The following is a 230,166-nucleotide window of genomic DNA, read 5'->3' on the forward strand; positions in this document are numbered from 1 at the left end:
CCAGTGGCCCGCGCATGGCCGAAGAACTGCTGCCGATCCCGCTGATCGCCGCCAACGCGGCCACGCTGGGGCACAGCGACATCGAGGTGGATGCCGACGGTGTCGCGCGCGGGCTCTATCTCACCGCGGGCATCGGCTCACCGCACTGGCCCGCGCTCGGCCTGGCCCTGGCCGACCTGCGCGGCCCGCTGCCCGGCCTGCGCGACCAGCGCCCCGAGCAGTCTTCGCCGTACCAGTGGCGGCGCAATCACTATGTGCGGGTGCGCTACGCCGGACCGCCGGAACGCTTCCCGCAGGTGTCCTACGTGGACGTACTCAACGGCGAGGTCGACCCGGCGCTGCTGCGCGACCGGCTGGTGCTGGTGGGCATGACCGCCAGCGGCATCGCCCCGCGCCTGCTGACCCCGACCACGCGCGAGCGCTGGATGAGTGGCAGCGAGTACCAGGCCAACGTCGCCTCGATGCTGCTCGATGGCAAGGTGATCAGCCTGTTGCCCACGCAGTGGCAGGACGCCTTGAGCGGGCTGCTGGTGGCGCTGTGCTGCCTGGGCCTGACCCTGCCGCGCGCCTCGGCCAGTGCGCTGCTGGCGCTGCCGGTCACCCTGCTGCTCAGTTTCGTACTGCTACGCGCGGGCAACCTCTGGTTCGCCCCGGCCGCCGGGCTGGTCGGCATGCTGGTGGTGATCTGCGCCTGGGTGCTGTGGCGGATCAGCGCCTGGCGCCGCCAGGCCAACAGTGATGCGCTGACCGGGCTGGGCAACCGCCTGCGCTTCGAGCAGACCCTGCAGCAGGAACACGATGCCGGCCGCCGCAATGGTCGGCCACTGAGCCTGGTGTTGATCGACGTGGATCACTTCAAGGATCACAACGACGTCTACGGTCATCATGCCGGGGACAACGTGCTGCGCCAGATCGCCAGCGAAATCGGCGCGCATGCACGTCGCCCGCGCGACATGGCCGCGCGCTTCGGCGGCGACGAGTTCGCGCTGATCCTGCCCGACACCGCGGCTGACGGCGCGGTGCTGGTGGTGGAAGACCTGCTCGCCCGCATCCGCACGATGGAAGTGCCGGCTGGCCACGGTGCCACCACCCGGATCACGCTGACCATCGGCGTATATACCCGCGTGCCGGCCAGCGGCACCGAGCCGCGGCACTTTTTCGAAGGCGCCGATGCCGCCCTTTACCGCGCCAAGGCCGCCGGCCGCGATGGCTACGTGGCCGAGGACGTGTAATCCCGGTCCAGCCCAGCCAACGCCCACCATACGCAAGCGAATGTTAGACTCCAGCCACCTCCCCTGCCCCGCGTGATCCCGATGAAGGCCAGCGTTTTCCGCCACGGCATAAACCTGTGGCCGCCGTTCCTGTTCACCGGCATCCATGTCACCACGGTCAGCCCGGACTATCGGCATGTGCAGGTGGAGCTGCGCATGCGCCCGTGGAACCGCAACTACGTGGGCACCCACTTCGGCGGCAGTCTGTTCGCCATGACCGACCCGTTCTGGATGCTCACGGTGATGCACAACCTGGGCCGCGACTACTACGTCTGGGACCGCGCCGGCGCGATCGAATTCATCAAGCCCGGTCGTGGCACCGTGGCCGCCGAGTTCCGCCTGGACGATGCACTGCTGGAGCAGCTGCGTGCGGCCACCGCCAGCGGTGAAAAGTATCTGCACTGGTTCAGCAACGACATCCTCGACGCACAGGGCGACGTGGTCGCACGGGTGCGCAAGCAGGTCTACATCCGCTTGAAGCCCGAGGCACGCCAGCGCAGCGCCGGCTGAGCGACAACACCGGCAGCGGCGGCATTGCTAAGCTGTGCCGCCTTGTCGATCACGGAGCGCTGCATGCGCATTGCCGCGTTGGTTTCCCTGTTGCTGTGCGCCGCACCGGCGCTGGCACAACAGATTCCCGAGGTGCGCTATCCGCTGCTGCCGGCCAGCGCCGCGCATGCCGAAGCGTTCGTCCCGACCGGCTGGGCGATCGAATCGCGCCTGGACGGCGACCTCAACGCCGACCAGCGCGATGACCTGGTGCTGGTGCTGCGCCAGCACGATCCAGGCAACATCATCGACCACGACGGCTTCGGCCCCAGCCCGCTGGACAGCAATCCACGCATCCTCGCCGTGGCCTTCGCCCGCCCGTCCGGCGGTTACGCGCTGGCCGTGCAGAACCACACGCTGATCCCGCGCCACGAATACGCCAACCTGGCCGATGTGCTCGAGGAAGGCGGCGTGTCGGTGCAACGCGGCACGCTGCAGGTGCGCCTGTACTTCTTCTCCAACGCCGGCAGCTGGTCGACCGGCTCGACCACTTACACGTTCCGCTGGCAGCAGGGCGCGTTCGCGCTGATCGGCTATGACAACGCCTCGATGATGCGCAACTCCGGGCAGACCGAGGCGCTGAGCATCAACTACTCGACCGGCCGGATGCGACGCAGCAGCGGCAGCATCGAATCCGACCAGGATACGGTGCGCTGGGAACGGTTGCCGTCCGCGCAGCGCTGGACGCTGGATACGGTGGGCGACGGCGCGGCGTTCGAACCGTTGCCCTGAGTCGCCCCTACGCTCAGTGCGGCTGCCAGGCCGCCGGCAAGGGCGCAGCGATCAATGCCGGCACATCCTCGCCAGGCGGGGCATGGCGCCGTACCTGGAGCTGGCGACCATCGGCACTGCGTTGCCATGGCCGACCGTCGCTGCCCAACCCGGCCGGCAAACGCTGCAGCGTCTGCATCAGATCGGCGCCGGCCGAGGGCTGTCCATGCAACCACAGCATCGTTGCCGCCAACCGCAGCTGTGCACCGGCATCCTGCAGCCGCAACGGATAGGCCGCATAGGTGGGCTCCGCGACATCCAGCAGGATGCAGCCCACCGCGTTTGCCACACAGCGCAGCGACACGTTCGACGGCCCGGCGGCCAGCACGACCGGCCGATCATCGCGGATCTGTGCCCGCACCTGCGCAGTGCAGTTGCGCGCATACAGGGACGCACCCCGTGCAAGGGTCTTCTCCTTGTCGTACAGCCACTCCTGCCAAGGCGCAACCGGCGTCGTTTCGACGGCCGCGCGCAGGTAGCCGAATTCGCCCCGCATCGCGTGGCACAGGTCCATTTCGTCCACACGCGGCGGCACGAAGGCCGCACTGCAGTCAGCTGGCAGCGTTGTGCCGGCGGGCAGCTCGGCCAGGATCTCGCTGAACAACGCAGCGCTGCGTTCGGCCAGCGCGCCACCGACCATCGCAAGCAACAGCGAATCGCTGCGCCCCATCAACAGGCGCGCGCTGCGCACGTCTTCGCAGATGCCCTGCAACGCGGTGGTGCTGTCACCGCGCACATGTGCCAGCGCATGCAGTGAGACACGGTCGAACAACGGCGCCAGTGCGGGAATCGGGATCGCTAGATCCACCGGGAAGGGATCGCGGTAGGCGTCGAAGTGGGACAGCTCGGCCAGGCGCTGATGCAGGCCCGCATGCCCCGCATGCGCGGCCGCCACCTGCTCGGGGTGGGCGCGCACCTGCTTCAGGCAGCTGCCGGCGTTGCGCCCGCACCAGTCCTTGGCCGGCATCACCTCAGGGAACCGGCCTTTTGCGATGCTGCCGGCATAGACCTGCCCACGCCCTGCGGCCACGGTCTGCGTGTAGCGCTCGACGTCCTGCGCGGTGAGCACACGCTGCTGCTGCGCATCGATGCCGTCATAGGCCAGCAACCACACGGCAGGAAATGCGTTCTGCTCGGCAGCGAGCGCCGGCGGTGTCGCCCTCATCGCCGCCAGGGCAGCATGCTCGTCGGCCGTCGGCGGTATCGCCCATGACACCAGCAACACCGCAAGCGCCAGCAGCACCAGTCCCAGCAGGCTGAACGCCGTCCATTTCAATCCCTTCAACACAGCATTCCTCCAGTGCCCCGCTTCCCGCGGCCGGCGGCAGCGTAAACCGGCCAGCCGCCCCGCTACAATGCGCCGATGTCGCCCGAAGCCCCCCAACTCGTTCCGCGCCCCTCCCTGCAGCGCCTGTTCCTGACCGGCCTGCTGACCCTGCTGCCGATCTGGCTGACCTGGGTGGTGGTCAAATTCGTCTTCGTGCTGTTGTCCGGCATCTCCAGCCCACTGGTGGTGCCACTGTCGGAACAGATCGCCGCCTCGTTCCCGCACTACCTGGGCTGGGTCAAGGTGGAGTGGATGCAGAACGTGATCGGCCTGGGCGCCACCTTGCTGGTGATCCTCAGCGTGGGCATCCTCAGCCGCCGCGTGATCGGGCAGCGCCTGCTGCGCTGGTTCGGCGCGGTGATCAAACGCATTCCGCTGGCCAGCACCATCTATGAAAGCGCCAAGAAGCTGCTGGACATGCTGCAGACCGAGCCGGGCAGCACCCAGCGCGTGGTGCTGATCGACTTCCCGCACCGCGAGATGAAATCGGTGGGTCTGGTGACACGGGTGATCCGCGAGGAAGGCACCGGCCGCGAACTGGCGGCGGTGTACGTACCCACCACGCCGAACCCGACCTCCGGTTACCTGGAGATCGTGCCGGTGGAGCTGCTCACGCCCACCGACTGGACCGTGGACCAGGCGATGAGCTTCATCATCTCCGGGGGCGCGGTCGCGCCGGAAACCATGCCGTTCACCCGCGCCGGCGAACGCTGAGGTGAGCCAGCGCCCGCTGCAGGACCGCGCGGTGCTGCTGTTCATCGCATTGGCCGCGTTCTTCTGCGCCAACGCGGTGCTGGCCGAACTGATCGGGGTCAAGATCTTCGCGTTGGAAGACACCCTGGGCGTGGCGCCGTTCAACTGGAACCTGTTCGGCCAGACCGGCTCGCTCAGCTTCACCGCCGGTACGCTGCTGTGGCCGGTGGTGTTCATCATGACCGACACCATCAACGAGTTCTTCGGCCGCCGCGGGGTCAAGTTCATCTCGTGGCTGGCGGTGGTGCTGATCAGCTACGGCTTCCTGTTCGCGTTCGCGGCGATCTCGCTGGTGCCGGCCGACTGGTGGGTCACCTCGATGAGCGCCCATGGCGTGCCCGACTACCAGGCCGCGTTCGCGGCGGTGTTCGGCCAGGGCATGTGGACCATCGCCGGCTCGCTGGTGGCCTTCCTGGTCGGGCAGCTGATCGACGTATCGATCTTCCACCGCATCCGCCGTGCCACCGGCGAGCGCCATGTCTGGCTGCGCGCGACCGGCTCCACCGCCGTGTCGCAGCTGGTGGACAGCTTCGTGGTGATCTGGATCGCCTTCGTGCTCGGCCCGCAGCAATGGCCGACCTCGCTGTTCCTGGCGGTCAGCAGCGTCAATTACGTCTACAAGATGGGCTTCGCCATCGCCCTGATTCCCTTGCTGTACCTGATGCGGCGCGCCATCACCGGCTACCTGGGCGCTGAACGCGCGGCACAGCTGCGCGCCGACGCCGCAGCTGACTGACGGCGATACCGCACCGCGCTGACGGCGGCCCGGTGCTGGCCGTGGGCGTCCGGATCGGGCAAGCTCCCGGGACTGTGTGTTTTACGGAAACAGCCGATGCCCCACCCCGCCCGCGCCCTGGCGCTCGCCATCGCCGCCCTGCTGGTATTCAGCACTGCCGCCCCGGCCGAAGCCGCCAAGAAGAAGGCCAACCGGCCCGCCGCCGCGCAGACCCGCCCGGCCGCCAAGCCCAAGGCCAAGCCGCGCGCACGTCCGGCCGCCGCGCCCGCCCGGCAGCCGTTGGTCCGCCAGCAGACCAAGGCCGCCCAGCTCAACCGCATCTACGATGAATACTGGGATGCCTCGATGCGGCTCAACCCGCTGCAGGCCACCTTCCAGGGTGACAGCCGCCACAACGACCAGCTGCCCAACATCCTCTCGGCGGCCTACCGCCAGCAATCACACGATTTCACCGTGGAATGGCTGGGCAAGGTCGAGAAGATCGGCGCTGACGGGCTGACCGGGCAGGACCTGCTCAGCTACGAGATCTTCGTGCGCGATGCGCGCATGTCGCTGGCCGCCGAGCAGCACCCCGGCTGGATGCTGCCGGTGAGCCAGTACTACAACCTGGGCAGCATCATGGCGATCCTCGGCTCCGGCTCCGGCGCGCAGCCGTTCAATACCGTGCAGGATTACGACGGCTGGTCGCGTCGCTCGCTGGGCATCGCCCCGCTGTTCGACCAGGCCATCGCCAACATGCGCCAGGGCATGGCGGCCGGTGTGGTGCAGCCGCGCGACCTGATGGAAAAGGTGCTGCCGCAGCTGGATGCGGTGATCAAGCCGAGCGCCGAGGAGAGCATTTTCTGGGCACCGGTGCGCAACCTGCCCGAGGACTTCCCGGCCGCCGACAAGGCGCGCATCAGCGCCGAGTACAAGCGCATGATCGAGTACCGCATCATGCCGGCCTACCGCGCCCTGCGCGGCTTCATCGCCACCGAATACCTGCCCGCCACGCGCAGCACCGACGGCCTGGGCGCACTGCCCAACGGCCAGGCCTGGTACACCCAGAACATCGTGCAGAGCACCGCCTCGACGCTGACGCCCGCGCAGATCCATGCGCTCGGCGAGCAGCGGGTGAGTACGTTGCAGGCGCAGATCGCCACGATCCTCAAGGACAACCGGATCCGCGGCTCGCAGCAGAAGGTGCTGCGCAACATGCGCACCGACCGCAGCTTCCAGTACGCCAATGCCGATGCACTGCTGGGCCGCTACAAGCAGCTGCAGAGCCAGATCGGCAGCCGCCTGCCGACGCTGCTCGGCACCTTGCCCAAGGCACCGATGGAAGTGCGCGCAGTGGAACCCGAACGCGCCGCCACGGCCGCTGCGGTGAGCTACCAGCCGCCGCTGCCGGAGGGCATGCGCCCGGGCATCCTGTACGTGAACACCAGCAGCCTGCCCAGCCGCCGTCGCTGGGCGGCGCCGATGCAGTTCCTGCACGAAGGCATTCCCGGCCACCACGTGCAGCTGGGCCTGCAGCAGGAACTGGACAAATTGCCGCGCTTCCGCCGGCTTGGCGGCGACATCGCCTTCATCGAAGGCTGGGGCCTGTACGCCGAATCGCTGGGTGAAGAACTGGGCGTCTACCAGGATCCTTACGAACGCATCGGCTACCTGCAGGCCGCACTGACCCGCGCCGCGCGCATGGTGGCCGACACCGGCGTGCACGCGCAGGGCTGGAGCAAGCGCCAGGCGGTGGATTACCTGGTCAAGACCGCCGACCTGCCAACCGAGGACGCCACCGCCGAAGTCGAGCGCTTCATGGCGCTGCCGGGCCAGACCCTGCCCAACGGCCTGGGCGAGCTGAAGATGATCGCGCTGCGCGAAAAGGCCAAAGCCGCGCTGGGGGGACGCTTCGATGTGCGTCGCTTCCACGAGGAAGTGCTGCGCGACGGCTCGATGCCGCTGGACATCCTCGACGCCAAAATCACCCGCTGGATCGCCAGCGAGAACGGCGCCAGCGCGACGGCCACGCCGGCCACCGCGCCCGCCAGCACCCCCTGATCGGCACAGGAGCCGGCCATGTCCCTCCATCGTCGGCCCTACCTGCGCCACCTGCTGTCGGCTTGCCTGCTCGCCGTTGGCAGCGCGCAGGCCGCGCCGGCGCTGTCACCGCCTGATCCGGGCATCGACGCGCTGATGGCCCGCTACGACGGGCAGGTGCCCGGTGCGGCGGTACTGGTGCTGCACGACGGCCAGCCGGTGTTCCGTCGCGGCTACGGGCTGGCGGTACTGGAAGACCGCACGCCGGTCACCGCGCAGAGCAATTTCCGGCTGGCCTCGGTCAGCAAGCAGTTCACCGCCGCAGCGATCCTGCTGCTGGCCGAGGATGGCGCGCTGTCGCTGGATGACCGGCTCAAGCACTGGCTGCCCTCGTTGCCGGCGGCAGCCGATGCGATCACCCTGCGCCAGCTGCTCAGCCACACCAGTGGCCTGCTCGACTACGAAGACCTGATGCCAGCCACCGCCACCGCGCAGGTGCACGACCGCGATGTGCTGGCGTTGCTGGAGGGCCAGGACCGCACCTATTTCAAGCCGGGCAGCGCGTACCGTTACAGCAACAGCGGCTATGCGCTGCTGGCGCTGGTGGTGGGCAAGGCTTCGGGCCGCGATTTCGCCACGTTCCTGCACGCCCGCATCTTCACGCCGCTGGGCATGCACGACACGGTGGCGCACCAGGACGGTGTCGATGACGTCGCCCATCGCGCCTACGGCTACAGCGAGATCGACGGGCGCTGGCAGCGCACCGACCAGAGCCCCACCAGCGCGGTGCTGGGCGATGGCGGCATCTATTCTTCGCTGGACGATCTGGCCAAATGGGATGCGGCGCTGTACGACCCGCGTCTGTTGAAGTCGACCTCGCTGCAGCAGGCCTTCGCACCGGCCACCCGCACCGACGAGGCGGACGTGCCGTTCTACGGTTTCGGCTGGCGTCTCAACGGTGAGGCGCAATGGCACAGTGGCGAGAGCATCGGCTTCCGCAATGTAATCCTGCGCTATCCGCGGCACCGTCTGACGGTGATCGTGCTGAGCAACCGCAACGCCCCCGAACCCTATCCGCTGGCGCTGCAGATCGCGCAGCGCTGGCTGGACACACTGCAATGACGAACAACCTGCTGCTGGGCGTGCACCACGTCGCCCTGATCGCCTCCGACTACGCGCGCTCGAAGGTGTTCTACACCGAGCTGCTCGGTCTGCGCGTGCTGGCCGAAAATTACCGGGTCGCGCGCGACTCCTGGAAACTCGATCTGGCACTGCCCGATGGCAGCCAGCTGGAGCTGTTTTCATTCCCGGGCGCGCCGCCCCGGCCGAGCCGCCCGGAAGCGCAGGGTCTGCGCCACCTGGCGTTCCGGGTGGCGTCGCTGGAGCCGATGATCGGGCGGCTGGAGGCGGCGGGGGTGGCCTGCGAGCCGATCCGGACCGATGAATACACGGGCCGGCGTTTCACGTTCTTCGCCGACCCGGACGGGCTGCCGCTGGAGCTGTACGAGATTCCGTAGCGCGGGCGTCGCCCCCATTGCCCATACCCTGCCGAATGGGTATACAGTCGGGCTGTACCGGCCCCGCGCCGGCAATCTCGGACATCCCTGGGAGGGGAACATGCGCAAGACCTTCAAGACGCTGTTGCTGGCACTGCCGCTGATGATGGCCGCGATGTCGGCCACCGCCGCCGACGGCGCTGTGGGCCGTTGGAAGACGATCGATGACAAGACCGGCAAGGTGAAATCGATCGTGGAGATCACCCAGGCGGCCAATGGCACGCTGACCGGCAAGGTGGTGGACATTCTGCATTCGGACAAGGGCCCCAATCCGGTCTGCGACGGCTGCGAGGGCGCCAACAAGAACAAGCCGGTCAAGGGCATGACGATCCTGTGGAACCTGAAGGCCGACGGTGCCAACGCCTGGTCGGGCGGCACGATCCTGGATCCGGCCAACGGCAAGACCTACAAGTCCAAGGCCAAGCTGCAGACCGGCGGCGCCAAGCTCGACGTCTCCGGCTGCATCGCCTTCATCTGCCGCGCCCAGACCTGGGTACGCGAGTAACCCGCTTCTGCTTCAGGCTGGGCTGGGCTATTGCCCGCCTTGTGTAGATTGGAAAAGGCCGAAGCGGCGTGAGTTGCTTCGGCCTTTTTGCTTTTCTTGTGCCAGTCGCCATTAAAGCAACCTTCGAATGGTTGGTCGGTGGCTGATGGACGGCTTGTCATTGCTATCGGTTTGGGCGAGCGGGGTGATGCCCCTGCCGAGACACGCCGTGAACCCCGCTCCGCGGTCCGGCCCAGCCGCTGGCGGCTGTGCGTTCAGTCGCACGCGAGGCAGTGCCTCGCAAGCCGTGCGCCTTCACCCATGGGGGCTTGTTCACAACATCCATGTTGTGAACAGTCCCGGCAGGGGCATCACCCCACTCGCCCCCACAGAGTTGCCTCGACGGTTGGCAGTCCAAAGCCGTTGCCTCGACCATGCACCAGCAGTCCAGCATCGCTTTGGCTTTGGCTTTGGCTCTGGCTTTTCAACTTCACCCGCGAGGCCATAGGCCCCTTGAACTTGGCTCTGGCTCTGGCTCTGGCTCTGGCTTTGCCCGTGCTTCGGCTTTGCCGTTGGGCCTTTGCCCTCCCAAACGCACCGGCCAATTTCAAGAGGGCTGGGGTGAGTGGGTGTACGGGGCCCTGAGGCGCATGGATGCGCCGCCGGAGCTTACATGGACGTACTTGCAGCGTGCCCCGTACACCCACTCACCCCAGCCCTCCCACCGATAGCCCGGAAGCGTGGGCAGTTGAAGTTGACGTGGCTGCGGCTGCGGCTGTGGCTGTGGTTGTAGCTGCCGCTCAGGCTTTCACGGCCGCAAGCAAGCCCCCCACCGCCGCCATGCGATAATCCCCCGTTCCCCTGGCAACAACGCTCCCCATGACCCGCACCGCTCTCGTCACCACCGCCCTGCCCTACGCCAACGGCCCGCTCCACCTGGGCCACCTGGTCGGCTACATCCAGGCTGACATCTGGGTGCGCGCGCGGCGAATGAGCGGCGGCAAGACCTGGTTCGTCTGCGCCGATGACACCCATGGCACCCCGATCATGCTCGCCGCCGAAAAGGCCGGCGTCAGCCCGGAGGCCTTCATCGCCAACATCCAGGCCAGCCACGAGCGCGACTTCGCCGCCTTCGGCGTCGACTTCGACCACTACGATTCCACCAACTCGGCCGCCAACAAGGCCCTGACCGAAGCCTTCTACCTCAAGCTTGAGGCCGAAGGCCACATCGCGCGCCGCTCCGTTGCCCAGTTCTATGATCCGGCCAAGGGCATGTTCCTGCCCGACCGCTACATCAAGGGCATCTGCCCCAACTGTGGCAGCGCCGACCAGTACGGCGACAACTGCGAAGTGTGTGGCGCCACCTACAACCCCACCGACCTCAAGGAACCCAAGTCGGTGATCTCCGGTGCCACCCCGGAAATCCGCGACTCCGACCACTTCTTCTTTGAAGTCGGCCGCTTCGAAGGCTTCCTGCGCGAATGGCTGGCCGGTGACGTCGCCCTGCCGGGCGTCAAGGCCAAGCTGGGTGAATGGCTCAACGCCGAAGGCGGCCTGCGCGCCTGGGACATCTCCCGCGACGCGCCCTACTTCGGCTTCCAGATTCCCGGCCACCCCGGCAAGTACTTCTACGTCTGGCTCGATGCCCCGATCGGCTACCTGTCCAGCTTCCAGACCCTGTGCGCCAGCAACGGCGAAGACTTCGACGCCCACCTGCGCGCTGGCACCAGCACCGAACTGCATCATTTCATCGGCAAGGACATCGTCAACTTCCACGGCCTGTTCTGGCCGGCCGTGCTGCATGGCACCGGCCACCGCGCCCCGACCCGCCTGCACGTCAACGGCTACCTCACCGTGGATGGCGCCAAGATGTCCAAGTCGCGCGGCACCTTCGTCATGGCCCGCACCTACCTTGATGTTGGCCTGGAACCGGAAGCGCTGCGCTACTACTTCGCCGCCAAGTCCGGCGGTGGCGTGGACGATCTCGACCTCAACCTGGGCGACTTCATCGCGCGCGTCAACGCCGACCTGGTGGGCAAGTTCGTCAACCTCGCCAGCCGTTGCGCCGGTTTCATCAGCAAGCGCTTCGACGGCCGCCTGGCCGACGCGCTGCCCGACGCCGCGCAGTACGACCGCTTCGTCGCCGCGCTCGCTCCGATCCGCGAAGCCTACGAACGCAATGATCCGGCCGCCGCGCTGCGCCAGACCATGGCCCTGGCCGATGAAGCCAACCGCTACATCGACGAACACAAGCCGTGGGTGATCGCCAAGCAGGAAGGCGCCGACGCCCAGCTGCAGTCCGTCTGCAGCCAGGGCCTGAACCTGTTCCGCGTGCTGGTCACCGCGCTCAAGCCGGTGCTGCCGACCACCGCCGCCCAGGCCGAAGCCTTCCTGGCCTCGCCGGTGCAGGACTGGACCGACATCGCCCGCCCGCTGACCGCGCACACCATCGCCGTGTACGTCCCGCTGTTCACCCGTATCGACCCGAAAATGATTGACGCCATGACCGACGCATCCAAGGACACCCTGCAGGCCGCTACCCCGGCCCCCCTCGCCCCGGCCAAGCCGGTCAAGCCCGCCGCGGCACCGGCTGCGGTTGCGGCCACCGCCGAAGGCGACGCCGCCCCGGCCTACATCGGCATCGACGACTTCGCCAAGCTCGACCTGCGCATCGGCAAGGTGCTGGCCTGCGAATTCGTCGAAGGTTCGGACAAGCTGCTGCGCTTCGAGCTGGACGCCGGCGACCTGGGCACGCGCCAGATCTTCTCCGGCATCCGCGCCAGCTACGGCGAGCCGGAGAAGCTGGTCGGCCGCAGCGTGGTGTTCATCGCCAACCTGGCCCCGCGCAAGATGCGCTTCGGCCTGAGCGAAGGCATGATCCTGTCGGCCGGTTTCGACGGCGGCGCGCTGGCCCTGCTCGATGCCGACAGCAGCGCCCTGCCGGGCATGCCGGTCCGCTGATCGCAGCGGGCGGGGCGGCCACGCGGTCGCCCTGCCCCTCAGTACGCACGGAGGTCCCGGTTGGAACTGGCACTGTTCGATTTCGACCACACGGTCACCACCTGCGATACCTACGGCCGCTTCCTGCGCCGCGTCGCCACGCCCGAACAACTGGCGCAGGCGTGGTGGAAGATCGGGCCGTGGGTGCTGGCTTACCGCTTGAAACTGATCTCGGCCGCGCGCATTCGCGCCCGGGTGACCCGCCTGACCTTCAGCAACCGCCACAGCGAGGACATCGCCACCCAGGCCGCCGGTTATGCCCGCGACGTGCTGCCCGAGGTGGTGCGCCCGCAGATGCTTGAACAGATCCGCTGGCACCTGCAGCAACAGCACACCGTGGTGATCGTGTCCGGCTCGCTGGACCTGTATCTGCGCCCGTGGTGCGACGCCTTGGGGCTGGGGTTGATCTGCAACCGGCTGGAAAGCCGCGACGGCCGCCTGACCGGGCGTTACGCCGACGGCGACTGCGGCCCGCGCAAGGTGGAACGGATCCGCCACCAGTACGACCTGTCGCGCTACCTGCGTATCCACGCGTACGGTGACAGCCGTGAAGACCGCCCGATGCTCGCCCTTGCCCACGAGCGGTGGTATCGCGGCAAACCGATGAAATGATGTCCCCCGCGCAGCCGACGCCACGCATGCCTACCCTCGACACCAGCCTCACTGAACGCCTCGACCGCCTGTTGCCGCAGACCCAATGTGGCCAATGCGGCTACGACGGCTGCCGCCCGTATGCCGAAGCGATGGCACGCGGCGATGCCGGCGTGGACCATTGCCCGCCCGGCGGCGATGCCGGTGCACGCGCGTTGGCGCACGTGCTCGGCGTGCCGGCGCTGCCGTTCGACCGCAGCCGCGGTGAACACAAAGCCCTACAGGTGGCGTTGATCGTCGAAGCCGACTGCATCGGCTGCACCAAGTGCATCCAGGCCTGCCCGGTCGATGCCATCGTGGGCGGTGCCAAGTACATGCACACCGTCATCGCCGACCTGTGCACCGGCTGCGAGCTGTGCATTCCGCCGTGCCCGGTGGATTGCATCGTGATGGTCGCGCCCCCCTGAAACCGTGCCGCCGAGCATGGCTCGGCGCTACCTGGAACCGCGGCGTGCGGGTGGTACAGCCGAGCCATGCTCGGCTGCACTCGATATCGCTTACGGCAACGCGGCCGTCACCACGATCTCGACCTTCCAGCTCGGGTCGGCCAGCTTGGCTTCCACCGTCGCGCGCGCCGGCGTCATTCCCGCGACTACCCACTCGTCCCACGCAGCGTTCATGCCGGCGAAGTCCTGGATATCCGCCAGGAACACTTCCGCACGCAGGATGTGCTGCTTGTCGCTGGCCACCAGTGCCAGCAGCTTGTCGATCTCCGCCAGCACCTGCCGGGTCTGCCCGGTGATGTCCTGGCTGGTGTCTTCGGGAATCTGCCCGGACAGGTAGGCGACCTTGTTGTGCACGGTCATCTCGGACATGCGCGGGCCGACATCGAAACGTTCCAACATGGCGATTGCTCCTCTGGGTGATGGCCCATTGTCACCGATGCCGCGTGAGCCTGTCCTTGCGCCTGCGCAATCCAGCCATACCGCGCACAGCGACCACCCTTGGCAAGCGCAGGCCGGAAGCGCACGATGCGCGCGCAGGGCACCGCCGTGCGCCTTGACTCCTTCATCGCCTGCCCCGGAGCACGCTGTACCGATGACTGAAACATCCGCCGCTCCCTCCCCGCCGCGCGCCGGCTGGCGCCGTGCCGCCACCGTCACCTTCAGCCTGGCGATCCTGGCCCTGGCCCTGCGCGGACTGGCCAGCGAATTCGACGAACACGGCTATCGCGCCATCCGCGAGGCCTTCCGCCATCTCAGCGCCGCGCAGATCGGCCTGACCGTGCTGCTCGGCCTGGCCAGCTATGCCTGCCTGATCGGTTTCGACGCCATTGGCCTGCGCCGCAGTGGCAAGCAGCTGCATCCGGCCCGGGTCGGCATCACCGCGTTCCTGGCCCACACCATCGGCCAGACCCTGGGCTTTGCCGCGTTGACCGGCGGCGCGGTGCGCCTGCGCGGTTATGGCAGCGCCGGGCTCAGCCTCGGCGAGATCGGCCAGGTGGTGTTGATGAGCACGCTGGGCTTCGTGTTCGGCGCCTGGCTGCTGCTCGCCCTGGCCTTCGTCCTCGAACCCGGCGCCGCCGCCTTGGCCCTTCCGGTATCGGCGCAGGCAGTGCGCGGGTTCGGCATCGCCGGCCTGCTCAGCTACCTCGGCACCCTGTTGCTGGTCGGCCGTGACGGCCGCAGTTTCCAGATTCGTGGCCACGCGTTGTGGCTGCCCGACCGCCGCACCATGCTCGGTGTCACCGCGCTGAGCGTGGTCGAACTGGTGCTGGCCAGCGCCGCGTTCTACGTGCTGCTGCCGATGGATACGCCGACCGGCCTGCCCGGCTTCGTCGGCCTGTACCTGGTGGCGGTACTGGCCGGGCTGATCTCCAGCGTGCCGGCCGGGCTGGGCGTGTTCGAGTGGAGCCTGCTCAAGCTGCTGCCGCAGGTGGCCCCGGCCGCCGTGCTGGCCGCGGCATTGATCTACCGGGTGACCTACTACGTGTTGCCGCTGCTGCTGGCCACGCTGCTGGCGCTGGGCCCGGCGCTGCGCCGGCCGCTGAAAGTCGGCGCCGGTGCCACCCGCGCCGGCTGGACCGCCGTGCGCCCGTGGCTGCCGCAGATCATCGCGCTGGCGGTGTTCAGCGTGGGCGCTGCTCTGGTCATCGACGGCACCCTGCCCACCCCGCGCCGGCACCTGGTGAACGCCTCGCTGCCGATCCTGGAAACCTCGCACCTGCTCGGCAGTCTGGCCGGTGTGGCGCTGCTGTTGATCGGCCAGGGCCTGCAGCGGCGCAGCCATGCCGCCTGGATGCTGGCGCTGGGCATCTGCGTGATCGCCCCGCTGCCGATCTGGCTGCGCGGCGGCCAGGTGCTGATCGCGCTGTCGGCACTGGTGGTGGCGATGGCGCTGTGGGCGTCACGCCGTGAGTTCTACCGGCAAGGCGCGCTGCTTGATGAGGCCTGGTCGTGGCCGTGGATCCGCAACCTGGGCCTGGTGCTGGTCGCGGTGATCTGGCTGTTGTTCTTCGTCTACAGCCACGTCGAGTACCAGAACGAACTGTGGTGGCAGTTCGCACTGCAAGGCAATGCGCCGCGTGCCTTGCGCGCGCTGCTGGTGGTGGCCATCGCGCTGACCATCTTCGGCCTGGCGCGATTGCTGCACAGCACCCGCAGCCCGTTGCCGCCGGCCGATGCGCCGACCCTGGATGCACTGGCGCCGATCCTGGCCGCCGCCGAAGACACCCAGGCCTGCCTGGTGCTGACCGCCGACAAGGCGGTGCTGCGCGACAGCCAGCAGCGCGGCTTCGTGATGATGCAGCGCTACGGCGGTTCGTTGATCGCCATGGGCGATCCGGTCGGCCCGGCCGACACCGCACGCGAGCTGATCTGGCGCTTCCGCGAAGAGGCCGACCGGCTCGGGCTGCGCCCGGTGTTCTACCAGGTCGGCGAAGCCAACTGGCAGACCTACCTCGACCTCGGCCTGACCCTGGTCAAACTCGGCGAAGAGGCGATGGTGCCGCTGCAGGATTTCGGTCTGGAAGGCCGCGAGCGTGCCGACCTGCGCCAGGCCTGGAACCGCGGCAAACGTGGCGGATTGAGCTTCCGCGTGGCCACTCCGGAAGAAGTGCCGGCATTGCTGCCGGTGCTGGCCGAGATCTCACAGCAGTGGCTGGACGACAAGGCCGGCGATGAAAAGGGTTTCTCGCTCGGCAGCTTCGATGCGGACTACCTGGTGCGCTTCCCGGTGGCGCTGGTCGAAGCCGAAGGCCGCATCGTCGCCTTCGCCAACCTGTGGCAGGCCCCGGCCGGCCACGAGCTGTCGGTGGACCTGATGCGGCACATCGATGATGCGCCCAAGGGCACCATGGATTTCCTGTTCATCGAGCTGTTCCTGTGGGGCCGTGCGAACGGGTTCCACCGTTTCTCACTGGGCATGGCACCGTTGTCCGGGATGGCCCAGCATCGCCTGGCCGGCCGCTGGAACCGCTTCGCCAATGTCGTGGCCCGGCACGGTGAACGCTTCTATGGTTTCAGCGGCCTGCGTCGCTTCAAGTCCAAGTTCGCCCCGGTCTGGCGCGCGCGCTACCTGGCCGCGCCCGGCGGCATGCACCTGCCGGCCGCCCTGCTCGATGCCACCCGATTGATCTCACTGGATCCGCGCCGGCACGATTGAGCCGGCGTTACCGCAAAAGGCAGCCACACATGGTGTGGCACTACCGCCACGCTGCGCCCCACCCAGGTAGAGCCACGCCATGCGTGGCTGCTCCCGACGCGAAGGCATGGCCGCGCTACTTCGCCGGCAGATGCTGCAGCAACGTCTGCGCCAAGCGGTCGTAGTCGCCCTTGAAATGATGGTCGCCGGGCAGCTTGACGATCTGCGCATTGCCGGCCGGCAACGACGGGCACAGCGCATCGTCATCGTCTTCGCCGTAGATGCACAGCGTTTTGCCGGGCGGCAACCGCGCGATCTCCGGCGCGATCGGCTTGCCGCCGCCACCGCCGCCCAGCCAGTTGCTGACGTGGAACTCGTAGTCCGCATTGCGGCCCACCGACAGCAGGCCGATCATCGCCACCGTATCGCGCGTGGCTGGCGCCAGCTGGTTGATCGCCGCCGGCAACACATCGGCCCCTTGCGAGAACCCCACCAGCACTACGCGCTTGCGCTGCCACTGCTGCGTGTAGTGCCGCGCGATCCGCTCCAGGTCGCGGGCGAAACCTTCCGGTGTGCGCGCCGTCCAGAAGTAGCGCAGCGAATCCACGCCCACCACCGATACCCCGGCCGCGCTCAGCGCATCGGCCACTTCCTTGTCCAGACCCGCCCAGCCGCCATCGCCGGATACGAAGATGGCAATGCTGTCGCCGGGCTTGGTCGCCGGCACTTCCACCACCGGCAATCCTTTCAGGTCGTCCGGCGGCGGCGCCAGGCTGATGCCCTTCTGCGCCCCGATCACCTGGGCGGCGGCCAGCAGCCCGGGCAACGTATCGCCATCGCCGCTGCGTTGGAACTGGCGGCCCATTGCCACCTTGCGTACGAACGCCGCGGCATTGCCCACCGTGCAGTGGTTGTCGCCCTCGGCATTCAACCAGGGGAAATTCAGCTCGGCCGGCAGCAGGCGGCCATGACTGCTGCCCGCGCCGCAGACCTTGTGCTCGCGCGCATGGTCGGGGCAGAAGGTGGTGGTCAGCAGCCCGGCAAACACCTGGGTATCGGCCTGCGCGGCCACGGCGTAGGCCAGTTCGGCCCCCTCACCATCGCCACCGATCAGCGGCAGGTGGTAGCCGGGCACATGCAGGAAGGCCTGGAAATAGCGCGAGAAATTCTCGACGTCGCCAGCCCCGAACGCGCAATCGCCGCTGTGCTCACGCGCCAGCACCTGGCGCAGATGGGCCACATCGACCTGGGCCACCAAGGCGCCCTGCGTACGCAGCGCGTCGATGCGTTGGCGGGTCAGGGCCTGCTCCCGGCCGCCGTCGAACCACACCACCACCCGCTGCGGGTGGCCGGCCGGCAGGTACACCGGAATGTTCTGGAAGCGACCATGGCTGACCTGCTGCGCCGGCGCGGCGCTGGCCGATGCCGCCAGCCCCCCGATCACCAGCCCCAGTACCTTGCCCAGCACCCTGCCCACACTGGCTCGCCGCATCGTCACGCATCCTGTAAGAGTTCGGCCACGATACGCCGGTCGCCCGCCAAGGGCATGTACACAGACTGGCCGGACCACTCAGCCGGCGCTGCCCCGCTCGCCCTGTGCGCGCCGTGACTGCTGCCACAGCTGCACCGCGACCACCGCCAGCCACGCCACCACCGCGGCGATCACCAGCTTCTGCCCGGCCCCACGCGGCGGCCCCCGCCACAGCACGTGCAACCACAGCAGCACGAAGCACAGCCACGCCCACCACCACGCGGCCTCCGCCCAGCCGGACCATTGGCGGTCGGCGCGCAGGTACCAGCTCTGCAGCAGCATCGCCACGCTCACGCACAGGAACGCGGTGTTGGCCGATACCCCATGGACCAGCGGCGCCAGCAGCGGGGCCTGCTGCGGCAGCCAGCTGTCGCCGATGGCCACCCCGAGCAGGCCCAATCCGGCCACACTGAACAACAGGGGCGCGGCCGCGCTGCGCCGGGGCGAGCGGCTGCTGGCATACAGCGCCATGCCCAGCACCATGATCGCCAGCCCGAGCACGCAGTAGGCGATGCGCAGCGCCAGCCCCCACGGCCCGTGCAGGTACAGGCTCAGTGTGGCCCGCACCCAGTCCAGGTCATCGCGCGCCCATTGCGTCCACAACGCGGTGGCCACGAACACCGCCAACGCGCACAAGGTGACCAGGGCGGCCTGCGCGTAGCGACGTTGCGAGCGGGACGAAGGCAGCAACGGGTCGGTCGGCATCGCGGTTCCCGGATTCAGTCGGCAGCATCGGGATGGCGCAGCTTCCACGCCGCCAGTGCGGCCCGGTAGCGCTGCAGCTCATCGCTGTACAGGTCAAGCACGCACAGCGGACAGCCGCTGCCGCAGCACTCGTTCGGGCCGGGTTCTTCCGGCGGTTGCGGGCGCGGATCGGCATCAGGGTGGAAATCCGGCAGTGTCATGTCACGCCCCGATCCGGCGGCGCAGGTTGGCGCGCGCCGAGGCATCGAGCGACTGGTGGAAATAGTCGCTGAGAAAGATGCGCGGCTTGAGCAGCAGTTGCTTGAGGAAACGCCGCCGGTTGAGCCGGAACAGGAAGCCAGGCACATGCCCGGCGTACTCCTCGGCGATGCCGCGATCGTAGGCGTCGAATACGGCCGCCGGCGCGCCAAGGATGGCCATGTCGCAGTCCAGGAACAGCGCCGCTTCCGGGTCGATATCGGCGGCGCCCAGCGCGCCGTGGCGGGCGGTCAGTTCGATCAGCTGCACTACCCGGGCCGTGTCGATGCCCTGCCCCGGCAGCCCGCGTTCGATGGCGGCCGCAGCCATCAGCGCCGAACGCGCTTCGTTGTCGCTGCGCCCGGCGTCGTAAATCGCATCGTGGTACAGCGCCGCCAGCTGCACCTCGCGGGGATGCTGCCAGCCTGGGCCCTCGGCGACCGCCCGGCAATGCTGCAGCACGGCCTGCACGTGCGCGAAGTTGTGGTACGCCCGCGTCGGCATCGCGTAGGCGGCCTCGAGTTCGGCCTGCATCGCGGCCGGCAGGGGGATCGGTTCAAAGTGCATGCCTGCATTTTTGGCGCTGGCGGCGGCAGTGGCAAGCCGCGTGGCGATGGCGGCCCCCGGTGAAATTTTCACCACCGAATCCAAACGCTTGCAGGGCGGGGCCTGTGCACGGTTGTCCACAGCTTTACCCGGTGCTGGTCCACACCGGCTGTGGATGGTCGGACAGGCCGATGAGCGGCATGCCGGGCGCCCGGGACCGGCCTAGACTGTGCTCACGTACGCCCCAGCAATCCTGCGAGGTGACCGCCATGTCTGTCTGGAACGCCGTAGCCCTGCTGCTTGCCCTGACCGCGGCCCCGGCCCTCGCCGCGACCGACCCGCCCCTGCCCCCGGCCGCCGACGTCGCCACCGCAACACCGCCGTCCCCCGAACAGATCCTCGCGGTACCGCCGGCGCTGCAGGCGCTGCTGCGCGAACGAGTGATCGCCCCCGGCTACTCGCGCGAACAGCGACTGCAGCGGCTGGTACACCTGATCTTCGACGAACAGGGCATGCACCTGGAGTACGACCCGTACGCCACCAACACGATCAGCGAAACCTGGCAGACAGGGCGCGCCAACTGCCTGTCCTTCACGCTGCTGTTCGTGACCCTGGCGCGCGCGGCCGGCATCGATGCGCGCGTGCAGGAAGTTGCCCAGGTGGTCAGCTGGTACCAGGACCAGGGCGTGATCTACAGCGTCGGCCACGTCAATGCCGGCGTCGTGGTGAACGGCCGCACCGCCGTGGTCGATCTGGACCGCAACGTGCTCTATGACCGCTATGGGCCACAGCCGATCGCAGAGCAGCGCGCCATGGCGCACTTCTACAACAACCGCGGTGCGGCCAGCATGACCGCCGGCGACAACCCGCAGGCGCGCATGTACTTCCATGCCGCGCTGACGCTGGCACCCGACTTCGTGCCCGGCTGGAACAACCTGGGCGTGCTCGATACCCGTGAAGGCCAGCTGGCGCTGGCGAAGCAGGACTACCAGACCGCACTGCAGCTGCAACCGCGCCACGCCGCCACCTTGACCAATGCCAGTGCCCTGTACCAGCGGATCGGCGACAGCCGCCAGGCCGCGCTGCTGACAGAACGGCTGCACAAGGTGCAGCGCAGCGACCCGTTCGTGCAGTTCCGCTTCGGCAACGAAGCCGAGCAACGGGGCGACTATGCCGCCGCAATCCACGCCTACCAGCGCGCGGTGCGCCTGTATCCCACCGCGCACCAGTTCCATTTCGGGCTGGCCCGGGCGTACTTCCTGGCCGGTGACAACCGGCGCGCCGTCAACGAAATGGCCCGTGCCCGCGACCTCGCCGGGGACAACGCCGATGTGCTCAAGTCGCGTTACCAGGCCAAGCTGGACAGCCTGCAACGCTGGCGCCAGCGCAGTGGCGCCACCAACTGAGCCGCGCCGGGCTCAGGCCTTCTTGAGGAAGCAGGTCTTCAGGACCAGGCCCTTGATCTTGTCCGAGTTGCCTTCGATGTGCTCGGCGTCGTCTTCGACCAGGCGGATGTTGCGGATCACCGTGCCCTGCTTGAGCGGGATCGAAGAGCCCTTGACCTTCAGGTCCTTGATCACGGTCACCGTGTCGCCGCTGGCCAGCACGTTGCCGTTGCTGTCGCGCACCACCAGCGCCTCGCCACCGCCATCCCCGGCCGCCCACTCATGGCCGCAGTCGGCGCAGATCCACAGCGCGCCATCGGCATAGGTGTTTTCCAGGGTGCATTGCGGGCAGGCGGGGGCGTTGGACATGGTGAAACCTTGGGTTGCTGAACAAGCACCATTGTAACCGCCCACCCGCGCGGCCCTTGCACCGCCCGCCCGCTTGCCGCAAAGTGCGCGCCCCCCGACCACCGACCCACGCATGAAAATCGGCATCGACTTTGGCACCAGCAACTCCGCCGCGGCCGCCGTGGTGGACGGCGCAGTGGTGCCGATCCAGTTCGGCCAGGCCGAGCAGTTCCGCACCACGGTGTACTTCCCCGAGGTGATGCGCGACCCGAACGACTTCGAACTGACCCCGGCGCTGGAGCACGAGCTGGCCCGGCTGGTGGACGCCGCCGCGCGCGATGCGCGTGCAGCCGGCCAGGAGCGCGCCCCCGATGCGCTGCGCCGCGAGGCCTTGCGCGTGGTGCGCCGGCAGTGGATGGAAGAGCAGATGCGTGCGCCGCTGAGCTCCACCACCCTGCTGCAGAACGCGGTGTACGGCGACGACGCGCTGGAAGCCTACTTCGAGGAGAACGAGGGCAACCTGGTGCAGAGCCCGAAGTCGATGCTGGGCTACAACCTGCATCCGCGCGCGCGCCAGACCATCACCGGCATCGCCACCCATATCCTGGAACACATCCGCCTGACCGCCTCGCGCCAGCTGGACCGGCCGGTGCGTACCGCGACCCTGGGTCGCCCGGTGCAGTTCCGCAGTTCGATCGGCGCCGCCGGCAACGACCAGGCGCTGGATATCCTGCATACCGCCGCGATCGCGGCGGGCTTTGACACCATCGATTTCCTCGAGGAACCCGCCGCGGCGGCGATGCACTACCACGCCGAAAGCGCGCAGGAGCACGACGCGGTCGTGGTGGATATCGGCGGCGGTACCACCGATATTGCGCATGCCCGCGTCGGCGGGACCCAGGCACCGAAGATCCACCGGGCATGGGGTATCGCGCGCGGCGGTACCGATATCGATCTGGCCTTGAGCCTGGGCGGCTACATGCCGTTGTTCGGCCGCGGCGTCAGCCGCGTGCCCGCGCACCATTTTGTGGAAGCGGCGATGGTGCAGGACATGACCCGCCAGCGCGATTTCCGCCAGCACAGCTACCGCGACGTGGATGCGCCATGGGGCAAGCGCCTGCAGGCCCTGCAGGACACCGGCAACACCGCGCGCCTGTACCGCGAGGTGGAGCGCTGCAAGATCGCGCTGAGCAGCGCGGCCGAACACACCAGCGCCCTGGATTTCATCGAGCGCGGCCTGGCCGTGCAGGTGGATCGGTCACGGCTGGAGCTGGCCGCCGGCAATTACATGGGCGAACTCACCGGCCTGCTCGAGCAGGTCCGTGCCGATATCGGCCACGACCCGGCGGCGGTGTTCCTGACCGGCGGCATGTCGCGGGCAGGCTATCTGCAGGACGCGGTCGCCGCGGCATTTCCGGGCTCCACGCTGGTGCGCGGCAATCCCTCGTTCGGCGTCGTGCACGGGTTGGCGTTGGCGGCGGCGGGCTGAAACCCTTGAGCGGCAAGGGTTTTCGCCGGATGAACAGCTCGCATTAACAAAACGTTACGCGAAAAGCGCTATCATCTTTCGGCTTCAATGCGCAATGCGCATGTCATCCGGGCCTCGTACAGGCCAACATCCTTGTCGATGCTGCCGCCTTTGGGACCCGTCCCGGGCGCCGGGGTCGTTTTTACGCTGTGATCCGGCTCGTTCCCAGCATGCACCGCCCCAGAGCCGCAAAGAGAGATTCGATTGGGCGAACGCCTGGTTGCACCAGCCCCTGTTGCCGTTGCCACGCCCGACCCCATCGACTGCCGCCGGTGTGACGCCGTCTGTTGCCGGATGTCCGTCACCGTGATGCCCGACGACGCGGTGCCCAGCTATCTGCTGGATACCGACGAGCTCGGCCGCACCGTGATGGCGCGCAACGATGAAGGCTGGTGCGCCGCGATCGACCCCTATCACCTGCGTTGCACGATCTACGCGCAGCGCCCCGCTATCTGCCGCCAGTTTGCCATGGGCGGCGATGACTGCCGCCTTGTGCGGCAGGACTACCGTCGACAACAGCAGGATCTGTCGGCGACTTTTCCCACGTTCCACCCATGACAGGAGCATCCATGGCTCGTTCGCCAAAGACCTCCCCCAAGGCAACCAACACCGTTCGCGTCGACCGCAAGCAGGGTTCCAGCACGGCCGTCAACAGCGCCAGCATCGCAGCTGACCTGGCCACGTTCCGCAAGAGCGGCGGCAAGATCGAAGTGCTGGGCAACACCTTGGCCCTGAAGAGAGCCGGCTGAGTCCGCAGCCGACCGCACCGGCTTCGTGCCGGTGCGGTGGCCGCACTCAGCGGCCGCCGAGGCTGACCCGTACATCGCCCGAATGGGCATTGATTGAAATATCGCCGTCGCCACCGCCCAGCCGCGTATCCAGGCTGCGCCCCGGCCCGTAACGCGGCTTTTCCACCTGTCCCGCATCGGACTGGATGTCACCGCTGAAGGTCTTCACCGCCAGCTGTGCCGACACCGCCGTCGGCAGCCGCAGCCCGATCGACCCGCTTACCGTCTGCAAGGTCACCTTGCCGCCCGGCCCCAGGCCGGTGGCCGCCACGTTGACGCTGCCCGATACCGCTTCAGCCGCCAGCCGCTGGATCCGCGCCGTGTCCAGGCGGATGCTGCCGGACACCGTCTCGGCGGCCACTTCCCCGGAAATCCCGCCACTGGCATTGATCGCGCCGCTGACCGCACGCAGGTCCAGGCGCGGGGTCTGCACCTGCGAACGGATGCCGCCACTGACCGTGGTCAAGGCCGTCTCGGCACTCTTGCCGATCGCCAGAATGCTGCCACTCACCGAGTTGGCCTGCAGCCGCCGGACATCCACTTCATTGACGTCGATGTCCGCGCTGACCGTGCCCAGCTGTACCTCCACCGAGCGCGGCACCCGCAGCTGCAAGGTCGCGCCGCCGCTGCTGCTGTTGCGCGGATAGACCACCTCCCAGCGCACGCGGTTGGCACTCTTGTCCTGCCGCAGCTGCAGGCCGTCGGCCATCGAACCACTCAGCGCCACCTCGTTGCGATCCCAGCCGCGGACAGTGACCTTGCCGGCGATGTTGCTCAACTCCACCCGGCCGCCGGCGCCCAGCGGCGCGCGCTCATCAACATGGGTGGCGGCCTGCGCCGCCAGCGGCAGCAGCAGGGACAACGCGGCAATCAAGCGCAGGGGGGTATGCATGAATGTCTCCTTCAGGTGGGCATGCCGGCGGTGGACATCACCGCCTGCTGGGTCAGTTGCAGGCGCAGCGCGTAGGTGCGCTGCAGTTGCCCGAGCAGATAGCGCGAGCGGGGATTTTCGGCGATGGCAGCGCGGATGTGGTCGGCACTGGTATCGAGTTCGTTCAATGCCGGCTGCCATTCCGGCGCCACCCCGGTGCTGGGCAGCGTGGCCATCGCCTGCTGGTACTCGGCGGCGATCACATCGGCCTGGCGCTGCAGGGCAGTCGGCGCCGGCGGCGGCGTGTGCGGCGTTGGCAGCGGTACCACCGCCAACAGTGCCAGTGCCGCAGCCAGGCCCACCCCGATCCGCAATGGCCAGCGTCGACGCGCTGAAGCTGCACGTGTGCGGCTCACCGGTAGTGCCAGCACCGGTGCCGGGGGCGCATGCGCCTGCAGCTGCGCGGCGATGCCCTGCCAGACCCGGGCCGGCGGCACGCGCTCGGCAGGCAGCGCGCGCAATCGCGCCTGCAGGCCGTCGTGGTCGTGGTCGTGGTCGTGGTCGTGGTTGTCGTTGTCGCGGATGTCATTCATGCGGTTTCTCCCAGACGTGCGCGCAGCAAGCCGCGCGCACGGTGCAACTGAGCCTTGGAACTGCCGACCGCCATCTGCAGCTGGTCGGCGATTTCCTGGTGTTTCCAGCCTTCGATATCGTGTAGCACGAGCACTGCGCGGGCCCGCGGCGGCAGGGTATCCAGCGCGCGCTCCAGGTCCATCGCGGTCCCGGCGCAGCGGTCTACCGCAGCCACGTTGGCCAACGATTCCCAGCCCTCCTCGCCCGCGTCACGCGCCTCGCCATTGGCGTTGGCACGCAGTTCCATCAGCGCGGCATTGACGCCCAGCCGGTGCAGCCAGGTGCCCAGGCTGCTTTCGAAGCGGAACCCGGGCAGCGCACGCCAGGCTTGCAGGAAGGCTTCCTGCAGGGCGTCTTCGGCGCGGGCCGCATGGCCGCCGCACAGGCGCCACAACACCGCATAGACCCGTGGCGAGTGGCGCCGGTAGATCCGTTCAAAGGCGAGGGTATCGCCGGCCATCGCCGCACGCACCAGCGCGTGGTCATCGGCGCTGTCGGCATCGGCGGGGGCACGGGGAGTGGGCATGGTCGTTTCGAGCATATCCGTTGGATGCCCCCTGCATCGAAAAGGTTTAAGCCGATCGTTCGAAAGTTTTCCGGGCGGGTATTTAAACCCTCTGGCCCCCACCGGCATCCAATCCTGTGTCATCCCCCCGCCATTGCCAAGGAAGCCGCCATGTCCTCCAGTTGCCTTGCCCTGCTGCTGTCGCTGGTCGCCGGCTGTACCCTGCCCGGGAGCCCGATCAGCATCCAGATCTCACTGCCACCGCAGGCCGACCTGTGCGTGCAGTACGCCGACCATGCACCGCTGTGCACCTCGCAGCTGGTCACCCTGCTGGAAGCACACGCACTGCTCTGACCGATGCGCCGGACACGATGCCGCGGCCCGCATTAAGATGGGCCACGCCGGCGCTACCGCTGTAAGGATCGTGTTCCCCCATGAAAGACCATCTGCCCACCTGGGCCCACCCCTGGCTGCAATACGGGGTCCCTGCCCTGCAGATCCTGTCGACTCTGTTGATTGCCTGGCTGCTGCGCCTGATCGCGCGCCGGTTGATCCGTCGCCTCGGCGAGCACTACACCCTGCCGCCGGAAATGATCATGGGCGCGCGCCGCGTCACCAGTTTCGTGGTGTATTTCACCGCGCTGCTGATCGTGCTCAACATCATCGGGGTCTCGGCCACCGTGTTGTGGACGGCCTTCACCGGCTTTGCCGCCGTGGGTGCGGTGGCGTTCTTCGCCGCGTGGAGCGTGCTGTCCAACATCTTCTGCACGCTGCTGATCTTCACCACCCGCCCGTTCCGCCTGCACGACTACATCGAGCTGCTGGAAAATGGCGAAAAACCCGGCCTGAAGGGCCGCGTGATCGACGTCAACCTGATCTACACCACGCTGCAGGAAAACAACGGCGGCCACGAAGGCACCGTGCTGCAGATTCCCAACAACATGTTCTTCCAGCGCACCGTGCGGCGCTGGCGCGATCCCTCGCAGGCGCCGGCCGGCATCCAGGGCGACGGCTAGGCTCAGCGCAGCTGGCTGTCCTTGCTGCCGCGGCGGTTGTAGCCGCCGCTGTCATGCTGGGCGGCATCCTCGGCTTCCTGGCAGCGCACGCACAGTTGCACGCCGGGCACCGCATCCCGGCGGGCCTGCGGAATCGGGGCATCACAATGTTCGCAGCGCTCGCGCCCCGGGCCGTGTTTCAACTGCGCGCGGGCGCGCTGGATGGCCTCATCGACGGTGGCGTCGATCTGATCCTGGACCGCGCCGTCGCCAGCCCAACCTGTCGCCATGTCTGGTCTCCCATGCCGGTGTCAGACCACCAGCATAGGCCTGCCACGGCGGCCGTTACCCGGCGCGCGGCTGAACGCGGCGGTGGCCGCGTGAATGATTCAGGCCGGGCTTACCAGACCAGGTCGTCAGGCACCTGGAACTGCGCGTAGTACGCATCGTCGTCGGTATTGCCGGTGCTGGGTTCGCTGGACGCCTGGCCGTTGTCGAGCACGATGACGCTGGCATCACGTTCGCGGATCTTGTCGGCGGCCGCGCGTGGCACCAGCTCGAAACCCTCGCCGAAGCGCACGATCACCAGGCTGCCCACGGCCAGCTGCCTGCGCAGGACCGCATTCACCAGCATCGTGCGGATCAGGCTGCCATCGTTGAAGCGGTACTCGCTTTCGCCTTCACGCTTGACCTTCTGGGCCTCGATGATCTGCCGCACCTGCGCCAGCAGCTCCTGGCCGCGCAGTTTCTCCTTGCGCTCGGCCTCCAGTGCACGGTCGCGTTCAGCCTTCTCGGCGCGTGCACGGTCGGCCTCGCGCTGGCTTTCGCTGGGCGCGACCGGGGCCTTGCCGTGGCGGGCCTTGACCTGCTCACGGGCGGCCTGGGAGACCTGGGACTTCTTGACCAGCCCAGCCTTGAGCAGCTGCTCCTGCAGGGGATTTGCCTTCGCCATACGCCTTGCATCTGTTGTTGCGGGATTCCGGGGGCCATCATACTGGTCTGCCCGCCCTGCCCCAAACCGTCGTCCATGGCTGCCCTGAAATACCTCGCCGGTTACCCCGAAGCCCTGCAGCAGCAGGTCCGCGAGCTGATCGCGGGCGACCGGCTGGGGCCTTGGCTGCAGCAGCGCTACGCCGAGCTGCACACCGTGCGCAACGACCGCCAGCTGTACGACTACACCCAGGGCCTGAAAGAACGCTACCTGCGCCAGTCCTCGCCCCTGTCCAAGGTGATCTACGACAGCCGGCTGCAGGTGCTCAAGCACGCGCTGGGCACGCACACCACGGTGTCCCGGGTGCAGGGCAGCCGGCTCAAGGCCAGCCGCGAGATCCGTATCGCCACGGTATTCCGCGAGGCGCCGGCACCGTTCCTGAAGATGATCGTGGTGCACGAACTGGCCCACCTGAAGGAATCGGACCACAACAAGGCCTTCTACCAGCTGTGCACGCACATGGAAGCGGACTACCACCAACTGGAGTTCGACCTGCGCCTGTACCTGACCCACCTGGAAGCGCCGGCCCGCTGACCCCGGCCGGATCCCGCTTTCGCGCAGCGATCGGCCCCAGCCAGTACACTCCCCGCCCGCTTCCCGCTATTCGTTGCCTGCCCGATGACCGACCCGATCCGACTCGACAAACGCCTGACCAGCCTGATCGGCTGCTCCCGGGGCGATGCCCAGCGCTACATCGAAGGCGGCTGGGTAACCGTCAACGGCCAGGTGGTCGAGCAGCCGCAGACCCTGGTCACCGATGAAGAAGTGGTGCTGCGCGAGAACGCCGAGGCCACCCGCACCGAAACCGTGAGCATGCTGCTGCACAAGCCGGCCGGCGTGTCCGCCGAGGCGCTGTGCGGCATGGTCACCCCGGAAAGCCGCAGCGAGCTGGACGCCACCGGGGTGACGCTGCTGCAGCGCCATTTCCATGCGCTGCAGCTGCTGATGCCGTTGTCCACCGAAGACAGCGGCCTGGTCGTAGTCAGCCAGGACGGCCGCGTGGTGTCGCACCTGAAGGACCACGCCGCCACGCTGGAGCAGGAATACCTGGTCGAAGTCAGCGGCGAACTGGTGCCCTACGGCATGAAGCGCCTCGCCCATGGCCTGAGCTTCCGCAACTGGCCGCTGCCGCCGTGCAAGGTCAGCTGGCAGAACGAAACCCGGCTGCGCTTCGCGATCAAGCCGGTACAGCCGGGCCAGCTGCGCGACATGTGCGCCCAGGTCGGGTTGCAGGTGGTCAGCATCCGCCGCCTGCGCATCGGTCGCGTGGCGATGGGCAAACTGGTCCCGGGCACCTGGCGCTACCTGGCCCCGGACGAGCGCTTCTGATCCGGCCTGCCGGTGCCCGCACCGGCCGCCCTGCATTGTCACTGCATGGGCCCGCCGCTTAGGATCGGCGCATGACTCACACCAAGCCGCTCTGGCGCCGGTTGCTGCGTTGGCTGTGCATCGTGCTGGCGGTGCTGGTCCTGCTGGTGCTCAGCGGACTGCTGCTGGCCGACCACCTCACCCCGAAGGCACTGGGTGCGCACAGCCGTGTGCTGCCGCCGCAAGCGGCACAGACCGTGATCGACCGCGAGCTGGTCCGCCTGCAGGCCGAGCACCCCGACCAGTCCGGCGTGGCCTTCCTCGCCGATGGCCTGGATGCCTACGCCGCACGCGCGGTGATCACCCGCCATGCCGGGCGCAGCCTGGACCTGCAGTACTACATCTGGCACGACGACATGATTGGCCACCTGATGGCGCAGGAGTTGTACCAGGCAGCCGAGCGCGGCGTGCGGGTGCGGATCCTGCTCGATGACATGAACGCGCAGGACAAGGACGCGTTGATGATGGCGCTCGATGCGCATCCCAACATCGAGATCCGCCTGTACAACCCGTTCCGCAACCGCAGCGGCCTGTGGCGGCTGGTGGAAATGGTGCAACGGGTCTTCAGTGTCAACCATCGCATGCACAACAAGTCCTGGATCGCCGATGGCCGAGTCGCGATCGTGGGCGGGCGCAATATCGGCGACGAGTACTTCAGCGCGCGCCAGGACGTGAACTTCCGCGACCTGGACCTGTTGGTGGCGGGCAAGGCGGTGCAGCAGGCCAACGGTATCTTCGACGCGTACTGGAACAGCGAAACCGCCGTGCCGATCAAGGCGCTGGCGTTCTACACGCCCGCGCAGCTGCAGCTGCTGGTACGTGAATCCGCGCATGAAGCCAAGCTCGACGCTGCCCAGCCGTATCTGCAGCGCGTGCAGCACTCGCAGTCGGCGCGCTCGTTCTACCGTGATGCGGTCGACCTGCACTGGACCCACGCGCTGGAGATCGCATCGGACCCGGCGATGAAGCACCGGCGCGACGACCAGGCCGACTGGCTGGTGACCCGGCTGGCGCGGGAGTTTCAGGCGACCCGTGACAAAGCCCTGCTGATCTCGCCCTACTTCGTGCCCGGCGAGGACGGCAGCCGTGGCCTGGGCGGCATGGTCCAGCGCGGCGCGACGGTCGGGGTGATCACCAATTCGCTGGCGGCCAACGACGTCGTCGCCGTGCACGGTGGTTACATGCACTACCGCGCGCCGTTGCTGCGCAGTGGCGTGCACCTGTACGAGCTCAAGGCGCGCGGCTACACCGACAGCGGTGGGCTGTTCGGCAGCAGCGGTGCCAGCCTGCATACCAAGGCCTTCCTGCTCGACGACCGTCGCGGCTTCGTCGGCTCGTTCAACCTGGACCCCCGCTCGGCGTACCTCAACACCGAGATGGGCGTGCTGTTCGATGACCCGGTGCTGGGCGCGCAGCTGCGCGAAGAGTATCTGCGCCTGGCCGATCCGAAGCAGAGCTACTGGGTGACCCTGGATGCACACGGCAACGTGCGTTGGCTGGACCGCGCTGCGCAGCCCCCGCAGCTGCTCGACCGCGAACCGGACACCTCGTTCTGGCGGCGCGCCAGCGCACGGGTGATCAGCTGGTTGCCGTTGGAATCACAGCTCTAGTCCGGCACGGCCGCCACGCCATGCATGGCGTGGCGTTACCTGTGCTCAGGGCTCATCGGCGTCCTGGGTTTCCACCGCGCGCCCGTGCAGGCGCCGCCAGATCCATTGCAGCGCATGTGGCGGCGTGGCGTGCTGCTGTTCCAGCAACGCCAGCGCCTGGGCCTGGCCGATCCGCCCGTGCCTGCACAACAGGCTGGCCGCCGCCGCCGCGCGGGCGAAACGCAGGCTCGCCGCCAGCCCGCCCTGGGCCTGCTCGCCGTCGCGCAGCAGGGCTTCATGCACGGCGGCAGGCAGCTCCCAGGCGGCCGCAATCCGGCTGGCCACGGGCAGCGTCCAGGCATCCAGCAATGCGGTGGCCAGCGCCGGCGACGGCGTGGCATCGCCCTGCTGGGCGCAGGTATCAAGCAGGTGGCGCATCACCAGTGCTGCGCCCAACCCCTGGGTCAGGCCCAGCCACTGGGCGGCGAAGCCATCTTCGTGGGTGACCAGCCGCGCATGATCGGCGGCCGCGCGCGAGGCCAGCAGCGCATGCTCCCAGATCACCGTGCCGAACTGCGGAAACGCCTCGCAGTGCAGCTGCATCACCGGCTGCACCAGCACCGCGCTGATGATCTGGCGGATGCCATCGGTGCCGACCAACGTCACCGCGCGCTGCAGGCTGTCCACCGGGCGCGCCTGCAGCCGGTACACGGGGCTGTTGGCGATGCGCAGCAGATTGCCGGTCAGTACCGCGTCCTGGCCGATGATGGCGGCCATCGCACGCGCCGAAGCGTCGCTGTCGTTCACGGTCTGGATCAGCTGCGGCAGCAGCTGCGGTCGCCGTGGCAGGTGCCGCGCCGACCAGTCCTGCGACTCCAGCGCGGCCACCACCGCATCGTGCAGCGCAGTCTGTTGCGGATCCGACGCCGCCCCCCGCCCGCCTTCACGCACGGCCAGCGCCAGGGCGTGCAGGCCCGCCTGCAGATGGCGGTCGCCACGCTCGTCCGGCGCGATGGCTGGCAGGGCCTGCCCGGGTGCCGGTGCACGCGCCTGCACGCCCGCCGGGCGGGTGCCCGGCGTACGCAGACGCCGCCACACCCCCAGCACGACGCCGGCGGCCAACAGCCCCGCACCTACGGTGATCACCGACGCCATCAGCGCGATTGCCTGTACACACGGCATCGCGCCGGTGTTGTTGCCACTGCACCCACGTTGTTCATCCTGGCCATGCCGGTGCCGCGCACCGTTGCCACGGCATCGGCGCGATCTTCAGCAACTTTAATGCGGATGCCACCGGCGCAGGCCCCGCCGCGATCCGGCCGCCCTGCCCGGCCCCCGGCGGCGATGCTGACAACACCCTGCGGCGGAATGCACTAGAATGGCGCCGCGCGACCCGTCCCCCCGATCAGACGACGTCGCTTTTTTTGTTTTACACCCTACCTTTTGCTGGTGCGTTCGCCGCTGTTCGCCACCGTTCGCACCATCGGAGCTTCCATGTTATTTGAAACCCTCGAAACCACCGGACACGAACAAGTGGTGTTCTGCCACAGCCGCGATGCCGGTCTGAGGGCGATCATCGCCATCCACAACACCACCCTGGGCCCGGCCCTGGGCGGCGTCCGCATGCGGCCCTACGCCAGCACCGAAGAGGCCCTGGCCGATGCGCTGCGGCTGAGCCGGACCATGACCTACAAGAACGCCCTGGCGGGGCTGAACGTGGGCGGCGGCAAGGCGGTGATCATCGGCGATCCCAAGCAGGACAAGAGCGAGGTGCTGTTCCGCGCGTTCGGTCGCTACGTCGATTCGCTGGGCGGCCGTTACATCACCGCCGAGGACGTCGGCACCGATGTCAACGACATGGAAAACATCTACCTGGAAAGCGAATACGTCACCGGCGTGCACCAGGTGCATGGCGGCTCGGGCGACCCGGCGCCGTTCACCGCCTACGGTGCGCTGCAGGCGCTGATGGCCACCATGCAGCACAAGCTGGGCCACGAAGAAGTGGGCAAGACCAGCATCGCGGTGCAGGGCCTGGGCCACATCGGCATGGAACTGGTGAAGCTGCTGCGCGACCGGGGCGCCAAGCTGTTCGTCACCGACCTGGACAGTGCGCTGGTCGAGCGCGCAGTCACCGAATACGGCGCCGAAGCGGTCAAGCCGGACGATATCTACGACGTCAATGCCGACATCTTCGCGCCGTGCGCGCTGGAGGGTGCCATCAACCCGCAGACCCTGTCGCGGCTGAAGTGCAAGATTGTCTGCGGTACCGCCAACAACCAGCTTTCCAGCCTGGAAATGGGCGATGAGCTGCATGCGCGCGGCATCCTGTATGCCCCCGACTACGCAGTGAACGCCGGTGGCGTGATGAACGTGTCGCTGGAAATCGACGGCTACAACCGCGAGCGCGCGATGCGGCTGATCCGCAGCATCTACCACAACCTCGGGCGCATCTTCGCGCTGTCCGAGCGCGAGGGAATCGCACCGCAGCGGGCGGCCGACCAGATCGCCGAAACCCGCATCCAGGCGATCGGCAAGCTGAAGATGCCGCTGGGCCGCACCACGCCGCGACTGGGTACGCTGCGCGGCAACTGATCGCCGCCTGTCACCTGAAATGCAGAAGGGCGCGATTGCATCGCGCCCTTCTGCGTTGTGGTGCCTCGCCAGCCTCAACCGGCGACACGCACGCGATGGCTCAGAACGCCGTCGAGTAGCGCAGCGCGACCTGGCTCAGATCGCCCCGCGGCCCGAAGCGCTGGTCGTAACCCAGCGCGAGGCGGCTGTTGCGGCTCAGCCACGACTCCACCGACACCCCCAGCAAACCGCCCGAACGCGCCGGTTGCAGGCCCGCCATCGGCGCCCATGCATCGACGCCCACGAAACTGGCGTCCTGGTCCAGGCCACCCGTGGACAGCAGCTGCTGCCATTCGGCATAACCGCGCAGCGACCAGCTGCCCCACTGGTGTTCGGCACGCACACCGGCCAATGCCTGGCTGCGGGTGCTGAGGTTGCCGGTGGTCCGCAGGCCGAAGCCCATCGCGCCCTGCTCGCTGAAACGGTCGTTGTCCACGCGTGAGTAGTCCGCGCCCAGGTACGGGGTGAGCGAGGAGCGCGCACCGCCGAAGCGATACCCGGTCTCCACGCTGGCCGCGCTGAAGCTGCCACCGTAGCGGGCGTTGACGCCGTACTGGCCGGACCCCAGCAGCAGTTGGCGATCGATCTCACGGGTGAACTGTCCGGCCCCCACCTGGCCCAGCGCATAGGCACGGCCCGCGTTCCAGCCGGCATACAGCTGTGCCTGCGACTGGCGGTCACGGCCGCGGTCGCTGCCCCAGTCGCGGCTGTTGTGGGTGCGGGTTTCACCGAAGGCGAAGCCCAGCACGCCGTTGCTGCCGAAGGCGACATCCTGGCCCATCATCCAGCCGCGTGTATCGGCACCACTGGCCGAGAAGCTGCCCTGCCCGGCGTCGCCCAGCTGGCTTTGCCAGGCACCGCGCAGACGCGGCGCACCCTGCACCTGGCCGAAGCGCGCCGACAGCGCGCGACGGTTGAGGTCGATGCTGTCGAAGGTGGCGGCGGTGGCCAGCGCATGCGCCTTGCCCGACAGGCTATCCAGGCTGGCCTGCAGCGCCTGGTTGCCCTGCACGCGCTGCAGTTCGCCGGCACCGTCGGCAAACGCACTGCCGGCCAGAGCACCGTCATCGAGCACTTCGAAGGCCGATTCCACCCGCGCCGCCGACGCCAGCGCGGCGCGGCTCACGCCCGCGTTGACGCTCGCCGAGGTGACACTGATGCGGTCGGTGGTCAGGGTGACATCGTTGCTGGCATGGGTCAGCGACATCTGCAGCAGGGTCGTGGACTGGCTCAGGTTGTGGGTGACACCCGCAAACGTACCGATGACGCCCTGGTCGGCATGCAGCACGCGCTGCGTACGACCATCCTGCGGCACGTAGCCGCTGAGGATGGCATCGACGTAGACGTTGCCGGCCAGCGTCGCGGTGCCGGTGATGTTGAGCGGATTGGAGCCCAGCGCAATCATCAACTGGCCCGTGGCACGCTGGACGTAGTTGCCTTCGATGGTGGCGGTGACGTTGGCCTCGCGCACGATCACCGAAGCGCCATTGTCGACATTGCCCTTGACCCGCGCGGCACCTGACACGAACTGCAGCGCCGCCAGATTGGGGCTGCCGCTTTGCGCGACGACCAGCACGTTGGAAGTGATCGAACTGCCGTTGCGAAGCGCCAGCGTGCCGCGCTCGATCCGGGTGTCGCCGGTATAGGTGTTGGTGCCCGACAGGCCCAATGCGCCGGCGCCCTGCTTGATCAGCCCACCGCTGCCGGTGATGTTGTTGCTCCACACCGAATTGAGGCCGGTCTGGTTGACGTCCACGGTGGTGTTGCCCCAGTCCAGGCGCCCCGGCCCGTTGATCGCCTTGGCGATGTTGAGCAGGCCGTAACCGAAGGTGCTGTCCACCCCGGACGCGCCGAGATCGGTCGCGGTACCGAGCAGCGTCTGGCGGACCAGATCGTTGCTGAAATACGGATATTTCTGCCACACCAGCGCAGCCGCACCGGATACCAGCGGCGCGGCGAAGGAGGTGCCGTAGTTCCACAGATACTTCGGCGTACCGGTGGTATAGGCAGGATCGACGAAGACCGCGGCGCCGGGTGCGGCCAGGCAGTAGCGCGCGGCCACGCCGCACGCGTTGGCGTAGGACGCCAGCTTGCTCGGGTCGGTGGAATCCACGGCGGTCACGCTCAGCCAGCCGCGTTCCAGGTCCGCCGCCGGCAAGCTGCCGCCTGGGCCGACCTGGCTGGGCAGCGCGGCCATGCTGGAGGGGTTGGGCTTGCTCTCGTTGCCGGTGGCGAACACCACCAGGCCGCCGTTGCTGACGATGAAGGGCCGGTATTCCTGCGCGATCGGCGCCGTGGCCGCCGGGTTGGTCCAGTACAGACCGCCCCAGGAGTTGTTCATGACCTTCACGCCCTGCGAGATCAGATCCTGGTGGACCGCCGCCATGCCCAGCGCGCCGGACACTTCATTGCCACTGCCCGAACCGTCGTCCACCGGCGCCTTGTCGGCGATGATCCGCGCCGAGACGATCTCCGCACCCGGGGCGATCCCGCCCGGCCAGGCCGCGACGGCCTTGCCCGCCGCCAGCTCGGCGACCGCCGTGCCGTGGCCGACCACGTCATCGACGTTGAGGTTGTTCACCCGCGGATCGACGTAGCTGTAGCTGGCCACCACCCGCGGCGACAGCGTCGGGTGGTTGCGCATCACGCCCGAATCGACCACGCCGATGCGCACGCCGGTGCCATCCAGCCCGGCGCTGCGCGCCGCGTTGGCCTGGGTGATGGTCAGATGGGCGTCGATGGCCGGTTCCAACGGCTTGGTCGGCGTGACCGGAGGCGTAACCGGGGGCGTCGTAGGCGGCGGCGTATCCACCCGCACGTTGCTGCCACCCCCACCGCCGCCGCACGCCGCCAATGCCGCGGCCATCGCACTGACCAGCAACGACCGGCCCAGAACTACCTTGTTCATCCGTGTATCCCCATTTGACATGTTGTACGCCCCGCCGCGGGTCCTGCTGGACCGTCTCCGGCGCAAAAGTGCCAAGCCTTTATACTTGGCCGGTAGTACGCAGTCTGCCGGGAAACGCCGCGCCCGCCAATGGGCGCCGTCCCACTCTTGAACTCTGCTCACGCACCAACGAGATCGCCATGTCCAACATCGTCATCGCCGCCGCCAAACGCACCGCCATCGGTTCCTTCCTGGGTCAGTTCAACGGCGTGCCCGCGCCGACCCTGGGTGCCACCGCGATCGCCGCGGCGCTGCAGCAGTCCGGCGTGCCCGCCGCGGATGTATCGGAAGTCATCATGGGCTGCGTGCTGCCGGCCAACCTCGGCCAGGCACCGGCCCGCCAGGCGGCGATCGCCGCCGGCATCCCGGTCTCCACCGGCGCCACCACGCTCAACAAGGTCTGCGGTTCGGGCATGAAGGCGATCATGCTGGGCCACGACCTGATCAAGGCCGGCTCGGCCAGCATCGTGGTCGCCGGCGGCATGGAATCGATGTCCAACGCGCCGCACATGCTGCCCAACTCGCGCACCGGCAACCGCTTCGGCAACTTCCAGGCGGTGGACCACATGGCCCATGACGGCCTGGTCAACGCCTACGACGGCAAGGCCATGGGCGAATTCGCCGAGTACGCGGTGGACAAGTACCAGGTCAGCCGCGAAGACCAGGACGCCTACGCGATCGAATCGGTGCGCCGCGCCCAGGCCGCCCAGGCCAGCGGTGCCTTCGACGATGAGATCGTCGCGGTGAAGGTCAGCACCCGCAAGGGCGAGGTCGAATTCAGCCAGGACGAACAGCCGGGCCGCTCGGACGTCGCCAAGATCCCGACCCTGCGCCCGGCCTTCAAGAAGGACGGCACGGTCACCGCCGCCAGTTCCTCGAGCATCTCCGACGGCGCCGCCGCCGTGGTCCTGCTGACCGAGGAAGACGCCGCCGCCCGTGGGCTGACCCCGCTGGCCCGGATCGTCGCCCATGCCACCCACTCGCAGGAACCGGAGTGGTTCACCACCGCCCCGATCGGTGCGATCCACACGCTGCTGGCAAAAACCGGCTGGAGCGTGGACCAGGTCGATCTGTTCGAAATCAATGAAGCCTTCGCGGTGGTGGCCATGGCCCCGATCCGGGAACTGGGCATCCCGCATGACAAGGTGAACGTGAACGGTGGTGCCTGCGCGCTGGGGCATCCGATCGGCGCCTCGGGTGCGCGTCTGGTGGTAACGCTGGTGAACGCGTTGCGCAAGCGTGACGGAAAGCGCGGAATCGCAACCCTGTGCATTGGCGGGGGCGAAGCAACCGCCATTGCCATCGAATTGATTTGATTGAAATTAACGCGCACTTCTCAAAAATGAATGCGCGATCGCTTGACAGCCAATCGTGGCTTGTCATCATGTTGCCGGGCGCGCAATAGCGCGTTGCCTAATCTAACGACGAGGATTCACACAAATGAGCATCAACAAGCTGCTGATCGCAATGGCCCTGGGCCTGGCTCTGACCGCCTGCTCGAAGCAGGAACAGGCTGCTGACGCCGCCGCTTCGGCCAACGAAGCTGCCGCTGACGCCCAGGTCGCTGCCGACCAGGCCGCTGCTGCTGGCGCCCAGACCGCCGACGCTGCCCAGGCTGCTGCTGACACCGCCGCCACCGCTGCTGACGCTTCGGCTGACGCTGCTGCCCAGACCGCTGGCGCTGCCACCGACGCTGCTGCCGGCGCTGCTGCCGACGCTGCCAAGGCCGGTGAAGCCACCGCTGAGAAGGCCAAGGACGCTGCTGAAGAAGCCAAGAAGTAATAACTTCTTTCTTCAAGCAAGTTCTGAAGAAGCCGCTGGTTCGCCAGCGGCTTTTTCTTTGCCTGTTCGTCAGCGGCGCGCGCCGGTGGCCTTCACCTGCCGTGTACCCGGCCGTGAATACGCTGATCGCCCTCTCAGCCCTGACACGGAGTCCACCATGACCATTCGTCCCGTCCTTACCCCGCTGCTGGCCGTGAGCCTGATGCTGGGGCTGGCCGCCTGCAAGGGCCCGGAAGCGGAGAAGGCACGCGAAGACGCCGCGCAGGCCGCCGACAGCGCCAATGCCGCCGCACGCGAAGCCGTGGACAAGGCCGCTGCCGCCACCCGCAGCGCCGCCGATGATGCCGCTGCCGCCTCCGAGCGTGCCGCCGCCGATACCCAGCAGGCGCTCGATCGCGCTGCTGCCGCCACTTCGGACGCCGCCGGTGATGCGAAGGTCGCGGCCAAGGACGCCGCCGCCCATGCCAGCGATGCCACCGCAGACGCGGCGCAGAAGGTCGCCGACAAGGCCCACGATGTGGCCGCCGACGCCAAGAAGAACGCCGACGCCGCCAAGCACTGATCGGCCGGTGCGCAGGACCCGACGCCCCTTCGCAGGAAGGGGCGTTTTTCATGGGCGAGCGCTAAGGCAGGGCGCGCGCGAGCACCGCGGCGAAATCGATATCCGCCGGCAACGTACCAAACGCCATCGCGTGCTCGCCGCCCAGCCGCGAGCGCACGAACGCACTGGCCAGCGGACTCTCCGCGCGTAGCAGCACACTGGCCTGCAACAACAACGCCAGACGCTCGGTGATGTATCGCGCCAGCGCCTCGCCCGGCACCTCGTCCAACTGCGCGCGCAGCGCCTGCAGCGCCGTATCGAACAACGGATCGCGGCCTGCCACCGCATCCAGCTCGGCCTCCACTGCCGGCACTACCTGCGCTTCGCGTGTCAGCGCGCGCAGTACATCCAGGCACTGGATGTTGCCGCTGCCTTCCCAGATCGAATTCAACGGCGCCTGCCGGTACAAGCGCGGCAGCATCGACTCTTCCACGTAGCCGGCACCGCCCAGGCATTCCTGCGCTTCATTGACGAACACCGCCGCGCGCTTGCACATCCAGTACTTGCCCACGGCGGTGGCAATGCGCGCGAACGCGGCCTCCTGCGGATCGTGCGCCGCCTGGTCCACCGCACGCGCCACGCGCAGGGCGAACACCGTGGCCGCCTCGGATTCGATAGCCAGGTCGGCCAACACATTGGCCATCAGCGGGTGATCACACAAGCGCCGGCCGAAACTGCTGCGGTGGCGCGTGTGGTGCACCGCCTGCGCCAGCGCCATGCGCATTTCCGCCGCGGCGCCGAGCATGCAGTCCAACCGCGTCATCATCACCATGCCGATGATGGTGGCCACGCCGCGGCCTTCCTCGCCCACCCGGCGCGCCCAGGCGCCGCACAGCTCCACTTCGCTGGAGGCATTGGACCAGTCGCCCAGCTTGTCCTTCAGCCGCATCAACCGGAACGCGTTGCGGTTGCCATCGGCCAGCCGGCGCGGCATCAGGAAGCAGCTCAGCCCGCCCGGCGCCTGTGCCAGTACCAGAAAGCCATCGGACATCGGTGCGGAGAAGAACCACTTGTGCCCGACCAGCGCATAGCTGCCATCGGCCTGCGGTTCGGCACGCGTGGTGTTGCTGCGCACATCCGAGCCGCCCTGCTTTTCGGTCATGCCCATGCCCAGGGTGATGCCGGCCTTGTCGGCGATCGGCACGTCGCGCGGGTCGTAATGCGGCGCGGCGGCTTTGTCGGCCCACTCGGCCAACGCCGGGTCCTGGCGCAGCACGGCCACGGCGGCATGGGTCATGGTCAACGGGCAACTGGTGCCGGCTTCGGCCTGATGGTGCAGATAGCTCAACGCGGCGCGTGCGACGTGCGCCCCGGCGCTGCCATCGTGCCAGGACAGGCCGGCCACGCCATGCTGTTTTGCCGCCTGCATCAGCTGGTGGTAGGCCGGATGGAATTCCACCGTATCGATGCGATGGCCCTGCGCATCGTGCGTGCGCAGGCGCGGGCGATCGCGGTTGGCATCGAAGCCAAGCAGGTACAGCGCACCACCGGCCAGCCCGCCATACGCCTCCAGCGCGGCAGTGAACGCCGCACCGCCCTCGCGCTGTACCGCCGCCGACAAGGCGACGTCGTCGGCCCACAGGTTGCGGCCCCCGAACGGCGGCGGCTGGTTGCTGACCACATGGGTTTCGAACGCGGGCAATGCAGACGTCATCGCAACAGCCTCCTGGCACGGGATGCCCCGATTCTGCCGCATTGCCCCGCAGGCGGCCGTTCAGGCGGATTCTCACCTCCTGCACGACGCCGGCGGCACAGTGGACCGATGAGCCAGAGCAGCGCGAACAACGACCTGGTGGTGCTACGCCCGGAAGGCCTTTACTGCCCGGCCGGCGATTTCCATATCGACCCCTGGCAGCCGGTGCCACGCGCGGTGATCACCCATGGCCATGCGGACCACGCGCGCAGCGGCATGGGCCACTACTACTGCAGCACCGCCTGCGTACCGATCCTGCGCTGGCGGCTGGGCGATGTTTCGCTGCAGGCTTTCGACTACGGCCGTCCGTTCCGGATCGGCGCTGTGGAGGTGTCGCTGCACCCGGCCGGCCATGTGCTGGGTTCGGCGCAGGTGCGCATCGACGACGGCCAGCAGGTCTGGGTCGCCTCGGGCGATTACAAGCGCCAGCCCGATCCCACCTGCGCGCCGTTCGAGGTGGTGCCATGCGACGTGTTCATCACCGAAGCCACCTTCGCACTGCCGATCTACCGCTGGCAGGACACCGCCGAGGTGGCCGCGGACATCGTGGCCTGGCGGCGCGAATGCGGCGAACGCGGCGAAGCGGCCATCCTGCTCTGCTATGCACTGGGCAAGGCACAACGGGTGCTGGCCGAACTGCTGCCGCTGGACGACCAGCCCGCGTGGCTGCATGGTGCGATCGCCAACGGGGTGGCGGTGTATCGGCAGGCCGGCATTGCCATGCTGGACACACACACCGTGGCCGAACAGGGGCGCGCGCCCGACGCGGCCGGCAAGCTGATCCTTGCCCCGCCCTCGGCCGCCGGTACCCCGTGGCTGCGCCGCTTCGGCAGGCATCAACTGGGCTTCGCCTCGGGCTGGATGCGGCTGCGCGGCAACCGTCGCCGCCGCAACTATGACCGCGGCTTCGTGGTGTCCGACCATGCCGACTGGCCGGCCCTGCTGCAGACCATCGAACAGACCGGCGCGCGCCGGGTGATCGCCACCCACGGCAACACCGATGCACTGATTCCGTTCCTGCGCGAACGCGGCATTGCCGCCGAAGCGTTCCGCACCGATTTCGGGAGCGGGGAATGAAGGCCTTCGCCGCTCTGTACCAGCGCCTGGATCGCAGCACGGCGACCTTGGACAAACGCGCGGCACTCGTCGCGTATTTCGGCACGGCGCGCCCGCACGATGCGGCATGGGCGCTGTACCTGCTCAGCGGTGGCAAGGTGGGGGGCGCGCGCCGCAAGATCGCCGCCAGTGCTGAACTGCGCGCCTGGGTGGGTGCCGAATCCGGCCTGCCGGCGTGGCTGGTGGACGACAGCTACGACCAGGTCGGCGACCTGGCCGAAACGCTGACGCTGCTGCTCGACGATCCACCGCAGCGCGGCCAGGACCGACCGCTGGCGGAGTGGATCGAAACCCACCTGCTGGCCGTGGCCAACCAGCCCGAACCGGTGCGCCATGCGGCCGTGCTGGCGGGCTGGCGACAACTGCCTGCCGACGAGCGCCTGGTGTTCAACAAGCTGCTGACCGGCGCGTTGCGCGTGGGCGTGTCGCAACGGCTGGTACAACAGGCACTGGCCGAACTGTCCGGCATCGACATCGCACGTATTGCCCAGCGCATGCTCGGCGAATGGGTGCCCTCGCCGAGCCTGCTGGGGATGCTGCTGTCGCCCGAGGAACTGCCGCTGGACCGGCAGCAACCCTACCCGTTCTTCCTGGCCTCCCCGCTGGAGGCCGACGTGGACAGCCTGGGCCCGCTCGAGCAGTGGGTACTGGAGTGGAAGTGGGACGGCATCCGTTTGCAGCTGCTGCGCCGCAAGGGCGAAGCGGCGTTGTGGTCACGCGGCGAGGAACGGCTGGACGGCCGCTTCCCGGAGATCGAACACGCTGCGATGGCCCTGCCGGAGGGCTGCGTGATCGATGGCGAACTGTTGGCCTGGGCCGAGGGCGAGGCGCAACCGCGGCCGTTCACCGCACTGCAGACCCGCATCCAGCGCCGCAAACCCGGGCCCAAGACCCTGCGTGACACGCCGGTGCGGGTGCTCGCCTATGACCTGCTGGAACGCGACGGCGAGGATCTGCGCACGCTCCCGCTGCAGCAACGGCGTGCGCAGCTTGCCGCGCTGCTGGACGCGCTGGCGGACCCGCGCATCGCGCTCTCGCCCCCGGTTGCCGCCACCGACTGGGCCGACGCTGCGCGGCTGCGTGCATCGGCACGCGAGCGGGGCGTGGAAGGGCTGATGCTCAAACGCGCCGGGTCGGTCTACCAGAGCGGTCGCCGGCGGGGCGACTGGTGGAAGTGGAAGATCGACCCGCTCACCGTCGATGCGGTGATGATCTATGCCCAGGCCGGACACGGTCGGCGCAGCACCCTGTACACCGACTACACCTTCGGTGTGTGGGATGGCGACACGCTGGTGCCGGTGGCCAAGGCGTACTCGGGCCTGGATGACCAGGAGATCCTGGCACTGGACCGCTGGATCCGCGCCAACACCGTCGAGCGCTTCGGCCCGGTGCGCAGCGTGCGCGGCGAGCAGGTGTTCGAGCTCGGCTTTGAAGCGGTCAACCGCAGCAGCCGGCACAAGTCCGGTATCGCGGTGCGCTTCCCGCGCATCCTGCGCTGGCGGCACGACAAGCCAGCCCGCGAGGCCGATACGCTGGCGCACCTGCAGGCCTTGGCGCGGTGACCCGGCGCGAGGCGATGGCCCGGCTGGGCGCATGGTTCGCCAGCCGCGGCTGGGCGCCCCTGCCCTTCCAGAAGGCGATGTGGCGACACTACCTGTCCGGCGCGTCCGGGCTGCTGCACACGCCTACCGGCAGCGGCAAGACACTGGCGATGTTCGGTGGCCCACTGCTGCAGGCGCTGGTCGATCCGTTGCCACCCACGCCGGGAGGCCGTGCACGCAGGCCGGTGCCGGCGCTGCAGGTGCTGTGGATCACCCCGCTGCGCGCCTTGGCCAATGACACCGCGCGCGCCCTGCGTGAACCGCTGTCCGCGCTGGGCCTGGACTGGCAGGTGGGGCTGCGCACGGGCGACGCCAGCGCGGGCGACAAGCGACGGGCCCGCGAGGGGCGTGTCGATGTGCTGGTGACCACGCCTGAATCGCTGGCGCTGCTGCTGAGCTATCCCGACGGCATGGCGAAGATGCGCCAGCTGCGTTGCGTGGTGGTCGATGAATGGCATGAACTGCTGGGCAACAAACGGGGCGTGCTGCTGCAGTTGAACCTGCGCCGCCTGCGCGATGCGCTGCCGGCACTACAGGTGTGGGGTCTGTCGGCCACGCTCGGCAACCTGGCGCAGGCGCGCGCGGTGCTGCTGCCCGACCTGCCCGACGCCGCGCTGGTCGCCGGTGCGCGTCCGCGGCCGGTCCGCCTGGAAACGCTGCTGCCTGCGCACGGCGAGCGCTTTCCATGGGCTGGCCACCTGGGCTTGTCGCAGCTGCAGCGGGTACTGGAGAAGCTGATGGCCGTTGGCACCAGCCTGTTGTTCACCAATACCCGCGCCCAGGCGGAGCTGTGGCACCAGGCACTGGCGGCGGTATGGCCGGAAGACCCCGCCCGCCTGGCCCTGCACCACGGCTCACTGGATCCTGCATTGCGCCGGGAGGCCGAGCAGGGCCTGCGCGATGGCCGGCTGCGCTGTGTGGTGGCCACCTCCAGCCTGGACCTGGGCGTGGACTTCCCGGCAGTGGACCAGGTGCTGCAGATCGGCAGCCCCAAGGGCATTGCCCGCCTGTTGCAGCGTGCCGGTCGCGCGCGGCATCGCCCGGGCGAATCCGGGCATGTCGTCTGCGTGCCATCGCACGCGCTGGAGCTGGTGGAGTACGCCGCTGCGCGCCGTGCGCTGGCCGATGGCGTGATCGAAGCACGGCGTCCGTTGCAGCTGTCGCTGGACGTGCTGGCCCAGCATTGCGTGAGCTGCGCGCTGGGCGGCGGCTTCGATGCCGATGCGTTGTTGGCGCAGGTGCGCCGCACCTACGCCTTCGCCGCACTGGATGATATCCACTGGCAGGGCGTGCTCGATTTCATCGTGCAGGGCGGGCGCGCGTTGTCGCAGTATCCGGACTTCCACAAAGTGGTGCGCGACGACGACGGCCTCTACCGGGTGCACGACCGCCGCGTCGCACTGCGCCATCGCGCATCGATCGGCACCATCACCAGCGATGGCAGCGTCATCGTGCAGTTCCTGCGCGGCGGGCGGCTGGGTGCGGTGGAAGAACAGTTCGTGGGCCGGCTGCGCCCGGGCGACCGCTTCCAGTTCGCCGGTCGCCTGCTGGAACTGGTGCGGCTGGAGAACCTCACCGCGCACGTGCGCCTGGCCAAACATGGCCAGGGCGTGGTGCCGCGCTGGCAGGGCGGACGCCTGCCCTTGTCGGGCGAACTCGGGCATGAGATGGAGGTTGAATTCGGCGCACCATCGCACTCGCCGGAGATGCGCTGGCTGGCCCCGCTGCTGGCGCTGCAGTCGCAGTTGTCGATGCTGCCCTCCCCCGACACACTGCTGGTGGAAGATGTGCGCCGGCGTGGCGCCCAGTTCGTCTTCGTCTATCCGTTCGCCGGACGCCAGCGCAACGAAGCTGTCGCCGCATTGATGGCGACGCGCCTGACCCGGCTGCAGCCCAACACGTTCGCCTATGCCGCCAATGACTACGGCTTCGTGCTGGCACCTGCGCACCCGATCACCTTGGATGCACCGCTGCTGCACACACTGCTGCAGCCTGCGGGATTGCGGGAGGATCTGCGCGCCAGCCTCAACCTGGGTGAGCTGGCCCGTCGCCAGTTCCGCGATATCGCACGCGTATCGGGCCTGCTGGTTCCTGCACTGCCCGGGCGCGCGCCCCGCAGCCTGCGCCAGCTGCAGGCCTCCAGCGGGCTGCTGTATGACGTACTGCGCCAGCACGACCCCGGGCATATCCTGCTCGAACTGGCCGAACGTGAGGTGCTGCAGACGCAGCTGGATCTGGACGGCCTGGAAGCCACGCTGCGGCGCTGCCTCGCCCGCACCGTGAGGTTGCAGTCGCCACCCAGTCTGGGCCCGTTGTCGTTCCCGCTGTGGGCCGAACGCCTCCGCGGACAACTCAGCAACGAAGACTGGACGACCCGCGTGCAGCGTGCGGCACACCAATTGGAGAACCGCCATGGCCCATGAGCTGCCGATGACCCTCGCCGACCAACCGATGCTGCTGCTCGGCGCGCGCGCACTGTACTGTCCGGCACGGCAGGCACTGTTGATCGCCGACCTGCACCTGGGCAAGGCCGACGCGTTCCGCCGCGCCGGCATCGGCCTGCCCAGCGGCGGCACCGAGGATGACCTGCAGCGGTTGTCCACGCTGTTCCAGCGCCATGACGTGCGGACGCTGTGGATCCTGGGCGATGTGCTGCACGGCAACGTGCATCGCACGGCGTGGTATCGGCAGTGGCAAGGCTGGCGCGAATGCCATGCCGACGTACGTATCGCGGCGCTGTCCGGCAATCACGACCGTGCGCTGCCCAAGGCCAACCTCGGCATCGAACTGCCCGGCGAGCGCGTGCAGGAGGGACCGTTCCTGTTGCGCCACGATCCGGTGCCACATCCTTCACTGCACGTGCTCTGCGGGCACCTGCACCCGCTGGCGCGCTTTTCGGGCATGCAGCGGCGCTGGCCGGCATTCTGGCTACGTGAGCGGCTCACGGTGTTGCCAGCATGGTCGCGCTTCACTGCCGGCATCGCACCGGTGCCAGCGCCTGGCGAGCAGTTGGTGGCGTGCGTGGAAGAACAGGTCATCGCGCTGCCGCGCCGCTAGCGCGGCGTGTGTCCCGTGGCTTATGCGGCGGGTGCAAGCACGTCCGGCATCAGACGGATATCCGGCAGCAGTGGCCGGGGACGCACCGGTTGACGCAGGATCTCGGCCATCATCTCGCGCGCCGCGATGCGGATGCGCAGATGCTGATCCGGTGCCGCGTGGGTAATGAGGCTGGTGACGTGGAACTCGAAGACATCGTCCATCACATCAGGCTGATCCTCGTGCAGCATCTGCAGTAGACCGCGCAGCTTGCAGATTTCAGCATCCAGGACTTCGGCCGGGAACAGCATGTTTTTCTCCTTGGCAATGCGATCCGTCCATCACGGACCGGGGGCAATCTTTACCGGTCAGTTGTCGCAGATAGGCGGTGAGTCCATCGTCAATAGATGTTAAACACACCTTCACCTGGGCATGATCGACCCCTACGCGGCGTTATCAGCGGATGGCAACGCCGCCTGCTGCGCGGCCAGCGCAGTGACGAATTCCGCCGACAGCGGCAGTTTCCCCAGCCAGCCGCGCTGGGTGCCGCTGAGCACGCGCAGCATGTGGCCACGACCGCCCGGCACACGCCCCATCGGACCAAACAGCACGTCGCGTGCGCGCGCAACCGTGTCGCGATCGGACTGGAACAGCGGCGTCAGCCACCGGCTCCAGAATTGATAGATCGCCACATGCGCGCGGCGCTGCTGCTGGTAGGCCTGCAGCGCGGCATCGCGATCGGCGTGCATGCGCAGCGCATCGCGCAGCGCCAGAGCATCCATCAGCGCCATGTTCACGCCCTGCCCCAACTGCGGGCTCATCGCATGCGCGGCATCGCCGGCCAGCACCAACCGCTCACGATGCCAGCGCGTCATCACCGCATCGCGATAACCCGCGCGTGCCAGCTGCGCACTCTCGCACACACCCTCCAACCGCTGATGCGCCTGCGGCCACAATGCGGCGATCTCATCGAGCCAGCGCGGCATGCCGTCGCGCTCCCACTGCGCGAACTGATCGCGTGGCAGGCTCCAGAAGAAGCTCAGCCGCGGCGCGTCATCGCCGGGGCGGGTACCCACCGGCAACAGCCCGATCATCTTGCGCGCCGCCACGTAACGCTGGCGCAGCTCATCGTGATGCGGCCAATCGCCACGCGGCAGCAGGCACCACAGCGCCCCCCACGGGTACTCGCGGTCCAGGCGCGTTCCCTGTACCTGCGCGCGCAGCGACGAGGCGGCACCATCGGCGGCGATCACCAGGTCGTAGGGGCCATGCCAGTGCCCGCGCGCATCGCGTAGCCGGCCCTGTGCAGCATCGACATCGACGATGGTGGTGTCCGCCTGCAGGTTGCCCGGATGCGCCCACGCCTGCGCCAGCAGCGAGAACAGCGCGCCACGCTGCATGCCGATGCCGCACAGGCGCGCGTCCAACGCGGCGTAGCGGATGTCCATCACGGCACGACCGCACGGCGTTTCGCCGTACAAGCGGCGTACCGCCGCGCCGTGCTGCAGCACCTGCGGCAACAGCTGCATCTGCCACAACACCTCCAGCCCGCTGGGTTGCAGCAGGAAACCCGCACCGACGGGACCCGGTGCAGCGGCACGTTCGAAGACGTGCACATCGTGATGGTCGCGTGAAAGCAGCACCGATAACGCCTGGCCTGCAGTGCCATATCCGACGATGGCGATGGAGCGACGTGGCGACATGCGCTTCCTCTTTGACGTATGGATCGATTTAAAACCGCACAGCTTCAAGCTAAAAAAAACCCCGCCGAAGCGGGGTTTTCAATGCGCAGCGCGAGAATTACTCAGCCGCCGGCACGATCTTGGAGGCTTGGGCGCCCTTCGGGCCCTGGGTCACTTCGTACGTGACCTTCTGGCCTTCCTGCAGACTGCGGAAGCCCTTGGAGTCGATCGCGGAGAAGTGCGCGAAGACGTCGGCGCTACCGTCCTCCGGCGAAATAAAGCCAAATCCCTTGGCGTCGTTGAACCACTTGACGGTACCGTTCGGCATGGTGATGCGAGACCTTCTTCAATGAATGGGTGGTGTACGCTCAACCAGCGCACTGCCGGAGTATGCAAAGCTTGTTACGCAATGACAATCACCCCCGTGCCATTTCGCCAATCAGTTCCGGCAATCCGGCCGATGCCGCGTCCACATTGGCCAGCACTTCGGCCATCGTGATTTCGTCCCCATCGCCACAGCCGGCGGCCCAATTGGCCACGATGGCCAGGCAGGCGTAGTCCAGTCCCAGCTCCCGTGCGAGGCTGGCTTCGGGCATGCCGGTCATGCCGACCAGATCGCAGCCATCACGTCGCATCCGCGCAATTTCCGCATTGGTTTCCAGCCGCGGGCCCTGCGTTGCGCCGTAGCAGCCACCGTCCTGCAGGCGCACGCCGGTGACTTTGGCCGCCGCCAGTACCTTGCTGCGCAGCAGCGGCGTGTACGGATGGCCGAAGTCGACATGCAGCACGTCGGTGCCGGGCTCTTCGCACAGCGTGGAGATGCGGCCCCAGGTGTAGTCGATCAGCTGGTCCGGGCAGGCCAGCACGCGCGGACCGAAGTGTTCGGTGATGCCGCCAACGGTGTTGAGCGCGAGCACGCGCGTCGCGCCGATCTGCTGCAGCGCGGCAAGATTGGCGCGGTAGTTGATCTTGTGCGGCGGCAGCGAGTGGCCTTCACCGTGGCGCGCGAGGAACGCGACGCGCTGGCCCAGCAGCGTGCCGATCCGGATCGGACCGGACGGCGTGCCATAGCGGGTGTCGACCTGGTGGCTGCTGACATCATCCAGCTGGGCCAGCTTGTAGACGCCGGTGCCGCCAATGACGGCCAGTGCAATGTGTTCCATCATTCCTTCATCGCGTAGATGGCCGGCACGCAGCGCAGCGTCTCGTTGACGTCCATGCCGAAACCGAACACATAGCGGTCCGGCAGGTCGATGCCGGCGTAGTCGGCCTTGACGTCCGGCAGCGCGCGGTCGTGCTGCTTCACGGTCAGCGCGGCGATGCGCACGTCGGTGGCGCCCTGCTCCAGGCACCAGGTGCGCACGCCCTGCAGGGTGAAGCCTTCATCGAGGATGTCATCGACCAGCAGCACGCGACGGCCGAACAGCGCGGTGGCCGGCTTGTGCTTCCACACCAGCTCGCCGCCGGTGGTTTCACCGCGGTAGCGGGTGGCATGCAGGTAATCGAACTGCACATCCTGGCCGCGCGCACCCAGCTCCAGTGCCAGCTGCCCGGCGAACGGCAGTGCGCCGTGCATGATCGACAGGAACAACGGCACTTCGCCCTTGTAATCGCGCGCGATGGCGTCGGCGATGCCGGCAATGGCCTTGTCGATGGTGGGGCGGTCGACCAGCAGGTCGGCCTGGGCCAGGGCCTGGGAAATGGTGAGGTTGGGCATCAGACGGTTCTTCCAAGAGTGTCAAGCAAACGGGATTGGGTATCGGCATGGCGGGTATCGGCCAGCAGGCCGTCCCAGCCAAGCGCGCCGCGACCGATCAGGCCGAGCAGCGCAGCGGTATTCAAGGGGCGATCCTGCACGGCGCGCAGCGATTCATCGACCAGCTCGGGGTGGCAGACCAGCACCACGTCGCAGCCTGCGTCCAGGTGCGCATCCACGCGCGCCTTGATCCCGCCGGCACTGAACGAGGCGGCCATGCCGATGTCATCGGAGAACACCACGCCGCGGAAGCCCATCTCGGCGCGCAGGATCTGCTGGATCCAGCGCGGCGAGTAGCCGGCCGGTTCCGGCGCGACCTGCGGGTAGACCACGTGCGCCATCATCACCGCGTCGGCACCGGCATCAATGCCGGCCGCGAACGGGATCAGGTCCAGCGCGCGCAGTTCCTCGAGCGAACGCGGGTCGCTGGCGTCGTGGAAATGGGTGTCTTCGAGCACGGTGCCGTGGCCGGGGAAATGCTTGAGCGTGGCGGCCATGCCGACGCTGTGCATGCCACGCACGTAGGCTGTGGTAAAGGCGGCCACCACCTGCGGGTCGGCACTGAATGCGCGGTCGCCGATGGCCAGGTTGCCCCGGCCCAGGTCGACCACCGGGGCAAAGCTCAGGTCCACGCCGCTGGCGCGCACTTCACTGGCCATCAGCCAGGCGTGCTGCTCGGCCAGGGCCAGCGCGGCGTCGCGGTCCTGCCGGTACAGCGCATCGAAGCCCTGCAGCGGCGGCAGCGCGCTGTAGCCGTCACGGAAGCGCTGCACGCGGCCGCCCTCCTGGTCCACACAGATCAGCTGCGGGCGCGGCGCGGCGGCACGGATCGCCGCCGACAGCTCGGCGACCTGCTGGCGCGAGGCGAAATTGCGCTTGAACAGGATGACCCCGGCCACGGCGTCGTGCTGCAGCCAATCGCGTTCCTGGGCGGTGAGTTCGGTCCCGGCAACGCCGATCACGAGCATGGTCGATCTCCAATACGGGGCGCCCGCATGGCGCACCGCCGCATTGTCGCAGAACCCGCGCACGCTAGGCCACGACCGTGGGTCGTGGCCGGCACCGTTAGGCGCAGCCCTGCGGGCCGCAGACCTGGCCGTCAGCGGCCGCCGGGGCGGCAGCCTCGGACATCTCCGCGGCAATCTGGCGCAGCGCCTGGGCGAACGCCTCCGGCGGCTGGGCGCCTTGGAGGGCGTAGCGGTCGTTGATCACAAAGGTAGGTACCGACTGAATGCCCAGCGCCTGGGCCTGGGCCAGCTGGGCCTGGATCTCCTCCAGCCCCTCCTCGCCGGCCAGCAACGCACTGACCCGCTCGGCATCGATCCCACCGGCAGCAGCGGCAGCGATCAAGGTCTGCGGATCGGCCAGGTTGCGGCCTTCCACGAAGTGGGCGCGGAACAGCGCCTCGCCCACCGCCGCCTGCACGCCTTCACGCCCGGCCAGCCAGATCAACCGGTGTGCCGGCAGCGTGGTGACCCGCACCTGGCCCTGCTCGAAGTCCATCGGCAGGCCTTCGGCGCGCGCCGTGGTCTGGGTCTGGGACAGGATCTGCTCGGTGCGCTCGACGCTGCCGAACTTGGCTACATAGGCCTCGCGCAGCGGTACCGGGGTGGTCCCGGCGTCGGGATCGAGCAGGAACGGATGCCACTGCACCTCGATCTGCGGCGCATCGTCGCCCATCAGGGCCAGGCCCTGCTCGAACCGGTGTTTACCGATCCAGCACCAGGGGCACACCACATCGGACCAGATATCGATTTTCATCCGCTATCGGTATGGGCGGCGGCGCGGAAAAACAAGCGCCCCGCCCGGCCGGCTCAGTCGGCGGCGGCCTGTTGTTCGGCGGCGGACCACTGCGACCATGGCCGCGCCGCCAGGGCGAGGTTGTAGTAGCGGACCTCGTCGGTTACCTCGACGCCGGCCCAGTCCGGCAGGTCGATGGGCTGGTCGGCGTGCTCCAGCTCGACCTCGGCCACCACCAGCCCGGCGTTGTCGCCCAGGAATTCATCCACTTCCCAGACCAGCCCGGCATGCCGCACCAGATGCCGGCGCTTGTCGATCAGCCCGCCCACGCACAGCGCCAGCAGCGCCCGCGCTTCTTCAACGGGAATGGGGTAATCGAATTCCTGGCGGGTGTGCCCGATCTCGCGCGACTTGAGGTTGAGGAAGGCCTGCTCGCCCTGGAGACGCACGCGCACGGAGGCCTTCTGCGCGCCACTGTCCAGCGCGGCGCTGTCGTTGAGGTAGCCCTGCGCCATCGGGATCACCGCGTGCGCAGCCGTGCGCCAGCCGTCACCGATGACCCGATATTTCCGCTCGATTTCAATGCCCATGCACACAGTATGCGACGCGCGGCCGCAGCCGGCCATGCCGGGCAACTTCTATACTGGCTGGCTGACCTGCAAGGATGTTCGACGATGCTCACCCACACCGCATGGCGCTGCGCGCTTGCCCTGCTGCCCCTGCTCACCTTGCCGATGCACGCCGACGCGGCCAACGCACCGGGCCCGGCGCAGATCGAAGCTGCGGTGATGGCCGTGGTCGAAAAGGAAACGCCTGCCGAGCCCACCGACCAGCAGCGCGTGCTGCAGGCCATGTTCACCCCGCGCGGTTTCGAGCACGGGCCATGCTTTGCCAGCGCGACTGTCACCGGTGCCTATGAATGTCTGGTCGGGCTGGAGATCGGGGTCAAGACCCGCTACCGGATGCTGCGCTTCCTGCCGCAGGGCACGGGATGGACGTTGCAACAGGCCGACGTCGATGCGCCGGTGCCGCCGCGCGAGCGGGTGCGGGCGTTGGCCGTGGAACAGATGCAGGCCGAGATCGCCACCAGCGCCGATGCCGCGCACGGCGAGGCGCTGCGCACCTTCCAGTCACGCTTCCAGGTGCTGGCCATCGAGGACTGCGAGCTGCGTGAATCCCGCGCCGCGGAAATCAGCTGCGAGGTCACCCTGGGCGACGATCAGGATCGCGGCACCCGCATCCAGACCTACGTGTTCGACGCCAAGGGCCAGTGGCAGAACGCGGTGCCCGCCACGGCCGACGACGAACGGTAGCGCCACGCCATGCGTGGCGGCTTCCGCACGCTCAGCGCTTCTCGAACACCGCGATGCTTTCCACATGTGCGGTGTGCGGGAACATGTCCATCGCACCGGCACTGACCAGGGTGAAGCCCTGCTCGTTGACCAGGTAACCGGCGTCGCGCGCCAATGAACCCGGGTGGCAGCTGACGTAGACGATGCGCTTGAACTGCTTCAACGGCAGCTGCTGCAGCACCTCGATCGCCCCCGAGCGCGGCGGGTCCAGCAGCAGCTTGTCGAAGCCCTGGCGCATCCACGGCGTCTGCCGCTGGTCCTGGGTCAGGTCGGCGGCGAAGAACTGCGCGTTGTCCAACCCGTTGCGCTCGGCGTTTTCCTTCGCGCGCGCCACCAGGCCCGCCTCGCCTTCCACGCCGACCACTTCGCGCACGGTACGCGCCAGCGGCAGGGTGAAATTGCCCAGGCCACAGAACAGATCCAGCACGCGCTCGTCCGGACCGGCGTCGAGCAGCTGCAGGGCCAGTTCAATCATCTTCACGTTGAGCTTGGCATTGACCTGGATGAAGTCCAGCGGGCGGAACGCCAGCTCGACATCCCATGGCGCCAGCTTGAACGACAGCGGCACCTGCGCCGGCCACAGCGGCTGCACCGTTTCAAGGCCACCGGGCTGCAGCGAAATGGCGAAACCATGTTCCTGCCCGAACGCGGTCCAGGCGGCACGGTCGGCGTCGCTGAGCGGCTGCATATGGCGGATGGTCAGCATCACCGTGTCATCGCCGGCGATGAATTCGATCTGCGGGATATCGCGCTTGCCGTCGAGGGTTTCGATGAACGCGGCCATCACCCCGACCTTGCTGCCGATCTCCGGAATCACCGTCAGGCACTGGCTGAGATCGGCGACAAAACGCGGATCCTGCTCGCGGAAGCCGACCAGGGTCTTGTCCTTCTTCTCGACCCGTCGCACCGAGAAGCGGCCCTTGCGGCGGTAGCCCCAGCTTTCACCGACCAGCGGCGGCAGTACCGTACCGGGCGTGACGTGGCCGATCCGCGACAGGTTGTCCATCAGCACCCGCTGCTTGGCCACGATCTGCTGGGACTCCTCCAGATGCTGCAGCACGCAGCCGGCGCAGACGCCGAAGTGCGGGCAGCGCGGGGTCACCCGCTGCGCCGAGGGCTGCAGCACCTCCAGGGTGCGCGCCTCGTCGAAATGACGGTTGCGCGCGGTCGGCTCAGCCGTCACCACTTCGCCCGGCAACGCGCCGGTGATGAAGGTGACCTTGCCACCCGCGCCGTCACGGCGGGCGACGCCCCGGCCATCATGGCTGAGGTCGAGGATGTCGGTCTGGAACGGGGTACGGTCGAGTCGGGAGCGGGATCGGGCCACGTGGCAACAGGCTGCGGGCAAAAAGGGTGCGTATTGTCGCAGATACACGCATCCAGCTGCGCTGGCGCCCGGCGTGGACGCTTGCAGCCGCCGTCTTCGTGTTTAATATGACCCTAGCTGACATGGAGGCAGCCCCAATGCAGATGACCCCGAGGGATCCCATGCCCCGATTCCTGCTCGTCGAGGACGACACCATCAGCCGCGGCTTCTTCAAGGCCGCGCTGGAAACCCTACCGGCCCAGGTGGATACGGCCGATTCACTGGCCACGGCCATGGACCGCGGACGCAGCGGCCAGCACGACCTGTGGCTGATCGACGTCAACCTGCCCGACGGCAATGGCACCGAACTGCTGCACGAACTGCGCCGTTCACGCCCGGACACCCCGGCGCTGGCGCACACCGCCGATGGCGACACCAGCATCCACTCGCGCCTGCGCGATGCCGGTTTCAGCGAGACCCTGGTCAAGCCATTGAGCCGCGAGCAGCTGCTCAAGGCCGTGCGCCGGGCCCTGGTCAACAGCCCCGGCAGCGCCCCGGTGCTGCCGATCGGCGCCAGCGAAGCCGAGCGTGAAGACTGGGATGAAATCACCGCCCTGGCCGCGCTGAACGGGCAACGCCACCACCTGATCGCGCTGCGTGAACTGTTCCTGGCCGAACTGCCGGGGGTCCGCGACGCGGTGGCCCAGGCCCTGCTCAAGCAGGATCTGCGCGCTTTGCAGGGGCAGCTGCATCGGCTGCAGGCCAGCTGTGGCTTCGTCGGCGCGGCGCGGCTGGCCCGTGCGGTGCGTCAGCTGCATCAGGCGCCGGATTCAAGCGGTGCGCACACCCAGTTCCAGGCCGCGGTGGAATCACTTCTGCATTGAGGCCAGGGCAGCCGGGCATGGCCCGGCTTTACCGGCGGCGCGCGAGGTCTTCGAGCATTTCCCAGGATTTCAGCCCGCGCCCGCCCAGATGGTGCAGCAGCACGGCGCGCATGCCGCGCCGCAGGCTGGCCAGGTCCTCAGTACCGGGCAACTCGTCGGCGGCCAGCGCCAGCAGGGCGCTGCCGGTAGCAACGCCCCGGCGCTGGTCAGCACCGCGGTCGCTGAGCAGCCGTCGCGGGCCCTCCTGCGGGTCCAGCTCGTAGCGAGCGGCCGGATCGATCGGCGTGCCGTCGCTGGCATGGGCCAGGTCGAAGCCAAAACCCAGCACTTCCAGCAGGTCGCGCTCGAAACGCCGCAGGCTCCAGGCCAGCGGCTCGGCGTCGCGCAAGCGCTGGCGGACCACCCCGTAATGGTCGTACAGCTCGGGCAGCGGGTCCTGGCGGGGGGCCAACCGCATCAGCAGTTCATTGATGTAGAAGCCGGCCAGCATCGCCTCGCCCCCCAGCCGGGGTGCGGCATCCAGCGCCTCGGCGCCGCGCAGCTGGGCCAGTTCGCCGCGCTGCACCGCGCTCAGCCGAATCCATTGCAGCGGCTGCAACGCCGCCCGCAGCGCCTGGCTGCGCGGGCTGCTGACGCCCCGCGCCAACACCCCGATCCGTCCGTACTGCTCGGTCAGCACCTCGACCAGCAGGCTGGTCTCGCGCCAGGCGCGGGCGTGCAGGACGTAGCCCGGCTCGTCGTCGATGCGCATGGCTCAGCCGCCGACCGTCGCAGGACCGGGCTTACTCGTAGCCGAAGGCCTTCAGCGCGGCCTCGTCGTCGGACCAGCCTTCACGCACGCGCACCCAGGTTTCCAGGAAAACCTTGGCGTCGAACAGGCGTTCCATCTGCATGCGCGACTTGGCGCCGATATCCTTCAGGCGGGTACCGCCCTTGCCGATCACGATGGCCTTCTGGCCTTCGCGCTCGACCCAGATCACCGCGCCGATGCGCAGCAGGTTGCCGTCTTCCACGAAGCGTTCGATCTCCACCGTGGTGGCATACGGCAGCTCTTCACCCAACTGGCGCATCAGCTGCTCGCGGACCAGCTCGCCGGCCAGGAAGCGCTGGCTGCGGTCGGTGATCTCGTCCTCGCCGAACATCGGCGGGGCTTCGGGCAGCAGCTTGAGCAGGTCGCGCACCAGCGCTTCCAGGCCGTTGCGCTTCTGCGCCGAAATCGGATGCACGGCCGCAAAGGTGCGGCCCTCGGTGACCTGCTGCAGGAACGGCAGCAGCGCGGCCTTTTCCTTGAGCCGGTCAACCTTGTTGACCACCAGCACCACCGGGATGCCCGAGTCGCGGAGCACGTTGAAGGCCAGGGTGTCTTCCTCGTCCCAGCGGCCGGCTTCGATCACCAGCATGCCGGCGTCCACGCCTTCGAGCGAGCCGCGCGCGGCGCGGTTCATCACCCGGTTCATGGCGCGCTTCTGGACCCGGTGCAGGCCGGGCGTGTCGACCAGCACCAGCTGCCCTTCCGGGTAGCTGGCAATGCCGAGCAGCCGGTGCCGCGTGGTCTGCGGCCGGTTGGAGACGATGCTGACCTTGGCGCCCACCAGGGCGTTGGTCAGGGTGGATTTGCCGACGTTGGGGCGGCCGATGACGGCCACGCTGCCGCAATGATGGGGGGTTGCTTCGCTCACTTGGAATCCAGTTGCTCGAGGGCGGCCGCAGCCGCCTGTTGTTCGGCCAGCCGTCGCGAGGCACCTTCGCCTTCGGTGCTGACAGCGGGATCGGCTACGCCGCAGCGTACCCGGAAGGTCTTGGCATGATCGTCACCCGATTCTGACACCAGCTCGTACAGCGGCAATGCCTTCTGTCGGGCCTGGAGCCATTCCTGCAATCGGGTCTTGGGGTCTTTCTCGGGTTTGCCGGTGGCCGGCAGCGCTTCCATCGAGGCGCCGAACCAGGGCAACACCACGGCCTGGCAGGCGGTGAAGCCCACATCCAGGTAGATCGCCGCCACCACCGCTTCCAGGGCGTCGGCCAGGATCGAGTCGCGACGGTGGCCGCCGGATTTCATTTCGCCCGGGCCCAGGGTCAGCCGGTCGCCGAGCTCCAGGGTGCGCGCGATGACCGCCAGCGCGCCCTCGCGGACCAGCTCGGCGCGGGCGCGGGTCAGCGCGCCTTCGTCGGCCTTGGGCCAGCGCTCGTACAGCGCCTGGGCGACCATCATGTTGACGATGCTGTCGCCGAGGAACTCCAGCCGCTCATTGTTGGGCGTGCCGGCACTGCGATGCGTCAGGGCCTGCTGGAGCAGGCCCGGATCGTTGAAGGGGTGCCCGATCAGGTCACCACGCTGGAAAGTCTTAGTCGACACCGTTGAGGGTCAATTCCTGGTTCGTATCAAATTTGCCAACCACATCCAGGTTGCCGATCAGTTCGCGGCGCACCTCGTAGTTGACCTTCATGTTCCAGCCACCGCTGAGGCGTTCGAACTTCACATCGGCCGGCTTCACGTTCTCCGAGTAGCTGATGTACAGCCGCTTGAAGAACATTTCCTGGACCCGGGCCGGTTCCATGTTGCCCACGCCCGGCTCCTTGGCCAGGCTCTTGAGCGCCGAACGCACCGCGTAATACTCCTGGTACATCGGGAACAGCTTCATGCCGATGTACAGGCCGAAGGCGATCACGATCAACACCGCCAGGAACGAGGTCAAGGTCATGCCGCGCTGCGATTTCACCGTTTTCATTGCGTTCTCCCCAGATACGCCAGTGTCATGGATCAATTGATGCCCGAGCCGATCCGCGACGGCTCGAAACCGTCCTTGCAGAACCAGCCCGAGCAGTTCAGCCAGATCAGGAAGGCCTTGCCGCGCAGGTTTTCCTCCGGCAGCAGGCCCCAGAAGCGGCCATCATCGCTGTTGTCACGGTTGTCGCCCATCACCAGGTACTTGCCAGCCGGCACGGTCCACTGGCCATCGCCGCGCGGGTAGTCGGTCTCCAGCACGGTGTGAGTGCGGCCCGGCAGGTGCTCGACCAGCAGCGAGCTGCCCTCGCCCTGGCCACGGTGGCCGGCGTACAGGCCCTTGTTGTCGTACTTGAGCGGCTGGCCGTTGAGGATCAGCCCGTTGCCCTGGAACACGATCTCATCGCCCGGCACGCCGACCACGCGCTTGATGAAGTTCTCGCCCTTGGCCGGATCGTTGTCCGAATGGCCGGGGAAGTGGAACACCACCACGTCGCCGCGCTTGGGCTCGCCGATCGGCACGATCTTGGCGTTGTTCAGCGGCAGGCGCAGGCCGTAGGCGAACTTGTTGACCAGGATGAAATCGCCGATCAGCAGGTTCGGCATCATCGAGCTGGACGGGATCTTGTAGGGCTCGGCGATGAAGCTGCGCACCACCAGCACGATCGCCAGCACCGGGAAGAACGCCCGTGAGTAATCCACCAGTACCGGCTCGGAGTCCAGCAGCCCGGCGCGCTGGGCGCGGCGCCTGGCGAAGTACAGCTTGTCGGCCAGCAGGGTCAGGCCCGAAGCCAGCGTCAGTACGACCAGGAGGATCTCAAACAATTTCATGCAGTGTCCTTGGGAACGATTGCAGGGTGCGGGGGCGGCGGCACCGGACCGGTGCCGCGTGCCGCTGCCGGGGACGGTCGTCCGACCTTACTTGTCCATCTGCAGCACGGCCAGGAAGGCTTCCTGCGGGATTTCCACGCGGCCTACCTGCTTCATGCGCTTCTTGCCTTCCTTCTGCTTCTCCAGCAACTTCTTCTTGCGCGAAACGTCGCCACCATAGCACTTGGCCAGCACGTTCTTGCGCATGGCCTTGACCGTGCTGCGGGAGATGATCTGCGAGCCGACGGCGGCCTGGATGGCCACGTCGAACATCTGCCGGGGGATCAGTTCGCGCATCTTCTCGCACAGTTCGCGGCCGCGCCGATCGGCATGGCTGCGGTGCACGATCAGCGACAGGGCGTCGACCTTGTCGCCGTTGATCAGCACGTCCACGCGCACGAACGGGCCCGCCTCGAAGCGCACGAAGTGGTAGTCCAGCGAGGCATAGCCGCGGCTGACCGACTTGAGCTTGTCGAAGAAGTCCAGCACCACTTCGGCCATCGGCAGCTCGTAACTGATCTGCACCTGGCTGCCCAGGTAGTTGATGCCGATCTGGCTGCCGCGCTTTTCTTCGCACAGCTTGATGATGCTGCCGATGTACTCCTCGGGGGTGAGCACGTTGGCGCGGATGATCGGTTCGCGGATTTCCTGGACCAGGTTCACCGGCGGCAACTTGGCCGGGTTGTCCATGTCGATGATCGTGCCGTCGTTCTTGAGCACTTCATAGACCACGGTCGGCGCGGTGCTGATCAGGTCCAGGTTGTATTCGCGCTCCAGACGCTCCTGCACGATTTCCATGTGCAGCATGCCCAGGAAGCCGCAGCGGAAGCCGAAGCCCATCGCCTCGGAGCTTTCCGGCTCGAAACGCAGCGCCGCGTCGTTCAGGCGCAGCTTGTCCAGCGCTTCGCGCAGGTCCGGGTAGTCCTCGGCATCGACCGGGAACAGGCCGGCGAACACGCGCGGCTGCATCTCCTGGAAACCGGGCAACGCGTGCGGGGCCGGGTCCGACGCCAGGGTCAGGGTGTCGCCCACCGGCGCGCCGTGCACGTCCTTGATGCTGGCCGTCACCCAGCCCACTTCACCGGCACGCAGCACCGGCAGCACTTTCCGCTTCGGGGTGAACACGCCGACGTTGTCGACCTGGTGGTTGCGCCCGGTGGTCATCACCTGCAACTTGTCACCGGCCTTGATCTGGCCCTGCATCACGCGCACCAGCGAGACCACGCCGAGGTAGTTGTCGAACCACGAGTCGATGATCAGCGCCTGCAGCTTGTCGGTATCGCGCGGCACCGGCGGCGGAATGCGATGCACGATCGCCTCCAGCACGTCCACCACGTTCAGGCCGGTCTTGGCACTGACGGCCACGGCGTCGGTGGCATCGATGCCGATCACCGCTTCGATCTCGGCCTTGGCGCGGTCGATGTCGGCGGTGGGCAGGTCGATCTTGTTGATCACCGGCACCACTTCCAGGCCCTGCTCCACTGCGGTGTAGCAGTTGGCGACCGACTGCGCTTCCACGCCCTGGGCCGCATCGACCACCAGCAGCGCGCCTTCGCAGGCGGCCAGCGAGCGGCTGACTTCATAGGAGAAGTCGACATGCCCGGGGGTGTCGATGAAGTTCAGGTGGTAGGTCTGGCCGTCCTTCGCTACATACGGCAGCGAGACCGACTGGGCCTTGATGGTGATGCCACGCTCGCGCTCGATCGGATTGGAGTCGAGCACCTGCGCCTCCATTTCGCGGGCCTGGAGGCCGCCGCAAAGCTGGATGATGCGATCGGCCAGCGTGGACTTGCCGTGGTCGACGTGGGCGATGATGGAGAAGTTGCGGATGAACCGCATCGGATCAGAAGACATAGGTGGCGGCGGCGCGTCGCGTCGTCAGGATGACTGCGGATTATCGCATGGCCGGCCCGGTCCCGCGTGGGCGAGCCTGCGATTGCCCGGATTGCCCCGGCAGAAACGACCGGGCCCGCCGAAGCGGGCCCGGAAACGCAGGCAGGACAGGCTTACTGGCCGGCCTTAACCGGGACAAAGGCACTGTTGCCGTTGGCGCGGATCAACAACATGACCACATCGCCCTTGCCGTAACCGGCCAGCGCCTTGTTCAGCGCAGCCACGTTGCCCACCGGGGTCCGCCCGACCTGGAGCACGACCATGCCCGGGGACAGCCCGGCATCACGGGCCGACGCCCCGCTGACCCGGGTGATCCGCACGCCCTCACCGGCCGACAGCCCCAGCTGCTGGCGCTGCGGGGCGGTCAGGTCGGCCACATCCAGGCCCAGCAGGGCGTTGGCGCCTGCCTCCGGCTTGGCCGCTTCGGCGGCCGGACGGTCCGCGCCGCGCTCGGCATCCTCGGCCAGTTCGGTCAGGGTCGCGGTGATGTCGCGCTCCTTGCCTTCGCGCAGCACGACGATGCGCACCTTGCTGCCCGGCGGCAGCGCGCCGATCAGCGGCGGCAGGTCGCTGGACACGTTGATCGGGGTGCCATTGACCGAACGGATCACATCGCCGACCTCCAACCCCGACTTCGCCGCCGCACTCCCGGGGACAAGCTGGTTGACCAGGGCACCGCGGCTGTCGGGAAGCTTGAAGCCCTGCGCCACCTCGCTGGTCACCGCACCCACCATCGCGCCCAGCTGGCCACGGCTGACCCGGCCGGTCTTCTTGATCTGCTCGACCGCGCCCATGGCCAGGTCGATCGGGATCGCGAAGCTGATGCCCATGTAGCCGCCGGAGGCGGAGAAGATCTGCGAGTTGATGCCGACCACTTCACCGCGGGTATTGAGCAGCGGACCGCCCGAGTTGCCTTGGTTGATGGCCACGTCGGTCTGGATGAACGGTACATAGCGCTGGTCCGCGCCCCCGGTGCTGCGGCCCACGGCACTGACCACGCCGGCGGTGACCGAGTGATCCAGGCCGAACGGCGAGCCGATCGCGACCACCCACTGGCCCGGCCTGAGCGTGTTGGAATCGCCCACGCGCACCGTGGGCAGGTTCTTGCCGTCGATCTTGAGCAGGGCCACGTCGTACTGCTGGTCACTGCCGATCACCTTGGCGGTGAATTCACGGCGATCGCCCAGCTTGACCTTCACTTCGCTGGCGTCGGCCACCACGTGGTAGTTGGTCAGCACGTAGCCGTCGGCGGAGATGATGAAGCCCGAGCCCATGCCACGGCCTTGGATGCGCGGGCTGTCGTCCTGGCCACCGGGGCCCGGGCCCTGCCCCGGCATCTGGAAATCGGGGCCGAAGAAGCGCCGGAAGAATTCGGGCATTTCATCGTCGCCCGGCCCCATGCCACGTGCCTGGCGGTTGCTGCGCACGATGGTGGTTTCGACATTGACCACGCCCGGGCCCACCTGTTCAACCAGGTTGGTGAAGTCCGGCAAGCCCGAGACCAGCGGCGCGGCCGGCGCGCGCGGGGCGGTGGCGGCAGCAGCGGGTGCGGCCGGGCTGGCCGTCGGGGACGGCGCCTGGGCGCAGGCCACCATCGGCAGGGTCAGGGCCAGCAGGGTCATGGCCTGGGTACGCATGCGGGAAGTCATCAGACTCGAGCCTCCGGGTCAGGGAAAGAAGCAGGGGGAAGCGATCCGGCGTCGTCGAAGCCGGATCACGGGAAGGAATAACGGGCGCAGCGGTGGATCAGTCGCGGTGCCTGCGTGGCGGCGGCGTGTCGGATTCCACATCCTGCAGGCGCGGTTCGAACGGATAGAACGCGGCCTGCGGTTCCTGCGCGGAGAAGCTGGCATTGAGCGCCCCACCGGCCGCCGGGGCCAGGCTGGAGCGCGGCCACGGCTTGGCCTGCAGGCTGCCGACATCACCGAAGGGGAACTGGCGGGCCTGCGCGGCAGGCACCGCCGGGGTCAGCGGGGCCTGGCTGGCGATGGCGCGCTGGGGTTGGACACTGCGCTCAGCGGCGCTGCGCGCGGCCTGCTGGGTGCGGGTGGCACTGGCGCGGCGCACCGCGGCGACATCCTGGCGGCGGCTGGCGGCGGCGACCGCCGCAGCCGGCACGGCAGCGACGGCCACGGCGGCCTCGACCGAGGCGGCGGTGCGGGCCGGCGGCGCGGGCGGCAGTTCGGCCTGGCTGGCGATCACCGTGGTGGGGGTCTCCAGCGGGGGTTCGCTGGGCAGTTGTTCGCGGGTCATGAACATGGCCACGGCGGCCACTGACGCGGCCAGTGCCGCACCACCGCCCCAGCGTCGCCAGCCACTACGGCGTTGCCGCGCCGGTGCGGCGGCGGCCGGTTGCGCTATCCGTGGCTCGGCCGCCACGGCTGCCTGTACCCGCGCGGCGAAATCGACCGGCGCCGGTGCGCAGGCCTGGCCGCGCAGCGCATCGCCGAGCAGTTGCCAGCGCTCGTGGCAGCCGGACAGCGCGGCATCGTGCTCGAGCCGGCGCAGCATGAAGCGCGCCGCATCGGCCGACAGTTCGCCGTCGATCAGCGACGACAGCTGCTGGCGGTTGTGGGCGTCGAGTTTGTCCGGCACAGCGCCGGTGGATCCAGGGTTTGTCATATCGTGGCTCATGCGCGGCTCTTCTCGCGGGTGGCACTGCCGATATCCAGCAGCGGCCGAAGTTCAGTGTCGATCGCCTCACGGGCACGGAAGATCCGCGACCGCACGGTGCCGATCGGGCACCCCATCTTCTGCGCGATTTCGTCGTAACTCAGGCCGTCCACCTCGCGCAGGGTGATGGCCGATCGCAGTTCCTCCGGCAGTGCCGAGACCGCCTTCATCACCGTCTGCTCCAACTCCTGGCGCATCAACTCGCGCTCGGGGGTGTCGGTGTCGCGCAGGCGGGTGCCGCTGTCGTACTGCTCAGCGTCCCCGATGTCGATGTCATCGGTGGGCGGTCGGCGGTTGTGGGCGGCGAGATGGTTCTTGGCAGTATTCACGGCGATCCGGTGCAACCAGGTATAGAACTGGGCATCCCCCCGGAAACTTGCGATCGCGCGGTAGGCGCGGACGAAAGTGTCCTGGGCGACGTCCTGACATTCACTCCAGTCGGCGATGTAGCGCCCGATCAACGCAACGATCCGGTGCTGGTACTTGCGTACCAGAACATCGAACGCCGCACTTTCGCCGCGCTGCACGCGCCGGACCAGCTCCAGGTCCAGCTCCTGTGGTGTTTCAACCTCGGCCATGGGGGGCCGCACTCCTGTCAGCCCAACCGACGTCGGGCAATGAGACTGCCAATCCCGGGAAAAGTTCAGCGACCGATCACACGACGCCGCACCAGCTTTTAACCACCGTTCCGTTAAGGTTCCCGATCACGGCAATGAACCGGGCCGCCCCACTCCCCTGCTATTGGGATTTGACGGGGAGGAAACAACCTCTGGATCATAGCCCCCTTCTCCATACACAACCGGATGGAACGTCCATGCTTTCAGGCTTCGATGGGCTGCGCTTCTCACATTGGCACCCACAGATCCGTGACGATGGCGTGGTGGTGCTCAGCCTCGACCGCCACGACAGCAGCGTCAACGCGATGTCCCAGGACGTGCTGCTGGAACTGGGCGACCTGATCGAGCGGATCGCCATGGACCCGCCCAAGGCGGTGGTGATCCAGTCGGTGAAGGCGGCCGGCTTCATCGCCGGTGCCGACCTCAAGGAATTCCAGGAATTCGACCGCCGCGGCACCGTCAATGACGCCATCCGCCGTGGTCAGAGCACCTACCAGAAGCTGGCCGAGCTGCCCTGCCCGACCGTGGCGGCCATCCATGGCCACTGCCTGGGCGGCGGCACCGAGCTGGCGCTGGCGTGTCGTTACCGGGTGGCTTCCAACGACACCTCGACCCGGATCGGCCTGCCCGAAACCCAGCTGGGCATCTTCCCCGGCTGGGGCGGCAGCGCGCGCCTGCCGCAGCTGGTCGGCGCGCCCGCGGCGATGGACATGATGCTGACCGGCCGCACCCTGTCGGCCTCGGCGGCGCGCAGCATCGGCCTGGTCGACAAAGTGGTCGCGCCCGCCGTGCTGCTCGATACCGCCGTGGCGCTGGGGCTGTCGGGTACCACCCGGCCGTTCAAGCAGCGCGCCACCGCCTGGGCCACCAATACCTGGCTGGCGCGCAAGCTGCTGGCCCCGCAGATGACCAAGCAGGTGGCGCGCAAGGCCAAGCGCGACCACTACCCGGCGCCGTATGCGCTGATCAACACCTGGGCCCGCACCGGTGGCAGCAGCATCCAGGTGCGCCTGGACGCCGAGCGTCGCGCGGTGGTCAAGCTGGCCAGCACCCCGACCGCCCGCAACCTGATCCGCATCTTCTTCCTGACCGAGCGGCTCAAGGCGCTGGGGGGCAAGGATCACGGCATCACCCACGTGCATGTGGTCGGTGCCGGCGTGATGGGCGGTGACATCGCCGCGTGGTCCGCTTACAAGGGCTTCAACGTGACGTTGCAGGACCGCGAGCAGCGCTTCATCGACCCGGCCATGGAACGCGCGCAGGCGCTGTTCGCCAAGCGGGTGAAGGACGAGGCGCAGCGCCCGGCCGTGGCCGCGCGCTTGAAGGCCGACCTGGCCGGTGACGGCGTGGCCGTGGCCGACCTGGTGATCGAAGCCATCATCGAGAACCCGGAAGCCAAGCGCGCGCTCTACCAGACGCTGGAGCCGAAGATGAAGGCCGATGCGCTGCTGACCACCAACACCTCCTCGATTCCGCTGGTGGAACTGCGCGACCACATCCAGCGCCCGGCGCAGTTCGCCGGCCTGCACTACTTCAACCCGGTGGCGCAGATGCCGCTGGTGGAAATCATCCATCACGACGGCATGGCCCCGGAAACCGAGCGCCGGCTGGCGGCCTTCTGCAAGGCGCTGGGCAAGTTCCCGGTACCGGTGGCCGGCACCCCCGGCTTCCTGGTCAACCGCGTGCTGTTCCCGTACATGCTGGAAGCGGCCACCGCCTACGCCGAAGGCGTGCCGGGCCCGGTGATCGACAAGGCCGCGGTCAAGTTCGGCATGCCGATGGGCCCGATCGAACTGCTCGATACGGTGGGCCTGGACGTGGCTGCCGGCGTGGGCAAGGAACTGGCACCGTTCCTGGGCCTGCAGATTCCTGCAGCCCTGCAGACGGTGGAATCGGGCAAGCGCGGCAAGAAGGATGGCCAGGGCATCTACAAGTGGGAAAACGGCCGCGCGCAGAAGCCCGACGTGCCGGCCAACTATGTGGCACCGGCCGACCTGGAAGACCGCCTGATCCTGCCGCTGCTCAATGAAGCTGTCGCCTGCCTGCACGAAGGCGTGGTGGCCGATGCGGACCTGCTCGATGCCGGGGTGATCTTCGGCACCGGCTTCGCGCCGTTCCGTGGCGGCCCGATCCAGCACATCCGCGCCACCGGCGCCGATGCACTGGTCGAACGCCTGAAGGTGCTGCAGCAGCGCCATGGCGATCGTTTCGCGCCACGCCCGGGCTGGGACGATGCGGCACTGCGCGAACCGGTGATCTGAGCTTGCCGACGTGATCCCACAACAACGCCACCGCAAGGTGGCGTTGTTGTTCATGGACGGCATCCGCTGCACCGGCTGCAACAACCTGTTGCCCGGATGGGGCATACAGTCATCACAGGTGCATGCCATCCTGCCCGCCTGTCCCCGCCAGCGAGAAAGCCCGCATGACGACCATCATTGCTCCCCGTGTCCACGATATCGGGGGCCTGCAGGTGCGCCGCGCCGTCCCGACGCTGCAGGCACGCAGCGTCGGCCCGTTCGTGTTCGTCGACCAGATGGGCCCGGCCGTGCTCGCCCCCGGCACCGGCATCGACGTGCGCCCGCACCCGCATATCGGCCTGGCCACCGTCACCTTCCTATGGTCCGGGGCCATCGGCCACCGCGACACCCTGGGTTCGGACCAGGTGATCCGCCCGGGCGACGTCAACTGGATGACCGCCGGCCGCGGTATCGCCCACTCCGAGCGCACCCCGCCGCCGGAACGCGAACACGACCACCCCATCCACGGCATGCAGACCTGGCTGGCGCTGCCGAAGAATTTCGAGGAAACCGATCCGGCCTTCTATCACCACGCCGCCGCCACCCTGCCGCAGCAGCGCCGTGATGGCGCCTGGCTGCGCGTGATCGCCGGGCGTGCCTACGGCGAGGAATCGCCGGTCAAGGTGTTCGCCGACACCCTCAACGTGGCCATCGACCTGGACGCTGGCGCGGAAATCGACCTGGATACCACCCACGTCGAACGCGCGTTGTATGTGCTGGAAGGGGATGCGCAGCTCGACGGTGTCGACATTCCGGCCCAGCACCTGATCCTTCCCGAGCACAACGCACGCGGCCGGCTGCGCGCCAAGACGCCGATCAAGGCCATGCTGATGGGCGGCGAACCACTCGATGGCCCGCGCCACCTGTGGTGGAATTTCGTCTCCAGTTCCAAGGAACGCATCGAGCAGGCCAAGCACGATTGGGACGCCGGCCGCTTCGGCACCATTCCCGGCGATGACAAGGAATTCATTCCGCTGCCCGATCACTGAGCCGCTCGTCGGCGTCTTTACGCATTCTTCACCCCGATGAATCCCGATTCAGCTACGGTCTGACTGCCCACCCCGGGCATCTCGTGGAGACCGATCGATGAGCATGGGCAAACGTCTGGCAGCCGAGTTCCTCGGCACGTTCTGGTTGGTGTTGGGCGGTTGCGGCAGCGCCGTGCTGGCGGCCAAGTTCGGCGGTGATGGCAACCCGCTCGGGATCGGCTTCCTCGGTGTGGCGCTGGCCTTCGGCCTGACCGTGCTGACCGGTGCCTATGCGTTCGGGCATGTCTCCGGTGCCCACTTCAATCCGGCGGTGAGCGTCGGGCTGTGGGCCGGCGGCCGCTTCCCGACCCGCGACCTGCTGCCCTACATCGTGGCCCAGGTGCTGGGTGGCCTGCTGGCCGGCTTCATCCTGCTGCAGATCGCCTCCGGTGCCCCCGGCTTCGCCATCGATGGCAGCCAGGCCGGCGCATTCGCCAGCAACGGCTACGGTGCCCTGTCGCCCGGCGGCTACAGCATCGCCGCCGCCTTCCTGTGCGAAGTGGTGCTCACCGCGGTGTTCCTGATCGTGATCATGGGCGCCACCCACGGCAAGGCCCCGGCCGGCTTCGCCCCGATCGCCATTGGCCTGGCGCTGACCCTGATCCACCTGATCAGCATCCCGGTCACCAACACCTCGGTGAACCCGGCCCGTTCCACCGCCGTGGCCGTGTTCGCCGGCAGCGGTGCACTCGGGCAGCTGTGGCTGTTCTGGCTGGCGCCGCTGCTGGGCGGGTTGATCGGCGGCATCGTCTACAAGTGGATCGGCGCCGAGCCGCGCTGAACGCAGCACGCTGAATGGGGGGGCGCGATCCACGGCGGATCGCGCCCGGCCTACGCAAATAGATTCATCTGACACCAATATTTGTAGATGCAGTCACATTCCGTTAAGGTCCAGATCACCACGCCGTCACCTGACGGCAGGGCGTTCCGGGACGCGCATGGGGAAGTGCGCACCCACGGCCTGGGTTGTCAGCGGCCACCGGACCCCTCCTGCCAGGCACGCGCGCGGCCATTCCGACCTTGGGGGAAGCATGAACATCCTGCGCGTTGCTGTATGCCTGGGCCTGTCGTTGTCTGCCACTGCCGTATCGGCACAATCGCCCACCGAATGCCCTGCACTGCCCGCCAGCAGCGGCCTGCAATGGCAGCAGCAGGCGCAGGCCGAGTTGTTGTTGTGCAAGGCCAATACCGGTGATGGCCGCGAAGTGCTCAGCCTGATCCTCAGCGCGCGCGACCCGTCGCTGCCGTTGAACCGTTCGCTGCGCCAGGAAAAGGGCACGTTTGCCGGGGAATCGCTGTACTGGTACCAGCCCGATCTCGGCGGCCAGAAACCGCCGGGCTACGACACCCGGCGCATCACCGTGGTCAAGCTCGACAAGAACCGCTACGCGCAGATCGCGTTGTATGCCGGCGATGCGCAGGAGCTGGGCTCGCTGCAGACGCTCACCCAGGGCATGAACCTGACGCCCTCGGCCGTGGCCGCCGGGCGCTGACGACGGTGGGGATGCGGCCATGCGCGCATCCCCCCATCTTCGTTGCCGCGTTAGAACCGGCCTTCCTGGAAATCGACGAAGGCCTGCATCAGTTCCTGCTTGGTGTTCATCACGAACGGACCATGCCGCATCACCGGCTCGCGCAGCGGGCGACCGGCCACCAGGATCAGCCGCGCGCCGTCGGCACCGGCCTGCAGCTGCAGCAGTTCGCCACCGCCCAGTACCGCCAGTTCCTGGCGTGCGACGGGGCGTGCATCCTCGCCCTGCCCGACCGTGAGCCCACCTTCGAACACGTACGCAAACGCGTTGTGTCCTTCCGGCAGGGCGTATTCCCAGCGCGCGTCGGCGTCCAGGGTGATATCCAGATAGACGGGATCGGTCGCCGGCTGCGCAATCGGCCCGGCCACGTCACCGACCTGGCCGGCGATCACCTTCACCTGCACGCCCGCCGCCGGCGTGACGACCGGGATGCGCTCCGGTGCGAATTCCTGGTACTTCGGGTCGGTCATCTTGTCGCGCGCGGGCAGGTTCACCCACAGCTGGAAGCCGCGCATCTGGCCGGACTCCTGCTCGGGCATCTCCGAATGCACCAGGCCGCGCCCGGCGGTCATCCACTGCACACTGCCCGGGGTCAGCAGGCCTTCGTTGCCGTGGTTGTCCTTGTGCCGCATGCGGCCATCGAGCATGTAGGTGACGGTTTCAAAGCCGCGGTGCGGATGGCTGGGAAACCCGGCGATGTAGTCCTCGGCCCGGTCGGTGCCGAATTCATCCAGCAACAGGAACGGGTCCAGGTCGGGCAGCGACGGGCCACCGATCACCCGGGTCAGGCGCACGCCGGCGCCATCGGACGTGGCCATGCCACGGATGGTGCGCTGCACGCGCACCGGGGTTGGGCTGCTCATAGCGACTCCAGGATCAGGAAACCAGGACCAAGATGGGCGCCAGGCCACGCGCGGCCAACCCTCATGCCCGCAACCGATTGTTCCAGACGTGGCGTGCCCGCTGTCCGCATCGGCGCGCACGCCACGTTGCGACCTACGACCAAAGTACTAGCGGCAAGCCACCGTCTTCGCATTGACCCTGTCGGTGCCAGGGCGGACTCTTACGTGGATCTCCAGGGAGACGCAATCTCATGAAAGGTTTTTCCAAGCTGGGCTGGGCAGCGCTCGCACTGCTCGGTGCGTTCTGTCTAGGCACCGTCGCGCTGCGCCGGGGTGAGCAGATCAACGCACTGTGGATCGTGGTTGCCGCGGTCTCGATCTATCTCATCGCCTACCGTTTCTACAGCCTGTTCATCGCCGACAAGGTGATGCAGCTCGATCCGACCCGGGCCACTCCGGCGGTGCTCAACAACGACGGCCTGGACTACGTTCCCACCAACAAGCACGTGCTGTTCGGCCATCACTTCGCCGCGATCGCCGGTGCCGGCCCGCTGGTGGGCCCGGTGCTCGCCGCGCAGATGGGCTACCTGCCCGGCCTGCTGTGGCTGGTGGTCGGCGTGGTGCTGGCCGGTGCGGTGCAGGACTTCATGGTCCTGTTCATTTCCAGCCGCCGCAACGGCCGCTCGCTGGGCGACCTGGTGCGTGAGGAAATGGGCCAGGTGCCCGGCACCATCGCGCTGTTCGGTGCCTTCCTGATCATGATCATCATCCTGGCGGTGCTGGCGATGGTGGTGGTCAAGGCATTGGCCGAGAGCCCGTGGGGCATGTTCACGGTGATCGCCACGATGCCCATCGCGATCATGATGGGCATCTACATGCGCTACATCCGCCCCGGCAAGATCGGTGAGATCTCGGTGGTCGGGCTGATCCTGCTGTTGCTGGCCATCTGGTACGGCGGCAGGATCGCGGCCGACCCGGTCTGGGGCCCGGCCTTCACCTTTACCGGCGTGCAGATCACCTGGATGCTGATCGGCTACGGCTTCGTCGCCTCGGTGTTGCCGGTGTGGCTGCTGCTGGCGCCGCGCGATTACCTGTCGACGTTCCTGAAGATCGGCACCATCGTGGCGCTGGCGATCGGCATCCTGATTGTGATGCCGGAACTGAAGATGCCGGCGCTGACCCAGTTCGCCGCCAGCGGTGACGGCCCGGTGTGGAAGGGCGGAATGTTCCCGTTCCTGTTCATTACCATCGCCTGCGGTGCGGTATCCGGTTTCCACGCGTTGATCGCCTCGGGCACCACGCCCAAGCTGCTCGCCAATGAGCGCCACATGCGCTACATCGGCTACGGCGGCATGCTGATGGAATCGTTCGTGGCGGTGATGGCACTGGTGGCGGCCTCGATCATCGATCCGGGCATCTACTTCGCCATGAACAGCCCGGCCGCGGTGATCGGTGCCGATGCCATTTCGGCTGCGCACTACATCAGCACGACCTGGGGCTTCAGCATCACACCGGAGCAACTGGAAGCAACGGCGGCGGCGATCGGTGAGCCAACCATCCTGCATCGCGCCGGGGGTGCGCCGACGCTGGCGGTGGGTATCGCGCAGATTCTGCACCAGGCCATTCCCAGTGGCAGCAACGCGATGATGGCGTTCTGGTACCACTTCGCGATCCTGTTCGAAGCACTGTTCATCCTGACCGCGGTGGATGCCGGCACGCGTGCCGGACGCTTCATGCTGCAGGACCTGCTGGGCAACTTCATTCCGGCGCTGAAGAAGACCGAATCGTGGACGGCGAACATCATCGCCACGGCCGGTTGCGTGGCGCTGTGGGGCTACCTGCTGTACACCGGCGTCAAGGATCCCTTCGGTGGCATCCAGACCCTGTGGCCGCTGTTCGGCATCTCCAACCAGATGCTGGCAGGCATCGCGCTGATGCTCGGCACCGTGGTGCTGTTCAAGATGAAGCGCGAGCGTTTTGCCTGGGTCACCGGGGTACCGGCGGTGTGGCTGCTGATCTGCACCACCTACGCCGGGTTGATCAAGATCTTCGACAAGAACCCGGCCCAGGGCTTCCTGGCCCAGGCGCACAAGTTCCAGGACGCCATCGCCACCGGCACCATCACCGCGCCGGCCAAGAGCCTGGACCAGATGCACCAGATCGTGGTCAATGCCTACGTCAACACCAGCCTGACCGTGTTGTTCCTGTTCGTGGTGTTCTCGATCCTGTTCTATGCGATCAAGACGATTGTCGTGGCGCGTCGCAATCCGCAGCGCAGTGACAAGGAAACCCCGTACGTGGCGCTGCAGCCGCACCAGATGGCGGACCTGTGATGAGTACCGAACTGGTTCCGGTTGGGCAGTACCAGGCACATCGGCGGCTGTGGCGGCGGCTGGTGCAGACAGCGCGGCTGTGCTGCGGGATTCCCGACTACGACAACTATGTGCGGCACGTGCGGGAGAACCATCCGGACCGCGAGCCGATGGACTACAAGACGTTCTTCCGGGAGCGCCAGGAGGCGCGCTACGGGGGAAAGAACGGTGGCCGCTGTTGTTGAGCGGGCCGTTGCGGTGAACTGAAAACAGCGGCGCGAAAGCGCCGCTGTTTTTTTGTTCATGGCACAGGATAGCGCCACGCCATGCGTGGCTGCCTTTGCGTCAGGACCCGATCACTCCGTAAGCGTGATCGGGGTCAAGGTGACGCGCGCATTGTTGGCCGCGCCCATGCGGTCGGTGTAGCCCTCGCCGCGGCGCAGGAGATAGAAGCTGTCCAGGTAGTCCGCGTCGTTGCTGAACCAGCCAGTGGGCATGGCCTTGAGGATGGCGCCGGCGATATCGGCAATGACGGCGTACTCCGGGGCGAATGCGCCCAGCGCGGCCTTGACGCCGTCGGTAAGCGCCACCAGCAAGGCCTGGTAGTTGGTGTCGCCGTCGTCTTCGAACAACTGCACATTGGCGGCGTTGAAGCGGTAGTTGCCCCAGATCACCAGCGGCTGCATCGGCTGGTAGTCGGTGTTGTCGTTGTCCAGGTACGGCAGTTCGACGGTGACCATCTCCGGCGCGGCCGCATCGACCTGCAGCCCGGAGACCACCGCGAACACTTCGGCATCGCCCAGCGCCCAGGGCTCCTGGTCATCGGCCAGGCGGATGCGGTCGAGCCGGGTGATGTCCAGAGAGGCCTGCCCATTGGCGGCCTGGGTGATACGCTCGGGCGACTGCAGGCCACGTGCGCGCATGCCGGCATTGAGCAGGGCCATGCCCTCCTTGACCGCGGTACGGGTGTCGATGTCCACGATCAGCACCGGGAACGCCGGGGCGGTATGCGCGTCGAGCAGGTGCGCACGGCCGCGCGGGTCATAGGCGGTGAGTGAGGTCCATTGGCGGTCGTCACCGCGCGGCAGTGCCGCGACCCACAACTGTGCCGGGGCGACCTGGGCCAGCGTGGTGCCGCTGGGCACAAAGGCACGCACCTGCAGCAGACCCTCGCCGGCGGCGGGCAGGCCTTTATGCGCGCGCACCTGGCGATCGTGCGCCGCCAGTGTGCGGGTGGCCGTGGTGCGGCCCTGCGGGTCGAACCGCGCCATCAGCGCAGCCAGTGGCACGCCGCTCGTCGGCTGCTGCTGCAGGCTACGGGTGAGGGTTGCGGCGAAGCCGGGCTGGGCCATCAATGCGGCCAGTTCACGGGCGCTGGCGTCCGTGCTCTGCTGCACGTCCGGGCCCGGTGGGGGCAGCGGCTGGGCGAACGCCCCCAGCGCAACAGAGAACAACAACAGCGACGTACCGCCCAACAGCCAACGTGGCATGTTCATGGTGCTTCCTGGTTGAAGGCCGATTGCCATCGGCAGAGGTGCCACCGCCCCCCTTCCACGCGGTGATGCATGGAAGCAGACATTACGAAGCCTATCGGCGCGGCGCCGGTACCCAACGCACAGTTCGAGTCGAATCGTGGAGCGCAAGCTGAAACGACTTTGCCCGAAGGATCGATGCCGTCGATGCTGGTTCCGCCCCCCCAAACGCAACGGGGCGGCCCCAAGGCCGCCCCGTTGCGATACATGCAGCGCGTGCTGCGCTTATGCGCCGGCCATCCATTTCAGGATGAGGCCGGTAACGTAGGCCAGGCCGGTGCCGGTGGCGTAGCCCACGGTGCCCAGCAGTACGCCGACCGGGGCCAGGGTCGGATGGAAGGCGGCGGCGACGACCGGCGCCGAGGCGGCCGCACCGATGTTGCCCTGCGAGCCGATGGCGAAGAAGAACAGCGGCGCGCGCACCAGCTTGGCCACGATCCACAGCACCAGGATGTGGGTCAGCATCCAGATCACGCCGAGCACGAACAGCCACGGGCGGTCCAACAGGGACAGCAGGTCCATCTGCATGCCGATGCAGGCGATCAGGAAGTACAGGAACAAGGTGCCCAGCCGCGAAGCGCCGGCCGCTTCCAGACGACGCGCGCGGGTGAAGCTCAGGCCCAGGCCGAGTGCGGTGGACAGCAGCACCACCCACACGAACGGGCTGTCCATGCTGAACTGCGCGGCCCAGCTGATGTTGGCCTTGAACCAGCCGGCCAGCGGCACGGCGATGGCATGGGCCAGGCCCACCCCGCCGAGCGCCACGCCCACGATCACCATCAGGTCGGTGAGGCTGGGAATGCGGGCGTTCTGCGCCTCGTAGGCGGCGATGCGCTCCTTCATCGCGTCGATCGCACGGGTGTCGGCACCGTTGCGCGCATCGATCTGCTTGGCGCGGTTGGCCAGGAACAGCAGCACCGCCATCCACAGGCTGGCGCAGGCCACATCGACCACGGCGAACTGGCCGAAGGTGGTGGCGTCGGTACCGAACACCTCGCGCATCGCCACCATGTTGGCGCCGCCGCCGATCCAGCTGCCGGCCAGTGCGGCCATGCCGGCCCAGGTATCGCCGGCCACGGTCGGCGGGTGGATCCACGACATCAGCTGGAACGACACGATCGCGCCCAGCATGATGCCCAGCGTGCCGGCGGCGAACACCAGCAGCAGCTTCGGGCCCAGCTTGATCACGCCCTTGAGGTCGATGGACAGGGTCAGCAGGACCAGCGCGGCCGGCAGCAGCACGTCGCGCGCGATCGGGTTGTACAGCTTGGTGTTGTGGCCATCGATGAGGCCGGCGGTGTTGTAGATGGCCGGGATGAAATAGCACAGCAGCAGCGCCGGTACCCAGGCGAAGATCTTCTTCAGCAGCGGGGTCGGGCCGCTGGCGGCCCAGAAAATCAGCGCCAGGGTGGCGGCGATCAGGCCGAGGCCGACGATGTCATTGGTGATCAGGGCAGTACTGGGTTCGGTCGGCATGACGCCATCCTCTGTCGATCGAAGGGAAAGGGCGGCGCGGCGCGCGCCCATAAAAAAAGCGCCACATAAAGCGGCGCTCCGGTGGAGCTTAACATTGTCTTCACGCTATGCCACGGTGCGGCGCAACGCGGAGGGGGGTGGATTACGCCACAGCCCCCTGCCCCCCATCCGGCAGTGAGGCGCCCAGGTCGAGAATCACCCGGGTGCCGCGCGGCGCGCAGGGCTCGATCTGCAGCGCCCAGCCCAGGTGCTCGCAGAGCTTGGCGATCAGCTCCAGGCCGATGCCGCTCTGTTCATTGCGGTTGCCACGCGCCATCCGGGCATAGACCGCAGCGATTTCCTCCGGGGTCATGCCATGGCCCGGGTCCTGCAGGGTCACGACCGCCTGTGCCGATATCTGGATGTGGATGGTGCCACGGCCGCTGTTTTCGATGGCATTGCGCAGCAGGTTGCCGATGGCCGCCTGGACCACGCCGAGCGGCGCGATGATATCGACCCGGGCCAGGCCGTCGATCTCGATCCGCAGGTCCTTGTCGCCCATCAGATGCCGGTGGTCTTCGATGATGTCCGGGACCAGCAGGTCCAGCGCGATGCGCTCCTTCAACGCGGCCAACCGAGCCGGCTCGCGGGCCAGCACCAGCAGCAGCTGGATCAACTGCTCCACGCCCTGCGCGGTACGGTGCACGCGCTGCATCTGCTGGCGCGCACGCTCGGGGACACCGGGCTCGCCCAGCGCCAGTTCGGCGGCACCGGTGATCACCGCGATCGGGGTGCGCAGCTCATGGCTGGCGGTGCTGATGAAAATCCGCTCGCGCTCGACGAACTGTTCGTTGCGGGTCAGGTAGTCGTTGAGCGCGTTGGCGATCACGTACAGCTCCGAACTGCCGCGCGGATCGACGTCGATGCGCTGCCCCGGCACGCCCGGCTTGAGCGCATCGATGCGCTTGGCCAGCGAACTCAGCGGGCGCACCAGCCGGCCCACGCCGAACGAGGCCATCAGCACGGTCACGATGATCATCACCACGCCCGCCAGCATCACCCAGCGCGTGGCGAACTGCTCGAGTTCGTGGAAATCGTTGATGTCCAGCACCAGTGCCAATCGCCCCAGCTGCGGGGTATCGCGCACCATCACCGCACTGGAACGGTCGCCGACGATGATGCCGTCGTGCAGGCCCGGATGCAGCGTGCGCAGGCTTTCGGGCACACCGTCGCTGCCGTTGATGTAGAACAGGCGCAGCGTGTCCGAGTCCTGCCAGCGGTAATGCGGCTCGTGCTGGATGTGGTTGACGATGCTGTCCAGCTCGGAGTTGAGCAGCGCACGCCAGGCCGAATGTTCGGCATGTTCGTGCACGTAGTTGCCGACACTGAACACCGCGAGCGAAATCAACCCCAGGTAGGCCAGCAGCCACCACACCATGCGCCGATGCAGTGGCGCCGGCCGACCGCGCAGACTAGGCAGTTTCATCAACACTGCCCGATGCACTGACACCCAGCCGATAACCGACCCGTGGCAGGGTATGGATCAGCTTCTGCTGGAACGGGCCGTCCACGCTGCGGCGCAGCTCATATACGTGCGAGCGCAGCAGGTCGCCGTCGGGCAGTTCATCGCCCCACAGCGCGAACTCCAGCTGCTGCCGGGTCACCGCGCCGGGACTGGCGCGCATCAGCACTTCCAGCAGCTTGCGGCAGGCCGGGTACAGGTGCAGCACCTGGCCATCGCGATGTGCCTCCAGCGTGGCCAGGTCGAGCTTCAGATCAGCCACCTCCAGCACCTTGCGCGGATTACGCCCCGTGGCCCGGACCATCAGCGCTTCAAGCCGCACTTCCAGCTCGGGCAGCGCGAACGGCTTGGTCAGGTAGTCATCGGCGCCGGCACGGAACCCGGCGATCTTGTCGGGCAGTTCATCGCGCGCGGTGAGCATGATCACCGGCACCTCCGAGGCATGCTCGGCGCGCAGCCGGCGCAGCACCTCCGGGCCTTCCATGCGCGGCAGCATCCAGTCCAGGATCAGCGCGTCATAGGGATGGGTGGCGGCCAGATGCAGCCCGGTGATGCCGTCGGGGGCCACGTCGAGCACATGCCCGCGCGACTCGAAATAGTCGAACAGGTTGGCGACCAGTTGGCGGTTGTCTTCAATGACCAGGAGCCGCATGGCAGACTCTCGTAAGCGGGTCCGGCCATGGTAGCGGGATCCGTGTCGGAATCTGGTCGCAATGGCGGCCCTCCGACGCTTTTCCTACGCTGTCGGGGAGACAGTAGTGGTTTTGCTGAAGGGTCTGCGCGTGTCTGACGCCTTGTTGCTGCGCCATCGCTGGCGGGTCCTGGCCTGTGTGGCCATCGTGCTGGCCCTGCTGGCCGGCATCGGCCTGCGCCAACCTTCGCCACCGGATGAGCCGCGCTTCGTGCTGGCCGCGCGGGCCATGGTCGACACCGGCCACTGGCTGCTGCCGCATCGTGGCAGCGAGCTGTACGCCGAGAAGCCGCCGGTGTTCATGTGGATGCAGGCGGCCAGCCACCAGCTGCTCAACGGTTGGACCGTCGCCTTCCTCGTGCCCTCGCTGCTGGCCGCCTTGGCGACCCTGCTGCTGAGCTGGGACCTGGCGCGGCGGCTGTGGAACCGGCGGATTGCCTGGTGGGCGGTGCTGGCGTTGTTCAGCTGCCTGCAGTTCGGGCTGATGGCCAAGCGCGCACAGATCGACATGGTGCTGGTGGCGCTGACCACGCTGTCACTGTGGGGCCTGCTGCGGCATCTGCTGGAACGGCCCAATGCGCGTGCGCTGTGGATCGCCGGGTTTGCTGCCGGGTTGGGCACGGTGACCAAGGGCGTGGGCTTCCTGCCGCTGCTGGTGCTGCTGCCGTGGGTGCTGTGGCGCTGGCAGCTGCGTCGACGTGATGGTGGCGGACCCGCCGATGGCGCCGCACGCCTGTTGTGGTGGCTGCTGCCGGCCTTCCTGCTGGGCACCGCGGTATGGCTGGCGCCGCTGGGCATTGCCCTGTTGAACGATCCCGAGCCCAGCCTGCAGGCCTATGCCCGCGAGCTGCTGTTCAAGCAGACCGGCACCCGCTACACCAACGCCTGGCACCACGTGCAACCGGCCTGGTACTACCTGCAAGTGATGGCCACGCTGTGGCTGCCCGGCAGCCTGCTGCTGCCGGCCCTGGTGCCGGGCTGGTGGCGGCGGCTCAAGCGCCTGGACGGGCGCTGGTGGCTGCTGCTGGGCTGGTCGCTGCTGGTGCTGGCGTTCTTCAGCGCCAGCCCCGGCAAGCGCGAGGTGTACATCTTCCCGATGCTGCCGGCGCTGTGCGTGGCCGCCGCGCCGCTGCTGCCCGGCCTGCTGCGCCGGGCCGGGCTGCGCTGGCTGCTGTGGGGCTACGTGATGCTGCTGGTGGTGGCCGCGCTTTACCTGGGCGCACAGCTGCTGTCCGGCAGTGCCTGGGCGCATGCGCAGCTGGCGCGACGGGCGATGCCGGACAGCCTGCTGCCGGTGCTGGGCACCTGGCTGCTCGGCTTCGGCGTGGTGCTGGGGCTGCTGGCGCTGTGGTGGCGGCAACGCCGCGCCGGTGCGTTGGTGGTGGTCACCGCCCTCCTGCTCTGGAACCTGTACGGCTGGGGCCTGATGCCGGCGCTGGACCCCTACAGCTCGGCCTCGGCGCTGATGCAGCGCGTGGGCGAGCGGATCGGGCCACAGGCGCAGCTGGGCCTGCTCGGCTGGCGCGAGCAGAACCTGCTGCAGGCCGACCGCCGCGTGACCGAGTTCGGCTTCAAGCGCCCGTGGGACCAGCAATGGCAGGACGCCGGCCCGTGGCTGGCGCGGGCACCGGGCGAGCGCTGGCTGCTGGTACTGGATGCGGCAATGAGCCCGTGCGTGGACAAGGCCCAGGCCATCGACATCGGCAGCAGCAACCGCAACCGGTGGCTGCTGGTGCCGGGAAGCGCATGGCGTGTCGATTGCGACGCCCACCTGCCGGCCGATGCCGCTGCCGCGGACGACCAAGACTGAACGGATGACGCACGAGGCCGCGACTTAACCTGCGGCCAACATCGCTCCGACCACTCTCCGACACAACGCTGACGACCATGGCCGCGGATCATCCCGCCGGCTATCGCCACATGTCTTCAGCGTCTGCAGTTCCGCTCACCGTTGTCCCCACGGCAATCCCTGCCTCTCCGCATTTCCTGCGCCAGCACCTGTGGCTGCCACTGCTGGCGACACTGGCGGTCAGTGGCGTACTGATGAGCCTGGGTGGCGACCAATGGCTGGCCGACGCGTTCTATCGGCTTGAAGGCCACCAATGGGCGCTGCGGGACGCCTGGCTGACCACCCATCTGGTGCACAAGGCCGGCAAGTGGGCGAGCACGGCCGCGGCGCTGGTGGTGATCGTGCTGTGCTTCCACGCCTGGCGCCGCCCGCGCCTGGAGGCCCTGCGCTGGCCGCTGCTCTACCTGGTGCTGGCGGTGGCGCTGGGCACCGGCATGGTCTCGCTGCTGAAGTCGATGACCAACATGGATTGCCCCTGGGACCTGGCGCGCTACGGCGGGCTGCGCGAGTACATCGGCCTGTTCGCTTCACGGCCACACGACATGCCGCGTGGCATCTGTTTCCCCGGAGGGCATTCCAGCGCGGGGTTCGCTTGGGTATCCCTGTACTTCTTTGCCCTGATGCTGCGCCCGGCCTGGCGCTGGCGCGGGCTGGCGGTCGGGCTCGGTGCGGGGCTGCTGTTCGGGCTGTCGCAACAACTGCGGGGGGCACACTTCCTGTCGCACGACCTGTGGACACTGGCGACCTGCTGGGGCGTGTCGCTGGCGCTGTACCTGGGTGTGCAGAAAATCACGGCGCGCAGCGGTCACGCGCGTTCGGCACAGGCATTGCAAGGAGAGCAGGCATGAGTGCATCGCTGCCGCGTACCGCACGTTTTCCCGCGCTGAGCCAGCTCCGCGCCTGGCGCCCGCAGTGGTCCACCGAAACCCTGATCACCGTGACCAGTGTGTTCTTCGCGCTGGCCTGCAACGGCCTGTTCTGGCACAGCGCGATGGCCACCCATCCGGGCAGCGTGCGCTTTGCCGTATCGCTGTTCCTGTTCCTGGTGGGGGCGCACTGCCTGCTGATGGGCCTGCTGGTGTGGCGCTGGAATGCCAAGGTGGTGATTGGCGTGCTGCTGATCGGCACCGCGCTGGCCGCGCACTACATGAGCAGCTACCACATCTATCTGGATGCGGACATGCTGCGCAACGTGCTGGCGACCGACCACAAGGAAAGCCGCGAGCTGATGACCCCGGCAATGCTGCCGCCATTGTTGCTGCTGGCGCTGCTGCCGATGCTGGTGTTGTGGCGCGTGCAGCTGGTCAAGCGCGGCTGGGGCAAGGCCCTGTTGTGGCGTGCGGGCTTCCTGCTGCTTTCGCTGGTGGTCGCCCTCGGCGGGGCGATGCTGTCCTTCCAGGAAATGTCCGCGTTGATGCGCAACCAGCGCGAAGTGCGTTACCTGGCCACGCCGGGCAACTTCCTGCTCGGCCTGCCCAAGGCGCTGCGCGGCGACAATCCGATCCAGCGCGCGCCGAAACTGCCGATCGGTACCGATGCCAAAGCCACGCCGCGTGCCGCCGACAGCCGCCCACGACTGCTGGTGATCGTGATGGGCGAAACCGCGCGTGCACAGAACTGGGGGCTCAACGGCTACGCCAAGCAGACCACCCCGGAACTGGCCCAGGCCAGCGTGATCAATTTCCCGGACATGCATTCCTGCGGTACCAGCACCGAGGTATCACTGCCCTGCCTGTTCTCGCCGTATGGCCGCCACGACTACGACGAAAAGAAGATCCGCGCGCACCAGTCGCTGCTGCACGTGCTCGAGCATGCCGGCATCAAGACCTTGTGGCGTGACAACCAGTCCGGGTGCAAGGGGGTATGCGAAGGCCTGGACATGCAGGCGCTGGACGATGCCAAGAACCCGCAGCTGTGCGCCAACGGCCGCTGCATGGACGAGATCCTGATCGATGAACTGGCCACGCAGGTGCGTGCCAAGCCGGGTGACCGCGTGGTGGTGCTGCACCAGCTGGGCAACCACGGCCCCAGCTACTACGAGCGCTACCCGGCCCGCTTCCGCCGCTTCACCCCCACCTGCGATACGCCGGACCTGGGCAAGTGCAGCCGCGAGCAGATCACCAACAGCTACGACAACTCACTGCTGTACACCGACCACTTCCTGGCGCGCACGATCGGCACGCTGCAGGGCATGGACGACTACGACACGGCGATGATCTACCTGTCCGACCACGGCGAATCACTGGGCGAAAAGGGCCTGTACCTGCACGGCGTGCCGTATGCGATCGCCCCGCAGGAACAGACCCGCGTGCCGATGACGATGTGGTTCTCGCCCGCGTTCGCCGCCAACCGCGGCCTCAACCTGGCCTGCGTGCGCCAGCGCGCGGCCCAGTACACCGACCACGACAACCTGTTCCCGTCGGTGCTGGGCCTGATGCAGGTCAAGACCTCGGTGTACGAGCGCGACCGCGACCTGTTCGCGGCCTGCGAGGGCTGAGGCACGCGGCCGCCGTGCTGCCCTGCCCCTTGCGGTGATGACGGCGCCCCACTAGCCTTCGCCGGTCTGTCACCACCCAAGGATGTCCCCGTGAACCACCGCCCGCTACTGCTGGCCCTGGCGGTCAGTGCTGCCGCACTGACCCTGGCGGCCTGCCAGAAGGAACCCTCCCCGGCCGATGCGCCGGCCGCGAACACCGCCGCCTCGACCGAAACCGCGGACCAGTTCATCGCCCGCGTCAACGCCGAGTACAAGGCCATGTACCCGGAGATGACCTCGGCGCAGTGGCTGTCCTCGACCTACATCAACGAGGATTCCGAGCGCGTGGCGGCCAAGGCCAACGAGCGCTGGCTGACCGTGCTCAACAGCTGGATCGCCCAGGCCGGCACGTACGATGGCAAGCCGATGAGCGAGGACACCAAGCGTCAGATCCACCTGCTCAAGCTGATGACCTCCATGCCGGCCCCGCGTGACCCGGCCAAGCTGTCCGAGCTGACCCGCATCGCCAGCCGCATGGAAGGCAGCTACGGCGCCGGCAAGTACTGCACCGACGCGGCCGACCCGCAGAGCTGTCGCCAGCTCGGCGACCTGGAACAAGTGCTGGCGCGCAGCCGCGACTACGACAAGCAGCTGGACGCCTGGCAGGGCTGGCACGGCACCACCAAGCCGATGCGCGCCGATTACCAGCGCTTCGTCGGCCTGGTCAACGAAGGCGCCAAGGAAATGGGCTTCGCCGATGCCGGCCAGATGTGGCGCAGCGGCTATGACATGCCGCCGGAACAGATCGGCCCGGAAACCGACCGCCTGTGGGAACAGGTCAAGCCGATGTACGAGCAGCTCCACTGCTATGCGCGTACCAAGCTGGACGACACCTACGGCAAGGACAAGGCCGAGACCGAAGGCGGCCTGATCGCCGCCCACCTGCTCGGCAACATGTGGCAGCAGGACTGGTCCAACCTGTGGGACCAGCTCGAACCCTACCCGGGCGCCGGCAGCCTGGACATCACCGCCGCGCTGGAAAAGCAGTACCAGACCAACCTGAGCGGTGCCATCGCCAAGGCCGGTGGCACCACCGCCACGGCCGAGGCGATGTACAAGGCGCAGCGTGAGGCCGAACTGCGCACCGCCAAACAGATGACCGAGCGCGCGCAGGACTTCTACGTCTCGCTGGGCATGCCGGCGCTGCCGAAGTCGTACTGGGACAAGACCCAGTTCATCAAGCCGCTGGACCGCGACGTGGTCTGCCATGCCAGCGCGTGGGACATGAACATGGACGGCGATGTGCGCACCAAGATGTGCATCAAGCCAACCGAAGAGAACTTCACCACCATTTACCACGAGCTGGGCCACATCTATTACGACCTGGCCTACAACCCGCTGCCGCCGCTGTTCCAGGGCGGTGCCAACGATGGCTTCCATGAGGCGATCGGCGACACCATCGTGCTGGCGATGACCCCGGACTACCTGCACTCCATCGGCCTGGTCGGCCAGCCGCAGGAAAGCCGCGAGGCCACCATCAACGCGCAGATGCGCATGGCGCTGAGCGGCGTGTCGTTCCTGCCGTTCGGGCTGATGATCGACCGCTGGCGCTGGGGCGTGTTCGACGGTTCGATCACCCCGGACCATTACAACCAGGCCTGGTGGGACCTGAAAGCCAAGTACCAGGGCGTGGCCCCGGCCAGTGCACGCGGTGAGGAGTTCTTCGATCCGGGCGCCAAGTACCACGTGCCGGGCAACACCCCGTACACGCGCTACTTCCTGGCGCGCATCCTGCAGTTCCAGTTCTACAAGGGCCTGTGCGATGCGGCCGGCTACAAGGGCCCGCTGCACCAGTGCAGCTTCTACGGCAACAAGGAAGCCGGGCAGAAGTTCTGGGCGATGCTGAGCAAGGGTGCCAGCCAGCCGTGGCAGGCCACGCTGCGCGAGATCACCGGCGGCGACAAGCTCGATGCCGGCCCGATGATCGAGTACTTCACCCCGGTCAACGAGTGGCTCAAGCAGAAGAACCAGGGCCAGATGTGCGGCTGGCAGGCCCCGGCCGCCACCGCTGCGGCCAAGCCGGCGGCAGCCAAGCCGGCAGCAGCCCCGTAATCGCTGGCGACAGCAGCACGTAGAAAGAAAAAGCCGGCCCCAGGGCCGGCTTTTTCCGTATCAACAGTAGCTCGGGCGCGGGTTTACGCCTGCGCGGCCGGCTTCAACGACGCGGCGAATGCCTGCTTGAACTGCTCGAAATCCTTGCCGTCGGCCTGCGCTTCAGCATGCGCGGCATCCTTCAACGCATCCGAATACACCAGCCGCACCGGCGTGCCCTGGCGTTCGTGCAGTTCGGCGGCCTGCATGATCAGGCACAGCACCCGCGCCGCACTTTCGGTCTGGCCGGCGATGCGGCCATCCATGCCCAGCACCCACTCCCCCTCGCGGCGGACGATGCCGGCCAGCAGCGTGCGCTGCTGGTCACGCAGTTCCGCATGCGGCTCGACCGGCGCGGCATGCGCCTTGTCACGGTTGGCGGCTTCGGTTTCACGGCGCCGGCGGAGGTCGCGGCGCAGTTTGGAGGTGGTCGACATGGGGGGACATCCGGACTGCGTCAAAGCGCCAAGGATACCGTACCGGCCCTGCGGGCCCGCCGCAGCGGGCCCACGGCGGTTCAGTCGATGACCCTGCCGTGCCGCCAGTAGCCCATGAAGGTGATCGCGCGCTTGTCGATGCCGCAGTCCTTGACCAGGTGGCGGCGGATGGCCATCACCGCGCCAGCCTCACCGGCCACCCAGGCATACAGCCCGGCACCGTCGGCGCTGGCCTGCTCCCACAGAATGTCCTGGTCCACGTCGATCTCGGCCAGCGCCTGCTCGCCGCTGCCGCCGCGGGCCGGGCCGATCCGTGTCCGCACGGCGTCCTGCAGCAGGTCGCCATGCGCGCGACCTTCACGCACCAGCCAGAACAGCTGGGCCCCGTTCGGCGCCTGCAGCGGCAGCACGTCGGCCTCGTGCTCGACCTCGATGAAGGCCTGCACTTCCGGCGGATGCGGCCACTGCGCCAGCCCTTCCAGGATCCCGGCCACGGCCGGCAACGCGGTGTCGTCGGCCACCAGCAGTATCCGCCGGGCCTGCAGCGGCGGCTTCCATTCATAGCCCTCGCTGCTTGCCTCCACCTGCGCATCCGGCGCCAGCAGGCTGACCCGGTCGCCGATCCGCGCATGGGTGGCCCAGCGCGAGGCCGGCCCGGTCTCGCCATGCAGCACGAAATCGACATCGACCTCGCCGCTTTCCGGGCGCAGCGCGCGGATGGTGTAGGTGCGCATCGGGGCACGTTGGTCATCGGGCAGCGCGCGATAGCGCGCGTACCAGTCCTCGCCCTGCGGCACGCTCGGCGCTGTCTCGCCCGGCAACGGGAAGAACACCTTGATGCGTTGATCCGGGCCCTCGGTCTTCATGTTGGCCACGTCGGGCGCGGCGAAGACCATGCGGGTCAGTGATGGAGAAAGCGTGGTGCGCTGCTTGAGCGCGACGTCGAACAGGCGGTAGGTCTGCTGTGCAGCCATGCAATCACCCTGGGTTGCGGCGGACATGAAGTCCGCAGGGGGAAGTGTTGGCTGTCGTGGTGCACGAACTGGCTGGTGAAGCCACAGGATACGCCGCGCATCGGCAATGGCAATGCGCGCATCGCCACGATTGCAGTGCCTGCAAGCGTGGCGTGTGCGGTGTTCATTCGGCGCTGGCGACAGCCTCGCGGCGGCGTTCGCAATGCCGTTCCCAGTACCAGAACGTGGCCCCCAGCGCGAAGAAACCGGCATAGCCGAAGGCCAGGTGCACCGGGTTGCTGCTGAGCATCGGCGACAGTACGCCGGCCACCACGGTGTTGATCATCAGCTGGATGAACATCTGCATCGACGAGGCCAGGCCGCGCTGATGCGGGTACATGTCCAGCACCGCCAGGGCCAGAATCGGGAAGATCATCGCCATGCCCACGCCGCCCACGAAGATCGGCATCACCGCCCACGGCAGCGCGATTTCCGGCACCGACAGCACGTAGCCGATGTTCAACAGTGCCGACAGCGCGCACAGCAGGAAGCCGATCGCGATCTGTCGCTGCGGCAGCATTTTGCCGGCCATGCGCCCGGACAGGTACGAGCCCAGGGTCATGCCGCCGATGGTGGGAATGAACAGCCAGGCGAAGCCACCCTCGCCCAGATGCAGATGCTGCATCACGAACACCGGTGCCGAGGCGATGTACAGGAACACGCCGGAGAAGTTAAGGCCCCCGGCCGCGGCCAGCCGCAGCAGGCGCGGGTTGGAGCCGATGCGCAGGTAGCTGCGCAGCAGCGAGCGCAGCGACATCGGCGTGCGCGCTTCCACCGGGTGGGTCTCGGGCAGCCACTTGGCAGTGGCCACCAGCAGCACCACCGAGAACAGCACCAGGAACCAGAAGATCAGCGGCCAGTTGCCGCCGCCCAGCAGGATCCAGCCGCCGATGATCGGCGCGATGGCCGGGGCGATGCCGAAGATCATCGAGACCTGGCTCATCAGCCGCTGCGCGTCGGCGCCATGGAACAGATCGCGGATCACCGCGCGGCCCACGATCATGCCTACACCGGCCGAGACACCCTGCAGCGCACGGAACACCAGCAACGTGGTCAGGTCCGGCGACAGTGCGCAGCCGATCGAGGCCACGAAGAACAGCCCCAACCCACCCAGAATCACCCGGCGGCGGCCGAACGCATCCGACAGCGGGCCGTGCGCCAGGCTCATCAGGCCGTAGAACAGCAGGTACACGCTGATGGTCTGCTGCACCGCCACCTGGTCCACCTGCAGGCGCTCACCGAGCAGCAGGAAGGCCGGGAAGATGGTGTCGATCGAGAACGGGCCGAACATCGCCAGGCCTGCGAGCAGCAGGGCCAGGCGGCGGGTCGAAGGCGAGGCGGGCGTCATGCGGGCTTCCGTCAGGGCCATGCGCGAACGCACGGCGGGCGCCCGCCCGGAACGGGCAGCGCCAGATGAATACGAGGGTCCGTCGATCATAGGCCTTCGCCCGGCGCGGCACCATGCCCGCGGCCACATTCCGGGGCCTGCGCCGGCCCTCATTCATGTGGCATAGGGCCGTTGCCGGCAAAGCCGCTGGGCTATAATCGCCGGGCTACATGGTGGGAGAAGCGGACACCCGCTGCCGAAGGCGCAACGCCCGTAATCGCTCAGGCCCGATACCACCCGCATCAAAACTCTGGAGAGACCGGCAAAATCCGGCGCCGAAGGGGCACGAAGCACGCAGATGCGCGCTTTTAAACTCTCAGGCAAAAGGACAGAGGGGCACCCAGGAAGACCGCAAGGTCCGGTGGTTCGCGCGCGCCTGCGCCGCACCCCGGCCAAGCCGACTTCCGAACGTGCGTGCCCACTCTTCGAGATGCCTGCCATGTCCCAGAACACTCCTTCCCTGCGCGAGCTTGAACACAGCCACGCGTTCGTCGAACGCCACATCGGCCCCAACGATGCTGAAATCGCGCAGATGCTCGACGTGGTCGGCCACGCCTCGCTGGACGCGCTGACCGATGCGATCGTCCCGGCCGGGATCAAGTCGCCGGCCCCGCTGGCGCTGCCCGAGTCGCTGACCGAAGTGCAGGCACTGGCCAAGATCCGCGCCATCGCCGACAAGAACCAGGTGTTCCGCACCTTCATCGGCCAGGGCTACTACGGCACGCTCACCCCGAACGTGATCCTGCGCAACGTGCTGGAAAACCCGGCCTGGTACACCGCCTACACGCCCTACCAGGCCGAGATTTCGCAGGGCCGCATGGAAGCGCTGATCAACTTCCAGACCCTGTGCGCCGACCTCACCGGCATGGAAATCGCCAACGCCTCGCTGCTCGACGAAGCCACCGCGGCGGCGGAAGCGATGACCCTGGCCAAGCGTTCGGCCAAGAGCAAGTCCGACACCTTCTTCGTGCACGACGCCGTGCACCCGCAGACGCTGGAACTGCTGCGCACCCGTGCCGAGCCGATGGGCATCGTGCTGCGCGTGGGCACCCCGGCCGAAGCGCTGGAAGCAGACAGCTACGGCGTGCTGCTGCAGTACCCGGACACCTTCGGCCATATCGGCGACTACAAGGCACTGGCCGATGCCGTGCACGCACGCGGCGGCCTGGTGGCCGTGGCTACCGACCTGCTCGCGCTGACCCTGATCGCCGCCCCCGGCGAATGGGGCGCGGACATCGTGGTGGGCAACTCGCAGCGTTTCGGCGTGCCGTTCGGCTTCGGTGGCCCGCACGCGGCCTTCATGGCCTGCCGCGACGCCTACAAGCGTTCGATGCCGGGCCGCCTGATCGGCGTCTCCGTGGACGCCCAGGGCAATGCCGCCTACCGCCTGACCCTGCAGACCCGCGAGCAGCACATCCGCCGCGAGAAGGCCACCTCCAACATCTGCACCGCGCAGGTGCTGCTGGCGGTGATGGCCTCGATGTACGCCGTGTACCACGGCCCGGACGGGCTGACCCGCATCGCGCGCCGCACCCACCGCCTGGCCGCGATCCTGGCCGGCGGCCTGCGCAGCGCCGGGGTGAATGTCGGCGAGCACTTCTTCGACACCCTGCACGTCAAGGACATCGACGCCAAGGCGATCCACGCCAAGGCCGCCGCGGCACGCATCAACCTGCGCGCGATCGACAGCGAAGCGGTCAGCATCAGCCTGGATGAAACCGCCACCCGTGCCGATATCGTCGCGCTCGGCGCGCTGTTCGGTGCCCGCGTCGATGTGGACGCGCTCGATGCCGCCACCGCCGATGCACTGCCGGCCGGCCTGGTGCGGACCAGCGCGTTCCTGACCCACCCGGTGTTCAACACCCACCACAGCGAACACGAACTGCTGCGTTACCTGCGTTCGCTGGCGGACAAGGACCTGGCCATGGATCGCACCATGATCCCGCTGGGCAGCTGCACCATGAAGCTCAACGCCACCGCCGAAATGATCCCGGTGACCTGGCCGGAGTTCGCCAACATCCATCCGCTGGCCCCGGCCGACCAGGCCACCGGCTACAAGGAACTGATCGACGGGCTGGAAGCGATGCTGGTGGAATGCACCGGCTACGACGCCGTCAGCCTGCAGCCGAACTCCGGCGCGCAGGGCGAGTACGCCGGCCTGCTGGCAATCCGCGCGTATCACCGCTCGCGCGGCGAAGGCCATCGCGATGTCTGCCTGATCCCGGATTCGGCGCACGGCACCAACCCGGCCTCGGCACAGATGTGCGGCATGAAGGTGGTGGTCACCAAGACCGACGCCAACGGCAACGTCGATGTCGAGGACATCCGCGTCAATGCCGAGAAATACGGCGACCGCCTGGCCGCGCTGATGATCACCTACCCGTCCACGCATGGCGTGTTCGAGGAAGAGGTGGTGGAGATCTGCGAGATCATCCACAAGCACGGCGGCCAGGTGTACACCGACGGCGCCAACATGAACGCCCTGGTCGGCGTGGCCAAGCCCGGCAAGTGGGGCTCGGACGTGTCGCACCTGAACCTGCACAAGACCTTCTGCATTCCGCACGGCGGCGGCGGCCCGGGCGTGGGCCCGTGCGCGGTCAAGTCGCACCTGGCGCCGTTCCTGCCCAAGGTGCTGGGCGGTGAAGGTGACGTGGGCATGGTCAGCGCGGCCAGCTTCGGCAGCGCCTCGATCCTGCCGATCAGCTGGATGTACATCACCCTGATGGGCACCGCCGGCCTGCGCAAGGCCACCCAGGTGGCCCTGCTCAACGCCAACTACATCGCCAAGCGCCTGGCCCCGCACTTCAAGACCCTGTACACCGGCCGCAACGGGCTGGTGGCACACGAGTGCATCCTGGACGTGCGTCCGCTGGAGAAGACCTCCGGCATCGCCGCCGAGGACGTGGCCAAGCGCCTGATCGACTTCGGCTTCCACGCCCCGACCCTGAGCTTCCCGGTCGCCGGCACGCTGATGGTGGAACCGACCGAGAGCGAATCGCTGCACGAACTGGATCGCTTCATCAACGCTATGATCCAGATCCGCGAAGAAATCGCCGCGATCGAAGACGGCCGCCTGGACCGCGAGGACAACCCGCTCAAGCACGCCCCGCACACCGCCACCGCGGTGTCGGCCAGCGAGTGGGCGCATGCCTACCCGCGCGAACTGGCCGCCTTCCCGCTGGCCAGCCTGCGCCAGCAGAAGTACTGGCCGCCGGTGGCGCGCGTGGACAACGTGTATGGCGACAAGAACGTGATGTGCGCCTGCATCCCGGTGGATGCGTACAAGGAAGACGAGGGCGTGGAGGTCTGAGCCTCCCCGCCCGGTAAATGAAAACGGCCCGCGCAAGCGGGCCGTTTTCATTTCAGGTATCGCTCTGTGTGCCGACCAACGGTCGGCACCCACCGGTCACTCGGTGCGGCGGTTGGCACGCACCCGGCGCGCGATTTCACTGGTGGCCGCGATCACCGCGGTCAGTGCCGCCATCGACAGGAACTGCAGGCGGGTGTGGCTCTCGGACAGCAGCAGGCCGAAGATCAGCGCCAGCACGGCCAGGCCGATCACGGTCAGATACGGATAGCCCGCCATGCGGAACGGCAGGCGGGTGCCGTCGCGGTTGGCACGGTGGCGCAGGATCAACTGCGACAGCAGCGAGATGGTCCACACCAGCAGGCAGGTGGAGCCGACGATGTTGAGCAGCACCGGCAGCACCTTGTCCGGGAACACCAGCTCCATCACCGTGGCCGCGAAGCCGAACAGCACGCTGGCCAGTACCGCGATGATCGGCACCTGGCGCGGGTCGGTCCAGCCCAGCACCGCCGGTGCCTCGCTGCGCTGTGCCAGCGAGTACATCATGCGCGAGGCGCCGTAGAGATTGGCGTTGAGCGCGGACAGCAGCGCGATCACCGCGATCAGGGTGATCGCCGTTGCCGCACCCGGAATATTGGCCACCTGCAGCACGGCTGCGAACGGCGACTTCAGCGACTCGCTGGTCCACGGCACCACGGCGATGATCACGCTCAGCGAGCCGATGTAGAACACCAGGATGCGCCAGGCCACGGTGCGGATGGCACGCGCGATGCTGCGCTCGGGATCTTCGGTTTCGGCCGCCGCCACCGCCACGATCTCGGTACCGCCGAAGGCGAACACCACCACCAGCAGTGCCGCGCCGATGCCGGCCAGGCCCTTGGGCGCGAAGCCGCCGTGCTCGGTGAAATTGCGCAGCCCCGGCGAGGCCACGTCCGGCAGCCAGCCCATCAGCAGCGCGATGCCGATCAGGATGAAGCCGACGATGGCGGCCACCTTGAGGATCGCGAACCAGAATTCAAACTCGCCGAAGTTCTTCACCCCGAGCAGGTTGATCGCGGTGAAGAACAGCATGAAGGCCAGTGCCGCCATCGGGACCGGTACCGCCGGCCAGACCGTGGCCAGCAGCCCGGCTGCACCGACCGCTTCGGCGGCGATCACGATCACCAGCTGCACCCACCACAACCAGCCCACCGTGGCTCCGGCGGTGGCGCCCATGGCATCGGCGGCATACACCGAGAACGCCCCGCTGGTCGGCTTGGCCGCGGCCATCTCGCCCAGCGCGTTCATCACGATGATCACCAGTGCACCGGCAACCAGGTAGGACAGCAGCACCGCCGGTCCGGCCGCCTGCACGCCCACGCCGGAGCCCAGGAACAGGCCGGCGCCGATCGCGCTGCCCAGCCCCATCATGATCAGCTGGCGGGGCTTGAGCGCGTGCCCGAGGCGGGCGTCGGCAGGCGGAGTGGCGGTGGCCGGGGTCTGGGATGCGGGCATCGGGATCGCAAGCGGGCAACAGGTGCGACACCATACCCTGAGCACCCGGCGACGGCATAGGCCGGAAGACCCGGGCCGGGAGTCAGGCCTCGGCGCGGGCGCCGATCTGGGCCCGGTAGGCGCGCGGGGACTGGCCCACCTCGGCCTTGAACTTGCGGGTGAACGCGCTCTGGTCGGTGAACCCGCAGGCCTGGCCGATGCTGGCCACGGTATCCGGGCCGTGCAGCAGGTGCACCGCCATCTGGATGCGCAGGCGGGTGAGCACCTGCTGGGGGGTCATCTGGAACACCTTGCGGAAGGTCCGCTCCAGCTTGGACAGCGAGAACCCGGTGATGTCCAGCAGGGTCTGCATGCGCACGTTCTCGGCGTAGTGCGCGTTCAAGTGCGCCAGCGCCAGCCGCAGCTGTTCGTACTGGGTGCCCAGGCTGTCCTTCTGGCCCAGATCGCGCGAGATGCCGATCAGGCCGCGCACCTGCCCTTCCACCAGCAACGGGCGCTTGCAGGTCAGGCACCAGCCCGGTTCGCGGTTGGCGAACAGGTGCAGCTCCATCAGGTTCTCGATCACCTTGCCGGCCAGCACCTGCTCGTCCTGGGTGGCGTAGTCGGCGCCGAGCCCGGTCGGGTAGATCTCCGCCGCGGTGCGCCCGATCACCTCCTTGCGCGACTTCAGCCCCAACCGCCGCAGCATGGTCTGGTTGATGTGCGTATAGCGCCCGTCGCAGTCCTTCATGAAGAACAGCACATCGGGAATCGCATCGAACAGGGCTTCGATGTCGGCAGGTTCAACGCGCATGTGGCGACAGGACACAGGTGGGCACCCCTGCAAGGATACCCGCCCTGCCCCGCATGACCCAGCGGTGCTCACCCCGGGTCGTGGCTGGCGGAAGCCGGGTCACCCCGCGTAGGCCGGCAATGCCTTGTAGTTGCAGTCCAACCCGCCACCGGAAAGTGCTTCGATGCGGGGGCAGGCGCGCAGGCGGGTCACCCGGCTGGGCGCCACCGCGACGAAATCCATGCCGTCGAAGTACACACACCAACGGCTGCCACATTCGAGCAGCATCCCCGGCTGGCGCCGATCCGCGCCGTCCAGGTACACCAGCACGAAGGCGCGTTGCTGGCGCTCCGGTGCGAACCACCGTTCGTATCGCAGGTGGGTGGCCTTGGCCCGCTGCTTCCCGGCGGCATCGCCCCAGAGCGGTGTGACAATCAGCACCAGCAGTCCCATCAGTACCAGGGTAGTGCTACCGGTCATTCGATCCAGCATCCCGACCGTGGCATCCAGACGACGGGATTCGTGTTGGCTGAGGCCACGTTCGCCAAAAACGCGGCGTTGGATCCCTCGGCGCAGCAGACGCGATTTCGCTGCCTGTCGCTGCACCCAACCCCGCCGCCGCAATACGATCCATGCATACATGGCCGCGACGACAAACAGACCCATCAGCACGCCTCCCGCCAGCCCCATCGACAACGGCATGCGGGGGATGGGCAGTGCATGCAAGCCCAGCATGATCACATCACGCACCACCTCGAATCCGGCCAACAGCTGCGATTCGACCGTGCTGTCGACCAGCCCACTGTGCAATCCCAACGTGCGCCAGTAGGCGCGCTCGGCGCTGATACCCAACAGGTACACGCCCGGCACCAGGATCACCAGCAGCTTGCCCAGGCCCTCCAGCCAGCGCCACAACCGCAACGGCGGTGACGCGGCGGCCGCACTCACCGCGCCGCGGCCGGGGTCGCCGGCCGGGTCACGGGGACGACCGGCACCTTGTCCGGTACGACCACCGACTGCATGCGCCGGATCGCCGAGATCGGCACCGCTTCGGCACGATGCTGTGTCGGCCACCACAGGAACACGAAGGCACTGCTGCTCCCCAGCAACGTGGCGGTGCCCGGCAGCAGTGCAGGATCACCGTTCAACTGCACCCGCACCGGCGTGCCCTTGCGTGCATCGCGAATGGCGTCGGCCTTGGACAGCGAGTAAACCGCCGCCCCCACTGCCATGAAACACATCACCGCTACGCAGATACCGGTCATCGGGCGCACGCCGAAAACTTCCCAACTGGTGAACCGTGAGCGCGAAAACAGCACGCGCCACCCCCAGTGCCGCGCGCGCAGTGCATCGACCTTGGCCGGATTGCGCCGACGCATCGTATCGGGCCACCCCGCGAGGATGGCCAGCACGGCCCCGCCCACCAGGATCACGGCATAGAACGGGTCGCGCAGGCCAGCCACCAGGAAGTCGCTGATCTGCAGATAGTCCAGGATCGGCAGCTGGAAACCCTGGTAGAAAAAGTAGCTCGACCACAAACCCAGCAGGGTCAGCAGCACATAACCCACGGTCACGATCAGCGCCGGCTCCTGGCGCAGCACGCGCCAGATCCACATGGCCATCGAATCTTCATTGCCGTGCGCCGCCGGCAGGATCGACCAGTCGGTCGGGGCAGACGCTGCGCCAGCCTCGGGCACGGGCGCCGTATCGTCGCGCAGGTGCGCAACCGTCGGCACATCGCCCTGGATGCTTCTTCGTTTCCTGTCGTCCATTGCTTCCCCCTTGCGTTGCCAAAGCATCGCCGATTCGCCTCGGCGACGGTAGCCCCGGCCCTTGTCACCCCTGGCGGGCGCGCGCCGAGCGCGGTTCTGGCATGCCGCTTGCATCCCTCCCATTGGCAAAACACGATGCTGGCGAAGGCGGAACAAACCGCTAGAATCGCCGCCATCGTGGACCGCCATCGGCGGATCCGGGGAAAGCCAGGCCGGCCCAGGCACGACCATCACGCCAGCGCATGAGGGTCTTCAAGGTCCTGCCGCCGCAGTCGTTATTGCATTGAAGTGATTGAACAGGAAACCTGCCGCAGGCGGTGCATTCGTGCGCGCGTGCGGGCAGGTGTCATTCGTGGATGGATTCAGGGGGATCACATGTCCGCACCAAAATTCGCCCGTCCGCTGCTGCGGACGCTGGCTTCGCTGTTGCTGCTCGCCACACTGCTTCCCGCCCAGGCGGCCACTACCCGCTTGACGTTCACCAACAACGGTGGCCTCGGCGGTCCGATCGCGTTCAGCGGACAAGGCGGTTCGGCAACGATCCCCGGCCTGTCGATCCAGATCAACCATATCTCCAACACCACGGGCACGCCCGCCGGCACGATCGGCTGGCGCTCGGCGCTCGACCTGTCCAGCAATGATCCCAGTTTCAGCGGCTTAACCGACAACGACCTGAACAATCACTACAAGGGCATGTCGATCAGCTCGGGTAGTGGCGACGAGTTTCGCCTGACCTCCTTCCGCTACTACAACTGGGGGGAAGACCGCCCCGCCACGATGTCGGTGGTCGGCTACCGCAATGGTCGGCAGGTGGCGTTCCAGACGTTCCAGGGCTACGACGCCTCCTTCATTTCACAGACGGTGACGCTGACCGGCTTCAACAACGTGGATGTCGTGCGCCTGTTCATCAGCGCCGGTGGCGTCAACGGCAATACCAGCTGGCATACGATCAACAACATCGACATCGATCCGGTCATCGTCCCCGATGCACCCGACGTGCCGACCATCTACAGCGCCACGCCCGGTGATGGCCAGGCCTCGATCGTCTTCACCCCGCCAGCCGACGATGGTGGCGCTGCGATCACCGGCTATCGCGTCACCGCCAGCCCGGGTGGCGCCTTCGTCGAGGGCGCCGGCTCGCCGCTGGTGGTGACGGGACTGACCAATGGCGTCCTGCATAGCTTTACCGTGACGGCCACCAGTTCGGCCGGCACCAGCCAGCCATCCATGCCCTCTGCCTCTGTCACCCCGAAGGGCAGCCAGACGCTGACCTTCGCCGATCCCGGCGCGCAGAACTTCGGCACCCAGCTCACCTTGGCGGCCACCGCCAGCTCCAACCTGAGCGTCACGTTCAACTCAACCACCACCGGTGTCTGCACGATCAGCAACGGCAACCAATTGACCTTCATTGCGACCGGCACGTGCAGCATCGACGCCGACCAGGCCGGCGACGCCGCGTGGTCGGCGGCGAGCACGGTCAGCCGTGCGTTCACCGTCAATGCCGTCGCGCCCACCGCACCCACCATCGGCACCGCCACGCCGGGCAACAGCCTGGCCTCGGTCGCCTTTGCCGCACCGGCCAGCAATGGCGGTTCGGCGATCACCGGCTATACCGTCACCGCCAGCCCCGGCGGTGCCACCGGCACGGGCTCCGCCTCGCCGATTCTGGTGAGTGGACTGAGCAACGGCGTCGCCTACACCTTCACTGTCACGGCCACCAACGGCATCGGCACCGGCGTCAGCTCGGCGGCGTCGGCACCGGCCACGCCGAAAGCACCGCAGACCATCACCTTCGCCAATCCCGGTGCGCAGAACTTCGGCACCAGCCCGACCTTGACCGCCACGGCCGACTCCGGTCTCACCGTGGGCTTCACCTCCGCCACGACCGGCGTGTGCACCATCAGCGCCGGTGGTGCCTTGAACTTCCTCGCCAGGGGTACCTGCACCATCCATGCCGATCAGGGCGGGGGTGCCACCTTCCTGGCCGCACCGCAGGTCAGCCAGTCGTTCACGGTCAACGCGATCGCGCCCGGCGCGCCGACCATCGGCACCGCGACTGCCGGTGATAGCCTGGCCATCGTGACCTTCAGCGCACCCGCCTCCAACGGCGGCGCATCGATCACCAGTTACACCGCCACCGCCAGCCCTGGCGGGTTCACAGGCAGCGGTACGGGCTCGCCGATCGTGATCGCCGGCCTGACCAACGGCGTTGCGTACACCTTCACGGTGACCGCCACCACGTCGGCGGGCACCGGCTCGGCCTCGGCCGCATCGAACGCGATCACCCCGGCAGCCGCGCAGACAATCGCCTTCGCCAATCCCGGTGCGCAGAACTTCGGCACCACGCCGACGCTGACCGCGACCTCCGATTCGGGCCTGATGCCTTCCTTCAGCTCGAGCACCGGCGGTGTCTGTACGATCACGTCCGGCGGCGCGCTGACCTTCATCAGTGCCGGCGCCTGCACCATCGTGGCCGATCAGGCAGGCAACGGCAGTTACCTCGCCGCCGCACAGGTCAGCCAGACGTTCACGGTCAATGCCGTGTCTCCCGGCGCCCCCACCATCGGCACGGCCCGTTCGATCGGGGGTGGCCTGGTGGAAGTCAGCTTCACCGCGCCGACCGCGACCGGCGGTGCGCCGATCACCGGCTACACCGTCACCGCCAATCCCGGCGGCAGCACCGGTACGGGCAGTGCCAGCCCGATCGTGGTCAGTGGCCTGACCCTGGGGACCGCGTATACCTTCACCGTCACTGCCACCAACAGCGCCGGCACCGGCAACGCGTCGGCCAGTTCCAACAGCGTGGTCGCCGCGCCCGCCCTGGACGCCAGCCCGGTCAGCGCCAGCATCGGCTACGGCGTAGCAAGCGCCATCGCGTTGAGCATCACCGGCACCCCCACCTCGGTTGCCGTGAGCACATCGCCGACCCATGGCAGCACCGCGATCAGCGGTACGGCCATCACCTACACACCCGCGCCCGGCTACGCCGGCCCGGACAGCTTCAGCTATACGGCCAGCGACGCCACCACCACCACCGCGCCGGCGCTGGTCAGCATCACCGTGGGCGCGCCGACGCTGACGTTGAGCGGCCCGACCACCCTGCCCGGCACGACCGCCGGCATGGCCTACACGCAGGCATTCACCACCAGCGGCGGCGCCGCACCCTACACGTACATCTACACCGGCACGCTGCCGACCGGCCTGACCTTCAACAACGGCGCACTCTCCGGCACCCCGACCCAGGCCGGCGCTTTCTCCTTCAGCGTGTACAGCACCGACAGCAGCACCGGCTCCGGTCCGTTCAGTACTTCCCAGGCCTACACGCTGGTTGTCGGCGCACCGCAGATCAGCTTCACCCTGCCGACCCTGCCGCCAATCGCCCGCGGCTCGGCGTACAACCTGCGCATGCAGGTCAGCGGTGGCGCCGCGCCGTACACCTATACGGTCGACGGCGGCGCGCTGCCCAGCGGCATGCAGTTGGCCAGCGATGGCCTGCTGAGCGGTGCACCGGACGGCGTGGGCACCTTCACGTTCTCGCTGAAAGCCACCGATGCACTGGGCTTCAGTGCCAGCCAGGCCTACACGCTGCAGGTGGATCCGACCGCGCAGGTGATCCGCGATTTTGCCGCCAATCCGCAGGCCCCGGTGTTCAGCCCGAATGGACGCTTTGCGCTGACCGCCAACGGTGGCGGCTCGGACAGTCCATTGATCTTTGCCACCACCAGCGCAGCGGTGTGCCGCGTTGAAGGCAGCAGCGTGGTGATGCTCACGCCCGGACGCTGCAGCCTGACCGCCAACCAGGCGGGCAATGCCTTGTATACGGCCGCTGCCGCGCTCAGCCTGGAGGTGGACATCGCTGCGCTGGTCCCCGAACTGCAGTGGCCTCAGGAACTGCACAAGGCCTTCGGTGAAGCCGCCTTCGACCTGGCCGATCCGCAGAGCCCCAGCCGCGGTGCCTTCAGCTACACCAGCAGTGCACCGGGCGTGGCCAGCGTGCAGGGCCGCACCGTTACCCTGGTCGGCGAAGGTGTCACCGTGATCACCGTCACCCAGGCCGCGGCCGGCAGCTATACCGCCGCCACCGCACAGCTGCGCCTGACCGTCACGGTGCGTCCGGACCCGACCCGCGATGCGGGCGTGGTCGCCGGCCTGCAGGCACAGGTGGATGCCAGCGTGCGTTTCGCGCGGGCACAGCAGTCCAACATCCGCGATCGCCTGCGCCAGGTGCGCAGTGGCAGCAACGCGTCGAGCAACCAGCTGTCGGTGAACTATGCCGGTGGCGAAGATCGACCCAATGTGTCGCTGCCGATGGGCGCGGTAGGCACCGATGCCTTGCCCTCCCTGCCGGCCGGCTGGGGCGCGTGGGCCTCGGGCAGCGCCAGCTTCGGCACGGGCGGGCGCCGCGGTGGCAGCTTCGACTTCCACTCCGACGGCCTGAGCATCGGCGTGGACCATGCCGTGGGCGATCAACTGCTGTTCGGCCTGGCGGGCAGCTTCGGCCGCAATGACAGCAACACGGATGACAACGACTCGCGGGTACAGGCCGACCAGCGCTCGCTGGCGGCCTATGGCCTGTGGCGCGCCGGTGAACACCTGTTCGTGGATGGCATGATCGCCAACGGTTCGCTGAGCTTCGATACCCGTCGCTGGAGCCGCGAGGTGAACGCCGTCGCCACCGGCGACCGCGACGGTGACCAGTGGTTCGGCGCATTGTCCTTCGGCTATGAACACCGGGGCACGGGCATGTCGCTGACCAGCTACGGCCGCGTCGAAGCCAGCCGCACCACGCTCGATGCCTACCGCGAAAATGGTCTGGACCTGTACGACCTCGACTACCGCCGCCAGGTGGTGCAGAACAGCGCGGTTGCGCTGGGCCTGGAAGGGTCCTACGTCGCCGGCAACGGCGAAGGCCGGGTGCGTCCGTTCTGGAGCATCGAGTACCGCCAGGCACTGGAGGACAAGGGCCAGGCCTACCTCAACTACGTGATCGGTCCGCGCGCGCAGGACTACCGCCTGGACATGCAGAGCTACAACGACCACGCGCTGTCGATCGCCGCGGGCATGGACGTGCGCCTGCAGCGCGGCTGGTTCCTGTCACTGCTGCTCGGCCACGAGCAGACCCGGGGCAGCAGCCGTGCCAGCAATGTGGGCCTGCGCCTCAGCTACGGCAGCAGCGCGGGAGCCGGCAGTGCTGTTGCAACCGATCCTGCATCGGCCACTGCACCGCGCTGCAATCCACGCCGCTGCCCGCCGGCAGCCAACACCGCTGCCAGCAGTCGCGCGGCCGCCCGATAGCCGGTGGCACGCGGTGCGATGGGCCGGCCCAATGCAGGGACCGGCCCATCCCCACCGCCCGGCACACGCAACCCGCCTTGAGGGCCCCGCAGCGGGTCGGCGATACTTGAGTGAACGCCGCAGGATGCGGCTACCTTGAAAGGTTCCCCATGCGATTCGCACGTACGTTGGCCGCGCTGGTCCTGCTGCTTCCGCTGGCTGCGCAGGCGCAGGGCGGCTGGCGCAACCAGGAGGGCGCGGTCCTGCCTGACACCTCCTCCAGCAAATCCGCCGATGGCTTCGCCGCGTCGATGATCATCACCGCCGATCCGGACTGGCAGAAGAAGTGGGAAACGCCACCGGATGTGACCCCGCGTTTCGAGCTGAGCCATGACGTCAGTGCCGGCGGCGAACTCTACATCCTCGCGTTCCTGTCCAATCCGCAGCTGGATGCCGGCAGCATGGCCGATGTCACCTGCGATCTGCGCATCAGCCGCCCGGATGGATCACTGAGCAGCGACGAGCACGACCTGCCGTGCTTCAGGACCCAGCTCACTGCCGACCCCACCCATGTCTACCTCGCCACGGTGGGCGTGAAATTCGTGGCCGAGCCAAGCGATCCGCGGGGTACCTGGACGGTGGAGATCAACGTGCGCGACAACCAGCGCAAGGTCACCCTGCCGCTGCGCTCCACCTTCGAGCTGCACTGAGTCACCGCACTACCTGCAGCGCACTCCAATGCGGCGGATCGACCGACACTGATTTCAAGCAAAGACAAAAGGGCCCTGCGCAAGCAGGGCCCTTTCTTTTTCAACTCGGCCGATAGCGCCGCAATTTCCGCACGAACGATCAGGCCGCGCGACGTGCCGCTGCGCGCTGCGGGTGGCCCTGTTCCAGCTTGAACACCGCCACCGATTCGGTCAGCGCGTGTGCCTGCTGTTCCAGCGACCGACTGGCGGCGGTGGCCTCTTCAACGAGGGCCGCGTTCTGCTGGGTCACCTGATCCATCTGCACCACCACCTGGTTGACCTGCTCGATACCGGCGGCCTGTTCCTTGGTGGCCGCGGCGATGTCGCTCATCAACTGATTGGTACGCGAACTGGCCTGGGTCAGGCGTGCGATCGCCGCTTCCGATTCCACGGTGACGCTCAGGCCGGTCTTGACCTTGTCGCTGGCTTCGTCGATCAGGTCCTTGATCTCCTTGGCTGCGGTACCGGCGCGCTGTGCCAACGTGCGCACTTCACTGGCCACCACCGCAAAGCCACGACCATTCTCGCCGGCGCGTGCCGCTTCCACTGCTGCGTTGAGCGCCAGGATATTGGTCTGGAAGGCAATGCCGTCGATCACCGAAGAGATCTCGGAGATGCGCGCGGACGACTTGTCGATCTCGCCCATCACCGCCGCCATCTGCGCGATCGCCTGCTCGGTGGCACGCACCGCGGCACCGGCGGCATGCGCTTCGTGGTCGGCCTGGTTGGCCAGCTCGGCGTTCTGGCGCACGGTGGAGGTCAGTTCCTCCATCGATGCAGCCGCCTCTTCCAGGTTCGCGGCCTGCTGTTCGGTGCGGCGCGACAGATCGTTGTGGCCGGCCGCCAGTTCCTGTGCGGCATCGTTGATGCTGCCGGCCGCGCCCTGGATCTGCTGCACGATGCCGGTCAGCTGTGCGGCGGTGATGTTGGCATCATCGCGCATCTGCGCGAACACACCTTCGTACTCGCCCTGCATGCGCGAGGTCAGATCACCGGTGGAAATCGCACGCAGCACCTGCGACAGATCGGCAATGCTCGACTGCGAGCTGGCCATCATGCCGTTGAGGTGGGCGACCATCGCGCGGAACTGGAACTGGAACGCGGCTTCATCGCCCCGCACCGAGAAATCGCCGGCGCGTGCCGCGCTGGCCAGCGTATCGATCGCCTGGTTGATCGCCATCAGGCTGGCCTTGACCGTGGCCATGGTACGGGTGAGCAGCGCCTTCTCGCCCGGGTAGCTATCCAGGTCGCGACGCAGGTCGCCGATGGCGTAGTCCTGCATCACTTCAACCATGTGGGTCTGCACGGCCACGTGCGAGCCGACCAGATCGTTGGTGGCGCGCAGCATGCGGCCGTAGTCACCCGGCAGTGCGGCGGCATCCATGCGGTAGCTGATGGCGCCGGCCTCGTGCTGCTGCGCCATCCGCAGCTGCGCGGTGATCGCGGCCTGCACGTTCTCGCGCACGCTGGCCATGGCATTGCCGAGCAGGGTCAGCTCGTCGCGGCCACCCAGACGGAAGTCCTGGTCCAGCTCGCCCTTGGCCATGCGCTCGGCCAGACCGACCGCGCGGGCCAGCGGCCCGGTCAGGCTGCGCCCGATCAGGATCGAGGCGGCGATACCGACCAGCAGTGCGATGCCACCAAGCACCAGCAGTTGCAGCAAGGTGCGCTCGCCCAGGCGGATCGCCTCGGCGGCCGCCTCGTGGCTTTCCTTTTCCTCATACGCCACGCCATCGGCCAGCGCCTGGTTCCAGCCATTGGCCGCTTCCTGGACCGGGCCCAGGGTCAGCGTCACCGCACCGGGGAAGTCTCCCAGCTCCATCAGGTCGCTGGTCTGCTTGTTCAGCGGCTTGGCCAGTGCGCGCTTGCTGGCAATGGCCTCGCCCACCGCCTTGCCTTCGGCATCGGTCGGCAGCGCCTGGTAGGCCGTCCAGCTGGCCTCGTAGCGTTTGACCAGCGCGGCGATACGGGCCTCATCGGCCTCGCGCTCCTGGCCCTGGCGGATCAGCATTTCGCGGCGCACGACCATCATCTGGTTGTTGGCATCCAGCATTTCCGACAGCAGCCGCACCTTGGCCACGCCGATCTCGACCACCTGCTGCATCGCATGCTTCTGCACCGCATTGCCGGTGGCACCGGTGGCAACCACAGCCGCAACCAGCAGCAGCAAAAGGCCAAAGCCCATACCTAGACGCCAGACGACTCTGACGTTCCTCAAAAAATTCATGACGACAATCCAAAACGTGGGGGTGACCGGTTATCGGCCCGGCCCCACGCCGGCTTGACCCTTCGCCGACCGCCGGCTGGGCGATGGTTCATCCAACACCTCGGGGCTCAACCCTCCAGGCCGAGCGCATCCCGGACCGCATCGCAGGCCACGATCAGATCCAGCACCAGCCGCTGGCTGACATCCACTTCACCTTCGTATTCGGCGATGTTGCGCTGGTGGTGGCACTTGTCCAGCAGGCGCCATACCTCCGGCCCCAATCCCAAGGTCTGCGGCAGCAACTGGAACACGATGTAGCGGTTTGCGGGGCGAAACCCCCTGCTGCGCAAGGCCGACAGGCACAGCGCGTGCGCCGCGTTGTAGGCCAGGTCGAAGCGGCTTTCCAGCGACAGCCCGGCATTGCGGGCATCGCGCAACCGCGCCAGGCCCGAGCGCTGCAAGCCTTCGATTTCACGACAGTCCGGCGGCTCTTCGCGCAGCGGCTTACCCGGGCCGGTCAAGCTCTCCAAGGGCGACATCGTCCTCTCCTCCGATGAGCCAGAGCTTGGGTTGCGCGATGACCCGCTGCAAGAACGCATTTCCTTCATGAATGCGGCGGGCATATTCATCACGCGAATACAGCGTCGGATTCACCGTGCGCGCCAGCCGCGCGTCGACACCCTCCAGCGCCCGCATCACATCGGCATATCCCAGCGTATCGGAGAGGATCATCAGATCGATGTCGCTGCGCGCCGTATCGCTGCGTTTGGCCACCGAGCCATAGACGAAGGCAGCGAAGATCGCTGCGCGGATCGGCTGGAGTGCCTCGCGCAGCGGGTCGGCGAGAGCGACGGTCTTCTGCACGATCGACACCAGCTCGGCATGGATCGGCGCCTCCGGATTGGCCTGGTAGCGCTTCTGGTTTGCCGTGCGGGTGACCGTCAGCAGCCCCCCGTCCGCCAGCTTGGCCAGTTCGCGCTGTACCGCGCCGGAGCCACCCGCGCTGGCCGCGATCACCTCTGAAACCGCGAACGCACGCTCGGGCTGTCCGTACAGCAACCCCAGCACCCGTTGCTGGGTCCGGGTAAACAAAGCATCCGCCAAACTCGCAGGGCCGCGGCGGCGGGAAGACGTGCCCGTGGTTTCAATACCCATATTGGGCACAATAATGCCCACTCTGGGCATTTGCAACACCGACTACGCATGCCGCCCATGAAAAAGCCCCGCTTTCGCGGGGCTCCTCAGATCGCTTCGGTAGGTACCAACCGTTGGGGCCGGTACGATCCCGCGTCCTCAGGCGAACGGGTCCTGCAGCACCATGGTGTGGTCGCGGTCCGGGCCGGTGGAGACGATGCTGACCGGGCAACCGGCCAGTTCTTCCAGCGCGCGCAGGTAGGCACGGGCGGCCGGCGGCAGGTCTTCCCAGTTGGTGATGCCGTGGGTGTTTTCGGTCCAGCCCGGGAACTCCAGGTACACGGGGGTGCACTCTTCCCAGCCCTGCGCGTCCAGCGGCGCGTATTCGGTGCGCTTGCCACGGTATTCGTAGGCGATGCAGACCTTCAGCTTTTCCATGCCGTCGAGCACGTCCAGCTTGGTGATGCACAGGCCGCTGATGCCGTTGATGGCCACGGCGCGCTTGAGCGCGACGATATCCATCCAGCCGCAACGACGCGGACGGCCGGTCGACGCGCCGTACTCGGCGCCACGGTCACGGATGCCCTGGCCGACTTCGTCGTCCAGCTCGGTCGGGAACGGGCCGCCGCCGACGCGGGTGGCGTAGGCCTTGGCGATGCCCAGCACGTAGTCGATCGCATCGGCGCCGACGCCGGCACCGGCCAGCGCACCGCCGACAGTGGTGTTGGAACTGGTGACGTACGGGTAGGTGCCGTGGTCGATGTCCAGCAGTGCGCCCTGGGCGCCTTCGAACAGCACGCGCTTACCCTGCTTGCGCAGGTCGTGCAGGATGCCGGCGACGTCGGACTTCATCGGCTCGACGTACTCGCCGAAGGCCAGTGCTTCGTCGTAGGTCTTCTGGAAGTCGACCGCGTCGGTCTTGAGGTAATTGGTCAGCACGAAGTTGTGGTAATCCAGCGCGGTGCGCAGGAGTTCTTCCAGCTGGGCCGGGTAATGCAGGTCGGCGATGCGGATACCGCGGCGCGCCACCTTGTCTTCGTACGCCGGGCCGATGCCACGGCCGGTGGTGCCGATCGCCTTGCCGCCGGCAGCGCGTTCGCGCGCCTGGTCCAGGGCGATGTGGTACGGCATGATCAGCGGCGCGGCCGGGGAGATCTTCAGGCGCGAACGCACTTCCACGCCGGAGGTTTCCAGCTCGGCGATTTCCTTCTGCAGCGCAGCCGGGGAGATCACCACGCCGTTGCCGATCAGGCACAGCGCGTCGGCACGCAGGATGCCCGACGGGATCAGGTGCAGCACGGTCTTCTTGCCATTGATGACAAGCGTGTGGCCGGCATTGTGGCCGCCCTGGAAACGTACTACGGCACCGATTTCCTCGGTGAGCAGATCGACGATCTTGCCCTTGCCTTCATCGCCCCACTGGGCACCAAGCACTACGACAGACTGACCCATGACGGGCTCCTCAAATGTTGCGGCCATCGGGGCCGCGGACGGGTAAACCGTGGCGAGGCTGGCCAGCGCGGGGGTGGCAGCTCCAAACGGGGAGCGGCCGGCGATGGATGGCCCAGACACGGAAAAAGCCGAACGGGGAGGCCCGTCCGGCTTTTTTGCATTATCCGGGTTTCCTGGGGCAGGTGCCACCCCGCTGGGGGCCGGCGTTGGCAACCGGTCAGGACCGCGGGCCGTAACGCCGGGCAGAGCCCGGCGCTACGCTTGGCGGAGCCACCACAGCGTGGTCAGCCCGGCCAGCAGGATCACCCCGCCCCAGGTGCGCAGGGCGGCGCTGCGCAGCATCAGCAGCTGCTCGGCCATGCGCTTCCAGGCCATCGGCGCGGCAAACAGGAACAGGCCTTCCAGCACGGCCACCAGACACAGGGCCGAGAACAGGTCTTTCATGGGGGGACTCCAGAAATGAAACGGGGACCCGGCTTGCGCCGGATCCCCGTGGGTTGCTACCGCCTGCGGCCTCAGCGATCGCTCTTGAGGTACTGCAGGAACGGGTCGTTCTTGTCGAGCACGATCACGCCGTTGCCGTCGGTCATGGAGCCGCGATAGGCCTCCAAGCTGCGGTAGAAGGCGTAGAACGACGGGTCGGCCGAGCCGGCCTTGCCGTAGATGCGTGCGGCGTCGGCATCGCCGACACCACGCAGCTGCTGGGCGTCGCGTTCGGCTTCGGCCACGATCACGGTGCTGTCGCGGTCGGCCTGGGCGCGGATGGTCAGCGACTGCTCCTCACCCTCGGCGCGCAGCTTGGCGGCTTCCTGCTTACGCTGGGCGCGCATGCGCTCGTACACGTCGTTGATCACCTGGCTGTCGGTCGGCAGGTCGATCTGCTTGATCCGCAGGTCGATGATCTGCATGCCCAACGCCTTGACCGACTCGTTGATGCCGGTCAGCTGGTTGGCGATCAGTTCGCTGCGATCACCAGAAACCAGCTGCTGCAGCGAGCGCGAGTTGATCTGGTTGCGCAGCGAGTCGGTGATGATCGGCGCCAGGCGGGCATTGGCCACGCGGGAATCGCCGCCGGTCGCGCGGTAGTAGGCGCGCACGTCGGAGATGTAACCGATGGCGAAGAAGTCGACGCTGACGTCCTTCTGCTCGGCGGTGAAGTAACGCGCCGGGGCGGTGTCGAGCACCTGGAAGCGGCGGTCGAACACCCGCACCGATTCCACCAGCGGCACCTTGAAGTGCAGGCCCGGCTTGATGTCCGCACGGACCACCTTGCCCAGGTTCAGCACCATCGCGGTCTGGTCTTCACGCACCACGTACACCGAGCCCAGCAGGCCCAACAGGGCGGCCACGGCCAACCCGATCCACAGTGAACTCTTCATCGGGTGGCTCCTTCACGACCGGCCGGGCGGGTGGTCGGGCGCTCGGTTTCGCGCCCGCCATCGACCGGCGTACTGGCCGGCAGCGACGGCAGCATCACTTCCGGGGTCACCGCCGGGGCGGCACTGCTGCGGCTGTCGCCGGGCATCGGCACGTAGATCAGCTGGCGGCCATCGCCCCCGATGATCTTGCGGTTCTCCGACAGCACCTTCTGCACGGTTTCCAGCCACAGGCGCTTGCGGGTGACTTCCGGGGCGTCCTTGTACTGGACCTGCAGCAGGGTGAAGCGCTCGGCGTCACCCTGGGCCTTGGCCACCACGGCCTGCTTGTAACCCTCGGCGGTGGTACGGGCACGCGAGGCCTGGCCACGGGCTTCCGGGACCACCTTGGCCGCGTAGGCCTGGGCTTCGTTGATCAGGCGTTCCTTGACCTGCTGGGCGCCGTTGACCTCGTCGAAGGCCGGCTTCACTTCTTCCGGCGGACGCGCGTCGGGCAGGGTCAGGCCGGTCACGGCCAGGCCGGTGCGGTAGGCCTTCAGCGAGGCCTGCAGGCGCTCTTCGGCGACCACGGCCAGCGGGCCACGGTTGTTCAGCACGGTGTTGAGATCGGCACGGCCGACCTGCTCACGCACCGCGCTCTGCGCCGACTGTTCCAGCACCTGGTCGCCATCGACCGAGCCGTACAGGTACAGGCGCGGGTCATCGATGCGGTACTGCACGTTGACCGACACGTTGACGATGTTCTCGTCACGGGTCAGCACCGGCACCTGGCTGCTGAAGGTCTTGATTTCGGTCGCGTTGACCTTGGTGACCGATTCGATCGGCCATGGCAGCTTGAAGTTCGGGCCGGGCTGCAGGATCCGCGAGAACTGGCCGAAGCGCAGCACCACGCCGCGTTGCTGTTCGCCGATCAGCTGGAAGCTGGAGAACAACACCAGCAACACCACTGCCACCGCCACCCAACGCAGGATGCCGCCATCGAACAGGTCCTTCAGAGGGCCGGGGAAACCACCCCAACCGCCGCCATTGCCGCCACCGCGGGGACCAAACGGCCCTCGTCGATTCTCGTCGGGGCCTTGTCCGCCCTTGTTGCCGCCGGGTGTATTCCAGGCCATGCACGCTCCATCTAAAGGTAGGGTTGCCTGCGGGCCATTCCGCACCGTCAACCGTTCAATCCTGCTCGATTCTACTAGATGGGGCGGATCGACAGGATTGGAAGGGGTAAGGTGGCGTTTTCCTCCCCGTCAGGCATCTTCATGGCTATTCCCGACCGGTTCAACGCCTTCCGCATCCACCAGGACGACAATGGCCACCGCAGCGGCATCGAGCCGATCGGGCTGGACCAGCTCAGTCCGGGCGAGGTGGTGGTGCGCGCGCAGTGGTCCTCGGTGAACTACAAGGATGCGCTGGCCGGGACCGGCAAGGGCCGGATCCTGCGGCAGTTCCCGCTGGTGGGCGGCATTGACGTGGCCGGCACCGTGGTGGCCTCGACCGACCCGGCCTGGCGCGAAGGCGATGCGGTCCTGGCCACCGGCTGCGGGCTCAGCGAGACCCGCGATGGCGGTTATAGCCAGTTCGTGCGCCTGCCATCGAGCGCGGTGATCGCCCAGCCGGCCGGGCTGAGCCCCCGTGAGGCGATGATCCTGGGCACCGCCGGCTTCACTGCGGCGCTGGCGCTGCTGCGCATGACCGACAACCGGCTCACCCCCGCACACGGCCCGTTGGCGGTCACCGGCGCCACCGGCGGGGTCGGCTCGCTGGCCGTGGACATCTTCAGCCAGGCCGGCTTCGAGGTGCATGCGGTGAGCGGCAAGCCCGACCAGGCCGATTTCCTGCGCCAGCTCGGCGCTACCGCGATCCTGCCGCGCGAAGCGCTGGCGAGCACCCGGCCGCTGGAAACCGCACGCTTCGGCGGCGGCCTGGACAATGCCGGGGGCGCGATGCTGACCAGCCTGCTGGCACAGACCGTGCCCTACGGCAGCGTGGTCAGCGCCGGCCTGGCCGCCAGTCCGGCGCTGGACATGACGGTCATGCCCTTCATCCTGCGCGGCGTTTCACTGCTGGGGGTGTCCTCGGCGGCGGCACCGCGCGACCTGCGCGAACAGGTCTGGCACCGCCTGGCGCACGCGTGGAAGCCGCGGCACCTGGATCGCATCTGCACCCGCGAAGTCGGCCTGGACGGGTTGCCAGAGGTTTTCGACAGCATGCTTGCCGGTGGCTCGCTGGGGCGTACCGTGGTGCGAATCGACTGAGCGTGGCAGGCAGGCGACGGACGGCAGCGCGGGAGCTTCCCGGCTGCGCGGGCGCAGCACTACACTGCGGACATCACTTGGGGAACAACATGGCACGCATTCTGATCGTCGACGATTCACCGTCGCAGCTGCTGGGGATTCAGCGGATCGTGGAGAAGCTCGGTCACGAGATCCTGACCGCCACCGACGGCGCCGCCGGCGTGGAAGCGGCCAAGGCACAGCTGCCCGACCTGGTGTTGATGGATGTGGTGATGCCCAACCTCAACGGCTTCCAGGCCACCCGTACGCTGTCGCGCGATGCCGCCACCAAGCACATTCCGGTGATCCTGGTGACCACCAAGGACCAGGACACCGACCGCATGTGGGGCATGCGCCAAGGCGCCAAGGCCTACATCACCAAGCCGTTCTCCGAAGACGAACTGTCCGAAGTGCTGGAGCGGGTGTTCAGCAACCAGGAACCGCCGGCGGTCTGAAGGGCGTTGCGGTAGGTACCCGGCGTTGCGGTCGGTACCCGGCGTTGCGGTAGGTACCGACCGTTGGTCGGTACACCCTCGAATCAAATCTTTTCGCCGAACGCCTTGGCCAGACTGCGGTAGGCCTTCTTCTGCGCGTCATCGGTCGGGGCCGGGGCGACGATCTCCAGCTCGACGATCTGGTCGCCGTCCGGGTTGCCCGGCAGGCCCCGCCCACGCAGGCGCAGCTTGCGCCCGGCATCGGAATCGGCCGGCACCTTCAACTCCACCGCACCGCCCAGAGTGGGCACGCTGATGCTGGTGCCCAGCGCGGCCTGCCACGGGCTGACCTGCAGGGTGTACAGAATGTTGCGACCGTCCACCTCGAACTGCGGGTGCTCGGCGTACTCCACTTCCAGCAGCAGGTTGCCGCCGCCGGTGCCCTGCCCGGCCAGACGGATCACCTGGCCCGGACGGATGCCCTTGGGTACGCGCACGTCCAGCTGCTTGCCGTTGACGTTGATGCGCAGGCTCTCGCCCTGGTAGGCGGCCTCCAACGGCACCGACAGCTTGGCGCGGGTGTCGCGGGTCGGCTGCGGGCCCTGGCTGGCGCCGCCGAAACCACTGGCGCGGCCCGCACCGGCACCGCCGCGCTGGCGTGCGAACAGGCTCTCGAAGAAATCACTGAAGCCGCCACCACCAGCACCGCCGCCGAACACTTCCTCGAAATCGTAGCCCTGGCCACCGCCGTAGTTTGGCGGGGTGTGGAACTCCTCGCCGGGCCGGTAGCCCTGTGCCTTGAGCTGGTCATAGGCGGCGCGCTTCTGCGGGTCGCGCAGCGCCTCGTAGGCCTCGTTGACCGCCTTGAACTTGTCTTCGGCCCCGGCCTCCTTGCTGACGTCCGGGTGGTACTTGCGCGCCAACCGGCGATAGGCGGTCTTGATTTCGGCATCGCCCGCGCTGGGTTCCACCCCAAGCGTGGCGTAGTAATCCTTGAATTCCATCCAAACACCTCGAATAAGTGCAGCCGCCCGCGCCGGCGGGGACCGTCCACGCAATTCTAACGGTTGCCGGCCCCCCTGCCGTGACGCCTGCGGCATGATCGAACGCAATGCGCTGGCCACGGTGCGGCGCTACGCTGGCCCCGACCGCCCCGTGCGCGACTTGAAATGGGGTTGCACAGGGTGTTTTCAACGTTTTGACGCGGTCATTCCACCCCTCTGCCTACCCTGCCCATGTACCCAGGAGCCCGCATGACCATCCACGTTGGCGACCGCATTCCCGAAGTCACCCTCAAGCGCATCCGCGAGGGCATGGAGACCATTGATACCCATGCCCTGTTCGATGGGCGCAAGGCGGTGCTGTTCGGCGTGCCCGGCGCGTTCACGCCGACCTGCTCGGCCCGCCACCTGCCCGGCTATGTCGAGCACTTCGCCGATTTCCGCCATCGCGGCATCGAAGTGTTCTGCATGGCGGTCAACGACCCGTTCGTGATGAAGGCCTGGGGCGAAACCCAGAACGTGCCCGATGGGCTGCAACTGCTGTCCGACGGCAACGGCGAGTTCACCCGCGCGCTCGGCCTGGAGATGGATGCCAGCAGTTCCGGCATGGGCCTGCGTTCGCGTCGCTTCGCGCTGTACGTGGAAGACGGCGTGGTGCGCGCGACCTTCATCGAGGCACCCGGCAAGTTCGAGGTGTCCTCGGCGCAGCACGTGCTGGAGCATCTGCCCAGCTAGCCCTCCCCTTTTCCCCGCCACCCAGGACACAGGCCAGCCATGTCAAAGCCAGCCAAGAAAGCCAGCCCCGCGCCCGCCCGGCGCAGCCGCCCGAGCGGCATCAGCGACACCGCCACGTTGCGCGCCAATGCACGCAAGCGCATCGAAGACGGTGCGATCACCGATTCCTACAGCGCCGACCGCAAGGCGGTGATCGCCCTGCTCAACGATGCGCTGGCCACCGAATACGTGTGCGTGCTGCGCTATTACCGCCACTACTTCATGGCCAAGGGCATGCTCGCCGACGCGGTCAAGGCAGAGTTCCTCGAACATGCCCAGCAGGAACAGGCGCACGCCGGAAAACTGGCCGAACGCATCGTGCAGCTCGGCGGCGAACCGGACCTCAACCCGGCCACGTTCACGGCGCGCTCGCATGCCGAGTACAAGGAAGGCAAGGACCTGCGCGACATGGTCCGCGAGAACCTGATTGCCGAGCGCATCGCCATCGACAGCTATCGGGAAATGATCAACTTCGTGGGCGACAAGGACACCACCACCAAGCGCATCCTCGAAGAGATCCTGGCGCAGGAAGAGGAACACGCCGACGAGTTCGCCGACCTGCTGGAGGGCTGGATCGGGAAATAGCCGGGAAAGGGTAGTGCCGGCCGCTGGCCGGCAGATCAGCCCAGCCGGATCATGCGAGGAGCCGGCCAGCGGCCGGCACTACCGGAATGTGTCCGGATCCCGTGGCCACCGGCAGCTGATATCGCCTCAGCGCAGTATCCGGAACCGCACCTGGGTCCAGGCACCATCTGCGGCGAGCGCGGTAAGCGTGTGCTCGCCCACTTCCTCGAAATCACGCTGGAACTGCCGCGCGCCGTCGGTGCGTGCGATCCAGCGGTCATCAAGCAGCCAGTCAATCGGCTGCTCGCTGCCGATCGCACGCAGCTGCAGGCGCACGCCATGTTCGGCATTGGGCGCACGCGCCAGCGTGGCGCGGTCGTTGAGACCTTCGATATGCAGGCTGCCCCCGCTGCCGCGTCCATCATCGCGGCAGTCGGGCGACAATGCCGGCAGCTGTGCCGCACGCCGCTGCGCCAGCGGCAACCACGGTGAAACCAACGCCGGCCAGCGCGCGATTTCGCGCGGTTCGGCCACGTGCGGCAGGCTGCACTCCGGCGACAGCCGCAGCCCGGTGCGTGCATCCGCCTCGAAGCGCTGTCGGCCCGGCTGCCACAGCATTGCATCGCGCTCGGCCGCGGTGGGCGGCACCACCCCATCCAGCACGAAGGCGTCCAACTGGCGCTGGCACAGCGCCGGCGGCGTGTCCTCGGCCAGTTCTCCGGTGGGCCAGCAGACCTCGGCACGGCTCACGCTGGCCGGCATCGCCGCCGCGCTGGCATCGCCGGGCTGGCGCGGCAGGCTGTCCACCACTTCAAACATCAGCGGCAGCGCGGTCACCGCGCCGTATTGACCGGGCAACGGCGTGCCATCCGGCCGCCCCACCCATACCCCCACGGTGTAGTGGCGGGTGCTGCCGATCGCCCAGGCATCGCGATAGCCGTAGCTGGTGCCGGTCTTCCACGCCACCCGCGGCCGGCCGGTGACATCGAAGGTGCCTGCGCCATAGCCGGGCCGGGGATTGGCTTCCAGCACCTCGCGGGTGATCCAGGCCGCGCCGGGCGACATCAGCCGGCGTTCGATCACCGCATCCTCGGCCGTGTAGCGCACGCGGCCGGCAATGCCATTGCGGTTGAACGCGGCAAAGGCGCCGACCAGGTCTTCCAGCCGTGCCCCGGTGCCGCCCAAGATCAGCGACAGGTTCGGTGCGCTGCCGCGCGGAAAACGCAGGTTGATCCCGGCATGCGACAGGCGTGCGGCGAAGCGCGCCGAACCGACCCGGTCAAGCAGGTCCACCGCCGGCACGTTGAGCGACAGCCGCAACGCGGCGGCGGCGCTGACCGGGCCGTTGAAGGCCGCATCGAAGTTGCCCGGGCGGTAGCCACCGAAACTCTGCGGGGCATCCACCATCAGGCTCTCGGAATGGATCAGGCCATCGTCCAGCGCCATGCCGTACAGGAACGGCTTGAGCGTGGAGCCCGGCGAGCGCCACGCCTGCACCATGTCGACATGGCCGAGCCGTTGCTTGTCGCCGAAGGCCACCGAGCCGACATACGCGCGTGCTTCCAGCGTGCGGTTGTCCACCACCAGCAGGGCCGCGGAGGTGCGTTCGGGCAGCTGCGAGAAGTACGACGACACGCGTTCTTCCAGGGTGCGCTGCAACCCGATGTCCAGCGTGCTTTCGATCCGCGCCGCACGCGGTTGTGCCGAGCGCAGCCGCTGGGCCAGCAGGGCGGCATGCAGCGGCGGCTGCAGCGCGCGGGTGACCACCGGTTCGATTCGGGCGTCCTCGACCTCCTCGCGCGACCACACGCCCAGATCGGCCATGCGTTCGAGCACTTTGTCGCGCGCCCGCTGTGCCGCCTCCGGGTGGCGGTCCGGGCGCAGCCGGCTGGGCGATTGCGGCAACACCGCCAGCAGCGCGGCCTCGGCATGCGACAACTGTGCCGCTGGTTTGCCCAGGTAGGCCCAGCTGGCCGCTTCCACGCCTTCGATGGTGCCGCCGTAGGGCGCACGCTCCAGGTACAGGGCGAGGATCTGCCGCTTGCCCAGGTGCACTTCCAGCTGCAGGGCGCGCAGCAGCTGTTTGGCCTTGCCCCAGGGCGTGCGCGTATGCGGGTCGAGGATGCGCGCCACCTGCATGGTCAGGGTGGAGCCCCCGGAGACGATGCGCCCTTCGAGCACCCATTGTTTGCCCGCACGCAGCAGCGCCCACGGATTGACTCCCGGGTGCCGCCAGAACCAGCGGTCTTCGTAGTTCAACAGAGCCTGCAGGTACAGCGGCGAGACGCTGTCGGCCGCGGCCGGGTAGCGCCACACCCCGTCGGCATCGGCGAACGCACGCAGCGGCGTGCCATCGCGCGCCACCACCAGAGTGCTGGTATCACGCAGTTTCGGCAGCGGCGGCGGGAACGCCAGGTCCAGCACCAGCAGCAGGGTCAGCAACGCTGCGGTGCCCCAGCGCAGCACCGGCCACAGCCACGGCCGCACCTGGGCCCAGCGGTGCTTGAGAGAGAAAGACGTCATCGGTTCCAGGACAGCGGCAGGCGGGCCGTCGCACGTGCGACGGCCCGCCGTCTGCTCAAGGCTGGACCACGGTCAACGTGGTCGGATTGCTGCGCCCCACCCCGCGCAGATCGGGGCGGTACATGTCTTCGACCAGCGGCGGCGGCACCGTGTAGGTGCCCGGAGTCACCGCGCGCACCAGGTAGAACACTTTGGCGGTGCTGCCGCGCGACAGCTTCAGCGCCGCCACGTAGCGGTCGTCGCGGAACTCTTCATGGCGCACCGTGGCGGCATCGCCGCGGTCGTTGACGTTCAGGCCGTCCACCACGACATCGGCCCACTGCTTGGCATCGCCCAGGTTGAAGTTCTCGATCTCCAGGCCGGCCGGCAACAGGTCGGTCAGCAGGGCATCGGGCATGTCCAGGTTCGGGGTGATGCTCACCCGGACGATCAACGCCTCGCCTTCCTTCAGCGCACGCGGGGTCCACGGCTTGCCGTCGGTGGTGTACCAGCTGCGCTCCACGCCCAGGGTGCGGTTGTCCGGCTCCGGCGCGGTGCGCGGGATCCCGGCCACTTCCAGGCTGGCGAACATCGGCGCCTCGCCCTGCGGGGTGAAGCGCACGCCCTGCGCCAATGCGGCGTAGTCGAAGCTGCGCCCGAACATCCGCCGTGCCGCGATGCTTTCGGTGGCGCCGCCGACCACCAGGTCACCGGAGACGAGCTTCTTCTGGTTGGCCGACAGCGCCTTGCCCAGTCGTGCGATCGCCACCTGCTCCTGCGTGCTCAGCCACATCCAGCCGCTGTTGCGGCGCGCATCCAGCGCCCGCCCCAGATCGACCGCGCGCGCATCGTAGGCCGGCTTGGACAGCTTGCGCTCGTGCAGCAGCGCGATCATCAGCGCGTCATCGCGCACCGCGCTGCCGTAGTCGCCGAAGTACTGCGGACGCTCGCTGCTGGGCTTGGCGAAGCCGGCGGCAATGGCCGCATCGCCGCGCTTGTGGTCACCCTGCAGCGACAGGGCGATGCCCAGATGGACCATCGACAGACCGGTCAACGACTTGCTGCGTTCGTTGTCATACAGCGCGCGCAGCGTGCCCAGCGGGGCGCGGTTGACCCGTGCCAGCACGTAGCCGGAGTAGGCCTGGTTGGCGAACTTCAGGTTCTCGCGGCGGTCTTCACCGTAGAACTGGTTGCCCCCGGACAGCAGGTCCTCGCTGAGCCGGTTGAGCGCCTTCTGCAGCACGCTGTCGGGCACCGCGAATCCAGCCTCCTTGGCATCCAGCAGGAACTCGGTGATGTACGGGGTCAGCCACGGATTGACGTAGCCATCATCGCCCCACATCGAGAAGTTGCCGTTGGCCACCTGCATCGAGGCCAGCCGGCCAAATGCGCCCTCCATGCGCTCGCGGCGGGTCTTGGCGTCCAGGCCGTCGGCACCGAGCATGGCCGAGGTCGCCTCGTCCAGCATCAGCGCGGCATAGCCCTTGCTGGTGGTCTGCTCGGCGCAGCCATACGGATACTTCAGCGCGCCGTTGAGCGCGCTGGCGAAGGGAATCGGCGGCAGTGCGCTGACCAGCATGCGCGCGGTCACCGAGTCGTTCATCAGGCCATCGGCCAGGGCGGTGTCCATGCTCACCGCCGCCAGTGGATCCAGCGTGCGGGTCTGCGCGCGCAGCACCTGCGGCCACGCCGCGCGTACCGGCAGGTCGTAACGACGGTCGACCTTGAAGCCGTTGCCATCCACGCGCACCCGCACCTTGGCCACGGTGTAGCCCTCGCGCGCGGTCAGCGGGAAGCTGAGCGTGCTCTTGGCATCGGCATTGAGCTTGAGCGTGCGGCTCGGCTCGCCCAGCGTCAGCGGACCGATACCCTCGACCTCGACCTTGAACTCGCCCGGCTTGCCGGTGAAGTTCTGCACGTCCAGGGTGACGGTACTGCGGTCGCCCGGGGCCATCACCCGCGGCATGCTGGCTTCGGCCAGGATCGGCGCGCGGACCACGGTTTCCACGTCGCGCTTGCCGTACTGGTCATCGGCATAGACCAAGGCGGACACGCGCAGGGTGCCGTTGAAATCGGGCACCTTCAGTGCGATCCGCGCGATGCCCTTGGCATCGAGCTTCACCGGGCCGGAGAACAGGTCCACGGTCTGCACGCGGGCGGTGGGGCGTTTGGCCTGCGGCATCGCCGCCAGCGCCATGTCACCACCGAACTTGAGCTTGCCGCTGCTGCCGTCGAAGCTCTCGATCACGCGGCTGTAGATGTCATACGCGTCCACGCCCAGGCGCCGCTGCGCGAAGAAGTGGCCGGCCGCATCCGGCACCGGGAAGCGGGTGATGTTGAGGATGCCCACATCCACCGCCGAGACGGTGACATGGGCCAGCTTGCCCGCCAGCTGCGGTGCGCTGACCGTCACCGGCAGGGTCTGCTCCGGGCGCATCATTTTGGGTGCCGACAGCCCGACCGCGATCTGGCGCGCCTTGCGGTCCATCGGCACATGCACCACGCCGACCGCACGGGCCGGGGTGATCTTGCTCGGTGCACTGCCGCCGCGGAACACCAGGGCGGTGATGTAGATGTCGTGGCGTTCCCACTCGGCGGTGACCGGGATATCGAACGTGCTGCCCGGCTTGGCGTCGATCTCCTGCACGTACAGCATCTTGTCGCTTTCCACCATCAAGATGCCCTTGCCGGCATGCGGCGGGGTGACGGTGACGCGCACGCTGTCGCCGGCCTTGTAGCCGGTCTTGTCCAGCGCCAGCTTGACCTTGTCCGGGCGTGCATCCAGGCCACGGTTGTCATCGTTCCAGCTCCAGCCGGCGCGGAACGGATAACGGCTGGTCAGCCCGGTCGCCGGGTCGAACACATCCAGGCGGTACTCGCCCCACTCCACCGGGAAATCAATCGCGGTGGCCGCGCTGCCGGCATCGACGGTGCGGGTGTCCTTGTTCTCGAAGCGGCGGGTGAAATCGTAGTCCCAACGGTTCTCGTTGAAGGTCCAGTGGTAGTCGCGCAGTTCGCGCACCAGGGTGACCTTCAGGCCCTTGCCGGGCTGCGGCTTGCCGGCCGCGTCCACCCGCATCAGTTCAAAACGTGCGTTGCTGTTGGCGTCGGCGCCATCGTCGGGATTGAACAACGGGCGCACACCGACCAGCACCGGTGCCGGCCACATCACCCGCTTGAGGGTGCGGCTGACGGTGCGGCCACCGGTTTCATAGACACTGCCGGACAGCACCACCGCGATCGGCGCGGTCGGCTTCACTTCCGGCGGCAGCACCACGTCCTGGCGCAGCTTGCCATCGGCCGGGAACTCGGTATCGATCACATCACGTGCTTCGCGCGGCAGTTCCAGGGTGGGGTCACCGAAGAAATAGCCCGGCAGCGCCTCCACCGGCGACTGCTCGGGTGCCACCGCGAGCCGTGCGGTGAAGCGGTTGCCATCGGCCGGTGCGCCGTACAGGTAGGCGGCATCGGCCTGCAGCTTGAGCGCTTCGCCCGGCTTGAGGGTTTTCTGGGCGCTGTCCAGGTCCAGCTTCATGCGCTCGGGCAGGAACTCCTCGATGCGCAGGGTCATGCCCTGGATGGCTTCCTTGCTGGCCGGATTGGTGCGGAACTCCACCTGCCAACGGCCGGTGGGGGCCTCGACCGGGATCACCTGTTCAAAGCTGATGTAGCCCTGCTCGCCGGGCTGCAGGCGGGTCTCGCGGAAGGTCTTGCCGTCGGGCTGCTTCAGGCGCAGGAACACCGGCTGCGGCTTCACCGGCTTGCCGTCGTTGTCACGCAGCAGCGCGGAAATGCGCACCGTCTCGCCGGGGCGGTACAGGTCGCGGCCGGACCAGGCGAACACGTCGAACCAGGCGTTGTCGCGCCCGGCCACGGCAAACTCGCTCAGGTCCAGCGCAGGCTGGTTGAACGGCAGCATCGAGGTGTCGCCGCCGCTGCTGGCGATCAGCACGTGGCTGGCATCCAGGGTGTAGTTGAGCAGTGCGTTGCCGTTGCCGTCGGTGTTGCCCTTGAGCACCACCTCGCCCTTGCCATCGAGGATGCGCAGCTCGATCTTCTTCAGCGCCGCACCGCTCTGCAGCGAGGCGGTGTGCACGAACAGCTTGTCCTTGTAGGCGCGCGTGTGCAGGCCGATGTCGCTGACGGTGAAGAAGGCGGTGTCGAATTCACTGTCGAACGAGCCGCTGCGCTTCATCACCGCGAAGTACAGGCCGGGTTCCTGCAGTTCCTTGATGTCCTGGGTGGGCAGGTAGGTCAACACGCGCTCGTTCTGCTTGCCGCCCAGTACGAAGCGGTTGACGTAGACCGGCTCGGCCAGCTGCGACATCGGGCTCTTGTCGCCGTATTCGCTGTCCAGCTCCCAGCTGCCGCGACGGCCGCCGCGCTGGTACTGGCTGAAGAAGCGCGGCAGTTCCTTCTCGCGCACGCGCAGGAATTCCACGTCCACTTCGGACACGTTCACCGACACCACCGGCAGGCCCCGGCTGTCCTTGGCCGGCAGCACGCTGCCCTGCGAGGCGAACCCGGCCACCGGCTTGAGTTCGCCAGTGAACACCTTCTGCCGCAGTTCCTTGCCCAGGCGGCTGCCATCGGCGGCCAGCAGGTCCGGGGACACGATCAGGGTGTACTCCTTGGCCGCCTCCACGAACGGATAGCGCAGGGTCTTGCCGTCATCGGACAGGGTCCAGCTGCTGTCCTCGGTGCCGACCTTCTCGGCGAAGCGGACCAGCTTGTCGAAATCCTGGGTGCCGACCAGCGGGCGCGAGAACTCCAGCGCCAGCGACAGGCCGTCACTCTTCTGGTCGGGGAAGGCCCGGACCAGGGTGAACTCGGTGACCGCCTCGGCCTTGGCCGCGATCGGCGCGCCGGTCGGGGTGGGCAGCTGGCCGCTGTCGTTGCGCTTGCAGCCCCCGATCCCGATGGCCAGGCCGGCGACCAGCGCCAGGCCCGCGATTCCCTTCCAGCTCCATTGCCCGACCCGACTGCGGCTAGCCATGATGACGCTCCTTGATCAAGGCGGCCAGTATACGGCCAGCCGTCAAAGCGTTGACGGCCGGCCGACGGCACCCATGGCGACGGCAGGAAGACTCGGACGGCCGCGGCCCCGGCGCTACACCTCACACGCGCACACCGCGCCTGAGAGTCAAACGTGGGCCAGCCTCATCCCCTGGCTGGACCCGTCTGAGGTTTCCAGCTGGACCCAGCGCCCATGCAGATCATGCAGGAGCAGCCGGCCAGGTTGCTCACGTGCCGATACCTGCGCATCGCCCGGCCATTCGACCGTGGCCATGCACTGCGCGTCGGCCGTGCGAACCAGATAGCTGCGGCCGAGCGACGCCCAGCGCAGGTGCACCAAGATCCCGGCCGCCAGCAGCCGCACGTCCTGCACGTACGGTGCGGTCAGCGCGTCTTCCAGTACCGCCAGCGTGCATTCGCAGTGCTGCCCTTGCCGCTCATAGATCAGGACCATCCGCCCGTCCGCCGCCACCACGACACGCGGTTGCAGCATCCCTTCCTCAGGACAGGCCAGCACTGCATGCCCGGACGTCGCGACGAGATCCCGCTGTGCCGCCCTGCGTCGCGCCGGCACGTGATAGGCCCATTCCTGCAGCGCGTCCCCCTGGCTGATCAGGAATACCTCGCGCGTGGCGAAGAATCCCGCAGCCACTACCTTGCCGGGCAGATCGACGTGCCACAGCACGTCATTGACGTGCTTGCCGGCATCCACCACCAGAACACGATCATCAACCAGTACCGTCCACCCCAGCCCATCGTAGGCCGGCGCGAACCCGTTCAAAGCTAGGCTGCCAAGCTCGGTGACGGTGCAGGTGGCAAGATCCAACCGCGCCACGCGCGAGACCTGCTCGCGTGGTGTCACCGCCAGAGCGACCTGGCCACTGTGTGCCATCACCAGATTGAATGCCGGCACAGCGAAACGCTGCTGCACCTTGCCCCACTCATCAAGCACGACCGCGCCGGCTTCACCGAGAGCGACAAGAAACCGCCCCCCGGGTAACCAGGCAACATCATGAAGCGTGTGCAGGCCAACGTCAGGTGCGGTGATTGCCACAGGCAGTTCCAACGCACCTGATACCGACGGCGTTGCGTCGCCGAGTTCATCCCAGCCAGGTACATCCGCGTTCAGGACGGCATTGCCGGCAACCTTCAGCAGCCGCTGCAGTCGCGCTGGCGGCCAGCCAGCGCGGCCGACCGACCGATCCGCGGCCAGCGCCGGCAGCAGGTGTGAGGCCATGGCGCGTATCGCCGAACTGCGGCCATCCGTATCGATCAGTGCGTCGGCCACCGCATTGCGCGCCTGCGGATCCGCATGGAAATCGGCCAACGCCTCGATCCTCGCCGCGTAGTGCTCCAGCGTCTGCGGCAGCAACACGGCGCGCTGCACCAGCGCGCGCGCGGACAACACCGTACCGGCGCGCTCTGCCGCCAACAGCCATTCCACGGCCAGATCGCGCCCGGCAGCGACCGGCCAGACCGCATCCACCGCGCCGATCCAATCGCCCTGCTGCACGCGGGCATGTCCCCACGCCAGGCGCAACGCGTCGGCCAGCGCCGGCGCGCCTTCCTGCAGCAATGCGATGGCGTCAGCGAATGCCCCGTCGCGTCGCGCCACCAGCACCGCGCGCTCGCTGTCGCCGGCGAGCATGAGCAAGCGGATGATCAGTGCCGAGGACATGTCCCAGCCCAAGGCCAGTTCGGCCGCCTGTGCCGGTCGCTCACGGCGCACCAGATAGTCCAGGGCTTCCTGTCGGGCTTCCAGCAATTCGGCCAGCACGAATACTGCTTCGTCCACACGACCGGCGCGATCCAGCGTCTCGAATGCGGCCCGGTACGTGCGCCTGAGGTGGTCGAGCAACGAATCGTCCAGTCCGATGCCGGCACCCGGGCTGCGCGTTCCACCCACGGCAAGCGAATCACGCCGTCCGGGCGTTCCGAATGCAGGACCGAGCAGGCCCCCGTCCCGCCCCAGCGGCAGTGCATGACGCAATCCCTCCTGCAGGTCGCCACGTTCGAACATCGCCATCATTCGACGCAGGTGCGCGCCTTGCCGGTAGCCAAACACGCGGCTGACCCGCGTGACCATCGACAGGCGCGCCAACGTGCTGCGCCAGGCGGATGGAAGCGAAGGTCGTCGCCGGGCCGGCACTTGCCCATGCGCTGGCGCACCGTTGTGCGCGGTACGGGCCGCCGCCTGGCCCAGGTAGGCGGCCACCGACAGCCCAACGCCGGGTATCACATCGCGCCACCATGTAGACAGGCGCCCCCGCGCCGACGCCTCGGTGACGGTCTGCCCATGCAGCTTCCGCAGGAATGCCTCGCTGTCCGAGCTGCGCGGCGGTATCGCCTCGCCCAGTAATTCCCGCACGCGTTGCCCCTCAAGCTTGGGCAACACCAGAGGCGGCACCGGCACGCGCAGGTCATAAGTGGTCTGCAAGGCGTACTGACGGATGTCGATCCACGTGGAGAGATCCAGGACCTGGGCATCGGCAAGGCAACGTGGCACCGGCTGCGCGCCCTGCACCAGAATCAGATCCACCGCAGCAATACGCGCACGCTCGCGCGGCGTCAACGGACCGGCCTGCAGGACGCCGCCAATCCGGCACAACGGCAACCCTGGTGCATCGGCGCAGTTCATCCAGCGCGCCTCGGGCAGGCACACAAGGTCGCCGTCGTTGAAACGCCATGCGCGGCTGCCCGCGGTCCAGGCGTCCAGCAGGCGTTGATCGCGCTGCACCGGTGATAGCCACTCCGACGAGAACCACAATGCCACCACCGGCTGACGCCCGCGCCACACCGGGTGACGCAGATTGGATCCGGTGTCCTGCTCGCCCTGGGCATCAACCATCATCCGTTTCTCCGCGGCCACGTACGCACGCCAGCCGTGTGCGCCCATGATCGCCCAGCACCAACAGGTCCCCATCCAGGTTCACCAGCGCGATCCGTCCACCGCACCCGGACACCGAAACGGCTGAAATATCGCTACTGGAGGCATGCAGTGTCTCCTGCCCGTCCATGCCCAGCGCTACCAACGCACGCTGGTCGGCGCGCAGCGCCAGCAACCGCCACGGCTGGTGCGCCTGGACAGGCGCCACCATGCCGATCGGCTTCCAGCCGGCAGGCAGGGCCAGCCGGTGGTGGGCCGCATCGGCCTTGCCGTCCCGGTGAACAAGCGTCAACACACTATGGCCTGCTGGATCACGGTGCTCCATGCAGCAGGTGCCACTACGAACGTCCATTGTCTGGCTCAACCACATCGCGCTTGGACGGGTGTCCACCGGCAGGCGCACCACCTGCGTCTGCTGGCCCTTGCTGTCCAGATGGCTGACCGCCACATAGCCGCCCTCCACGCGTGCATACAGCAATGACGCAGGGGCTGCCTGCCCGATGGCAATGACATTGTCGGCCACCAGCGCGGGACCGGCAGCAGGGCCGCCGACGGCACGGTCCCCCGATGTCCAGGTCAGCAGACGCCCCGCATGATCCAGAACCGCGATGCAGCGGCGCGTGCGGCCGGCATACAGCACGAAACCCTGCAGCCAGCGTGCCGTACCCGGGCGCACCGTGAATCTGTCCGTTGCCGGGCGCGGCGTGGCCCTCAGGCCGGGGACCTTCCAGAAGTGAAGGTGCGCGGCATCGACGGTGATGCCCCCCACGTCCTTGTCCGTTACCAATACGCACACCATCTCGGTAACGTTGGACCAGTGGTGGTATCGGGCCACCGCCGACTTGCGCTGGCCCGCCTCACCCATGCGCAGTTGATAGGCGCAATTGCGACCTGCCAGCGGCACCGTCACCGATGTTCCAGAGAGACTGAACACGGGCGGCTGACGCAGCGAGAAGCGGCCCTTGGCCCACATCATTGACGGCACGTCCGCCGGGGTGAGGAATCGTCCTTCCAGTACCCTCGCAGCCGGCCCGGCTGCAGGCCGTGGCAATACGATGGCGCGGCCGCCCTGGTGTGGCCCGAGCGCAACATGCACCTGTGCGTCCCAGCCTGACCGGATCCGGACGCGATGGGTGAAACCTTGTGACCCCACTGCCATGCCCGGGGCGGTCACCTGCCATCGCTCGAGCGCCTGGTCGGACATCACGGGAAGTGCAGTCCGCCATGCTTCCCAGTGCGCGTCGCCGGCGACAACATGGGTACGCCCATGCAGCAGTTGCAGCAGGCGCTCCGGTGCATCGGCATCGTGCAGCACGCCAGGCGCGTGCGCGAGCCCCCATCGCAGGCGGGCCCGTTGGACCTGTGCGCGCCGCAGCAACAGGATCCACAGCGCGACATGGACCAGGCGCGCATCACCCCACTGTGCCGGTCCCGCGTCGAACACCACCACGATTCCCGGCTCCACCTGCGGGCGCTGCGGCGTAGGGGCCAGGAACAGGTGCTCCCCGCTGGCGGCCCGGCGCAGGAACTCATCAGGGGCGATGTCGGCCATGCCCCACTCGGTGAGCAGCAAACGCGCGTAGCTACCGCGGGACGACAACTCGCCGACGCCATCGGTCTCGGCCGCAGGCGCCTGCACCCGCGCGCCACCGCTGCCCAGGAAGGGATGCAGTCGTAGCAGAAGCTCGCCCAACATGGTGGCGATATCCGCGTCGAAGCCGTCCAACCATTGTCGCCATGGGCGCAGCACGGCGGGAAGTTCGATGGCCCTGCTCATGCGAGGTGCCAACGCTGGCGCACCTGGTGTAACCAATGCACATCCACGGGCATCAGCCGCGCCAGCGAGATCAAGCGCACGGGTTGCGCCAGCAGCAACAGTGGCTGAGCACCGTGCTGCGCGGCCAACGCGTTCGCGAGCAGATCCAGGGCCACCGCCGGCCGCTGATGGGTGGGCAGCCACAGCGCGGCCGCCTCCTCACAGGGCGCGATGTACTGCACCTGGTCGACCCACGGCAACTGCGAAGTGGAGCCGGCGAGCATCAACAGATCATCACCGGCCACGCCCAGGAGTCCTTCCCGGGGACGCTTTTCCAGCGCCGCCAGCAGCGATCGCGCGGCCACGCCGAACCCGATCACCCCCTGTGCCGCCGCGGACAGCTCCGCGTCACGCCATCCCCACCTCATACAGAAGCGCCGACCCGTTCCACCAGGCGCACACGCTCAACCGCCAATTCCGGCGACAGCGCGGCAGCGGTGAAATTGGCATCAATCTCGCGCAGCAGCACCTCGGCAATGGTGCTCGACGCGGCATTGCCATTGTCTTCCAGGCAACTGCGTGCGGCCTGCACCAAGCGGTCCACGCGCGATACCGGCTGCAGCACCACCGTTTCCACCGCGCTGCGCAGGGTTGGATTGGCGGCCGCCACCATGGAGTCGCGCAGCACATCCTGCGCACTGATCTGCGCATCGCGACTGGGCAGGACGTAGAACAACGGCCACAGGTCTGCGTCGGTGGCTGTGTCCCGACCGGCGAGCACGGCGGCGGCGGCCACCAGCCGCTGGATCTTGACGATACGGCGGTCAGACAACTGCAGCCCTGCGGCCCGCAACGTGCGCACGGCACCGGCGAGCGTCGCCCGTGCCTGGTCCATCCCAACCTTGGGCACCTGCGCCCGCAGCAGGTCCAGATCGGCGATCTCTGCCGCGTGGACGGGAATCCCAGCCTCGTTCGCCCAGCCCGCCTCCAACAGCGCCTCCAGTCGGTCGTCGGCAACAGGCTCCACGAACAATCGCAGCAGGAAACGATCGGCAAAGGCAGCCAGTGACTCGTCCTCTGGCAGCGCATTGGCGGCCCCGACGCAGACCCGCAAGGGGCACTGGATGTCGGTGTGGCCACGGCGGAAGCGGCGCTCATTGAGCACGCCCAGCAACGTATTGAGGATGGCCGTCGATCCCAGGAAGACTTCATCCAGGAACGCGATATCGGCCTCGGGCAGCATGCCGGTCACGTCTGCCTCAACCCGGCCCTCGCGCAGCTTGCGTAGATCCACCGGACCGAACAGTTCGGCCGGCTCGGTAAAGCGACCGAGCAGATACTCGAAGTAGCGCCCCCCGAGTGCGGCGGCGACGCGACGAACAACGGCGCTTTTGGCGGTGCCTGGCGGCCCAACCACCAGCAGATGCTCCCCGGCGACGGTGGCCAGCACCATGAGCTCGGCAAGCTGCTCGCGGTCGATCAGACCCGTAGTGACGGAATGGACGACGGCGCGCAGGCGCGCTGCAGCAGCAAGGTGGGGCATGGTGGCATCCGGCCGGTAGCGAGCAGGAGGCATCCGCCTCCGCATCGAAGTGAGAGAAACTGCACTGTAGCGGAGTGCAAGGGTCAACTACAGCGCTGTCGGATTTCCCTGCCCAAGGGGGGCGCGGATAGAAGGGGCAGCCGACCAACGGTCGGCTCTACCCGGCTACGTAGAGGTTTACGTAGTCGTGTACGGGCATCGCTTCCAGCACCACCGGGTCCAGTGAGGCGTCGAGGATGCGGCGCTGCTGCTGGGTCGGGTAGGTGGCGGTGAGGTGGGCGCGGAACTTGTCCTCCATCAGCGGGATGCCCTCGGCGCGACGGCGGGCGTGGCCCAGCGGGTACTCCACCTCGGCCTCCAGGGTGCTGCCGTCGGTGAACGCCACCGCCAGTGCGTTGGCGATGCTGCGCTTGTCCGGGTCCAGGTAGTCGGCGGTGTAGCGCGGCTCCTCGACGCAGGTGATCTTCGCGCGCAGCGCATCGATGCGCGGGTCGGCGGCGACGTCGTCCTCGTAATCCTCGGCCACCAGGCGGCCGAAGATCAGCGCGATGGCGACCATGTACTGCACGCAGTGGTCGCGGTCGGCCGGGTTATGCAGCGGGCCGGGCTTGTCTATGATGCGCAGGCAGGCCTGCTGGGTGCGCAGAGTGATGTGGGCGATGTCCTCGCTGCGCTTGCTGGCCGCGCGCATGCGCGCATGCAGCTGCATCGCCGCCTCCACGGCGGTCTGCCCGTGGAATTCGGCCGGGTAGCTGATCTTGAACAGCACGTTCTCCATCACGTAGCTGCCATACGGGCGCTGGAAGCGGAACGCCTGCCCGCCAAAGCTGACGTCGTAGAAGCCCCAGGTGGGTGCGGTCAGCGCACTTGGGTACCCCATCTCGCCCGCCGCGGCCATCAGTGCCAGCCGCACCGCGCGGCTGGTGGCATCGCCGGCCGCCCAGCTCTTGCGCGACCCGGTGTTGGGGGCGTGCCGGTAGGTGCGCAGCGACTGTCCGTCCACCCAGGCCAGCGACACCGCGTTGAGCATGCGCTCGCGGTCCAGCCCGAGCAGGTGCGCGACCACGGCGGTGGAGGCCACCTTGACCAGCACCACGTGGTCCAGCCCGACCCGGTTGAATGCGTTTTCCAACGCCAGGCAGCCCTGGATCTCATGCGCCTTGACCATCGCCGCGAGCACGTCGCGCATGGTCAACGGCGGCCGCCGCAGTGCTTCGGCGTTGCGGCTGAGCCAGTCGGCGGTGGCCAGGATGCCGCCGAGGTTGTCGGACGGATGGCCCCATTCGGCGGCCAGCCAGGTGTCGTTGAAGTCCAGCCAGCGCACCATCGCGCCGATGTTGAAGGCCGCCTGCACCGGGTCCAGTTCGAAGCGCGTGCCCGGCACGCGCGCGCCGTTGACCACCCGGGTGCCAGGCACCAGCGGTCCGAGCAGCTTACTGCAGGCGGGAAAGGCCAGGGCCGCCAGGCCGCAGCCAAGCGTGTCGATCAGGCAATGGCGCGCGGTGCTGAAGGCCAGCGGCGACTCCACCCGGAAGTCGCGCACGTAGTCCACGATGTCGGTCATGACGGCATCCCATGGCGGGCGCTGGTTGCTGGTGTGGTCGTGACCGGACATAGTGATCTCCTGTTGAACCTACAAGGTGTCGGCGGGTACCCGCACCGCGCCTTCCATCAGCACGCGTGCACTGCGGCTCATGATGGCCTTGGTGACCGTCCACTGCCCGTCAACGAACGCCGCCTGTGCGCCCACCCGCAGCGTGCCGGACGGATGCCCGAAGGTGACCGCCTCACGCTCGCCGCCACCGGCGGCCCGGTTGACCAGCGTGCCGGGGATCGCGGCGGCGGTGCCAATGGCAACCGCCGCCGTGCCCATCATCGCGTGGTGCAGCTTACCCATCGACAGCGCACGCGCGTGCAGGTCGATGTCGCCCGCGGCGATCTGCTTGCCGCTGGAAGACACGTAGTCCTGCGCCGGGGCGACGAACGCCACCTTAGGCGTGTGCTGGCGGGTGGCGGCCTGGTCGATGCTGTCGATCAGGCCCATGCGCACCGCGCCGTGCGCACGGATCGCCTCGAAGCGGGCCAGTGCGGCCTTGTCCTCGTTGATCGCCGTCTGCAGTTCGGTACCGGTGTACCCCAGGTCGGCCGCGTTGAGGAAGATGGTGGGAATGCCGGCGGTGATCATCGTCACCTGGAAGCTGCCCACGCCGGGCACGTCCAGGGTGTCGACCAGGTTGCCGGTCGGGAACATCGACCCGCCCTCGCCGTCACCGTCATCGGACGGGTCGAGGAACTCCAGCTGGATCTCGGCCGCCGGGAAGGTCACCCCATCCAGCTCGAAATCGCCGATCTCCTGCACCTGGCCATCCACGACCGGCACGTGGGCCAAGATGGTCTTGCAGATATTGGCCTGCCAGATCCGCACGGTGCAGATGCCGTTGTGCGGGATGCGCGCCGGGTCGATGAAGCCGTTGCTGATCGCAAACGGGCCTACCGCGGTGCTGAGGTTGCCGCAGTTGCCGCTCCAATCCACGAACGCGGTATCGATGGCGACCTGGCCATACAGATAGTCCACGTCATGATCGGGCACCGACGCGGCGGCGATGATCACGCACTTGCTGGTGCTGGAGGTGGCACCGCCCATGCCGTCGGTGTGCTTGCCATACGGGTCGGGCGAGCCGATCACACGCATCAGCAGCGCATCGCGGGCCGGGCCCGGCACCTGCGCCGCCACCGGCAGGTCGGTCAGCCGGAAGAACACGCCCTTGCTGGTACCTCCACGCAGGTAGGTGGCCGGAATGCGGTGCTGGGGGAGGAAGGTCATAACGGATGCCTTGGAAGTCTTGGAAAAATCAGCGCTGGGCGACCAGCGCGGGAAGAGGATGACGTTTGTGCGCGGCCAGGGCGCTGCGCTGCTCCCAGCGGAACAGCCACAGGATGGCCAGCTTGGTGCTGCCGCTGACCACGGCCAGCAGCAACAGCGGCCAGCCCAGGTGCAGCCCCATCGCGAAGGCGAAGACGACCGTGGAAACATCCATCAGCAGGATCAGCTGGCTCATCCGCAGCGATACCGCACCGGTGCGGCCGGAGCGCCAGATCAGCAGGATCTGGTGCGCATACCCCTGCGCCAGCAACGCGGTGATGGCCACGATCATCGCCGAGGCCAGTACCCGCCCTTCGTCGACGTGGCGCTGCCCCCAAACCAGCCCGGCCAGCGCACACAGCAGTGCCAGGCAGGCCAGCGCCAGCCCGGTGGTGGCCGCGCGGCTGCGCCTGTCCGTCCAGATCTCGCGCAGGATCAGCAGCACCAGCACCGAGGCGAGCAGGCGCGGCCAGACAATGAAGTGGTTGAACGGCTGGATGGTGTAGCCGTAGACGAAGAACGACAGATAGGCCAGGAAACTGACCGTGAACTGGTTGAGCGACAGGATGTCGGTGGCGCCACCGTTGGCCGCGCCCGCGCTACGGCGCCGCCAGACCTTGCGCAGCTGCGCCCACACGCCGACCAGGCTGAGCAGGATGAACGCGGTGTTGATGATGCCCGCCACGGTGTAGAACATGTCGCCGACCGTCCTGTCTGGTATCGCTTGCCAGCGCATCGGTGGCCCCATGCCACCGACGCTGCGGGCGCGCACACCGGGTGCGCGCCCGTGTTGCCCTCACGCCACCTGCGACGCTTCCAGGAAGTCCTGGGCGAAGCGCTGCAGCACCCCGCCGGCCTCGTAGATCGAAACCTCCTCCGCGGTATCCAGGCGGCAGGTCATCGGGACACGCAGCTCCTCACCGTTGCGGCGGTGGATGACCAGGGTCAACTCGGCACGCGGTACGCGCTCGCCCACCACGTCAAAGGTCTCGGTGCCGTCGATGCCCAGCGTGGTGCGGTTGACACCGTCCTTGAACTCCAGCGGCAGCACGCCCATGCCGATCAGGTTGGTGCGGTGGATGCGCTCGAAGCCCTCGGCCGCGATGGCTTCCACGCCGGCCAGACGCACGCCCTTGGCGGCCCAGTCACGCGAGCTGCCCTGGCCGTAGTCGGCACCGGCAATGATGATCAGCGGCTGCTTGCGCGCCATGTAGGTTTCGATCGCCTCCCACATGCGGGTGACCTGCCCTTCCGGCTCCACGCGCGCCAGCGAACCCTGCTTGACCTGGCCATCGACCACGACCATTTCATTGATCAGCTTCGGGTTGGCGAAGGTGGCGCGCTGCGCGGTGAGGTGGTCGCCGCGGTGGGTGGCGTAGGAATTGAAGTCTTCTTCAGGCAGGCCCATCTTCGCCAGGTACTCACCGGCCGCACTGCTGGCCAGAATGGCGTTGGACGGCGACAGGTGGTCGGTGGTGATGTTGTCGCCCAGCACCGCCAGCGGGCGCATGCCACGCAGCGGACGCTCACCGGCCAGCGCACCTTCCCAGTACGGCGGACGACGGATGTAGGTGCTCTGCGGGCGCCAGTCGTACAGCGGGCTGATCGGCGCGCCGTGTTCGACCTTGAAGGTGAACATCGGCTCGTACACTTGGCGGAACTGCTCGGGCTTGACGCTGGCCGCCACCACCGCATCGATCTCGGCGTCGCTGGGCCACAGGTCCTTCAGGGTGATCGGGCTGCCATCGGCGGTGTGGCCAAGCGCATCCTTTTCGATGTCGAAGCGCACCGTACCGGCGATGGCATAGGCCACCACCAGCGGCGGCGAGGCCAGGAACGCCTGCTTGGCATAGGGGTGGATGCGGCCATCGAAGTTGCGGTTGCCCGACAACACCGCAGTGGCATACAGGTCGCGCTCGATCACTTCCTGCTGGATCTTCGGGTCCAGCGCGCCGCTCATGCCGTTGCAGGTGGTGCAGGCGAAGCCGACGATGCCAAAGCCCATCTGCTCCAGCTCGCCGAGCAGGTTGGCCTCTTCCAGGTACAGCTGCACGGCCTTGGAACCCGGCGCCAGCGAGCTCTTCACCCACGGCTTGCGCACCAGCCCGGCGCGATTGGCATTGCGTGCCAGCAGGGCGGCGGCAATCACGTTGCGCGGATTGCTGGTATTGGTGCAGCTGGTGATGGCGGCGATGATCACCGCGCCATCGGGCATCAGGCCCTGTTCCTGCTCGACCTTGCCGGAGGCCAGTTTTGCTTCATCGGCAATACCGCGCGAGGCCAGTTCGCTGGTCGCCACGCGCTTGTGCGGATTGGACGGGCCGGCCATGTTGCGCACCACGCTGGACAGGTCGAACTGCAGCACGCGCGGGTACTGCACGTTGGCCAGGTCATCGGACCACAGGCCCGTGGCCTTGGCATAGGTTTCCACCAGCTGCACCTGGGCGTCCTCGCGGCCGGTCAGGCGCAGGTAGTCCAGGGTCTGCTGATCGATGGAGAACATCGCCGCGGTGGCGCCGAACTCCGGGGTCATGTTGGAGATGGTGGCGCGATCACCGATGGTCAGCGCGGTGGCGCCCTCGCCATGGAACTCGATCCACGCCCCCACCACGCGCTGCTGGCGCAGGAACTCGGTGAGCGCCAGCACGATGTCGGTACAGGTGATGCCCGGCTGCGGGCGGCCGGTGAGTTCCACGCCGATGATGTCGGGCAGGCGCATCCACGAGGCACGGCCAAGCATCACGCTCTCTGCTTCCAGGCCGCCGACGCCGATGGCGATCACGCCCAGCGCATCCACGTGCGGGGTATGGCTGTCGGTGCCCACGCAGGTATCGGGGAAGGCCACGCCATCGCGCACCTGCACCACCGGCGACATCTTCTCCAGATTGATCTGGTGCATGATCCCGTTGCCCGGCGGGATCACATCGACATTCTTGAAGGCCTTCTTGGTCCAATTGATGAAGTGGAACCGGTCTTCGTTGCGGCGGTCTTCAATGGCGCGGTTTTTGTCGAACGCGCCCTTGTCGAAGCCCGGATGCTCCACGGCCAGCGAGTGATCGACGATCAACTGGGTCGGCACCACGGGGTTGATCTGGGCCGGATCGCCACCGGCGTCGGCGATGGCATCGCGCAGTCCGGCCAGGTCCACCAGCGCGGTCTGGCCGAGAATGTCATGGCACACCACGCGCGCCGGGAACCACGGGAAATCCAGATCCTGGCGGCGCTCGATCAGCTGGCGCAGCGAGGCCTCCAGCGTGGCCGGGTCGCAGCGGCGCACCAGGTTTTCCGCCAGCACGCGCGAGGTATACGGCAGCGTGGCATAGGCGCCGGGCTGGATCGCATCGACCGCAGCACGGGTATCGAAATAGTCCAGCGAGGTGCCGGGAAGGGGCTTGCGGTGTTGGCTGTTCATCATGGCTGGCGTTGACTGCTTGTTTGGCGGGCCGGGGCGTCGTGACACCGGCGAAAGGGAGTTGCGACGCCGCAACGGAACAGGGCCGGCATGGCCGGCCCGCTCCGCAACGCACCCGTTACCGGGTGCGGTACGTCTGCATCACTTGCGCTGGTCGATCGGCACGAAGGCCTGGTCTTCCGGACCGGTGTAGTTCGCACTCGGGCGGATGATCTTGCCGTCGATGCGCTGTTCGATGATGTGCGCGCTCCAGCCGGAGGTGCGCGCGATGACGAACAGCGGGGTGAACATCGCCGTCGGCACGCCCATCATGTGGTAGCTGACCGCACTGAACCAATCCAGGTTCGGGAACATCTTCTTGATGTCCCACATCACCGTTTCCAGACGCTCGGCAATGTCGAACATCTTCAGGTTCTGCTGCTCGGTGGACAGATCGCGGGCCACTTCCTTGATCACGTTGTTGCGCGGATCGCTGACGGTGTAGACCGGGTGGCCGAAACCGATCACCACTTCCTTGCGCTCGACCCGGGCCTTGATATCAGCCTCGGCATCGTCCGGGCTGTCGTAGCGCTTCTGCACTTCGAACGCCACTTCGTTGGCACCGCCGTGCTTCGGGCCGCGCAGCGCGCCGATGCCGCCGGTGATGCAGCTGTGCATGTCGCTGCCGGTACCGGCAATGACGCGGCAGGCGAACGTGGAGGCGTTGAATTCGTGTTCGGCGTACAGGATCAGCGAGGTGTGCATCGCCTTCACCCACGAATCCTGCGGCTTCTCGCCGTGCAGCAGGTGCAGGAAGTGGCCGCCGATGGAGTCATCGTCGGTTTCCACGTCGATCGCGCGGCCGTTGTGGCTCCAGTGGTACCAGTACAGCAGCATCGAGCCCAGGCAGGCCATCAGCTTGTCGGCGATGTCGCGCGCGCCGGGGTGGTTGTGGTCGTCCTTCTCCGGCGACACGCAGCCGAGCACCGACACGCCGGTGCGCATCACGTCCATCGGGTGGGCCGAGGGCGGCAGTTCTTCCAGCGCGGCCTTGACCGCGGCCGGAATGCCACGCAGCGACTTCAGCTTGCCCTTGTAGGCGACCAGCTCGGCGCGGGTCGGCAGCTTGCCGTGCACCAGCAGGTGGGCGATTTCCTCGAACTCGCTGGTGTTGGCCAGGTCCAGGATGTCGTAGCCGCGGTAGTGCAGGTCGTTGCCGCTACGGCCGACCGTGCACAGCGCGGTATTGCCGGCAGCGGTGCCGGACAGGGCGACGGACTTCTTCGGCTTGAAGCCGGGGGCGGTGGTTGCTTCGCTCATGATCCCTCCAGAAAACAAGTGGTGCGACGTTACTTCTTGGCGGCGAACAGCGCATCGAGCTGCTGCTCGAAGGCGTGGTAGCCGATACGGTCGTACAGTTCCTCGCGCGTCTGCATCGCATCGACCACGTTACGCTGATGGCCGTCGCGGCGAATGGTCTCATACACGTTCTCGGCGGCCTTGTTGGCGGCGCGGAACGCGGACAGCGGGAACAGCTGAATGGCGACACCGGCCGAGGCCAGTTCATCGCGGGTGAACAGCGGGGTCTTGCCGAACTCGGTGATGTTGGCCAGCACCGGTACCTTCACCGCATCCACGAAACGGCGGTAGGTGTCCAGGTCATAGGCGGCCTCGGCGAAGATGCCGTCGGCACCGGCCTCGACGCAGGCAACGGCGCGCTCGATCGCCGCATCCACGCCGTCCACATGGATGGCATCGGTGCGTGCGATCAGGAAGAAGTCCGGATCGGTCTTGGCGTCGGCGGCGGCCTTGACGCGGTCGACCATTTCACCCTGCGAGACGATTTCCTTGCCCGGGCGGTGGCCGCAGCGCTTGGCGCCGACCTGGTCTTCGATGTGGCAGGCGGCCGCGCCGGCCTTGATCAGCGATTTCACCGTGCGCGCGATGTTGAACGCGCTGGGCCCGAAGCCGGTGTCGATATCCACCATCAGCGGCAGGTCGCACACGTCGGTGATGCGGCGCACGTCGATCAGCACGTCTTCCAGGGTGTTGATGCCCAGGTCCGGCACGCCCAGCGAGCCTGCGGCGACGCCGCCACCGGATAGGTAGATGGCGCGGTAGCCGGCGCGCTGGGCCAGCAGCGCGTGGTTGGCGTTGATCGCACCGATCACCTGCAGCGGCGATTCGGCGGCCAGGGCAGCGCGGAAACGGGCGCCCGCGGAAGAAACAGAGGTGCTCATGCGGCATTCCATCGTGGTTGATGTTGTAGAGAGCGCAAGGGCCATGCCAAGTGGCAAGTATCTGATTTCATTGAGACAGAGCGGTGGCAATCGCGTTTCACGATGAAACATTGAAACAGATGTAACATGGCTGCAACTGAAACACCGAAACCCCGCCATGTCGATCAGCCTGCCCCGCCATCGCCCCCGCCTGCCCGATCCGGAGCCGGGCAGCCTGCCGGTGATCTGGACGGTGAGCGTGTCGCGGCTGACCGGCCTGCTCGGCGATGTGATTCCCGAGTTCGACCGCCGCGCGCGGATCGTGCCGATCAACCTCGGCTTCGAGGAAGCGGTGGATGTGATCGGCCAGCGCCTGCGCCGCGAGCACTGCGACGTGGTGATCGCCGGCGGCTCCAACGCGGCCTACCTGCGCAGCCGGCTGGAGGTGCCGCTGGTGCCGATCCAGGCCAACGGTTTCGACCTGATGGAAGCCCTCGCCCGCGCGCGCCGGATCGCGCCGCGGATCGGGCTGGTCACCCATGCCACCGACGTGCCTACCTTCGCCGGTTTCCAGCACAGCTTCGGGCTGGATATCGAGCACCGCCGCTTCGTCACCCGCGAGGACGCGCGTGACTGCATCGCCGACCTGCGCGCCAACGGCATCGAGGTGATCGTCGGCACCGGCATGGCCATCGACCATGCCGAGCAGGTGGGCCTGCCGGGGGTGCTGCTGTACTCGGCCGACTCGGTGCGCCAGGCGTTCGAGCATGCACTGGAACTGACCCAGACCCTGGCCCGCTCCGGCGCGCCGCTCGCCCGCCGCCGTGCACCGGCCCGGCGCAGCGCGGAGGATCATGCACTGCTGGGCGACAGCCGCGCCATGCAGGACGTACGCGCACAGATCGCGCTGTATGCGCCGCACGACAGCACCGTGCTGGTCAGCGGCGCCACCGGCACCGGCAAGGAACTGGTGGCGCGCCAACTGCATGCCGCCAGCGGACGCCGCGGTCGGTTCGTCGCGCTCAACTGCGGGGCGATCAGCGAATCGCTGCTGGAAGCCGAGCTGTTCGGCTACACCGAAGGCGCCTTCACCGGAGCCCGGCGCGGTGGCCGGGTCGGCCTGGTCGAAGCGGCCGACACCGGCACCTTGTTCCTGGATGAGATCGGCGAGCTGCCACTGCCGCTGCAGACGCGTCTGCTGCGTGTACTGGAAGAACGCGAAGTACTGCGGGTTGGTGCGACCGAGCCGACCCCGGTGGACGTGCGCGTGGTCGCCGCGACGCTGCAGTCGCTGGAAACACTGGTCGAGGCACAGCGGTTCCGGCGCGACCTCTACTACCGTCTTGCGGTGCTGCGCATCGCGTTGCCGGCATTGCGCAGCCGGCGTGACGACATCCGCCTGCTGGCCGGACATTTCTTCCAGCAGCTGCGCGGCATCGATGCACCGCTCGATGATGCGGCCATGGCCGCATTGATGGACGCGCCCTGGCCGGGCAACGTGCGCGAACTGCGCAACCTGGTCGATCGGCTGCGCATCCACTGGCAACCTGCCGACGGCCCGATCAGCGCGCAACGGCTGCTGCAGCTGGCCCCCGAACTGGCATCGTCCGGCGACGCGCAGCTGGCCGCCGATCCCGGCAGTCGGCGGCCAGACCGTGCGCGCCTGCTGCAGCTGCTGCAGGCGCACCAGAACGATCGCGAAGGCATGGCCGTCGCCCTGGGCGTGTCACGCACCACGCTGTGGCGCTGGCTGCGTGCCGAGACGCTGTAGTCCGCGCAACGCCGCCGCTACCGGCCTGCCCAACGTGCCTCAAGCGCCATCCGTCCGCTGCCCACCGTGGCCACCCACAGCAGCAGTACCGCCAGCGGCACTTCGGTCAGATAGAAGAACCAGCTGAACCAGTCGAGCACGCCCAGCCCGGCGGGGATCCGTGCGAGGCCATCGGTGAACGCCGCCACCGCGCAGATCGCGGCCAGCAACAACGCCGACGGGCGGCTCAGCAGCCCCACCACCAGCAGTGCACCGGCAATCCACTCGATCACGCCCAGCACCGGCGCACTCAGCGCCGGCCAGGGAATGCCCGATTCCACCAGGGTCTGCACCATGCGCTCGCGCCCGGCCTCGGTGAACACCTTGTTCCAGCCCGAGACGCTGAACATCACCCCGGCCACCACACGGGCAAGCAGCAGCAGCGCCGCCTCCGCACCGCCACGTACACGCGGCACGGCAAACAGAAAACGCGCGGACACCATGCAACCTCCAGCCATCGGTAGAGCACCGCAGTGTGCCCGCGCGTTCCCTGCCCCCGGATGAAGCGTGTGCGGATCGGGGCCCTGCCACCGGGTTTACGGGAACAGCAAGCGCTTGCTCCACTGCCCATCGGCAGCCACTTCATAGCACCAGCGCTCGTGCAGGCGGAACTGCGCGCCATACCAGAACTCGATCCGCTGCGGCACCACGCGCACCCCGCTCCAGCCGTCCGGGCGCGGCACGTCCTGGCCCTCGAAACGCGCTTCGACCTCGGCCACGCGTGCATCGAAGGCCTCGCGCGATGCCAGCGTCTGCGACTGCAGCGACGCCCACGCGCCGATCTGGCTCATGCGCGGCCGCGAGGCGAAGTACGCATCGGCCTCGGCGCCGCTGACCGGCTCGACCGTACCTTCGATACGCACCTGGATGCCCGCCTCGCGCAGGCTGCGCCACAGGAACAACAGCGCCGCGTGCGGATTGGCCTGCAGCTCGCGGCCCTTGTGGCTGTCCAGGTGGGTGTAGAACACGAAGCCGCGCGCGTCGAACGCCTTCAGCAGCACGGTGCGTGCGGAAGGCCGGCCGTGCACGTCAGCCGTGGCCACGGTCATTGCATTGGGTTCGATTTCGGCACTGCCCTTGGCTTCTTCATACAGCCCGGCAAAGGTCGACAGCGCTTCGGTATACAGATCGGTCATGGTTGGTTTCTTGCCACACGATTTGGGTTTATTGTCACCGCATGTCCACCGCTGCGTACATGCCCCAGAAGAAAGGATTCCCTGAAGACTTGGTCGCACAGGCGCTGGAGGATGCGCTCTCGGTTGCATCGGCGGTCCCAGTATTGGCGATCAGCGGCCTGCAGGGCAGCGGCAAATCGACGCTGGCCGCCCAGGTGGTGGCCCTGGCCGAGCGCCGCGGGCTGCGCGCGGCGGCGCTGTCCATCGACGACTTCTACCTCACCCGTGCGCAGCGCCAGCGGCTGGCCCGCCAGGTGCATCCGCTGCTGCTGACCCGGGGCCCGCCGGGTACCCACGACCTGCCCCTGGCGCATGCCACCCTGGAGGCGATCAGCGCGCGCCAGCCGGTGACATTGCCCCGCTTCGACAAACTGGCCGACGAACGCGTCGCGCCCGCGCAATGGCCGCAGATCGACGGCGCGCTGGACCTGCTGGTGTTCGAAGGCTGGTTCCTCGGCACGCCCGCCGAGGACGACGACGCGCTGGTCGCCCCGATCAACGCACTCGAACGCGAAGGCGATGCCGACGGCCACTGGCGCCGCTGGTGCAACCAGGCCCTGGCCGAGCACTACCCGGCCCTGTGGCAACGGTGCGACCGGCTGTGGTTCCTGCAGCCCCCGGACTTCTCGGTGATTCCGCGCTGGCGCTGGCAGCAGGAGCAGAACCTGCAGGCCGCCCAGCCCGAGCGCAGCAGCATGAGCCGGGCCCAGCTGGAGCGCTTCGTGCAGTACTACGAGCGGGTCAGCCGGCAGGCGCTGCGCACCCTGCCCGCGCGCGCCGACCGGGTGATCGCACTGGACGAACAGCGCCAGGTCATCCCCCGGCCGTAGCGACCGGGGGGCAACGGCCTCAACTCACCAGGAAGGTGATCCGCAGGTTGACCCGCCACTCGGTGATGTTGCCCTCGCCATCGGTCACCACCTTGGTCTCGTTGATCCAGGCGCCCTGGATGCCCTTGACGGTCTCGGACACCTTCTTCAGTCCACTGCGAACAGCGTCTTCGACGCTGGTCTTGGAGGACGCATTGATCTCGATGATTTTGGCCACTGACATGGACAGGCTCCGGCTGCACGCGGGACATTCCGCGCCGCCCACCATGCGGCCCCGCGCGTAAAGGCGGTGACACGGAGGTGTTAGCATCGCAGGTCATGAATCCCGCTCCGAACCTCATCCTGATTGGCCCGATGGGCGCCGGCAAAACCTGCATCGGGCGCCGCCTGGCCGAGCGCTTCACGCTGGACTTCGTCGATGCCGACCAGGCCATCGTCGATACCACCGGCGCCAGCATCCCGGCGATCTTCGAGCATGCCGGCGAAGCCGGCTTCCGCCAGCACGAACGCGAGGTCCTGCAGGCGCTGCTGGCCGGGCGCAACCAGCTGGTGTCCACCGGCGGTGGCGCCGTGCTGGACCCCGGCAACCGCGAGGCCATCGCCCGGCGCGGTTTCGTGGTGTACCTGCGGGTCAGCGTGCCGGCCCAGCTGGAACGGCTGGCGCGCGACCGCGGCCGCCCGTTGCTGCAGCGCCCGGACCGTGAGCAGGTGCTGCACGAGATGGCCACCCTGCGCGATCCGCTGTACCAGCAGCTGGCCGACCTGACCCTGGACACCGACCTCTACACGCCCGCCGAGGCCACCGCGCAGCTGGTGCTGCGCCTGGCCACGCACTGGCAGCGACAGGAAACACCCGCATGAGCCCCGCCCCCCGCACCGTTGCCGTCAGCGGCGACACCCCCTACACCATCCATATCGGCCCGGGCCTGCTCGGCCAGGGCGCCCTGCTCGCACAGCACGTGCGCGGCCGCCACGTGCTGCTGCTCAGCGACACCGACGTGGCGCCGCTGTACCTGGCCGGGGTGAAGGCCGCCCTGCGCGCCGAACGCCCCGACCTGCTGATCGGTGAGCTGGTGCTGCCGGCCGGTGAAGCGTCCAAGACCCTGGCCAACTTCGGCGCGGCGATCAGCGCGCTGGCCGCGCTCGGCGCCACCCGCGATGCCTGCGTGCTGGCCCTGGGTGGCGGTGTCGCCGGTGACCTGGCCGGTTTCGCCGCCGCCTGCTGGATGCGCGGTGTGGACTGCGTGCAGCTGCCGACCTCGCTGCTGGCGATGGTGGACTCCTCGGTGGGTGGCAAGACCGCGGTGGACATCCCGGAAGGCAAGAACCTGGTTGGCGCGTTCCACCCGCCGCGCGCGGTGATCGCCGACACCGCCGCCCTGCGCACCCTGCCGCCGCGTGAACTGCGCGCCGGCCTGGCCGAGGTGATCAAGTACGGGGCGATCCGCGATCCGCTGTTCTTCCAGTGGCTGCAGGCCGAACACGCCGCGCTGCTGGCCGGCGACGACACCGCACTGGCCCAGGCGATCGCACGCAGCTGCGAGCACAAGGCCGAGATCGTCGCGCGCGATCCGCTGGAAAAGGGCGAACGCGCCCTGCTCAACCTTGGTCACACCTTCGGCCACGCCATCGAAACCGAACAGGGCTATGGCGCACCGGGCAACGACAACCTCAACCACGGCGAAGCGGTCGCGGTCGGCATGGTGCTGGCCGCACGGCTGTCGGCCCAGCTGGGCATGAGTAGCGATGCCGACACCGGGCAGCTGCGCGACCTGCTGCTGCGTTATGAGCTGCCGGTGCAGATCCCGGCCGGGCTGGCCGCCGAGGCCTTGCTGGCACGCATGCGGCTGGACAAGAAGAACCTCGCCGGGCGCCTGCGCCTGGTGCTGTGGCGTGGCATCGGCCGGGCCGAAGTGGTGGCCGACGTCGACGAAGCGCAGGTGCTGCAGGTGCTGCGCGGCGGCTGAACTGCGACCGTTGGCCGCAGGCCGGGCGCCGCCCGGCACCGGCCGTCTACAGCGTTCGCGGCTACAATCCACGCCATGCGCGTCTTCCTGCAGCAACCCGCCAGCGGTGCCGACCCGGCCCGCTACCTCCAGCTGACCCTGCAACCGGACCTGTTCGGCGGCTGGGAACTGCTGCGCGAATCCGGCGATGTCGGCGGCCGCGCGCAGTTGCGGCGCGAGCAGTTCCTGCAGGCCGACGAAGCCCACGGCGCGTTCGAGAAGGCGCGCGACGCGCAGCTCCTGCGCGGCTACCAGATCACCTATAGCAGCGGCATGACACCGCCCTGAGCGGCAGCTACCGCGCCCCCAGATTCCAAGGAAGCGTCCTGTGACCCACCCCGCCCGCCATGATCGCCTGCTGCGTGCCCTGCGCCGCGAACCCGTGGACTGCACCCCCGTCTGGCTGATGCGCCAGGCCGGCCGCTACCTGCCCGAGTACCGCGCCACCCGCGCCAAGGCCGGCAGCTTCCTGGCCATGGCCAAGAACCCGGATATCGCCTGCGAAGTCACCCTGCAGCCGCTGCGTCGTTTCGACCTGGATGCGGCGATCCTGTTCTCGGACATCCTCACCATCCCCGACGCGATGGGCCTGGAGCTGTACTTCGTCGAAGGCGAAGGCCCCAAGTTCCGTCATCCGGTCCGCGACGTCGCCGCCATCGCCAAGCTGGCCGTGCCGGACATGGAAACCGAACTGCGCTACGTGATGGACGCCGTGCGCGTGATCCGCCGCGAGCTGGATGGCAGCGTGCCGCTGATCGGCTTCTCCGGCAGCCCGTGGACGCTGGCCTGCTACATGGTGGAAGGCGGCGGCAGCAAGGATTTCGCCCGCATCAAGGCCATGGCCCTGAACGAACCGGCGGCCCTGCACCAGCTGCTTTCGGTGGTCACCGATGCGGTGATCGCCTATCTCGCCGCGCAGCGCGCCGCCGGCGCGCAGGTGTTGCAGGTCTTCGATACCTGGGGCGGCGTGCTCAGCCCGGCCATGTACCGCGAATTCTCGCTGCGCTACCTCACCCGCATCGCCCAGGAACTGGAACGCGGCCAGGGCGAGCAGCGCACTCCGCTGATCCTGTTCGGCAAGGGCACCGGCCTGCACCTGGGCGCGCTCGCCGACACCGGCGCCGATGCGCTCGGCGTGGACTGGACCCTGGACCTGGCCGACGCGCTCGCCCGCACCGGCGGCCGCGTCGCCCTGCAGGGCAACCTCGACCCGACCACGCTGTACGGCAACCCCGCCGCGATCGAACGCGCCGCCGGCCTGGTGCTCGACAACTACGCGCAGGGCAATGGCGGCTCGCGCGAGGGCCATGTGTTCAACCTCGGCCACGGCATGTCGCCGGACATGAACCCCGAGCACGTCGGCGTGCTGGTGGAGGCCGTGCACCGGTTGAGCGCACGCTGAGGGCGTTTCCGGGCCGGCGCGGCGGCGCCGGCCGAAGTGCGGCGTTGCGCATCTTGACCACACCCTGACCTCGCATCGGCGATCATGGGCGCCTCGTTGACGAAGGCACGCACGATGACCACCAGCAGCTACGCCTCGATCCGGCCCCTGTTGTGGCTGGTATCGCTGGCGATCTTCATGCAGATGCTGGATTCCACCATCGTCAACACCGCCCTCCCGGCCATGGCCCGCAGCCTCGGCGAAAGCCCGCTGCAGATGCAGTCGGTGGTGTTCAGCTACGCCCTGGCGGTGGCCACCTTCATCCCTGCCTCCGGCTGGATCGCCGACCGCTTCGGCACCCGGCGCACCTTCCTCGTCGCCATCATCCTGTTTACGTTGGGCTCGCTCGCCTGCGCGCTGGCCCAGACCCTGCACCAGCTCGTTGCCGCCCGCGTGCTGCAGGGTGTCGGTGGCGCCATGCTGCTGCCCGTCGGCCGGCTGGCCGTCATGCGTTCGGTTTCGCGCGAAGAATTCCTGCGCGCCATGAGCTTCATCGCCATCCCCGCGCTGATCGGCCCGCTGATCGGCCCCACCCTTGGCGGCTGGCTGGTCGAAGTTGCGTCCTGGCACTGGGTGTTCCTGATCAACCTGCCGATCGGCGTCATCGGCTACATCGCCGCCATGAAGATCATGCCCGACCACTACGCCGAGCATCGCACCCGCTTTGACCTGGCCGGCTACCTCATGCTCGCCTTCGGCATGGTCGTGCTCTCGCTGGCCCTGGACGGCATTTCCGGCATGGCCACCCCGCATGCGCTGGTGATGCTGATGACCGTGGCTGGCCTGGCCGCCCTCGTTGGCTACTGGCTGCACGCCGCCAACTCCACCGCCCCGCTGTTCTCGCTGGCCCTGTTCCACGTGCCCAGCTACCGCATCGGCATCCTCGGCAACCTGTTCTCGCGCATCGGCAGCAGCGCCATGCCGCTGTTGATTCCGCTGCTGCTGCAGGTGGGCATGGGCATGAGCCCGATGAACGCCGGCCCGTTGATGATCCCCGTCGCCGCCGCCGGCATGCTCTCCAAACGCTATGCGGTGAAACTGGTCGAACGCTTCGGCTACCGCCGCGTGCTGATGGTCAACACGGTGCTGGTCGGCCTGGCCATGGCCAGCTTCATCTTCATGACCCCCGGCCAGCCACTGTGGGTGCGCATCGTCCAGCTGGCGGTGTTCGGTGCCGTCAATTCGCTGCAGTTCACCGTCATGAACACTGTCACCCTGCGCGATCTCGATCGCGATTTCGCCAGCGCCGGCAACAGCCTGCTGTCGATGGTGATGATGCTCGCCACCGGTTTCGGTGCCGCCGCCGCGGGCAGCTTGCTGGCCGCCTTCGACCATCTCGATGCCCTGCGCGGCGCCACGGCCGCGCTGCACGCCACCTTCGTCTGCGTCGGCGCCATCACCCTCACCTCGACCGTCATCTTCTGGCAGCTGCCCGATACCCGGCCCTCGCCGCGCGACATCGAGGAAGTGGCCGAATAGGCCGCCGCACGCACCGACTCAGGGGGCGTTGGCGTGCGGTCCGCGCAACGCAAAGGCGATCGTCTCCACCAGCAGGTCGCCGGTCACCGGCTTGCGCAGGAAACCACTGAACCCCGCCTCGCGCACCTGCTGCTCGATGCCCGGATCGGTCCGCGCTGTCACCGCGATCAACGGCATTTCATAGCCCTGGTTGCGCAGATGTCCGGCCAGCTCGATACCGCCCAATCCCGGCAAATCAAGATCCAGCAGCACCACATCGAACGGCCCTTCACTGACCTCGCGCAAGGCCGCCAGCGCATGTTCGGCATGCACCATCGCGTGCCCGCGCGCACCGAGCAGACCGGTGATCACACTGGCCACGGTCATATCGTCTTCGACCAGCAGGATGCGCAGCGGCGGCAGCGATTGCCCGACGACCGGCGTGCCGCCCTCCTCGCCGCCTGCATCGGCCTGCAGCGGCAAAGGCAGCGTCACACTGAAACGGGTGCCCACGCCCAGCTGGCTTTCCACCCCGATCTGGCCCTGCATCGCCAGGGCCAGCTCACGGCAGATCGCCAGGCCCAGCCCGCTGCCACCGTACTGCGCGGCCGTGCGTGCGCCATCGGCCTGTTCGAAGCGCCGGAACAGGCGCTGCTGCTGTTCGCTGCTGATGCCCGGACCGGTATCGGACACCTCGAAATACAGCCCACGCGCCGGGCTCACCGAACGCACGTTCAGCCGTACCTCGCCATGGGTGGTGAACTTCACCGCGTTGCCCAGCAGGTTCAGCAGGATCTGTCGCACCCGCACCGCATCGCCGATGCTGCAGGTGCCCGGCGGCAATGCGTTGTCGACCACGAAACGCAGCTGCTTCTGCTCGGCCAGGGCCGCCATCAGCGTGCACACATCGTTGATCAGGCTCTGCAGATGGAACGGCTGTGCCTGCAGCTGCAATCGGCCCGACTCGATCCGGGCCAGGTCCAGCGCATCGTTGACCAGGTGCAGCAGGTGCTCGCCGGCGTGCCGGATCGATTCGGTATAGCTGCGCTGCTGCGGGTTCAACGGGGAGGACAGCAACAGTTCGCTCATGCCCAGCACGCCGGTCATCGGGGTACGCACCTCGTGCCCCAGGTTGGCCAGGAAACGGGTCTTGGCCGCCGACGCCTGTTCGGCCAGCTCCTGCTTCTGCAGCGCCAGCTGGTAGGCGTGCCGACGCTGCAGGCGGCGCCGGTACAACCAGGCGAACAGGCTCATCAACAGCAAGGCCATCGAGGTCATCACCAACAACCCGGACAGGCTGCGCCACCACGGCGGCTGCACCCGGAATTCCAGGATCTGCACCCGCGACCACACCAGGTCCGCCGAGCGCGCCTGCACCTCCAACCGGTAGCGGCCCGGTGGCAACCGCGAGAACACACGCTCGCCGCCGGGCCCCACTTCCACCCAGTCCGGGTCGTAGCCGGTCAACCGGTAGCGGTAGCTGTTGGAAGAAGAATCGGCGAAGGACAGCAGCCGCGCCACGATGCGCAGGTCACGGTCGGCATCGGCGATCTCCAGCGGTTCCAGATGGGTCAGGTCGACCACCCGATCGCCGCGCCGCACCTCCACCCGCTCGATCACCAGCGGCGCGCGCCGCGTGGCTGGTTTGACCTGGGCTGGGTCGAACAGCACCACGCCCGCCGGCGTACCGCCGGCAATCCGTCCGCTGGCCGTGCGGGTCAGGGTGCGGCGGCGGAATTCCTGGCTGGGCAGGCCGTCGTGCACGCCGTACTGGCGCACGTTGCCCAGGCGCGGATCGACCCGGATCAGGCCGCGTGCACTGGCCGCCCAGACCACGCCCTGCGCATCCACCACCAGCCCGGTCGCGGACACTTCCGGGTAGCCCGAGCCGCTGCCGATCAACGTCTGCCGCACCAGCCGCCCCAGCTGCCAGCGGTACTGGGTGAGCTTGCCCTCTTCGGACATCCAGACACTGCCATCGTCGGCCACCGCCATCGCGTAGACCGGCGCGCTCGGGCCGCCGGGCAGCGGCTCGAAACGCGAACGCGCCGGCGTCCACTGCAGCACGCCCTGGGCGGTGGCCACCCACAGCCGGCCCTGCGTTCCGCACTGGATATCCAGCACCATCTGCCCGGCATCCAGGCCGGCATGCCCCAGCACCACCCGGTGCAGCACGCGGCCCTCCACGTCGCGCTGCTGCAGGCCGGCCGGCGAGGCGGTCCACAGCCGCTGGCCATCGCACAGCGCCATCGATTCGATCTGGCCCTCCATCGCAGCATCGACCGCCGCATCCCGGCCCCAGCGACGCATCTCGCCGCTGCCGGGGTCGTAGCGCAGCAGCGCATCGGTCGACCCGATCCAGACCCGGCCCCGCGGATCCTCCAGGACCGACTGCAACCACTGGGTGCCATCGACGGCGACGCGGTGCTGCTCGATCTGGCCGCTGACCGGGTCGAACTTGTCCAGCGCGCCATGCGTGCCCACCGTCCACAGCCCGCCGTCGGCCGCCGCGCCCATGCCCAGCACATAGGCGTTGCGCAGCGATGCCGGGTCGTCCTCCAGCCGTGACAGCACCGAGAACTGCCACCAACGCGGCAGCAGGTGCCACAGCCCGCCATTGGTACTGGCCAGCCAGATCCCGCCCTCGCGATCTTCGTAAGCCCCGGTCCAGTTCGGCCGCACCTGCCCGCGCGCCACCGCGCTGTACAGCGGTACCTGCTGGAACTGGTTCTGGTAGGCGCGGCCCAGCCCGGAACGGGTATCGAGCCAATAGCCGCCCTGCTCATCGCGCAGCATCATGCCCAGGATCTGGTCACCGTCATCGACCTTCCACGGCGCCGGCTCGAACTGCCCGTGCGGGCGTCGCACCACCACCCCGGCAGTGGTGCTGATCCACAGGCTGCCGTCGGCCTCGGTGGTCAGCCCGTTGACCTGCATCGCCGGCAGGTTCCGATCCTGCACCCGCTCGAAATCGTGCCCGGTCCAGCGCGCCAATCCATTCTTGGTGCCCACCCACAGACTGCCATCGCGGGTGCTGGCCAGGTAGGTGACCGACGCCGACGGCAGGCTGCGCGGGTTGCCCCGTTCGGGCATGAACCGGGTGATCGCCCCGTCGCGGTCGAGCCGGTGCAGGCCGCCTTCGTAGGTGCCGAACCAGATCGCGCCATCACCGGTCGAGGTGATGCTCCAGATGGTATTGCTGCCGATCTTGGGATGGCTGGTGCGGTCGAAGAAGCGCAGTTCGCGCCGGTCCGGTGACATCATCGCCAGCCCGGCATTCTCGGTGCCGATCCACAGCTGGTTGCGGGCATCCACGTGCACGCTCCAGACATGGTTGTCGCGCAGCCCGTCCTCGGCGCGCCAGATCCGGTAGTTGCGGCCGTCGTAGCGGGCCAGGCCGTCATTGGTGGCGATCCACAGATAGCCGTAGCCATCCTCGGCCATGCGGTTGACGGTGTTGGAGGGCAGCCCATCGAACACGGTCAGCTGGCGCGGCGTGGGGGGTACCGGCTGGGCCACGGCCAGTGCCGGCCACAGCCATACAATCCCGATCAGGAGCAGCCAACGCAAAGGCACCACCAATGAATCTCCCGAATCGTCCGTGGATGCACGCCAGGGTCGCGCCGGCACATCGCCGCGACCACCGCCCCTGGGTCCCTGCCGCATGGTAAACGGTTCGCCCGCCGCCGACGATCCGCTCAACCGCCCCCCGATCCACGCAGCGCCGCCAGCAGCACGGCCGCGCCGACCGGTTTGTGCAGCAGTCCGGCCGCACCGGCACGGGCGGCCCGGACGACAAGCGCGGGATCATGCCGTGCCGTCAGGATCACCACCGGCGCCGTGCAGCCCTGCCCGCGCAGCATCTCCAGCAGCTGCCAGCCGTCGATGCCCGGCAGGTCCAGGTCCAGCAGCACGCCATCAACGTCCGCCGCGGCCAACTCGGCCAGTGCTGCCAGTGCATGGGCAGCGCGCGCCACCTGCACGCCCTGCGCTTCCAGCAGGCGCGCGGTGACCTCGGCCACCAGCGGGTCATCCTCCACCAGCAGCACCCGCTCGACCGTGCCACCGGCATCGGCATCGGCCGCACCGGACCACCCCAGGGGCAGGCTCGCCACCAGTCGCACGCTGTGGTCCGGCGTGGACAGGACCTGCAGGCGGGCGTCCAGCGCGCCGGCCAGCCCTTCCATGCGCGCCAGCACGCCGCGCAGCGCCGAGGCGGTCAGCGATGCGGGCATCGCTGCCTCCACTCGCCAGTCCAGCAACACGCCGCTGCGCCCGGGCAACCAACCTGCCTGCAGCGCCACCCGCGTCGGTGCCAGCACAGCGACCAGTTCCTGCGTGAGTGCGTGCAGCAGCTGGCGCAGGCGCTGCGGATCGCCATGAACCCGCGCGCCGCCGGGCAGGTGCATGCACAACGCCAACGCGGTGCCGACGTCGCCCTGTGCGTGCCGTTGCCATTGCTGCAGCAGCGCCGCCAGATCGAAGGTGCAGGCCTGTAATGGAACCCGGCCCGCCTCCAGGCGTGCATCGTCCAACGCCCGGTTGACGATCTGCAGCAGGTGCTCGCCATCGCGGCGAATCTGTTCCAGTTGGCACCGTTGTTCCGATCCCAGCGGCGAGGCCAGCAGCAGTTCGCTCATGCCCAGCACGCCGGTCAGCGGGGTGCGGATCTCGTGGCCGAACGTGGCCAGGTAGCGCGCCTTGGCCTGCGCCGTCTGCGCGGCCCAGGCCTGCTGCTGCGCCGCCGTCCGCCGCTGGCGCAGGCGCACTGCCCACTGCCAGCCCAGCCACGCGGCACCGAGCAGCAACAGGACCTGCAGTACCCACTGCAGGTGCCGTATCGCCGGATGCTGCCACGCCGTCCGCGGCACCTGGATCGCCAATCGCTGCACTGCCCTCCATGCACCGTCGCTGCCGCGTGCCTGGTATTCCAGTACATGTTCGCCCGGGGGCAGCTGCGGGAGCGTGCGCGTGCCACGTTTGCCCGCGCGACTCCACGGCTGGCCGGGCCCCTGCAGTCGGAACCGGTAGTCACGCGGTGCTTCCGTCAGGCCCGACAGCAGGCGCACCGTGATCTGGACATCCCGGTCATCGGCCCGCAGCAACAGCGGAGATACGGGCGGCACGCTGACCAGCGCCCCCTCCCGGCGCAGCGCGATGCGCTCGACCACCAGCGCGGGCGGCGGCGTTGGCCGTGCCAATGCCGAGGGATCGAAAGCCACCAGCGTCCCGTCGGTTCCCATCGCGAGCACGGTATCGCCGGTAGTGCGCAGCGCGGCCGAATGGACCGGCTCGGGGACCCCGTCGCTGCGGCTGAACACGCGGACCTGCGCCGGCCGGGTCTGGATCCGCACCAGGCCGCGCGCACTGCTGCCCCACAACACCCCTTCCCGATCCAGCGCCAACGAGGCCAACGGCAACAGCGGCAACCCATCGCGGGTCCCGACCGCTTCGGCCGGCAACAACCGGCCATCGACCAGGCGGTAGCGCTGTACCCGGCCAGGCACAGCCAACCACAACGCCTTGTCGTCCACCGCGAGCACCGCGCTGATGCCGGCCGGAGCGCCGGGCACGCGCTCGAAGCGTTCACCGTTCCAGCGTCGCAGGCCCATGCGGTCACCCAGCCACAGGCCCTGCGCACCGTCGCAGTGCAGTGCCGGAGGCGTGCCGTGCACCTCCAGCCCCAACCGGCTCCAAGCCCACGTCCGCACCGCGCCGCGCCCATCCCGGCGCTCCAGCCCCTGGGCTGCCCACCGCCAGCGATGGTCCGGTGCGCAATACAGCTCCCGCACCGGCGCAGGGGCAGAGCTGCGCAGCTGCCACGCGGGCACCATCGCTGGCGGCGCTCCCAGGACGCGGAAGTGCTGCCAGCGCGGCGGCAAGCGCCACACGCCCAGATGCGTGCCGAGCAGCCAGACGCCGCCCTGGCGATCTTCGAACGCGCGTCGGAAACGCGGTCTGGCACCGCTGTCGAGCGCCGTCAGGGCGATCCTCTCCGACTCCGCGCCGGCGCCGTCGCGGCGCCAGACCTGCTTGTCCTGTGCCAGCCACAGGGCGTGGTTGCGGCCACTGGCCAGTACCCGCACCTGCCCGCCATCGCGCACCGGTTGCAGGCGCTCGCCGGGTGCCCCGCGCCACAACTGCTGCAGCGTGCTCACCCAAAGCGTGCCCGCCGTATCCAGGGCGAGCCCGTCGACGGCCGCCGCCTCCGCGCCGACCTCGCCGAGCGGCTGGAAACGTCCATCGCGCCACGCGGCCAGCCCCTTGCTCGTGCCTACCCACAACAGGCCGTCACTGCCCCGCGCAAGCTGCACCACCTCACGCGCCGGCAGGCCATCGCCGTGCGCCGGCGGCAGAAACTGCTGCAGGTGGCCCGCCGGATCACGCCGGAACAACCCCGCCGAGCGCGTCCCCACCCAGAGCGTGCCGTCATGCGCTGCCAGCAGTACGTTGATGGCACTGCCGCGCAGGCCAGGATGTTGCGCCCCGGCCAACACGTCGATCTGCTCGCGATCGGCCGACAGCCGCATCAGCGTGCCGTTGGCCGCTCCCATCCACAGACGGTCCTGTGCATCCAACGCAAGGCTGAGCAGGCGGTTGTCAGACAGTCCCTGCTCCAGTCGCCACACCCGGAAGCGACGGCCATCAAACCGCGCCAGCCCATCATCGGTGGCGAACCACAGATAGCCCGCGCGGTCTTCGACGATCTGGTGCACCGCATTGGAGGGCAGGCCGTCGGCGGTGGTGAAACGCAGCGCCAGGGGCGCGGCGGCGTGCCCGCTGCCGATGCACAGCAGCAGTACCCCCAGTGCACCGAGCCACTGCAACGGCTTCATCGCGGCACGCGACAGTCGGCGATCGCCGCCGCCAGCCGCGCAGCCGTGGCCGGCAGGCGCAGGAAACCGTGGAAACCGGCGGCCTGCGCATCACGCTCGGCGCCTGGATCGGCGCGATGGGTCAACGCCAGCCGCGCGGTGCCCGGCCACCAGGTCGGCAACCGGGCCGAGACGCGTCCGCTTTCCACCAACAGATCAAGCTCGGCGACGATCACGTCCCACGGCCCTGCCAACGGCGCGAATGTCGCCCCGACGCCAAGCACGCATCCGCTCACCGCGTGGCCCAACGCACGCAGTTGCGCGGCCACCACCTCCACCAGCGCCGTCGATGGCAACAGCAGCAGGATGCGTAGCCGTGGCACGCTATGCACCGCTTCCTGCGATGGCACCAAGGGCGCCACGCTGTCTGCAGGCGCGTGCGCCAGTGGCAGGCGAAGCGAAAAGCAGCTGCCCTGCCCCGGCGTGCTCTCCACCGTGATGTCTCCGCCCATCGCATGCGCCAGTTCCAGGCTGATGGCCAAGCCCAGCCCACTGCCGCCGTAGCGTGCGGCGGTCCGGGCACCGTCGGCCTGTTCGAAGCGCTGGAACAGCCGTTGGATCTGCGCTTCGGTCATGCCCGGGCCGGTATCGCGGACCGCCACCACCACGTCATCGCCGCTCGCATGTGCCGTGATACCCACCTGGCCCTGGGCGGTGAATTTCAGTGCATTGCCCACCAGGTTGAGCAGAATCTGCCGCAGGCGCTGCACATCGCCAAGCAAGCGCGTGGCCGGCGCGAGCGTACTGTGCCAGTACAGGGACACGCCCTTGCCCTGCGCCACCGGCAACAACAGCGCGTGCAACTCCCCCAGCAGCGGACCCAGTGCAAACGGCGCACGCTGCAGTTGCAATCGCCCCGACTCGATCCTCGCCAGATCCAGCGCATCGTCCACCAGCTGCAGCAGGTGCTGGCCCGCACGGTGCAGGCTGTCGACCTGGCCCTGCTGCTCGGGCGACAACGGCGACTGCAGCAGGCGTTCGCTCCAGCCGAGCACACCGGTCATCGGGATGCGCACGTCGCGACCCAGCCGGGTCAGGAACCGCGTGCGATGTGCCGAGGTCTGTTCAAGCAGCTGCTGCTGTACACGCTGCTGCTGCCAACGCCGCCGACGCCGCAGCAGCCGCGCGACGCTGCGCGCCAGCACCAGCAGCAGCACGCCCGATCCGCTTCCCAGCGCCAGCATGCCGGTGCCGCGCTGCCACCAGGCCGGCGTGACATCGAAGGTGACCTGCTGCAGCGCCGACCACGGCCCATCCGCATGCCGCGCCTGCACCGCCAGCACATGTCTGCCCGGCGGCAGCTGGGCAAACACGCGCTGCGGCACCGGGCCGGTCTCGACCCACGCCGGGTCATGCCCAAGCAGGCGGAAGCGGTGCTGGATCTGATCGGGATCACCGGCGCCGAGCAGGTCCACCGCCACCCGCAACTGGCGGTCGCCCTGGCCCAGCGCCAGCGGCTGTGCATCCAGCGCCAGCGCCACCGACTGTCCGTCACGCCGCACGCTGACCCGGTCCACCACCAGTTGCGGCAATCGATCCGACACCTGCACCTGGGCCGGATCAAACAGCAGCAGGCCGCCTTCGCGCACCGCTGCGGCCATGCCCCCGGCGCGGGTCGGGACCAGCCGTTGGCGCAGGATTTCCTGCACCGGCAGGCCCTCGACCGTACCCAGTACGCGTACCCGGCGTTGACCCGGATCAACCTGCACCAATCCGCGCGCGCCACCGGCCCATACCTGCCCGTGCGCATCCAACGCCATTGCCTCGGCACGCATCTGCGGATAGCCGTCCTGCGTGCCAATGCGCTGCAGACGCCGCAACGCACGCCCATCCCAGTGCAGCTGCTCGAGCGCGCCATGCCGGCTCACCCACAGACTGCCATCGGCCGCCTCGCTGATGGCGGCCGCCAGTTCCGCCGGCTCGCCCGCGACGGTCTCGGCGACGAATCGCTCGGCCGCCGGCCACCAGCGCTTGATACCTTCGCGGTCGACCGCCCACAGCATGCCGGTGCGGCTGCACAGCAGGGGGCGCGCCAGCGCGTCGGCAGACAGACCCAGCGCGGCCGGCGACGCCGCACGCAGACGCCGGCCCTGCGCCGACCACTGCTGCACCTGGTCCACGCTGGTCCACCAGATCGTCCCATCGCCACATGCCTGCAGACTCACCGGACCGGGCGCAACGGCCGCCGCAGACAGCCAGCGCCGCATCCGTTTCCGTTGGGGGTCGTAGCGCATCAACTGGTCGCCCGTGGCGATCCAGACCCGCCCATGCGTGTCCTCCACCATGCCCACCGCCAATGCGCTGGGGCCATCATGCGCATAGTCGACGTGGTCGCTGCTGGCGCCGCTGCGCAGGTCCAGGCGCTGCAGCCGGCCGCGGCTGCCGGCCACCCACAGCCGACCATCGGCCGAACCGGCCAAGGCCAGCGCGTAATGGCTGCGGATACCCGGCAGGCCATCGCGTGCGGTGGGCAGCGCAGTGAACTGCCGCCAGCGTGCGGGCAACCGCCACAGCCCGTGTTCGGCACTGACGAACCACAGATCGCCATGGCGGTCCTGCAGCCCCTGGCGCAGTATCACCGGCTTCCCGCGTGGCCCCCACAATGGACGCAGCACGACCGTTTGCTCGGTCTGATGCTCGGCGAGCAGCACCCGATCGGCATGCTGCTGCCACAGCGCATGGTCATCGCTGCGCAGCACCGGCATCCCGGCCAGCGGTTTGCCCTGCACGTGGCCGTGGGCATCCAGCCGCCGCACCCCATCGGCCATCGCCACCCACAACGCGCCATGCGGATCGGCCCACAACGCCTGCACCGGCTGTGCCGTCCAGCGCGCCCGACCCGCCCCGACCAGGCGCTCATCTTCCAGACGCAGCAGCCCCTGCGTGGTGCCCACCCACAACGTGCCGAACCCATCGCTGACCACGGCGGTCACCACACTGCCGGTACGGCTGCGTCGCTGCCAGCGCGGCTGCGCCGGTTGCAGGGCATACAGCGCCTGGTCGGCACCGATCGCCCAGAGCGTGCCATCGGCACTGCTGGTCAGCCGCGTCACCGCGCCGCTGCGCAGCGCTGCCGGTGCGTCGATATCGGCCCGCACGAAACCGCGCCGGTCCGCGCGCATCATCACCACCCCCTGGCTGCCCGTGCCCAGCCACAGCCGGTCCTGCGCATCGAAATGCAGCGCACGCAGATCACCATCGGGCAGGCCTTCCTCGCGTCGCCACCAGCGATAGCGCTGGCCATCGAAGCGCAGCAGTCCGTCGCCGCTGGCCAGCCACAGGTAGCCGGTGGCGTCTTCGGCCAACGCGCGGATATCGGTGCTGGGCAGGCCATCGGCGACGCCCAGCTGACGTGGCCACGGCAGGGTCAACACCTGTGCCGTCGCGAAGGCGGGCCAGATCAGCAACACCAGCATCCAGGAACGAAGCACGACGCATTACAACCGCAGAATTCTCATCGAACGCACGGTAGTGCGATCAGCACGTCAATACAGCGCCGCCGGCTGCGCGATGTCACAGCTTGGCGAGTGAATGATTGCATCGACTTTCGCGCACCAAATCACGCTACCAATGACAGGGCCTCCGCACCTGCGCGGAGGCCCTACCTGTGCCTGACGGTGTCAGAGCCGAACCGTGACCCCCACCTGGAAGCCACGGCCGGGCAGCGGCGCGATGTACTTCAGCGGCGAATTATGGGGTCGGGCATCTTCATTGAGCAGGTTGGAACCGTTGAGGAAGACCTCCACGCCGGCGACGTACGCGTTCTGAAGATCGAAGACGTGGCTCACCTGCGCATCCAGCAGGTTGAATCCGTCCAGCGGCACTTCCTGGCTGACGTTGCGGCCAAGGTACTTCTGCTTGTCGTAGTACGTGCTGGAGACGCACGCCTTCCAGCCTTGATGCTCCCAGCGCAGCGTTGCACCGTACCGGTTGGTGGGCATGTTGGGCAGATACTCGCCATCGTTGTGCGCGCGCAATACAGTGGGTGCATCCGCCTTGTTCCTGACCAGGTCCGAAAACGCCGACGCATCGAGTTTTCCGTAGCGGCCCAGGTCAAAGGACTGGGCTACATCGACCTCGAATCCCTTGACGGTGGTATCGGTCTGCTTCCAGTACTTCAGGGGCAGGCGGTTGGCGGTCTGCAGTCCCGAATGGCCCTGATAGAGAAAATTCTCGTAGCGCATGCGGTAGCCCGTTGCCGACAGGTCGAAGCCGCCATTGCTGAACAACACGGTGAACTCCGCCGTCCTCGCCCGTTCGGGCTGCAGTGCCTGGTTGCCTTCTTCCTGGGTCATCACCGAGTAGTGGGCGTTGCTCGCATATAGCTCGTTCACTTCCGGCGCGCGCGCCGAGGACGAGTAGCGGGCCTTGGCACCGAACATCCTGCCCAGCGCGACATAGCTGCCGACGCTGTAGCTGTTCAGGGCGAAGGCCTTGTCTTCAAGCGTTCCATTGGCCGAGTTGCGCGCGGTCTTGAATCCGCTCGGCTGGAGGGTGTGATCCACGCGCTCATGCCGGAACCCGGCGTCGAAGGACGCCCAATCAACGTCCAGGCGCTCCTTCACGAACACCGCCCTGCTCACCGTATCCACGTCGGGCAGGTAGCGCTGGGGACCCGAGCCGGCCACCTCCCGCGCGCGATAGCTCAGCCCGACCAGGCCACTGAGTGGCCCGACACGCGCGTGCTCAAGCAGCAGCTCGGCCTGGTCGGTATCGAAATCATAGGCATTGGCCTTGGTGGATCCGATGTTCTCGGCCGACGTGTTGCTCAGCCGGGACAGGCGGACCTCGGCACTTTCCAGGTACGGAACCGGGTCCAGCACGCGAGCTTCCAACGCGTACCGGTTCTGTTTGAGCACCACGCCCACCGGACGTGCCTTGGCGTAGTTCGATCCGAACGACAGGTTATCCATCGAGAAACCCGGCACCCCGTACTCGCTGTCCTTGCTGTCGACACTGACCCCGACGTAGCCCCGGTCGAAGAAGTAGGTCGACCCGGCGGCAAGGTGTGCGTTCCGGAAGTAGCTGTTGCCTAGCGTGCCCCGGTAGTTGGGGGTGACGTCGTTGTTGATCTTCTTCTGCACATACGACGGCGTGCCGGCGACGTAGCCCGGATTCACCGGATTGACGTAGGTCTTTCGCTGCCAGACCGAAGACGGGCTGTTGGTATAGAAGGAGAAATCGCCGTCGGCCCAGTCCGGGTTTTCCGTCATGAACTGGTCGATATACGGTTGCGAGGCCTTGTTGTAGACCTGCTGTACCCGCGCTTCCTTCTGGCACGCGTCGGCCAGCCCCGAATTCACGCCACCGCCCGCGGGAAACAGCTGGCTGTCGCAGACACCGGCCTTGCTGTTGCCGTGGATATCGTAGTGCGAGATCCGCTGGATCGACATCTGCAGATTGGTCGAGATGTTGCGCTGGTTGTTGAAGTTCATGCGGAACCCCTGCGCATCGGCGTCGTTGAATCCCTTGCGCAGCACCAGCTCCATCGTCTGATCCTTGTCCTCCATCGTTCTGGAGATGAGGCCGGAATCGATGTTGACGCTGCCACCGATGGCATTGCCGCCATAGCGGACCGTGTCCGACGACTTGTTCACGCTGACGTTCTTCACGAAGAGCGGGTCGAACGGGATGCCGATATCGCCGCTCAAGGCGTTCATCCCGAGAATGGACTGGCCGTCTTCCAGTACCTGTACGCGGCTGCCACTCAGGCTGCGGATCACCGGCGCGCCGGCGTTGGGACCAAATGCGCTGCTCTGCACGCCAGAAACATGCTCAAGCATGTTGCCCAGCGTCCGGTTCTGGGCCTGGATGTTCTCCACCACCACCAGGCTGTCGATTCTGGAAGGTTGATCGGCATGCACGCGGACGGTCGGCAAGGTGGGGCCATCTGCCGCGTAGGCGGTGTGGAGGCTGAGGAGGAGTGCAGCGGTAAGGACGTGATGGCGCATGGGACACCTGCGGGAAGTTGCGGAATGTTATAACATCACATTTCACGCAACAACAACATGTCCACTCGGGTGTCCCCGTTGTGCTCAGCGCACGGCCCGGGCCTGCGCGATGGCATTGACCAACAGGTCGCCGGTCACCGGCTTGCGCAGGAAGCCGTCGAAGCCGGCCGCCAGCACCTGTTGTTCGGCATAGGCGTCCGAGCGCGCGGTCACCGCGATCAACGGCAGCTCGTAGCCCATCGCACGCAGCTGGCCGGCAATGGCAATGCCATCCAGCGCCGGCAGGTCCAGGTCGAGCAGGCCGACATCGAACGCCCCTGCAGCGATTTCCGACAGCGCAGCCAGGCCGTGCAGCACGTGCACGACGTCGTGGCCCCGGGTGCGCAGCAGCCCGGCGATGACATTGGCCACGGTCGGGTCATCTTCCACCAGCAGGATGCGCAGTGGCGGCAGCTGCAGCCGCAGCTCCGCGCTGCCCTCGTTGCCGGTGCCGGTGCCGGTGCGTTGCAGCGTCCACGGCAGCGGCAGGTGCACGGTGAAACGGGCGCCGTGGCCCGGCGTACTGTCGATGCCGATGCGCCCGCCCATCGCCACCGCCAGCTCCTGGCAGATCGCCAGGCCCAGCCCGCTGCCGCCATAGCGTGAGGCCGTGCGCGGGCCATCGGCCTGTTCGAAACGGTGGAACAGGCGCTGCTGCTGGTCCAGGTTGATGCCCGGCCCGGTATCGCTGACCTCGAACACCACGCCAAGCCTGTCATCGACCAGCTCGACCCCGAGACCGACGTGGCCCTGTTCGGTGAACTTGATCGCATTGCCGAGCAGGTTCATCAGGATCTGCCGCACGCGCATTTCATCGCCACTGAGCTGCACCGGACCAGGCAGGTTGAAACTGCGCTCGAAGGCCAGCCCGCGGTGATGCGCCATCGGCTCCATCAACGCCTCCACCTGGGCCAGCATCGACATCAGGTCGAACGGACGGATGTCCAGCTCCAGCCGTCCCGCCTCGATCCGTGCCAGGTCCAGGGCATCGTTGACCAGCCGCAGCAGATGGGTGCCGGCGTGCTGGATCGAGGCGGCATAGCCGCGCTGCTGCTCGTCCAGCGGCGTGGCCAGCAGCAGTTCGCTCATGCCCAGCACACCGGTCATCGGCGTGCGTACTTCGTGGCCCAGCGTGGCCAGGAAGCGGCTCTTGGCCTGCGAGGCCTGCTCGGCGATCTGTTGCTTGTGCACGGTCATCTGCCATTGCTGGCGGCGGCGCAGGCGTGCGCGCGCCACATAGGCCACCACCGCGATCAACAGCAGCCACAACAGCAGGTACGCCAGGATCGCCCAGCCACTGCGCCACCACGGGGGCTGCACCTGCACGCTGAGCGTACGCGACGGGGTCCAGTCGCCCTGCGGCGTCGCCGCCTGCACGTCGATGGCGTACTGGCCCGAGGGCAACCGCGACAGCAGGCGCTCGCCGTTGGCACTCTGCATCACCCAGTTCTGGTCGTAGCCGGAGACGCGGTAGCGGTAGCGGTTGCCCTGCGGATTGGCGAAGGACAGCAGACGTGCAGTGACGATCAGATCGCGGTCGCGCGGACCCAGCACGATTGGCGCGTTCACCGGCAGCGACTGCTGGCCCTGCGCGTCATCGCGACGCACCTGCACGTTGTCGATCACCAGCTGCGACGCGGGCAGCAACAGGTCCGGCGCATCCGGATCGAAACCGACCAGGCCGGTTGCGGTCACCGCCAGCACGCGGCCGTTGTCGGCACGCACCGGCGGGCGACCGCTGAATTCCACATCGGGCAGGCCGTCGCGTTCGCCATAGATGCGCAGCCGGCGTTCGCCGGATTGCCAGCGCACCAGTCCGCGCGGCGTGGTGGCCCAGACCTGGCCCTGCTTGCCCAGCACCACCCCGCCCATCGAGACCGCCGGCAACCCTTCGGCTGCACCGACGCGCTCGCGCAGGGTCATGCTCAGTCCATCCCAGCCGTAACGTTCAAGCGCGCCGTTGCGCGCCAGCCATACCTCGTCCGGGCCATTCCAGGTGATGTCGTAGATGCTGCCGCGCGAGATGCCGGGGACCTGCTCGAAGCGGTCCTCATGCCAGCGCAGCAGGCCCATGTCGCCCATCACCCACAGCTGCCCGCGCGGATCGAACAGCATCTGCTCGACCGGGTTTTCGGTCAGGCCGCGGTCCTGGTCGACCCGGATGGTATCGAGCACGTTGCCCTGCGCGTCGCGACGCTGGATGCCCAGGCTCATGATCGACAGCCACAACTCGCCGTTGGGCGCCTGGCGGATCAGGTCGATGCGCTGACGCACATCCGCGCCACCGCCGATCTTCCATTCGCGCACCTGACCGGTCTTGGGCTGCAGCAGGTTCAGCCGCCCTGCCCGGCCGATCCACAACGCGCCGTCGGCGCGTGCCAGCAGCGACCACGACGCGCCCACGCCCAGCTGTTTCTCATCGGCGATCTGTTGCAGCTGGCCCGCCTCATCCAGACGGTAGATGCCGTGCGCACCGGCGATGTAATAGCCGTTTCCGGCCGCCGCCGCACTGAGCAGGTAGACGCTGTCCAGCGGCTTGCCATCGAGCTGGTACCAGGTGGAGAAGCGCTTCCAGTCCGGCGGCAGGTAGGCCAGGCCCTGGGTCAGCATCGCAATCCACACCCCGCCCTCATGATCCTGCAGCATGTCCAGCACACCGCTGCGCGCGGTCAGAAAGCCGCTGCCGGCATCGCCGGCCAGCACGTGCACGCGCTGCGCATCGCCGCGATACAGGCCGTCGGCGGTGCCCAGCCAGTAGCCGCCGTTGCGGTCATGGACCACCGTCGCTGCACGTACATCGGCACTGAGCGTCCACGGCGCCGCACGCACGCTGTCATCCGCGTCGATCCGGAACAAGCCGCCTTCGGTACCCGCCCACACCGTACCGTCGGGCTCGCGGGTCAGCCGGAACACACTCTTGCCGCCCAGCAGCGCGGGCGCGATGCGGGTGAAGCGACGGCCATCCCAGCGCGCCACGCCGCTGCCGGTGCCCACCCAGACCCGTCCCTGCGGGTCGGACAGCAGGCTGTAGATGGTGTCGTCGGGCAAGCTGTCCGGATCGTCCGGATCGGCGTGGTACCGGGTCAGGCTGCCGTCTTCCTCACGCCGACAGATGCCGTGCCGGTTAGTACCGATCCACAGCGATTTGGCCGCATACGCCAGCGACCAGAACTGGCCATCGCAACGCGCATTGAGCTGTGGGAAGTGTTCGAAGCGCTCGCGGCCCGGGCCCAGCATGCTCAACCCGGCGCCGTTGCTGCCCACCCAGACCCGGTCCAGCGGGTCCACCAGCAGGGTTTCCACTTCATTGCCGGGGATCGAACCGGGATCGGACGGGTCATGTCGCCAGACCCGCAGGCCCACGCCATCCACGCGTGCCAGGCCGTCATCGGTGGCGGCCCAGATGTAGCCCTGGCGATCCTGCGCCAGCGCCAGCACCATGCGCGAGGGCATGCCTTCGGCGGCACCCAGGCGGCGCATCCGCGGCGTCTCTGCCGATGTCCCTGCGGCCCATGCCAGGGCCGGAACCAGGCACCAGCCCAGTACCAGCACCACGATGCCTGCCCGCCAACCGCGCGCGCTCAACGCCATCCCGACCTCCCTGTAGGGCGCGATTGTCCCACAGCCACCCCGACAACGTCCGCCCCGCTGCACCACGAACTGTTGCAGCCGTGGCCCTGAAACCATGACAGGGCTGTGCGTATGATCGTCCCAGACCTCGACGGAGCCCGGCCGTGATCACACGCCTGACCCTAGCCCTGCTGTTGTGCACCACCCCGCTGGCCGCCATGGCCGCGGCCGATACCTACCGGCTCGATCCGGTGCACACGCGGGTGCTGTTCGCCGTCGAGCATGCCGGCTTCTCGCAGGCACTGGGCACGGTGTCCGGCAGCGAAGGCGTGCTGGTGTTCGACCCCGAGGACTGGCGCAGCGCGACGCTGAGCGTCAGCGTGCCGATCCAGCGCCTGGACCTGGGCGATGACAAGTGGAACAAAGCCAGCCTGGCGCGCAACCTGCTCGATGCCGAGCGCTACCCGCAAGCGCGCTTCGTCTCCACCCGGGTCGAGCCGATCGATGCCACCCATGCCGATGTCGTTGGCCAGCTGACGCTCCACGGCGTCACCCGCGAAGTCACCCTGGCGGTCACGCTCAATGCTCTCAAGCGCCATCCCCTGCCGCCGTTCCGGCGTACGGCCGGCTTCTCGGCCACCGCCACGCTCAGCCGCAGTGCGTTCGGCGTGAGCGCCTGGCCCTCGATGATCGGCGATGCGGTACAGCTGCGCATCGAAGCCGAGGCCGTGCGCGATCACAGTGCCGCCGATCCGCAAAACACACCGTCCGTCGATGCACCGGGAACTCCCACAGCAGCCGACCACTCCGAACCCACACCCCCACAGCCGGTCGAGGAGACCACGCCATGACCGCCAAGAACACGCCTGCCCGCTGGGGCGGTGTCAGCCAGACCCTGCATTGGCTGATCGCCCTGATGATCCTCGGCATGGGCATCGTCGGTCTGGTCATGGGCGAATTCCCCAAGACGCCGAAGTACTTCTGGATCTACACGATGCACAAGTCGTTCGGCATCACCGTGCTGGTGCTGGTGCTGGCACGGCTGGGCTGGCGCCTGTATGCCGGTGCCCCCGCGCCCGTGCCGGGCACGCCCACCTGGCAGGAACGCATCGCCTCGGCCACGCACTGGCTGCTGTACGTGCTGATGTTCGCCATCCCGCTGTCGGGCTGGCTGTATGACTCGGCCAGCGGGCTGCGCCCGTTCCGCTGGTTCGGGCTGGTCAACGTGCCCAAGCTGAGCGGCCCGGACGAGCGCGTTACCCAGATCTCCCACGCCATCCACGAATGGGGCTTCTGGCTGCTGATCGCGGTGGTGCTGGCGCATGCCGGCGCCGCGCTTTACCACCATTTTTACCAACGCGATGCCACCCTTGCGCGCATGCTGCCGCACGGCTGGGTTGCCTCCCCCCAGAAGGACTGAGAATGAACATCAAGCTGACCTCCCCCGCGGCCGTTGCCGCCGCCCTGGCCGGGCTGATGGCGACCGCACCGGTGCTGGCGGCCGACTATGTGCAGGCCCCCGGCTCGGTACTGGTGTTCGCCACCAAGTACGACGGCGAAGTGTTCACCGGCAGCTTCCCCGGTTTCGACACCAAGCTCAGCTTCGACCCGGCCAAGCTGGACGGCTCCAGCCTGGAAGTCACCATTCCGCTGGCCGGCGCCAAGAGTGGCAACAGCGACCGCGATTCGACCCTGCAGGGCGCGGATTTCTTCAACGTCGGCAAGTTCGCCCAGGCCAAGTACCGCGCCAGCAAGTTCCGCGCACTGGGCAACAACCAGTACGCCGCCGATGGCACCCTGGAACTGCGCGGGGTCAGCAAGCCGGTCACCCTGACCTTCACCTGGACCCCGGGCGCGCAGCCGGTGCTCAGCGGCAAGGCCACGGTCAAGCGCCTGGACTTCGGCGTGGGCGGCGGCGACTGGGCCGACACCAAGACCATCCCCAATGAAACCGCGATCAGCACCAAAGTGGTCCTGAAAGCAAAATAACGCAGCCGGGTAGTGCCGGCCGCTGGCCGGCTCCTGGCAACAATGGATCGAATCCCGGTGCTGTCCGATTCAGAGCAGCCGGCCAGCGGCCGGCACTACCTGAATTCCTTGCCTTCCATCCAGGCCTGCAGCACCGCCACATCGAACGGCCAGTCCAGCTCCCGCCCCTGCGCGTCGCGCAATACCGGCACGCGCAGGCCGTAGCGGCCCTCCAGCGCGGTATCGTCATCGATGAACACACTGTCCAGCCCGGGCACCCGGGCCTGGGCCAGCACCGCCAGGGCCTGGTCGCACAAATGGCAGTCATCGCGCTGGAACAAGGTAAACACCGGCTCACCCGCCTTGTGAAATGTTGCGCCGCAGACATGCCCGGCGCGCCTGACAGCATAGAATAGCGTTCCATCCGATACCCGCAGTTTGGCAATCATGGCTGTCAGCACGTTCGACGTTTTCAAGATCGGCATTGGCCCGAGCTCCTCGCACACCGTGGGACCGATGAAGGCCGCCGAACGCTTCGTGCACCGCTGGCTGCTGGACCCGGGCCGGTTGCAGGACGTGGTGCGCATCCGCGCCGACGTCTATGGCTCGCTGGCCCTGACCGGGCGCGGCCATGGCACCGACAAGGCCGTGCTGCTGGGGCTGGAAGGCCAGCGCCCGAACCTGATCGACCCGGACATCATTCCCGATACCCTGGAACGGATCCGCAGCAGCAAGCGGATCCGGCTGATGGGCACGCATGAAATCGCCTTCGACGAGAAGCGCGATCTCGGCCTGAACAAGCGCCAGAAGCTGCCCTACCACACCAACGGCATGCGCTTCACCGCCTATGACGCCGAAGACCAGGTGATCGCCACCCGCGATTACTACTCGGTGGGCGGCGGCTTCGTGGTCAACCAGGACGACGCCGCGGACGACCGCATCGTGCCCGATGAAACCCCATTGCCCTACCCGTTCAAGAGCGGTGACGAGTTGCTGGCGCAGACCGCACGCAGCGGGCTGAGCATCGCCCAGCTGATGTTCGAGAACGAAAAGTGCTGGCGCAGCGAAGACCAGATCCGCGAGGAGCTGCGTGAGATCTGGAGCGCGATGCAGGCCTGCGTGGACCGCGGCATCCGCCAGGAAGGCACCCTGCCCGGCGGCCTGCACGTCTCCCGCCGCGCCCCGGCGCTGTACCGCGAACTGTCCTCCAAGCCCGAAGCGGCGATGCGCGACCCGCTGACCACGTTGGACTGGGTCAACCTGTACGCATTGGCCGTCAACGAGGAAAACGCAGCCGGTGGCCGCGTGGTCACCGCCCCCACCAACGGTGCGGCCGGTGTGCTGCCCTCGGTGCTGCATTACTTCGACCGCTTCTGCCCCGGCGCCAACGAACAGCGCGTGTTCGACTTCCTGTTGACCTCGGCGGCAATCGGCATCCTGTACAAGGAAAACGCCTCGATTTCCGGCGCCGAAGTCGGCTGCCAGGGCGAAGTGGGCGTGGCCTGCTCGATGGCAGCCGGTGGCCTGGTCGCCGCACTCGGCGGCAGCCCGAGCCAGATCGAGAATGCCGCTGAGATCGGCATGGAACACAACCTGGGCCTGACCTGCGATCCGATCGGTGGCCTGGTGCAGATTCCCTGCATCGAACGCAATGCGATGGGCGCGGTGAAGGCAATCAATGCCAGCCGCATGGCCATGCGTGGCGACGGCAAGCACAAGGTGTCGCTGGACAAGGTCATCAAGACCATGCGCGACACCGGCCGCGACATGCAGGACAAGTACAAGGAAACCAGCCGCGGCGGCCTCGCCGTGAACGTCATCGAGTGCTGATGCGGCGGCATCCCTCCGCGCCCGTCACCGCTGACGGGCGTCGATGGCCTCAACGGGATGATGCGGCGCGTGCGTTGTCGCGAAGGGCCAGGTCCTTGCCCACGATGTAACCACCGGCCAGCATCATCATCACCACGATGGCCAGCTTGAACCACACCGCGCCGGGGTCCACAGCCGGGCGCGCCGCTGCGGGGGGCGCGGCAGGCGGTGCTTCGGCCAGTTCCGCAGGGGTCACTCCCAATACCGCCGCAATCGCCATCCGCGTATCGCCCGACGCGCGCCCATCGGCCTCCACGCGCTGCACCGTCCGCGCACTCAGTCCGGCCACCGTGGCCAGGTGCTCCTGCGACCACCCGCGCGCTTCGCGCAGTTGTTTCACCTTTCCCGATGCATCGGACATCGCCACTCCTCCTGTCTGGGCATGGTGGAAGTGTGCCGCCACAGGGGCGCCCGCGCCACGACAGCAGCACGACACCCCCGCGACAGTGGCATCACCGGTCCAGTACCCTCGGTGCTCCCCCACCCGGAGACCGCCATGCGCATCCTGGCTGCCGCCCTGCTTGCCTGCCTGCCGCTGACCACATTCGCCGCTGCGCCGTATGGACCGCGGCTGGAGGGGTTCGACTATGCGTACCCGGTTGAAACCTTCCGCTTCACCTCCCAGCAGCAAGCACTGGAGATGGCCTATCTCGACATCCCGGTATCCGGCAAGGCATTCGCCGGCACCGTGGTGTTGCTGCACGGCAAGAATTTCTGCGCCGCCACCTGGGAGGAGACCATCGCGGCTCTGCATGCGGCCGGCTACCGGGTGATCGCGCCGGACCAGATCGGCTTCTGCAAGTCGAGCAAGCCCGCGGCGTATCAGTACTCGTTCGGGCAACTGGCGGCCAACACCGAAGCACTGTTGCAGCACTTGGACCTGGGCGAAGGCACGGTCCACGTGGTGGGCCATTCGATGGGCGGCATGCTCGCCGCGCGCTTTGCGCTGATGTACCCGCAGCGGGTGAGCCGCCTGGCGCTGGTCAATCCGATCGGGCTGGAGGACTGGAAGGCCAAGGGCGTGCCGTGGCGAAGCGTCGACGCGTGGTATGCCAACGAGCTGAAGACCAGCTTCGAGAGCATCCAGCGCTACCAGCGGGAGGTGTACTACAACGGCGACTGGCAGCCTGCATTCGAACGCTGGGCACGCATGCAGGCCGGGATGTATGCCGGATCGGGCAAGGCGGCGGTCGCCTGGAGCCAGGCCCTGACCTCGGACATGGTGTTCAACCAACCGGTGGTCTACGAACTGCCCCGGCTGAAGGTGCCGACCACGCTGTTCATCGGCCAGACCGACCGCACCGCGATCGGCCGCGACCTCGCGCCGCCGGCGTTGAAGGCAACGCTGGGGGACTACCCCGCGTTGGGCAAGGCGGCAGCGGCCGCCATTCCCGGCGCCACCCTGGTGAGCTTCGACGACCTGGGCCATTCGCCGCAGGTGCAGGATCCCAAGCGGTTCAACGCTGCGTTGTTGAAGGCGCTGTCCGCCACGCAGTAGCCGGTCATCGTCCCGCGAAACCTATCGCCGGGCGATCGCCAGCACGTCGTCCAGCAGCGCCGCGGCGGTGACTTCGGCGCCCGCGCCCGGCCCCTGGATCAGCAGCGGCTGGGCGTGGTAACGATCGCTGTGGATCGCCACCCGGTTGTCGGTCTGCGCGCCACCGGCAAGGGGATGATCGAGCGGCAGCGTGCGCAGTCCGACCAGGGCTCCGTCGTGATCGAAACCGCCGACGAAGCGCAGGCAAGCGCCCTGCGCATGGGCCTGCTGCCAACGCTCGGCGAGCGGTGCATCCAGCAGCGACAGCTGCGCCAGCGCTTCAGTCAGCGGCAACCGAGCCAGCGCATCGGGCACCAGCGAGGTCACCTGGACCTGCTCGGCGCGCAGGGCGATGCCACTGCTGCGGGCCAGGATCAACAGCTTGCGGCGCACATCCTCGCCGGACAGGTCCACGCGCGGATCGGGCTCGGTGTAGCCGGCGGCCGCGGCCTCGCGCACCCATTCGGAGAAAGGCCGTTGCCCGTCGTAGTGGTGGAACAACCACGCCAGTGAGCCCGACAGCACGCCCTCGACGCGATGGATGCGGTCGCCGCCGGCAACCAACCCGCGCAGGCTGCTCAGCAGCGGCAGCCCGGCCCCCACCGTGGCGCTGTCGCCGTACTGTGCATCGCCATCGTCGCGGCTGTCGGCGATGGCCTGTGCGCGGGCCAGCTGCGCACCACGGCCCAGCTTGTTGGCCGTCACCACGTGCACGCCACGCGCCAGCCATTGTTCATGCCAGTTGGCCACGTCATCGCTGGCGGTGGCATCCACCACCACGTCGCCGCGCTGCAGGCCTTCGGCCTCGGCCCAGGGCTGCAGGTCCGGCGCACTGCGCTGGGCGCGGTTGGCCTGCTGCAGCTCGTGTTCCGGCGCATCGCCACAGGCCCGCGCGGTGCGCGAATTGGCCAGCCACGAGAACGCCGGCAATGCCAGCCCGCGTGCCTGCAGCACCTGGTAGCGCTGCACGAACGCCGTGCCAACCGTACCGGTGCCGAGCAGCGCCAACTTGTTCGTCGCCGCCGGTGCGCCCACCAGATTCAATACCGCGCTCATGCATCCACCTGTTTACGCAGCGCCACCGTGGCCTGCAGGTCGATCACCGCCTGCGCGCGTTCCAACCCGGCCTGCAGATCGGCCACCAGGTCTTCCGGCGATTCAATGCCGACCGACAAGCGCAGCAGCCCTTCGCTGATGCCGGCATGCGCGCGCGCTTCCGGGGTCATCGCGGCGTGGGTCATGGTCGCCGGATGCGCGATCAGGCTTTCCACCCCGCCCAGCGATTCGGCCAGGGTGAAACAGCGCAGGCCATCGACGAAGGCACGCACCGCCGCATGCGGGTCATCGCCCGGGCACGAGGCCAGTTCGAAGGACAGCATCGCGCCGAAGCCACTCTGCTGGCGCGCGGCAATGGCGTGTCCCGGATGCTCGGCCAGGCCCGGGTAATAGACGCTGGAAACGGCATCGCTGGCGGCCAGCAGCTCGACCACCGCGGCCGTGTTTTCCTGGTGCGCACGCAGGCGTGCGCCCAGCGTGCGCAGCCCGCGCAGGGTCAGGAAGGCGTCGAACGGTGAACCGGTCAGGCCCAGCGCGTTGGCCCACCACACCAGCTGTTCGTGCACGGCCGGATCGCGTGCGATCACCGCGCCGCCGACCACGTCGCTGTGGCCGTTGATGTACTTGGTGGTGGAATGCAGCACCACGTCGGCACCGAAACTGATCGGCTGCTGCAGTGCCGGCGACAGGAAGGTGTTGTCCACCACCACCTTGGCCCCGGCCTTGTGCGCGGCATCGATGACGAAGCGCAGGTCGGTGATGCGCAGCAGCGGGTTGGACGGGGTTTCCACCAGTACCAGAGTCGGCGACTGCGCCAGCGCATCGGCCAGCGAGCGCGGGTCGGTGAGGTCGGCGGTGATCAGCCCGAAGTGGCCCTTCTTGGCCAGTGCATTGAACAGCCGCCAGCTGCCGCCGTACGCGTCATGCGGCACCACCAGGGTATCGCCCGGCTGCAGCAGCGCGTTGAGCACCAGGTTGATGGCGCCCATGCCGGTGGAGGTGATCACGCCACCGGCACCGCCTTCCAGCTCGGCCAGCGCTTCGCCGAGCAGGTCGCGGGTCGGGTTGCCGCTGCGCGTGTAGTCGTACTGGCGCTTGTTGCCGAAGCCATCGAAGCTGAAGTTCGAGGACAGCACGATCGGCGGGGTCACCGCACCATGGGCGGTATCGCGATCGATGCCGGCGCGGACGGCGGCGGTAACGCGACTACAGGACGGTTCGGTACCAGCGGACAGGCTCATGCGGTTTCTCCCGGGGAACGGACGGCGTTGGCGAGGATCGCGTCGATGCGATCGGTTTCTTTGAGGAAGGCGTCGTGGCCATACGGCGAGCGCAGTACGCGCAGGCTGCCGCGCGGGCCCAGCCCTTCGACCAGGCCGACACAATCGGCCAGTGGCACCAGCCGGTCGCCTTCCACGGCGACCACCACGGTCGGCACCTGGATGGCGGCAGGGTCGACACGGTGCAGGTCGATCGATTCGGACAGGCGCAGATAGGCATCCACCGCGGTGCGCGCGACGTACTGCGCACCGGCGGCATCAAGGTAATCCTCGGCGGCCACGCGGACGCGGCCATTGATCACTTCCGGGGGGGCGTCGAAACGCTCGCCGAATTCTTCCGGGGTGCGGTAGCTGAGCATCGCGAACTGCCGTGCCAGTGCGAGCCCGTGGTTCTCGGCGCATTGCAGCTGGCCCAGCGCCACCGCACGGCGCTGCAGCGCGCGCCAGGCAGCGGCGTAGGGATGCGGGCGATGCGCGCCACTCACCGCCACCAGCTTGTGCAGGCGCGGGCGGTGACGGATCGCGAACTGCTGGCCGACCAGCGCCCCGTAGGAGTAGCCGACGAAGCACTGCAACGCAGCGATGCCCAGGTGATCCAGCAGCAGCGCCAGCGCATCGGCCTGGTCGGCGGTGTCGATCGGCAGGTCGAGCGCGCCGTCGGCGCCGATGAAGTCAAAGGCCAGGATGCGCTGCGTGGCCGGGTCCAGCGTGCGGCCGCTGCCGACCAGGCCCTCGGCCCAGCCCTTTTCAGGAAACTCGGCATTGGCCGCCACGTGGCGGTGCGCGGAAATGCCGCCGGCCAGCAGTACCACCGGCGCATCGGCCGGGCCTACCAGCTCGTAGCGCAGGCGAACCGGGCGCGGGCCGGCGTGACGCATCGACAGCACCGCGCCGATATCGCCGCGAACGGCATGGCAGGCAGCATCCTGCGGAGCGCTCGGCGGTGCGAAGGTGTCGGTGGCAACAGCGGCAGCGGTGGCGAAACTCATGGCGGTATCCCGAAGAGGAGGCGGCCATCGAGCTTTCGCGGAGCTCGCGTTCGAAGCGCACATACGGTGCACGGTTCGAACCATCTTTCGGAAGACACAACGGTCCCCGCAGGATTTGGCACCTACGCAGGTCGCTTGCGCGCCTGCGGGCTGCCCCGGCTTCAAAGGGCCTGTCCCTCTGCCGGTCTCGATGGTGACGCCACGATGCCAGCCCGATCCGACCATGTCAATCCTTTCATCGGGATGAAGCGATATAGTTTTTTCTCATCAGCGCGCAGGCCCCTTCCGCAGGGGGGATCTTTCCTGAACGAAGGCGGTTGCGTAGAGTCCGCCCACCCTCATTGGATTCCCTGCATGCGCCGGACCCTGCCCCTGCTGCTGTTGTGCCCGCTGCTCGCGCAGGCCGCCGATGCCCTCGCGGCGCCCGCCTGGCGCTCGGGCTGGGGCCTGGTCCAGCAGACCGCGGCGCCATCGCAGGGCCCGGTTGCCGGCACCCTGGCCTCGGTCACGCTGGAAGGCGGTGCCAGCCGCTGGCAGGCCCGGGTGGACAACCATCTGGCCGGCCCGGTCCAGATCGCGCTGCGCCAGGCCCCCGCGGCGACGCCGCTGCCCGGCCTGCCGATGCAGACCGTGCTGCCCGGCGCGGCCAGCGTGGTGGTGACCCGCCTGCAGCTGCCGCCGGACACCCAGCGCCTGAACCTGCTGCTGGATGCGGTTCCCGGCGATCCGGCCGCCCGCCCGCAGGACGTGGCCTACCCGTTGCCCTTCCATGCCCAGCGCTTCCAGGTCACCCAGGCCCCGCAGGGGCGCTTGAGCCATACCGATGCGGAGAACCGCGACGCGGTCGATTTCGCCCTGCCCGAGGGCACTCCCGTGCTGGCCGCACGGGCCGGCAAGGTGATGCAGGTGCAGGGCAACTTCCAGGCCAACGGCCGCGATCTGGCGCGTGATCGCGACCGCGCCAACTTCATCCGGGTCCTGCACGAGGACGGCAGCATGGCCGTCTACGCCCATCTGCAGGCCAATGGCGTGCTGGTCCGCAGCGGCCAGCGGGTCGAGGTCGGCCAGCGCATCGGGCTGTCCGGCAATACCGGCTACAGCAGCGGCCCGCACCTGCACTTCGTGGTGCAGGTCAATGCCGGCATGCAGCTGCGATCGGTGCCGATACGGATCGTGGCGCCCCAGGGCGAGCTGCACTTCGCCCGCGAGGACAGCCCGGGCCCGGCCGCGGCCACGCCCTGACCCGGCCAGTCCCGGCGCCCGCTATACTGGGCGGCTTATCTCCATGAAAAGCGCCCCGGGCGGGCGCGTCACGCCATGTCCGACATCGCTACCGAAGCTGCGCGTCGCCGCACCTTCGCCATCATTTCCCATCCCGACGCCGGCAAGACCACGCTGACCGAAAAGCTGCTGCTGTTCGGCGGCGCGATCCAGATGGCCGGCTCGGTGAAGGGCCGCAAGGCCGCCCGTCATGCGACGTCCGACTGGATGGCGCTGGAAAAGGAACGCGGCATCTCAGTCACCTCCTCGGTGATGCAGTTCCCCTACGAAGGCAAGATCGTCAACCTGCTCGACACCCCCGGCCACGCCGACTTCGGCGAGGACACCTACCGCGTGCTCACCGCGGTGGACTCGGCGCTGATGGTGATCGACGTGGCCAAGGGCGTGGAAGAGCGCACCATCAAGCTGATGGAAGTGTGCCGCCTGCGCGACACCCCGATCATGACCTTCATCAACAAGCTCGACCGCGAAGGCAAGGAGCCGATCGACCTGCTGGACGAGGTGGAAAGCGTGCTCGGCATCCAGTGCGCTCCGGTGACCTGGCCGATCGGCATGGGCCAGCGCCTGAAGGGCGTGGTCCACCTGATCAGCGGCGAAGTGCACCTGTACGAACAGGGCCGCAACTTCACCCGCCAGGACTCCACCATCTTCCCCTCGATCGACTCGCCCGGCCTGGCCGAGAAGATCGGCGAGCGCATGCTGGCCGACCTGCGCGATGAACTGGAACTGGTGCAGGGCGCCAGCCATCCGTTCGACCTGGACGCCTACCTGGCCGGCAAGCAGACCCCGGTGTTCTTCGGCTCGGGCGTGAACAACTTCGGCGTGCAGCCGCTGCTGGACTTCTTCGTCGAGCACGCGCCGTCGCCGCAGCCGCGCGCCACCACCGGCCGCCAGATCGCCCCGCAGGAAAACAAGCTGACCGGCTTCGTGTTCAAGATCCAGGCCAACATGGACCCGCAGCATCGCGACCGCGTGGCCTTCATGCGCGTGTGCTCGGGCCGTTTCGCGGCCGGCATGAAGACCTTCCACGTGCGTACCGGCAAGGAAATGAAGCTGGCGAACGCGCTGACCTTCATGGCCAGCGACCGTGAAATCGCCGCCGAAGCGTGGCCGGGCGATGTGATCGGCATCCATAACCACGGCACCATTTCCATCGGTGACACCTTCACCGAAGGCGAGGCCGTCAGCTTCACCGGCATCCCGAACTTCGCCCCGGAACTGTTCCGCCGGGCGCGCCTGCGCGATCCGCTCAAGCTCAAGCAGCTGCAGAAGGGCCTGGCCCAGCTGTCCGAAGAAGGCGCTACGCAGTTCTTCCGCCCGCTGATGAGCAACGACCTGATCCTCGGCGCGGTCGGTGTGCTGCAGTTCGATGTGGCCGCCTACCGGCTCAAGGACGAGTACGGCGTGGAAGCCACCTTCGAGCCGGTCAGCGTCACCACCGCACGTTGGGTGACCTGCAGCAACGAGAAGAAGCTGGAAGAATTCCGCGAGAAGAACGCCGGCAACCTGAGCATCGATGCCGCCGGCCAGCTGGTTTATCTGGCACCGACCCGGGTCAACCTGCAGTTGGCGCAAGAACGTGCGCCGGACGTGCGCTTCGCCGCCACCCGCGAAGCCGCACACAGCATTTCAGTCGCCTGATCGGGCTGCTGAACACCCGCGCGTGCATGCGCACGCCATCGCGGCGATGATAGGGGGGAGCGGGCTCCCCCTCCCCGCACCCCCTCATCGCCCATGACTACTGTCGCTTCCGTACGTGAAGAAATCGCCAGCGCCCTGACCCACGGGCTCGGCGCGGTGGCCGCCCTCGCCGCCAGCGCGGTGCTGATCACCCTGGCCGCCATCTATGGCGACGGCTGGCAATTGGCCAGCGCGATCGTGTTCGGCGTGGCGCTGCTGCTGCTGTACACCGCCTCTACCCTGTACCACGCCATCCAGCACCCGATCGCCAAGGGTCGGCTGAAGGTATTCGATCACTGCGCGATCTATGTGCTGATCGCCGGCACCTACACGCCGTTCACCCTGATCGGCCTGCGCGGCGGCCCGTGGGGCTGGGGCATGTTCACCGCGATCTGGGCGCTGGCGCTGTCCGGGGTGGTCTTCAAGCTGTTCTACACCGGCCGTTTCAAGCTGCTCTCCACCCTGATCTACATCGCGATGGGCTGGATGGTGCTGGTGGCGATCAAGCCGATGTGGGCCTCCATCGATGGCTGGACGCTGGGCTGGCTGCTCGCCGGCGGGCTGTCCTACACGCTGGGCACGTATTTCTACCACCGTGAATCGATCCCGTATTCGCACGCGATCTGGCACCTGTTCGTGATCGGCGGCAGCGTCTGCCACTTCGTGGCGGTGACAGCACAGATTCTTTAACACCCTGCGCCTGTCGCCGCGCCCCACGCTGACACCATCCTGACCAAGGCTTCGCGTTGCCTGCACGATGAAATGGCAACGATGCGCAGGTGAACAGCGTCGACTCCCCTGCTCCATCGCCTGCTACACGCCGCGCGCGCTGGCGTCGCCCCGGTAAACGCGGGCGGCGTTGGTTGGCGGTCCTGGTCTTCGTGCTGGCCGCGCTGCTGGTGCTCATCGCGGTGTGGGACTGGAACTGGTTCAAGGGGCCGGTGGAACGTGCGGTACAAGCCAGGACCGGGCGCGCCCTGCAGCTCGGCCATCTGGATGTCGATCTGGGTCGCACCACCACCGTGCGTGCCGATACGTTGGCCTTCGCCAACGCCGACTGGGCCAAGCAGCCGCAGATGGCCAGCGCCGACCGTGTCGAGATCGATATCCGCCTCTGGCCGCTGTTGCACGGCGACGTGCGCATCCCCGAGATCCGCCTGACCCGCCCCGACCTCCTGCTCGAAACCGGCCCCGGCAAGGGCACGCCTGGCAACTGGGATTTCCTCGGCCCCTCCAGCGGCAACCCGCCGGTACTTCGGCGCCTGCTGGTCAACGATGGCCGCCTGCAGTTCCGCGACGCGGCCGGCCGTACCGACGTACTGGTCGCGCTCAACAGCGGCAAGCCACGCAACGCGGACAGCGCCCCGCCGCTGCTGGTGAAGGGCAAGGGGCGCTGGAAGGGCAATCCGTTCTCGCTCGACGGCAACACCGAATCGCCGCTGGAACTGAGCAACAGCGACCACCCGTTCCGCATCCACCTGGACGGCCGCGCCGGCACCACCCACGCCATCGCCAGTGGCACGCTGACCAATCCGTTTGCACTGCGCACGTTCGATCTGGAGCTGATGCTCAGCGGCCAGGACATGCAGGACCTGTATCCGCTGCTCGGCCTGGCCATTCCGCCCACGCCGCCCTACCGCCTGAAGGGCCGGCTCAAGCGCAACAACGACATCTGGCGCTACGAGAATTTCACCGGCACCGCCGGCGACAGCGATCTGGGCGGTACGGCGCAGATCGAGGTAGGCCGCGCGCGCCCCCTGCTCAAAGCCGACCTGGTCTCGAAACGGCTGGACTTCGACGACCTGGCCGGTTTCATCGGTGCGCCCCCGAAGACCGGCACCGGCGAATCGGCCAACGCCGAACAGAAGGCAAAGGCCGCCGCCCTCGCGGCCAGTGCCAAGGTGCTGCCGGCCACGCCCTACGACCTGGGCAAACTGCGCGCGATGGATGCCGACGTGCGCTGGAAGGCGCAACGGATCAACGCGCCCTCGCTGCCGCTGGACGACATGGACGCCCACCTCCTCCTCGACGACGGGGTGCTGCAGTTGGCACCGCTCAATTTTGGCGTGGCCGGCGGCGACATCCGCAGCACCCTGCGCATGGATGCACGCAAACCGGCGATCACCACGCACTTGCAGGCCAGCATCCGCAAAGTGCAGTTGGGCCGTTTGTTCCCCGACGCCAAACTCGCCGAACAGGCCTCCGGCGGCATCAGCGGCGATGTCACGTTGACCGGCCAGGGCAATTCGATTGCCAGCATGCTCGGCAGCGCCGACGGCGACGTCGCCCTGGGCATCGGCCGTGGCCATGTCGGCAACCTGATCATGGAACTGGCCGGGCTGGACGTGGCCGAGTCGCTGAAGTTCCTTTTCACCGGCGACAAACAGATCCCGCTGCGCTGCGCGTTCGGCGACTTCGGCGTGCGCAACGGCGTGATGCAGTCGCGCGCGCTCGCCTTCGACACCACCGACACGCTGATCCTCGGCGAAGGCACGGTCGACCTCAAACAGGAGCAATTGGACCTGCTGCTGCGGCCGCGCCCGAAAGACGTGAGCATCCTCGCCCTGCGCTCGCCGCTGCGCATCGGCGGCAGCTTCAAGGATCCCTCGTTCCGGCCGGACTTCAAGGCGCTGGGCCTGCGCGGCGCGATCGCCCTCACCCTGGCCACCATCACCCCGCCGGCCGCGTTGCTGGCCACCCTCGAAACCGGCCCCGGCAAGGACACCGACTGCGGCGGCCGTTACGCCAAGTAAATGCGCAGGGGTGCCGACCTGCGGCCGGTACCCCACATTTTCCCGGTCAGGACTTCAGCCTGCGACGATGTACTGCTGCAGCTGGTCCAACCGCTGCGCCTGCTCGTCGATCACCGACTTGACCAGATCGCCGATCGAGATCACCCCGATCACGCCGCCCGCGTCCACCACCGGCAGATGCCGGATGCGGTAGTCGGTGACCAGTTGCAGGCAGTGCTCGACCTGCTCGGAGGGCGCCACGGTAACCACCTTGGCGGTCATGATGTCGCTGACCGGCGTGGTCCGCGAAGAACGCTCGTGCAGCACGATCTTGCGCGCGTAATCGCGCTCGGACAGGATGCCGACCAGCTGCCGGCCTTCCATCACCAGCACCGCGCCGATGCCCTTCTCGGCCATCAGCCGGATCGCATCGATCACCGCCGATCCCGGCGCTACTGCGAAAACCTCAGGGGACTTGCCTTCCAACAGCTGGCGTACCGTGGTCATCTCGCTGCTCTCCACCGATGGGATGCAGCCCCGAGTCTGCCACGAACGGTGCCTGCCAGGTGTCAACCAGGTACAGCGGACGCTGCTTGGACTCCTCGTACAGACGCCCCAGGTATTCACCGATCAGGCCCAGTGCGATCAACTGCACCCCGCCCAGAAACAGGATCACCACCATCATCGTCGGCCAGCCGGCCACGCGGTCGCCATACAACGCCGCCTTGGCCACCACCCACAAGGCGGCGATGAAGGCCACCCCGGCCGTCATCAGGCCCAGGTAGGTGGTCACCCGCAGCGGCGCGGTGGAAAAACCGGTGATGCCTTCCAGCGCGAAATTCCACAGCTTCCACAGCCCGAACTTGCTGCGCCCCACCACCCGCGCATGGCGGTGGTACGGCAGCGCCTTGCGCCGGAAGCCGACCCAGCCGAACAGGCCTTTCATGAAACGGTGGCGCTCGCGCAGTTGCGCCAGGGCCTGCAGCGCGCGCGGCGACAACAGGCGGAAATCGCCGGTATCGGCAGGAATCGGCGTCTTGGACAGCCGCCCGATCACCCGGTAGAACGCCGCGGCGGTGGCGCGCTTGAGCCAGCTTTCGCCCTCGCGGGCCAGGCGCGTGCCGTACACGTTGTCATAGCCCTGCTGCCAGTACGCCACGAAGTCCGGGATCAGCTCCGGCGGGTCCTGGCCATCGGCATCGAGGATGATCACAGCGCCGTCGTCGACGAAATCCAGCCCGGCGGTCAGCGCGGCTTCCTTGCCGAAGTTCCGCGACAGCCGCAGCACCCCGACGCTGGGATCGATTGCGGCCAACCCCTGCATCACCTCCCAGGTGCCATCGCTACTGCCATCGTCCACATACAGGATGCGGCCCTCGATCCCGGCCAGGCCATCGAGCACCGTGCGCAGGCGCGGGTGCAGCAACGGCAGGGCCGACGCTTCGTTGTGCGCGGCGATGACCACGGTCAGGCGTTGGGCAGACATGCCCGGAGTGTAGCGTTCACCCAGCCGCGGCATGCGTGCTCAGTCCTCGCGCAGGTAGGCGTTGCCGCCCAGCTGCCGCGCCTGGCGCTGGATCCAGGCGGCGCGACGCTGCACGTACGGGCCCGGCTTGGATGCGTTGTAACGCCGTGGCGCCGGCAGCACCGCCGCCAGCCGCGCGCTCTCGGCCGGACTCAGCCGCGCCGCATCCTTGCCCCAATACTGGCGGGCGGCGGCCTGCGCGCCATAGATGCCGTCGCCGAACTCGGCGATGTTGGCGTACATCTCCAGGATCCGCGCTTTCGGCCAGAAGGTCTCGATCAGCAGCGTGTACCAGACCTCCAGGCCCTTGCGGATCCAGCTGCGGCCCTGCCACAGGAACAGGTTCTTGGCGACCTGCTGGCTGATCGTGCTGGCCCCGCGCAGGCGGCCGCCCTTGGCGTTGTGGTCGCGCGCCTTCTCGATCGCCTGCAGGTCGAAGCCATTGTGGTCGGGGAAGCGCTGGTCCTCGGCGGCCACCAGCGAGATCGGCAGGCTCGGCGCCATCTGGTCCAGGTCGCGCCACTGGTAGTGCAGCCGGTAGTCCCACTCGGCCTGCCCCAGCGCCTCGCCATAGCGCCACAGCATCACCGTGGAGACCGGCGGGTCGATGAAACGCAGCACCAGCACCTGCAGTACGCTGAAGGCGGCAAACAACAGCGGCAGCCACAGCAGGCGGCGCCAACGCCAGCGGCGCCGCGCAGGCGGCGATGCGCCCGCGTCGGGCTTGTGGTCCAGGTGTTCTGCCCCCATTACTGGTGCATCCTTTGCTTGCACGGTTGTCGGCGCATTATCCGGCAACCGGCCCTCTTTAAGCGCAGCCACCGAACCGATGACCGCCCAGACCGACACCCTTGCCCGTTTCCTGCTTCCCGATGCCGGCGTCCGCGGCGTGCATGTGCACCTCGACGCGTCGTGGCAGAAGATCCTGTCCCACGCCAGCTACCCGCCCAACGCGGCCGAACTGCTCGGCGAGGCCAGCGTCGCCTCGGCGTTGTTCACCGGCCACACCAAGGTCGATGGGCGGCTGTCGATCCAGCTGCGCAGCAGCACCGCCATGCGCACCCTGTTCGCCGAGTGCACCGCGGCCGGCACCCTGCGCGGGATCGCGCAGCTGGCCGAGGGCGGCGATGCGCCGCGTGACCTGTCCAGCTTCGGTGACGATGCGCTGCTGGCGATCACCATCGAAAACCCCGGCCTGGACCCGCGCGAACCGCAGCGTTACCAGAGCCTGGTCGGGCTGAGCGCGCCCAGCCTGGATGAGGCCTTCGAGGACTACTTCCGCCAGTCCGAACAGCTGCCGACCCGCCTGCTGCTGGCCGCCGATGGCGACCGCGCCGCCGGCCTGCTGCTGCAGAAGCTGCCCGGCGACGAGGGCGACCAGGACGGCTGGTCGCGCGCCAGCGCCCTGTTCGAGACGCTGGGCAAGCAGGAACTGCTGAACGTTCCCGCCCATGAGCTGCTGCACCGCCTGTTCCATGAGGAGAACCCGGAACTGCTGGGCGAGCGCCCGCTGCAGTTCGGCTGCTCCTGCTCGCGCGAGCGGGTCGAATCGATGCTGCAGTCGCTGGGCGAAGTGGAAGCCCGGGCGGCCGCCGAGCCCACCGGGGCGGTGGAAATCCGCTGCGAGTTCTGCGGGCAGGAGTATCACTTCCCGTTGACGGAATTCGGCATACTGTTCCGCGAGGCCGTCGTTTCCGCACCGGCACCTGAACGGCTTCAGTAATCACCGTACGAGTTTTGTTCTGGGGAGAACGAAGACTTGTTAAGAAATCATAAACGCCCTACGATCAATGTCCCGCTTCGGCGGGAACTTGCGTCCACTGCTGCTGTCTGAGAGTTCCCATGCGTGCCCTTCTGCGTCTACCGCTTGCCCTGCTGATCGCCATTGCCGCGATCCCGGGCGCGTATGCGCAGTCCAAGCCGCGCCAGGACAGCACCGTGCTGCCGGTCTGGAACAAGGGCAGCGGCAAGGTCGAAGCGCTGCTCTACCTGGAACCGACCGGCGAACAGGCGGTCGGCGCGCGCTGGCATTTCGGGCGCAGCTCGCTGGATGCCGCCTTCGGGCTGTCCTCCGGCGATTCGCTGGGCCTGCTCTGCAACAGCAGCCGCGGCACCAACATCAGCGGTCTGGCCAGTCATTGCATGCTCGCCAGCCTGGGCGACGATGACGACGTGTCGCTGAGCCGCCGGGTCACCGGCACGGCCGCGTTCAACCGTCCCGGTGGGCGCGTGGGCATCACCGCCGGCAGCGGCCGCGACACTCTGCCGGCCTGGCTGGCCGGCCCGAACAAGTCGCCGGCACTGCGCGCCGAACAAAACGATCTCACCGTGTTCGGGCAGAAGAACATCGGTCGCGAAGGCTTCGTCTCGATCGGCGGCACCTATGCCAAGGCGCGCCTGGTCCCGCTGGCCGATGCCTCACCGGCCATCGTCGACCGCTGGGACAGCAAGAGCCTGACCATCGGCGCCGGCTATGGCAATTTCAGCGGCAACATCATCGGCCGCGTGGTCGATGTGCCCGGCCAGCCGGGCAAGTGGGAAGGCCTGGGCGTCGGCCTCACCTGGCGCACCCCGTGGAGCGGCCAGCTCACCGTGGGCGCGGAAAACGTGGTCACCCGCGGCAAGAATCCGTTCGCCCCGCGCAACGAGAGCAACGACGAGGGCACCGTGCCCTACGTCCGTTACGAACAGGATCTCTGATCCCTGCCCCGGCCGCGTAGCTCGCGGCATCGGATGATCAAAGGCGCGCCGGCAGGTGCGCCTTTTTTGTTGCCTGTTGGCAAGTCGATCCATCGCGTGCGGCGTGGCGGCGCGAAGCAGACTGGAGTCGCGCCTTAACAGATATTGATTCTCATTTGTTACATGTCGATACAAATAGAGACACATCAAATGTAACTATTTTCTTCACTCAATCTTAATTATTGAGATGGAACCCGCAAGGGAACGCCCCAAGGCCATTGATCCACAAGGACTTTGCCGAATTTCACCGAGATCACATGGATCATTAACGCTACTTTAATTATCTCGGGGTGGCAGTTACTATCCAGTCAGCCTTGTGGTCTTTGGCGCTCTTGTTGGTGCCGCCACAGGCAAACACCCCAGTGAATACCCAAGATTCCCTTGGAGAGAGAGAGCCAATGAATTTCAAGTCCAACACGCTGCGTGACGCAGTGGTGGTCGCGCTGGTCGCGACGGCCGCGACCGCCACCGCACAGGCCCAGGAGTCGGCAAGCCCGACCAACCTGGACCGCATCGAGGTCACCGGTTCGCGCATCCGCCAGGTCGACACCGAAACCGCACAGCCGGTGCTCAGCATCAGCCGCGCGCAGATCGAGAAGCAGGGCTTCAAGTCGGTCGCCGACATCCTGCAGAACATCAGCGCCGCCGGCTCCCCGGCCATCAGCCGCACCTCGCCGCTGAGCTCGGGTGAAGCTGTTGGTGGTTACTACATCGACCTGCGCAACCTGGGCGCCAACCGCACCCTGATCCTGGTCAATGGCCGCCGTCTGGGCATCACCAACGATGGTCTGCAGGACGTTTCGTCGATCCCGACCTCCATGGTCGAGCGCATCGACGTCCTGAAGGACGGCGCGTCCACGCTGTACGGCTCCGACGCCATTGCCGGTGTGGTCAACATCATCACCCGCAAGGACTTCAACGGCGCTGAAGCCAACGCCTACATCGGCCAGTGGGGCAAGGGCGGCGGCGATCGCCAGTCCTTCGACTTCGTGATGGGCTTCCAGGGTGATCGCGGTTCGCTCACCGCCGGCGTTGAATACACCAAGGAAGACCCGGTCTGGGCCAAGGACATCTGGTTCGGCCAGGCGCGCTTCCCCACCGGTGAGAAGTCCGCCCCGCGTCCGGGCGGCCTGTCCGGCACCACCCAGTTCGGTCGCTTCACCTACAACGGCACCAACTACACCCTGCGCCGCGACGTGCCGGGCCTGGATCCGCGCCAGTTCTCCAGCTACCGCCCGCTTGACGGGACCGACGCTTCCAACCCGCAGCTGCAGTCGACCCTGCTGAGCGGCATCGAGCGCAAGTCGGTGTTCTTGAACGGCCGTTACGAGATCAACGACAAGGTCGCCTTCACCACTGACGTGCTGTACAGCGATCGCGAATCGTTCGCGCAGAACGGTGGTTATCCGTTCCAGAGCGGTGCGTTCGACCTGACCGGCGGCGGCATGTCCGCCAACAGCTACTTCAACCCGGTCGGCCAGGACATCAGCTACACCCGTCGTGGCTGGGAAGTGCCGCGTCAGGTGAAGAACAGCGTCACCACCTACCGCTTCAACGGTGCGTTCGAAGGCTCCTTCCAGATTGGCGACAAGTTCTGGGATTGGGACGCGGGCTACCTGTACAACCAGAACAAGGGCGTGCAGATCAGCACCGGCAACCTGAACACCCAGGCCGTCGCTGCTGCCACCGGCCCGTCGTTCCTCAACGCCGACGGTGTGGTCCAGTGCGGCACCGCTGCCAGCCCGATCCCGCTGGGCTACGGTGGCGGCCAGTGCACCCCGTGGAACCCGCTGGTGCCCTTCGGTTACGGCGGCGCCAACACGGCGGCCGACGAAAACGTCCGCAAGTTCCTGTACCTGCCGGGTCAGGCGATTTCGGAAACCGAAACCACCAACTACTACGCCAACCTCAGCGGCACCCTCGCCACGCTTCCGGCCGGCGACCTGGGCATCGCAGTGGGCTATGAACACCGCAAGGAATCCGGCACGTTCTCGCCGGACGCCCTGGCCCAGACCGGTATCTCCACCGACCTGGCCGGTGGCCCGACCGGTGGCGGCTACAGCCTCGACGAGTTCTACGCCGAGCTGCAGGTCCCGATCCTGGCCGATCTGCCGGGTGCCCGCGAGCTGTCGGTGAACCTCGCCACCCGTTACTCGGACTACAACACCTTCGGCGACACCCTCAACAGCAAGTTCGGTTTCAAGTGGAAGCCGATCGACTCGCTGCTGGTGCGTGGTACCTGGTCTGAAGGTTTCCGTGCTCCGACCGTGGCCGACCTGTACGGCGGCAGCTCGCAGACGTTCTCGTACTACACCGACGCGTGCGACGCCCTGTACGGCGATGCTGCCGGCAATGCCCGCTGCGCCGCTGACGTCCCGGCCGGTTTCCGCCAGCTTGCCAGCACCCCGAGCGGCGTGGCCGACGGCAAGGAATCGCAGTCGGATCGTCCGTTCTACGTGGGTTCCAACCCGCTGCTGACCCCGGAAACCTCGACCTCCAAGACCTTGGGTGTCGTGTGGAGCCCGACCTTCGCGCAGGGCCTGAACATCGCCCTGGACTGGTGGACGATCAAGATCGAAAACACGATCATCGCCGACACCGAAACCAACGTGCTGGCCGACTGCTACCTGCGTGGCATCGAGTCGCGCTGCAACGTTGGCCAGGATCCGACCCGTTCGCGCTTCACGCGTGACGCCAACGGCGTGATCACCGACTTCGCCACCGTGCCGATCAACGCCGGTTACCAGGAAACCGAAGGCTTCGACCTCAACATCGCCTACAGCCTGGACACCCAGTACGGCCGCTTCGGCGCCAACTGGCTGAACAGCTATGTGGTGAAGAACGAGCTGAAGACCGACAACGTCTCCACGTCGGCCCCGCAGCAGCTGAACGGCATGGCCAGCAACAGCAACGGCGCCAACTTCCGCCTGCGCTCGAACCTGAACCTGACCTGGGAGCTGGGTGATTTCGGCGTGACCTGGGGCGTGCGTTACTACTCCGGCCTGAAGGAAGCCTGCTACTTCGACGACCGCTGCACCTTGCCGGACTTTGCTTCCCCGGAAACCCAGGGCCAGATCTCGTCGATGAACCAGTTGGGCTCCAACACCTTCCACGACCTCCAGGTCCGCTGGAATGCACCGTGGAACGCAACGATCGCGATCGGCGCCAACAACGTGTTCGAGCACTACGCGGCTCCGGCGTACTCGCAGCCGGCGTCGGGTTACGCGTACTACGGTGGCTTCGATATCGGCCGCTACATGTACATGCAGTACAAGCAGAAGTTCTGATCGATCCGGTGATCAGCTGATGCCGCAACGGCCCCGCAAGGGGCCGTTGTTTTTTGTGCGTCCGGTACGTTGCCACCCCACCACCCGCGCACGAAAAAGGCCGCGTTTCCGCGGCCTTTTCGCTGTTCCGGCGCGATTGATCAGCCCGGAATCAAGGTCTCGATCACGTGCTCGACATAGGCTTCGAAATCCTCGCGCGCCTGCTTGGGCTGCTGCAGCTGCAGCGACAATTGCAGGAAGCCGACGTACGCCGCATACGCCAACCGTGCGCGGTGCTGCGCATCGGTGCGGCTCAATCCCGCCTGGCGGAACGAGGCCACCAGATACTCCAGCCGACGGTGCGAAACGCGGTCGATCACCGGGCGCACCATCGGGTGGTCCAGCGCCTTCAACAGCTCGCTGTAGATGATGTGCGGCTGCACTTCATGGGCCACCACCTGGAACAGCTGGCGCAGGCGCACGCGCGGGTCCGGCACGTCTTCCAGGCTGCCGAACACCTGCTCCTGTTCGAACAGCTCCCAGCGTTCCAGCGCCGCCTGCAGCAGCGCATCGCGCGAAGGGAAATGCCAGTAGAAACTGCCCTTGGTCACGCCGAGGCGACGGGCCAGCGGCTCCACCGCGACGGCCCCCACACCCTGTTCGGCAATCAGATCGAGGGCGGCCTGGGCCCAGTCTTCCGCGCTCAGGCGGCTGTTGCGGCCGGCACGTGGCTCGCCGGCGGAAGCTTCAGGTTCATTCATGGAGTGATTTAACCATACGCTCGGGTTGGTTGCAGTAGAGCAGGCGTGGGACACACCCACCATACTCCAAAGTATTGACATGCCACCACACAAGTCCATACTAGCCAGTATGGTCACTCCTTCTTCTACCCTGCCCCGTTTTGACGATGAGCGACTGACCGGCGCGCACGATGCCGTGCTGGCCGCCACCCGCTCGACCCCGGGGCGCCGCGGCACGGTGCTGTTCGCGCATGGCTTCGGCCAGACCCGGCACGCCTGGACCGCCACCGCCCAGACCCTGGCCGCGGCCGGCTACCAGACCCTGGCCTACGACGCACGCGGCCACGGCGATTCGGACTGGAATCGCGCCGATCTGGCCTACCACGGCGAACAGTTCGCCGATGACCTGATCGTGCTCGCCGGCGAACAGCCGCAGCCGCCGATCCTGGTCGCCGCCTCGATGGGCGGGCTGTTCGGCCTGCTCGCCGAATCGCGCTGGCCCGGGCTGTTCTCGGCGATGGTGCTGGTGGACATCACCCCGCGCTGGGATACCGCCGGGGTCGAACGCATTCTCATGTTCATGACCGCGCATCCGGACGGCTTCGCCTCGTTGTCGCAGGCCGCCGATGTGATCTCGGCCTATATGCCGCACCGCCCGCGCAAGTCCGAAGATTCGCTGCGTGCCCTGCTGCGCGATGACGGCCACGGCCGCTGGCGCTGGCATTGGGACCCGCGCCTGGTCGCCGAACTGGCGCGCGACAGCGAACAGCACCAGGACGCGCTGGCCGAGGCCGCACGCCAGGTGAAATGCCCGGTGCTGCTGGTCAGCGGCGGGCGCAGCAGCCTGGTCACCCCACAGACGGTGGCCGAATTCCTCGCGTTGGTGCCGCATGCGCGCCATGTGCAGCTGCCGGAGGCCACGCACATGGTCGCCGGCGACGAAAACAACGCCTTTACCGCTACTGTGTTGGACTATCTGGACGTGTTGCCCTCGGCCTCCGCCGTGGCACAGTCCGCCACTACCGAGCACGTCACCGGAGCACGCTCATGAGCATTGTCGTTCCCTTCCTGGCCATCCTGCTGGCGGGCGCCATCGTCGCCTACCACCGGGGCCGGCTGATCACCTGGACGATCATCAGCGTTGCGCTGCTGGCCGCTTGTTGGTTCATTCCCTACGTCAACCAGACCGCCACGATTGTCGCCGCCGCCATCGTCGCGGTGATCGCCGTGCCGCTGCTGCTGCCCTTCATCCGCAAGCCGCTGCTGACCGCGCCGATGATGAAGGTGTTCCGCAAGGTGCTGCCGCCGTTGTCGCAGACCGAACGCATCGCGCTTGAAACCGGCTCGGTCGGTTTCGAAGGTGAGCTGTTCACCGGCGACCCGGACTGGAACAAGCTGCTCAACTATCCCAAGCCGCAGCTCACCGCCGAGGAACAGGCCTTCCTGGATGGCCCGGTCGAAGAGCTGTGCAAGATGGTCAACGACTGGGAAATCACCCACGTCTACGCCGACCTGCCGCCGGAACTGTGGGCCTTCATCAAGAAGAACAAGTTCTTCGGCATGATCATTCCGAAGGAATACGGCGGCCTGGGCTTCAGCGCGCTGGCCCACCACAAGGTGATCCAGAAGCTGGCCTCGGTGTCGAGCGTGGTCAGCTCCACCGTCGGCGTGCCCAACTCGCTGGGCCCGGGCGAACTGCTCAACCATTACGGCACCCAGGCGCAGAAGGACCAGTACCTGCCGCGCCTGGCTGATGGCCGTGAAGTGCCGTGCTTTGGCCTGACCGGTCCATTCGCCGGTTCGGATGCCACCTCGATTCCCGATTACGGCATCGTCTGCAAGGGCGAGTGGAACGGCGAGCAGGTGCTCGGCGTCAAGCTCACCTTCGACAAGCGCTACATCACCCTGGCCCCGGTGGCCACGCTGATCGGCCTGGCGTTCCGCATGTATGATCCGGACAGCCTGATCGGTACCACCCGCGACATCGGCATCACCCTGGCGCTGCTGCCGCGTGAGACCGCCGGCGTGGAAATCGGCCGTCGCCACTTCCCGCTCAACTCGACCTTCCAGAACGGCCCGATCCGCGGCAAGGATGTCTTCATCCCGCTGACCCAGCTGATCGGCGGCGCCGAGAAGGCCGGCAAGGGCTGGAACATGCTCAACGAGTGCCTGGCCGTCGGTCGCTCCATCACCCTGCCCTCCACCGCCAGTGGCGGTGCCAAGGCCGGTGCGGTGGTGACCGGTGCCTACGCGCGCATCCGCAAGCAGTTCGGCCTGTCGGTCGGCCGCTTCGAGGGTGTGGAAGAAGCGCTGGCCCGTATCGGCGGCAAGGCCTACGCGATCAGCGCCCTGTGCCAGGCCACCGCCGCGGCGGTGGATCGCGGCGACGTACCGTCGGTGCCCTCGGCCATCGCCAAGTACCACTGCACCACCATGAGCCGTGAAGTGATCTCGGACATGATGGATGTGATCGGCGGCAAGGGCATCATCCTGGGGCCGCGCAACTTCGCCGGCCGCAGCTGGCAGGCCGCGCCGATCGCCATCACGGTGGAAGGCGCCAACATCATGACCCGCAGCCTGCTGATCTTCGGTCAGGGTGCAATCCTGTGCCACCCGTGGGTGCTGCAGGAAATGAAGGCCGCGCAGGATCCGGACACCAAGGCCGGCGTGCAGGCGTTCGACCGCAGCCTGTTCGGGCACATCCGTTTCGGCATCTCCAATGCCGTGCGTTCGTTCTGGTTCGGCCTGACCGGCGCGCGCGTCGGTGCCGCCCCGGGCGATGCCTATACCCGCCGCTACTTCCGCAAGCTGGACCGCTACTCGGCCAACCTGGCGCTGATGGCGGACATCTCGATGATGACGCTGGGCGGCAAGCTGAAGTTCAAGGAATCGCTGTCCGGTCGCCTGGGCGATGTGCTGAGCCACATCTACATGACCAGCGCGATGCTCAAGCGCTACCACGACGAAGGCGCCCCCACCGCCGACCAGCCGCTGCTGGCCTGGGCCTTCCATGACAGCGTGCACAAGATCGAAGAGTCGCTGTCGGCTGCCCTGCGCAACTTCCCGGTGCGTCCGATCGGCTGGCTGATGTGGCTGCTGATCTTCCCGTTCGGCCGCCGTGCCGAAGCCCCCGGCGACCGCCTGGGCCACCGCGTTGCCGCGCTGCTGATGGCGCCCAACGAAGCCCGCGACCGCCTCGCCAGTGGCGTGTTCCTGACCCCGTGCGAGAACAACCCGGGTGGCCGCATCAACAGCTACCTGTCCAAGGCGATCATGGCCGAGCCGGTCGAGCGCAAGTTCATCAAGGCGGTCAAGACCAAGGGTATCGAAGCCCTGGACTTCACCACCCAGCTGGATGAAGCCGTGGCCGAAGGCGTGATCACCCAGGACGAGCGCACGCTGCTGGAAGAGCTGCGCACGCTGACCCTGGAAACGATCACCGTGGACGACTTCGATCCGCACGAGCTGCGCTCGGCCAGCTACTACGACCGCGAGCGCAAGGATCCGCAGTCGCAGGCGGCGGCGTGATCAACGCGGCAAGGTAAACAACAACGGCGGACTTCGGTCCGCCGTTTTTTTAGGAGATCCGCCATGTCCGCTCCCCTGTTGAACCTCTACCGCCGCATGCAGCGCTGGCCGGCCGGCAACTGGCTGTTCGCGCGCGCGGTGTGCTTCAAGGCCCCCTACTTCGCCAGCATCGCCCCGCGCATCAGCGTGCTGGAGCCGGGCCGCTGCGAGGGCCACATCGCGCACCGGCGCCAGGTCACCAACCATATCGGCACCGTGCACGCGATCGCGCTGTGCAACCTGGCGGAGCTGACCGCCGGCCTGATGGTGGACGCCTCGCTGCCGCGCGGCATGCGCTGGATCCCCAAGGGCATGGAAGTGCAGTACCTGGCCAAGGCCACCGGGACCCAGCACGCTGTGGCCACGCCGGAGCAGCCGATCGTGGCAGCCGAGGCCGGCTACGCGTTGCCGGTGAAGGTGGAGGTGCGCGACGACGCGGGCACCGCCGTGTTCCAGGCCCGGATCCAGATGTGGGTATCGCCCAGCAAGCACTGAGCGTGGCGGCGCCGGCTCAGGCCGGCACCATCCACCAGGCCGCTGCGGCCAGGATCGCCGGGACGGCCTGGATGAAGAAGATGCGCTTGTTGACGCTGTACGCACCGTAGCCACCGGCCACGATCACGCAGCCCAGCATGAAGTTCACCAGCATCGGCAGGTGATCGAACAGGCCCCACAGCAGGCCGGCGGCGAGGAAGCCGTTGTACAAGCCCTGGTTGGCGGCCAGCACGCGGGTGGTCTCGGCCTTCTCCGGCGTATTGCGGAAGGTCTTCAAGCCGAGCGGTTTGGTCCACAGGAACATTTCCAGGACCAGGAAATAAACGTGCAGCAGGGCGACCAGCAGGGTCAGCGATACGGCGATCCAGTACATGGGCAGGCCTCGAAGAAGTGGTGCCAGCTTACTCCGGGCGCTCGCCCGGCAGCTTCTTTTCCTCGCGCAGTACGCCGAATGCCGCCGCCGTCATGACCGCGGCCACCGCCAGCCCGCCGGCGAACACGGCGTGCGAGCCGAACACGGACAGCCCCTTGTGCACCCAGGCGAACGTCAGGTCGGCACCGCGGTAGATCACGGTGTCGATGGCCGCACCGGCCTTGTAGCGCCACTGGCGCGGCACACGGGTGTAGATGGTCTCGCGGGCCGGCTTGGCCAGCGAGAACTCGCTGGCGCGCGTCATCACCTGCACCATCGCCACCATCAGCGGCAGCGGTGAGGCGGCCAGCACCGAGAAGCCGACAATGATCGCAAAGCCGGGAATCAGCAGTGCCGGGGCGATGCCATAGCGCGACAGCAGCCAGCGGGTCAGGCCCAGCTGCAGGATCAGGGTCAGCGCGTTGACCGCCAGGTCGACCTTGGAGAAGAACGCGGTGCTGGCGGCCGGATCGGTGTAGAGCTCGCGCACGATCGAGGCCTGCTGGTTGTACAGCAGCGTTCCGATGCCAACCCCGAAGGCCACCATCAGCGCCAGCCAGCGCAGCAGCGGCTCGCGCGCGATCAGCCGCAAGCCATCGAGCACCCCGCCGCCCATCGGGGTCTCACCGGACACCAGCTGCTGCTCCTGCTCGCGCGCCACCGCCCACAGCCGCAGCCGCCAGATGCAGAACAGGCACACGCTCAGGAACCCGGCCGAGACCAGCATCAGGTTGGCGATGCCGACCCGCTGCACCAGGGTCGAGGTCAGGGTCGGGCCGAGGAAGGCACCGACGGTGCCGGCCGCGCCGATGTAGCCGTAGAACCCGCGCGCCTGGACGTTGGAGAACACATCGGCCATGAAACTCCAGAACACCGCCACGGCGAACAGGTTCAACACGCTGATCCAGAAGAAGAACAGCATGCCGCGGCCAGGCACATGGCTGTCGAACAGTGCGTAGAAGCCCAGCAGCGTGATGATGAAAAAGCCGTACACCACCGGCAGGAACACCCGGCGCGGGTAGCGGCTGACCAGCGCACCGTACAGCGGCTGCAGCACCAGCATGATCGCGAACACCCCGGTGAACAGGAACTGCAGCGCGAAATCCTTCACGGCGATGCCATGGCCGGCCAGCCAGCCGATCAGGGCGGGCGGGAACAACGTCTCCATGTCGGCCGAGGCTGCCATCGCCTCGCGCACCGGGCGCAACACGTAGTAGCCGCTGAGCAGGCAGAAGAAGTAGATCGATGCCCACACCAGCGGCGGTGACTGCCGCAATGCGGCGCGCAGGCCGGCGCGCGGCGCCCGTGCGTCCGATGCGCTCATCGCCGCCCCTCCCCGCACAGGTCGCGTCGCAACAGCAGCATGGTGGGAGCTCCGGGCAGCAAAGCGCGCAAGTTAAACGATGCACCGCAACATCGCCAGTCTCGGCCGCTGCCGCGGGTGCAATCGACCACGCTGCCCTATGCTCGACGGTGACACCGTGGGGGAGCGGACATGTACGACTACATCATCGTCGGTGCCGGTTCGGCCGGCTGCGTCCTGGCCAACCGCCTGAGTGCGGACCCGCAGTGCCAGGTGCTGCTGCTGGAAGCCGGGCCACGCGACCGCAATCCCTTCATCCACATGCCGGCCGGGCTGGCGCGGCTGGTCAACAACCGCCGCATCAACTGGAACCTGGACACCGAACCGGAGCCGGCACTGGACGGGCGCCGCCTGTGGTGGCCACGCGGCAAAGTGTTGGGGGGATCCAGTTCGATCAATGCGATGTGCTACGTGCGCGGCGTGCCGGCCGACTACGACGGCTGGGCCGCGGCCGGTGCCACGGGCTGGGAATGGGCGCAGGTGTTGCCCTGGTTCCTGCACAGTGAAGCCAACAGCCGTGGCGGCAGCGCATTGCATGGCGATGCCGGGCCGCTGTCGGTGTCCGACCTGCGCCACCACAATCCGCTCTCGGCCGCGTTCCTGGCGGCCGCCCAGCAGGCCGGCCACGCGCCCAACGACGACTTCAACGGCCCGGCGCAGCTGGGCGTCGGCCTGTACCAGGTCACCCAGCGCAATGGCGCACGCTGCTCCACCGCAACGGCCTACCTTCGCCCGGCGCGCGACCGCCGCAACCTGACCGTGCTGACCGGCGCACTGGCCAGCACGGTCAGCTTCCAGGGCGACACGGCCACTGGGGTCCACTTCCGCCATCGCGGTCGCCACCAGCATGCGCACGCAGCGCAGGAAGTCATCCTCAGCGCCGGCGCCGTGCACTCGCCACCGCTGCTGATGCGCTCGGGCATCGGCGCCGCACGTGATCTACGCGCGCACGGCATCACCGTCCGCGCGGCGGCACCCGGGGTCGGTGCCAACCTGCAGGACCACCTGGACATCTGCACCCTGGTGCACACCCATCCCGGCGTCAGCTACGACCGCAGCAATGAACTGCGGATCGCCTTCGATTACTTCCTGCGGGGCCACCGAGGCGCGGGCAGCAGCAACATCGCCGAGGCCGGGGGCTTCGCCCGCTCCGCGCTGGCGCGCGATGCACGCGCCGACGTGCAGTTCCACTTCGTCCCGGCGATGCTGGACAACCATGGCCGCCACCGCCTGCCTGGCGATGGCTACACCCTGCATGCCTGCGCGCTGCACCCCCGCAGCCGCGGCCGGATCGCGCTGCGCGACGCCGACCCGGCTTCGCCGCCGCGTATCCAGGCCAACTACCTGGGCGATCCCGAAGGCGCCGACCTGGCGATGATGAAGCAGTGCGTGCAGATGTCGCGCGAGATCCTGCGCCAGCCCGCCTTCGACCGTTGGCGCGGCGCGCCGATCTTCCCGCCGCGCGACGACCTCGACGATGCCGCGCTGACCGCCTTCATCCGCGCCAAGGCCGAAACCATCTACCACCCGGTGGGGACCTGCGCGATGGGCACCCACGCCGACGCCGTGGTCGACCCGCAGCTGCGCGTGTACGGGGTGCAGCGGCTGCGGGTGGTCGATGCGGCGGTGATGCCCCAGCTGATCAGCGGCAACACCAATGCCCCGACCATCATGCTGGCCGAGCGCGCCGCGGACTGGATCCGGGCGGCCGCGGCTGGCTGAACAGGGCTGCGCCGTGATCCGCATACCGGTCTGGCCAGCCGATGCAAAAACCGGGCCTTTTCAATACGATACGTATTCATCTTCGCTTCGTTTGTGCAATCACGAACAGCGGCGCTAGAATCGGCCACAGCAGTCGCGCACGGGCCCAAAACGATGAAACAGAACAGCAGGCGCCGACCGATCCGTTCGGTGGCAACCGGATTGCTGGGCGTATTGATGCCCATCGCAATGTCCTCCACGGCACAGACCAGCAGTGCCGCACCGGCCGCGTTCCCCGTCAACATCGAGAACGCTGCCGCAATTCCGCATACGCAGCCGGCCGCCTACCGCGCCACCGCGAACACGCAGGTGCTGGCGCCGGCGGCAGGCTTCAATGTCGCCGCGATCGAATCCATGGCCCAGCAGCTCACCTATGGCGAGCGTGTGCCGGGCATGGCCGTGGCCATCGTCCAGGGCGGCCGTGTGCTCAGCGCGCGCGGCTACGGCGTCACCGACGTCAACAACCCGCAGCAGGTCGATGCGCATACCGTGTTCCGGCTGGCCTCGCTGTCCAAGGCCTTCGCCGGCACCATGGCCGGCCTGCTGGTCAACGATGGCACCCTGCGTTGGGACAGCAAGGTCACCGACTACGTGCCCGGCTTCCAGTTGAGCACGCCGGAAGCCACCGAGCGGCTGACCGTGGCCGACCTGCTCAGCCACCGCGTGGGCCTGCCCTACAACGCCTATGACCGCGACGTGGAAGCCAACGCGGAGTACTACACGCTCACCCACAAGCTGGCCGCCACCTCGCTCAAGTGCCTGCCGGGCGATTGCTACGCTTACCAGAATGTGGCCTTCAGCCTGATCGGCGATGTGGTCTATGCCGCCTCGGGCAGCTTCTACGAGCAGTCGGTCGAACGCCGTCTGTTCAAGCCGCTCGGGATGGACGATGCCAGCCTCGGCCTGGCCGGCATCCAGGCCAGCTCGCGCTGGGCACGCCCGCACGTGCGCAGCCGCAACGGGTGGGTGTCGTTGAACCCGAAGCCCACCTACTACCGCCTCGCCCCGGCCGCTGGCGTCAATGCCAGCGCCAGCGACATGGCGCAGTGGCTGCTGGCGCATACCGGCCACCGTCCCGACGTGCTGCCTGCGCCGCTGCTGGCCACGCTGCACTCGACGCTGATCACCACGCCGGGCGAGATGCGCTCGGGCTGGCGCCGCGAGCGCCTGCACTCCGCCGGCTACGCACTGGGCTGGCGCAACTTCGATTACGCCGGGCATGAAGTGGTGTTCCATGCCGGTGCCGTGCAGGGCTACCGCGGCCTGGTCGCGCTGGTGCCCGAGCGCGACCTCGGCATCGCCATCATGTGGAACGGCGAAAGCAGCCTGCCCAGCGGCCTGCTGCCGACCGTGCTGGACGCCGCGATGGGCCTGCCCACGCAGCGCTGGCTGGACGTGGACACCGACTTCGGCAGCGACAACCTGATGGCCGAAGACGGCGCCCCGACGCCGGGCAAGCGCAAGGGCGTGTCGTCCAACCGCGCGGTGGCCTCGCCACGCTGATGTCGGCGCGGGATGCGTTCTGAAAAAGCGGCCAGACGGCCGCTTTTTTTTGGTTCTTCTGCCCTCTGCGGGAAATCACCGGCGCCTCTTTGCAAGCCCTCGGCTTTGCCGTCGCGTTCCGAAGCCGCACCGCCCTTCAAGAAAAGACGCACATAAAAAAACTCCCTCCCCGCTGGGCTGCCGGGGAAGGAGTTTCAGGGTGCGGCTATCGGGAATGAATCAGATCAGCGGTGCCGGGGTTGCCGGCAGAGCGACCGGTGCAGCCTTCTTCTTGCGGACCGCCGGCTTGCGCTTGGCGACCTTCTTTACCGCCTTCTTGGCAGCGGCCTTCTTCGCCGGCGCCCGCTTTGCGGTGGCCTTCTTCGCGGTCGCCTTCTTGGCTACCTTGCGGACAGCCTTCTTCGCCGTCTTCTTGGTGGCCTTCTTGGCGGTCTTCTTGACAGCCTTCTTGGCAGTGGCCTTCTTGGCTACCTTGCGGACAGCCTTCTTCGCTGTCTTCTTGGTGGCCTTCTTGGCGGCGGCCTTCTTGGCGACCTTGCGGACTGCCTTCTTCGCCGTCTTCTTCACTGCCTTCTTCGCGGTCTTCTTGGCGGCGGCCTTCTTGGCGACCTTGCGGACCGCCTTCTTTGCCGTCTTCTTCACTGCCTTGCGGGCGGTCGCCTTCTTCGCAGCCTTCTTCACCGTCTTCTTGGCAGCCGCCTTCTTGGCTACCTTCTTCACGGTCTTCTTGGCGGCGGCCTTCTTAGCGACCTTCTTGACGGCCTTTTTGGCGGCCGGCTTTTTCTTCGCAGCTTTCTTGGTTGCCATGGGATGGCTCCTCGTCAGTGATCTATGGAGTTGAAACGCCCAGGTAAAGCAAACCCGCAGTGCTGCATCGCGGGGACCGCCGTCGCGTCATGCGCGTCGTGACGGATACGGTGACACCTGCCTGGATCGGCCAGGCAGGTATCGAATCAGGAAGTGCCTTGCGGTTCGCTGAGGGAAGCGAAGCCATCTCCACCGTCTTCGGACGCGAGGTGGATGTCCAGGTTGTGCTTCGCGACTGGATGTCGATTCTGCTCACTCTGTTCGCAGGCAAGGTCTGCTGGGCGAAACCTAATCACGGTTTTTTTCACTGTCAACAACCCCCGCGAAAAATTTTCACATCCGAGCCACCCCGGACACCCTCGCAGACGGTCGTCGGCGCACCCGCAAGTGACCCTTCCGGTGATGTGCACTGCGCGCCCGAACGCGCTGTCCAATCGATACGCGAAAAGAAAAGTGCTTAAAAGAAGCACTTTCGCAAATGGGTGTGTGCGCATTGGTGGCAGCAGCGGTGCACGCCGACACCGGCTGCACCACGCCGCCGGCGCTACCCACACGCAGGCAAAACGGGGGCGAAAACTTTTCACATCCGCGAACGCTTTTTGCCACCGGATTTGCGCAAATGCGCAAACTTCTGGACGCCCAGTGGCGTCGCGTTCGCACCGTCCGCGCGCATCGATCGGCCCCGCATCGGAACATTCCGGTGCACTTCGGCGTGCACGCACGGCACCCGGGGTGGTGCTCATGACCGGCAAGCATCACGACCCAACCGGTCTGCATGCGTGTCATCGCGCGTCGCTGCGCTGCCACCGGCACGCCGGAATTCCTCACGCGTGGATAACACCGGCGGCATCGCCTGATCTCCGCCGCAGGCGCGGGGCAAAAAAAAACGGCCGCACCAGGCGACCGTTTTTCCAGGAAGGCGACGCTCAGTGCTCGTCGCTTTCCAGCAGCTCGGCGTATTCGTCCGGGCCCAGCAGATCGTTCAACTCGTCGTTGGCCGAGAACTCGACCACGTAGATCCAGCCGTCGCCGTAGGCATCTTCGTTGATGGTTTCCGGCTTGTCCGACAGCGCTTCGTTCACCTCGACCACCTTGCCGGTGACCGGGCTGTACACGTCCGAGGCGGCCTTGACCGACTCGACCACGGCCGCCTGCTGGCCGGCCTTCACTTCGTCGCCCACCGCCGGCAGTTCGACATAGACCAGGTCACCGAGCAGGCCCTGGGCGTGGTCGGAAATACCGATGGTGACGCGGCCATTACCTTCCACGCGTGCCCACTCGTGGGACTTGAGGAATTTGAGGTCGCCGGGGATCTCGCTCATGGGACTGCTCCGAGGAATATCAGGGGTCAAGAAACGGGGGTAGTGTAACCAGCGACGCCGACGGCTGACAGCTCGGCGCCGCGAAAAACATCAGGCCTCGGCCAGCACGCCCGGCTGGGCCTGGCCTTCGCGGACGAACGGGAACTTCACCACGCGCACCGGCACCTGCTTGCCACGGATGTCCACGTGTACCTGGCCCAGTTCACCGGCCGGTACCCGCGCGAACGCAATGCCCTTGCCCAGGGTTGGCGAGAACGTGCCCGACAGGATCTCGCCGGTGCCGCTGGCGGTCAGCACGGCCTGGCCGTGGCGCAGCACGCCCTTCTCGTCCATCACCAGGCCGATCATCTGGCGTGCGTCGCCGGCGGCCTTCTGCGCCTCCAGCACCTCGCGGCCAATGAAGGGGCGGCCCTCATCGAGCGCGACGGTCCAGGCCAGCGCGGCTTCGAACGGGGTGATCGCCTCATCCATGTCCTGGCCGTACAGGTTCATGCCCGCTTCCAGGCGCAGGGTGTCGCGCGCGCCGAGGCCGGCCGGGCGCACGCCGGCGGCGGCAAGTGCATTCCAGAAGGCGACCACGTCGGTCTGCGGCAGCAGGATTTCGAAACCGTCCTCACCGGTGTAGCCGGTGCGGGCGACAAACAGCGCGGTGCCGCTGCTGGCGGTGGCTTCCAGGGCGGCGAAGCGGCCCAGCTTCTGCAGCGCGGCGCGGTCGCCCTCGCCCACCAGGCCGATCACCCGCTCGCGCGCGGTCGGGCCCTGCACGGCGATGATCGCCAGGTCTTCGCGCTCGGTCACCGTCACGTTGAAGGCCGCGGCCTGCTCGCGGATCCAGGCCAGGTCCTTCTCACGGGTGGAAGCGTTGACCACCATGCGGAAGAAGTCGTCGGCCAGGTAGTACACGATCAGGTCGTCGATGACCCCGCCGCGCGCATTGAGCATGCACGAGTACAGCGCCTTGCCGGTGACCTTGAGCTTGTCCACCGAGTTGGCCAGCAGGGTGCGCAGGAACGGCTTGACCTGCTCGCCGCGCAGGTCGACCACGGTCATGTGGCTGACGTCGAACATGCCCGCGTCGGCGCGCACCAGGTGGTGCTCGTCCAGCTGCGAACCGTAGTGGATGGGCATGTCCCAGCCACCGAAATCGACCATCTTGGCGCCGAGCGCGCGGTGGGTGTCGTTGAGAAGCGTCTTCTGGGTCATGACCGTTTTTCCGGGGGAATGAAGGCAAGACCCCCATTATAGGTCTGACACAACGCAACGCCTGCGGCGTTGCATCAGACCGTCGCTCAGACCGGCTGCACCTTCAACGTCATCCCGTCCACCGCGACCACGCGCACCGCGCTGCCGGCGTCCAGATCCGGGCCGCTGACCACCCAGAACGCATCGTCGATCCTGGCCCTGCCCTGCCCGGCGACGATCGCCTGGTCCAGCAGCACCACCCGCCCGACCAGCTGCTCGGCCCGCCGGTTCAGCAGCGGCGCGTCGCTCTGCCGTGCATGGGTGCGGCCCCAGTGCCGGTAGCACTGGATGGACACCACCGACAGCAGCACGAACGCCACCACCTGCCACAGCAGCGGGATGTCGGCGAACACGGCCACCAGCACGAACACGGCGGCGGCACCGATGCCGATCCACAACATGAAGGCACCGGGCGCCAGCGCCTCGGCCGCGAACAGGACCAGTGCCAGCGCACCCCAGCCTACGACCTCCCAGCGCATCTCAGCCTCCGATCCGCGGCGGCGTCGCGCGCGCGGCCTTCTTCTCTTCCTGCTTGGCGAACGCCTCCCTGGCCAGTTCGGCGACACCGGCAATCGAACCGATCACGCCACTGGCTTCCATCGGCATCAGCACCAGCTTCTGGTTCGGCGAGGTCGCCAGTTCCTTGAACGCCTCCACATACTTCTGCGCGATGAAGTAGTTGATCGCCTGCACGTCGCCCTGGGCGATCGCCTCGGACACCATCCGGGTCGCATTGGCTTCGGCTTCGGCCGAGCGCTCGCGCGCCTCGGCATCGCGGAATGCGGCCTCCTTGCGGCCCTCGGCCTCGAGCACCGCCGCCTGTTTCTCGCCTTCGGCACGCAGGATCTCGGACTGGCGCGAGCCTTCCGCTTCCAGGATCTGCGCACGCTTCTCGCGCTCGGCCTTCATCTGCCGTGCCATGGCATCGAGCAGGTCGCGTGGTGGCTGGATGTCGCGGATCTCGATGCGGTTGACCTTCACCCCCCACGGGTTGGTGGCATGGTCGACCACGCTGAGCAGCTTGGCGTTGATCACCTCGCGCTGGCTGAGCGACTCGTCCAGGTCCATCGAACCGATCACGGTGCGGATGTTGGTCTGCACCAGCGCGATCATCGCCACCTCCAGCACGGCCACCTCGTAGGCCGCCTTGGAGGCATCGAGCACCTGGAAGAACACCACCCCGTCCACGCGCACGGCCGCGTTGTCCTTGGTGATCACTTCCTGGCCGGGCACGTCCAGCACCTGTTCCATCATGTTCACCTTGCGCCCGACCCCGTACACGATGGGGATCAGGAAATGCAGGCCGGGCGTCATGGTGTGGGTGTAGCGGCCGAAGCGCTCCACCGTCCATTCATACCCCTGCGGCACCATGCGCACGGCCTTGAACAGGATGACCACGGCCACGAAAGCCAGAATCAGCGAGAACAGCATGGTTGGAAACATTGGACACTCCTTTTCCTGTGTTGACCTCGAGTATATGGGCAGGCACCGGGGTGGGCCCGTCCGCCGTCACAGCGGGATCCGGCCGCGCAGGATGTCCCAGAACATCACCCAGTCACCGGCGAAGGAATAGAACGGATGCCGGAAGGTGGCCGGGCGGTTCTTTTCGAAGAAGAAATGGCCGACCCAGGCCAACCCGTAGCCGCAGACCAGGGCACCGAACAGCCAGTGCGGCTCGGCGCGGACCAGCGCGGTGGCGGCAAACAGCAGCACACCGCAGCTGCCGATGAAATGCAGGCGTCGCGAGACCCGATGGCGGTGCTCGCCCAGGTAGAACGGATAGAACTCGCGGAAGCTGGCGAAGCGGGACATGGCGCGCCCTGCGGAACCCGACGGGCCCAGCATAGCGCGGGGGCCTAGGCGCTGCGCGGGCCGAACATGATCACCGCCATGCCGGCCAGGCACAGGCCCACGCCGAGCAGGTCCCAGCGGCTGGGACGGATGCCGTCCACCCACCACAGCCACATCAGCGCGGTGCCGATGTAGACGCCCCCGTAGGCGGCGTACACACGGCCACTGGCAGCCGGGTGCAGGGTCAGCAGCCAGGCGAACAGTGCCAGGCTGGCGGCGGCCGGCAGCAGCAGCCAGACGCTGCCCGCCTTGCGCAGCCACAGCCACGGCAGGTAGCAGCCGACGATCTCGGCCACCGCGGTGAGCATGAACAACAGGAGGGTTTTCATGGGGCGGCTTTGTCGGCCTTGGCCTGTTGCCACAACGCTTCCTGGGCGTCCAGGTCGAGCGCGGCCATCGACTGCCCGGCGGCCTCGGCCTGGGCCTCCATCGCGCGGAAGCGGCGTTCGAACTTGTGGTTGGCCTGGCGCAGCGCCGCGCCGACATCGACCTTGGCGTGGCGGGCCAGGTTGGCGCAGACGAACAGCAGGTCGCCCAGTTCCTCCTGCAGCCGCGCGTGGTTGTCTTCGACTGGCCCCGCGGCGAATTCGGCGGCGACCTCGTCGAGCTCTTCACGCACCTTGTCCATCACCGGCGCCGGGCCCGGCCAGTCGAACCCGACCCGCGCCGCCCGTGCCTGCAGTTTCACCGCACGCTGCCATTCGGGCAGCCCGCGCGAAATGCCGGCCAGCGCCGAGGTGTCGGTGTGGCCCCTGGCGGCGCGCTCGGCGCGTTTGATCGCTTCCCAGTTGAGGTTGACCTCTTCGGCACCGTCGACCTGCACCTGCGCGAACACATGCGGGTGCCGCCGCTGCAGCTTGTCGCTGATCGTCGCCGCCACCTCGGCAAAGGCAAAGGCGCCCTGCTCGTGTGCCATCTGCGCATGGAACACCACCTGCAGCAGCAGGTCGCCGAGTTCATCCTTCAGGTCATCGAGGTCGCCGCGATCGATCGCGTCGGCCACCTCGTAGGCCTCCTCGATGGTGTACGGGGCGATGCTGGCGAAGTTCTGCTGCAGGTCCCATGGACAGCCCTGCTGCGGATCGCGCAGCCGCGCCATGATGCCCAGCAGGCGTTCCAGTTCAGCGGTAGCGGACATCCAGCACTCCTTGAAAACGGATCAGGCGGGCAACCACTCGCGCCACGGCAGGCGGGTATCGCCCAGCGCCATGAAGTCGCCGTTCAACAGCGTCTCGCGGCGGTTGTAGCGGAACGGTTTGCCGGTACTCGTCGACAGCACCGCGCCGCCAGCGGCATGCAGCACGCACTGGCCGGCGGCCGTGTCCCATTCGGAGGTCGGCCCCAGCCGCGGGTAGACGTCGAGGGTGCCCTCGGCCAGCCGGCAGAATTTCAGCGACGAGCCCTGCGCGACCACCTCGATATCGCCCATCCGCGCCAGCAGCGCCTGGGTCTGCTCGCTGCGGTGCGAGCGGCTGGCCGCCACCTTCAACGGCGCGGTGGCCGGGGTGCGGGTACGCAGCACCGAGTCGCGCATGCCATCGCGGCGGTACGCCAGCTCGCCGCGCATGGCGTGCCAGGCCACGCCGGTGACCGGGGCCAGCACCACCCCGAACGCGGGTGCGCCCTGGTAGATCAGCGCGATGTTGACGCTGAATTCGTCATTGCGTTTGACGAACTCGCGGGTGCCGTCCAGCGGGTCCACCAGCCAGTAGGCGCCCCAATGCTGGCGGACCTCCCACGGCACCTGCGCCGATTCCTCGGACAGGATCGGCAGGTCCGGGGTGAGCTGGGCCAGGCCGCGTTCGATCACCTGGTTGGCGGCCAGATCGGCGGCGGTCACGGGGCTGCGATCGGACTTGATCTCGACATCGAACGGCGTCGCGTACACCCCCATGATGGCGGTCGCGGCGTCCTGGGCGATGGCGATCACGGTTTCGCGCAGATCGGTGGTGAGTTTGATCATGCCTTGCGTTCCAGCCACTGGCGGGCAATGAACAACGCCGCCAGCGATCGTCCTTCGGAGAAATCCTCGCGCAGCATCAGCTGGTCCAGTTCGGCCAGCTTCCACGGCACCACTTCCAGCTCTTCGGGCTCGTCACCGGCCAGCCGCTCCGGATACAGGTCACGGGCCACCACCAGCCACGACTGGTGGCTCATATAGGTGGGCGCCAGGGTCATGGCACGCAGCACGTCCAGCCGGCGCGCGCCGTAACCGGCTTCTTCCTTGAGCTCGCGGTCGGCGGCCTGCACCGGGGTTTCGCCGGCATCGATCCGGCCCTTGACCAGCCCCAGCTCGTAGCGGTGTACCCCGGCGGCGTATTCACGCACGAGCAGCACGGTCTCCTCGTCCAGCATCGGCACCACCACCACAGCGCCGTGGCCATGGCTGATCAGGCGCTCGAAGCGGCGGCGTTCGCCGTTGGAGAATTCCAGGTCCAGATGCTGGCGCTGGAACGGTCCGCTCTGCTCGTCCGTGATGCGGTGGATGATGGGCAGGCGACGGCTCATGCGAGCATCTCTAGAATGGGTGCAGGTGAAAACGTCTTCATGAGCCCGAAATGCTAGCAGACCCAGCCCCCCTCACGCTGGCCGACCGGTGGCGGCAACGCGACCTGGCCGTGCTCTGGCACCCGTGCACGCAGATGCGCGAGCACCCTGACACCCTGCCGCTGGTGCCGATTGCCCGTGGCGAAGGCCCGTGGCTGATCGATCACGACGGCAAACGCTACCTGGATGCGGTGAGCAGTTGGTGGACCAACCTGTTCGGCCATGCCGAACCGCGCATCGGTGCGGCCATTGCCCGCCAGGCCACGCAGCTGGAGCAGGTGATGCTGGCCGGGTTCAGCCACGAACCCGCGGTGACCCTTGCCGAGCGGCTGCTGGCGATCGCGCCGCGCCAGGCCGGGCGCGATCCGCTGTCCAAGGTGTTCTATGCCGACAACGGGTCGGCCGGGGTGGAGGTCGCGCTGAAGATGGCCTTCCACTACTTCCGCAACCGCGGCGAGCACCATCGCACCCGCTTCGTGGCGCTGGAAAACGGCTACCACGGCGAGACCCTGGGCGCGCTGTCGGTGGGCGACATTCCGCTGTACCGCCGCGTCTACGCGCCGCTGCTGACCGAGGCACTGTTCGCGCCCTCGCCGGATGCCTACCTGGCCGAGCCGGGCCAGAGCGCCGCCCAGCGCGCGCATGTGGCCGCCGACGCGCTGGCCACGCTGTTCGACCAGCACCCCGGCGAGATCTGCGCGGTGATCCTGGAGCCGCGCCTGCAGTGCGCCGGCGGCATGCGCATGCACGACCCGGTGTACCTGCAGCGCGCACGCGAACTGTGCGATGCCAACGGCGCGTTCCTGATCGCCGATGAGATCGCCACCGGGTTCGGCCGTACCGGCACCCTGTTCGCCTGTGAACAGGCCGGGGTGATGCCCGACCTGCTGTGCCTGTCCAAGGGCCTGACCGGCGGCTTCCTGCCGCTGTCGGCGGTGCTGGCCACGCAAACGCTTTACGACGCCTTCCTGGACGATTCGCGCGAACGCGCCTTCCTGCATTCGCACAGCTACACCGGCAACCCGCTGGCCTGCGCGGCGGCACTGGCGACGCTGGACATCTTCGCCGGCGAGGACGTGATCGCGCGCAACCGCAGCACCGCCGAGGTGATGCGCACCCTGGCCGCACCGTTCGCCGACCACCCACACATGGCCGACGTGCGCCAGGCCGGGATGGTGGTGGCGTTCGAGCTGACCCGCAACGGCGACAAACGCATGCCCTTCCCGGCCGAGGCCAAGGTTGGCCTGCGTGCCTACACCGCTGCGCTCAAACGCGGGGTGGTGCTGCGCCCGTTGGGCAACGTGCTGTACTGGATGCCGCCGTACTGCGTGGAAGACGAACACCTGGACCTGCTGGCCCAGACCACCCTGGCCGCGATCGAGGAAGCCACTGCATGCGCGTGACCCGTTGCCACATTGAACACGCCCTGGCCGGTGGCCAGACCCTGTCCCTGCCGGAAGAAGCGGCCAACCACCTGGTGCGGGTGATGCGCCTGCGCGAAGGCGACGGCTGCGTGCTGTTCAACGGCGACGGCCACGACTACAGCGCCACGCTGGTCGTGGTGGGGAAGCGCGATGCGCAGGTGCGCATCGATGCGGTGACGGCGCTGCACAACGAGTCGCCGCTGCACATCACCCTGCTGCAGGGCATTGCCCGCGGCGAGAAGATGGACCTGATTCTGCAGAAGGCCACCGAGCTGGGGGTCAACGCCATCGTCCCGGTCAACGCCGAACGCACCGAGGTGAAGCTGGATGCGGCGCGCGCCGAGAAGCGGCTGGCCCATTGGCACAGCGTGGTGGTGTCGGCCTGTGGTCAGTCCGGGCGGGCGCGGGTACCGAACGTGGCGGCGCCGCAGACGTTGCTGGACGCGGCCCAGCGCATGCCCGGCGATGCGCTCAAGCTGACCCTGGATCCGCTCGGCGAGCACCGCCTCTCCACGCTGCAGGCAGCCCCGGGGGGCGTGGTGATCGCCATCGGACCGGAAGGTGGCTGGTCACCGCGCGACCGCCAGGCGTTGGCCGCCGCCGGGTTCCAGGGCCTGCAGTTGGGGCCGCGCGTGCTGCGCACGGAAACGGCCGGGCTGGCCGCCATTGCCGCGTTGCAGGCGCGGTTGGGCGACCTGGGCTGACGTGTGTGCAAGCAAGGAGCAGCCACGCCATGCGTGGCTATCGCGGCGCCAGCCGCGCAGATGCGTCACCCCGCTACTGGATAGGCCTCGTCCAGCGCGGCTTCCAGCGCATCCAGGTCCGGCAGCAGGGCGCTCTGCTCGCCCAGCAGCACGCGCATGTGCACGCCCTGCGGCAGCATTTCCTCGGACGCATCGGCCAGCAGGCCGTCGCGCGGGACCGCGATCAACTGCGGGAAGTTCTGGGTCAGCAGCGCGAAGTACGGGCGCTTGGCATTGCCGCCCAACGCCTTGAGCACCACCACCTTGTTGTTGCCATGTACCGGCTCATCGCCCAGCCCGGACAGGCGCGCGAACGACAGCAGCGGTACGTCCCAGCCGTGCCAGGCGATCTGCCCGACCAGCCAGGCCGGCGCATCGGGGACGGTCTGCACGGCGACCTTGGACATCATTTCGGCCACGGTGGCATTGGGCAGCAGCACGCGTTCGTGCCCGGCCTGGATCAATACCCCGCGGATTTCGTCGTTGCTGGCGTAACTCATGGCGTGATTCCTTGTGGGCTCCGGCGCGGCGATTACTCGCTCACGCCCCAGCGTTCGGCGATGGACTGGGCCAGCTGCGGCGGTTCGCCCGCGGCCATGCCGGCGGCAACCACGGCACTGGCAGCGGCCGGGTCGTAGCAGCCTTCACCCACCTGGCCGGCGACCCATGCGCCGGACACCGCCAGCGCGAGTACGTCATCGACCTGGGCCGGATCGGCACCGCTGAGCATCACCACCGCGCTGTGCGCCGGCGGCAGTGCGCCGACCTCGATACCCTGCGCGGCGACACTGAAGTACAGCCCGCGATTGCGCACGCTGACCCCGACATCGTCGGGCAGGATATAGGCATTGCCCGCCAGCACCGGTTGTTCGACTTCGGCCAGCAGCACCGGCAGTGCCGACACCCGCGCCATCTGCTTGACCAGGTTGCCGTAGCGGCCACCGTCCAGGCGCATATGCACCAGCACCGGCGCCCCCAGCCCGGCCGGCAGCGCGGCCAGCAGCCGGCGCAGCGCATCGGGCCCGCCGATCCCGGCCAGCACCAGCACCGCGCCCGGCGCGGCATCGTCGGGCGCGTGCTCGGGTTCCAGTTCGACCAGCGACAGGCGTTCGAGATCGAATGCCGAGAGTTCGGCCGCGGCGGCAGCCGGGGCGTTCGCCACCGGCGCCACCGCGCTGTCATCGTCCACCAGCGACCAGCTGCTGTGATCGCCCAGCGGCATTACCGGATGGGCCACATGGGCCGCCGTCACCGCGGGTACCGGCGGCACATCGGCTGGTGCGGCAGGCGGCGCATCGGACTGCATCGCGGCCAGCGCCTCTTCCAGCGAAATCGGCTCGCTGTAACCGTCCACGGCCGGGTACAGGCCATCGGCCGGCACGTCCGGCGCGGCATCGAAGGCCTCGCGGACATGGAACTCCAGCGGCGCATCGGCATGCAGTTCGGCCGGGGTGACCGGCAGGCCGGGTTCGGGCTGCAGCAGTCCATCCTGCTCCGAGCCCGGTGGCAGCACATCCTGGTGGCCGTGCAGCTTGGCGGCCAGATGCCGCGACCAGCGCTGCGCCTCCCAGCCTTCGCGCCGTGCGGCCAGTTCGGCCTCATCGAAGATCAGCGTCAGCGCGGGCGAACCGAGTACCGGCTCCAACCGCTCCAGCGCGTCTTCGATGGCCGGCTCCAGCGCGATCAGCACCGCGCCGGGGGCGGCATCACGCAGCACCTGCAGTTCCAGCGTGTTGGGATCGTCCTCCAGCACCACGCGGGCACCGGCGTGGCCGAGCGCTTCGCGCAGGCGGTCACGGGCCGGGCCGACCCGCGCCAGCAGCGCGACCGACAACAGGGAAGGCAACTCATTCACGGACACGGGCAATCCCCAACAGGTCGTACACGTTTCGCATCAGATCCAGTTCCTGGTACGGCTTGCCCAGGTAACGCTGGACACCAATCTCGAAGGCGCGCTGACGGTGCTTGTCGCCGCTGCGCGAGGTGATCATCACGATCGGCACGCCCTGGTAGCGGGGGTCGGCACGCATCACGGTGGCCAGCTCGTAGCCGTCCATGCGCGGCATTTCAATATCCAGCAGCATCAGGTCGGGCACGCGCTCGTCCAGTCGCTCCAGCGCTTCGATACCATCGCGGGCGACGCTGACTTCGAAGTTGTGGCGTTCCAGGATGCGCCCGGTGACCTTGCGCATGGTCAGCGAATCGTCGACCACCATCACCAGCGGCACCTGACGGTCGCTGACCTGGGTGGCCACGGCGATCGGCTTGTGCGGGTTGGCCTGGAAGCGGCGCACCAGCGGGGCCACGTCCAGAATCACCACCACGCGGCCATCGCCGGTGATGGTGGCGCCGTAGATACCCGGCACCGAGGCAATCTGCAGGCCGACCGGCTTGACCACGATTTCGCGGTTGCCCAGCACCTGGTCGATGGCCACGGCGGCGCGCAGGTCGCCGGCGCGGACCAGCAGCAGCGGCACCTGGGCCTGGCCTTCGGCACGGGCCTGGGCCTGTCCGACCAGGGTACCCAGGTCATGCAGCGCGAACTCTTCGCCGCCGTAGTGGTAGCCGCCGTTGGCTGCTTCAAAGCGCTCGCGCGAGATCCGGCCGATACCGCTGACCGAGGCCACTGGCACGGCATAGGTGGTGTCGCCGATCTGCACGAACACCGCCTGGGTGACCGCCAGCGTCTGCGGCAGGCGCAGGGTGAAGGTTACGCCCTGGCCACGCACCGAGTGGATGTCCACCGAGCCGCCGAGCTGGCGCACTTCGTTGTAGACCACGTCCATGCCCACCCCACGGCCGGCCAACTGGCTGACCTGGTCGGCCGTGCTGAAGCCGGAGGCGAAGATCATCGCGTCCAGTTCGGCCTCGTCCACTTCGGCCCCGGCGGCGATCAGGCCGCGTTGTTCGGCGCGGCGACGGATCGCCTCGCGGTCCAACCCGGCACCGTCATCGGCCACTTCCAGCACGATTTCCGAGCCTTCGCGACGCAGCCGGATGGCGATCTCGCCCTCTTCGGGCTTGCCGGCGGCGCGACGCTGTTCCGGGGTTTCCAGACCATGTGCGACCGAGTTGCGCAGCATGTGTTCCAACGGCGCGACCATGCGGTCGAGCACGTTGCGATCCAGTTCGCCGTGGGTCCCTTCCAAGGTCACGTGCACCTGCTTGCCGGTGTCCTGGCCCGCCTGGCGCACCACGCGGCGCAGGCGCGGCACCAGACCGTCGAAGGGCACCATGCGCGCGCGCATCAGGCCATCCTGCAGTTCCGAGCTCACCCGCGACTGCTGTTGCAGCAGTACGTCGTACTGACGCGACAGGTCGTCGAGCACACCCTGCAGGCCGCTCAAGTCGGCCGCCGATTCGTTCAGCGCGCGGCTCAACTGCTGCAGCGTGGAGAAGCGATCCAGTTCCAGCGGATCGAACTTGTGGTCGGCCTGGTCCTGTTCGCGCTGGTAGCGGGCGACGATCTGCGCCTCGGTTTCCAGGTCGAGGCGGCGCAGCTGGTCGCGCAGACGCGCGTTGGTGCGGTCCAGTTCGCCCATCGCACCGCGGAAGGCACCGAGCTGCTGTTCCAGTCGCGAGCGGTAGATCGCCACTTCACCGGCATGGTTGACCAGGCGGTCGAGCAGGTCGGCGCGCACGCGCACCTGTTCCTGCTGCGGCCGGGCCAGGCTGTCGTCGTCGCCGGCCACATCCAGCGGCACCGGATCGGACAGCGGCGCGGCGGCCACGGCGGTATCGATCACCACCGGGGCAGCGTCGTCGGCCACGACCGCGGCGCTGGCTGCGGCAGGTACCTCGACGCGGCCCAGAGTGCGCTGTTCGAACGCCTGGATCAGGTCCTCCGGCATCTCCACGCTGCGGTGGCGGCCGGTGCGGGTCAGCATCTGGTGCAGGCGGTCGAAGCCGCGCTCCAGCAGGTGTACGTCGCTGCGGTCGATGTCGGTACGGTTGGCGGCAACCGCCTCCAGCAGCGATTCGATGCCGTGGCCGAGGTCGCCGATCGGGTTGATCCCGGCCATGCGTGCGCCACCCTTGAGGGTGTGCAGGTCACGCTGCAGGCCGGCGATCACGTCGCGGTCGTTCGGCGCGGCACGCAGTTCGCTGATCAGGCCATCGCAATGGTCAAGCAGGTCCTTGCCTTCCTCCACGAAGATGTCGACCAGTTCCTGGTCGAGCACGCTGAAGTCCAGCCCATCGGCGGCGTCGCTCTCGTCTTCGACGGCTGCATCGGCTTCGGCAGGGTCCACGTCGTCCTCGACGGCCGCCGACAGCGGCGCGTGGAGAGTGGCATCGGCCACGACGGCAGCGCCCACCAATGTGGCCGCGACGACCGGTGCATCTTCCAGTTCGAAGAACGGGGCCGGTGCGGGGGTGTCCGAGCTTTCCTCTGCATCGGCCTCGGCGAACGCGTCGGCCTCGACCTGTGCATCGTCATTGGCGGCCAACCCGATCACACCACCGTCCAGCGGTGCGTCCGGTGCATCGACCACGGTCAGCCCGTCGTCGAGTGCCTGCTGCGCGTCGACCAGTTCGCCGAACGCGGGCACCGGCGGCAGTGCCTCGTCCAGTGCATCGCGTTCGTCCTGGCTGCGTTCGTCTTCGGCGTCGTCTTCGTCTTCGGCGTCGGCGTCGGCGTCGGCGTCGGCGTCGGCGTCCAGGATGTCATCAGGCGTTTCGTCCGTGGCAGCCGTTTCGGCTTCGACCGGCGCCACGAAGGCGTCGCCGAAGTAGCGCGACAGGTCTTCAGCACCGGTCAGTTCGATGGCTTCCAGGCCCCCTTCGGCCACCTCATCGGTGACGTCGGTGACGTCCGCGTCCTGCACCACACGGTCTGCTGCCGGCGTATCGATGCCGACCAGGCCTTCGTTGAAGTAGGCCGACAGGTCAGCGCCGCCAGTGAGTTCGGTGACCGACAGCGCCGCCTCGTCCACCGGGTCGATCGGGGTCGACAGAAGGTCCTGCGCGGGTTCGACGATCGACAAGGCATCGGCGTCGACCACGGCCTGCTGCAGTTCGCCATCGGCGCGCTCATCGAGCACGGCGTAGCCGCTTTCGTCGGTCTGCGCCGTCAGCTCTGCATCGGCATCGGCATCCGCATCCGCATTGACGTCCTGCACAAGCAGACCATCGTCGGCAGCCGCATCCAGCGATGGCGCGGGCGCCTCCTGCACGGCGTCGAGCAGCTCAACGTCGTCGGCATCCAGCGCCAGCTCGTCGTCCATCGCCAGCGCCGGCCAACGGGCTTCCGGCAGGGTGTCCGCCAGGGCCTGCAGGCGTGCCGCCAGTTCGGCGTGGGCCGGAATCAAAGGCGACGGCGCCTGCAGCGCGAGCATGGTCGCGCTGATCGCCGCAGCCGTGGCCGACAGCGCCTCCACGCCCTCGGCATCCGGCATGGCATCGGCGGCCAGCGAACGCTTGATGAAGCTTTCCGCGCCGCCGGTGACGGCGGTGATTTCCGGCACGTCGGTCATCGCGAACGCACCGTTCATGGTGTGCACCGCGCGCAGCAGGCCGTCGGTGACCGGCAGCGGGGCCACGCTGGCCTCACGCAACCAGGCCTGCAGCGTGGCCTGGTGGGTATCTACTTCGGCCTCCAGGATCTCGCGCAGCACTTCGTCGATGTTGGCCGGGGTACCGGCAATCTCGACTGCCTGCGGGGCCGGTTCGGCCACCGGTTCGATCGTCTCGAGCGCGGCGGGCGCTTCGATCACGGCCGGCGCAGCGCGCTGCAGCGGCACGTGGAAGGTTTCCTCACCGGCGGCAACGCGATCGGCGATGGCCTGCATGGCCTGCAGGTCGGCGGTGACCCGGCCGCCATCGCGCAGTGCCGCATTGAGCTGCGGCAGCACGTCGTAGGCCTGGCTGACCATGGCCACCACGGCCGGCGTGGCCGGACGGGTGCCATCGAGCACGCGGTTGAGCATGCCCTCGATCTTCCAGCTGAACTCGCCCAGGGTACGTGCGCCCACCAGCCGGCCACTGCCCTTGAGGGTGTGGAACACGCGCCGGATCGGACGCAGGCGGTCCAGGTTGTCCGGCGCGGCGCGCCAGACCGGCAACAGGTTGCCGAGGTTGACCAGTTCCTCGTCGAACTCTTCGATGAAGACTTCGCGAATGTCCTGGTCGATGTTCTCGCCATCGTCTTCGAAGCCGGCCGCGATGCTGTCGGCATCGGCAACGACGGGGGCCGGATCGGCAACGGCGGGCGCTGCGTTCGGCGTCGTGCTGAACTGCGCGGCCGCGACGTCGAGCTCGGCCAGGAAGCGCGCCGATTCATCATCCAGTTCGATCTTGCTGATCACCGCGGCGTGCACGCCACCGGCGCCGGCCAAAGCGGCAGCCACAGGTGCCGTCTCAGCGTCGGGCGCATCGATCGGCTCGGCCACGTCAGTGGCGACGATCTCTTCGATGTCCTCGAACGACACCGATGCTTCAACGGCTTCAACGGCTTCAACGGTCTCAACCGGCGGATCGGTCTGCGCCGCGGCATCGCTGACCTGCTCCTGCAGGAACGTCGGCAGGCTCTGCACGTCCAGCGCCGGTTCGGCCGCATCAGGTGCCGACTCCGGGGCATCTTCGATGCTCAGCGACAACACGTCATCGGCGTTGTGCAGGGTATCGTCGAAGCTGAATTCGATCGGCTCGTCGCTGATGTCCAGCGCGTCATGTTCGGCGGCGACGGGGTCGAAGCCACCGCCGGTCAGCAGCGGGCCATCGAACGCGGAAGTGGCCTCAACCGGCGGCTCCGCATCAGACGTCTCCAAGGCATCGGCGTCCGCCGATGCGATATCCATCGCCACCGGCAGCTGCACCTCCCACCGGTTGGCGGCGCTGTCCTCGGCGATCACCGGATCGAAGTGGGCGAAGCTCGGCAGCGCGTCATCACGTTCGGCGGCGGTGGACAGGGTCCACTGCGGCGCGTCGGCGGAAACCGCGGCGGTGGAAGCATCGAACACCAGCGCAGGCGGTGCTGCGGCCGGTGCGTCGACGGCCATGGACGACGGCAACGGCTCGAAGGTGAAATCCGGCAACGACGGCGGCACGCTGCCCGGAGGCGGTGCGCTCGGGGTCACGGCGGTGTGCACCGGCTCGGCCGCCGGCGCTTCCCACGGGGCCAGCTCGATCGGTTCCGGTGCCACCGGCAGCGCTTCGGCACTGACATCGGCCTGCGCCGCATGTTCGTCGGGCAATGGCCAGTAGCGCAGGGTTTCCAGGCTGCTGCGGGTGATGTCGAGGATTTCCTCGCGACCCGGGCGGCGCTCGCGCAGCGCTTCGAGGTAGTACTCCAGGCTGGCCATGGCATCGGCCAGGGTGTCCAGCTGGCGGCCACTGGGCACGCGCTGGCGGCCGATCAGCTCGACCGCGATGTACTGGCGCACACCTTGCAGATAGTCCGCCGGGGTGGCCAGGTCGAGCATGCGCAACGCGCCGGCGACCTCGCCGAGCAGCCGCGGCACTTCCTGCAGCTGCTGGTGGTTCCAGTTGGTTTCGATGAAGGCGACGAAGTGCTCGCGCGCGGCGGCGAAGTTGGCGATGGCTTCATGCGCCAGCACTTCCACGGTGCGGCGGTTTTCCATCGCGCTGGGGTCGTCTTCGCCACTGCCACCGGCGCCCAGATGGGCGACCTGGTCGTCCAGCGAGGCATCCACGTACAGCAGTGCCCCGGCGATATCCAACAGCAGGCTTTCGTCGATCAGCTGTTCGCCGTTGACCACGCTGCGCAGCGCATCGCGCTGCTGCACGACCACGCCGCGAGCCACGCCCAGGCCCATCATGCCCAGGGTATCGGCCACCGCACCCAGTTCGTTGACCTGGGTCTGCAGCTGGGTCGACTCACCGCCGGTGCGCAGGTGCAGGTCGAGCGCATCCTTGATGCGCAGCAGTTCTTCCTTGACCGCGTTGCCGACCGTGTCGAGCAGTTCGCGGTTGCGGCCACTGAGGCTGCCGCGCGCATGGTCGAGCTCGGCCTCGGTGGCGCTGACGCTGTCCGGGGCGAAGGCGAACAGCACGCTTTCATTGATGCCCGGTGCGGCGCGTGCCGAACGGATGTCGTTGAGCAGCGGCAGCAGCACGATCGGGATATCGCGGTGACCGTTCTGCAGGCGCTCCAGGTAGTCGGGCAGCAGCACGCTGCCGCGCATCAGAGTGGCGCACGCTTCGTCGCGGTCGGGCACTTCACCGGCGCCGATGGCGTTGGCCAGCTGCTCCATTTCCTCGGCGACCATCGCCGGCGCATACAGCTCGACCATGCGCAGGGTGCCCTGCACCTGGTGCAGGTAGCCGGCGCAGAAGCGCATGCGGCCGCCGTCGGCCGGGTCTTCCACGTAGTACTCGACCTCGTTGCGCACCTGGCGCAGGGTCTCGTCCAGCTCCGGCTTGACCCAGCCCAGGGCGGCGTGGCTCATGGCATCGCGCAGCGTGCTCATGCCGGGACTCCCGGCAGGTGGGCGCGCATGTCGTGCTGTGATTTCTCGCGATGCATCATCTGCTGATTCCTTCCCTCTCCGCCCTGCCCGCGGCTCACGCCGGCAGCTTGAAGTCGGCAACCGAGCGGCGCAGGTCGGCCGCCAGCTGTGCCAAATGACCGATCGACTCGGCGGTCTGTCCCGCGCCCTGCGAGGTCTGGCCGGTAATCTGCCGGATCACGCCCATGGTGCGGGTGATGTCCGAGGCGGCCGAGGACTGCTGCTGGGCGGCGATCGAGATGTTCTTGATGAGGTTGTTGAGTGCGTTGGAGACGCGCTCGATCTCGGTCAGTGCGGTACCGGCGTCTTCGGCTAGGCGTGCACCGGACACCACTTCGGCGGTGGTCTGCTCCATCGAGCTGACCGCTTCGTTGGTATCGGCCTGAATGGCCTGGACCAGGCCTTCGATCCGTCGGGTTGCACCGGACGTACGTTCTGCCAGGCGCTGCACTTCATCGGCCACCACGGCGAAACCGCGACCGGCTTCACCGGCCGAGGCCGCCTGCACCGCCGCATTCAGCGCCAGGATGTTGGTCTGCTCGGAAATGTCATTGATCAGTTCCACGATCGAGCCGATTTCCTGCGAGGACTCACCCAGCCGCTTGATGCGCTTGGAGGTTTCCTGGATCTGGTCGCGGATCTGGTCCATGCCCTGGATGGTCTCGCGGACCACGCCGGCACCTTCGGCGGCGATCACCACCGAGCGCTGTGCCACGTCGGCCGATTCGGCCGAGTTGCGCGAGACCTGCTCGATGCTCGAGGCGATTTCGCCGATGCGGTCCGAGGCCGAGGTGATCTGGTTGGCCTGGTGGCCGGCCGCTTCGGCCAGCTGCATGGCCGTCGCCTGGGTTTCCTGGGTGGACAGCGCGACCTTGGCCGAGGTGTCGTTGATGGTGGTCACCAGGTGGCGCAGCTCGTCCACGGCGTAGTTGATGGCGTCGGCGATCGCGCCGGTCATGTCTTCGGTCACCGAAGCCTTCACCGTCAGGTCGCCTTCACCCAGCGAACTGATTTCATCCAGCAGCCGCATGATCGCCTGCTGGTTGCGGGAGTTGAATTCCACCTGGGTCTGGTAGCGCAGATCCTGTTCACGCGACCGGCTGCGCACGGTGCTGCTGACGAAGCCGATGATGGCCACCAGCGACAGCGCGCCGGAAATCACGCCCAGCCAGAAGTTCGGGAACAGGCGGGTGTCGCGCACCGAGCCGAACGAGGAGAACGCTTCGAACAGCTTCTTGCTGTCGTCCAGCATCTTGTTCGAGCCGGCGGTCAGCGCCGCAGCCGAGGACTGTGCCGAGAACAGCTGGCGCGAACTGGCCAGGATCGCGTCGGCGTCCTTCTTCATGGTCTCCCACTGCTTCTGCGACTGCTCCAGCGCGGCCAGTGCCCCGGCGTTGCGGACCGGGGTGATGCCCAGTTCTTCGTTGCCGTTGCGCAACGCATCGAGCACCTGGGAGAACACCACCGAATCGCGCGCCAGTGCATCACCGGCGGCGGCGGCATTGGCACCGCCCGCGCGCATTTCAGTCACGCGGCGGGCCATCGAGCCCACCACCACCACCTGCTGCAGTGCGTTGTACACCTGCGAGGCAGGCGCGCCACCGGCGGACATCGCGCGCACCACTTCGTTGAGCTGTGCCTGCAGTGCCGGCACGCCGTTGACGAAGTTGTTGGCGTTGCCGGCCAGGGCCAGTACGGCCGGTTCGCTGGCCACCAGCTGGGCGGCGCTCTTGCCGAGCGGTTCCCAGGTCTGGCTGAGCTGGTCGAGCGGGCCGGACACGTTCGCTTCCTTGCCGTAGCGGCCCTGCAGGCTGCTCACGGTGGCTTCGATGCGGGTCTTGGTGTCCTTGAACGCGGTGAACGCCTGGGCGTTGCCCGAGACCGCTTCACGGCCCTGGTTGGCCAGCTGCTGTGACAGCACCTGCAGATCGGCCGCACCGGTGCTGGCGCCGGCCAGGCGACTGCCCTGCCAGGTGGCCACGCCGGTGTTGACGCCGAACACGATCATCGACAGGGCCAGCAGGCCCAGCCAGAAATTGGTTCCCACCGACCCGAGCTTGCCGGCCTTGGCGGTATCCGAAGCAGTACTCATCGCTCAACCTCGATCTTCAATACGGTGAGACAGGCAGCAGCGATCAGGCCGCGGCCTGCCTGAATTCGGGGGTACGTGACAGCAACGACAGTGAGAACACGCCCCAGTCGTGGCCGTCGCCGTGGAAAGCACGGTCGACGAAGTGGCCGTAGCGCCCGCTGGCCAGGTCGCCGGCGACGATGTCCTGGTCCTGCTCGAAGCTGCGCTGGCCGAACAGTTCATCGATGGTCAGCGCCACGTCGCCGCCGGCCTGGCGCATGATCAGCACGCGCTGGCCCTCCTGCTGCACGGTGCGCTCGCCTTCCATGAAGTACTTCAGGTCCACCACCGGGAACAGGTTGCCACGCAGGTTGCCCACGCCCAGCAGCCACGGCTGCGCGCCGGGCACCGGGGTGATCGGCGGCATCGGCACGATTTCCACCACTTCGCGGAAATCCGAGACCAGGTGGCGCTTGCCGACGCGGTAACCCACGCCACGCCACAGATCCTGCGCGAACTGACGTTCCGGCAGCTGCACGGCATGCGCCAGGCTGCGCCGTTCGTAGGCCTCGAGGATGTCGAAAGGAGAACGCATCAGACCACCAGTTGGTTGATCCGCGCGATCAGTTCCTCCTCGCGCGGTGGCTTGACGATGTAGTCTGCCGCCCCCTGGCGCAGCCCCCATGCCTTGTCGGTTTCCATCGCCTTGGTGCTGACGATGACCACCGGGATGTGCTTGATCGCCGCGTCACGCGCCATTGCACGGGTGGCCTGGAAGCCACTCATGCCCGGCAGCACCACGTCCATCAGGACCAGCTGCGGTGATTGCTCGCGCACCAGCTGCAGCCCGTCCTCGGCGTTGTCTGCTTCCAGAACCTCGTGCCCGGCCTTGGTCAACCACTGCGTGAACACCGCACGGTCGGTCGGTGAATCCTCGATCAGAACGATTCGAGCCATTGTGCCTTTCCCCCTGGTCAGGCGTTGACGTATGTGCGGATGGCACCCAGCAGTTCTTCACGCGTGAAAGGCTTGGTCAGGTACTGCTCCGAGCCGACGATGCGCCCGCGCGCCTTGTCGAACAGGCCGTCCTTGGAGGACAGCATGATCACCGGCGTGGACTTGAAGAGCTGGTTGCCCTTGATCAGCGCGCACGTCTGGTACCCATCCAGACGCGGCATCATGATGTCCACGAAGATGATCTGCGGCTGTTGGTCGGCAATCTTGGCCAACGCCTCGAAACCATCGGTCGCGGTCACCACCTCGCAGCCTTCGCGCTTGAGCAGTGTTTCGGCGGTCCTGCGAATGGTCTTCGAATCGTCGATGACCATGACTCTGAGCCCTGCGAGTTCCCCACCCGCAGCCATGTTTTCAGTCATTACCTTTCCCCGAGCGCGCGACGCTTCTGCTTTGGTCCGGCGCCGCTGCGAAAGCGTATCTATATCCCAATACCGGCGCGCGCTTCAAGCACGGCCGCGCCAGCCAAGCCGCAGCCGGGTCCGCTGCGGCCGGATCGGCGAGTTTTGCGCAAACCGCCCCCCTCCCGGCGCCGGCCGGACACTGCGTTGCGCCGCCCCCGGCAGGCAACGGACGGCCATTGCCGCTACCATCGTCGGCCTGCCCGCCAGGTTGCGACCATGCCGTTGAATGTCATCGTGGTGATGGACCCCATCGCCCACATCAAGATTGCCAAGGACACCACCTTCGCGATGCTGCTGGAAGCCCAGCGCCGCGGCCACGCCCTGCACTACGTCAGCCCCGGTGGGCTGGCCCTGCGCGACGGCCAGGCGGTGGCCCGCACCGCGCCGCTGCAGGTGCGCGAAGACAAGGACAGCTGGTTCACCCTGGGCGAATTCAGCCAGACCGTGTTCGGCCCCGGCCAGGTGGTGCTGATGCGCAAGGACCCGCCGGTGGATGCCGAATTCATCTACGACACCCATGTGCTCAGCGTGGCCCAGCAGGCCGGCGCCCTGGTGGTCAACGACCCGCAGGGGCTGCGCGATTTCAATGAGAAGCTGGCCGCGCTGCTGTTCCCGCAGTGCTGCCCGCCAACCCTGGTCAGCCGCCGCAACGCCGACCTGAAGGCCTTCGTGCTCGAACACGGCCAGGCCGTGCTCAAGCCGCTGGATGGCATGGGCGGACGCTCGATCTTCCGCAGCGGCACCGGCGACCCGAACCTGAATGTGATCCTGGAAACCCTGACCAACGGCGAGCGCACGCTGGCCCTGGCGCAGAAGTTCATCCCGGACATCACCGCCGGCGACAAGCGCATCCTGCTGGTCGATGGCGAACCGGTGGACTACTGCCTGGCGCGGATTCCGCAGGGCGATGAGTTCCGCGGCAACCTGGCCGCCGGTGGTCGCGGCGAAGGCCGCCCGCTGAGCGAGCGCGACCGCTGGATCGCCGCCCAGGTCGGGCCGGAAATGAAGCGCCGCGGCATGCGTTTCGTCGGCCTGGACGTGATCGGCGATTACCTCACCGAGGTCAACGTGACCAGCCCCACCTGCGTGCGCGAGCTGGATGCGCAGTACGGCCTGAACATCGCCGGCACCCTGTTCGACGCGATCGAGGCCGGTCTGCCGCAATGAGTGCGACGGTCGAGCCGCTGCTGCCCTTGCAGGGGCGCGAGTCGCAGCGCCTGGGCGCAACCCTGGCGCTGTCGCTGCTGGTGCATGCGCTGCTGATCCTGGGCGTGGGCTTTGCGGTCAGCGACAAGGCCGCGCTGGTCCCGACCCTGGATGTGATCTTCAGCCAGACCCAGACCCCGCTGACCGCCAAACAGGCCGACTTCCTGGCCCAGGCCAACCAGCAGGGCGGTGGTGAGCACGACAAGGCGCAACGCCCGCGCGACAACCAGGCCGGCATCGTGCCGCAGCCGCAGGCCGGGCTGTCGCCGGTGCCGCAGCAGCGCCAGGATGCGGCCCGCCCACCGCCGCCGCAGGCGCGTGTGGTGGCCAGCCGCAACAGCACCGAGCAGGTGGCCAGCGCACAAGCGCAGCCCCTGCCCGACCACCCGCAGCCGGACGCGCCGATGAACGCGCGCGAGCAGCGCGATGCCGAGATGGCGCGGCTGGCCGCCGAAGTGCACCTGCGCTCGGCGCAGTACGCCAAGCGCCCGAACCGCAAGTTCGTCTCGGCCAGCACCCGCGAGTACGCCTACGCCAACTACCTGCGCGCATGGGTGGACCGTGCCGAGCGGGTTGGCAACCTCAACTATCCCGACGAAGCCCGTCAGCGCCGGCTGGGCGGCCAGGTGGTGATCACGGTCGGCGTGCGTCGCGACGGCAGCGTGGAAAGCGCCCGCATCCTGCGCAGCAGCGGCACCCCGTTGCTGGATGAAGCCGCGTTGCGGGTGGTGCGCCTGGCGCAACCGTTCCCGCCGCTGCCCAAGACCGATGATGGTGTGGAGATCCTGCAGGTCACCCGCACCTGGGCATTCCTGCCCGGCGGTGAGTTGCGCGACGATCGCTGATGCGGTTGCGCATCGCGCTCAAGGCGCAGCCACGCATGGCGTGGCTCTACCTTGGCGATGTCGGCCAACGCCAGGCGTTCACCCGGGTAGAGCCACGCCACGCGTGGCTGAGGCCTTCCTAGGACGCCAGCTTGGCCGCCCGCGCCGCCTGCTGTTCCACCAGGGTCAAGGCCACGTTGTTGCGCAGATAGGCCGGCTCCACCCGCTCCGGGGCCATCACGTCGCCGCGCTCGAATGCCGGCACCGCCAGCGTCAACAGGTCCGACGCGCGCGGCAGCGCCAGTGCGTCCACGCCCTCCAGCTGGGCGGCCAGCCGCGTGGCCAGCGCCCCGTCGGCAGCGCCGAAGCCGGTGCCCACGCCGAACCAGCGCGTGCCTTCAGGCAGCACCACCGCGTCGGGCGCACAGACCGTTTCCTCGCCCTGCAGTTGCCAGTGCCCGTCCACCCGCACCTGGCGGGCGACGTAGACCTCCCCCATCCGCGCATCGATGCTGCTCAGCACGTGATCGGCATGGGCCGGCGCACGCAGCGCCAGGACCTGCAGCGTGGACACCGGAATCAGCGGGCGGTCCAAGGCCAGCGCGATGCCCTGCGCAATGGCGATGGCCAGGCGCACGCCGGTGAACGCGCCCGGCCCCCGGCCCAGCGCAATGGCATCGAGCTGCGAACGGGCCAACCCGGCCTCGGCCAGCAGCGCCTCGGCCCACGGCAGGCTCAACTCAGCATGCCGACGCGGGGCGATCTCGAAACGCTCATGCACCTGCCCATCCACGTACAGGGCGACGGAGCAGGCTTCGGTGGCGGTTTCAAAGGCGAGCAGTTTCATGGCGGTCAGAACAGGGAAGTGGGGAAGTCATCGGGAGCGACAGGCGGTGCAGGCGGTGCCGGTGCCGGGGGCGACACCTCGGCAGCGGCCGGGGCGGCACCACCAGCCACAGGCCATTGTGGCGCAAAGAAGGCACGCACATCCTCCAGCGAGCGGGTGCGCCGGAACGGCGGCAGCGAATCCAGGAAAATCCGCCCGTAGCCACGGCTGAGCAGGCGCGGGTCGCACAGCACCAGCACGCCGCGATCGGTCTCGCTGCGGATCAACCGGCCCACCCCCTGCTTGAGCGCGATCACCGCCTGCGGCAGCTGCTCATCGCGGAAGGGATTGCCGCCGTCACGCCGGATCGCATCCAGGCGCGCCTCGAACACCGGGTCATCGGGCGCGGCGAAGGGCAGCTTGTCGATCACCACCACGCTGAGCGCATCGCCGACCACGTCCACGCCTTCGCGGAAGCTGGCCGAACCGAGCAGCACGCCGTTGCCCGACTCGCGGAAGCGTTGCAGCAATGTCGCGCGCGGCGCTTCGCCCTGTACGAACAGCGGCCACGGCGCATCGCGCAGGGCTTCGGCCGCCTCACGCAGCGCGCGGTGCGAGGCGAACAGCAGGAACGCGCGCCCGGCCGAGGCCTGCAGCACCGGGGTCAACGCACGGATCAGCGCGGTGCCGAAACCACGCGCGGCCGGGTCCGGCAGATCGGTGGGCAGGTAGCACAGGGCTTGGCGGCTCCAGTCGAACGGGCTGGGCTGCAGCAGGCTGACCGGATCATCCAGCCCCAGCCGCTGCGCGATGTGTTCAAAGCCGCCGTCCACGGTCAGCGTCGCCGAAGTGAACACCCAGGCCGCCATCGAGCGCTCCCGATGCTCGCGCAACGGCCCGGACACGTCCATCGGGGTGCGCTGGCAGCGGAAACCGCGCGGGGTCAGTTCATACCAGAGCACTTCGGCCGGCGCCGGGGCCTGTTCCGGGTCCACGTCGAAATCCAGCATCGGCGCGTCTTCGCCGAGCCAGCGCGACAGCCGCGAGACTGCTTCCAGTGCGCGCGCGTGGCAGGCATCCAGTCCCGGCGAGGCCTCACGCACGCCACCCAGCGCATCGCGCAGCAGCACCAGCGCGCTCATCGCCGCGTCGAATCCGTCGCGCACCTGCGGTACCGCCAGCGCACGCCACTGGGTGCCGCGCGGTGGCAGCCCGTCCATCGCCGTGCGCAGATCACGCAGCACCTCTTCCAGCGTCGCCGCCGATGCCTGCAGCGTGGCCTGCGCGCCGGCCACGCTGCGGCTTTCGGCCAGGCAGTCGCGGGCCAGCTCCTGCCACGGGCGCATGCCGAAGCTCTCGCCGAAGAAGTTCGCGGCCAGTTCCGGCAGCTGGTGCGCTTCGTCGATGACGAAGGCCTGCGCGCCGGGCAGGATTTCACCGAAGCCTTCCTGCTTCAGCGCCAGGTCGGCGAGCAGCAGATGGTGGTTGACCACCACCACGTCGGCCGCCTGGGCGCGTTGCCGCGCCTGCACCACGAAGCAGTCATCCCAGAACGGGCATTCGCTGCCCAGGCAGTTGTCGACGGTGGAGGTCACCATCGGGTACAGCGGCGAATCCTCGGGCAGCGCGTCCAGTTCGGCCATGTCGCCGAACTTCGTGCGCCCCGACCAGGCCAGGATGCGCTGGAACTGGGCAACCTGTTCGGGCGAGGTGGGCACTCCTGCATGGAGCCGTGGTTCGCCGCGGGCCTGCTGCAGCCGGTAGCGGCATAGATAGTTGGCGCGTCCCTTCAGCAACGCGCTGCTGTGGCCGACGCCGAGCGCAGCGCGTACCCGCGGCAGATCGCGGTGGTACAGCTGATCCTGCAGCGCGCGGGTACCGGTGGAGATGATGGTCTTCAGCCCCGACAGCAGTGCCGGCACCAGGTAGGCATAGGTCTTGCCGGTGCCGGTGCCGGCCTCGGCCAGCAGCACGTCGCGCTGATCGAAGGCTTCGGCGATCGCCGCGGTCAGGCGCAGCTGCGCCGGACGCGGTACGAACGCATCGAGTTGGCTGGCGAGCGCACCGCCCTCGCTGAGGGCGTCGCGGCTGGCATGGGCGAGTTGGGACATGAAGGTGCCTGTAGCGCCGGCCAGCGGCCGGCACTACGTCAATACCGCTTGATTCCCGGCACGGTGCAGCCTTCCAGCTGTGCATGCGCCGATACCGCGTTTTCCTTCTCGCCGCGCGCCAGGCGGGCCTGCTCGATGGTGGCCCAATGGCGACGGCACAGCGGGCCGGTCTTGGAGCCCAGCTCCACCGCCTTGCGCGACAATGTTTCGGCGCGTGCCCAGTCGCCCTGCAGCAGGGCGATTTCAGCACGTTCCTGCAGGATCGACGGATCGCCTTCGGAGATCAGCAGCGCCTGGTTCAACGCTTCCGCCGCGGCAGCCAGGTCATTGGCCTGGCGCGTGGCCTGGGCGGTCATGCGCAGGTCTTCGATTTCGGCATCACGCAGCGGCTGTACCGCCACTTCCTTGTCATCGATGCCAGCAGCGGTGTTCACCGCCGCCATGCGCTGGGCCGGCGTGGTGGTATCCACCGGTGCTTTCACCGGTGGCGCCGAGGTGACACACGCCGCCAGTGCCAGGCTGAGCGAAAGCAGCGATGCGGTACGGATCAGGGTTCGGGGAGTCATGCGGGCCGGCCTCATTCCGGAATCATCGTGCAGGAGAAGGGGTTGCCGCCGCCGGCGCGGCTTCTGCGGCCGGCTCGGGCTTCTTGTCCAGGCCGAACCAGCTGCGCCAGCCGCCGCCTTCGCCATCGGCCTGGCCACCCTCGCCTTCCGGCAGCGCGGTCGGGGCCGCGCACGGCACGTAGGCGGGCGCGTAGCCGACCACGAACGGGAAGCGGCGCGCGCCCGGGCAGGTTTCATCGGTGGTACCGGTGCCGCTGGCCTCCACGTACTGCCAGTCCAGGCCCTTGCTGCTGACCTTCAACGGCGCACTGGGCAAGCGCTGGAAAATACCCGACCAGACCCGCATCGAACCGGTGGCGCCGTACAGGCCGGCCTGTTCGTTCTGGTCGTTGCCCATCCAGATCACAGCCAGGTGGTCACCGGTGTAACCGGCATACCAGCTGTCGCGGCCATCGTTGGTGGTGCCGGTCTTGCCGGCCGGCTGCAGGCGACCCAAGCCGTCAGCGTTGAGCCGCTGCGCGGTACCACTGGCGACCACCTGCTGCAGGCCGATGCTGATCAGGTTGGCGGCGATCGAGTCGCCCTCCTGGGCCGGCGCCGGGGTCTTGTCGTAGCGCTTCATCAGCTTGCCCTGCGGGTCCAGCACGCCACGCACGGCATGCAGCGGCTGGATTTCACCCCCGGAGGCGAGGAACTGGTACAGCTGCGCCATCGCATACGGGCTCTGGTCGGTCGACCCCAGGATCACCGCCGGATTCGGCTCGGCCTTGATTCCGGCCAGCACGTGGATCAGCTGGGTAACCCGCTCGGGCTTTACGTCCATGCCCACGCGTACCGTGGCCTGGTTGTAGGAATGGGCCAGCGCATCGATCAGCCGCACCGTGCCATGGCTGCGGTTGTCGGCATTGCCCGGTGACCAGTTGCGGCCACGCGCCAACTGCACCGTCACCGGCGAATCGTCGACCCAGCTGGCCAGCGAGTAGCGGTCCGGCTGCGCCAACGCCAGCAGGTACACGAACGGCTTGAGCAGCGAGCCGACCGGCCGCTGCGCCTCGATGGCGCGGTTGAAGCCCGGGTCGGCCACGTCGCGGCTGCCGACCACGGCCAGCACATCGCCGTTGTGCACGTCGGTGAGCACCAGCCCGGCCTGCAGCTCGGGACGACGCTTGCTTTCCAGCGATTTGATGGTCTTGGTGACCGCACCTTCCGCGTAGGCCTGCGCCGACGGGGCCATGCCGGTCATCACGCTCAGCCCGGCGCCCTGCAGCACCGACTCGGGGTAGTCATGGCCCAGCTGGCGACGCACCAGGTCCACGTAGGCCGGGAAGCGGTTGGCTGCGATCAGGCCCGGGGTCTTCGGCACGCCCAGCGGTGCCTTGAGTGCCCGCTGGTACTCGGCATCGTCGATCAACTGGCTTTCGTGCAGCTTGCCGAGCACGAAGTTGCGCCGGTCCAGCGCGCGCTCCGGGTTGCGTCGCGGGTCGTAGTAGGACGGCCCTTTGACCAGGCCGATCAGCAGCGCGACGTGCTCGGTGTTGAGCGAGGACAGATCGCGGCCGAACCAGAATTCAGCACCCGAGGACATGCCGTGGATGGCCTGGCTGCCGCGCTGGCCCAGGTACACCTGGTTGAGGTAGGCCTCCAGGATGGTGCGCTTGTCGTAGCGCGCTTCCATGATCAGCGCGTACAGCACTTCGTTGAACTTGCGGGTGACGGTCTGTTCCTTGCCGATCCCCAGCAGGCCGCTGCGCGCCAGCTGCTGGGTCAGGGTCGAGGCGCCCTGGCGGCTCTGGCCGCCGGAGCGCACGGTGACCCAGATCGCGCGGGCGATGCCGCTCAGATCGATACCGTGGTGGCGATTGAAGTCCTTGTCCTCCACCGCCTGCAGACCGGTGACCAGCAGCTCGGGGGTTTCTTCGATGCGGACCAGCCGGCGTTCTTCCTGCTTCTGCCCGTACAGGGTGGCGATGCGTGCCGGATCCAGCCGCGCGGCCTTCAACGCCTTGCGGCTGTCGGCGTCGCGCAGCGAGGCGACCTGCCCGCCAGACAAACTCAGTTCGACCCGGCGCGGGGCGACCCGGCCATCCACGTCGCTGTAGCCACGGCTGGCGATGAGGAAGCGCCCGCCCTCCTGGCTGTATGTCGCGGCGGACTTGCCCACGCCATCATCGCGATAGGCCGCCGCGGCCAGTTCTGTCTTCAGCGTCTGTGCGTCCATCGCCACGCCGGGCGCCAGTGCCAGCGGCCGCGCGTAGACACGGGTGGGAATCTGCCAGCGCAGTTCGCCGAAGCGCTGCGTCACCTGGCTGTTCAGGTACACCGTATACGGGATCAGGAAGCCCAGCGACAGCGCGAACGCGGCCATGCCCCAGGTGATCAGCCGACGCCGCCACAGCGGCCAGCGGCTTTGGGTGTCGTCGTCGAAATCGTCGATGTCGTCGGAATCGTAGCGTCGGGGCACGGGAATGCTGGAAAGTAAATTCTGGCGAGTCTAACGCAGCCACCGCAGCAGCAGGCGGCCGCCGCTCCCGCGTTTCACCCCAGTTCAATCAGATCAAACCGCGTCCACGCCAGCCCGCCCAGGCGCCGCGGCAGGCGGCACGCAGCCCACGCCAGCCACCGCCCGCAAGGCAGGCATTGGCAATGCGTGCCACCAGCCGCGGCGCATCATGGGCGATCCAGGCCCATCGAACGTCCGCGCGACGGTACATCCGCAGGCGCGACCAGGCCATGCGCCATGCCACTGCTGGCAGGCCCTGGAGCGGTGCGGGTGCAATCTGCACACCGCGCTCATGCAGCAACGCCTGCAATGCCTGCAGCCGCTCAGCAGTGCGCTGGCGACTCTGCGCATCGAGCAGATCCAGTCCACGCACCCGCACCAGGAAGGAACGCCGCGTCGCGCCGATCTGGTTGCCGCCATGCTGGCGGTAGTCGATGGTGGGCTGGGGCAGCATGTCCAGCCCGCCCTGCAGCGAGGCGATCACCGCCAGCCATTCGTCGTGGCTCCAGCGCGGGGCGATCGGCAACCCCTGTTCCAGCAGCGAACGGCGCAACGCACAGGTGGCGCCGGTGATGAAGTTGCGCAGCAGGATCGCATCCAGCGCCAGCCCGGAGCGTTCCAGCGCCACCTCGGCCGGATGCACGCACAGCACGTCCAGCAGGCCGGTCCCGATCGGCGCACCGTGTGCATCCACCAGCCGTGCGTCGCTGTGCAACAGCATCAGTGTCGGGTCGGCGTCGAACCGCTCGAGATAGGTCTCCACGCGATCCGGATACCAGACATCGTCCTGGTCGCACAGGAACAGCACCTCGGCGCGGCAGCGCTGCAGCACGTCGGAAAAATTCTGCACATAGCCGAGATTGCGTGGATGCTGCACCACCTCGACGCGGAGACCGAGCGCCTCGGCGCGGGTCGCAAACGTGGCAAGAATGGCCAGGGTCGAATCGCTGGACCCGTCATCGCCGACCACCACTTCATCCACCGCCACCGTCTGCGCCAGCAGGCTGTCCAGCTGCGCCTGCAGGTAGTCCTCGCCGTTGTAGGTACACAACGCGACGCCGACGCGGGGCGCCGCAGCCTGCTCGGAACGGGCACTGGACATCAACAGGAACTCACGTGCGGTAGGGCGCGGGCATCGTAGCAGGGCCGGCCATGCATCAGGGCGGGTTCCCGGCGATGCGTTCGCGCGCCTGCGCCGGCGTCATCGGCTGCCACGCCGACGGCGCCGGCTGGAACGGCCGTGGCTGTATCCCCAGCAGCGTCTGCAGCGGCGCGTTGTAGGCGATCAGATCCTGCTCCAGCCGCGAGACCGGCCCACGCGCGGCCGGCACCACGGCCGCGAGCAGGCGCAGTGCGGGCGCCGGCACGATCAGCGGCAGCGTCCAGTCGGTGAGGCTGGCATGCACCCGGCGGAACATCTGCTGGTACTCCAGGCGTTCACCGCCACCGATTTCCAGGACCTGGCCGGCGGCCGCCTCCGTGTTCAACGCCGCGATCACCGCCTGCGCGATGTCATCGGCATGCACCGGCTGGCGCAGGCCGCGCGCCATCGGAATCGGGAACACCTTCAGGCGTCGCGCGCGCTGCACGATCGGGGTAAGGCTGCGGTCGATGCCCGCGCCATAGATCAGCGTCGGGCGCAGGATCGTCCACTGCATCCCCAGTCGCGCGGCCTGTTCAGCCAGGCCATGTTCACCGCGTTGCAGGCGCTCGACCACGGCCAGTTCGTCGGTCTGCGCCGAGCCCTGCTTGGTCAGCACGCTCATCGAACTGGTGGCGATGATCTTTGCTGCCGGGGCCACCTGCTGGCGTGCCAACCAGGCGACCCAGCGCTCCAGCGGACTGAAACTGACGATGGCCTGCCAGGCGTTCCCGGCGCGGGCCGGCAGCGCGGCATCCAGATCGCCGGTCAGCCAGCGCACACCCGCTTGAGCTGGCTGCGGTTGACGGCTGATCGCCTGCACCGGCGTGCCGGCTTGGGCCAGGCGCGGCAGCAGGAAGCGGCCAATCTGGCTGGTCGCGCCGGAAACGAGAACGGTCATGCCGGGTCCAGGGTCGAATGGACCGCCTACTATAGCCGAGCCCCGTACCCCGCTCAGGGGGGACCATCGATATCGCGCAGCCGCTGCTGCAACGACTGGTACTCGCTGGCCGTGGCCGCGATACCCAACTGACGGGCCTGCTGCAGCGCCGTCTGCGCGAAGGCGACGTCGCCGCGGCCCAGACGCTCGCTGCCGATGGCCAGCCAGCGCTGGCCGAGCCGTTGCCGCGCCGGGGTCAGCGCCGATTCCGCCGGGGCCAGGGTCTGCCAGGCGTCCAGACAGGCGCCGGCCGCCTGTACCCGGTTCTCACGCAGCCCGTCTTCAAAACAACGGCGGCTGGCGGGTAGCAGGCGGCGGGCCGCGGCGACCACTCGGGGATCCTGGGCGGCCAGGTCCTGCGCCGCACGCAGCGCGTCATAGGCGCTGCGCCCGGGTGGGGTCAGGAACTGACCGCGCGCCTCGGCCTCGTCGATGCGGACCAGCAGTTCACGCAGCTGGCGCGCACGCTGGCCGCGCGGCGACGCTGGCGCACGCAACGCCTGCTGGGCCTGCCGCGCCTGCACTACCATCGCGCGCACGCCCTGCACGGCACGCTCGGATGCGCCCAACGCCTGGGCGCTGTGCAGGGCCTGCTCGGCCTGTTCGAAACGGAAGTCGCCGGCCAGCCGGGTGGCACTGGCCAGCTGCGCCTCGATCACCCGCTGCAGCCCCGCACGCGCGGCCGGATCGTCGGGCAGCGCCTGCAGCACCGCCTGGAACGCGGCCGCCGCAGTATCCCAGCGGCGCCGCTGCAGGGCCTGCTCGCCTTCCCGCTGGCGCTGCTCCAACGCCTGGTTCAATGCCGCCTGGGTCGCCGGCAGGTCGACATGGCCGGCATCGAAGCCGCGCGCGCGCTGGACCAGCTCCGCGGCTCGGGCCACATCGCCACCGCCTGCCGCATCACGGGCTTGCTGCAGCAGATCGGACAAGGCGTCCTCGCGCCCCTCCAAGGCGCGCAGGTGATTAGGTGCCAGCACCAGCGCCTGCTGGAACAAGGGCAAGGCACTGTCTTCACTGCCGTCCAGGCGCTGCGCCTGCAACGCGGCTTCGGCGCGGCCGAGCAGCACGCCCAGCCCACCCCCGCCGCTGTGGCGTTCGCGTAATTGTTGTGCCACCGCATCGGCGTCGCGCTGCGGCACCTGCAGCTCACGCGCCAGTGCCAACGCGGCCTGGGCCGCATCCAGTTGACCGGCATCGAGTGCATCGCGGGCCTGCTGCAGCGCGGCCTGCCCGGTACGGGCCAGCCCGGTGCGGGCCTGGCTGCGGTCACCGTCCAATGCCAATGCCGCCTGGTACCACTCGCGCGCGCCGGTGCCGTTGGCCGCGCTCAGTCGACCGGCCGCCAAAGCATGGTCGCCGCGGTCGAGCAGCTGCTCGATCTGCGGCTCGTTCCAGAACCAGTTCGCCAATGGCCGGCGCAACAGCACCAGGGCCACGAACAACAGCACGGCGGCCAGCAGCGCCCAGCGCCAGATGCGCTTGGCGTGGCGGGCCTGCAACCACCACCAGCGTCCCTCGCGGCGGACGCGTTGCAGCGCATCGTGCGCTCTGTCGTGGTGGTCGGCATCCTGGCTCATGCGGCAAGGATAGTGGCTGCGGGTTGCAATCGAGTGAGCGCGCGACGCACTAGCCCAGGCGTCGCGCCTCGCTGACACCCGGCAATGCGTCCAGCTTGCCCAGCAGGGTGGAGAGCTGGCCGTAGTCGCTGACCTTCAACCGCAGCCGCAGATGCGCACGGCCACTGTTGCGCACGTTGTCGCTGTGGATGTCCAGCACGTAGGCATCCTCCTGTGCGATCAGGTTGGTGATGTCCTTGAGCAGCCAGCGGCGATCGACCGCCTCCACCACCACGTCCACTTCATAGCCGCCCCCGGCCTGGCCCCACTCCACCGGCAGGATCCGCTGCGGGCTGGCCGCCGCCAGCCGCGCCAGCGCGGCGCAGTCGGTGCGGTGCACGGTCACCCCACGGGTACGCGTCAGGTAGCCCACGATCGGCTCGCCGGCCACCGGCTGGCAGCAGCGTGCCAGCTGCACCAGCAGGTTGCCCACGCCCTGCACGGTGAATTTGGACGTGCCCAGGCTGTCGCGACGCGCGGTCGGACGCGGCAGTGCCGGAACGGCCGGCTGGCTGGCGGCGCGCTCGGCCTCCAGCAGGGCACGGCTGACCTGGTTGGGGCCGGTGTCGCCGAGCGCAACCTGGATGTACAGGTCATCGACGCTGTCGGCATGGAACTTCTTCGCTGCGATGTTGAGGTCGGCGTGCTGCAGACCGAGCCGCTTCAACTCGCGGTCGAGCAGGTCGCGCCCGGCCTGCACGTTGCGGGCTCGGTCGAGCTTGTGGAACCAGCTGCGCACCTTCTCGCGCGACCGGTTGCTGGCCAGGAAGCCGTTGGAGACCAGCAGCCAGTCGCGGCGCGGGTCGGCTTCCTTGGCGGTCAGGATTTCGACCCGGTCGCCGCTGCGCAGCCGGTAGGTCAGCGGCACGATGCGGCCATTGACCTTGGCGCCACGGCAACGGTGCCCGACCATGGTGTGCACGTGGTAGGCAAAATCCAGTGGCGTGGCCCCCTGCGGCAGGTCCATGACCTCGTCCTTGGGGCTCAGCGCGTAGACACGGTCTTCGGTCAGTTCGGCATCCAGCGCACCGGCCAGCTCGCCGCCATGACCCTCCTGGGAGTGCTCCAGCAGCTGCCGCATCCAGGTGATCTTGCGATCGAACGCCTTCTCCGCGCCCTTGCTGCCTTCCTTGTAGCGCCAATGCGCGGCGACGCCGAGTTCGGCCTGCGCGTGCATGTCATGGCTGCGGATCTGCACCTCGATGGTGCGCCCTTCCGGGCCGATCACCGCGGTGTGCAGCGAGCGGTAGTCATTCGCCTTGGGCCGCGCGATGTAGTCATCGAACTCGCTCGGCACCGGCGCCCACAGCGAATGCACCACGCCCAGCGCGGCATAGCAGGCGGCCACGTCGGTGACCATCACCCGCACCGCGCGGATGTCATAGAGCTGCTCGAAGGCCAGCTTCTTTTTCTGCATCTTCCGCCAGATGCTGTAGATGTGCTTCGGGCGGCCACTGACCTCGGCCGCGATGCCCTGCGCCTGCAGTTCGCGCAGCAGCACCTTCTTGACCGATTCGACATAGCGCTCGCGCGCCAAGCGGGTCTCGTCCACTTCGCGCGCAATGCGGCGATAGGTGTCCGGTTCCAGGTGGCGGAACGCCAGGTCTTCCAGCTCCCACTTCAACTGCCAGATGCCCAGCCGGTTGGCCAGCGGCGCGTGGATGTCGCGGGTCAGCTGGGCCAGCGCACGCCGCTGTTCTTCGGGCAGGCGATCGGCGCCGCGCATGCGCGCCAATTGCCGTGCCAGCAGGATCGGCACCACGCGCAGGTCCTGGATGATCGACAGCAGCAACCGGCGCAGGCCTTCGCTGTTGCGCCCGGCATCGCGGCCGGCGTGCAGCGCCCACACCTGGTCGGCCGCATCCTGGCCCTCCAGCAAACCCACCACCGCTGGCTTCAATGCACCCAGCAACAACCCGTCCAGGCCTTCGCGCAGCCACGGCAGGTCGAACAGCAAGGCGGCCAGCAACGCGCTCTCATCGGCCGACAACAGCGCCAGCGCGTCCAGTGTGTCGGCCAGCACCGACCAGCTGGAGTGCATCTGCGGATCGGCCTCGGGCAGCTGCCAGCGCTGCAGCAGCGCCTCGCGCAGCGCAGGTGGCAGCGACGCCGCCGAGGGTCGGTTCAACAAGGCATCCAGGCCGGGGACAGAAGCGCGGTTCACAGCATCGTGCAGGCAAGATAGAGGTTCCCAGACTAGCGCCGTGGTCGCGGATGGACAATCAAAACCGCCACGATCGGCAGCATATGCTCATGCCACGCCCATGCCGGCGCATGCGTTGACGGTGCCGGCGGGCTCCCCACGCCGCGCCATCTGGCCCTACACTGCGGCCACATCCAGGAGACCTTCCATGCGCTTTTCCCGTCTACGGTTGTTGGCCAGTGCGGCCGTCCTGTTGAGTCTGTCCGCTCCTGCGCTGGCCCAGCGCGTGGTCGACGGCGACCTGCAGCAGCAGATGAGCCCGGCCGAGTTCAAGGCCGCCGGGCTGGACAAGCTCAAGCCGGCCGAGTTGGCCGCACTCAACAGCTGGCTGCAGGGCAAGGTCGCCGCCGTCGCGGCCGACGTGCGTGAGCAGGTCCGTGAGCAGGCCCGCGAAGAAGGCCGCCAGGAAGTGATCGTGAAGAACCGCGGCTTCTTCGACTTCGGCAGCAAGGAGCCGATCGCCAGCGTGCTGCCCGGCGAGTTCCGCGGTTTCGGCAAGGGCCGCAAGTACGTGCTGGCCAACGCTCAGGAATGGGAGCAGACCGACGACACCAGCCTGGCCGGCGTACGCAAGACCGATGCCGAGGTGGCCATGACCCCCGGCGTCGCCGGGGTCTGGTACATGCAGGTCAAGGGCGTCAACACCCGCGCCAAGGTGCGTCGGGTCAAGTGAGTGCGGCACCCCGTGCCGGCAACGGCACGGGGTGATCCGGATCAGGCCTGGCGCAGTGCCGTCACGCGCTGGGCCAGCTTCTTGGCGGAAATGCCGGTTTTGGCGCCCAGCTCCTGGGCGAACAGCGACACCCGCAGTTCTTCCAGGTCCCAGCGCAGTTCCTGCCACTGCGGCCGCTGCCGCAGCCCGCGCGCCTCGGCCTCGGCCAATGCATCGATGAACGGCCGCAGCTCCAGCATGCGTGCCTGGTCACGCGGCGGATCACGCTTGGCGCGCTCGCTGCGCAGGATCATCGCGCGCAGATAGCGCGGGAACTGCGCCAACGCGGCGGCCGGCGTTTCGCGCAGGAACCCGGGATGCACCAGTGCCGCCAACTGCTGCTCCAGGTCGTCCAGGTTGCCGCGGGCCCAGCCCATCAACGGCGAGGCCAGCAGCGGCTTCAGTTCGGCCACGTGCGACAGGATGTTCTCGGCCAGCTTCAGCCGCGCCATCGCCTCGCCGAACAACTGCCTGCCCGCCGTATCACGGCGTTTGGCGAACGTGGCCGCATCGCGGATCTCGCCCAGCCCTTCGTCCAGCTCGGCATTCATCGCGGCATCGACCAGATCGCCGCGCAGGCGTTCCTGCGATTCAATCGCGGCATACAGCAGGCCGGTCTTGGGCGGTACCGGCAGCTGCTTGCGCGCCTGTTTGGCCTTGTCGGCCAGGGCGATCTCAAGCAGGCGGCGCACGCCACGTGGATGCTGTTCGGCCGCTTCATTGCGATCGGCGAAGATCCGCAACGCGGCCGTCTCGCCCTCGTCCACCAGCGCCGGATAGGCCGGCACCCCGGCCTCGCCCGGCACCTGGAGCGGAATGGGCGTGGGCGGGAAGTCACGCAGCCCATCGACGGCCAGCGCACGGCCCGCACGCGCGGCAAACGCATCGCCGGCGCTCGCGCCAAAACGCGCGCGCAGCCCGTCCAGGTCGCGCGAACTGGCCAGCAGTTTGCCGTCGGCGTCGTACAGGCGCAGGTTCATGTGCAGGTGCGAGTCCACCGCGGCGTCGTCGAAGTCGGTGGCGGCCAGCTGTGCACCGGTGGCACGTGACAGGAAACGCGCCAGCTCGCCACGGATGTCGTCCGCGCTCGGGTCCGGGAATGCTTCAGCGAACGCGCGGCCGAAATCCGGCGCCGGCACGTAGTTGCGCCGCATCGCCTTGGGCAGGCTGCGGATCAGCGCGGAGGCCTTGTCGGCAACGAAGCCTGGCGCCAGCCACGACAACCGTGCCGCATCCAGTGCATTGAGCAGGTGCAGCGGCACATCCAAGCTCACGCCATCGTCGTCGCTGCCCGGTTCAAAGCGGTAGTGCAGCGCCAGCCGTGCATCGCCCAGTGGCAGGTATTTGGGATAGCGCTCGGCATCACTGCCCTCGCCCGGCAACAGATCGGCCAGCGTCCAGGCCAGCGCGTGGCGCTTGTCCGGCGTCAGTGCCTTCCACCAGGTATCCAGCGCGGTGGCCGAATGGATCTCCGCCGGCACCCGGTCCAGGTACCAGCGCGCCTGCCAGCCGTCATCGGCGACGATGCCGGCGCGGCGCAGCTTGGCTTCCTCTTCGCGCGCCTGTTCCAGCACCTTGAGGTTGTCGGCGATCACGCTGGCGCGGGTGTTGATCTCACCGGTCACCAGGCCCTGGCGCACGAAGATGTCGTGCGCTTCGCCCGGCGCGATGCGGCCGAAGTGCACCGGCTTCTTCGGCGCCAGCACCAGCCCGAACAGACTGATCTGCTCCGACGCCAGCACCTGTCCCTGCGCGCGCGACCAGTGCGGGTCGAAGTGCTTGCGCAGCAGCAGGTGCGGCAGCTCGGCGATGACCCAGTCCGGCTCGATCGCGGCATTGGTCAGGCCCCAGATTTTCTGGGTATCCAGCAGCGTGGCGGTCAGCAGCCACGGCGGCGGCTTCTTGGCCAGCGCCGAGCCCGGGAACGGCAGGAAACGGCGCTGACGCGGGGCGAGGAAATCGCCCTTGTCGCTGCGATGGCCGATCTGCGTGGGCAGGCCGGCGATCAGGGCCTTGTGCAGATTCTGGTACGCCGCCGCGCGGACGCGTTCGCTGAAACTGTCGCGCGTGGCATGGGCCGCCGGTGCTTCCGGCGCCCCCTGGGCTGGCGCGGGCGCAGGTTCAGCCTTGCCCTCGCGGGCCAATCGCGCCGCACGGTGCAGCTGGCCACGGGTGGCCTTGGCCTTGGCTTCGTCATCGCGCGCCGGCGCCGGTGCGCTCGAGCCAGCCAGCAGCGGTGCCATCGCGTTCTCGGCGGCCTCTTCGGTCCAGCCCAGTTCCTCGCACTGCAGGCGCAGCTGGCGGTGCAGCTCGCGCCACTCGCGCATGCGCAGGAAACCGAGGAAATGGCGCTCGCACCAACTGCGCAGTTTGGACTGGGTGAGGTCTTCATGGGCCTGGCGGTAGCCATCCCACAGGCGCAGCACCCCAACGAATTCCGAGCGCCCATCGGCGAACAGCGCATGCGCGTTGTCGGCCGCCCCGCGCGCCTCCGGCGGGCGCTCGCGCGGATCCTGGATACCCAGGAACGAGGCGATCACCAGCATCGGCCGCAGGCAGCCGGCGGCCTGTGCGGCCACCAGCATGCGGGCGAGTTTGACGTCCACCGGCAGGCGCGCCATCTGGCGGCCGACCGGCGTCAGCCGGCGCTCGGCATCCACCGCACCCAGCTCACCGAGCTGCTGCCAGCCATCGGCGATGGCGCGCTCATCGGGCGCTTCCAGGAACGGGAAGTCCTCGATCCGGCCCAGGCCCAGCTGCAGCATCCGCAGGATCACCCCGGACAGGCTGGAGCGGCGGATCTCCGGATCGGTGAATTCAGCGCGCGACTGGAAATCCGCTTCCGCATACAGCCGGTAGCAGATGCCTTCGGAGACGCGCCCGCAACGCCCCTTGCGCTGGTTGGCGCTGGCCTGGGACACCGCCTCGATATGCAGCCGGTCCAGCTTCTGGCGCGGGCTGTAGCGCTTGATCCGGGCCAGGCCGGGATCGATCACATAGCGGATCCGCGGCACGGTCAACGAGGTTTCGGCCACGTTGGTGGCCAGCACGATACGACGCTTGCCGCCCGGGTTGAAGACCTGGTCCTGGTCCTTCACCGACAGCCGCGCATACAGCGGCAGCACTTCGGTTTCGCGGTACTTGCGCCGCTCCAGCGCCTGGTGCGCATCGCGGATTTCGCGTTCGCCGGGGAAGAACAGCAGGATGTCGCCACGCGGGTCGAGCCGGGTGATTTCATCCACCGCCGCCACGATGGCTTCATTGACGGTGCGCTCGCCATCGCGGTCGCCCCCCTCGCCACCGGACTCGCCTTCCAACGGGCGGTAGCGCACTTCCACCGGGAAGGTGCGGCCTTCAACGCTGATCACCGGCGCATCGTCGAAATGCTGGGCGAAACGCGAGGTATCGATGGTCGCCGAGGTGACGATCAGCTTCAGGTCCGGGCGCTTGCGCAGCAGCTGCTTGAGGTAGCCGAGCAGGAAGTCGATGTTGAGGCTGCGTTCGTGCGCTTCGTCGACAATGATCGTGTCGTACTGCGACAACCAGCGGTCGCTGCTGATTTCCGCCAGCAGGATGCCGTCGGTCATGAACTTGATGCGGGTGTCATCGCCGACGCGGTCGGTGAAGCGTACCTGGTAGCCAACCGTGGTGCCCAGCTCAGACTTCAGCTCCTGCGCGACGCGGGTGGCCACCGCACGTGCGGCAATCCGTCGCGGCTGGGTGCAGCCGATCATGCCGGCCTGGCCGCGGCCCGCCGCCAGGCACAGCTTCGGCAGCTGGGTGGTCTTGCCCGAACCGGTTTC

188 protein-coding genes and 2 riboswitches (2 of these 190 cut by a window edge) are annotated in these 230,166 nt (G+C 67.9%); of the genes, 78 read left to right on the plus strand and 110 right to left on the minus strand.

The window, feature by feature from the left end; genetic code table 11:
• The 3 genes from AC3IPM_RS13785 to AC3IPM_RS13795 form a co-directional block, all read left to right on the plus strand.
• A protein-coding gene (locus AC3IPM_RS13785) for a CHASE2 domain-containing protein (RefSeq protein ID WP_489300498.1) crosses the window boundary here: on the plus strand, positions 1-1,232 show its 3' portion. The gene continues 391 nt to the left of window position 1, outside the view; 1,232 of the gene's 1,623 nt are visible here — the last part of the coding sequence; its start codon lies off the left edge, out of view; the stop codon is at positions 1,230-1,232.
• A gap of 81 nt (positions 1,233-1,313) precedes the next feature.
• Entirely contained in the window at positions 1,314-1,781 is a 468-nt protein-coding gene (locus AC3IPM_RS13790) for a DUF4442 domain-containing protein (protein WP_489300500.1), read from the plus strand.
• Positions 1,782-1,844: 63 nt separating this feature from the next.
• Positions 1,845-2,552, plus strand: a complete 708-nt coding sequence (locus tag AC3IPM_RS13795; protein WP_489300501.1) for a hypothetical protein — start codon at positions 1,845-1,847, stop codon at positions 2,550-2,552.
• A 13-nt stretch (positions 2,553-2,565) separates the two neighbouring features.
• Here the strand turns inward: AC3IPM_RS13795 and AC3IPM_RS13800 are convergent, their stop codons facing one another.
• Positions 2,566-3,876 (minus strand): hypothetical protein, encoded by a 1,311-nt coding sequence (locus tag AC3IPM_RS13800; RefSeq protein ID WP_489300503.1) that lies wholly within the window; start codon positions 3,874-3,876, stop codon positions 2,566-2,568.
• Positions 3,877-3,954: 78 nt separating this feature from the next.
• Here AC3IPM_RS13800 and AC3IPM_RS13805 point away from each other — a divergent pair, with 78 nt between their 5' ends.
• The 9 genes from AC3IPM_RS13805 (at position 3,955) to rnfB (ending at position 13,524) form a co-directional block, all read left to right on the plus strand.
• Positions 3,955-4,632, plus strand: a complete 678-nt coding sequence (locus AC3IPM_RS13805; RefSeq protein ID WP_489300504.1) for a DUF502 domain-containing protein — start codon at positions 3,955-3,957, stop codon at positions 4,630-4,632.
• Between the two features lies 1 nt (position 4,633).
• Positions 4,634-5,407, plus strand: a complete 774-nt coding sequence (locus tag AC3IPM_RS13810; RefSeq protein WP_489300505.1) for a queuosine precursor transporter — start codon at positions 4,634-4,636, stop codon at positions 5,405-5,407.
• A gap of 96 nt (positions 5,408-5,503) precedes the next feature.
• Positions 5,504-7,447 carry a DUF885 domain-containing protein gene (locus AC3IPM_RS13815; protein ID WP_489300506.1) on the plus strand — a complete coding sequence of 648 codons (1,944 nt, stop codon included), beginning with the start codon at positions 5,504-5,506 and terminating at the stop codon, positions 7,445-7,447.
• Between the two features lie 18 nt (positions 7,448-7,465).
• Positions 7,466-8,548 carry a serine hydrolase domain-containing protein gene (locus tag AC3IPM_RS13820; protein WP_489300507.1) on the plus strand — a complete coding sequence of 361 codons (1,083 nt, stop codon included), beginning with the start codon at positions 7,466-7,468 and terminating at the stop codon, positions 8,546-8,548.
• Positions 8,545-8,943: an SMU1112c/YaeR family gloxylase I-like metalloprotein gene (gene gloA2 / locus AC3IPM_RS13825; protein WP_489300508.1), complete on the plus strand. Its 399-nt coding sequence runs from the start codon at positions 8,545-8,547 to the stop codon at positions 8,941-8,943. The genes AC3IPM_RS13820 and gloA2 overlap by 4 nt, the downstream gene beginning before the upstream one ends.
• Before the next feature lie 100 nt (positions 8,944-9,043).
• The gene (locus AC3IPM_RS13830) at positions 9,044-9,487 is read left to right on the plus strand and encodes a DUF2147 domain-containing protein (protein WP_489300509.1); all 444 of its coding nucleotides are present in this window, start codon (positions 9,044-9,046) and stop codon (positions 9,485-9,487) included.
• A gap of 858 nt (positions 9,488-10,345) precedes the next feature.
• The gene (gene metG, locus AC3IPM_RS13835; protein WP_489300510.1) at positions 10,346-12,427 is read left to right on the plus strand and encodes a methionine--tRNA ligase; all 2,082 of its coding nucleotides are present in this window, start codon (positions 10,346-10,348) and stop codon (positions 12,425-12,427) included.
• 60 nt (positions 12,428-12,487) lie between these two features.
• Positions 12,488-13,078, plus strand: a complete 591-nt coding sequence (locus tag AC3IPM_RS13840; protein ID WP_489300511.1) for an HAD family hydrolase — start codon at positions 12,488-12,490, stop codon at positions 13,076-13,078.
• Between the two features lie 26 nt (positions 13,079-13,104).
• Complete coding sequence (gene rnfB, locus AC3IPM_RS13845) at positions 13,105-13,524, plus strand: Rnf electron transport complex subunit RnfB (RefSeq protein ID WP_489300512.1); 420 nt, start codon at positions 13,105-13,107, stop codon at positions 13,522-13,524.
• Between the two features lie 90 nt (positions 13,525-13,614).
• On the opposite strand, the gene AC3IPM_RS13850 is transcribed toward rnfB, so the two are convergent.
• Positions 13,615-13,962: a RidA family protein gene (locus AC3IPM_RS13850; RefSeq protein ID WP_489300514.1), complete on the minus strand. Its 348-nt coding sequence runs from the start codon at positions 13,960-13,962 to the stop codon at positions 13,615-13,617.
• 193 nt (positions 13,963-14,155) lie between these two features.
• On the opposite strand from AC3IPM_RS13850, the gene mprF reads away from it, so the two are divergent.
• Positions 14,156-16,720 carry a bifunctional lysylphosphatidylglycerol flippase/synthetase MprF gene (mprF, locus tag AC3IPM_RS13855; RefSeq protein WP_489300516.1) on the plus strand — a complete coding sequence of 855 codons (2,565 nt, stop codon included), beginning with the start codon at positions 14,156-14,158 and terminating at the stop codon, positions 16,718-16,720.
• A gap of 115 nt (positions 16,721-16,835) precedes the next feature.
• Here mprF and AC3IPM_RS13860 read toward each other — a convergent pair whose 3' ends face one another.
• The 4 genes from AC3IPM_RS13860 to AC3IPM_RS13875 form a co-directional block, all read right to left on the minus strand.
• On the minus strand, positions 16,836-18,191 hold the full coding sequence (locus AC3IPM_RS13860; RefSeq protein ID WP_489300518.1) for a virulence factor family protein: 1,356 nt from the start codon (positions 18,189-18,191) through the stop codon (positions 16,836-16,838).
• A gap of 78 nt (positions 18,192-18,269) precedes the next feature.
• Entirely contained in the window at positions 18,270-18,935 is a 666-nt protein-coding gene (locus AC3IPM_RS13865; protein ID WP_489300519.1) for a DUF998 domain-containing protein, read from the minus strand.
• Between the two features lie 14 nt (positions 18,936-18,949).
• A complete protein-coding gene (locus AC3IPM_RS13870) occupies positions 18,950-19,135 on the minus strand; it encodes an oxidoreductase-like domain-containing protein (protein WP_489300520.1) in 186 nt (61 codons plus the stop codon).
• Between the two features lies 1 nt (position 19,136).
• On the minus strand, positions 19,137-19,739 hold the full coding sequence (locus tag AC3IPM_RS13875) for an HD domain-containing protein (RefSeq protein ID WP_489304151.1): 603 nt from the start codon (positions 19,737-19,739) through the stop codon (positions 19,137-19,139).
• A 248-nt stretch (positions 19,740-19,987) separates the two neighbouring features.
• Here AC3IPM_RS13875 and AC3IPM_RS13880 point away from each other — a divergent pair, with 248 nt between their 5' ends.
• Positions 19,988-21,124 (plus strand): tetratricopeptide repeat protein, encoded by a 1,137-nt coding sequence (locus AC3IPM_RS13880; protein WP_489300521.1) that lies wholly within the window; start codon positions 19,988-19,990, stop codon positions 21,122-21,124.
• Positions 21,125-21,136: 12 nt separating this feature from the next.
• Here AC3IPM_RS13880 and AC3IPM_RS13885 read toward each other — a convergent pair whose 3' ends face one another.
• Positions 21,137-21,472: a zinc ribbon domain-containing protein YjdM gene (locus AC3IPM_RS13885; protein ID WP_489300522.1), complete on the minus strand. Its 336-nt coding sequence runs from the start codon at positions 21,470-21,472 to the stop codon at positions 21,137-21,139.
• 112 nt (positions 21,473-21,584) lie between these two features.
• On the opposite strand from AC3IPM_RS13885, the gene AC3IPM_RS13890 reads away from it, so the two are divergent.
• The 3 genes from AC3IPM_RS13890 (at position 21,585) to AC3IPM_RS13900 (ending at position 23,728) form a co-directional block, all read left to right on the plus strand.
• Positions 21,585-22,940 carry an Hsp70 family protein gene (locus tag AC3IPM_RS13890; protein WP_489300523.1) on the plus strand — a complete coding sequence of 452 codons (1,356 nt, stop codon included), beginning with the start codon at positions 21,585-21,587 and terminating at the stop codon, positions 22,938-22,940.
• A gap of 243 nt (positions 22,941-23,183) precedes the next feature.
• A complete protein-coding gene (locus AC3IPM_RS13895; protein WP_489300524.1) occupies positions 23,184-23,537 on the plus strand; it encodes a YkgJ family cysteine cluster protein in 354 nt (117 codons plus the stop codon).
• Positions 23,538-23,548: 11 nt separating this feature from the next.
• The gene (locus AC3IPM_RS13900; RefSeq protein ID WP_489300525.1) at positions 23,549-23,728 is read left to right on the plus strand and encodes a hypothetical protein; all 180 of its coding nucleotides are present in this window, start codon (positions 23,549-23,551) and stop codon (positions 23,726-23,728) included.
• Between the two features lie 46 nt (positions 23,729-23,774).
• Here AC3IPM_RS13900 and AC3IPM_RS13905 read toward each other — a convergent pair whose 3' ends face one another.
• Genes AC3IPM_RS13905 through AC3IPM_RS13915 form a run of 3 tightly spaced genes read right to left on the minus strand, consistent with a single transcriptional unit; the run spans position 23,775 to position 25,812 of the window.
• On the minus strand, positions 23,775-24,659 hold the full coding sequence (locus tag AC3IPM_RS13905) for a DUF4097 family beta strand repeat-containing protein (protein ID WP_489300526.1): 885 nt from the start codon (positions 24,657-24,659) through the stop codon (positions 23,775-23,777).
• Positions 24,660-24,670: 11 nt separating this feature from the next.
• Positions 24,671-25,231, minus strand: coding sequence for a hypothetical protein (locus tag AC3IPM_RS13910; RefSeq protein ID WP_489300527.1), 561 nt, complete (start codon positions 25,229-25,231; stop codon positions 24,671-24,673).
• Positions 25,228-25,812 carry an RNA polymerase sigma factor gene (locus AC3IPM_RS13915; RefSeq protein ID WP_489300529.1) on the minus strand — a complete coding sequence of 195 codons (585 nt, stop codon included), beginning with the start codon at positions 25,810-25,812 and terminating at the stop codon, positions 25,228-25,230. The genes AC3IPM_RS13910 and AC3IPM_RS13915 overlap by 4 nt, the downstream gene beginning before the upstream one ends.
• A 135-nt stretch (positions 25,813-25,947) precedes the next feature.
• Here AC3IPM_RS13915 and AC3IPM_RS13920 point away from each other — a divergent pair, with 135 nt between their 5' ends.
• Positions 25,948-26,130, plus strand: coding sequence for a hypothetical protein (locus AC3IPM_RS13920; protein ID WP_489300531.1), 183 nt, complete (start codon positions 25,948-25,950; stop codon positions 26,128-26,130).
• Positions 26,131-26,210: 80 nt separating this feature from the next.
• On the plus strand, positions 26,211-26,792 hold the full coding sequence (locus AC3IPM_RS13925; RefSeq protein WP_489300532.1) for a mechanosensitive ion channel domain-containing protein: 582 nt from the start codon (positions 26,211-26,213) through the stop codon (positions 26,790-26,792).
• A 2-nt stretch (positions 26,793-26,794) separates the two neighbouring features.
• On the opposite strand, the gene AC3IPM_RS13930 is transcribed toward AC3IPM_RS13925, so the two are convergent.
• Both AC3IPM_RS13930 and AC3IPM_RS13935 read right to left on the minus strand, forming a co-directional pair.
• Positions 26,795-27,061, minus strand: a complete 267-nt coding sequence (locus tag AC3IPM_RS13930) for a DksA/TraR family C4-type zinc finger protein (RefSeq protein ID WP_489300534.1) — start codon at positions 27,059-27,061, stop codon at positions 26,795-26,797.
• Positions 27,062-27,171: 110 nt separating this feature from the next.
• Positions 27,172-27,723: a DUF2058 domain-containing protein gene (locus tag AC3IPM_RS13935; protein WP_489300535.1), complete on the minus strand. Its 552-nt coding sequence runs from the start codon at positions 27,721-27,723 to the stop codon at positions 27,172-27,174.
• A gap of 75 nt (positions 27,724-27,798) precedes the next feature.
• Between AC3IPM_RS13935 and AC3IPM_RS13940 the strand changes: the two genes are divergently transcribed.
• The 3 genes from AC3IPM_RS13940 (at position 27,799) to AC3IPM_RS13950 (ending at position 30,740) form a co-directional block, all read left to right on the plus strand.
• Positions 27,799-28,296, plus strand: coding sequence for a YgjP-like metallopeptidase domain-containing protein (locus AC3IPM_RS13940; RefSeq protein WP_489300536.1), 498 nt, complete (start codon positions 27,799-27,801; stop codon positions 28,294-28,296).
• Between the two features lie 84 nt (positions 28,297-28,380).
• The gene (locus tag AC3IPM_RS13945) at positions 28,381-29,091 is read left to right on the plus strand and encodes an rRNA pseudouridine synthase (RefSeq protein WP_489300537.1); all 711 of its coding nucleotides are present in this window, start codon (positions 28,381-28,383) and stop codon (positions 29,089-29,091) included.
• 71 nt (positions 29,092-29,162) lie between these two features.
• Entirely contained in the window at positions 29,163-30,740 is a 1,578-nt protein-coding gene (locus tag AC3IPM_RS13950; protein WP_489300538.1) for a phospholipase D family protein, read from the plus strand.
• A gap of 45 nt (positions 30,741-30,785) precedes the next feature.
• Here the strand turns inward: AC3IPM_RS13950 and AC3IPM_RS13955 are convergent, their stop codons facing one another.
• Entirely contained in the window at positions 30,786-31,874 is a 1,089-nt protein-coding gene (locus AC3IPM_RS13955) for an HDOD domain-containing protein (RefSeq protein ID WP_489300540.1), read from the minus strand.
• A gap of 339 nt (positions 31,875-32,213) precedes the next feature.
• Here AC3IPM_RS13955 and AC3IPM_RS13960 point away from each other — a divergent pair, with 339 nt between their 5' ends.
• Positions 32,214-33,311 (plus strand): Glu/Leu/Phe/Val dehydrogenase dimerization domain-containing protein, encoded by a 1,098-nt coding sequence (locus AC3IPM_RS13960; RefSeq protein ID WP_489300542.1) that lies wholly within the window; start codon positions 32,214-32,216, stop codon positions 33,309-33,311.
• Positions 33,312-33,411: 100 nt separating this feature from the next.
• On the opposite strand, the gene AC3IPM_RS13965 is transcribed toward AC3IPM_RS13960, so the two are convergent.
• Positions 33,412-36,258, minus strand: coding sequence for a S8 family serine peptidase (locus AC3IPM_RS13965; RefSeq protein ID WP_489300544.1), 2,847 nt, complete (start codon positions 36,256-36,258; stop codon positions 33,412-33,414).
• Between the two features lie 179 nt (positions 36,259-36,437).
• Between AC3IPM_RS13965 and AC3IPM_RS13970 the strand changes: the two genes are divergently transcribed.
• The 3 genes from AC3IPM_RS13970 to AC3IPM_RS13980 all read left to right on the plus strand — a co-directional run bounded on the left by AC3IPM_RS13970 (position 36,438) and on the right by AC3IPM_RS13980 (position 38,641).
• A complete protein-coding gene (locus AC3IPM_RS13970) occupies positions 36,438-37,613 on the plus strand; it encodes a thiolase family protein (RefSeq protein WP_489300545.1) in 1,176 nt (391 codons plus the stop codon).
• Positions 37,614-37,737: 124 nt separating this feature from the next.
• Positions 37,738-38,079, plus strand: coding sequence for a hypothetical protein (locus tag AC3IPM_RS13975; RefSeq protein WP_489300546.1), 342 nt, complete (start codon positions 37,738-37,740; stop codon positions 38,077-38,079).
• Between the two features lie 157 nt (positions 38,080-38,236).
• Positions 38,237-38,641, plus strand: coding sequence for a hypothetical protein (locus AC3IPM_RS13980; protein ID WP_489300547.1), 405 nt, complete (start codon positions 38,237-38,239; stop codon positions 38,639-38,641).
• A 61-nt stretch (positions 38,642-38,702) separates the two neighbouring features.
• Here AC3IPM_RS13980 and AC3IPM_RS13985 read toward each other — a convergent pair whose 3' ends face one another.
• Positions 38,703-40,334, minus strand: a complete 1,632-nt coding sequence (locus tag AC3IPM_RS13985) for an isovaleryl-CoA dehydrogenase (protein ID WP_489300548.1) — start codon at positions 40,332-40,334, stop codon at positions 38,703-38,705.
• A gap of 108 nt (positions 40,335-40,442) precedes the next feature.
• Here AC3IPM_RS13985 and AC3IPM_RS13990 point away from each other — a divergent pair, with 108 nt between their 5' ends.
• From AC3IPM_RS13990 to pdeM, 4 genes are read left to right on the plus strand one after another with little or no spacing between them, the layout of a single operon-like run.
• On the plus strand, positions 40,443-41,450 hold the full coding sequence (locus AC3IPM_RS13990) for a ligase-associated DNA damage response exonuclease (protein WP_489300550.1): 1,008 nt from the start codon (positions 40,443-40,445) through the stop codon (positions 41,448-41,450).
• A complete protein-coding gene (locus tag AC3IPM_RS13995) occupies positions 41,447-43,051 on the plus strand; it encodes an ATP-dependent DNA ligase (protein WP_489300551.1) in 1,605 nt (534 codons plus the stop codon). The genes AC3IPM_RS13990 and AC3IPM_RS13995 overlap by 4 nt, the downstream gene beginning before the upstream one ends.
• 14 nt (positions 43,052-43,065) lie before the next feature.
• Positions 43,066-45,513 (plus strand): ligase-associated DNA damage response DEXH box helicase, encoded by a 2,448-nt coding sequence (locus AC3IPM_RS14000; protein WP_489304153.1) that lies wholly within the window; start codon positions 43,066-43,068, stop codon positions 45,511-45,513.
• On the plus strand, positions 45,503-46,147 hold the full coding sequence (gene pdeM, locus AC3IPM_RS14005; RefSeq protein WP_489300552.1) for a ligase-associated DNA damage response endonuclease PdeM: 645 nt from the start codon (positions 45,503-45,505) through the stop codon (positions 46,145-46,147). Before AC3IPM_RS14000 ends, pdeM begins: the two co-directional genes overlap by 11 nt.
• Positions 46,148-46,167: 20 nt before the next feature.
• Here pdeM and AC3IPM_RS14010 read toward each other — a convergent pair whose 3' ends face one another.
• The 8 genes from AC3IPM_RS14010 to AC3IPM_RS14045 all read right to left on the minus strand — a co-directional run bounded on the left by AC3IPM_RS14010 (position 46,168) and on the right by AC3IPM_RS14045 (position 51,894).
• On the minus strand, positions 46,168-46,437 hold the full coding sequence (locus AC3IPM_RS14010) for a hypothetical protein (protein WP_489300554.1): 270 nt from the start codon (positions 46,435-46,437) through the stop codon (positions 46,168-46,170).
• Between the two features lie 132 nt (positions 46,438-46,569).
• Complete coding sequence (locus AC3IPM_RS14015) at positions 46,570-47,829, minus strand: FAD-dependent oxidoreductase (RefSeq protein ID WP_489300555.1); 1,260 nt, start codon at positions 47,827-47,829, stop codon at positions 46,570-46,572.
• Between the two features lie 97 nt (positions 47,830-47,926).
• Complete coding sequence (locus AC3IPM_RS14020) at positions 47,927-48,136, minus strand: cold-shock protein (RefSeq protein ID WP_489300556.1); 210 nt, start codon at positions 48,134-48,136, stop codon at positions 47,927-47,929.
• Between the two features lie 88 nt (positions 48,137-48,224).
• Positions 48,225-48,971, minus strand: coding sequence for an S-methyl-5'-thioinosine phosphorylase (locus AC3IPM_RS14025; protein ID WP_489300557.1), 747 nt, complete (start codon positions 48,969-48,971; stop codon positions 48,225-48,227).
• Positions 48,971-49,525, minus strand: coding sequence for a hypoxanthine-guanine phosphoribosyltransferase (locus AC3IPM_RS14030; protein WP_489300558.1), 555 nt, complete (start codon positions 49,523-49,525; stop codon positions 48,971-48,973). The genes AC3IPM_RS14025 and AC3IPM_RS14030 overlap by 1 nt, the downstream gene beginning before the upstream one ends.
• The gene (gene nagZ, locus AC3IPM_RS14035) at positions 49,525-50,532 is read right to left on the minus strand and encodes a beta-N-acetylhexosaminidase (RefSeq protein WP_489300559.1); all 1,008 of its coding nucleotides are present in this window, start codon (positions 50,530-50,532) and stop codon (positions 49,525-49,527) included. The genes AC3IPM_RS14030 and nagZ overlap by 1 nt, the downstream gene beginning before the upstream one ends.
• 97 nt (positions 50,533-50,629) lie before the next feature.
• Positions 50,630-51,325, minus strand: a complete 696-nt coding sequence (locus AC3IPM_RS14040) for a DsbA family oxidoreductase (protein WP_489300560.1) — start codon at positions 51,323-51,325, stop codon at positions 50,630-50,632.
• A gap of 53 nt (positions 51,326-51,378) precedes the next feature.
• Positions 51,379-51,894, minus strand: coding sequence for a CYTH domain-containing protein (locus AC3IPM_RS14045; protein WP_489300562.1), 516 nt, complete (start codon positions 51,892-51,894; stop codon positions 51,379-51,381).
• 84 nt (positions 51,895-51,978) lie between these two features.
• Between AC3IPM_RS14045 and AC3IPM_RS14050 the strand changes: the two genes are divergently transcribed.
• Positions 51,979-52,617, plus strand: a complete 639-nt coding sequence (locus AC3IPM_RS14050; RefSeq protein WP_489300563.1) for a hypothetical protein — start codon at positions 51,979-51,981, stop codon at positions 52,615-52,617.
• 31 nt (positions 52,618-52,648) lie between these two features.
• On the opposite strand, the gene rlmD is transcribed toward AC3IPM_RS14050, so the two are convergent.
• On the minus strand, positions 52,649-53,983 hold the full coding sequence (gene rlmD, locus AC3IPM_RS14055; protein ID WP_489300564.1) for a 23S rRNA (uracil(1939)-C(5))-methyltransferase RlmD: 1,335 nt from the start codon (positions 53,981-53,983) through the stop codon (positions 52,649-52,651).
• 137 nt (positions 53,984-54,120) lie between these two features.
• Here rlmD and AC3IPM_RS14060 point away from each other — a divergent pair, with 137 nt between their 5' ends.
• Positions 54,121-54,846, plus strand: coding sequence for a response regulator (locus AC3IPM_RS14060; RefSeq protein WP_489300565.1), 726 nt, complete (start codon positions 54,121-54,123; stop codon positions 54,844-54,846).
• 28 nt (positions 54,847-54,874) lie between these two features.
• Here AC3IPM_RS14060 and recO read toward each other — a convergent pair whose 3' ends face one another.
• From recO to rpoE, 9 genes are all read right to left on the minus strand, one after another.
• Positions 54,875-55,597: a DNA repair protein RecO gene (gene recO / locus AC3IPM_RS14065; protein ID WP_489300566.1), complete on the minus strand. Its 723-nt coding sequence runs from the start codon at positions 55,595-55,597 to the stop codon at positions 54,875-54,877.
• Positions 55,598-55,628: 31 nt separating this feature from the next.
• Entirely contained in the window at positions 55,629-56,525 is an 897-nt protein-coding gene (gene era / locus AC3IPM_RS14070) for a GTPase Era (protein ID WP_489300567.1), read from the minus strand.
• Positions 56,522-57,202: a ribonuclease III gene (gene rnc / locus AC3IPM_RS14075; RefSeq protein WP_489300568.1), complete on the minus strand. Its 681-nt coding sequence runs from the start codon at positions 57,200-57,202 to the stop codon at positions 56,522-56,524. The genes era and rnc overlap by 4 nt, the downstream gene beginning before the upstream one ends.
• Positions 57,192-57,575: a DUF4845 domain-containing protein gene (locus AC3IPM_RS14080; RefSeq protein ID WP_489300569.1), complete on the minus strand. Its 384-nt coding sequence runs from the start codon at positions 57,573-57,575 to the stop codon at positions 57,192-57,194. The genes rnc and AC3IPM_RS14080 overlap by 11 nt, the downstream gene beginning before the upstream one ends.
• A 32-nt stretch (positions 57,576-57,607) precedes the next feature.
• Positions 57,608-58,402, minus strand: coding sequence for a signal peptidase I (gene lepB, locus AC3IPM_RS14085; RefSeq protein WP_489300570.1), 795 nt, complete (start codon positions 58,400-58,402; stop codon positions 57,608-57,610).
• Positions 58,403-58,489: 87 nt separating this feature from the next.
• Positions 58,490-60,280, minus strand: coding sequence for a translation elongation factor 4 (gene lepA / locus AC3IPM_RS14090; protein WP_489304155.1), 1,791 nt, complete (start codon positions 60,278-60,280; stop codon positions 58,490-58,492).
• Positions 60,281-60,447: 167 nt separating this feature from the next.
• The gene (locus tag AC3IPM_RS14095; protein WP_489300572.1) at positions 60,448-61,983 is read right to left on the minus strand and encodes a DegQ family serine endoprotease; all 1,536 of its coding nucleotides are present in this window, start codon (positions 61,981-61,983) and stop codon (positions 60,448-60,450) included.
• A 97-nt stretch (positions 61,984-62,080) separates the two neighbouring features.
• Positions 62,081-62,956 carry a sigma-E factor negative regulatory protein gene (locus AC3IPM_RS14100; RefSeq protein ID WP_489300573.1) on the minus strand — a complete coding sequence of 292 codons (876 nt, stop codon included), beginning with the start codon at positions 62,954-62,956 and terminating at the stop codon, positions 62,081-62,083.
• 8 nt (positions 62,957-62,964) lie between these two features.
• Positions 62,965-63,585, minus strand: coding sequence for an RNA polymerase sigma factor RpoE (rpoE, locus tag AC3IPM_RS14105; RefSeq protein ID WP_489300574.1), 621 nt, complete (start codon positions 63,583-63,585; stop codon positions 62,965-62,967).
• Between the two features lie 236 nt (positions 63,586-63,821).
• Between rpoE and AC3IPM_RS14110 the strand changes: the two genes are divergently transcribed.
• From AC3IPM_RS14110 to AC3IPM_RS14125, 4 genes are all read left to right on the plus strand, one after another.
• Positions 63,822-65,885, plus strand: a complete 2,064-nt coding sequence (locus tag AC3IPM_RS14110; protein WP_489300576.1) for a 3-hydroxyacyl-CoA dehydrogenase NAD-binding domain-containing protein — start codon at positions 63,822-63,824, stop codon at positions 65,883-65,885.
• 164 nt (positions 65,886-66,049) lie between these two features.
• Positions 66,050-66,913: a pirin family protein gene (locus AC3IPM_RS14115; RefSeq protein ID WP_489300577.1), complete on the plus strand. Its 864-nt coding sequence runs from the start codon at positions 66,050-66,052 to the stop codon at positions 66,911-66,913.
• 97 nt (positions 66,914-67,010) lie between these two features.
• Positions 67,011-67,733, plus strand: coding sequence for an aquaporin Z (gene aqpZ / locus AC3IPM_RS14120; protein WP_489300578.1), 723 nt, complete (start codon positions 67,011-67,013; stop codon positions 67,731-67,733).
• Positions 67,734-67,983: 250 nt separating this feature from the next.
• Positions 67,984-68,445, plus strand: coding sequence for a hypothetical protein (locus AC3IPM_RS14125; protein WP_489300579.1), 462 nt, complete (start codon positions 67,984-67,986; stop codon positions 68,443-68,445).
• Positions 68,446-68,495: 50 nt separating this feature from the next.
• Here AC3IPM_RS14125 and AC3IPM_RS14130 read toward each other — a convergent pair whose 3' ends face one another.
• Entirely contained in the window at positions 68,496-69,347 is an 852-nt protein-coding gene (locus AC3IPM_RS14130) for a pirin family protein (protein ID WP_489300581.1), read from the minus strand.
• 230 nt (positions 69,348-69,577) lie between these two features.
• On the opposite strand from AC3IPM_RS14130, the gene AC3IPM_RS14135 reads away from it, so the two are divergent.
• Together AC3IPM_RS14135 and AC3IPM_RS14140 are read left to right on the plus strand one after the other, a co-directional pair.
• Complete coding sequence (locus AC3IPM_RS14135; RefSeq protein WP_489300583.1) at positions 69,578-71,659, plus strand: carbon starvation CstA family protein; 2,082 nt, start codon at positions 69,578-69,580, stop codon at positions 71,657-71,659.
• Complete coding sequence (locus tag AC3IPM_RS14140; protein ID WP_489291758.1) at positions 71,659-71,883, plus strand: YbdD/YjiX family protein; 225 nt, start codon at positions 71,659-71,661, stop codon at positions 71,881-71,883. Before AC3IPM_RS14135 ends, AC3IPM_RS14140 begins: the two co-directional genes overlap by 1 nt.
• A 111-nt stretch (positions 71,884-71,994) precedes the next feature.
• On the opposite strand, the gene AC3IPM_RS14145 is transcribed toward AC3IPM_RS14140, so the two are convergent.
• The 4 genes from AC3IPM_RS14145 to AC3IPM_RS14160 all read right to left on the minus strand — a co-directional run bounded on the left by AC3IPM_RS14145 (position 71,995) and on the right by AC3IPM_RS14160 (position 76,799).
• Positions 71,995-73,134, minus strand: a complete 1,140-nt coding sequence (locus AC3IPM_RS14145; protein ID WP_489300585.1) for a DUF3103 family protein — start codon at positions 73,132-73,134, stop codon at positions 71,995-71,997.
• Positions 73,135-73,395: 261 nt separating this feature from the next.
• On the minus strand, positions 73,396-74,646 hold the full coding sequence (locus tag AC3IPM_RS14150) for a DUF819 family protein (RefSeq protein ID WP_489300586.1): 1,251 nt from the start codon (positions 74,644-74,646) through the stop codon (positions 73,396-73,398).
• 142 nt (positions 74,647-74,788) lie between these two features.
• Complete coding sequence (locus AC3IPM_RS14155; protein ID WP_489300588.1) at positions 74,789-76,111, minus strand: sensor histidine kinase; 1,323 nt, start codon at positions 76,109-76,111, stop codon at positions 74,789-74,791.
• Positions 76,098-76,799, minus strand: a complete 702-nt coding sequence (locus AC3IPM_RS14160) for a response regulator transcription factor (RefSeq protein WP_489300589.1) — start codon at positions 76,797-76,799, stop codon at positions 76,098-76,100. The genes AC3IPM_RS14155 and AC3IPM_RS14160 overlap by 14 nt, the downstream gene beginning before the upstream one ends.
• 124 nt (positions 76,800-76,923) lie before the next feature.
• Here AC3IPM_RS14160 and AC3IPM_RS14165 point away from each other — a divergent pair, with 124 nt between their 5' ends.
• The 4 genes from AC3IPM_RS14165 (at position 76,924) to AC3IPM_RS14180 (ending at position 83,275) form a co-directional block, all read left to right on the plus strand.
• On the plus strand, positions 76,924-78,648 hold the full coding sequence (locus AC3IPM_RS14165) for an ArnT family glycosyltransferase (protein WP_489304157.1): 1,725 nt from the start codon (positions 76,924-76,926) through the stop codon (positions 78,646-78,648).
• A gap of 110 nt (positions 78,649-78,758) precedes the next feature.
• Positions 78,759-79,535, plus strand: coding sequence for a phosphatase PAP2 family protein (locus tag AC3IPM_RS14170; RefSeq protein WP_489300590.1), 777 nt, complete (start codon positions 78,759-78,761; stop codon positions 79,533-79,535).
• Positions 79,532-81,184, plus strand: coding sequence for a phosphoethanolamine transferase (locus AC3IPM_RS14175; RefSeq protein WP_489300592.1), 1,653 nt, complete (start codon positions 79,532-79,534; stop codon positions 81,182-81,184). Before AC3IPM_RS14170 ends, AC3IPM_RS14175 begins: the two co-directional genes overlap by 4 nt.
• A 90-nt stretch (positions 81,185-81,274) precedes the next feature.
• Positions 81,275-83,275 carry a M2 family metallopeptidase gene (locus AC3IPM_RS14180; protein ID WP_489300594.1) on the plus strand — a complete coding sequence of 667 codons (2,001 nt, stop codon included), beginning with the start codon at positions 81,275-81,277 and terminating at the stop codon, positions 83,273-83,275.
• A gap of 83 nt (positions 83,276-83,358) precedes the next feature.
• Here the strand turns inward: AC3IPM_RS14180 and AC3IPM_RS14185 are convergent, their stop codons facing one another.
• The 3 genes from AC3IPM_RS14185 to AC3IPM_RS14195 form a co-directional block, all read right to left on the minus strand.
• Positions 83,359-83,751 carry a hypothetical protein gene (locus AC3IPM_RS14185; RefSeq protein WP_489300596.1) on the minus strand — a complete coding sequence of 131 codons (393 nt, stop codon included), beginning with the start codon at positions 83,749-83,751 and terminating at the stop codon, positions 83,359-83,361.
• An 80-nt stretch (positions 83,752-83,831) separates the two neighbouring features.
• Positions 83,832-84,725, minus strand: coding sequence for a siderophore-interacting protein (locus AC3IPM_RS14190; RefSeq protein WP_489300597.1), 894 nt, complete (start codon positions 84,723-84,725; stop codon positions 83,832-83,834).
• A 163-nt stretch (positions 84,726-84,888) separates the two neighbouring features.
• Positions 84,889-86,112, minus strand: coding sequence for a multidrug effflux MFS transporter (locus AC3IPM_RS14195; RefSeq protein ID WP_489300599.1), 1,224 nt, complete (start codon positions 86,110-86,112; stop codon positions 84,889-84,891).
• A gap of 279 nt (positions 86,113-86,391) precedes the next feature.
• Positions 86,392-86,493: riboswitch (glycine riboswitch) on the plus strand.
• 88 nt (positions 86,494-86,581) lie between these two features.
• Between AC3IPM_RS14195 and gcvP the strand changes: the two genes are divergently transcribed.
• Positions 86,582-89,461, plus strand: a complete 2,880-nt coding sequence (gcvP, locus tag AC3IPM_RS14200; RefSeq protein WP_489300600.1) for an aminomethyl-transferring glycine dehydrogenase — start codon at positions 86,582-86,584, stop codon at positions 89,459-89,461.
• Positions 89,462-89,557: 96 nt separating this feature from the next.
• Here gcvP and AC3IPM_RS14205 read toward each other — a convergent pair whose 3' ends face one another.
• The 4 genes from AC3IPM_RS14205 to AC3IPM_RS14220 form a co-directional block, all read right to left on the minus strand.
• Positions 89,558-90,952: an amino acid permease gene (locus tag AC3IPM_RS14205; protein WP_489300602.1), complete on the minus strand. Its 1,395-nt coding sequence runs from the start codon at positions 90,950-90,952 to the stop codon at positions 89,558-89,560.
• An 82-nt stretch (positions 90,953-91,034) separates the two neighbouring features.
• Entirely contained in the window at positions 91,035-91,745 is a 711-nt protein-coding gene (locus AC3IPM_RS14210) for an AraC family transcriptional regulator (RefSeq protein ID WP_489300604.1), read from the minus strand.
• 99 nt (positions 91,746-91,844) lie between these two features.
• On the minus strand, positions 91,845-92,603 hold the full coding sequence (locus AC3IPM_RS14215) for a hypothetical protein (protein ID WP_489300606.1): 759 nt from the start codon (positions 92,601-92,603) through the stop codon (positions 91,845-91,847).
• A gap of 65 nt (positions 92,604-92,668) precedes the next feature.
• Positions 92,669-93,685: a hypothetical protein gene (locus AC3IPM_RS14220; RefSeq protein ID WP_489300608.1), complete on the minus strand. Its 1,017-nt coding sequence runs from the start codon at positions 93,683-93,685 to the stop codon at positions 92,669-92,671.
• 186 nt (positions 93,686-93,871) lie between these two features.
• Between AC3IPM_RS14220 and AC3IPM_RS14225 the strand changes: the two genes are divergently transcribed.
• Together AC3IPM_RS14225 and AC3IPM_RS14230 are read left to right on the plus strand one after the other, a co-directional pair.
• Complete coding sequence (locus tag AC3IPM_RS14225) at positions 93,872-98,791, plus strand: autotransporter domain-containing protein (RefSeq protein ID WP_489300609.1); 4,920 nt, start codon at positions 93,872-93,874, stop codon at positions 98,789-98,791.
• Between the two features lie 149 nt (positions 98,792-98,940).
• Positions 98,941-99,480, plus strand: a complete 540-nt coding sequence (locus AC3IPM_RS14230) for a hypothetical protein (protein ID WP_489300611.1) — start codon at positions 98,941-98,943, stop codon at positions 99,478-99,480.
• 139 nt (positions 99,481-99,619) lie between these two features.
• Here the strand turns inward: AC3IPM_RS14230 and AC3IPM_RS14235 are convergent, their stop codons facing one another.
• The 7 genes from AC3IPM_RS14235 to hflK form a co-directional block, all read right to left on the minus strand.
• Positions 99,620-101,746, minus strand: coding sequence for a methyl-accepting chemotaxis protein (locus AC3IPM_RS14235; protein ID WP_489300612.1), 2,127 nt, complete (start codon positions 101,744-101,746; stop codon positions 99,620-99,622).
• A gap of 107 nt (positions 101,747-101,853) precedes the next feature.
• Positions 101,854-102,264, minus strand: coding sequence for a hypothetical protein (locus AC3IPM_RS14240; RefSeq protein ID WP_489300614.1), 411 nt, complete (start codon positions 102,262-102,264; stop codon positions 101,854-101,856).
• Positions 102,230-102,880, minus strand: a complete 651-nt coding sequence (locus AC3IPM_RS14245; RefSeq protein ID WP_489300616.1) for a nucleotidyltransferase domain-containing protein — start codon at positions 102,878-102,880, stop codon at positions 102,230-102,232. Before AC3IPM_RS14245 ends, AC3IPM_RS14240 begins: the two co-directional genes overlap by 35 nt.
• 138 nt (positions 102,881-103,018) lie before the next feature.
• A complete protein-coding gene (locus AC3IPM_RS14250) occupies positions 103,019-104,311 on the minus strand; it encodes an adenylosuccinate synthase (protein ID WP_489300618.1) in 1,293 nt (430 codons plus the stop codon).
• 255 nt (positions 104,312-104,566) lie between these two features.
• Positions 104,567-104,755, minus strand: a complete 189-nt coding sequence (locus tag AC3IPM_RS14255) for a DUF2065 domain-containing protein (RefSeq protein WP_489300620.1) — start codon at positions 104,753-104,755, stop codon at positions 104,567-104,569.
• A 71-nt stretch (positions 104,756-104,826) separates the two neighbouring features.
• Positions 104,827-105,690, minus strand: coding sequence for a protease modulator HflC (gene hflC / locus AC3IPM_RS14260; protein WP_489300621.1), 864 nt, complete (start codon positions 105,688-105,690; stop codon positions 104,827-104,829).
• Positions 105,687-106,802: an FtsH protease activity modulator HflK gene (hflK, locus tag AC3IPM_RS14265; protein WP_489300623.1), complete on the minus strand. Its 1,116-nt coding sequence runs from the start codon at positions 106,800-106,802 to the stop codon at positions 105,687-105,689. The genes hflC and hflK overlap by 4 nt, the downstream gene beginning before the upstream one ends.
• A 141-nt stretch (positions 106,803-106,943) precedes the next feature.
• Between hflK and AC3IPM_RS14270 the strand changes: the two genes are divergently transcribed.
• A complete protein-coding gene (locus tag AC3IPM_RS14270; RefSeq protein ID WP_489300624.1) occupies positions 106,944-107,939 on the plus strand; it encodes a YhdH/YhfP family quinone oxidoreductase in 996 nt (331 codons plus the stop codon).
• Positions 107,940-108,028: 89 nt separating this feature from the next.
• The gene (gene pilH / locus AC3IPM_RS14275) at positions 108,029-108,412 is read left to right on the plus strand and encodes a twitching motility response regulator PilH (RefSeq protein WP_489300625.1); all 384 of its coding nucleotides are present in this window, start codon (positions 108,029-108,031) and stop codon (positions 108,410-108,412) included.
• Positions 108,413-108,495: 83 nt separating this feature from the next.
• On the opposite strand, the gene AC3IPM_RS14280 is transcribed toward pilH, so the two are convergent.
• Positions 108,496-109,395, minus strand: coding sequence for a DnaJ C-terminal domain-containing protein (locus AC3IPM_RS14280; protein ID WP_489300626.1), 900 nt, complete (start codon positions 109,393-109,395; stop codon positions 108,496-108,498).
• A gap of 249 nt (positions 109,396-109,644) precedes the next feature.
• Between AC3IPM_RS14280 and AC3IPM_RS14285 the strand changes: the two genes are divergently transcribed.
• Positions 109,645-110,127 carry a peroxiredoxin gene (locus AC3IPM_RS14285; RefSeq protein WP_489300628.1) on the plus strand — a complete coding sequence of 161 codons (483 nt, stop codon included), beginning with the start codon at positions 109,645-109,647 and terminating at the stop codon, positions 110,125-110,127.
• 39 nt (positions 110,128-110,166) lie between these two features.
• A complete protein-coding gene (locus AC3IPM_RS14290; RefSeq protein ID WP_489300630.1) occupies positions 110,167-110,751 on the plus strand; it encodes a ferritin-like domain-containing protein in 585 nt (194 codons plus the stop codon).
• Positions 110,752-110,877: 126 nt separating this feature from the next.
• Here AC3IPM_RS14290 and pbpC read toward each other — a convergent pair whose 3' ends face one another.
• From pbpC to prpB, 12 genes are all read right to left on the minus strand, one after another.
• Positions 110,878-113,253 carry a penicillin-binding protein 1C gene (gene pbpC / locus AC3IPM_RS14295; RefSeq protein WP_489300632.1) on the minus strand — a complete coding sequence of 792 codons (2,376 nt, stop codon included), beginning with the start codon at positions 113,251-113,253 and terminating at the stop codon, positions 110,878-110,880.
• 55 nt (positions 113,254-113,308) lie between these two features.
• Entirely contained in the window at positions 113,309-118,228 is a 4,920-nt protein-coding gene (locus AC3IPM_RS14300) for an alpha-2-macroglobulin family protein (RefSeq protein ID WP_489300633.1), read from the minus strand.
• Between the two features lie 147 nt (positions 118,229-118,375).
• Positions 118,376-121,171: a bpX6 domain-containing protein gene (locus tag AC3IPM_RS14305; protein WP_489300634.1), complete on the minus strand. Its 2,796-nt coding sequence runs from the start codon at positions 121,169-121,171 to the stop codon at positions 118,376-118,378.
• Positions 121,089-122,861 carry a hypothetical protein gene (locus tag AC3IPM_RS14310; RefSeq protein ID WP_489300635.1) on the minus strand — a complete coding sequence of 591 codons (1,773 nt, stop codon included), beginning with the start codon at positions 122,859-122,861 and terminating at the stop codon, positions 121,089-121,091. Before AC3IPM_RS14310 ends, AC3IPM_RS14305 begins: the two co-directional genes overlap by 83 nt.
• 47 nt (positions 122,862-122,908) lie before the next feature.
• On the minus strand, positions 122,909-123,319 hold the full coding sequence (locus AC3IPM_RS14315) for a bpX5 domain-containing protein (RefSeq protein ID WP_489300636.1): 411 nt from the start codon (positions 123,317-123,319) through the stop codon (positions 122,909-122,911).
• Positions 123,316-124,434, minus strand: coding sequence for an AAA family ATPase (locus tag AC3IPM_RS14320; RefSeq protein ID WP_489300638.1), 1,119 nt, complete (start codon positions 124,432-124,434; stop codon positions 123,316-123,318). The genes AC3IPM_RS14315 and AC3IPM_RS14320 overlap by 4 nt, the downstream gene beginning before the upstream one ends.
• A 157-nt stretch (positions 124,435-124,591) precedes the next feature.
• Complete coding sequence (locus tag AC3IPM_RS14325; protein WP_489300639.1) at positions 124,592-126,049, minus strand: bifunctional 2-methylcitrate dehydratase/aconitate hydratase; 1,458 nt, start codon at positions 126,047-126,049, stop codon at positions 124,592-124,594.
• A gap of 18 nt (positions 126,050-126,067) precedes the next feature.
• Complete coding sequence (gene prpF, locus AC3IPM_RS14330) at positions 126,068-127,258, minus strand: 2-methylaconitate cis-trans isomerase PrpF (protein WP_489300640.1); 1,191 nt, start codon at positions 127,256-127,258, stop codon at positions 126,068-126,070.
• Positions 127,259-127,286: 28 nt separating this feature from the next.
• Positions 127,287-127,994: a hypothetical protein gene (locus AC3IPM_RS14335; protein WP_447595138.1), complete on the minus strand. Its 708-nt coding sequence runs from the start codon at positions 127,992-127,994 to the stop codon at positions 127,287-127,289.
• Positions 127,995-128,093: 99 nt separating this feature from the next.
• Positions 128,094-130,709 (minus strand): Fe/S-dependent 2-methylisocitrate dehydratase AcnD, encoded by a 2,616-nt coding sequence (acnD, locus tag AC3IPM_RS14340; protein WP_489300641.1) that lies wholly within the window; start codon positions 130,707-130,709, stop codon positions 128,094-128,096.
• A 141-nt stretch (positions 130,710-130,850) separates the two neighbouring features.
• Positions 130,851-132,008 (minus strand): bifunctional 2-methylcitrate synthase/citrate synthase, encoded by a 1,158-nt coding sequence (prpC, locus tag AC3IPM_RS14345; RefSeq protein ID WP_489300642.1) that lies wholly within the window; start codon positions 132,006-132,008, stop codon positions 130,851-130,853.
• A 29-nt stretch (positions 132,009-132,037) separates the two neighbouring features.
• Positions 132,038-132,928 carry a methylisocitrate lyase gene (prpB, locus tag AC3IPM_RS14350; protein ID WP_489300644.1) on the minus strand — a complete coding sequence of 297 codons (891 nt, stop codon included), beginning with the start codon at positions 132,926-132,928 and terminating at the stop codon, positions 132,038-132,040.
• Between the two features lie 157 nt (positions 132,929-133,085).
• Between prpB and prpR the strand changes: the two genes are divergently transcribed.
• Positions 133,086-134,678: a propionate catabolism operon regulatory protein PrpR gene (prpR, locus tag AC3IPM_RS14355; protein WP_489300645.1), complete on the plus strand. Its 1,593-nt coding sequence runs from the start codon at positions 133,086-133,088 to the stop codon at positions 134,676-134,678.
• 17 nt (positions 134,679-134,695) lie between these two features.
• On the opposite strand, the gene AC3IPM_RS14360 is transcribed toward prpR, so the two are convergent.
• Positions 134,696-135,160, minus strand: a complete 465-nt coding sequence (locus tag AC3IPM_RS14360) for a DoxX family protein (RefSeq protein ID WP_489300646.1) — start codon at positions 135,158-135,160, stop codon at positions 134,696-134,698.
• Between the two features lie 93 nt (positions 135,161-135,253).
• Positions 135,254-135,853 (minus strand): pyridoxamine 5'-phosphate oxidase, encoded by a 600-nt coding sequence (gene pdxH / locus AC3IPM_RS14365; RefSeq protein WP_489300647.1) that lies wholly within the window; start codon positions 135,851-135,853, stop codon positions 135,254-135,256.
• A 41-nt stretch (positions 135,854-135,894) separates the two neighbouring features.
• Here pdxH and AC3IPM_RS14370 point away from each other — a divergent pair, with 41 nt between their 5' ends.
• Positions 135,895-136,722, plus strand: a complete 828-nt coding sequence (locus AC3IPM_RS14370) for a kinase (RefSeq protein ID WP_489300648.1) — start codon at positions 135,895-135,897, stop codon at positions 136,720-136,722.
• Positions 136,723-136,741: 19 nt separating this feature from the next.
• Here AC3IPM_RS14370 and AC3IPM_RS14375 read toward each other — a convergent pair whose 3' ends face one another.
• Positions 136,742-136,945 carry a dodecin family protein gene (locus AC3IPM_RS14375; RefSeq protein ID WP_489291822.1) on the minus strand — a complete coding sequence of 68 codons (204 nt, stop codon included), beginning with the start codon at positions 136,943-136,945 and terminating at the stop codon, positions 136,742-136,744.
• Between the two features lie 95 nt (positions 136,946-137,040).
• Between AC3IPM_RS14375 and AC3IPM_RS14380 the strand changes: the two genes are divergently transcribed.
• The 5 genes from AC3IPM_RS14380 to mdtD all read left to right on the plus strand — a co-directional run bounded on the left by AC3IPM_RS14380 (position 137,041) and on the right by mdtD (position 141,648).
• Complete coding sequence (locus AC3IPM_RS14380; RefSeq protein ID WP_489300649.1) at positions 137,041-137,583, plus strand: shikimate kinase; 543 nt, start codon at positions 137,041-137,043, stop codon at positions 137,581-137,583.
• Positions 137,580-138,689 (plus strand): 3-dehydroquinate synthase, encoded by a 1,110-nt coding sequence (gene aroB / locus AC3IPM_RS14385; RefSeq protein ID WP_489300650.1) that lies wholly within the window; start codon positions 137,580-137,582, stop codon positions 138,687-138,689. Before AC3IPM_RS14380 ends, aroB begins: the two co-directional genes overlap by 4 nt.
• A gap of 75 nt (positions 138,690-138,764) precedes the next feature.
• On the plus strand, positions 138,765-139,016 hold the full coding sequence (locus tag AC3IPM_RS14390) for a WGR domain-containing protein (RefSeq protein ID WP_489300651.1): 252 nt from the start codon (positions 138,765-138,767) through the stop codon (positions 139,014-139,016).
• Positions 139,017-139,056: 40 nt separating this feature from the next.
• Positions 139,057-140,130, plus strand: a complete 1,074-nt coding sequence (gene hemE, locus AC3IPM_RS14395) for a uroporphyrinogen decarboxylase (RefSeq protein ID WP_489300652.1) — start codon at positions 139,057-139,059, stop codon at positions 140,128-140,130.
• Positions 140,131-140,244: 114 nt separating this feature from the next.
• A complete protein-coding gene (gene mdtD / locus AC3IPM_RS14400; RefSeq protein WP_489300654.1) occupies positions 140,245-141,648 on the plus strand; it encodes a multidrug transporter subunit MdtD in 1,404 nt (467 codons plus the stop codon).
• A gap of 18 nt (positions 141,649-141,666) precedes the next feature.
• On the opposite strand, the gene AC3IPM_RS14405 is transcribed toward mdtD, so the two are convergent.
• The 5 genes from AC3IPM_RS14405 to AC3IPM_RS14425 form a co-directional block, all read right to left on the minus strand.
• On the minus strand, positions 141,667-145,206 hold the full coding sequence (locus tag AC3IPM_RS14405; RefSeq protein WP_489300655.1) for a hybrid sensor histidine kinase/response regulator: 3,540 nt from the start codon (positions 145,204-145,206) through the stop codon (positions 141,667-141,669).
• 119 nt (positions 145,207-145,325) lie between these two features.
• A complete protein-coding gene (locus tag AC3IPM_RS14410; RefSeq protein ID WP_489300657.1) occupies positions 145,326-148,463 on the minus strand; it encodes a ligand-binding sensor domain-containing protein in 3,138 nt (1,045 codons plus the stop codon).
• A complete protein-coding gene (locus AC3IPM_RS14415) occupies positions 148,460-151,933 on the minus strand; it encodes a sensor histidine kinase (RefSeq protein ID WP_489300658.1) in 3,474 nt (1,157 codons plus the stop codon). Before AC3IPM_RS14415 ends, AC3IPM_RS14410 begins: the two co-directional genes overlap by 4 nt.
• A gap of 189 nt (positions 151,934-152,122) precedes the next feature.
• The gene (locus tag AC3IPM_RS14420) at positions 152,123-154,453 is read right to left on the minus strand and encodes a TonB-dependent receptor domain-containing protein (protein ID WP_489300659.1); all 2,331 of its coding nucleotides are present in this window, start codon (positions 154,451-154,453) and stop codon (positions 152,123-152,125) included.
• An 84-nt stretch (positions 154,454-154,537) separates the two neighbouring features.
• Positions 154,538-158,083 (minus strand): hybrid sensor histidine kinase/response regulator, encoded by a 3,546-nt coding sequence (locus tag AC3IPM_RS14425; RefSeq protein ID WP_489300660.1) that lies wholly within the window; start codon positions 158,081-158,083, stop codon positions 154,538-154,540.
• 197 nt (positions 158,084-158,280) lie between these two features.
• Between AC3IPM_RS14425 and AC3IPM_RS14430 the strand changes: the two genes are divergently transcribed.
• The 3 genes from AC3IPM_RS14430 to AC3IPM_RS14440 are packed head-to-tail and all read left to right on the plus strand — an operon-like array spanning position 158,281 to position 160,051.
• Complete coding sequence (locus AC3IPM_RS14430) at positions 158,281-158,913, plus strand: YceI family protein (protein WP_489304159.1); 633 nt, start codon at positions 158,281-158,283, stop codon at positions 158,911-158,913.
• The gene (locus tag AC3IPM_RS14435) at positions 158,910-159,482 is read left to right on the plus strand and encodes a cytochrome b (RefSeq protein ID WP_489300662.1); all 573 of its coding nucleotides are present in this window, start codon (positions 158,910-158,912) and stop codon (positions 159,480-159,482) included. The genes AC3IPM_RS14430 and AC3IPM_RS14435 overlap by 4 nt, the downstream gene beginning before the upstream one ends.
• A 2-nt stretch (positions 159,483-159,484) precedes the next feature.
• Positions 159,485-160,051 (plus strand): YceI family protein, encoded by a 567-nt coding sequence (locus AC3IPM_RS14440; RefSeq protein ID WP_489300663.1) that lies wholly within the window; start codon positions 159,485-159,487, stop codon positions 160,049-160,051.
• 95 nt (positions 160,052-160,146) lie between these two features.
• On the opposite strand, the gene AC3IPM_RS14445 is transcribed toward AC3IPM_RS14440, so the two are convergent.
• Positions 160,147-160,380, minus strand: a complete 234-nt coding sequence (locus AC3IPM_RS14445) for a glutaredoxin family protein (protein WP_489304161.1) — start codon at positions 160,378-160,380, stop codon at positions 160,147-160,149.
• Between the two features lie 97 nt (positions 160,381-160,477).
• Here AC3IPM_RS14445 and AC3IPM_RS14450 point away from each other — a divergent pair, with 97 nt between their 5' ends.
• On the plus strand, positions 160,478-161,860 hold the full coding sequence (locus tag AC3IPM_RS14450) for an L-serine ammonia-lyase (RefSeq protein ID WP_489300665.1): 1,383 nt from the start codon (positions 160,478-160,480) through the stop codon (positions 161,858-161,860).
• Positions 161,861-161,909: 49 nt separating this feature from the next.
• Here AC3IPM_RS14450 and AC3IPM_RS14455 read toward each other — a convergent pair whose 3' ends face one another.
• Positions 161,910-162,260, minus strand: a complete 351-nt coding sequence (locus tag AC3IPM_RS14455) for a helix-turn-helix domain-containing protein (RefSeq protein WP_489300666.1) — start codon at positions 162,258-162,260, stop codon at positions 161,910-161,912.
• A 135-nt stretch (positions 162,261-162,395) separates the two neighbouring features.
• Between AC3IPM_RS14455 and AC3IPM_RS14460 the strand changes: the two genes are divergently transcribed.
• Positions 162,396-163,397 (plus strand): alpha/beta fold hydrolase, encoded by a 1,002-nt coding sequence (locus tag AC3IPM_RS14460; protein ID WP_489300668.1) that lies wholly within the window; start codon positions 162,396-162,398, stop codon positions 163,395-163,397.
• A gap of 21 nt (positions 163,398-163,418) precedes the next feature.
• Here the strand turns inward: AC3IPM_RS14460 and AC3IPM_RS14465 are convergent, their stop codons facing one another.
• The 3 genes from AC3IPM_RS14465 to metX are packed head-to-tail and all read right to left on the minus strand — an operon-like array spanning position 163,419 to position 166,824.
• Positions 163,419-164,492, minus strand: coding sequence for a homoserine dehydrogenase family protein (locus tag AC3IPM_RS14465; protein WP_489300669.1), 1,074 nt, complete (start codon positions 164,490-164,492; stop codon positions 163,419-163,421).
• Complete coding sequence (locus AC3IPM_RS14470) at positions 164,489-165,733, minus strand: O-succinylhomoserine (thiol)-lyase (RefSeq protein WP_489300670.1); 1,245 nt, start codon at positions 165,731-165,733, stop codon at positions 164,489-164,491. Before AC3IPM_RS14470 ends, AC3IPM_RS14465 begins: the two co-directional genes overlap by 4 nt.
• Complete coding sequence (gene metX / locus AC3IPM_RS14475; protein WP_489300671.1) at positions 165,730-166,824, minus strand: homoserine O-succinyltransferase MetX; 1,095 nt, start codon at positions 166,822-166,824, stop codon at positions 165,730-165,732. Before metX ends, AC3IPM_RS14470 begins: the two co-directional genes overlap by 4 nt.
• Before the next feature lie 14 nt (positions 166,825-166,838).
• Positions 166,839-166,958, minus strand: a riboswitch (SAM riboswitch).
• A gap of 157 nt (positions 166,959-167,115) precedes the next feature.
• Between metX and AC3IPM_RS14480 the strand changes: the two genes are divergently transcribed.
• From AC3IPM_RS14480 to AC3IPM_RS14495, 4 genes are all read left to right on the plus strand, one after another.
• Positions 167,116-168,003 (plus strand): M23 family metallopeptidase, encoded by an 888-nt coding sequence (locus AC3IPM_RS14480; RefSeq protein WP_489300673.1) that lies wholly within the window; start codon positions 167,116-167,118, stop codon positions 168,001-168,003.
• Positions 168,004-168,078: 75 nt separating this feature from the next.
• Positions 168,079-169,683, plus strand: coding sequence for a peptide chain release factor 3 (locus tag AC3IPM_RS14485; protein WP_489300674.1), 1,605 nt, complete (start codon positions 168,079-168,081; stop codon positions 169,681-169,683).
• A gap of 93 nt (positions 169,684-169,776) precedes the next feature.
• The gene (gene trhA / locus AC3IPM_RS14490) at positions 169,777-170,412 is read left to right on the plus strand and encodes a PAQR family membrane homeostasis protein TrhA (protein WP_489300675.1); all 636 of its coding nucleotides are present in this window, start codon (positions 169,777-169,779) and stop codon (positions 170,410-170,412) included.
• A gap of 89 nt (positions 170,413-170,501) precedes the next feature.
• Positions 170,502-172,475 (plus strand): AsmA family protein, encoded by a 1,974-nt coding sequence (locus AC3IPM_RS14495; RefSeq protein ID WP_489300677.1) that lies wholly within the window; start codon positions 170,502-170,504, stop codon positions 172,473-172,475.
• A gap of 54 nt (positions 172,476-172,529) precedes the next feature.
• Here AC3IPM_RS14495 and AC3IPM_RS14500 read toward each other — a convergent pair whose 3' ends face one another.
• From AC3IPM_RS14500 to mtgA, 3 genes are read right to left on the minus strand one after another with little or no spacing between them, the layout of a single operon-like run.
• Positions 172,530-172,961 (minus strand): CBS domain-containing protein, encoded by a 432-nt coding sequence (locus AC3IPM_RS14500; RefSeq protein WP_489300678.1) that lies wholly within the window; start codon positions 172,959-172,961, stop codon positions 172,530-172,532.
• Positions 172,921-173,940: a glycosyltransferase family 2 protein gene (locus AC3IPM_RS14505; protein WP_489300680.1), complete on the minus strand. Its 1,020-nt coding sequence runs from the start codon at positions 173,938-173,940 to the stop codon at positions 172,921-172,923. Before AC3IPM_RS14505 ends, AC3IPM_RS14500 begins: the two co-directional genes overlap by 41 nt.
• A 39-nt stretch (positions 173,941-173,979) precedes the next feature.
• Positions 173,980-174,729 carry a monofunctional biosynthetic peptidoglycan transglycosylase gene (mtgA, locus tag AC3IPM_RS14510; RefSeq protein ID WP_489300681.1) on the minus strand — a complete coding sequence of 250 codons (750 nt, stop codon included), beginning with the start codon at positions 174,727-174,729 and terminating at the stop codon, positions 173,980-173,982.
• Positions 174,730-174,808: 79 nt separating this feature from the next.
• On the opposite strand from mtgA, the gene hslO reads away from it, so the two are divergent.
• From hslO to AC3IPM_RS14525, 3 genes are all read left to right on the plus strand, one after another.
• A complete protein-coding gene (gene hslO / locus AC3IPM_RS14515; protein WP_489300683.1) occupies positions 174,809-175,702 on the plus strand; it encodes an Hsp33 family molecular chaperone HslO in 894 nt (297 codons plus the stop codon).
• A gap of 119 nt (positions 175,703-175,821) precedes the next feature.
• Complete coding sequence (locus AC3IPM_RS14520; protein ID WP_489300684.1) at positions 175,822-176,679, plus strand: XOO1806 family protein; 858 nt, start codon at positions 175,822-175,824, stop codon at positions 176,677-176,679.
• 437 nt (positions 176,680-177,116) lie between these two features.
• Positions 177,117-180,005, plus strand: coding sequence for a TonB-dependent receptor domain-containing protein (locus AC3IPM_RS14525; RefSeq protein WP_489300685.1), 2,889 nt, complete (start codon positions 177,117-177,119; stop codon positions 180,003-180,005).
• Between the two features lie 140 nt (positions 180,006-180,145).
• Here the strand turns inward: AC3IPM_RS14525 and AC3IPM_RS14530 are convergent, their stop codons facing one another.
• Positions 180,146-180,745, minus strand: coding sequence for a TetR/AcrR family transcriptional regulator (locus AC3IPM_RS14530; protein WP_489300686.1), 600 nt, complete (start codon positions 180,743-180,745; stop codon positions 180,146-180,148).
• 109 nt (positions 180,746-180,854) lie between these two features.
• Here AC3IPM_RS14530 and AC3IPM_RS14535 point away from each other — a divergent pair, with 109 nt between their 5' ends.
• From AC3IPM_RS14535 to AC3IPM_RS14545, 3 genes are all read left to right on the plus strand, one after another.
• Positions 180,855-181,775 carry an alpha/beta fold hydrolase gene (locus tag AC3IPM_RS14535; protein WP_489300688.1) on the plus strand — a complete coding sequence of 307 codons (921 nt, stop codon included), beginning with the start codon at positions 180,855-180,857 and terminating at the stop codon, positions 181,773-181,775.
• The gene (locus AC3IPM_RS14540) at positions 181,772-184,252 is read left to right on the plus strand and encodes an acyl-CoA dehydrogenase (RefSeq protein WP_489300690.1); all 2,481 of its coding nucleotides are present in this window, start codon (positions 181,772-181,774) and stop codon (positions 184,250-184,252) included. Before AC3IPM_RS14535 ends, AC3IPM_RS14540 begins: the two co-directional genes overlap by 4 nt.
• Positions 184,253-184,315: 63 nt before the next feature.
• On the plus strand, positions 184,316-184,786 hold the full coding sequence (locus AC3IPM_RS14545; RefSeq protein WP_489300691.1) for a hotdog fold domain-containing protein: 471 nt from the start codon (positions 184,316-184,318) through the stop codon (positions 184,784-184,786).
• A gap of 16 nt (positions 184,787-184,802) precedes the next feature.
• On the opposite strand, the gene AC3IPM_RS14550 is transcribed toward AC3IPM_RS14545, so the two are convergent.
• Both AC3IPM_RS14550 and AC3IPM_RS14555 read right to left on the minus strand, forming a co-directional pair.
• A complete protein-coding gene (locus AC3IPM_RS14550) occupies positions 184,803-185,159 on the minus strand; it encodes a DUF1304 domain-containing protein (protein ID WP_489300693.1) in 357 nt (118 codons plus the stop codon).
• 28 nt (positions 185,160-185,187) lie between these two features.
• Positions 185,188-186,522, minus strand: coding sequence for an NTP/NDP exchange transporter (locus AC3IPM_RS14555; protein ID WP_489300694.1), 1,335 nt, complete (start codon positions 186,520-186,522; stop codon positions 185,188-185,190).
• A 171-nt stretch (positions 186,523-186,693) separates the two neighbouring features.
• On the opposite strand from AC3IPM_RS14555, the gene AC3IPM_RS14560 reads away from it, so the two are divergent.
• Complete coding sequence (locus AC3IPM_RS14560; protein WP_489300695.1) at positions 186,694-188,283, plus strand: GMC family oxidoreductase; 1,590 nt, start codon at positions 186,694-186,696, stop codon at positions 188,281-188,283.
• Between the two features lie 153 nt (positions 188,284-188,436).
• Entirely contained in the window at positions 188,437-189,825 is a 1,389-nt protein-coding gene (locus AC3IPM_RS14565; protein WP_489300696.1) for a serine hydrolase domain-containing protein, read from the plus strand.
• A 219-nt stretch (positions 189,826-190,044) separates the two neighbouring features.
• Here the strand turns inward: AC3IPM_RS14565 and AC3IPM_RS14570 are convergent, their stop codons facing one another.
• The 10 genes from AC3IPM_RS14570 to nudE all read right to left on the minus strand — a co-directional run bounded on the left by AC3IPM_RS14570 (position 190,045) and on the right by nudE (position 197,555).
• On the minus strand, positions 190,045-190,632 hold the full coding sequence (locus AC3IPM_RS14570) for a hypothetical protein (RefSeq protein WP_489300697.1): 588 nt from the start codon (positions 190,630-190,632) through the stop codon (positions 190,045-190,047).
• A gap of 926 nt (positions 190,633-191,558) precedes the next feature.
• Positions 191,559-191,954, minus strand: a complete 396-nt coding sequence (gcvH, locus tag AC3IPM_RS14575; RefSeq protein WP_489300698.1) for a glycine cleavage system protein GcvH — start codon at positions 191,952-191,954, stop codon at positions 191,559-191,561.
• A gap of 90 nt (positions 191,955-192,044) precedes the next feature.
• On the minus strand, positions 192,045-193,157 hold the full coding sequence (gcvT, locus tag AC3IPM_RS14580; RefSeq protein WP_489300699.1) for a glycine cleavage system aminomethyltransferase GcvT: 1,113 nt from the start codon (positions 193,155-193,157) through the stop codon (positions 192,045-192,047).
• A gap of 86 nt (positions 193,158-193,243) precedes the next feature.
• Positions 193,244-193,675 carry an NfeD family protein gene (locus AC3IPM_RS14585; RefSeq protein ID WP_489300700.1) on the minus strand — a complete coding sequence of 144 codons (432 nt, stop codon included), beginning with the start codon at positions 193,673-193,675 and terminating at the stop codon, positions 193,244-193,246.
• A 1-nt stretch (position 193,676) separates the two neighbouring features.
• Positions 193,677-194,639, minus strand: coding sequence for an SPFH domain-containing protein (locus tag AC3IPM_RS14590; protein WP_489300701.1), 963 nt, complete (start codon positions 194,637-194,639; stop codon positions 193,677-193,679).
• Between the two features lie 66 nt (positions 194,640-194,705).
• Positions 194,706-195,008 carry an Mpo1-like protein gene (locus AC3IPM_RS14595; protein WP_489300702.1) on the minus strand — a complete coding sequence of 101 codons (303 nt, stop codon included), beginning with the start codon at positions 195,006-195,008 and terminating at the stop codon, positions 194,706-194,708.
• Positions 195,009-195,052: 44 nt separating this feature from the next.
• Positions 195,053-195,376, minus strand: a complete 324-nt coding sequence (locus tag AC3IPM_RS14600; RefSeq protein ID WP_489300703.1) for a YnfA family protein — start codon at positions 195,374-195,376, stop codon at positions 195,053-195,055.
• Complete coding sequence (mazG, locus tag AC3IPM_RS14605) at positions 195,373-196,185, minus strand: nucleoside triphosphate pyrophosphohydrolase (RefSeq protein ID WP_489300704.1); 813 nt, start codon at positions 196,183-196,185, stop codon at positions 195,373-195,375. Before mazG ends, AC3IPM_RS14600 begins: the two co-directional genes overlap by 4 nt.
• A 21-nt stretch (positions 196,186-196,206) precedes the next feature.
• Positions 196,207-197,010 carry a 3'(2'),5'-bisphosphate nucleotidase CysQ gene (gene cysQ, locus AC3IPM_RS14610; protein WP_489300706.1) on the minus strand — a complete coding sequence of 268 codons (804 nt, stop codon included), beginning with the start codon at positions 197,008-197,010 and terminating at the stop codon, positions 196,207-196,209.
• Positions 197,007-197,555 carry an ADP compounds hydrolase NudE gene (nudE, locus tag AC3IPM_RS14615; protein ID WP_489300707.1) on the minus strand — a complete coding sequence of 183 codons (549 nt, stop codon included), beginning with the start codon at positions 197,553-197,555 and terminating at the stop codon, positions 197,007-197,009. Before nudE ends, cysQ begins: the two co-directional genes overlap by 4 nt.
• A 50-nt stretch (positions 197,556-197,605) precedes the next feature.
• On the opposite strand from nudE, the gene bioA reads away from it, so the two are divergent.
• Together bioA and AC3IPM_RS14625 are read left to right on the plus strand one after the other, a co-directional pair.
• Positions 197,606-198,997, plus strand: coding sequence for an adenosylmethionine--8-amino-7-oxononanoate transaminase (gene bioA, locus AC3IPM_RS14620; RefSeq protein ID WP_489300708.1), 1,392 nt, complete (start codon positions 197,606-197,608; stop codon positions 198,995-198,997).
• Entirely contained in the window at positions 198,988-199,722 is a 735-nt protein-coding gene (locus AC3IPM_RS14625) for a 16S rRNA (uracil(1498)-N(3))-methyltransferase (RefSeq protein ID WP_489300710.1), read from the plus strand. Before bioA ends, AC3IPM_RS14625 begins: the two co-directional genes overlap by 10 nt.
• 65 nt (positions 199,723-199,787) lie before the next feature.
• On the opposite strand, the gene AC3IPM_RS14630 is transcribed toward AC3IPM_RS14625, so the two are convergent.
• The 7 genes from AC3IPM_RS14630 to pilG all read right to left on the minus strand — a co-directional run bounded on the left by AC3IPM_RS14630 (position 199,788) and on the right by pilG (position 211,676).
• Complete coding sequence (locus AC3IPM_RS14630) at positions 199,788-200,261, minus strand: chemotaxis protein CheW (RefSeq protein ID WP_489300711.1); 474 nt, start codon at positions 200,259-200,261, stop codon at positions 199,788-199,790.
• Positions 200,262-200,293: 32 nt separating this feature from the next.
• A complete protein-coding gene (locus AC3IPM_RS14635) occupies positions 200,294-201,622 on the minus strand; it encodes a chemotaxis protein CheB (protein WP_489300712.1) in 1,329 nt (442 codons plus the stop codon).
• On the minus strand, positions 201,609-208,190 hold the full coding sequence (locus AC3IPM_RS14640) for an Hpt domain-containing protein (RefSeq protein ID WP_489300713.1): 6,582 nt from the start codon (positions 208,188-208,190) through the stop codon (positions 201,609-201,611). The genes AC3IPM_RS14635 and AC3IPM_RS14640 overlap by 14 nt, the downstream gene beginning before the upstream one ends.
• Before the next feature lie 94 nt (positions 208,191-208,284).
• On the minus strand, positions 208,285-210,321 hold the full coding sequence (locus AC3IPM_RS14645) for a methyl-accepting chemotaxis protein (protein WP_489300714.1): 2,037 nt from the start codon (positions 210,319-210,321) through the stop codon (positions 208,285-208,287).
• Positions 210,322-210,364: 43 nt separating this feature from the next.
• Entirely contained in the window at positions 210,365-210,895 is a 531-nt protein-coding gene (locus tag AC3IPM_RS14650) for a chemotaxis protein CheW (protein ID WP_489300715.1), read from the minus strand.
• A complete protein-coding gene (locus AC3IPM_RS14655) occupies positions 210,895-211,257 on the minus strand; it encodes a response regulator transcription factor (protein ID WP_489300716.1) in 363 nt (120 codons plus the stop codon). The genes AC3IPM_RS14650 and AC3IPM_RS14655 overlap by 1 nt, the downstream gene beginning before the upstream one ends.
• A 17-nt stretch (positions 211,258-211,274) precedes the next feature.
• Positions 211,275-211,676, minus strand: a complete 402-nt coding sequence (pilG, locus tag AC3IPM_RS14660) for a twitching motility response regulator PilG (RefSeq protein WP_017356958.1) — start codon at positions 211,674-211,676, stop codon at positions 211,275-211,277.
• 258 nt (positions 211,677-211,934) lie between these two features.
• Between pilG and gshB the strand changes: the two genes are divergently transcribed.
• Positions 211,935-212,885, plus strand: a complete 951-nt coding sequence (gene gshB / locus AC3IPM_RS14665; RefSeq protein WP_489300717.1) for a glutathione synthase — start codon at positions 211,935-211,937, stop codon at positions 212,883-212,885.
• The gene (locus AC3IPM_RS14670) at positions 212,882-213,769 is read left to right on the plus strand and encodes an energy transducer TonB family protein (protein ID WP_489300718.1); all 888 of its coding nucleotides are present in this window, start codon (positions 212,882-212,884) and stop codon (positions 213,767-213,769) included. Before gshB ends, AC3IPM_RS14670 begins: the two co-directional genes overlap by 4 nt.
• A 118-nt stretch (positions 213,770-213,887) precedes the next feature.
• Here the strand turns inward: AC3IPM_RS14670 and tsaB are convergent, their stop codons facing one another.
• From tsaB to AC3IPM_RS14710, 8 genes are all read right to left on the minus strand, one after another.
• On the minus strand, positions 213,888-214,595 hold the full coding sequence (tsaB, locus tag AC3IPM_RS14675) for a tRNA (adenosine(37)-N6)-threonylcarbamoyltransferase complex dimerization subunit type 1 TsaB (RefSeq protein WP_489300719.1): 708 nt from the start codon (positions 214,593-214,595) through the stop codon (positions 213,888-213,890).
• A 5-nt stretch (positions 214,596-214,600) separates the two neighbouring features.
• Positions 214,601-216,685, minus strand: coding sequence for a DNA repair helicase YoaA (gene yoaA / locus AC3IPM_RS14680; protein WP_489300720.1), 2,085 nt, complete (start codon positions 216,683-216,685; stop codon positions 214,601-214,603).
• A 38-nt stretch (positions 216,686-216,723) separates the two neighbouring features.
• Positions 216,724-217,251 (minus strand): hypothetical protein, encoded by a 528-nt coding sequence (locus AC3IPM_RS14685; RefSeq protein ID WP_489300721.1) that lies wholly within the window; start codon positions 217,249-217,251, stop codon positions 216,724-216,726.
• Between the two features lie 22 nt (positions 217,252-217,273).
• Positions 217,274-219,712 carry a penicillin-binding protein 1B gene (gene mrcB / locus AC3IPM_RS14690; RefSeq protein ID WP_489300722.1) on the minus strand — a complete coding sequence of 813 codons (2,439 nt, stop codon included), beginning with the start codon at positions 219,710-219,712 and terminating at the stop codon, positions 217,274-217,276.
• A gap of 88 nt (positions 219,713-219,800) precedes the next feature.
• Positions 219,801-220,853, minus strand: a complete 1,053-nt coding sequence (locus tag AC3IPM_RS14695) for a glycosyltransferase family 2 protein (RefSeq protein WP_489300723.1) — start codon at positions 220,851-220,853, stop codon at positions 219,801-219,803.
• A gap of 55 nt (positions 220,854-220,908) precedes the next feature.
• The gene (locus AC3IPM_RS14700; RefSeq protein ID WP_489300724.1) at positions 220,909-221,793 is read right to left on the minus strand and encodes an SDR family oxidoreductase; all 885 of its coding nucleotides are present in this window, start codon (positions 221,791-221,793) and stop codon (positions 220,909-220,911) included.
• A gap of 53 nt (positions 221,794-221,846) precedes the next feature.
• Positions 221,847-223,409 (minus strand): hypothetical protein, encoded by a 1,563-nt coding sequence (locus AC3IPM_RS14705; RefSeq protein ID WP_489300726.1) that lies wholly within the window; start codon positions 223,407-223,409, stop codon positions 221,847-221,849.
• Positions 223,410-223,458: 49 nt separating this feature from the next.
• Positions 223,459-225,624, minus strand: coding sequence for a RelA/SpoT family protein (locus AC3IPM_RS14710; RefSeq protein WP_489304163.1), 2,166 nt, complete (start codon positions 225,622-225,624; stop codon positions 223,459-223,461).
• Between the two features lie 175 nt (positions 225,625-225,799).
• Between AC3IPM_RS14710 and AC3IPM_RS14715 the strand changes: the two genes are divergently transcribed.
• Entirely contained in the window at positions 225,800-226,324 is a 525-nt protein-coding gene (locus AC3IPM_RS14715; RefSeq protein WP_489300728.1) for a hypothetical protein, read from the plus strand.
• 41 nt (positions 226,325-226,365) lie between these two features.
• Here AC3IPM_RS14715 and hrpA read toward each other — a convergent pair whose 3' ends face one another.
• A protein-coding gene (gene hrpA, locus AC3IPM_RS14720; RefSeq protein WP_489300729.1) for an ATP-dependent RNA helicase HrpA crosses the window boundary here: on the minus strand, positions 226,366-230,166 show its 3' portion. 300 nt of this gene lie beyond the right edge of the window; the window shows 3,801 of its 4,101 coding nt (coding positions 301-4,101); the start codon falls outside the window, past its right edge; it ends in the stop codon at positions 226,366-226,368.

This window comes from Stenotrophomonas sp. GL_111 (assembly GCF_057835245.1).

What these genes read in the sequence shown, in the direction of transcription:
- AC3IPM_RS14170 (WP_489300590.1), top strand. Translation starts at nt 78,759, where the DNA reads ATGTCTTCAGCGTCTGCAGTTCCGCTCACCGTTGTCCCCACGGCAATC.
- metG (WP_489300510.1), top strand. Translation starts at nt 10,346, where the DNA reads ATGACCCGCACCGCTCTCGTCACCACCGCCCTGCCCTACGCCAACGGC.
- AC3IPM_RS14430 (WP_489304159.1), top strand. Translation starts at nt 158,281, where the DNA reads ATGGCCGCGGCCGATACCTACCGGCTCGATCCGGTGCACACGCGGGTG.
- AC3IPM_RS14555 (WP_489300694.1), bottom strand. Translation starts at nt 186,522, where the DNA reads ATGAGCGCATCGGACGCACGGGCGCCGCGCGCCGGCCTGCGCGCCGCA.
- AC3IPM_RS14585 (WP_489300700.1), bottom strand. Translation starts at nt 193,675, where the DNA reads ATGCGCTGGGAGGTCGTAGGCTGGGGTGCGCTGGCACTGGTCCTGTTC.
- AC3IPM_RS13980 (WP_489300547.1), top strand. Translation starts at nt 38,237, where the DNA reads ATGACCATTCGTCCCGTCCTTACCCCGCTGCTGGCCGTGAGCCTGATG.
- AC3IPM_RS14655 (WP_489300716.1), bottom strand. Translation starts at nt 211,257, where the DNA reads ATGGCTCGAATCGTTCTGATCGAGGATTCACCGACCGACCGTGCGGTG.
- AC3IPM_RS14185 (WP_489300596.1), bottom strand. Translation starts at nt 83,751, where the DNA reads ATGTCGACCACCTCCAAACTGCGCCGCGACCTCCGCCGGCGCCGTGAA.
- AC3IPM_RS14440 (WP_489300663.1), top strand. Translation starts at nt 159,485, where the DNA reads ATGAACATCAAGCTGACCTCCCCCGCGGCCGTTGCCGCCGCCCTGGCC.
- AC3IPM_RS13900 (WP_489300525.1), top strand. Translation starts at nt 23,549, where the DNA reads ATGGCTCGTTCGCCAAAGACCTCCCCCAAGGCAACCAACACCGTTCGC.
- AC3IPM_RS13910 (WP_489300527.1), bottom strand. Translation starts at nt 25,231, where the DNA reads ATGAATGACATCCGCGACAACGACAACCACGACCACGACCACGACCAC.
- gcvT (WP_489300699.1), bottom strand. Translation starts at nt 193,157, where the DNA reads ATGACCCAGAAGACGCTTCTCAACGACACCCACCGCGCGCTCGGCGCC.
- AC3IPM_RS14360 (WP_489300646.1), bottom strand. Translation starts at nt 135,160, where the DNA reads ATGGTGTCCGCGCGTTTTCTGTTTGCCGTGCCGCGTGTACGTGGCGGT.
- AC3IPM_RS13865 (WP_489300519.1), bottom strand. Translation starts at nt 18,935, where the DNA reads ATGCCGACCGACCCGTTGCTGCCTTCGTCCCGCTCGCAACGTCGCTAC.
- AC3IPM_RS14460 (WP_489300668.1), top strand. Translation starts at nt 162,396, where the DNA reads ATGCGCATCCTGGCTGCCGCCCTGCTTGCCTGCCTGCCGCTGACCACA.
- AC3IPM_RS14050 (WP_489300563.1), top strand. Translation starts at nt 51,979, where the DNA reads ATGCTCACCCACACCGCATGGCGCTGCGCGCTTGCCCTGCTGCCCCTG.
- AC3IPM_RS14695 (WP_489300723.1), bottom strand. Translation starts at nt 220,853, where the DNA reads ATGTCCAGTGCCCGTTCCGAGCAGGCTGCGGCGCCCCGCGTCGGCGTC.
- AC3IPM_RS14410 (WP_489300657.1), bottom strand. Translation starts at nt 148,463, where the DNA reads ATGAAGCCGTTGCAGTGGCTCGGTGCACTGGGGGTACTGCTGCTGTGC.
- AC3IPM_RS14235 (WP_489300612.1), bottom strand. Translation starts at nt 101,746, where the DNA reads ATGAATTTTTTGAGGAACGTCAGAGTCGTCTGGCGTCTAGGTATGGGC.
- AC3IPM_RS14465 (WP_489300669.1), bottom strand. Translation starts at nt 164,492, where the DNA reads ATGAGCGCGGTATTGAATCTGGTGGGCGCACCGGCGGCGACGAACAAG.
- hslO (WP_489300683.1), top strand. Translation starts at nt 174,809, where the DNA reads ATGACCGCCCAGACCGACACCCTTGCCCGTTTCCTGCTTCCCGATGCC.
- AC3IPM_RS14480 (WP_489300673.1), top strand. Translation starts at nt 167,116, where the DNA reads ATGCGCCGGACCCTGCCCCTGCTGCTGTTGTGCCCGCTGCTCGCGCAG.
- AC3IPM_RS14315 (WP_489300636.1), bottom strand. Translation starts at nt 123,319, where the DNA reads ATGAGGTGGGGATGGCGTGACGCGGAGCTGTCCGCGGCGGCACAGGGG.
- AC3IPM_RS13795 (WP_489300501.1), top strand. Translation starts at nt 1,845, where the DNA reads ATGCGCATTGCCGCGTTGGTTTCCCTGTTGCTGTGCGCCGCACCGGCG.
- AC3IPM_RS13945 (WP_489300537.1), top strand. Translation starts at nt 28,381, where the DNA reads ATGACCGACCCGATCCGACTCGACAAACGCCTGACCAGCCTGATCGGC.
- metX (WP_489300671.1), bottom strand. Translation starts at nt 166,824, where the DNA reads ATGTGCGCTTCGAACGCGAGCTCCGCGAAAGCTCGATGGCCGCCTCCT.
- AC3IPM_RS14700 (WP_489300724.1), bottom strand. Translation starts at nt 221,793, where the DNA reads ATGACCGTTCTCGTTTCCGGCGCGACCAGCCAGATTGGCCGCTTCCTG.
- AC3IPM_RS14270 (WP_489300624.1), top strand. Translation starts at nt 106,944, where the DNA reads ATGGCTATTCCCGACCGGTTCAACGCCTTCCGCATCCACCAGGACGAC.
- AC3IPM_RS14380 (WP_489300649.1), top strand. Translation starts at nt 137,041, where the DNA reads ATGAATCCCGCTCCGAACCTCATCCTGATTGGCCCGATGGGCGCCGGC.
- AC3IPM_RS14000 (WP_489304153.1), top strand. Translation starts at nt 43,066, where the DNA reads ATGGCCCGGCTGGGCGCATGGTTCGCCAGCCGCGGCTGGGCGCCCCTG.
- AC3IPM_RS14115 (WP_489300577.1), top strand. Translation starts at nt 66,050, where the DNA reads ATGACGACCATCATTGCTCCCCGTGTCCACGATATCGGGGGCCTGCAG.
- AC3IPM_RS13975 (WP_489300546.1), top strand. Translation starts at nt 37,738, where the DNA reads ATGAGCATCAACAAGCTGCTGATCGCAATGGCCCTGGGCCTGGCTCTG.
- trhA (WP_489300675.1), top strand. Translation starts at nt 169,777, where the DNA reads ATGACTACTGTCGCTTCCGTACGTGAAGAAATCGCCAGCGCCCTGACC.
- AC3IPM_RS13860 (WP_489300518.1), bottom strand. Translation starts at nt 18,191, where the DNA reads ATGCGGCGAGCCAGTGTGGGCAGGGTGCTGGGCAAGGTACTGGGGCTG.
- bioA (WP_489300708.1), top strand. Translation starts at nt 197,606, where the DNA reads ATGCTAGCAGACCCAGCCCCCCTCACGCTGGCCGACCGGTGGCGGCAA.
- AC3IPM_RS14225 (WP_489300609.1), top strand. Translation starts at nt 93,872, where the DNA reads ATGTCCGCACCAAAATTCGCCCGTCCGCTGCTGCGGACGCTGGCTTCG.
- AC3IPM_RS14485 (WP_489300674.1), top strand. Translation starts at nt 168,079, where the DNA reads ATGTCCGACATCGCTACCGAAGCTGCGCGTCGCCGCACCTTCGCCATC.
- AC3IPM_RS14220 (WP_489300608.1), bottom strand. Translation starts at nt 93,685, where the DNA reads ATGGCGGTCCACGATGGCGGCGATTCTAGCGGTTTGTTCCGCCTTCGC.
- pdxH (WP_489300647.1), bottom strand. Translation starts at nt 135,853, where the DNA reads ATGACCGATCTGTATACCGAAGCGCTGTCGACCTTTGCCGGGCTGTAT.
- AC3IPM_RS13965 (WP_489300544.1), bottom strand. Translation starts at nt 36,258, where the DNA reads ATGAACAAGGTAGTTCTGGGCCGGTCGTTGCTGGTCAGTGCGATGGCC.
- AC3IPM_RS14335 (WP_447595138.1), bottom strand. Translation starts at nt 127,994, where the DNA reads ATGTTCTACACCGTGGCGGGCATCATCAACACCGCGTTCATCCTGCTC.
- AC3IPM_RS14030 (WP_489300558.1), bottom strand. Translation starts at nt 49,525, where the DNA reads ATGCCCAACCTCACCATTTCCCAGGCCCTGGCCCAGGCCGACCTGCTG.
- AC3IPM_RS14040 (WP_489300560.1), bottom strand. Translation starts at nt 51,325, where the DNA reads ATGAAAATCGATATCTGGTCCGATGTGGTGTGCCCCTGGTGCTGGATC.
- AC3IPM_RS13960 (WP_489300542.1), top strand. Translation starts at nt 32,214, where the DNA reads ATGTTATTTGAAACCCTCGAAACCACCGGACACGAACAAGTGGTGTTC.
- AC3IPM_RS14280 (WP_489300626.1), bottom strand. Translation starts at nt 109,395, where the DNA reads ATGGAATTCAAGGATTACTACGCCACGCTTGGGGTGGAACCCAGCGCG.
- AC3IPM_RS13870 (WP_489300520.1), bottom strand. Translation starts at nt 19,135, where the DNA reads ATGACACTGCCGGATTTCCACCCTGATGCCGATCCGCGCCCGCAACCG.
- mdtD (WP_489300654.1), top strand. Translation starts at nt 140,245, where the DNA reads ATGACCACCAGCAGCTACGCCTCGATCCGGCCCCTGTTGTGGCTGGTA.
- AC3IPM_RS14045 (WP_489300562.1), bottom strand. Translation starts at nt 51,894, where the DNA reads ATGGGCATTGAAATCGAGCGGAAATATCGGGTCATCGGTGACGGCTGG.
- AC3IPM_RS14305 (WP_489300634.1), bottom strand. Translation starts at nt 121,171, where the DNA reads ATGGGGACCTGTTGGTGCTGGGCGATCATGGGCGCACACGGCTGGCGT.
- AC3IPM_RS14425 (WP_489300660.1), bottom strand. Translation starts at nt 158,083, where the DNA reads ATGGCGTTGAGCGCGCGCGGTTGGCGGGCAGGCATCGTGGTGCTGGTA.
- nudE (WP_489300707.1), bottom strand. Translation starts at nt 197,555, where the DNA reads ATGAGCCGTCGCCTGCCCATCATCCACCGCATCACGGACGAGCAGAGC.
- AC3IPM_RS14450 (WP_489300665.1), top strand. Translation starts at nt 160,478, where the DNA reads ATGGCTGTCAGCACGTTCGACGTTTTCAAGATCGGCATTGGCCCGAGC.
- AC3IPM_RS14255 (WP_489300620.1), bottom strand. Translation starts at nt 104,755, where the DNA reads ATGAAAGACCTGTTCTCGGCCCTGTGTCTGGTGGCCGTGCTGGAAGGC.
- tsaB (WP_489300719.1), bottom strand. Translation starts at nt 214,595, where the DNA reads ATGAAACTGCTCGCCTTTGAAACCGCCACCGAAGCCTGCTCCGTCGCC.
- AC3IPM_RS14370 (WP_489300648.1), top strand. Translation starts at nt 135,895, where the DNA reads ATGTCCACCGCTGCGTACATGCCCCAGAAGAAAGGATTCCCTGAAGAC.
- AC3IPM_RS14205 (WP_489300602.1), bottom strand. Translation starts at nt 90,952, where the DNA reads ATGCCCGCATCCCAGACCCCGGCCACCGCCACTCCGCCTGCCGACGCC.
- AC3IPM_RS14375 (WP_489291822.1), bottom strand. Translation starts at nt 136,945, where the DNA reads ATGTCAGTGGCCAAAATCATCGAGATCAATGCGTCCTCCAAGACCAGC.
- gloA2 (WP_489300508.1), top strand. Translation starts at nt 8,545, where the DNA reads ATGACGAACAACCTGCTGCTGGGCGTGCACCACGTCGCCCTGATCGCC.
- AC3IPM_RS14250 (WP_489300618.1), bottom strand. Translation starts at nt 104,311, where the DNA reads ATGGGTCAGTCTGTCGTAGTGCTTGGTGCCCAGTGGGGCGATGAAGGC.
- rpoE (WP_489300574.1), bottom strand. Translation starts at nt 63,585, where the DNA reads ATGGCCGAGGTTGAAACACCACAGGAGCTGGACCTGGAGCTGGTCCGG.
- prpC (WP_489300642.1), bottom strand. Translation starts at nt 132,008, where the DNA reads ATGAGCGAAGCAACCACCGCCCCCGGCTTCAAGCCGAAGAAGTCCGTC.
- AC3IPM_RS14470 (WP_489300670.1), bottom strand. Translation starts at nt 165,733, where the DNA reads ATGAGCCTGTCCGCTGGTACCGAACCGTCCTGTAGTCGCGTTACCGCC.
- AC3IPM_RS14435 (WP_489300662.1), top strand. Translation starts at nt 158,910, where the DNA reads ATGACCGCCAAGAACACGCCTGCCCGCTGGGGCGGTGTCAGCCAGACC.
- recO (WP_489300566.1), bottom strand. Translation starts at nt 55,597, where the DNA reads ATGCGCATCGACGACGAGCCGGGCTACGTCCTGCACGCCCGCGCCTGG.
- AC3IPM_RS14095 (WP_489300572.1), bottom strand. Translation starts at nt 61,983, where the DNA reads ATGACTTCCCGCATGCGTACCCAGGCCATGACCCTGCTGGCCCTGACC.
- AC3IPM_RS13940 (WP_489300536.1), top strand. Translation starts at nt 27,799, where the DNA reads ATGGCTGCCCTGAAATACCTCGCCGGTTACCCCGAAGCCCTGCAGCAG.
- acnD (WP_489300641.1), bottom strand. Translation starts at nt 130,709, where the DNA reads ATGAACAGCCAACACCGCAAGCCCCTTCCCGGCACCTCGCTGGACTAT.
- AC3IPM_RS13905 (WP_489300526.1), bottom strand. Translation starts at nt 24,659, where the DNA reads ATGCATACCCCCCTGCGCTTGATTGCCGCGTTGTCCCTGCTGCTGCCG.
- AC3IPM_RS14390 (WP_489300651.1), top strand. Translation starts at nt 138,765, where the DNA reads ATGCGCGTCTTCCTGCAGCAACCCGCCAGCGGTGCCGACCCGGCCCGC.
- AC3IPM_RS13820 (WP_489300507.1), top strand. Translation starts at nt 7,466, where the DNA reads ATGTCCCTCCATCGTCGGCCCTACCTGCGCCACCTGCTGTCGGCTTGC.
- cysQ (WP_489300706.1), bottom strand. Translation starts at nt 197,010, where the DNA reads ATGATCAAACTCACCACCGATCTGCGCGAAACCGTGATCGCCATCGCC.
- AC3IPM_RS14455 (WP_489300666.1), bottom strand. Translation starts at nt 162,260, where the DNA reads ATGTCCGATGCATCGGGAAAGGTGAAACAACTGCGCGAAGCGCGCGGG.
- AC3IPM_RS13880 (WP_489300521.1), top strand. Translation starts at nt 19,988, where the DNA reads ATGTCTGTCTGGAACGCCGTAGCCCTGCTGCTTGCCCTGACCGCGGCC.
- AC3IPM_RS14590 (WP_489300701.1), bottom strand. Translation starts at nt 194,639, where the DNA reads ATGTTTCCAACCATGCTGTTCTCGCTGATTCTGGCTTTCGTGGCCGTG.
- AC3IPM_RS14210 (WP_489300604.1), bottom strand. Translation starts at nt 91,745, where the DNA reads ATGCGCGTTGAACCTGCCGACATCGAAGCCCTGTTCGATGCGATTCCC.
- AC3IPM_RS13790 (WP_489300500.1), top strand. Translation starts at nt 1,314, where the DNA reads ATGAAGGCCAGCGTTTTCCGCCACGGCATAAACCTGTGGCCGCCGTTC.
- AC3IPM_RS14190 (WP_489300597.1), bottom strand. Translation starts at nt 84,725, where the DNA reads ATGGCTGCACAGCAGACCTACCGCCTGTTCGACGTCGCGCTCAAGCAG.
- gcvP (WP_489300600.1), top strand. Translation starts at nt 86,582, where the DNA reads ATGCCTGCCATGTCCCAGAACACTCCTTCCCTGCGCGAGCTTGAACAC.
- AC3IPM_RS14245 (WP_489300616.1), bottom strand. Translation starts at nt 102,880, where the DNA reads ATGGGTATTGAAACCACGGGCACGTCTTCCCGCCGCCGCGGCCCTGCG.
- AC3IPM_RS14145 (WP_489300585.1), bottom strand. Translation starts at nt 73,134, where the DNA reads ATGAACATGCCACGTTGGCTGTTGGGCGGTACGTCGCTGTTGTTGTTC.
- AC3IPM_RS13925 (WP_489300532.1), top strand. Translation starts at nt 26,211, where the DNA reads ATGAAAGACCATCTGCCCACCTGGGCCCACCCCTGGCTGCAATACGGG.
- mazG (WP_489300704.1), bottom strand. Translation starts at nt 196,185, where the DNA reads ATGTCCGCTACCGCTGAACTGGAACGCCTGCTGGGCATCATGGCGCGG.
- AC3IPM_RS14025 (WP_489300557.1), bottom strand. Translation starts at nt 48,971, where the DNA reads ATGGAACACATTGCACTGGCCGTCATTGGCGGCACCGGCGTCTACAAG.
- AC3IPM_RS14290 (WP_489300630.1), top strand. Translation starts at nt 110,167, where the DNA reads ATGTCAAAGCCAGCCAAGAAAGCCAGCCCCGCGCCCGCCCGGCGCAGC.
- AC3IPM_RS14240 (WP_489300614.1), bottom strand. Translation starts at nt 102,264, where the DNA reads ATGTCGCCCTTGGAGAGCTTGACCGGCCCGGGTAAGCCGCTGCGCGAA.
- aqpZ (WP_489300578.1), top strand. Translation starts at nt 67,011, where the DNA reads ATGAGCATGGGCAAACGTCTGGCAGCCGAGTTCCTCGGCACGTTCTGG.
- AC3IPM_RS14595 (WP_489300702.1), bottom strand. Translation starts at nt 195,008, where the DNA reads ATGTCCCGCTTCGCCAGCTTCCGCGAGTTCTATCCGTTCTACCTGGGC.
- AC3IPM_RS14685 (WP_489300721.1), bottom strand. Translation starts at nt 217,251, where the DNA reads ATGACTCCCCGAACCCTGATCCGTACCGCATCGCTGCTTTCGCTCAGC.
- gcvH (WP_489300698.1), bottom strand. Translation starts at nt 191,954, where the DNA reads ATGAGCGAGATCCCCGGCGACCTCAAATTCCTCAAGTCCCACGAGTGG.
- AC3IPM_RS14570 (WP_489300697.1), bottom strand. Translation starts at nt 190,632, where the DNA reads ATGGCAACCAAGAAAGCTGCGAAGAAAAAGCCGGCCGCCAAAAAGGCC.
- AC3IPM_RS14150 (WP_489300586.1), bottom strand. Translation starts at nt 74,646, where the DNA reads ATGCCGACCGAACCCAGTACTGCCCTGATCACCAATGACATCGTCGGC.
- AC3IPM_RS14160 (WP_489300589.1), bottom strand. Translation starts at nt 76,799, where the DNA reads ATGCGGCTCCTGGTCATTGAAGACAACCGCCAACTGGTCGCCAACCTG.
- lepB (WP_489300570.1), bottom strand. Translation starts at nt 58,402, where the DNA reads ATGAAATTGTTTGAGATCCTCCTGGTCGTACTGACGCTGGCTTCGGGC.
- AC3IPM_RS14625 (WP_489300710.1), top strand. Translation starts at nt 198,988, where the DNA reads ATGCGCGTGACCCGTTGCCACATTGAACACGCCCTGGCCGGTGGCCAG.
- AC3IPM_RS13805 (WP_489300504.1), top strand. Translation starts at nt 3,955, where the DNA reads ATGTCGCCCGAAGCCCCCCAACTCGTTCCGCGCCCCTCCCTGCAGCGC.
- AC3IPM_RS14175 (WP_489300592.1), top strand. Translation starts at nt 79,532, where the DNA reads ATGAGTGCATCGCTGCCGCGTACCGCACGTTTTCCCGCGCTGAGCCAG.
- AC3IPM_RS13850 (WP_489300514.1), bottom strand. Translation starts at nt 13,962, where the DNA reads ATGTTGGAACGTTTCGATGTCGGCCCGCGCATGTCCGAGATGACCGTG.
- AC3IPM_RS14540 (WP_489300690.1), top strand. Translation starts at nt 181,772, where the DNA reads ATGAGCATTGTCGTTCCCTTCCTGGCCATCCTGCTGGCGGGCGCCATC.
- AC3IPM_RS14125 (WP_489300579.1), top strand. Translation starts at nt 67,984, where the DNA reads ATGAACATCCTGCGCGTTGCTGTATGCCTGGGCCTGTCGTTGTCTGCC.
- AC3IPM_RS14140 (WP_489291758.1), top strand. Translation starts at nt 71,659, where the DNA reads ATGAGTACCGAACTGGTTCCGGTTGGGCAGTACCAGGCACATCGGCGG.
- pilG (WP_017356958.1), bottom strand. Translation starts at nt 211,676, where the DNA reads ATGACTGAAAACATGGCTGCGGGTGGGGAACTCGCAGGGCTCAGAGTC.
- AC3IPM_RS13875 (WP_489304151.1), bottom strand. Translation starts at nt 19,739, where the DNA reads ATGCACTTTGAACCGATCCCCCTGCCGGCCGCGATGCAGGCCGAACTC.
- AC3IPM_RS14130 (WP_489300581.1), bottom strand. Translation starts at nt 69,347, where the DNA reads ATGAGCAGCCCAACCCCGGTGCGCGTGCAGCGCACCATCCGTGGCATG.
- AC3IPM_RS14285 (WP_489300628.1), top strand. Translation starts at nt 109,645, where the DNA reads ATGACCATCCACGTTGGCGACCGCATTCCCGAAGTCACCCTCAAGCGC.
- AC3IPM_RS14535 (WP_489300688.1), top strand. Translation starts at nt 180,855, where the DNA reads ATGGTCACTCCTTCTTCTACCCTGCCCCGTTTTGACGATGAGCGACTG.
- pdeM (WP_489300552.1), top strand. Translation starts at nt 45,503, where the DNA reads ATGGCCCATGAGCTGCCGATGACCCTCGCCGACCAACCGATGCTGCTG.
- AC3IPM_RS14300 (WP_489300633.1), bottom strand. Translation starts at nt 118,228, where the DNA reads ATGGCTAGCCGCAGTCGGGTCGGGCAATGGAGCTGGAAGGGAATCGCG.
- AC3IPM_RS14520 (WP_489300684.1), top strand. Translation starts at nt 175,822, where the DNA reads ATGCGTGCCCTTCTGCGTCTACCGCTTGCCCTGCTGATCGCCATTGCC.
- pbpC (WP_489300632.1), bottom strand. Translation starts at nt 113,253, where the DNA reads ATGACGTCTTTCTCTCTCAAGCACCGCTGGGCCCAGGTGCGGCCGTGG.
- AC3IPM_RS14500 (WP_489300678.1), bottom strand. Translation starts at nt 172,961, where the DNA reads ATGACCACGGTACGCCAGCTGTTGGAAGGCAAGTCCCCTGAGGTTTTC.
- rnfB (WP_489300512.1), top strand. Translation starts at nt 13,105, where the DNA reads ATGCCTACCCTCGACACCAGCCTCACTGAACGCCTCGACCGCCTGTTG.
- AC3IPM_RS13915 (WP_489300529.1), bottom strand. Translation starts at nt 25,812, where the DNA reads ATGCTCGAAACGACCATGCCCACTCCCCGTGCCCCCGCCGATGCCGAC.
- AC3IPM_RS14545 (WP_489300691.1), top strand. Translation starts at nt 184,316, where the DNA reads ATGTCCGCTCCCCTGTTGAACCTCTACCGCCGCATGCAGCGCTGGCCG.
- AC3IPM_RS14645 (WP_489300714.1), bottom strand. Translation starts at nt 210,321, where the DNA reads ATGAGTACTGCTTCGGATACCGCCAAGGCCGGCAAGCTCGGGTCGGTG.
- aroB (WP_489300650.1), top strand. Translation starts at nt 137,580, where the DNA reads ATGAGCCCCGCCCCCCGCACCGTTGCCGTCAGCGGCGACACCCCCTAC.
- prpB (WP_489300644.1), bottom strand. Translation starts at nt 132,928, where the DNA reads ATGAGCACCTCTGTTTCTTCCGCGGGCGCCCGTTTCCGCGCTGCCCTG.
- AC3IPM_RS14110 (WP_489300576.1), top strand. Translation starts at nt 63,822, where the DNA reads ATGCTTTCAGGCTTCGATGGGCTGCGCTTCTCACATTGGCACCCACAG.
- AC3IPM_RS14195 (WP_489300599.1), bottom strand. Translation starts at nt 86,112, where the DNA reads ATGACGCCCGCCTCGCCTTCGACCCGCCGCCTGGCCCTGCTGCTCGCA.
- gshB (WP_489300717.1), top strand. Translation starts at nt 211,935, where the DNA reads ATGCCGTTGAATGTCATCGTGGTGATGGACCCCATCGCCCACATCAAG.
- AC3IPM_RS14135 (WP_489300583.1), top strand. Translation starts at nt 69,578, where the DNA reads ATGAAAGGTTTTTCCAAGCTGGGCTGGGCAGCGCTCGCACTGCTCGGT.
- hflK (WP_489300623.1), bottom strand. Translation starts at nt 106,802, where the DNA reads ATGGCCTGGAATACACCCGGCGGCAACAAGGGCGGACAAGGCCCCGAC.
- AC3IPM_RS14020 (WP_489300556.1), bottom strand. Translation starts at nt 48,136, where the DNA reads ATGCCGAACGGTACCGTCAAGTGGTTCAACGACGCCAAGGGATTTGGC.
- AC3IPM_RS14640 (WP_489300713.1), bottom strand. Translation starts at nt 208,190, where the DNA reads ATGAGCACGCTGCGCGATGCCATGAGCCACGCCGCCCTGGGCTGGGTC.
- AC3IPM_RS14560 (WP_489300695.1), top strand. Translation starts at nt 186,694, where the DNA reads ATGTACGACTACATCATCGTCGGTGCCGGTTCGGCCGGCTGCGTCCTG.
- lepA (WP_489304155.1), bottom strand. Translation starts at nt 60,280, where the DNA reads ATGCGGTTCATCCGCAACTTCTCCATCATCGCCCACGTCGACCACGGC.
- mprF (WP_489300516.1), top strand. Translation starts at nt 14,156, where the DNA reads ATGACTGAAACATCCGCCGCTCCCTCCCCGCCGCGCGCCGGCTGGCGC.
- AC3IPM_RS13995 (WP_489300551.1), top strand. Translation starts at nt 41,447, where the DNA reads ATGAAGGCCTTCGCCGCTCTGTACCAGCGCCTGGATCGCAGCACGGCG.
- AC3IPM_RS14630 (WP_489300711.1), bottom strand. Translation starts at nt 200,261, where the DNA reads ATGAGTTACGCCAGCAACGACGAAATCCGCGGGGTATTGATCCAGGCC.
- hflC (WP_489300621.1), bottom strand. Translation starts at nt 105,690, where the DNA reads ATGAAGAGTTCACTGTGGATCGGGTTGGCCGTGGCCGCCCTGTTGGGC.
- AC3IPM_RS14230 (WP_489300611.1), top strand. Translation starts at nt 98,941, where the DNA reads ATGCGATTCGCACGTACGTTGGCCGCGCTGGTCCTGCTGCTTCCGCTG.
- AC3IPM_RS14010 (WP_489300554.1), bottom strand. Translation starts at nt 46,437, where the DNA reads ATGCTGTTCCCGGCCGAAGTCCTGGATGCTGAAATCTGCAAGCTGCGC.
- AC3IPM_RS13955 (WP_489300540.1), bottom strand. Translation starts at nt 31,874, where the DNA reads ATGGCGTCGGTGATCACCGTAGGTGCGGGGCTGTTGGCCGCCGGCGTC.
- AC3IPM_RS13830 (WP_489300509.1), top strand. Translation starts at nt 9,044, where the DNA reads ATGCGCAAGACCTTCAAGACGCTGTTGCTGGCACTGCCGCTGATGATG.
- AC3IPM_RS14505 (WP_489300680.1), bottom strand. Translation starts at nt 173,940, where the DNA reads ATGTCTGCCCAACGCCTGACCGTGGTCATCGCCGCGCACAACGAAGCG.
- AC3IPM_RS14650 (WP_489300715.1), bottom strand. Translation starts at nt 210,895, where the DNA reads ATGCGTTCTCCTTTCGACATCCTCGAGGCCTACGAACGGCGCAGCCTG.
- AC3IPM_RS13935 (WP_489300535.1), bottom strand. Translation starts at nt 27,723, where the DNA reads ATGGCGAAGGCAAATCCCCTGCAGGAGCAGCTGCTCAAGGCTGGGCTG.
- AC3IPM_RS14015 (WP_489300555.1), bottom strand. Translation starts at nt 47,829, where the DNA reads ATGTCGCCACGTCGCTCCATCGCCATCGTCGGATATGGCACTGCAGGC.
- nagZ (WP_489300559.1), bottom strand. Translation starts at nt 50,532, where the DNA reads ATGCTCGTGATCGGCGTTGCCGGGACCGAACTCACCGCCCAGGAACGC.
- AC3IPM_RS14100 (WP_489300573.1), bottom strand. Translation starts at nt 62,956, where the DNA reads ATGACAAACCCTGGATCCACCGGCGCTGTGCCGGACAAACTCGACGCC.
- prpR (WP_489300645.1), top strand. Translation starts at nt 133,086, where the DNA reads ATGTCGATCAGCCTGCCCCGCCATCGCCCCCGCCTGCCCGATCCGGAG.
- AC3IPM_RS14080 (WP_489300569.1), bottom strand. Translation starts at nt 57,575, where the DNA reads ATGAAAACGGTGAAATCGCAGCGCGGCATGACCTTGACCTCGTTCCTG.
- AC3IPM_RS13950 (WP_489300538.1), top strand. Translation starts at nt 29,163, where the DNA reads ATGACTCACACCAAGCCGCTCTGGCGCCGGTTGCTGCGTTGGCTGTGC.
- AC3IPM_RS13985 (WP_489300548.1), bottom strand. Translation starts at nt 40,334, where the DNA reads ATGACGTCTGCATTGCCCGCGTTCGAAACCCATGTGGTCAGCAACCAG.
- AC3IPM_RS13970 (WP_489300545.1), top strand. Translation starts at nt 36,438, where the DNA reads ATGTCCAACATCGTCATCGCCGCCGCCAAACGCACCGCCATCGGTTCC.
- AC3IPM_RS14550 (WP_489300693.1), bottom strand. Translation starts at nt 185,159, where the DNA reads ATGTACTGGATCGCCGTATCGCTGACCCTGCTGGTCGCCCTGCTGCAC.
- AC3IPM_RS13990 (WP_489300550.1), top strand. Translation starts at nt 40,443, where the DNA reads ATGAGCCAGAGCAGCGCGAACAACGACCTGGTGGTGCTACGCCCGGAA.
- pilH (WP_489300625.1), top strand. Translation starts at nt 108,029, where the DNA reads ATGGCACGCATTCTGATCGTCGACGATTCACCGTCGCAGCTGCTGGGG.
- AC3IPM_RS13920 (WP_489300531.1), top strand. Translation starts at nt 25,948, where the DNA reads ATGTCCTCCAGTTGCCTTGCCCTGCTGCTGTCGCTGGTCGCCGGCTGT.
- prpF (WP_489300640.1), bottom strand. Translation starts at nt 127,258, where the DNA reads ATGACCTTCCTCCCCCAGCACCGCATTCCGGCCACCTACCTGCGTGGA.
- AC3IPM_RS14325 (WP_489300639.1), bottom strand. Translation starts at nt 126,049, where the DNA reads ATGTCCGGTCACGACCACACCAGCAACCAGCGCCCGCCATGGGATGCC.
- yoaA (WP_489300720.1), bottom strand. Translation starts at nt 216,685, where the DNA reads ATGTCCCAACTCGCCCATGCCAGCCGCGACGCCCTCAGCGAGGGCGGT.
- AC3IPM_RS14530 (WP_489300686.1), bottom strand. Translation starts at nt 180,745, where the DNA reads ATGAATGAACCTGAAGCTTCCGCCGGCGAGCCACGTGCCGGCCGCAAC.
- AC3IPM_RS14715 (WP_489300728.1), top strand. Translation starts at nt 225,800, where the DNA reads ATGCGCTTTTCCCGTCTACGGTTGTTGGCCAGTGCGGCCGTCCTGTTG.
- mtgA (WP_489300681.1), bottom strand. Translation starts at nt 174,729, where the DNA reads ATGGGGGCAGAACACCTGGACCACAAGCCCGACGCGGGCGCATCGCCG.
- AC3IPM_RS14705 (WP_489300726.1), bottom strand. Translation starts at nt 223,409, where the DNA reads ATGAGCCAGGATGCCGACCACCACGACAGAGCGCACGATGCGCTGCAA.
- AC3IPM_RS13930 (WP_489300534.1), bottom strand. Translation starts at nt 27,061, where the DNA reads ATGGCGACAGGTTGGGCTGGCGACGGCGCGGTCCAGGATCAGATCGAC.
- AC3IPM_RS14420 (WP_489300659.1), bottom strand. Translation starts at nt 154,453, where the DNA reads ATGCGCCATCACGTCCTTACCGCTGCACTCCTCCTCAGCCTCCACACC.
- AC3IPM_RS14565 (WP_489300696.1), top strand. Translation starts at nt 188,437, where the DNA reads ATGAAACAGAACAGCAGGCGCCGACCGATCCGTTCGGTGGCAACCGGA.
- AC3IPM_RS14600 (WP_489300703.1), bottom strand. Translation starts at nt 195,376, where the DNA reads ATGAAAACCCTCCTGTTGTTCATGCTCACCGCGGTGGCCGAGATCGTC.
- AC3IPM_RS13890 (WP_489300523.1), top strand. Translation starts at nt 21,585, where the DNA reads ATGAAAATCGGCATCGACTTTGGCACCAGCAACTCCGCCGCGGCCGCC.
- AC3IPM_RS14155 (WP_489300588.1), bottom strand. Translation starts at nt 76,111, where the DNA reads ATGAAACTGCCTAGTCTGCGCGGTCGGCCGGCGCCACTGCATCGGCGC.
- AC3IPM_RS13815 (WP_489300506.1), top strand. Translation starts at nt 5,504, where the DNA reads ATGCCCCACCCCGCCCGCGCCCTGGCGCTCGCCATCGCCGCCCTGCTG.
- AC3IPM_RS14525 (WP_489300685.1), top strand. Translation starts at nt 177,117, where the DNA reads ATGAATTTCAAGTCCAACACGCTGCGTGACGCAGTGGTGGTCGCGCTG.
- AC3IPM_RS14320 (WP_489300638.1), bottom strand. Translation starts at nt 124,434, where the DNA reads ATGCCCCACCTTGCTGCTGCAGCGCGCCTGCGCGCCGTCGTCCATTCC.
- AC3IPM_RS13885 (WP_489300522.1), bottom strand. Translation starts at nt 21,472, where the DNA reads ATGTCCAACGCCCCCGCCTGCCCGCAATGCACCCTGGAAAACACCTAT.
- AC3IPM_RS14060 (WP_489300565.1), top strand. Translation starts at nt 54,121, where the DNA reads ATGCAGATGACCCCGAGGGATCCCATGCCCCGATTCCTGCTCGTCGAG.
- AC3IPM_RS14670 (WP_489300718.1), top strand. Translation starts at nt 212,882, where the DNA reads ATGAGTGCGACGGTCGAGCCGCTGCTGCCCTTGCAGGGGCGCGAGTCG.